At 71.3% G+C, this 227386-nt stretch carries 203 protein-coding genes, 1 tRNA gene, 7 pseudogenes and 1 riboswitch (1 of these 212 only partly in view); of the genes and pseudogenes, 92 read left to right on the top strand and 119 right to left on the bottom strand.

Going from position 1 to position 227386, the window contains the following annotated elements:
* The 3 genes from QFZ64_RS24135 to QFZ64_RS24125 form a co-directional block, all read right to left on the bottom strand.
* Nucleotides 1-132, bottom strand: the start of a protein-coding gene (locus QFZ64_RS24135; protein WP_307069029.1) for a co-chaperone YbbN. 228 nt of this gene lie to the left of the window's left edge; 132 of the gene's 360 nt are visible here — the first part of the coding sequence; its start codon is at nucleotides 130-132; the stop codon falls past the left edge of the window.
* Nucleotides 129-557, bottom strand: coding sequence for a MerR family transcriptional regulator (locus QFZ64_RS24130; protein WP_307069027.1), 429 nt, complete (start codon nucleotides 555-557; stop codon nucleotides 129-131). The genes QFZ64_RS24135 and QFZ64_RS24130 overlap by 4 nt, the downstream gene beginning before the upstream one ends.
* A gap of 169 nt (nucleotides 558-726) precedes the next feature.
* A complete protein-coding gene (locus QFZ64_RS24125) occupies nucleotides 727-2121 on the bottom strand; it encodes a cation:dicarboxylate symporter family transporter (protein WP_307069025.1) in 1395 nt (464 codons plus the stop codon).
* Nucleotides 2122-2265: 144 nt separating this feature from the next.
* Between QFZ64_RS24125 and QFZ64_RS24120 the strand changes: the two genes are divergently transcribed.
* The 8 genes and pseudogenes from QFZ64_RS24120 (at nucleotide 2266) to QFZ64_RS24085 (ending at nucleotide 13747) form a co-directional block, all read left to right on the top strand.
* Nucleotides 2266-4041 carry a sensor histidine kinase gene (locus QFZ64_RS24120; RefSeq protein WP_307069024.1) on the top strand — a complete coding sequence of 592 codons (1776 nt, stop codon included), beginning with the start codon at nucleotides 2266-2268 and terminating at the stop codon, nucleotides 4039-4041.
* Between the two features lie 89 nt (nucleotides 4042-4130).
* Nucleotides 4131-4745 carry a response regulator gene (locus QFZ64_RS24115; protein WP_373430770.1) on the top strand — a complete coding sequence of 205 codons (615 nt, stop codon included), beginning with the start codon at nucleotides 4131-4133 and terminating at the stop codon, nucleotides 4743-4745.
* Nucleotides 4746-5328: 583 nt separating this feature from the next.
* A pseudogene (locus tag QFZ64_RS24110) lies at nucleotides 5329-5796 on the top strand (hypothetical protein); the annotation flags it as partial.
* On the top strand, nucleotides 5770-7230 hold the full coding sequence (locus QFZ64_RS24105) for a hypothetical protein (protein ID WP_373430769.1): 1461 nt from the start codon (nucleotides 5770-5772) through the stop codon (nucleotides 7228-7230). The pseudogene QFZ64_RS24110 and the gene QFZ64_RS24105, both read left to right, overlap by 27 nt.
* Nucleotides 7227-8696 carry a VWA domain-containing protein gene (locus QFZ64_RS24100; RefSeq protein ID WP_307069021.1) on the top strand — a complete coding sequence of 490 codons (1470 nt, stop codon included), beginning with the start codon at nucleotides 7227-7229 and terminating at the stop codon, nucleotides 8694-8696. Before QFZ64_RS24105 ends, QFZ64_RS24100 begins: the two co-directional genes overlap by 4 nt.
* An 88-nt stretch (nucleotides 8697-8784) precedes the next feature.
* On the top strand, nucleotides 8785-9909 hold the full coding sequence (locus QFZ64_RS24095) for an AAA family ATPase (RefSeq protein ID WP_307069018.1): 1125 nt from the start codon (nucleotides 8785-8787) through the stop codon (nucleotides 9907-9909).
* A 53-nt stretch (nucleotides 9910-9962) separates the two neighbouring features.
* Entirely contained in the window at nucleotides 9963-12785 is a 2823-nt protein-coding gene (locus QFZ64_RS24090; protein ID WP_307071847.1) for a hypothetical protein, read from the top strand.
* Between the two features lie 236 nt (nucleotides 12786-13021).
* Nucleotides 13022-13747 carry a helix-turn-helix transcriptional regulator gene (locus QFZ64_RS24085; RefSeq protein ID WP_307069016.1) on the top strand — a complete coding sequence of 242 codons (726 nt, stop codon included), beginning with the start codon at nucleotides 13022-13024 and terminating at the stop codon, nucleotides 13745-13747.
* 197 nt (nucleotides 13748-13944) lie between these two features.
* On the opposite strand, the gene QFZ64_RS24080 is transcribed toward QFZ64_RS24085, so the two are convergent.
* Nucleotides 13945-14970 (bottom strand): ATP-dependent 6-phosphofructokinase, encoded by a 1026-nt coding sequence (locus QFZ64_RS24080; RefSeq protein ID WP_307069015.1) that lies wholly within the window; start codon nucleotides 14968-14970, stop codon nucleotides 13945-13947.
* A gap of 327 nt (nucleotides 14971-15297) precedes the next feature.
* Here QFZ64_RS24080 and pta point away from each other — a divergent pair, with 327 nt between their 5' ends.
* The 3 genes from pta to pyk all read left to right on the top strand — a co-directional run bounded on the left by pta (nucleotide 15298) and on the right by pyk (nucleotide 20201).
* A complete protein-coding gene (gene pta / locus QFZ64_RS24075; protein ID WP_307069013.1) occupies nucleotides 15298-17373 on the top strand; it encodes a phosphate acetyltransferase in 2076 nt (691 codons plus the stop codon).
* 85 nt (nucleotides 17374-17458) lie between these two features.
* Nucleotides 17459-18697, top strand: a complete 1239-nt coding sequence (locus QFZ64_RS24070; protein ID WP_307069010.1) for an acetate kinase — start codon at nucleotides 17459-17461, stop codon at nucleotides 18695-18697.
* Nucleotides 18698-18770: 73 nt separating this feature from the next.
* On the top strand, nucleotides 18771-20201 hold the full coding sequence (gene pyk / locus QFZ64_RS24065; protein WP_307069009.1) for a pyruvate kinase: 1431 nt from the start codon (nucleotides 18771-18773) through the stop codon (nucleotides 20199-20201).
* A 114-nt stretch (nucleotides 20202-20315) separates the two neighbouring features.
* Here pyk and QFZ64_RS24060 read toward each other — a convergent pair whose 3' ends face one another.
* The 4 genes from QFZ64_RS24060 to QFZ64_RS24045 form a co-directional block, all read right to left on the bottom strand.
* Nucleotides 20316-21725 carry a hypothetical protein gene (locus tag QFZ64_RS24060; RefSeq protein ID WP_307069007.1) on the bottom strand — a complete coding sequence of 470 codons (1410 nt, stop codon included), beginning with the start codon at nucleotides 21723-21725 and terminating at the stop codon, nucleotides 20316-20318.
* Entirely contained in the window at nucleotides 21715-22338 is a 624-nt protein-coding gene (locus QFZ64_RS24055; RefSeq protein WP_307069005.1) for a DUF6114 domain-containing protein, read from the bottom strand. The genes QFZ64_RS24060 and QFZ64_RS24055 overlap by 11 nt, the downstream gene beginning before the upstream one ends.
* A 185-nt stretch (nucleotides 22339-22523) precedes the next feature.
* Entirely contained in the window at nucleotides 22524-23168 is a 645-nt protein-coding gene (locus QFZ64_RS24050) for a DUF6230 family protein (RefSeq protein ID WP_307069003.1), read from the bottom strand.
* 649 nt (nucleotides 23169-23817) lie between these two features.
* Nucleotides 23818-24792, bottom strand: a complete 975-nt coding sequence (locus QFZ64_RS24045; protein ID WP_307069001.1) for a tetratricopeptide repeat protein — start codon at nucleotides 24790-24792, stop codon at nucleotides 23818-23820.
* Nucleotides 24793-25036: 244 nt separating this feature from the next.
* Here QFZ64_RS24045 and QFZ64_RS24040 point away from each other — a divergent pair, with 244 nt between their 5' ends.
* On the top strand, nucleotides 25037-25654 hold the full coding sequence (locus QFZ64_RS24040; RefSeq protein WP_307069000.1) for a TetR/AcrR family transcriptional regulator: 618 nt from the start codon (nucleotides 25037-25039) through the stop codon (nucleotides 25652-25654).
* Nucleotides 25655-25843: 189 nt separating this feature from the next.
* Here QFZ64_RS24040 and QFZ64_RS24035 read toward each other — a convergent pair whose 3' ends face one another.
* From QFZ64_RS24035 to QFZ64_RS24020, 4 genes are all read right to left on the bottom strand, one after another.
* Entirely contained in the window at nucleotides 25844-27544 is a 1701-nt protein-coding gene (locus QFZ64_RS24035; protein ID WP_307068997.1) for a methylmalonyl-CoA mutase, read from the bottom strand.
* A gap of 147 nt (nucleotides 27545-27691) precedes the next feature.
* Nucleotides 27692-28033, bottom strand: coding sequence for a DUF3817 domain-containing protein (locus tag QFZ64_RS24030; protein WP_307068996.1), 342 nt, complete (start codon nucleotides 28031-28033; stop codon nucleotides 27692-27694).
* Nucleotides 28034-28109: 76 nt separating this feature from the next.
* On the bottom strand, nucleotides 28110-28619 hold the full coding sequence (locus tag QFZ64_RS24025) for a MarR family winged helix-turn-helix transcriptional regulator (RefSeq protein ID WP_030379991.1): 510 nt from the start codon (nucleotides 28617-28619) through the stop codon (nucleotides 28110-28112).
* Between the two features lie 22 nt (nucleotides 28620-28641).
* Nucleotides 28642-30015 (bottom strand): MFS transporter, encoded by a 1374-nt coding sequence (locus QFZ64_RS24020; RefSeq protein ID WP_307068994.1) that lies wholly within the window; start codon nucleotides 30013-30015, stop codon nucleotides 28642-28644.
* A gap of 70 nt (nucleotides 30016-30085) precedes the next feature.
* Between QFZ64_RS24020 and QFZ64_RS24015 the strand changes: the two genes are divergently transcribed.
* On the top strand, nucleotides 30086-31144 hold the full coding sequence (locus QFZ64_RS24015) for a DUF5937 family protein (protein ID WP_307068992.1): 1059 nt from the start codon (nucleotides 30086-30088) through the stop codon (nucleotides 31142-31144).
* Here QFZ64_RS24015 and QFZ64_RS24010 read toward each other — a convergent pair.
* Together QFZ64_RS24010 and QFZ64_RS24005 are read right to left on the bottom strand one after the other, a co-directional pair.
* Complete coding sequence (locus tag QFZ64_RS24010; protein ID WP_307068990.1) at nucleotides 31072-31422, bottom strand: MTH1187 family thiamine-binding protein; 351 nt, start codon at nucleotides 31420-31422, stop codon at nucleotides 31072-31074. The two genes, QFZ64_RS24015 and QFZ64_RS24010, sit on opposite strands and share 73 nt — an antisense overlap.
* Nucleotides 31419-31763: a DUF3817 domain-containing protein gene (locus QFZ64_RS24005; protein ID WP_307068988.1), complete on the bottom strand. Its 345-nt coding sequence runs from the start codon at nucleotides 31761-31763 to the stop codon at nucleotides 31419-31421. Before QFZ64_RS24005 ends, QFZ64_RS24010 begins: the two co-directional genes overlap by 4 nt.
* 264 nt (nucleotides 31764-32027) lie before the next feature.
* Between QFZ64_RS24005 and QFZ64_RS24000 the strand changes: the two genes are divergently transcribed.
* From QFZ64_RS24000 to QFZ64_RS23985, 4 genes are all read left to right on the top strand, one after another.
* Nucleotides 32028-32621, top strand: a complete 594-nt coding sequence (locus tag QFZ64_RS24000; protein ID WP_307071846.1) for an AIM24 family protein — start codon at nucleotides 32028-32030, stop codon at nucleotides 32619-32621.
* Nucleotide 32622: 1 nt separating this feature from the next.
* The gene (locus tag QFZ64_RS23995; RefSeq protein WP_307068987.1) at nucleotides 32623-33273 is read left to right on the top strand and encodes an AIM24 family protein; all 651 of its coding nucleotides are present in this window, start codon (nucleotides 32623-32625) and stop codon (nucleotides 33271-33273) included.
* A gap of 29 nt (nucleotides 33274-33302) precedes the next feature.
* Nucleotides 33303-34115 carry an AIM24 family protein gene (locus QFZ64_RS23990; protein WP_373430768.1) on the top strand — a complete coding sequence of 271 codons (813 nt, stop codon included), beginning with the start codon at nucleotides 33303-33305 and terminating at the stop codon, nucleotides 34113-34115.
* Between the two features lie 112 nt (nucleotides 34116-34227).
* Nucleotides 34228-34704, top strand: coding sequence for a MarR family winged helix-turn-helix transcriptional regulator (locus tag QFZ64_RS23985; protein ID WP_307068985.1), 477 nt, complete (start codon nucleotides 34228-34230; stop codon nucleotides 34702-34704).
* A gap of 24 nt (nucleotides 34705-34728) precedes the next feature.
* Here QFZ64_RS23985 and QFZ64_RS23980 read toward each other — a convergent pair whose 3' ends face one another.
* Both QFZ64_RS23980 and QFZ64_RS23975 read right to left on the bottom strand, forming a co-directional pair.
* Nucleotides 34729-36441 (bottom strand): HAMP domain-containing sensor histidine kinase, encoded by a 1713-nt coding sequence (locus QFZ64_RS23980; RefSeq protein ID WP_307068983.1) that lies wholly within the window; start codon nucleotides 36439-36441, stop codon nucleotides 34729-34731.
* Entirely contained in the window at nucleotides 36438-37100 is a 663-nt protein-coding gene (locus tag QFZ64_RS23975) for a response regulator transcription factor (protein WP_307068981.1), read from the bottom strand. The genes QFZ64_RS23980 and QFZ64_RS23975 overlap by 4 nt, the downstream gene beginning before the upstream one ends.
* Nucleotides 37101-37236: 136 nt before the next feature.
* Here QFZ64_RS23975 and QFZ64_RS23970 point away from each other — a divergent pair, with 136 nt between their 5' ends.
* Nucleotides 37237-37911, top strand: a complete 675-nt coding sequence (locus tag QFZ64_RS23970; RefSeq protein ID WP_307068979.1) for a PepSY domain-containing protein — start codon at nucleotides 37237-37239, stop codon at nucleotides 37909-37911.
* Between the two features lie 80 nt (nucleotides 37912-37991).
* Here QFZ64_RS23970 and meaB read toward each other — a convergent pair whose 3' ends face one another.
* Together meaB and QFZ64_RS23960 are read right to left on the bottom strand one after the other, a co-directional pair.
* Nucleotides 37992-38948, bottom strand: coding sequence for a methylmalonyl Co-A mutase-associated GTPase MeaB (meaB, locus tag QFZ64_RS23965; RefSeq protein ID WP_307068977.1), 957 nt, complete (start codon nucleotides 38946-38948; stop codon nucleotides 37992-37994).
* Between the two features lie 91 nt (nucleotides 38949-39039).
* Nucleotides 39040-40242: an acetyl-CoA C-acetyltransferase gene (locus tag QFZ64_RS23960; RefSeq protein WP_307068976.1), complete on the bottom strand. Its 1203-nt coding sequence runs from the start codon at nucleotides 40240-40242 to the stop codon at nucleotides 39040-39042.
* A gap of 158 nt (nucleotides 40243-40400) precedes the next feature.
* Here QFZ64_RS23960 and mce point away from each other — a divergent pair, with 158 nt between their 5' ends.
* From mce to QFZ64_RS23925, 7 genes are all read left to right on the top strand, one after another.
* The gene (gene mce / locus QFZ64_RS23955) at nucleotides 40401-40841 is read left to right on the top strand and encodes a methylmalonyl-CoA epimerase (protein WP_307068975.1); all 441 of its coding nucleotides are present in this window, start codon (nucleotides 40401-40403) and stop codon (nucleotides 40839-40841) included.
* A 223-nt stretch (nucleotides 40842-41064) separates the two neighbouring features.
* On the top strand, nucleotides 41065-44910 hold the full coding sequence (scy, locus tag QFZ64_RS23950; protein ID WP_307068973.1) for a polarized growth protein Scy: 3846 nt from the start codon (nucleotides 41065-41067) through the stop codon (nucleotides 44908-44910).
* A gap of 182 nt (nucleotides 44911-45092) precedes the next feature.
* Nucleotides 45093-46028 carry a cellulose-binding protein gene (locus tag QFZ64_RS23945; protein WP_307068971.1) on the top strand — a complete coding sequence of 312 codons (936 nt, stop codon included), beginning with the start codon at nucleotides 45093-45095 and terminating at the stop codon, nucleotides 46026-46028.
* A 142-nt stretch (nucleotides 46029-46170) separates the two neighbouring features.
* Nucleotides 46171-47133, top strand: coding sequence for an ABC transporter ATP-binding protein (locus QFZ64_RS23940; protein WP_307068969.1), 963 nt, complete (start codon nucleotides 46171-46173; stop codon nucleotides 47131-47133).
* Nucleotides 47134-47135: 2 nt separating this feature from the next.
* On the top strand, nucleotides 47136-47906 hold the full coding sequence (locus QFZ64_RS23935; RefSeq protein ID WP_307068967.1) for an ABC transporter permease: 771 nt from the start codon (nucleotides 47136-47138) through the stop codon (nucleotides 47904-47906).
* A gap of 150 nt (nucleotides 47907-48056) precedes the next feature.
* Nucleotides 48057-49379 (top strand): ABC transporter ATP-binding protein, encoded by a 1323-nt coding sequence (locus tag QFZ64_RS23930; protein WP_307068965.1) that lies wholly within the window; start codon nucleotides 48057-48059, stop codon nucleotides 49377-49379.
* Nucleotides 49376-50245 (top strand): ABC transporter permease subunit, encoded by an 870-nt coding sequence (locus QFZ64_RS23925; protein WP_307068962.1) that lies wholly within the window; start codon nucleotides 49376-49378, stop codon nucleotides 50243-50245. The genes QFZ64_RS23930 and QFZ64_RS23925 overlap by 4 nt, the downstream gene beginning before the upstream one ends.
* A 45-nt stretch (nucleotides 50246-50290) precedes the next feature.
* Here the strand turns inward: QFZ64_RS23925 and QFZ64_RS23920 are convergent, their stop codons facing one another.
* Nucleotides 50291-50623 (bottom strand): ATP/GTP-binding protein, encoded by a 333-nt coding sequence (locus tag QFZ64_RS23920; protein ID WP_307068960.1) that lies wholly within the window; start codon nucleotides 50621-50623, stop codon nucleotides 50291-50293.
* A gap of 202 nt (nucleotides 50624-50825) precedes the next feature.
* On the opposite strand from QFZ64_RS23920, the gene QFZ64_RS23915 reads away from it, so the two are divergent.
* On the top strand, nucleotides 50826-51887 hold the full coding sequence (locus QFZ64_RS23915; RefSeq protein ID WP_307068958.1) for an LLM class flavin-dependent oxidoreductase: 1062 nt from the start codon (nucleotides 50826-50828) through the stop codon (nucleotides 51885-51887).
* A 140-nt stretch (nucleotides 51888-52027) separates the two neighbouring features.
* On the opposite strand, the gene QFZ64_RS23910 is transcribed toward QFZ64_RS23915, so the two are convergent.
* The gene (locus QFZ64_RS23910; RefSeq protein WP_307068956.1) at nucleotides 52028-52420 is read right to left on the bottom strand and encodes an SCO5389 family protein; all 393 of its coding nucleotides are present in this window, start codon (nucleotides 52418-52420) and stop codon (nucleotides 52028-52030) included.
* Nucleotides 52421-52719: 299 nt separating this feature from the next.
* Between QFZ64_RS23910 and nucS the strand changes: the two genes are divergently transcribed.
* Nucleotides 52720-53391 carry an endonuclease NucS gene (gene nucS, locus QFZ64_RS23905; RefSeq protein WP_307068954.1) on the top strand — a complete coding sequence of 224 codons (672 nt, stop codon included), beginning with the start codon at nucleotides 52720-52722 and terminating at the stop codon, nucleotides 53389-53391.
* A 197-nt stretch (nucleotides 53392-53588) separates the two neighbouring features.
* Here the strand turns inward: nucS and QFZ64_RS23900 are convergent, their stop codons facing one another.
* The 4 genes from QFZ64_RS23900 to QFZ64_RS23885 form a co-directional block, all read right to left on the bottom strand.
* Nucleotides 53589-56186: an ATP-binding protein gene (locus tag QFZ64_RS23900; protein ID WP_373430655.1), complete on the bottom strand. Its 2598-nt coding sequence runs from the start codon at nucleotides 56184-56186 to the stop codon at nucleotides 53589-53591.
* A 273-nt stretch (nucleotides 56187-56459) separates the two neighbouring features.
* On the bottom strand, nucleotides 56460-56783 hold the full coding sequence (locus tag QFZ64_RS23895; protein WP_307068953.1) for an STAS domain-containing protein: 324 nt from the start codon (nucleotides 56781-56783) through the stop codon (nucleotides 56460-56462).
* A 380-nt stretch (nucleotides 56784-57163) separates the two neighbouring features.
* Nucleotides 57164-58012 carry a 3-hydroxyacyl-CoA dehydrogenase family protein gene (locus QFZ64_RS23890; RefSeq protein ID WP_307068951.1) on the bottom strand — a complete coding sequence of 283 codons (849 nt, stop codon included), beginning with the start codon at nucleotides 58010-58012 and terminating at the stop codon, nucleotides 57164-57166.
* 129 nt (nucleotides 58013-58141) lie between these two features.
* A complete protein-coding gene (locus QFZ64_RS23885; protein WP_307068949.1) occupies nucleotides 58142-58315 on the bottom strand; it encodes a hypothetical protein in 174 nt (57 codons plus the stop codon).
* A gap of 388 nt (nucleotides 58316-58703) precedes the next feature.
* Here QFZ64_RS23885 and QFZ64_RS23880 point away from each other — a divergent pair, with 388 nt between their 5' ends.
* Both QFZ64_RS23880 and QFZ64_RS23875 read left to right on the top strand, forming a co-directional pair.
* Nucleotides 58704-59276, top strand: coding sequence for a cob(I)yrinic acid a,c-diamide adenosyltransferase (locus tag QFZ64_RS23880; protein ID WP_307068947.1), 573 nt, complete (start codon nucleotides 58704-58706; stop codon nucleotides 59274-59276).
* A 205-nt stretch (nucleotides 59277-59481) separates the two neighbouring features.
* Entirely contained in the window at nucleotides 59482-60750 is a 1269-nt protein-coding gene (locus QFZ64_RS23875; protein ID WP_373430654.1) for an IS701 family transposase, read from the top strand.
* 129 nt (nucleotides 60751-60879) lie between these two features.
* On the opposite strand, the gene QFZ64_RS23870 is transcribed toward QFZ64_RS23875, so the two are convergent.
* The gene (locus QFZ64_RS23870; RefSeq protein ID WP_307068944.1) at nucleotides 60880-61563 is read right to left on the bottom strand and encodes a snapalysin family zinc-dependent metalloprotease; all 684 of its coding nucleotides are present in this window, start codon (nucleotides 61561-61563) and stop codon (nucleotides 60880-60882) included.
* 306 nt (nucleotides 61564-61869) lie between these two features.
* Between QFZ64_RS23870 and QFZ64_RS23865 the strand changes: the two genes are divergently transcribed.
* Nucleotides 61870-63717, top strand: a complete 1848-nt coding sequence (locus QFZ64_RS23865) for a glycoside hydrolase family 18 chitinase (RefSeq protein ID WP_307068943.1) — start codon at nucleotides 61870-61872, stop codon at nucleotides 63715-63717.
* 82 nt (nucleotides 63718-63799) lie between these two features.
* Here the strand turns inward: QFZ64_RS23865 and QFZ64_RS23860 are convergent, their stop codons facing one another.
* The 25 genes from QFZ64_RS23860 to QFZ64_RS23740 form a co-directional block, all read right to left on the bottom strand.
* Complete coding sequence (locus QFZ64_RS23860; protein ID WP_307068941.1) at nucleotides 63800-64246, bottom strand: DUF2550 domain-containing protein; 447 nt, start codon at nucleotides 64244-64246, stop codon at nucleotides 63800-63802.
* A gap of 153 nt (nucleotides 64247-64399) precedes the next feature.
* Nucleotides 64400-64774 (bottom strand): F0F1 ATP synthase subunit epsilon, encoded by a 375-nt coding sequence (locus tag QFZ64_RS23855; protein ID WP_307068939.1) that lies wholly within the window; start codon nucleotides 64772-64774, stop codon nucleotides 64400-64402.
* A gap of 114 nt (nucleotides 64775-64888) precedes the next feature.
* Nucleotides 64889-66325, bottom strand: coding sequence for a F0F1 ATP synthase subunit beta (gene atpD, locus QFZ64_RS23850; RefSeq protein ID WP_307068937.1), 1437 nt, complete (start codon nucleotides 66323-66325; stop codon nucleotides 64889-64891).
* A 6-nt stretch (nucleotides 66326-66331) separates the two neighbouring features.
* Nucleotides 66332-67243 (bottom strand): F0F1 ATP synthase subunit gamma, encoded by a 912-nt coding sequence (locus QFZ64_RS23845; protein WP_307068935.1) that lies wholly within the window; start codon nucleotides 67241-67243, stop codon nucleotides 66332-66334.
* Nucleotides 67244-67264: 21 nt separating this feature from the next.
* Nucleotides 67265-68854: a F0F1 ATP synthase subunit alpha gene (atpA, locus tag QFZ64_RS23840; protein WP_307068934.1), complete on the bottom strand. Its 1590-nt coding sequence runs from the start codon at nucleotides 68852-68854 to the stop codon at nucleotides 67265-67267.
* Between the two features lie 150 nt (nucleotides 68855-69004).
* Nucleotides 69005-69826, bottom strand: coding sequence for a F0F1 ATP synthase subunit delta (locus tag QFZ64_RS23835; RefSeq protein ID WP_307068931.1), 822 nt, complete (start codon nucleotides 69824-69826; stop codon nucleotides 69005-69007).
* Nucleotides 69823-70383 (bottom strand): F0F1 ATP synthase subunit B, encoded by a 561-nt coding sequence (locus QFZ64_RS23830; protein ID WP_307068930.1) that lies wholly within the window; start codon nucleotides 70381-70383, stop codon nucleotides 69823-69825. The genes QFZ64_RS23835 and QFZ64_RS23830 overlap by 4 nt, the downstream gene beginning before the upstream one ends.
* Before the next feature lie 41 nt (nucleotides 70384-70424).
* Nucleotides 70425-70655, bottom strand: coding sequence for an ATP synthase F0 subunit C (gene atpE, locus QFZ64_RS23825; RefSeq protein ID WP_006142454.1), 231 nt, complete (start codon nucleotides 70653-70655; stop codon nucleotides 70425-70427).
* Between the two features lie 72 nt (nucleotides 70656-70727).
* Nucleotides 70728-71549, bottom strand: coding sequence for a F0F1 ATP synthase subunit A (gene atpB, locus QFZ64_RS23820; protein ID WP_307068925.1), 822 nt, complete (start codon nucleotides 71547-71549; stop codon nucleotides 70728-70730).
* 225 nt (nucleotides 71550-71774) lie between these two features.
* Complete coding sequence (locus QFZ64_RS23815; protein WP_307068923.1) at nucleotides 71775-72212, bottom strand: hypothetical protein; 438 nt, start codon at nucleotides 72210-72212, stop codon at nucleotides 71775-71777.
* 344 nt (nucleotides 72213-72556) lie between these two features.
* A complete protein-coding gene (locus QFZ64_RS23810; RefSeq protein WP_307068921.1) occupies nucleotides 72557-73882 on the bottom strand; it encodes an MraY family glycosyltransferase in 1326 nt (441 codons plus the stop codon).
* A gap of 139 nt (nucleotides 73883-74021) precedes the next feature.
* The gene (gene glyA / locus QFZ64_RS23805) at nucleotides 74022-75293 is read right to left on the bottom strand and encodes a serine hydroxymethyltransferase (RefSeq protein ID WP_307068919.1); all 1272 of its coding nucleotides are present in this window, start codon (nucleotides 75291-75293) and stop codon (nucleotides 74022-74024) included.
* A 122-nt stretch (nucleotides 75294-75415) separates the two neighbouring features.
* Nucleotides 75416-76072: a protein-tyrosine-phosphatase gene (locus QFZ64_RS23800; RefSeq protein WP_307068917.1), complete on the bottom strand. Its 657-nt coding sequence runs from the start codon at nucleotides 76070-76072 to the stop codon at nucleotides 75416-75418.
* 52 nt (nucleotides 76073-76124) lie between these two features.
* Complete coding sequence (locus tag QFZ64_RS23795) at nucleotides 76125-76772, bottom strand: L-threonylcarbamoyladenylate synthase (protein WP_307071844.1); 648 nt, start codon at nucleotides 76770-76772, stop codon at nucleotides 76125-76127.
* Between the two features lie 53 nt (nucleotides 76773-76825).
* Complete coding sequence (prmC, locus tag QFZ64_RS23790; protein ID WP_307071843.1) at nucleotides 76826-77665, bottom strand: peptide chain release factor N(5)-glutamine methyltransferase; 840 nt, start codon at nucleotides 77663-77665, stop codon at nucleotides 76826-76828.
* 91 nt (nucleotides 77666-77756) lie between these two features.
* The gene (prfA, locus tag QFZ64_RS23785; protein ID WP_307068916.1) at nucleotides 77757-78833 is read right to left on the bottom strand and encodes a peptide chain release factor 1; all 1077 of its coding nucleotides are present in this window, start codon (nucleotides 78831-78833) and stop codon (nucleotides 77757-77759) included.
* A 104-nt stretch (nucleotides 78834-78937) separates the two neighbouring features.
* Nucleotides 78938-79159, bottom strand: coding sequence for a 50S ribosomal protein L31 (gene rpmE, locus QFZ64_RS23780; RefSeq protein ID WP_006142443.1), 222 nt, complete (start codon nucleotides 79157-79159; stop codon nucleotides 78938-78940).
* A gap of 263 nt (nucleotides 79160-79422) precedes the next feature.
* Nucleotides 79423-80583 (bottom strand): LCP family protein, encoded by a 1161-nt coding sequence (locus tag QFZ64_RS23775; RefSeq protein WP_307068911.1) that lies wholly within the window; start codon nucleotides 80581-80583, stop codon nucleotides 79423-79425.
* A gap of 219 nt (nucleotides 80584-80802) precedes the next feature.
* Entirely contained in the window at nucleotides 80803-82860 is a 2058-nt protein-coding gene (gene rho / locus QFZ64_RS23770; RefSeq protein WP_307068909.1) for a transcription termination factor Rho, read from the bottom strand.
* 418 nt (nucleotides 82861-83278) lie between these two features.
* Complete coding sequence (thrB, locus tag QFZ64_RS23765) at nucleotides 83279-84319, bottom strand: homoserine kinase (RefSeq protein WP_307068908.1); 1041 nt, start codon at nucleotides 84317-84319, stop codon at nucleotides 83279-83281.
* Between the two features lie 525 nt (nucleotides 84320-84844).
* Entirely contained in the window at nucleotides 84845-85903 is a 1059-nt protein-coding gene (gene thrC / locus QFZ64_RS23760; RefSeq protein ID WP_307068906.1) for a threonine synthase, read from the bottom strand.
* Between the two features lie 6 nt (nucleotides 85904-85909).
* On the bottom strand, nucleotides 85910-87211 hold the full coding sequence (locus QFZ64_RS23755) for a homoserine dehydrogenase (protein ID WP_307068904.1): 1302 nt from the start codon (nucleotides 87209-87211) through the stop codon (nucleotides 85910-85912).
* Between the two features lie 183 nt (nucleotides 87212-87394).
* A complete protein-coding gene (lysA, locus tag QFZ64_RS23750; RefSeq protein ID WP_307068902.1) occupies nucleotides 87395-88786 on the bottom strand; it encodes a diaminopimelate decarboxylase in 1392 nt (463 codons plus the stop codon).
* Between the two features lie 59 nt (nucleotides 88787-88845).
* Nucleotides 88846-89826 carry an ArgS-related anticodon-binding protein NrtL gene (nrtL, locus tag QFZ64_RS23745; protein ID WP_307068900.1) on the bottom strand — a complete coding sequence of 327 codons (981 nt, stop codon included), beginning with the start codon at nucleotides 89824-89826 and terminating at the stop codon, nucleotides 88846-88848.
* Nucleotides 89827-89921: 95 nt separating this feature from the next.
* Nucleotides 89922-90389 (bottom strand): response regulator, encoded by a 468-nt coding sequence (locus QFZ64_RS23740; RefSeq protein ID WP_307068898.1) that lies wholly within the window; start codon nucleotides 90387-90389, stop codon nucleotides 89922-89924.
* Nucleotides 90390-90779: 390 nt separating this feature from the next.
* Between QFZ64_RS23740 and QFZ64_RS23735 the strand changes: the two genes are divergently transcribed.
* A tRNA-Arg gene (locus tag QFZ64_RS23735) sits at nucleotides 90780-90851 on the top strand.
* 251 nt (nucleotides 90852-91102) lie between these two features.
* On the opposite strand, the gene QFZ64_RS23730 is transcribed toward QFZ64_RS23735, so the two are convergent.
* The 8 genes and pseudogenes from QFZ64_RS23730 to QFZ64_RS23695 all read right to left on the bottom strand — a co-directional run bounded on the left by QFZ64_RS23730 (nucleotide 91103) and on the right by QFZ64_RS23695 (nucleotide 96649).
* Nucleotides 91103-92488 (bottom strand): site-specific integrase, encoded by a 1386-nt coding sequence (locus QFZ64_RS23730; protein WP_307068897.1) that lies wholly within the window; start codon nucleotides 92486-92488, stop codon nucleotides 91103-91105.
* On the bottom strand, nucleotides 92485-92694 hold the full coding sequence (locus QFZ64_RS23725) for an AlpA family transcriptional regulator (protein ID WP_307068895.1): 210 nt from the start codon (nucleotides 92692-92694) through the stop codon (nucleotides 92485-92487). The genes QFZ64_RS23730 and QFZ64_RS23725 overlap by 4 nt, the downstream gene beginning before the upstream one ends.
* Nucleotides 92684-94061 (bottom strand): annotated as a pseudogene (locus QFZ64_RS23720) (replication initiator). Before QFZ64_RS23720 ends, QFZ64_RS23725 begins: the two are co-directional and overlap by 11 nt.
* The gene (locus QFZ64_RS23715) at nucleotides 94058-94318 is read right to left on the bottom strand and encodes a hypothetical protein (RefSeq protein ID WP_191853409.1); all 261 of its coding nucleotides are present in this window, start codon (nucleotides 94316-94318) and stop codon (nucleotides 94058-94060) included. Before QFZ64_RS23715 ends, QFZ64_RS23720 begins: the two are co-directional and overlap by 4 nt.
* 104 nt (nucleotides 94319-94422) lie before the next feature.
* The gene (locus QFZ64_RS23710) at nucleotides 94423-94713 is read right to left on the bottom strand and encodes a hypothetical protein (RefSeq protein ID WP_006138054.1); all 291 of its coding nucleotides are present in this window, start codon (nucleotides 94711-94713) and stop codon (nucleotides 94423-94425) included.
* Between the two features lie 59 nt (nucleotides 94714-94772).
* Entirely contained in the window at nucleotides 94773-94967 is a 195-nt protein-coding gene (locus QFZ64_RS23705) for a hypothetical protein (protein ID WP_055514380.1), read from the bottom strand.
* Between the two features lie 12 nt (nucleotides 94968-94979).
* A complete protein-coding gene (locus QFZ64_RS23700) occupies nucleotides 94980-96089 on the bottom strand; it encodes an FtsK/SpoIIIE domain-containing protein (RefSeq protein ID WP_307071842.1) in 1110 nt (369 codons plus the stop codon).
* Between the two features lie 212 nt (nucleotides 96090-96301).
* A complete protein-coding gene (locus QFZ64_RS23695) occupies nucleotides 96302-96649 on the bottom strand; it encodes a hypothetical protein (RefSeq protein WP_167795361.1) in 348 nt (115 codons plus the stop codon).
* A 203-nt stretch (nucleotides 96650-96852) separates the two neighbouring features.
* Here QFZ64_RS23695 and QFZ64_RS23690 point away from each other — a divergent pair, with 203 nt between their 5' ends.
* The 5 genes and pseudogenes from QFZ64_RS23690 to QFZ64_RS23670 all read left to right on the top strand — a co-directional run bounded on the left by QFZ64_RS23690 (nucleotide 96853) and on the right by QFZ64_RS23670 (nucleotide 102380).
* Nucleotides 96853-97593: a GntR family transcriptional regulator gene (locus tag QFZ64_RS23690; protein WP_307068886.1), complete on the top strand. Its 741-nt coding sequence runs from the start codon at nucleotides 96853-96855 to the stop codon at nucleotides 97591-97593.
* A gap of 500 nt (nucleotides 97594-98093) precedes the next feature.
* Nucleotides 98094-99318, top strand: a pseudogene (locus QFZ64_RS23685) (IS110 family transposase).
* A 274-nt stretch (nucleotides 99319-99592) separates the two neighbouring features.
* A complete protein-coding gene (locus QFZ64_RS23680) occupies nucleotides 99593-100735 on the top strand; it encodes a DUF262 domain-containing protein (RefSeq protein WP_307068885.1) in 1143 nt (380 codons plus the stop codon).
* A gap of 196 nt (nucleotides 100736-100931) precedes the next feature.
* On the top strand, nucleotides 100932-101681 hold the full coding sequence (locus tag QFZ64_RS23675; protein WP_307061152.1) for a transposase family protein: 750 nt from the start codon (nucleotides 100932-100934) through the stop codon (nucleotides 101679-101681).
* A 54-nt stretch (nucleotides 101682-101735) separates the two neighbouring features.
* Nucleotides 101736-102380, top strand: coding sequence for a HEPN domain-containing protein (locus tag QFZ64_RS23670; protein ID WP_307068883.1), 645 nt, complete (start codon nucleotides 101736-101738; stop codon nucleotides 102378-102380).
* Between the two features lie 354 nt (nucleotides 102381-102734).
* Here the strand turns inward: QFZ64_RS23670 and QFZ64_RS23665 are convergent, their stop codons facing one another.
* The 4 genes from QFZ64_RS23665 to QFZ64_RS23650 form a co-directional block, all read right to left on the bottom strand.
* The gene (locus QFZ64_RS23665; protein WP_307068881.1) at nucleotides 102735-103436 is read right to left on the bottom strand and encodes an MAE_28990/MAE_18760 family HEPN-like nuclease; all 702 of its coding nucleotides are present in this window, start codon (nucleotides 103434-103436) and stop codon (nucleotides 102735-102737) included.
* 201 nt (nucleotides 103437-103637) lie between these two features.
* Nucleotides 103638-104531 (bottom strand): DUF262 domain-containing protein, encoded by an 894-nt coding sequence (locus QFZ64_RS23660; RefSeq protein WP_307068879.1) that lies wholly within the window; start codon nucleotides 104529-104531, stop codon nucleotides 103638-103640.
* Between the two features lie 43 nt (nucleotides 104532-104574).
* Entirely contained in the window at nucleotides 104575-105825 is a 1251-nt protein-coding gene (locus tag QFZ64_RS23655) for a DNA methyltransferase (protein ID WP_307068877.1), read from the bottom strand.
* A 244-nt stretch (nucleotides 105826-106069) separates the two neighbouring features.
* Nucleotides 106070-108121, bottom strand: a complete 2052-nt coding sequence (locus QFZ64_RS23650; RefSeq protein ID WP_307068875.1) for a hypothetical protein — start codon at nucleotides 108119-108121, stop codon at nucleotides 106070-106072.
* Nucleotides 108122-108310: 189 nt separating this feature from the next.
* Between QFZ64_RS23650 and QFZ64_RS23645 the strand changes: the two genes are divergently transcribed.
* Complete coding sequence (locus QFZ64_RS23645) at nucleotides 108311-108436, top strand: hypothetical protein (protein ID WP_307068873.1); 126 nt, start codon at nucleotides 108311-108313, stop codon at nucleotides 108434-108436.
* A gap of 440 nt (nucleotides 108437-108876) precedes the next feature.
* On the opposite strand, the gene QFZ64_RS23640 is transcribed toward QFZ64_RS23645, so the two are convergent.
* On the bottom strand, nucleotides 108877-109524 hold the full coding sequence (locus QFZ64_RS23640; RefSeq protein WP_307068871.1) for a hypothetical protein: 648 nt from the start codon (nucleotides 109522-109524) through the stop codon (nucleotides 108877-108879).
* Between the two features lie 30 nt (nucleotides 109525-109554).
* Nucleotides 109555-109923: a hypothetical protein gene (locus QFZ64_RS23635; RefSeq protein WP_307068869.1), complete on the bottom strand. Its 369-nt coding sequence runs from the start codon at nucleotides 109921-109923 to the stop codon at nucleotides 109555-109557.
* A gap of 229 nt (nucleotides 109924-110152) precedes the next feature.
* Here QFZ64_RS23635 and QFZ64_RS23630 point away from each other — a divergent pair, with 229 nt between their 5' ends.
* On the top strand, nucleotides 110153-110956 hold the full coding sequence (locus QFZ64_RS23630) for an ISAs1 family transposase (protein WP_307071841.1): 804 nt from the start codon (nucleotides 110153-110155) through the stop codon (nucleotides 110954-110956).
* Nucleotides 110957-111030: 74 nt separating this feature from the next.
* On the opposite strand, the gene QFZ64_RS23625 is transcribed toward QFZ64_RS23630, so the two are convergent.
* Nucleotides 111031-111879 (bottom strand): nuclease-related domain-containing protein, encoded by an 849-nt coding sequence (locus tag QFZ64_RS23625; protein WP_307068867.1) that lies wholly within the window; start codon nucleotides 111877-111879, stop codon nucleotides 111031-111033.
* Nucleotides 111880-112003: 124 nt separating this feature from the next.
* On the opposite strand from QFZ64_RS23625, the gene QFZ64_RS23620 reads away from it, so the two are divergent.
* Nucleotides 112004-112258, top strand: coding sequence for a DUF6332 family protein (locus QFZ64_RS23620; protein ID WP_307068865.1), 255 nt, complete (start codon nucleotides 112004-112006; stop codon nucleotides 112256-112258).
* Between the two features lie 67 nt (nucleotides 112259-112325).
* On the opposite strand, the gene QFZ64_RS23615 is transcribed toward QFZ64_RS23620, so the two are convergent.
* The 6 genes and pseudogenes from QFZ64_RS23615 to QFZ64_RS23590 all read right to left on the bottom strand — a co-directional run bounded on the left by QFZ64_RS23615 (nucleotide 112326) and on the right by QFZ64_RS23590 (nucleotide 116923).
* Nucleotides 112326-112679, bottom strand: coding sequence for a helix-turn-helix transcriptional regulator (locus QFZ64_RS23615; protein ID WP_307068863.1), 354 nt, complete (start codon nucleotides 112677-112679; stop codon nucleotides 112326-112328).
* A gap of 259 nt (nucleotides 112680-112938) precedes the next feature.
* The gene (locus QFZ64_RS23610) at nucleotides 112939-113364 is read right to left on the bottom strand and encodes an ATP-binding protein (protein WP_307068861.1); all 426 of its coding nucleotides are present in this window, start codon (nucleotides 113362-113364) and stop codon (nucleotides 112939-112941) included.
* 364 nt (nucleotides 113365-113728) lie between these two features.
* Nucleotides 113729-115450: a SulP family inorganic anion transporter gene (locus QFZ64_RS23605; RefSeq protein ID WP_307068859.1), complete on the bottom strand. Its 1722-nt coding sequence runs from the start codon at nucleotides 115448-115450 to the stop codon at nucleotides 113729-113731.
* Entirely contained in the window at nucleotides 115447-115791 is a 345-nt protein-coding gene (locus tag QFZ64_RS23600; protein WP_307068858.1) for a helix-turn-helix transcriptional regulator, read from the bottom strand. The genes QFZ64_RS23605 and QFZ64_RS23600 overlap by 4 nt, the downstream gene beginning before the upstream one ends.
* A gap of 287 nt (nucleotides 115792-116078) precedes the next feature.
* Nucleotides 116079-116378: pseudogene (locus QFZ64_RS23595) on the bottom strand (TerD family protein); the annotation flags it as partial.
* A gap of 131 nt (nucleotides 116379-116509) precedes the next feature.
* The gene (locus QFZ64_RS23590; RefSeq protein WP_307068855.1) at nucleotides 116510-116923 is read right to left on the bottom strand and encodes an ATP-binding protein; all 414 of its coding nucleotides are present in this window, start codon (nucleotides 116921-116923) and stop codon (nucleotides 116510-116512) included.
* A 244-nt stretch (nucleotides 116924-117167) separates the two neighbouring features.
* Between QFZ64_RS23590 and QFZ64_RS23585 the strand changes: the two genes are divergently transcribed.
* Nucleotides 117168-118019: a helix-turn-helix transcriptional regulator gene (locus QFZ64_RS23585; protein ID WP_307068853.1), complete on the top strand. Its 852-nt coding sequence runs from the start codon at nucleotides 117168-117170 to the stop codon at nucleotides 118017-118019.
* Nucleotides 118020-118030: 11 nt separating this feature from the next.
* A complete protein-coding gene (locus QFZ64_RS23580; RefSeq protein ID WP_307068851.1) occupies nucleotides 118031-118234 on the top strand; it encodes a hypothetical protein in 204 nt (67 codons plus the stop codon).
* 90 nt (nucleotides 118235-118324) lie between these two features.
* On the opposite strand, the gene QFZ64_RS23575 is transcribed toward QFZ64_RS23580, so the two are convergent.
* Together QFZ64_RS23575 and QFZ64_RS23570 are read right to left on the bottom strand one after the other, a co-directional pair.
* Complete coding sequence (locus QFZ64_RS23575) at nucleotides 118325-118519, bottom strand: DUF6126 family protein (RefSeq protein ID WP_307068847.1); 195 nt, start codon at nucleotides 118517-118519, stop codon at nucleotides 118325-118327.
* A gap of 29 nt (nucleotides 118520-118548) precedes the next feature.
* The gene (locus tag QFZ64_RS23570; RefSeq protein ID WP_307068845.1) at nucleotides 118549-118887 is read right to left on the bottom strand and encodes a helix-turn-helix transcriptional regulator; all 339 of its coding nucleotides are present in this window, start codon (nucleotides 118885-118887) and stop codon (nucleotides 118549-118551) included.
* Nucleotides 118888-119640: 753 nt separating this feature from the next.
* Here QFZ64_RS23570 and QFZ64_RS23565 point away from each other — a divergent pair.
* From QFZ64_RS23565 to QFZ64_RS23555, 3 genes and pseudogenes are all read left to right on the top strand, one after another.
* Nucleotides 119641-119888 (top strand): annotated as a pseudogene (locus QFZ64_RS23565) (ATP-binding cassette domain-containing protein); the annotation flags it as partial.
* 176 nt (nucleotides 119889-120064) lie between these two features.
* On the top strand, nucleotides 120065-120286 hold the full coding sequence (locus QFZ64_RS23560) for a hypothetical protein (protein WP_307068843.1): 222 nt from the start codon (nucleotides 120065-120067) through the stop codon (nucleotides 120284-120286).
* A gap of 800 nt (nucleotides 120287-121086) precedes the next feature.
* Complete coding sequence (locus QFZ64_RS23555) at nucleotides 121087-121884, top strand: GNAT family N-acetyltransferase (RefSeq protein WP_307068841.1); 798 nt, start codon at nucleotides 121087-121089, stop codon at nucleotides 121882-121884.
* 39 nt (nucleotides 121885-121923) lie between these two features.
* Here the strand turns inward: QFZ64_RS23555 and QFZ64_RS23550 are convergent, their stop codons facing one another.
* Entirely contained in the window at nucleotides 121924-122376 is a 453-nt protein-coding gene (locus QFZ64_RS23550; RefSeq protein WP_307068839.1) for a hypothetical protein, read from the bottom strand.
* Between the two features lie 615 nt (nucleotides 122377-122991).
* Nucleotides 122992-123342: an antibiotic biosynthesis monooxygenase gene (locus QFZ64_RS23545; protein WP_307071840.1), complete on the bottom strand. Its 351-nt coding sequence runs from the start codon at nucleotides 123340-123342 to the stop codon at nucleotides 122992-122994.
* A gap of 406 nt (nucleotides 123343-123748) precedes the next feature.
* Here QFZ64_RS23545 and QFZ64_RS23540 point away from each other — a divergent pair, with 406 nt between their 5' ends.
* Nucleotides 123749-124237 (top strand): ATP-binding protein, encoded by a 489-nt coding sequence (locus QFZ64_RS23540; protein WP_373430653.1) that lies wholly within the window; start codon nucleotides 123749-123751, stop codon nucleotides 124235-124237.
* A 317-nt stretch (nucleotides 124238-124554) separates the two neighbouring features.
* On the opposite strand, the gene QFZ64_RS23535 is transcribed toward QFZ64_RS23540, so the two are convergent.
* The 5 genes and pseudogenes from QFZ64_RS23535 to QFZ64_RS23515 all read right to left on the bottom strand — a co-directional run bounded on the left by QFZ64_RS23535 (nucleotide 124555) and on the right by QFZ64_RS23515 (nucleotide 132682).
* The gene (locus QFZ64_RS23535; protein WP_307068838.1) at nucleotides 124555-127305 is read right to left on the bottom strand and encodes an alkaline phosphatase family protein; all 2751 of its coding nucleotides are present in this window, start codon (nucleotides 127303-127305) and stop codon (nucleotides 124555-124557) included.
* Between the two features lie 112 nt (nucleotides 127306-127417).
* Nucleotides 127418-128854 (bottom strand): ABC transporter permease, encoded by a 1437-nt coding sequence (locus QFZ64_RS23530; protein WP_307068835.1) that lies wholly within the window; start codon nucleotides 128852-128854, stop codon nucleotides 127418-127420.
* Nucleotides 128855-129171: 317 nt separating this feature from the next.
* Nucleotides 129172-130107 (bottom strand): annotated as a pseudogene (locus QFZ64_RS23525) (ABC transporter ATP-binding protein); the annotation flags it as partial.
* Nucleotides 130108-130331: 224 nt separating this feature from the next.
* Nucleotides 130332-130955: a hypothetical protein gene (locus tag QFZ64_RS23520; protein WP_307068833.1), complete on the bottom strand. Its 624-nt coding sequence runs from the start codon at nucleotides 130953-130955 to the stop codon at nucleotides 130332-130334.
* Entirely contained in the window at nucleotides 130952-132682 is a 1731-nt protein-coding gene (locus tag QFZ64_RS23515; RefSeq protein WP_307068831.1) for a PHP domain-containing protein, read from the bottom strand. Before QFZ64_RS23515 ends, QFZ64_RS23520 begins: the two co-directional genes overlap by 4 nt.
* Nucleotides 132683-132850: 168 nt before the next feature.
* Between QFZ64_RS23515 and QFZ64_RS23510 the strand changes: the two genes are divergently transcribed.
* The 3 genes from QFZ64_RS23510 to QFZ64_RS23500 all read left to right on the top strand — a co-directional run bounded on the left by QFZ64_RS23510 (nucleotide 132851) and on the right by QFZ64_RS23500 (nucleotide 134911).
* Nucleotides 132851-133744, top strand: a complete 894-nt coding sequence (locus QFZ64_RS23510) for an LLM class flavin-dependent oxidoreductase (RefSeq protein ID WP_307068829.1) — start codon at nucleotides 132851-132853, stop codon at nucleotides 133742-133744.
* Nucleotides 133745-133929: 185 nt separating this feature from the next.
* Nucleotides 133930-134262, top strand: coding sequence for a cupin domain-containing protein (locus QFZ64_RS23505; RefSeq protein WP_307068827.1), 333 nt, complete (start codon nucleotides 133930-133932; stop codon nucleotides 134260-134262).
* Nucleotide 134263: 1 nt separating this feature from the next.
* Nucleotides 134264-134911, top strand: coding sequence for a DUF488 family protein (locus QFZ64_RS23500; RefSeq protein ID WP_307068825.1), 648 nt, complete (start codon nucleotides 134264-134266; stop codon nucleotides 134909-134911).
* Nucleotides 134912-134951: 40 nt separating this feature from the next.
* Here QFZ64_RS23500 and QFZ64_RS23495 read toward each other — a convergent pair whose 3' ends face one another.
* Both QFZ64_RS23495 and QFZ64_RS23490 read right to left on the bottom strand, forming a co-directional pair.
* The gene (locus QFZ64_RS23495) at nucleotides 134952-135392 is read right to left on the bottom strand and encodes a hypothetical protein (RefSeq protein WP_307068823.1); all 441 of its coding nucleotides are present in this window, start codon (nucleotides 135390-135392) and stop codon (nucleotides 134952-134954) included.
* 84 nt (nucleotides 135393-135476) lie between these two features.
* Nucleotides 135477-136163 carry a metalloregulator ArsR/SmtB family transcription factor gene (locus QFZ64_RS23490; RefSeq protein ID WP_307068822.1) on the bottom strand — a complete coding sequence of 229 codons (687 nt, stop codon included), beginning with the start codon at nucleotides 136161-136163 and terminating at the stop codon, nucleotides 135477-135479.
* A 128-nt stretch (nucleotides 136164-136291) separates the two neighbouring features.
* Between QFZ64_RS23490 and QFZ64_RS23485 the strand changes: the two genes are divergently transcribed.
* Both QFZ64_RS23485 and QFZ64_RS23480 read left to right on the top strand, forming a co-directional pair.
* Nucleotides 136292-136726: a hypothetical protein gene (locus QFZ64_RS23485; RefSeq protein ID WP_307068821.1), complete on the top strand. Its 435-nt coding sequence runs from the start codon at nucleotides 136292-136294 to the stop codon at nucleotides 136724-136726.
* Nucleotides 136727-136964: 238 nt separating this feature from the next.
* Nucleotides 136965-138821 (top strand): beta-ketoacyl synthase, encoded by a 1857-nt coding sequence (locus QFZ64_RS23480; protein ID WP_307068818.1) that lies wholly within the window; start codon nucleotides 136965-136967, stop codon nucleotides 138819-138821.
* 157 nt (nucleotides 138822-138978) lie between these two features.
* Here QFZ64_RS23480 and QFZ64_RS23475 read toward each other — a convergent pair whose 3' ends face one another.
* Nucleotides 138979-140085 (bottom strand): Ku protein, encoded by a 1107-nt coding sequence (locus QFZ64_RS23475; protein WP_307068815.1) that lies wholly within the window; start codon nucleotides 140083-140085, stop codon nucleotides 138979-138981.
* Between the two features lie 66 nt (nucleotides 140086-140151).
* Between QFZ64_RS23475 and ligD the strand changes: the two genes are divergently transcribed.
* Complete coding sequence (gene ligD / locus QFZ64_RS23470; protein WP_307068814.1) at nucleotides 140152-141033, top strand: non-homologous end-joining DNA ligase; 882 nt, start codon at nucleotides 140152-140154, stop codon at nucleotides 141031-141033.
* Nucleotides 141034-141045: 12 nt separating this feature from the next.
* On the opposite strand, the gene QFZ64_RS23465 is transcribed toward ligD, so the two are convergent.
* Entirely contained in the window at nucleotides 141046-141870 is an 825-nt protein-coding gene (locus tag QFZ64_RS23465) for a nuclease-related domain-containing protein (protein ID WP_307068812.1), read from the bottom strand.
* A gap of 312 nt (nucleotides 141871-142182) precedes the next feature.
* Here QFZ64_RS23465 and QFZ64_RS23460 point away from each other — a divergent pair, with 312 nt between their 5' ends.
* From QFZ64_RS23460 to QFZ64_RS23435, 6 genes are all read left to right on the top strand, one after another.
* A complete protein-coding gene (locus QFZ64_RS23460; RefSeq protein ID WP_307068810.1) occupies nucleotides 142183-143571 on the top strand; it encodes an FtsW/RodA/SpoVE family cell cycle protein in 1389 nt (462 codons plus the stop codon).
* Nucleotides 143568-145040: a penicillin-binding transpeptidase domain-containing protein gene (locus QFZ64_RS23455; RefSeq protein ID WP_307068808.1), complete on the top strand. Its 1473-nt coding sequence runs from the start codon at nucleotides 143568-143570 to the stop codon at nucleotides 145038-145040. Before QFZ64_RS23460 ends, QFZ64_RS23455 begins: the two co-directional genes overlap by 4 nt.
* A 223-nt stretch (nucleotides 145041-145263) precedes the next feature.
* Nucleotides 145264-146202 carry a diiron oxygenase gene (locus QFZ64_RS23450; protein WP_307068806.1) on the top strand — a complete coding sequence of 313 codons (939 nt, stop codon included), beginning with the start codon at nucleotides 145264-145266 and terminating at the stop codon, nucleotides 146200-146202.
* 50 nt (nucleotides 146203-146252) lie between these two features.
* Nucleotides 146253-146993 carry a TetR/AcrR family transcriptional regulator gene (locus QFZ64_RS23445; RefSeq protein WP_307068803.1) on the top strand — a complete coding sequence of 247 codons (741 nt, stop codon included), beginning with the start codon at nucleotides 146253-146255 and terminating at the stop codon, nucleotides 146991-146993.
* A 52-nt stretch (nucleotides 146994-147045) separates the two neighbouring features.
* On the top strand, nucleotides 147046-147393 hold the full coding sequence (locus QFZ64_RS23440) for a hypothetical protein (protein ID WP_307068801.1): 348 nt from the start codon (nucleotides 147046-147048) through the stop codon (nucleotides 147391-147393).
* A gap of 102 nt (nucleotides 147394-147495) precedes the next feature.
* Nucleotides 147496-148536, top strand: coding sequence for a C40 family peptidase (locus tag QFZ64_RS23435; protein WP_307068799.1), 1041 nt, complete (start codon nucleotides 147496-147498; stop codon nucleotides 148534-148536).
* Nucleotides 148537-148631: 95 nt separating this feature from the next.
* Here QFZ64_RS23435 and QFZ64_RS23430 read toward each other — a convergent pair whose 3' ends face one another.
* The 6 genes from QFZ64_RS23430 to QFZ64_RS23405 form a co-directional block, all read right to left on the bottom strand.
* Nucleotides 148632-150902: a M4 family metallopeptidase gene (locus QFZ64_RS23430; RefSeq protein WP_307068796.1), complete on the bottom strand. Its 2271-nt coding sequence runs from the start codon at nucleotides 150900-150902 to the stop codon at nucleotides 148632-148634.
* Nucleotides 150903-151364: 462 nt separating this feature from the next.
* Nucleotides 151365-152618, bottom strand: a complete 1254-nt coding sequence (locus QFZ64_RS23425; RefSeq protein ID WP_307068794.1) for a styrene monooxygenase/indole monooxygenase family protein — start codon at nucleotides 152616-152618, stop codon at nucleotides 151365-151367.
* A 79-nt stretch (nucleotides 152619-152697) separates the two neighbouring features.
* On the bottom strand, nucleotides 152698-153339 hold the full coding sequence (locus QFZ64_RS23420; protein ID WP_307068792.1) for an ATP/GTP-binding protein: 642 nt from the start codon (nucleotides 153337-153339) through the stop codon (nucleotides 152698-152700).
* Complete coding sequence (locus QFZ64_RS23415; protein WP_307071838.1) at nucleotides 153320-153667, bottom strand: DUF742 domain-containing protein; 348 nt, start codon at nucleotides 153665-153667, stop codon at nucleotides 153320-153322. Before QFZ64_RS23415 ends, QFZ64_RS23420 begins: the two co-directional genes overlap by 20 nt.
* A gap of 188 nt (nucleotides 153668-153855) precedes the next feature.
* Nucleotides 153856-154413: a roadblock/LC7 domain-containing protein gene (locus QFZ64_RS23410; RefSeq protein ID WP_307068791.1), complete on the bottom strand. Its 558-nt coding sequence runs from the start codon at nucleotides 154411-154413 to the stop codon at nucleotides 153856-153858.
* Nucleotides 154410-157436: a nitrate- and nitrite sensing domain-containing protein gene (locus tag QFZ64_RS23405; RefSeq protein ID WP_307068789.1), complete on the bottom strand. Its 3027-nt coding sequence runs from the start codon at nucleotides 157434-157436 to the stop codon at nucleotides 154410-154412. The genes QFZ64_RS23410 and QFZ64_RS23405 overlap by 4 nt, the downstream gene beginning before the upstream one ends.
* A gap of 357 nt (nucleotides 157437-157793) precedes the next feature.
* On the opposite strand from QFZ64_RS23405, the gene QFZ64_RS23400 reads away from it, so the two are divergent.
* Nucleotides 157794-158582 carry a protein phosphatase 2C domain-containing protein gene (locus tag QFZ64_RS23400; RefSeq protein WP_307068787.1) on the top strand — a complete coding sequence of 263 codons (789 nt, stop codon included), beginning with the start codon at nucleotides 157794-157796 and terminating at the stop codon, nucleotides 158580-158582.
* Between the two features lie 169 nt (nucleotides 158583-158751).
* Here QFZ64_RS23400 and QFZ64_RS23395 read toward each other — a convergent pair whose 3' ends face one another.
* Complete coding sequence (locus tag QFZ64_RS23395; protein ID WP_373430652.1) at nucleotides 158752-159279, bottom strand: MarR family winged helix-turn-helix transcriptional regulator; 528 nt, start codon at nucleotides 159277-159279, stop codon at nucleotides 158752-158754.
* 229 nt (nucleotides 159280-159508) lie between these two features.
* On the opposite strand from QFZ64_RS23395, the pseudogene QFZ64_RS23390 reads away from it, so the two are divergent.
* Nucleotides 159509-160331, top strand: a pseudogene (locus QFZ64_RS23390) (lysozyme).
* A 151-nt stretch (nucleotides 160332-160482) separates the two neighbouring features.
* Here the strand turns inward: QFZ64_RS23390 and lon are convergent.
* Nucleotides 160483-162927 (bottom strand): endopeptidase La, encoded by a 2445-nt coding sequence (lon, locus tag QFZ64_RS23385; RefSeq protein ID WP_307068786.1) that lies wholly within the window; start codon nucleotides 162925-162927, stop codon nucleotides 160483-160485.
* 270 nt (nucleotides 162928-163197) lie between these two features.
* Between lon and QFZ64_RS23380 the strand changes: the two genes are divergently transcribed.
* The 5 genes from QFZ64_RS23380 (at nucleotide 163198) to QFZ64_RS23360 (ending at nucleotide 170761) form a co-directional block, all read left to right on the top strand.
* On the top strand, nucleotides 163198-163980 hold the full coding sequence (locus QFZ64_RS23380) for a spermidine synthase (protein WP_307068784.1): 783 nt from the start codon (nucleotides 163198-163200) through the stop codon (nucleotides 163978-163980).
* 122 nt (nucleotides 163981-164102) lie between these two features.
* The gene (locus tag QFZ64_RS23375; RefSeq protein WP_307068783.1) at nucleotides 164103-164840 is read left to right on the top strand and encodes a response regulator transcription factor; all 738 of its coding nucleotides are present in this window, start codon (nucleotides 164103-164105) and stop codon (nucleotides 164838-164840) included.
* A 347-nt stretch (nucleotides 164841-165187) separates the two neighbouring features.
* Nucleotides 165188-166243, top strand: a complete 1056-nt coding sequence (locus tag QFZ64_RS23370; RefSeq protein WP_307071836.1) for an ATP-binding protein — start codon at nucleotides 165188-165190, stop codon at nucleotides 166241-166243.
* 384 nt (nucleotides 166244-166627) lie between these two features.
* On the top strand, nucleotides 166628-170476 hold the full coding sequence (locus QFZ64_RS23365; protein ID WP_307068781.1) for a multifunctional oxoglutarate decarboxylase/oxoglutarate dehydrogenase thiamine pyrophosphate-binding subunit/dihydrolipoyllysine-residue succinyltransferase subunit: 3849 nt from the start codon (nucleotides 166628-166630) through the stop codon (nucleotides 170474-170476).
* Between the two features lie 102 nt (nucleotides 170477-170578).
* A complete protein-coding gene (locus QFZ64_RS23360; protein WP_307068778.1) occupies nucleotides 170579-170761 on the top strand; it encodes a DUF6104 family protein in 183 nt (60 codons plus the stop codon).
* Nucleotides 170762-171270: 509 nt separating this feature from the next.
* Here the strand turns inward: QFZ64_RS23360 and QFZ64_RS23355 are convergent.
* Nucleotides 171271-172089 (bottom strand): hypothetical protein, encoded by an 819-nt coding sequence (locus tag QFZ64_RS23355; RefSeq protein ID WP_307068776.1) that lies wholly within the window; start codon nucleotides 172087-172089, stop codon nucleotides 171271-171273.
* 209 nt (nucleotides 172090-172298) lie between these two features.
* Between QFZ64_RS23355 and QFZ64_RS23350 the strand changes: the two genes are divergently transcribed.
* Both QFZ64_RS23350 and QFZ64_RS23345 read left to right on the top strand, forming a co-directional pair.
* Nucleotides 172299-173222: a DUF4097 family beta strand repeat-containing protein gene (locus QFZ64_RS23350; protein WP_307068774.1), complete on the top strand. Its 924-nt coding sequence runs from the start codon at nucleotides 172299-172301 to the stop codon at nucleotides 173220-173222.
* Nucleotide 173223: 1 nt separating this feature from the next.
* Nucleotides 173224-174279 (top strand): PadR family transcriptional regulator, encoded by a 1056-nt coding sequence (locus QFZ64_RS23345; protein ID WP_307068773.1) that lies wholly within the window; start codon nucleotides 173224-173226, stop codon nucleotides 174277-174279.
* Nucleotides 174280-174606: 327 nt separating this feature from the next.
* Here the strand turns inward: QFZ64_RS23345 and QFZ64_RS23340 are convergent, their stop codons facing one another.
* The 4 genes from QFZ64_RS23340 to QFZ64_RS23325 form a co-directional block, all read right to left on the bottom strand.
* Nucleotides 174607-175179 carry a Clp protease N-terminal domain-containing protein gene (locus tag QFZ64_RS23340; RefSeq protein ID WP_307071835.1) on the bottom strand — a complete coding sequence of 191 codons (573 nt, stop codon included), beginning with the start codon at nucleotides 175177-175179 and terminating at the stop codon, nucleotides 174607-174609.
* Nucleotides 175179-175388 carry a helix-turn-helix domain-containing protein gene (locus tag QFZ64_RS23335; RefSeq protein ID WP_307068771.1) on the bottom strand — a complete coding sequence of 70 codons (210 nt, stop codon included), beginning with the start codon at nucleotides 175386-175388 and terminating at the stop codon, nucleotides 175179-175181. Before QFZ64_RS23335 ends, QFZ64_RS23340 begins: the two co-directional genes overlap by 1 nt.
* 72 nt (nucleotides 175389-175460) lie before the next feature.
* On the bottom strand, nucleotides 175461-176426 hold the full coding sequence (locus QFZ64_RS23330; protein WP_307068769.1) for a zinc-binding dehydrogenase: 966 nt from the start codon (nucleotides 176424-176426) through the stop codon (nucleotides 175461-175463).
* Nucleotides 176427-176642: 216 nt separating this feature from the next.
* Nucleotides 176643-177875 carry an NADP-dependent malic enzyme gene (locus QFZ64_RS23325; RefSeq protein ID WP_307068767.1) on the bottom strand — a complete coding sequence of 411 codons (1233 nt, stop codon included), beginning with the start codon at nucleotides 177873-177875 and terminating at the stop codon, nucleotides 176643-176645.
* Nucleotides 177876-178451: 576 nt separating this feature from the next.
* Between QFZ64_RS23325 and QFZ64_RS23320 the strand changes: the two genes are divergently transcribed.
* From QFZ64_RS23320 to QFZ64_RS23310, 3 genes are read left to right on the top strand one after another with little or no spacing between them, the layout of a single operon-like run.
* Nucleotides 178452-179411, top strand: coding sequence for an ABC transporter substrate-binding protein (locus QFZ64_RS23320; protein WP_307068765.1), 960 nt, complete (start codon nucleotides 178452-178454; stop codon nucleotides 179409-179411).
* Between the two features lie 39 nt (nucleotides 179412-179450).
* Nucleotides 179451-180377, top strand: coding sequence for an amino acid ABC transporter permease (locus QFZ64_RS23315; RefSeq protein WP_307068763.1), 927 nt, complete (start codon nucleotides 179451-179453; stop codon nucleotides 180375-180377).
* Nucleotides 180374-181174 (top strand): amino acid ABC transporter ATP-binding protein, encoded by an 801-nt coding sequence (locus QFZ64_RS23310; RefSeq protein WP_307068761.1) that lies wholly within the window; start codon nucleotides 180374-180376, stop codon nucleotides 181172-181174. The genes QFZ64_RS23315 and QFZ64_RS23310 overlap by 4 nt, the downstream gene beginning before the upstream one ends.
* 79 nt (nucleotides 181175-181253) lie before the next feature.
* Here the strand turns inward: QFZ64_RS23310 and QFZ64_RS23305 are convergent, their stop codons facing one another.
* Nucleotides 181254-182021 (bottom strand): trans-aconitate 2-methyltransferase, encoded by a 768-nt coding sequence (locus QFZ64_RS23305; protein ID WP_307068758.1) that lies wholly within the window; start codon nucleotides 182019-182021, stop codon nucleotides 181254-181256.
* Nucleotides 182022-182153: 132 nt separating this feature from the next.
* Between QFZ64_RS23305 and QFZ64_RS23300 the strand changes: the two genes are divergently transcribed.
* Complete coding sequence (locus QFZ64_RS23300; RefSeq protein WP_307068756.1) at nucleotides 182154-182801, top strand: CGNR zinc finger domain-containing protein; 648 nt, start codon at nucleotides 182154-182156, stop codon at nucleotides 182799-182801.
* On the opposite strand, the gene sodX is transcribed toward QFZ64_RS23300, so the two are convergent.
* The gene (gene sodX / locus QFZ64_RS23295; protein WP_307068755.1) at nucleotides 182687-183118 is read right to left on the bottom strand and encodes a nickel-type superoxide dismutase maturation protease; all 432 of its coding nucleotides are present in this window, start codon (nucleotides 183116-183118) and stop codon (nucleotides 182687-182689) included. The genes QFZ64_RS23300 and sodX overlap by 115 nt on opposite strands.
* Before the next feature lie 144 nt (nucleotides 183119-183262).
* On the opposite strand from sodX, the gene sodN reads away from it, so the two are divergent.
* The 3 genes from sodN to QFZ64_RS23280 all read left to right on the top strand — a co-directional run bounded on the left by sodN (nucleotide 183263) and on the right by QFZ64_RS23280 (nucleotide 184736).
* Nucleotides 183263-183658 carry a superoxide dismutase, Ni gene (gene sodN / locus QFZ64_RS23290; protein WP_030379399.1) on the top strand — a complete coding sequence of 132 codons (396 nt, stop codon included), beginning with the start codon at nucleotides 183263-183265 and terminating at the stop codon, nucleotides 183656-183658.
* A 190-nt stretch (nucleotides 183659-183848) separates the two neighbouring features.
* Complete coding sequence (locus QFZ64_RS23285; RefSeq protein ID WP_373430767.1) at nucleotides 183849-184307, top strand: helix-turn-helix transcriptional regulator; 459 nt, start codon at nucleotides 183849-183851, stop codon at nucleotides 184305-184307.
* A 9-nt stretch (nucleotides 184308-184316) separates the two neighbouring features.
* Nucleotides 184317-184736, top strand: a complete 420-nt coding sequence (locus QFZ64_RS23280) for a VOC family protein (RefSeq protein ID WP_307068749.1) — start codon at nucleotides 184317-184319, stop codon at nucleotides 184734-184736.
* A 96-nt stretch (nucleotides 184737-184832) separates the two neighbouring features.
* Here the strand turns inward: QFZ64_RS23280 and QFZ64_RS23275 are convergent, their stop codons facing one another.
* From QFZ64_RS23275 to QFZ64_RS23265, 3 genes are all read right to left on the bottom strand, one after another.
* A complete protein-coding gene (locus tag QFZ64_RS23275; RefSeq protein WP_307068747.1) occupies nucleotides 184833-185438 on the bottom strand; it encodes an N-acetyltransferase in 606 nt (201 codons plus the stop codon).
* Between the two features lie 316 nt (nucleotides 185439-185754).
* On the bottom strand, nucleotides 185755-186909 hold the full coding sequence (locus QFZ64_RS23270) for a family 2 encapsulin nanocompartment cargo protein polyprenyl transferase (RefSeq protein ID WP_307068745.1): 1155 nt from the start codon (nucleotides 186907-186909) through the stop codon (nucleotides 185755-185757).
* Between the two features lie 148 nt (nucleotides 186910-187057).
* Nucleotides 187058-188464 (bottom strand): family 2B encapsulin nanocompartment shell protein, encoded by a 1407-nt coding sequence (locus QFZ64_RS23265; RefSeq protein ID WP_307068743.1) that lies wholly within the window; start codon nucleotides 188462-188464, stop codon nucleotides 187058-187060.
* Nucleotides 188465-188742: 278 nt separating this feature from the next.
* On the opposite strand from QFZ64_RS23265, the gene QFZ64_RS23260 reads away from it, so the two are divergent.
* Both QFZ64_RS23260 and QFZ64_RS23255 read left to right on the top strand, forming a co-directional pair.
* Nucleotides 188743-189333, top strand: coding sequence for an N-acetylmuramoyl-L-alanine amidase (locus tag QFZ64_RS23260; RefSeq protein WP_307068742.1), 591 nt, complete (start codon nucleotides 188743-188745; stop codon nucleotides 189331-189333).
* Nucleotides 189334-189551: 218 nt separating this feature from the next.
* Nucleotides 189552-190499, top strand: coding sequence for a 1-aminocyclopropane-1-carboxylate deaminase/D-cysteine desulfhydrase (locus QFZ64_RS23255; RefSeq protein ID WP_307068740.1), 948 nt, complete (start codon nucleotides 189552-189554; stop codon nucleotides 190497-190499).
* Nucleotides 190500-190539: 40 nt separating this feature from the next.
* On the opposite strand, the gene QFZ64_RS23250 is transcribed toward QFZ64_RS23255, so the two are convergent.
* Nucleotides 190540-192135, bottom strand: coding sequence for a Na+/H+ antiporter (locus QFZ64_RS23250; RefSeq protein WP_307068738.1), 1596 nt, complete (start codon nucleotides 192133-192135; stop codon nucleotides 190540-190542).
* A gap of 62 nt (nucleotides 192136-192197) precedes the next feature.
* Here QFZ64_RS23250 and QFZ64_RS23245 point away from each other — a divergent pair, with 62 nt between their 5' ends.
* The 3 genes from QFZ64_RS23245 (at nucleotide 192198) to QFZ64_RS23235 (ending at nucleotide 194287) form a co-directional block, all read left to right on the top strand.
* Nucleotides 192198-192458 (top strand): UBP-type zinc finger domain-containing protein, encoded by a 261-nt coding sequence (locus QFZ64_RS23245; RefSeq protein WP_006142327.1) that lies wholly within the window; start codon nucleotides 192198-192200, stop codon nucleotides 192456-192458.
* 291 nt (nucleotides 192459-192749) lie between these two features.
* The gene (locus tag QFZ64_RS23240) at nucleotides 192750-193163 is read left to right on the top strand and encodes a hypothetical protein (protein ID WP_006142326.1); all 414 of its coding nucleotides are present in this window, start codon (nucleotides 192750-192752) and stop codon (nucleotides 193161-193163) included.
* On the top strand, nucleotides 193160-194287 hold the full coding sequence (locus QFZ64_RS23235; protein ID WP_307068734.1) for an RNA polymerase sigma factor SigF: 1128 nt from the start codon (nucleotides 193160-193162) through the stop codon (nucleotides 194285-194287). Before QFZ64_RS23240 ends, QFZ64_RS23235 begins: the two co-directional genes overlap by 4 nt.
* 66 nt (nucleotides 194288-194353) lie before the next feature.
* On the opposite strand, the gene QFZ64_RS23230 is transcribed toward QFZ64_RS23235, so the two are convergent.
* Nucleotides 194354-194824, bottom strand: coding sequence for a hypothetical protein (locus tag QFZ64_RS23230; protein WP_307068732.1), 471 nt, complete (start codon nucleotides 194822-194824; stop codon nucleotides 194354-194356).
* 225 nt (nucleotides 194825-195049) lie between these two features.
* On the opposite strand from QFZ64_RS23230, the gene QFZ64_RS23225 reads away from it, so the two are divergent.
* Together QFZ64_RS23225 and QFZ64_RS23220 are read left to right on the top strand one after the other, a co-directional pair.
* Nucleotides 195050-196018, top strand: a complete 969-nt coding sequence (locus tag QFZ64_RS23225; RefSeq protein WP_307068730.1) for a diacylglycerol kinase family protein — start codon at nucleotides 195050-195052, stop codon at nucleotides 196016-196018.
* Nucleotides 196019-196334: 316 nt separating this feature from the next.
* A complete protein-coding gene (locus QFZ64_RS23220) occupies nucleotides 196335-196592 on the top strand; it encodes a WhiB family transcriptional regulator (RefSeq protein ID WP_006142322.1) in 258 nt (85 codons plus the stop codon).
* 249 nt (nucleotides 196593-196841) lie between these two features.
* Here the strand turns inward: QFZ64_RS23220 and QFZ64_RS23215 are convergent, their stop codons facing one another.
* Complete coding sequence (locus QFZ64_RS23215) at nucleotides 196842-198317, bottom strand: sensor histidine kinase (protein ID WP_307068728.1); 1476 nt, start codon at nucleotides 198315-198317, stop codon at nucleotides 196842-196844.
* Nucleotides 198318-198785: 468 nt separating this feature from the next.
* Between QFZ64_RS23215 and nagB the strand changes: the two genes are divergently transcribed.
* Nucleotides 198786-199571, top strand: coding sequence for a glucosamine-6-phosphate deaminase (gene nagB, locus QFZ64_RS23210; protein ID WP_307068726.1), 786 nt, complete (start codon nucleotides 198786-198788; stop codon nucleotides 199569-199571).
* Nucleotides 199572-199853: 282 nt separating this feature from the next.
* Here the strand turns inward: nagB and QFZ64_RS23205 are convergent, their stop codons facing one another.
* The 4 genes from QFZ64_RS23205 to QFZ64_RS23190 form a co-directional block, all read right to left on the bottom strand.
* On the bottom strand, nucleotides 199854-201359 hold the full coding sequence (locus QFZ64_RS23205; protein ID WP_307068724.1) for a glycoside hydrolase family 3 protein: 1506 nt from the start codon (nucleotides 201357-201359) through the stop codon (nucleotides 199854-199856).
* A 9-nt stretch (nucleotides 201360-201368) separates the two neighbouring features.
* Nucleotides 201369-202268 carry a carbohydrate ABC transporter permease gene (locus QFZ64_RS23200; protein ID WP_307068722.1) on the bottom strand — a complete coding sequence of 300 codons (900 nt, stop codon included), beginning with the start codon at nucleotides 202266-202268 and terminating at the stop codon, nucleotides 201369-201371.
* Nucleotides 202265-203257 carry a carbohydrate ABC transporter permease gene (locus tag QFZ64_RS23195; protein ID WP_307068719.1) on the bottom strand — a complete coding sequence of 331 codons (993 nt, stop codon included), beginning with the start codon at nucleotides 203255-203257 and terminating at the stop codon, nucleotides 202265-202267. Before QFZ64_RS23195 ends, QFZ64_RS23200 begins: the two co-directional genes overlap by 4 nt.
* Nucleotides 203258-203596: 339 nt before the next feature.
* Nucleotides 203597-204877: an extracellular solute-binding protein gene (locus tag QFZ64_RS23190; protein ID WP_307068717.1), complete on the bottom strand. Its 1281-nt coding sequence runs from the start codon at nucleotides 204875-204877 to the stop codon at nucleotides 203597-203599.
* A 488-nt stretch (nucleotides 204878-205365) separates the two neighbouring features.
* Between QFZ64_RS23190 and QFZ64_RS23185 the strand changes: the two genes are divergently transcribed.
* The 5 genes from QFZ64_RS23185 to QFZ64_RS23165 all read left to right on the top strand — a co-directional run bounded on the left by QFZ64_RS23185 (nucleotide 205366) and on the right by QFZ64_RS23165 (nucleotide 212176).
* Nucleotides 205366-206130, top strand: a complete 765-nt coding sequence (locus QFZ64_RS23185; protein ID WP_307068716.1) for a GntR family transcriptional regulator — start codon at nucleotides 205366-205368, stop codon at nucleotides 206128-206130.
* Nucleotides 206131-206418: 288 nt separating this feature from the next.
* Entirely contained in the window at nucleotides 206419-206730 is a 312-nt protein-coding gene (locus QFZ64_RS23180) for a DUF3311 domain-containing protein (RefSeq protein ID WP_307068714.1), read from the top strand.
* On the top strand, nucleotides 206727-208337 hold the full coding sequence (gene mctP / locus QFZ64_RS23175; RefSeq protein WP_307068712.1) for a monocarboxylate uptake permease MctP: 1611 nt from the start codon (nucleotides 206727-206729) through the stop codon (nucleotides 208335-208337). The genes QFZ64_RS23180 and mctP overlap by 4 nt, the downstream gene beginning before the upstream one ends.
* Before the next feature lie 135 nt (nucleotides 208338-208472).
* A riboswitch (cobalamin riboswitch) is annotated at nucleotides 208473-208609 on the top strand.
* A 124-nt stretch (nucleotides 208610-208733) separates the two neighbouring features.
* Nucleotides 208734-211163 carry a ribonucleoside-diphosphate reductase subunit alpha gene (locus tag QFZ64_RS23170; RefSeq protein WP_307068710.1) on the top strand — a complete coding sequence of 810 codons (2430 nt, stop codon included), beginning with the start codon at nucleotides 208734-208736 and terminating at the stop codon, nucleotides 211161-211163.
* Nucleotides 211164-211219: 56 nt separating this feature from the next.
* Nucleotides 211220-212176, top strand: coding sequence for a ribonucleotide-diphosphate reductase subunit beta (locus QFZ64_RS23165; RefSeq protein WP_307071834.1), 957 nt, complete (start codon nucleotides 211220-211222; stop codon nucleotides 212174-212176).
* Here the strand turns inward: QFZ64_RS23165 and QFZ64_RS23160 are convergent.
* On the bottom strand, nucleotides 212089-212334 hold the full coding sequence (locus QFZ64_RS23160; RefSeq protein WP_307068708.1) for a hypothetical protein: 246 nt from the start codon (nucleotides 212332-212334) through the stop codon (nucleotides 212089-212091). The two genes, QFZ64_RS23165 and QFZ64_RS23160, sit on opposite strands and share 88 nt — an antisense overlap.
* 93 nt (nucleotides 212335-212427) lie before the next feature.
* Between QFZ64_RS23160 and QFZ64_RS23155 the strand changes: the two genes are divergently transcribed.
* The gene (locus QFZ64_RS23155) at nucleotides 212428-213429 is read left to right on the top strand and encodes a GlxA family transcriptional regulator (protein WP_307068706.1); all 1002 of its coding nucleotides are present in this window, start codon (nucleotides 212428-212430) and stop codon (nucleotides 213427-213429) included.
* Between the two features lie 168 nt (nucleotides 213430-213597).
* Here the strand turns inward: QFZ64_RS23155 and QFZ64_RS23150 are convergent, their stop codons facing one another.
* The 8 genes from QFZ64_RS23150 to QFZ64_RS23115 form a co-directional block, all read right to left on the bottom strand.
* Complete coding sequence (locus tag QFZ64_RS23150) at nucleotides 213598-214980, bottom strand: cytochrome P450 (protein WP_307068704.1); 1383 nt, start codon at nucleotides 214978-214980, stop codon at nucleotides 213598-213600.
* Nucleotides 214977-216062: an epi-isozizaene synthase gene (cyc1, locus tag QFZ64_RS23145; protein WP_307068702.1), complete on the bottom strand. Its 1086-nt coding sequence runs from the start codon at nucleotides 216060-216062 to the stop codon at nucleotides 214977-214979. Before cyc1 ends, QFZ64_RS23150 begins: the two co-directional genes overlap by 4 nt.
* Before the next feature lie 357 nt (nucleotides 216063-216419).
* Nucleotides 216420-217070 (bottom strand): peptide deformylase, encoded by a 651-nt coding sequence (gene def / locus QFZ64_RS23140; protein ID WP_307068700.1) that lies wholly within the window; start codon nucleotides 217068-217070, stop codon nucleotides 216420-216422.
* Between the two features lie 183 nt (nucleotides 217071-217253).
* Nucleotides 217254-218234, bottom strand: coding sequence for a hypothetical protein (locus tag QFZ64_RS23135; protein ID WP_307068698.1), 981 nt, complete (start codon nucleotides 218232-218234; stop codon nucleotides 217254-217256).
* A gap of 447 nt (nucleotides 218235-218681) precedes the next feature.
* Nucleotides 218682-219002 (bottom strand): mycothiol system anti-sigma-R factor, encoded by a 321-nt coding sequence (gene rsrA, locus QFZ64_RS23130; RefSeq protein ID WP_307068697.1) that lies wholly within the window; start codon nucleotides 219000-219002, stop codon nucleotides 218682-218684.
* Nucleotides 218999-219706: an RNA polymerase sigma factor SigR gene (sigR, locus tag QFZ64_RS23125; RefSeq protein ID WP_307068695.1), complete on the bottom strand. Its 708-nt coding sequence runs from the start codon at nucleotides 219704-219706 to the stop codon at nucleotides 218999-219001. The genes rsrA and sigR overlap by 4 nt, the downstream gene beginning before the upstream one ends.
* Nucleotides 219707-220033: 327 nt before the next feature.
* Complete coding sequence (locus QFZ64_RS23120; protein WP_307068694.1) at nucleotides 220034-220681, bottom strand: alpha/beta family hydrolase; 648 nt, start codon at nucleotides 220679-220681, stop codon at nucleotides 220034-220036.
* Nucleotides 220682-220799: 118 nt separating this feature from the next.
* Nucleotides 220800-221714 (bottom strand): SOS response-associated peptidase, encoded by a 915-nt coding sequence (locus QFZ64_RS23115; protein ID WP_307068692.1) that lies wholly within the window; start codon nucleotides 221712-221714, stop codon nucleotides 220800-220802.
* A 93-nt stretch (nucleotides 221715-221807) separates the two neighbouring features.
* Here QFZ64_RS23115 and QFZ64_RS23110 point away from each other — a divergent pair, with 93 nt between their 5' ends.
* From QFZ64_RS23110 to QFZ64_RS23095, 4 genes are all read left to right on the top strand, one after another.
* Entirely contained in the window at nucleotides 221808-222530 is a 723-nt protein-coding gene (locus QFZ64_RS23110) for a M50 family metallopeptidase (RefSeq protein ID WP_307068690.1), read from the top strand.
* A gap of 111 nt (nucleotides 222531-222641) precedes the next feature.
* Nucleotides 222642-223988, top strand: coding sequence for a 3-phosphoshikimate 1-carboxyvinyltransferase (aroA, locus tag QFZ64_RS23105; protein ID WP_307068689.1), 1347 nt, complete (start codon nucleotides 222642-222644; stop codon nucleotides 223986-223988).
* Nucleotides 223989-224004: 16 nt separating this feature from the next.
* Nucleotides 224005-225015, top strand: a complete 1011-nt coding sequence (gene rsgA, locus QFZ64_RS23100; protein ID WP_307068687.1) for a ribosome small subunit-dependent GTPase A — start codon at nucleotides 224005-224007, stop codon at nucleotides 225013-225015.
* A 210-nt stretch (nucleotides 225016-225225) separates the two neighbouring features.
* Nucleotides 225226-225549 carry a multidrug efflux SMR transporter gene (locus QFZ64_RS23095; protein WP_307068685.1) on the top strand — a complete coding sequence of 108 codons (324 nt, stop codon included), beginning with the start codon at nucleotides 225226-225228 and terminating at the stop codon, nucleotides 225547-225549.
* Nucleotides 225550-225588: 39 nt separating this feature from the next.
* Here the strand turns inward: QFZ64_RS23095 and QFZ64_RS23090 are convergent, their stop codons facing one another.
* Nucleotides 225589-226194, bottom strand: coding sequence for a TetR/AcrR family transcriptional regulator (locus tag QFZ64_RS23090; RefSeq protein ID WP_307068683.1), 606 nt, complete (start codon nucleotides 226192-226194; stop codon nucleotides 225589-225591).
* Nucleotides 226195-226431: 237 nt separating this feature from the next.
* Between QFZ64_RS23090 and hisN the strand changes: the two genes are divergently transcribed.
* On the top strand, nucleotides 226432-227232 hold the full coding sequence (gene hisN / locus QFZ64_RS23085; RefSeq protein ID WP_307068681.1) for a histidinol-phosphatase: 801 nt from the start codon (nucleotides 226432-226434) through the stop codon (nucleotides 227230-227232).
* The last annotated feature ends 154 nt before the right edge of the window (nucleotides 227233-227386 follow it).

The raw sequence follows: 227386 nt of genomic DNA, 5'->3' as shown, positions 1-227386 counted from the left end.
GCACGGCGGGCACCAGTCGGCGGTGAACTCCACCAGTACCGGCAGTTCCGCCTCGAGAACCTGTTCCGTGAAATCCGCGTCCGTCACTTCGGCGACGCCCGCTGCTTCGGTGACGCCCGCTGCCTTGATCACGATGCCTGTCCTTTCAGTTCGCACACCGGTTCCGGACCGCCCGGAACCTCCGCCCCGGCCGACAGGTCGTCCCGGGCGCGTTCGGCCCGCTCCAGTTGGCGGGCGACCTTCCGTCGTACGGTGCCGAGCTCGCCGATGAGTGCGTCGAGCTCGGCGAGCTTGCGGCGGTAGACGGCGAGCGAGGCGGGGCAGGCGTCGCCGGACGAGTGGCCGGCGCGCAGGCACTCCACGAAGGGGCGGGTCTCCTCCAGGCCGAACCCGAAGTCCTGGAGGGTTCGGATCTGGCGGAGGAGGGTGAGGTCCGCCTCGTCGTAGGTGCGGTAGCCGTTGTCGCCGCGGCGTGCGGGGAGCAGTCCGCGGGACTCGTAGTAGCGCAGGGTCCGTGTGGTCGTCCCGGCCCGCGCCGCGAGTTCGCCGATTCGCATGGGGACGACGCTAATCCTTGACGTCGGCGTCAGGGCAAGACAGTTCCCCGCGCCCCTGACAGGGGCGCGGGGAACTGTGCGAACTTTTCGGGGTGCGGGGGCGGAGCCCCCGGGGACGGGAAGGGCAGGGGCGGCGGGGGCGAAACCCTTCGGGGCCCGCCCCGCTCCCTCACGCCTTGGCCAGCTCCTTCTCGTCGCCGTCCCGCGCCTCCGGCGCCTCCGCCTCCGTGGACGCGGGGTCCTCCCCGCTGTCCACCAGCATCCGCTCGTCGAACGGCAGGTCCCCGGCCAGCACCCGGTCCACCCGCTCCTTGTCGACCTCCCCCGTCCACGTCCCGATCAGCAGCGTCGCCACCGCGTTGCCCGCGAAGTTCGTCAGCGCCCGCGCCTCGCTCATGAAGCGGTCGATGCCGACGATGAGGCCGACGCCGTCGACCAGGGCCGGCTTGTGGGACTGCAGGGCACCCGCCAGCGTGGCGAGACCCGCCCCGGTCACGCCCGCCGCGCCCTTGGACGCGACCATCATGAACAGCAGCAGGGTGATCTGCTGCCCGATGGCGAGCGGCTGGTCCATCGCGTCGGCGATGAACAGCGACGCCATCGTCAGGTAGATCATCGTGCCGTCGAGGTTGAAGGAGTAGCCGGTCGGCACGGTGATGCCGACGACCGGCCGGCTCACGCCCAGGTGCTCCATCTTCGCGATGAGCCGCGGCAGCGCGGACTCCGACGACGAGGTGGACAGGATCAGCAGGAACTCCCGGCCCAGGTACTTGAAGAGCTGGAGGATGTTCACCCCGGCGACCACCCGCACCATCGCGCCGAGCACGACGAACACGAACAGCAGACAGGTGAGGTAGAAGCCGAGCATGATCGTCGCGAGCGCCTTCAGCGCGTCCACGCCGGTCTCGCCGACGACCGCCGCCATCGCGCCGAACGCGCCGATCGGCGCCGCCCACATGATCATGGACAGGACGCGGAAGACCAGCCGCTGGATGTGCTCGATGCCCCGCAGCACCGGCTGCCCGGCGTTGCCGAGGGCCTGCAGCGCGAAGCCGACCAGCAGTGCGACCAGCAGCGTCTGGAGCACCTGGCCCTCGGTGAACGCGGAGACCAGGCTGGTCGGGATGATGCCGAGGACGAAGTCCACGGGGCCCTCGGCGGCGGCCGCCGCCTGGTCGTGGCCGACGCCCTTGACCGCCTCGGTCAGGTGCATGCCGCTGCCGGGGTGGACGATGTTGCCGACCACGAGGCCGATCGCGAGCGCGACGAACGACATCACGATGAAGTAGCCGAGCGCGAGCCCGCCGACCTTGCCGACCTTGGCCGCCTTGCGGACCGAACCGACGCCGAGCACGATCGTGCAGAAGATGATCGGGGAGATCATCATCTTGATCAGGTTGACGAAGCCGGTCCCGATCGGCTTCAGCTCCTTGGCGAAGTCCGGTGCGATGAACCCGACGGCGACGCCGAGCACCACCGCGGCGATCACCGCGAGGTAGAGGTAATGGGTGCGGTCCCGCTTGCGGGCGGGTACGGCAGGTGCGGTGTCGGGGGTGCTGGACACGGCTGCCCTCCTTTGACGACGTCGTCGGCATCACCGGCGTGCGGCTCACGTCCGGGGGATGCGGCGACTATCCCGCGGCGCTGTGAGGGCGGTCACGCTTCCGTTCATTTAGTTCACGCTTACACCGGGAGGCACACTGGCGGCATGCCCTTTCCGGCCACACTCACCGGCGCGCTCGCCCGGCTGCCCAGACCCCGCAGCCTCGCCGGGCAGCTCTTCGCCATGCAGGCGGTGCTGGTCGCGGTGCTGGTCGTCGGCTACGCGCTGTTCACCTACGTCAGCGACCACGATCAGGCCAAGGAGGCGGCCACCCGGCAGGCGCTGGCCGTGACCCGCTCGGTGGCCGATTCCCCCTCCGTACGGGAGGCGATCCGCACCCCGGACCCGTCGAGGACGCTCCAGCCGTACGCGACGCGCGTCCAGCGGGACACCGACGTGGACTTCGTGACGATCATGAATCCGCGGGCCATCCGCTGGACCCATCCGAAGCCGAACCTGATCGGGCAGAAGTTCGTCGGCAACACCGCTCCGGCGCTGGCGGGACACACCTTCACCGAGACGTACAAGGGCACGCTCGGACTGTCGGTGCGGGCCGTGACGCCGATCCGGGACGACCACGACGAGATCATCGGCCTGGTCAGCGCCGGGATACGGGTGGAGGCGATCTCCCGGCGCATCCACGACCAGGTCACCACGCTCGCCGAGGTCGCCGGCGGGGCCCTGGCGCTGGGCGCCGTCGGCACGTACGTGATCAACGCACGACTGCGGCGCTCGACCCACGGGATGAACGCCGCCGAGCTGAGCCGGATGCACGACTACTACGAGGCGGCGCTGCACGCGGTGCGCGAGGGGCTGCTGATGCTGGACGGGCAGTACCGCGTGGCGCTGATCAACGACGGCGGGCGGGAGCTGCTCGGGGTGAGCGACGAGGTGGTCGAGGGATCGGCAGCGGCCGGGGGGCCGGCCGACGGGGGGTCGGTGGTCGGGCGGTCGGTGGCCGAGCTGGGGCTGCCCGCGCCGCTGACGGGGGCACTGCTGTCGTCGCGGCCGCGGGTGGACGAGATCCATCTGACGGCCGACCGGGTGCTGACGGTGAACACCTCCCCCGTCTCCGGCGGGGAGCGCCGGGGCACGGTGGTGACCTTGCGGGACGTCACCGAGCTGCAGTCGCTGATGGGCGAGCTGGATTCGGAGCGCGGCTTCACGCTGGCGCTGCGCTCGCAGGCGCACGAGGCGGCCAACCGGCTGCACACGGTGGTCTCGCTGATCGAGCTGGGGCGCGCGGAGGAGGCGGTCGACTTCGCCACCGCCGAGCTGGAACTGGCGCAGGCGCTGACCGACCAGGTCGTCGCCGCCGTCAGCGAGCCGGTGCTCGCCGCGCTGCTGCTCGGCAAGGCGGCGCTGGCCAACGAGCGGGGCGTGGAGCTGGTGGTCAGCGAGGACAGCGGCATCGACGACGGGCTGCTCCCGCCGTCCCTCCCGGCCCGCGACCTGGTGACGATCCTGGGCAATCTCATCGACAACGCGGTCGACGCGGCACAGGGCTCGGTGGGCGCCCGGGTGACGGTCGCCGCGTACACGGCCCGATCGGCGGACACGGCCGGCACGGCCGACGAGGGCGGTCCCGCGCTGGTGCTGCGGGTCGCGGACACCGGGGCCGGGGTGGACCCGGAGCACGCGGAGGCGGTGTTCCGGCGCGGCTGGTCGACGAAGCCGGCCGGTCCCGGCGGGCGCGGCCTGGGGCTCGCCCTGGTGCGCCAGACCGTGCAGCGGCACGGGGGCCGGCTGTCGGTGGCGCGGGCGGACGGGGGCGGGGCGGAGTTCGAGGTACGGCTGCCGTTGCCCACGGTGGGGACGGCCGTGGGGGCGCCGGACAGTGCGCCCGGCGCGGCGGCCGCGGCCGGAGGGGAGGGCGCGTGACGGGGGCGGAGGCGTCCGGGGCCGGCGGGGGCGAGCTGATCCGCGTACTGGTGGTGGAGGACGATCCCGTCGCCGCCGACGCGCACGTGATGTACGTCGGCCGGGTGCCGGGTTTCGTCGCGGTCGGCAAGGCGCACAGCGGTGCGGAGGCGCGGCGCGCGCTGGAACGGATGCCGGTGGATCTGCTCCTGCTCGACCTCCACCTGCCGGACGTGCACGGGCTGCAGCTCGCCCGCTCGCTGCGGGGGGCGGGACATCACGCGGACGTGATCGCGGTGACCTCCGCGCGGGACCTGGCGGTGGTGCGGGAGGGAGTGTCGCTGGGGGTGGTCCAGTATGTGCTGAAACCGTTCACCTTCGCGACGCTGCGGGACCGGCTGGTGCGGTACGCGGAGTTCCACGCGACGGTGGGGGAGGCGAGCGGACAGGACGAGGTGGACCGCGCGCTGGCGGCGCTGCGCGCGCCGGGGCCGGCGGCGCTGCCGAAGGGGCTGAGCGGTCCGACGCTGGAGCGCGTCACCAGGACGTTGCGGGAGGCCGCGCCGGAGGGCCTCACGGCGGCGGGGCTCGCGGAGACGGTGGGGATCTCGCGGATCACCGCGCGGCGGTACCTGGAACACCTGGTCGACGCGGGCACGGCCACACGCCGCCCGCTGTACGGCCAGGTGGGCCGCCCGGAACTCATCTACCGCTGGACACGGTAGGGCTCCCCCCTTCGGGGGGCGCCCTGCCTGTTTTTCCTGGTCCCCCGGCTGTCGGCACGCCGTGGCCGCTCGCGCGGTTCCCCGCGCCCTCGGGGGGCGCCCCCGGTACTTCACGTGCGGGCCGGATGTGGTTGCCCGCGCGGTTCCCCGCGCTCCGGGGGCGGGTGTGGTTGCCGTGGGCGCGTTCCGTCAGGGGCGCGGGGAACTGCGCGGGAGACCACGACGGGCCCGTATCCGCCCGACGTACCGCACCACCCGGGCTCTCCCGCGCCGCCCCCCTACCGCAGCGTTCCGCCTCCCGCGGGCCGAAGGGGCGGAGCCCCTGGGGGACGGGAAGGGCAGGGGCGGCGGGGCGAACTCCCCGCACGCGCGCCCCCACCACCCGCATCCCCACCCCACACCACCCCACCCCACGCGAATCCCGTTGTCAGTGCCCCCCGCTAGCTTCATTTCCGTACCGCGGTTCCGCCGCGAGGGGGGTTCTCCAGGCATGCCCGGACACGCCCTCCTCCGGCGGCGACCCCGCCACCACATCGAGGGAGATGACGCGTTGTCGGAGTGGGAAACGGCAAGCACGGCCCGGGTGACGCCACCCGCCCGGCCGCGCAAGCTCGCCAAGGTCCCGTTCGTCGAACTGGCCGACGGCCGCCTGCAGGGCGTCGTCTCCAGCGGCTCGGACATCGAACGGGTCTACGTCTCGTCGGTCGCCACCGGCACCTTCGCGTACGCCTGCAGCACCAACAACAACCGCCCCTGCGGCGGCGCCCGCGGCGGCTACTGCAACCACATCAGGGCCCTGATCACCGAGGCCGTACTGCAGTACGGCCCCGACCGCGTCGCCCGCTACCTCCGCCTCGACCCCGCCGACGACGGCGAGGAGCCGACCGCACCCGGCATCACCGCCGCCCTGACCGCCACCCACCCCCAGCCGGACGGCAGCAAGGCCGCCGCCTCCGTCTTCAGCCGCTTCCTGCGCCACCTCGCCTACCTCGAACTGGCCCCCGCCACCACCCCGTCCCCGGAGATGCACTGGTTCCCGCCCACCAGGGCGACGACCCCCGCTCCCCCGGCCGGCGCCGGCCCCGAGGACCCCGAGTCCGCCCTGCTCGGCGCCCCCGTCCCCGGCCTGGACGACGCGCTGGACGCCGTCGGCGCCCTCGACCGCGCCCTCGTCGGCGGGCTGCTGCGCCCGGCCCCGGCCCAGGCCGCCGACCTTCAGGTCTTCGCCGCGGCCCTGGCGGCCTCGCCGCTGGCCGCGCGGACCACCGAGGCGGCCGAGAAGGCCGCGGCCGGCGCCGCCGGAGAGGACCACTTCACCGCCCTCGCCGCCGCCCGCACGGCACTCCTCGGCTCCGTCCACGACGCGCTGACGGTCCGCGGCGAGGAGCTGACCGGCCGCACGCACGACGCGGACCCGGAGCCGGTGCCCGCCGCGCCGCAGCCGGCGAACCTGCTGGTCGCCGCCCGCTCCTGGCTCTGCGACCTGGCCCGCACGGGCTGGCGCAACCTCGACCACGAGGTGGTCGCCGGTGCCGCCCCCGTCGTCTCCGCGATGCTCCCGGAGCCGTCGCTGCGCCGTCTGGCGACGCTGCTGGACGGTCTGGCCACCGAGCTCGCCGCCTCCTGCCCGGGCTCCGCCCTGGAGCGGGTGCCCGAGCGGCGCTGGGGCGACCTGTGGTCGCGGGCGATGCTGCTGACCGTGCCCGGAGCCGCCGGCGCGGCCCCGGCCGGTACGGTCACCGGCCGGCTGCTGCCGCTCGGCATCGACCTGCACGAGCACGCGACGGCCGCGCAGGCCCAGGTGCACGCCGTGCTGGAGCCCGCCGACGGCTCGTCGCCCCGCCTGGTGCGGGCGGGGGTCTCGGTGCCGAAGCCCGACACGGTCGTCGGGGCCGGCGTCTGGCAGTTGCTGCGCCCGCACCTGTCGCTGCTCGGGGCGGCCGGCGAGGGCCGCGCGATGGACGTCACCGACATGCCGGTCACCGCCGAGGGCGATCTGGTGTGGGACGAGGAGCACGCCCGCAACGGCGAGCCCGCCGACGCCTTCGCCACCGCCCGCGTCGCCCTGCCCACCGCCACCACCGCGGCGACCGCGCCGCTGGACCGGCACCCCGCGCGGATCGCGGAACCGGTCTTCCTGGAGGGCTACGAGAGCCACCGGGACGACGACACCGGGACCCTGACGTTCACCGTCGCCGGTCACCGTCTCGTCGTCGACACCGACCGCGTGCCGGCCGCCGGGCCGCTCACCCCGGAGGCCGTGGCGGCGTCGCACGCGTGCATCGGGCTGCTGCGCTGGGACGCCGGGCGCTTCCGGCTGCAGCCGCTGGCCGTCGAGACGACCGTACGGAAGAAGCCCGTCGCCGTGCACGCGGGGGCGTGGGCGGGCGGCACCACCGACAAGGCCGGACTCAAGGCGGAGAAGGCGGCGACGGACGCGGTCACGGTGCTGCGCGAGCGCGCGGGAAGGCTGCTGCGGAAATGACCGACCCGACCGGGCCCCTCACCGGGCCGACCGAGCCCCGCACCGGGCCGACCACGTCGAAGGCTCCCGAGGCCAACCCCTACGACAACCGCCGACAGGTGCTCTACTGGCGGCTGCTCGCCCGGCTGTTCGACCCCGAGGAGCAGGCCACCCTCGAGTCGTCGAGCCTCGCCGTCGTCAAGGACATCGGCCTGCCGCCCGCGCTGCTCGACCCCAGGGCGTCCGTCGACTCGATCGTGCAGCGCCATCCCCGACTGGCCGACGAGTTCGACCAGTTGATGGTGCCCGACGTCGACGTCGAGGGTGACGACGGGCGCGACCGGGCCGCCGAGGTGCGCCGCGCGACGCTGGTGTCGAAGGTGCTGCTCAACGTCTTCGCCACCGGCTCCGGGGCGGTCACCGCCGAGCAGCTCGCGCGCTGGCAGTCCGACGCGGGCTGGCTGGAGCGCGCGCTGGGCTGCGAGCCCGGCGGACTGCGGGGCGGCGGCGCGGGCCCCGGCGCCTCGGGCCCCGGCGGGGTGAGCCCGACCGGCACCGGGTTCGGCGCCCCGACGCCGGACCTGAGCACGCTGATCCCGGCCATCGGCCCCGAGCTGGGCGCCGTCGAGGCCGATCTCGTCAAGCGGATGCGGCTGCGCGAGGTGCTCGCCGACCCGGCGCTGGCCTCTCGGCTCACCCCGAGCATGTCGCTGATCGAACAGCTCCTGCGGGACAAGAACAACCTGTCCGGCGTCGCCCTGGCCAACGCCAAGTCGCTGATCCGCCGCTTCGTCGACGAGGTCGCCGAGGTGCTGCGGACCCAGGTGGAGAAGACCACCGTCGGCGCCCTGGACCGGTCGGTCCCGCCGAAGCGGGTCTACCGCAACCTCGACCTGGACCGCACCATCTGGAAGAACCTCACCAACTGGGACCCCGAGGAGGAGCGGCTCTACGTCGACCGCCTCTACTACCGGCACACCGCCCGCAAGACCACGCCGCAGCGGCTGATCGTGGTGGTGGACCAGTCGGGCTCGATGGTCGACTCCATGGTGAACTGCACCATCCTGGCATCGATCTTCGCCGGACTGCCCAAGGTCGACGTCCACCTGATCGCGTACGACACCCAGGCGCTCGACCTGACGCCCTGGGTGCACGACCCCTTCGAGACCCTGCTGCGCACCAACCTCGGCGGCGGGACGGACGGCACGGTCGCGATGGCGCTGGCCCAACCGAAGATCGCGGAGCCGCGCAACACCGTCGTCGTCTGGATATCCGACTTCTACGAGTGGCGAGCCGAGCCGCTGTTCGAGTCGATGGCCGCGATCCACCGGTCCGGGGCCAAGTTCATCCCGGTCGGCTCGGTGACCAGCTCGGGGCGCGGCAGCGTCAACCCCTGGTTCCGGGAACGGTTCAAGGACCTCGGCGCACCGGTGCTCTCCGGTCACATCCGCAAGCTCGTGCACGAGCTGAAGACGTTCCTGACCTGAGCGTCGCGGATCCCCGCTTGCGCACCGCGCCTTCTCGCTCCACCCACTTGCTCGTCCTTGCCCACCACCTTCCTCCGAGAGGTTCATCATGTCCGACCTGCTGCGCGCCCCCGCCGAGATCAAGTACGCCGAGGAGCTGGACTGGCTGGAGTCGATCGACGACGGCCCCAAGCCGTTCTCCTGGCGGCTGTCGCCCAAGATGGTGCGCCTGTTCATCCTGGGGTCCGAGCGCTCCGACGGCCTGGACCGGGAGGTGGCGCAGAAGTGGTTCGGCGACCGCAGCTTCGTCGAGCGGTCCATCGTGACGCTGGCCTCCGACCGCGGTCTGCTGCTGATCGGCGACCCCGGTACCGGAAAGAGCTGGCTGGCCGAACTGCTGTCGGCTGCGATCTCCCGCAACTCCACGCTGGTGGTGCAGGGCACGGCCGGCACCACGGAGGACCACATCAAGTACTCGTGGAACGTCTCCATGGTGATCGCCAAGGGGCAGTCCCGGGAGTCGATGATCCCTTCCCCGATCATGACCGCCATGGAGACCGGCGCGATCGGCCGCTTCGAGGAGCTCACCCGCTCCACCAGCGACGTCCAGGACGCGCTCATCTCGATCCTGTCCGAGAAGTACATCTCGGTCCCGGAGCTGGGCAGTGACGACGACAGCGACAACATCGTCTTCGCCAAGCCCGGCTTCTCCGTCATCGCCACCGCCAACAGCCGCGACCGGGGCGTCAACGACCTGTCGTCCGCGCTCAAGCGCCGCTTCAACTTCGTCCGCATCCCGGTGGTGACCAACAAGAAGAGCGAGGCGGAGATCGTCCGCTTCCGCACCGAGGAGCTGCTGCGCCGGCACCGCATAGAGCTGGACGTGCCGCCCACGCTGCTCGATGTGCTGCTGCGCAGCTTCGCCGACCTGCGTGCCTCGGCCGCCGCGGCGGGCAGCGACGACGAGAAGCTGGAGTCGGCGCTGTCCACCGCCGAGCAGATCGGCGTGCTGGAGGACGCGATCCTGCACAGCAACTTCTTCGGTGAGAGCGCGCTGAACGCCCGTACGCTCGCCTCCTCGCTGGTGGGGTCGCTGGCCCGGCGGGCGCCGGAGGACCTGGCCATCCTCAACAAGTACCTGCACGGCGTCGTCGAGCCGCGCAGCACGCAGGAGGGTGGCTCCTGGCCCGAGTTCCTCGAGGGCGGCCGCGACGCGATCGCGACCCTGTCGTGAGCGGGGCGGAGACCGTGCGCGCCACGGGGGCAGGGGCGACGTCGGGGGCGGGGATCGGCCCGTTCGAGGCGCTGCGTTCGCAACTTCACGAGGCGGCCACGGAGTTCGCCGACGGGCCGGGCGCGCTGGAGGGCATCCTGCTCGGCATCGTCGACGACGTGGACCGGGCGGTGCGCGAGCCGCTGGAGATCTTCCCGGTCTGTCACCACTCGCCGGCCTCGGCGCTGGCGATGGCCCGGCGGCTGCGGGAGAAGCAGCCGAAGGTGGTGTATCTGGAGCTGTGCGAGGACATGGCGCCGCTCCTGACCGAGCTGCGCAACTGCCGCCTCCCGGTGGCGGTGCAGGCGTTCGCCAGCGACGTGAAGGGGCTGCCCGCCGAGTGGGCGCCGCTGTCGGTGGTCGCGCCGATCACCGAGGCGTCGGCGGAGTACCAGGCGATCGCGTACGCGCTGGACACGCCGGGCGTCGAACTGGTCCTCGTCGACCGTTCCTCGGACCACGTCTTCCAGTGGCAGTCGCACGAGACCCGGGTCGAAGACCCCGCCGGGTCCACGGGGTCCGCACACCCGGACACGCCCTCGGCCGAGGAGGAGGCCGCGCTGCACGGTGACGCGGTCGGCGTGGAGATCGGTGATCTGCGGCCCCGGTTCGCCGAGTTGGAGGAGCACCTGCTGCGGCACGGCCGGGTGCGGCACTGGTCGGAGTGGTGGCACCAGTACGTGGAGGTCCCGCTCGGCGACGCGGCTGCCGACCACGACACCTACCGCCAGGTGATGCTGCTGATCGGCAGCCTGTTCCGGCGCCTGGCGCCCGGGGACGCCGGGCGGGTACGGGTGGACGAGGACCGCGAGCGGTACATGTGGACCCGGATGCGGGAGCATCTGTCCACGACCGGTACGGACCCGGCGGACTGCCTGTACGTGTGCGGGGCGTTCCACGCGGCCAGCAGGGTGGCGGAGTTCGGAGTCGGGGGCGCCGACACCTTCGAGATCACGCCGCCCAGCGGGAGCACCTGGCAGCACGGCCTGATCCCGTCCAGCCACGCGGCGATCGAGGCGCAGTTCGGGCTGGCCGCCGGTTCGGTGTCGATCGCGGCGACGGAGTGGGCGAAGAACGTCAGGCGCACGAAGGTGAAGCCGTACCGGCTGGACGGGCAGGCCGGTACGAAGAGGAAGGCGGTCGCGAAGCGGGCGCCGGCCGCCCCGGCGCCCGCGACCGGGGCACCGGAGCCGGAGCCGGCGCCGGACCGGCTGTCCGGCTTCCTGCGCCGGCCGCCCGTGCTGGACGGCGTGGACGAGGCGGAGCTGCTCGGCTGGTCGGTGGACATCGTGCGGGCCGCGCGCCGCAACGGCTACCTCGCCTCCACGGCGGACGCCATCGCCGTGTTCGAGACGTCGATCCTGCTGGCCGGGATGCGCGACCGGGCCAAGCCGACGCCGTACGACTTCCAGGACGCGGCCGTCACGTGTATCGAGAAGGACAGGGTGCCGGGGCGGCGCGACGTGCGGCGGCTCGTCGAGATCATGATGGGCGGCGACCGGGTCGGGCAGGTCGGCTACGACGCCCTGCCGCCGCTCGCCCGTGATGTGCACGACCGGCTCGCACCGCTCGGCATGAAGCTGCAGCAGCGGGGCGTGCAGCGGGCGCTGCTGGACATCGCCGGCCGGCCCGAGCTGGAGCGCTGCTCCGACGTGCTGTGGATGCTGCGGTATCTGCTGCCGCAGGGTGCCGCCCGGCCGATCATGGGCGAACGGGCGCTGGGCGAGCGGTCGTTGCAGGAGTCGTGGGACCTGGCGCTCGGCACCCACCAGCGGTCACTGATCGAGCTCGGCTACGAGGGCGTGAGCATCGAACAGGTCCTGGAGCAGCGGCTTCGGCGGACGGCGTACGCGCCGCGGGCGACGACGGCGGCGGTACTGGGGGCGGTCGAGGACGCGGTGCTGTATCTGGGCAGCCGGCGTCTCGCCGACGAGCTGGGCACGCGGGCGCTGGAGGTCCTGGCGACCGAGCGCAGCGTCGACGGCGCGCCCGAGGTGCTGCGCCGGGTACGACGGCTGCTGGCGTACTACCGGACCAGCGCGCCGGAGCTGCCGCAGTGGGTGGAGTCCTTCGTCCGCACCGGTTACGCGCACTACTGCACGCTGCTGCCGATGGCGTTCACCGACGACGAGGCGACGGTGGAGCAGGTGGCGGCGACGCTGGGCTTCCTCTTCGGCATGGAGGGGCTCGCGCTGTCGCTGGGCTGCGACCGGACCCAGCTCGAACTGGCGGTCGCCCAGTCGCATCCGGAGGAACCGGCGAAGGTGGCGCTGCTGTGGGCGGCGCAGGTGCACCTGGGCCGGCTGTCGCGGGCGGAACTGCGGCGGCGGTGCGACGAGTTGCTGGGCAACCCGCTGGTGGTGCCGTCCTACCCGCGCTATCTGAGCGGGTTCCTGCACGCGCTGGAGCCGGTGCCGCAGCTCGCGGACTTCGTGGTGGAGTCGGTGTCCAACGCGTTCGGGCGGCTGCCGGACGCGGTGCTGCTGCCCTGGCTGCCGACGCTGATCACGTCGCTGCGGGCGGGCGGGGCCGGGCCGGTGCCGTTGCTGATCCGCGAGGCGGGCCGGATCTTCCCGGGGCGGCTGGCGGAGCTGGACACGTGGATACCGCCGTGGCGGGCGGCACCGGTCACGCAACCGACGGCGCGGGCCGCGCGCGCGTCGGGCGGCGCCGCGCTGCTCCGGGCCCACCGGGCGACCACCGAGGCGGTGGCGCGTCTGCTGGGCTGCGAGCAGAACTGGCCATCGGCGGACACACCGGCGCCGTCGGGCGCGGCGACCCTGACGACCCGCCACCCGGCGACGGGGGCGGCGCTGGAGGCCCTGCTGAACGTCTGACGGTTCCCCGCGCCCCGGTGAAGGGGCGCGGGGAACCGCGCGACAGGCCCCCACCGGCCCGCGGCCGACGACGCACCCCATGGCGGGTGGGGGCGGCCCGCCCAAGGGACGGGAAAGGTAAGGGCGGCGGGGGCGGAGAAACGTCACGGCGCTCCGGATCCGTATCTTCCTACAATCCGTATCTGTGGCCGAACAGAACGTAGTCACCGCAGCCCCGAAGCCCTACGGTGTGCACCGTGACGCACCCATCACACGTTCCGCCGCCCCCTACTCCCCCCGCTCCCCCGTTCGACCCCCTCGCCGCCCGCCGCCTCCGCGCGGCCCTCGGCATGGCACCCGAACACGTCGCCTACGGCATGCGCGCCTCGTTCGGGCTGCCGTACGTCACCCCCGACCTCGTGGTCGCCTGGGAACACGGGGACGTCGCCCCCACCTCCCCCGAGCTGGTCGCCCTCGCCGGCGTCCTGTGGTGCGCGCCGGGCGAACTCGTGGGCGCGCCCCGCACGTTGCGCGAGCACCGGGTGGCGCGGGGCCTCGCGCCGGAGGACGTCGCGCATGCGGTCGGGGTCCAGCTCCTCGCCTACGTGCGGATGGAGGAGGCGGACGAGTGGCGCGGCACCGACCGGCAGTCGGCGGCGCTGGCCGACGTGCTGGAGCTGTCGTTGCCGGATTTCGTCACCGTGACGGGGCGGGAGGAGCGGCTCGCGGAGCTGCTGCGGGGGGCCGTCACCACGCGGTGGCAGGGGTATGTGCGGCAGGTGGGGAAGGTGGTCCCGTTGCATCGGCGGGTGATCGAGGAGGTGCTGGCGGAGATGCACGCGTCGTATCAGGGGGAGCTGGTGCCGACGCCGGTGGCCGGGGGGTTCCGGGGCGTGGCGGCGACGGCGTCCGGGGACGCGGGGCGGGAGTTCCTCGAGAGGGTGGTGGGTGTTTTCTGGGAGACGGTGGGGCGGGGGTACTGACCTCCCGGGGGGCGCGGGGTTTTTTCGCCCCCGCCGCCCTCGCCCTCCCCGTCCTCAAGGGGCTGCGCCCTTTCCACCCCGGGAGAGCTCGGGTGGATGGGGCGCGTCGGGGAGTACGGGTGGGTGGGGCTTCTCGCGCCCACGCGGCGGAGCCGCAGGTCGGCACAGCCCCGCGCCTCCTACCGGGCCCCAACCTCCTAGAACACCGACTCCGCTTCCTCCATCCGGTCCTTCGGGACCGTTTTCAGTTCGGTGACCGCCTGGGCCAGGGGGACCATGACGATGTCCGTGCCGCGCAGGGACGTCATGCGGCCGAACTCGCCCCGGTGGGCCGCCTCGACCGCGTGCCAGCCGAAGCGCGTCGCGAGGACGCGGTCGTACGCGGTCGGGACGCCGCCGCGCTGGACGTGACCGAGGATGACCGGCTTGGCCTCCTTGCCGAGCCGGCGCTCCAGCTCGTACGCCAGTGCCGTACCGATGCCCTGGAACCGCTCGTGGCCGAACTTGTCGATCTCGCCGTGGCCGTAGTCCATCGAGCCGTCCACCGGGTGCGCGCCCTCGGCGACGCAGATGACCGCGAACTTCTTGCCGCGCGCGAACCGCTCCTCGACCATCTTGACCAGGTCGGCGGGGTCGAAGGGGCGCTCGGGCAGGCAGATTCCGTGGGCGCCGGCGGCCATGCCGGACTCCAGGGCGATCCAGCCCGCGTGCCGGCCCATGACCTCGACGACCATGACCCGCTGATGCGACTCCGCGGTGGTCTTGAGGCGGTCCATCGCCTCGGTGGCCACGCCGACGGCCGTGTCGAAGCCGAACGTGCGGTCGGTGGAGGAGATGTCGTTGTCGATCGTCTTCGGAACGCCCACGACCGGCAGGCCCGCGTCCGACAGCATCCGGGCGGCGGTCAGCGTGCCCTCGCCGCCGATCGGGATGAGCGCGTCGATGCCGAACTCGTGGATCATGTCGGAGGCGTTCTCGCACGCCTCGCGCAGCCGGTCGCGCTCCAGGCGGGAGGAACCGAGGATCGTGCCGCCGCGGGCCAGGATGCCGCTGACGGCGTTGAGGTCGAGGGTGCGGTAGTGACTGTCGAGCAGACCGGCGTACCCGTCCTCGAAGCCGATCACCTCGTCGTCGTACTGTGCGACCGCCCGGTGCACGACCGACCGGATCACTGCGTTCAGCCCCGGGCAGTCGCCGCCGGCGGTGAGAACTCCGATACGCATCGTGCTGTGTCTCCTGCTCGCTTCGGTACCTGTGAGCCACTCCGATTGTTTCACGCCTCGCGACACGCTGCGGCGCGCGCCCGGTTCACCCGATCCGCGCAGCCCCGTCACCCGTACTGACGGGCGCCTCGACCAGGGCCGGGGGTACCGTCAGGAGACTTCTCCGCACACCGCACACCGCACACCGCACACCGCACACCGCACACCGCCCGAGGCCCGAGGCCCGAACGACCGACTCACACCGACCGCCCCTCACAGACCACCCCGAACCGACCACCCCGAACCGACCACCCACACCGACCGACGCAACCGAGAAGGAGCGCAGGCGTGACGCGCAGCGTGTACGTGACCGGCATCGACCGCGGCGACGGCCGCCAGGTCGTCGAGCTGGGGGTCATGGAGCTGCTGACCCGCCGGGTCGACCGGGTGGGCGTGTTCCGGCCACTCGTCCACGACGGCCCCGACCGCATGTTCGAGCTGCTGCGCTCCCGCTACCGGCTCTCCCAGGACGGGGCGACCGTCTACGGCATGGACTACCACGAGGCCTCCGCCCTCCAGGCCGAGCGCGGCACCGACGAACTCGTCTCCACGCTCGTCGACCGGTTCCACCTGGTCGCCCGTGACTACGACGTCGTCCTCGTCCTCGGCACCGACTTCTCCGCCACCCAGCTCCCGGACGAGCTCGCGCTCAACGCCCGGCTGGCCAACGAGTTCGGCGCGGCCGTGATACCCGTGGTGGGCGGGCGGGGGCAGTCCGCCGAGTCCGTGCTCGCCGAGACCCGCAACGCCCACCGCGCCTACCAGGGCCTGGGCTGCGACGTGCTCGCCATGGTGGCCAACCGGGTGGACCGGGCCGACCGGGACCTCATCGCGGAGCGGCTCGGCCCGCTGCTCCCGGTGCCCGGGTACGTGCTGCCCGACGAGCCCGCGCTCTCCGCGCCGACCGTCGCGCAGATCGCTCAGGCGCTCGGCGCCAAGATCGTGCTCGGTGACGACTCGGGGCTCGCCCGGGACGCGCTCGACTTCGTCTTCGGCGGCGCCATGCTGCCGAACCTGTTGCCCGCGCTGACCCCGGGCTGCCTGGTCGTCACCCCCGGGGACCGTGCCGATCTGGTCGTCGGCGCGCTCGCCGCGCACAGCGCCGGCACCCCGCCGATCGCGGGCGTGCTGCTCACCCTGGCCGAGGTGCCGAGCCCGGAGATCCTCACCCTGGCCGCCCGCCTCGCGCCCGGCACCCCGGTGCTCTCCGTGCCCGACGGCAGCTTCCCGACCGCCGCCGAGCTGTTCTCCCTGGAGGGCAGGCTGAACGCGGCCACCCCGCGCAAGGCGGAGACCGCGCTCGGCCTGTTCGAACGCCATGTCGACACGACCGACCTGCTCACCCGCGTCTCGGCGCCGAGCAGCGGCCGGGTCACACCGATGATGTTCGAACACGAGCTGCTGGAACAGGCCCGCTCCGACAAGCGCAGGGTCGTGCTCCCGGAGGGCACCGAGGAGCGCGTGCTGCACGCCGCCGAGGTGCTCCTGCGCCGGGGCGTGTGCGATCTGACGCTGCTCGGCCCGGTGGACGCGATCCGCAAGAGGGCCGCCGACCTCGGCGTCGACCTCGCCGACGCGCAGCTGGTCGACCCGGCCACCAGCGAGCTGCGGGAGTCCTTCGCCCAGCGGTACGCCGCCGTGCGCGCCCACAAGGGGGTCACGGTCGAGCTGGCGTACGACGTCGTCTCGGACGTCAACTACTTCGGCACCCTGATGGTGCAGGAGGGGCTGGCCGACGGGATGGTGTCGGGCTCCGTGCACTCGACGGCCGCGACGATCCGGCCCGCGTTCGAGATCATCAAGACGCGCGCGGACGCCTCGATCGTCTCGTCGGTGTTCTTCATGTGCCTCGCCGACAAGGTGCTGGTCTACGGCGACTGCGCGGTCAACCCCGACCCGGACGCCGAGCAGCTCGCGGACATCGCCACGCAGTCGGCGGCCACGGCCGCGCGGTTCGGGGTGGAGCCGCGGATCGCGATGCTGTCGTACTCCACCGGCAGTTCCGGATCCGGCGCGGACGTCGACAAGGTGCGCGCGGCCACCGAGCTGGTCCGCGCGCGCCGGCCCGATCTGCGGGTCGAGGGGCCGATCCAGTACGACGCCGCGGTGGAGCCCTCGGTCGCGGCGACCAAGCTGCCCGGCTCCGAGGTGGCCGGGCAGGCGACGGTGCTGATCTTCCCGGACCTGAACACCGGCAACAACACCTACAAGGCCGTGCAGCGCTCGGCCGGCGCGATCGCCGTCGGGCCGGTGCTGCAGGGCCTGCGCAAGCCGGTCAACGACCTGTCCCGCGGGGCACTCGTCGGCGACATCGTGAACACCGTCGCCATCACCGCGATCCAGGCGCAGACCCCGGCGGAGTGAGCGCGGCGAACGGGCGGCCCGTACCCGTCCGTTCGCCACCTCGCCGCCATTTTCCCGCCACCTTCGACAGAGAGCATCAGCCCCCGTGACCGCGACCCGCGTCCTCGTCCTCAACTCCGGCTCCTCGTCGGTGAAGTACCAGCTCCTGGACATGCGCGACCGCAGCCGGCTCGCCGTCGGCCTGGTGGAGCGCATCGGCGAGCAGACGTCCCACCTCAAGCACACCCGCCTCGGCACCGACGGCACCGCGGAGGCCACCCGCGAGCGCGGCGGGCCGATCGCCGACCACGGGGCCGCGCTCGACGCCGTCGCCGAGGAGCTCGCCGCCGACGGCCTCGGCCTGGACTCCCCCGACCTGGCCGCGATCGGCCACCGCGTGGTGCACGGCGGGAAGTTCTTCACCGAGCCCACGATCGTCGACGACGCCGTGCTCACCGAGATCGAACGGCTGATCCCGGTGGCGCCGCTGCACAACCCGGCCAACCTCACCGGCATCCGCACCGCCCTGGGGCTGCGCCCGGACCTGCCGCAGGTCGCCGTGTTCGACACCGCGTTCCACACGACGATGCCGGAGCACGCCGCCCGCTACGCGATCGACCCCAAGATCGCCGACCGGTACCGGATCCGCCGCTACGGCTTCCACGGCACCTCGCACGCCTACGTCTCCCGGGCCACCGCCGCGCTGCTCGGCAAGGCTCCCGAGGACGTCAACGTGATCGTGCTGCACCTGGGCAACGGGGCGTCCGCCTCGGCGGTACGGGGAGGGGTGTGCGTGGACACCTCCATGGGGCTGACGCCTTTGGAGGGGCTGGTGATGGGTACCCGCTCGGGCGACATGGACCCCGCGGTCATCTTCCACCTGCGGCGGGTGGGCGGGATGTCCATGGACGAGATCGACACACTCCTGAACAAGCGGAGCGGCCTGTTCGGTCTCTGCGGCGACAACGACATGCGGGAGATCCAGCGGCGGATCGACGCGGGTGACGCGCACGCGAAACTCGCCTTCGACCTCTACGTCCACCGGCTGCGGAAGTACATCGGCGCGTACTGCGCGGTGCTCGGGCGGGTGGACGCGGTGGCCTTCACCGCGGGGGTCGGCGAGAACGCGGCGGCGGTGCGGCGGGCCGCGATCGAGGGCCTGGACATGTTCGGGCTCGCGGTCGACGAGGAGCGCAACGCGGTGCGCGGTGACGAGGCGCGGCTGATCTCTGCGGACTCCGCGCGGGTCGCCGTCGCCGTCGTGCCCACCGACGAGGAGATGGAGATCGCCACCCAGACCTACGCATTGGTCGCGGACGGGACCGCCCTGGAGGATCACAGCTGAGCGGCTTCCCGCGCATTTGTATCTTCCGCCAGACGGAATATTCCGCAGTGAAACAAACCGATAGGATCGCCCCATGCGCCGTTCGAAAATCGTCTGTACTCTCGGCCCCGCGGTCGACTCCCACGAGCAGCTCGTCGCGCTGATCGAGGCCGGCATGAACGTGGCCCGCTTCAATTTCAGCCACGGCTCGCACGCCGAACACCAGGGGCGCTACGACCGCGTCCGTGCCGCCGCCGAGGAGACGGGCAGGGCCATCGGTGTCCTCGCCGACCTCCAGGGCCCGAAGATCCGCCTGGAGACCTTCGCCGAGGGCCCGGTCGAGCTGGTGCGCGGTGACGAGTTCACCATCACCACCGAGGACGTGCCGGGCGACAAGTCGATCTGCGGCACGACGTACAAGGGCCTGCCCGGCGACGTCTCCAAGGGCGACCAGATCCTGATCAACGACGGCAACGTCGAGCTGAAGGTCCTGGACGTCGAGGGCCCCCGGGTACGGAGCATCGTCATCGAGGGCGGTGTCATCTCCGACCACAAGGGCATCAACCTGCCCGGCGCGGCCGTGAACGTCCCGGCGCTGTCCGAGAAGGACATCGAGGACCTGCGGTTCGCACTGCGCATGGGCTGCGACCTGGTGGCGCTCTCCTTCGTGCGTGACGCCGGCGACGTCAAGGACGTGCACCGCGTCATGGACGAGGAGGGCCGCCGGGTCCCCGTCATCGCCAAGGTGGAGAAGCCGCAGGCGGTGGCGAACATGGAGGCCGTCGTGATGGCCTTCGACGGCGTGATGGTGGCCCGCGGCGACCTCGCCGTGGAGTACCCGCTGGAGAAGGTCCCGATGGTGCAGAAGCGGCTCATCGAGCTGTGCCGCCGCAACGCCAAGCCGGTGATCGTGGCGACCCAGATGATGGAGTCGATGATCACCAACTCCCGGCCCACCCGCGCCGAGGCGTCCGACGTGGCCAACGCGATCCTGGACGGCGCGGACGCGGTGATGCTGTCGGCCGAGTCGAGCGTGGGCGCGTACCCGATCGAGACGGTCAAGACGATGTCGAAGATCGTCGCCGCGGCCGAGGAGGAGCTGCTCTCCAAGGGGCTGCAGCCGCTGGTGCCGGGCAAGAAGCCGCGCACGCAGGGCGGTTCGGTGGCCCGTGCGGCCGCCGAGATCGCCGACTTCCTGGGCGGCAAGGGGCTGGTGGCCTTCACCCAGTCCGGCGACACCGCCCGCCGGCTCTCCCGCTACCGCGCGGCCCAGCCGATCATCGCCTTCACCACGGACGAGTCGACGCGCAACCAGCTCGCGCTGAGCTGGGGCGTGGAGTCGCACGTCGTACCGTTCGTGAACACCACGGACGAGATGGTCGACCTGGTCGACCAGGAGATGATCCGCCTGAAGCGGTTCAACGCCGGTGACATCGTGATCGTCACCGCCGGTTCCCCGCCCGGCGTGTCCGGCACCACCAACATGGTCCGCGTGCTGCACCTGGGCGAGGGGGCGCGCGGCTAGACAGCGGCGCTCACCACGAGCAGGACAGCAGGGCTGTGGCCCGGTACCCGCCTCACCGGCGGGTACCGGGCCACAGTCCGTGTGCGGCTCCCGGGAAGGTCCGAGGGTCCGAGGTCAGTTGTCGGTCGTGTACTGGCGCAGACCGGGGATGTGCAGGGTGCCGCCGAACTGGCCGGCCTGGACGACCTCGACCTTGGTGAAGTAGATCAGCGGGATGTTCAGCGGCGGCGGGTGCTCCGGGTCGAACGTGATCGGGATGAGGCCGAGCAGGTTGCCGGAGATGCTCTCCGTGTACATGACGGTGTCACCGTCGCGGATGGTCGACGTCGAGCCGTCGGCGGCCTGGACGTGGTACGTCTTGCCGCTCTTGGGGTCGTTGACCGTCTGGTGCAGGTCGCCGATGTCGGTGCCGGCGGAGATGACGTACTTGAGCACCTTCTTGACGGTGCCGTCGGCGGTCCTGACCTTCACGATGCCCTGGTAGTCGGCGCCCTTCAGCGTGAGCGAACTGGCCTGCAGGTGCCAGGGGTCGTCGGGAAGGAGCACCTGGTTGTCGACGCCGCCCTCGGCGTCGGTGGCCACCGGGCAGTCGTCCGGGTCGGTGCCCTCGCTCGCGGTGGCCGACGGACCGGCGTCGGCCGAGCTGGTGGGGGACGGCGAGGACGTCGCCTTGTCCGCCGCCTCCTTCGCCTTCTCGGTGGCCTTGTCCGCCGCGTCGCCGGCCGCCTCGGTCACCGGGTCGGTGACGTCCTTGACGGTGCCCTTGACCGTGTCGGTGACCTTCTTGGTGGTCTCCTCGGCCTTGGACGTGGCGGACGTGGCGTCGTCCGCCGCCTTGGACGCCGAGGGGGCCGGGGAGGCCGTCGACGAGGAGTCGGTGCCGGAGTCCTGGCCCGGGGTGAGGATGTCCTTCAGGGTGTCCCCGAGGCCGCCCAGCAGCCCGCCGTGGCCGCTCGCGGTGGCGGAGGAGGACGGCTCGGTCCCCTGGTCGCCCGCGCCCTTGTCGTCGGAACCTGAATCCGACGAAGAGGACGACGAGGACGACGAAGAAGACGAGGACGAAGAGGACGAAGAGGACGACGAACCCGAGCCGGATTTCGACGGGGACCCGGACCCGGACTTCGAGTCCGACGATCCGCCCGAACCCGAACCCGACTTGCCGGACGAGTCGTCGGAGGACGACGAGCCCGTCTTCCCGTCCGCCTTCCCCGACTCCGTGTCCTTCGCGGACTCCGTGGGGGTCGCGGACTTCGAGGCGGACGGCGAGGCCGACGCGGAGGCCAGCGCGTCCATGCAGTCCTTGTACTCGTCGGCCGTCAGGCTCTTGGACGACGTGTGGTCGTCGGCGCTGGCGAGGGTCGGCGTGAGCCCCATCCCCATGAGGACCGCCGTCGGCATCGCCGCGAGCGCTATCGCCTTGCCGGCCGGTACGTGGAAGCGGGTGAACAGCGGCTTCCTCGGGGCCGCGTGGCGCGGCCCGGTTCTCGGGGGCGCCTCGATGTCGCGCACCTCGTCAGCGGACACGGTACCCCCCGTCCTGGCCCTCGAAGCCGCGGGCGTCCGCGACGTCCCCGCCCGCCGGCGGACGCGGGGCGGACGGCGCCGCCGGGTCGTTCACGGCCCCGTACGGCGTGCCCGGCTCGCCCTGGGCGGGCAGGACGGGGGCGGCGGGGGTGGCGCTCTCGCCGTCCGGGTCCTGCTTCCCGGTGTCCGGCTCGCCCTTGGCCCGCTCGGGCTTGGCCTTGGTGGGCACCCAGGAGACGGCCATGGCGCCGCCCAGCATCGCCAGCAGGAAGCCGATCACGAATCCGCCGATGTTGGACACCACCAGGGACACCAGGCCCAGGATGATCGCCGCGATTCCGGCGAAGACCCTCGTGGCCTTCTGGAACCACATCGTCAGCCCCAGCGTGAACAGCAGCACGCCGATGATCAGTGACGCGGAACCCGCCGTGGTCGCCATGGTGACCGACATGGTGCCCAGCTTGAGCGTGGCATACGGGAAGTAGGCGATCGGCACTCCGCCGAGCGCGGTGAGAAGGCCCGCCCAGAACGGCCGGCTGCCCCGCCAGTCGCGGAAGCCCAGACGCGCCCGGGTGAAGGTCCCGACGTCGTGGACCGGGGTCTCGGCACTCATGGAAAACAGCTCCCTGGGTCCGGTGGAAGTACGTACCGGCTCGGCCATGGGGCGGTAAGCCGGAAGTCGAAGTCTGCAAGGGTGCCCGGCGCGTGGCGCCGACCGGGAACCGGGGTGGGGAAGCCTCGGCCTCCCCACCCCCTCGATGCCTCAGTTGACCGGAGACACCCGTGCCGCGGGAGCCGTCAGAAGCACTCCATCTTGGGGTCGGTGCCGAGCCGCATCTTCAGGCCGCTGAGCTTGAAGGTGCCGGCCGTGGTCGCCCAGGCCGTCTGCTTGACGTCCGTCAGGTCGGCCTTGTCCGCCTGCTGGGCGAAGCCGCCCGGCAGCGCGTTCTCACCGCTCTTGACGGCCGGACCCTTGGTCTGGTCCTTGACGGCCACACCGATGTCGATGTTCTTGAACGTCGCATCGGCGTCGAGCTGGGCCACATCGATGTAGAGGTTCTTCGCCTCGACCTTGTGGTCCGCGTCCGGACCGGCCTCGAGACGGAGGTAGAACGTCTTCCCGATGAGCGGGATCTCCGTCTTGACCGACTGGCACATGTTCGTGATCTCGGCGTTCTTGAACGACGAGATCGCGACGGGGTGAACCGTCTTTTCCTTGCCCTCGGTCGTCGTGTAACCGCTGTCGATACCACCGTACTGAGCGAATCCCGTGCCCTCGAGGTGGCCGGCCCGCACCTTGAACTCCTGGCCGGACACACTGAACGACGCGGCCAGCGCGCCCTGGGCCAGACTCACTCCGATCGCTGCGGCAGCGGCCACGCTGGGCACCATGACCACAGCGAACCGCTTCCATCTGGTCCCGCCACGCACCTGGGACTCCATATTTCCTCCTTCTCGGACGTACATCTCCTGGCCCCGGCGGTCCCCCGAGTGGGCGGCCGGGCCGGGCAGGGATGGGAGAAGTGCTACGTCCTCGGTAAGGAGAGCGCCTGGTGCGCCGGGCACGGACCGCGCCCGGATCACCGGCGATCACCCCCGAGCGACAACCACTGGTCGCGCCTGACACGCATCACGCACAACCTGCCGGACAGGCTCCGCCGGACGGCGGAGACCCCCCTGTCCAGGAGCCGGCGTCACTGTCGCCGGCCCCTGCCCGGTGGGGACCCAGAGAAGCTCCGCGACCCGACTGGCTGCGGGGTACGGCAATGGACCGAGCGTCGCCGATCGTGGTGCATTCCGGCCGCCCCCGCAAGGGGGTTCGTTACTCGCTAGTAACGGCCGGGTAACCGCGCCACGACCCGTCGCGGCCGTACGGCGACGCTGGGTGTCGCCGAACCGGGCGACGAAACGGTTGAAGTACGGACAGAGACCGACAGGGCGACGACGCTGGTTTACTCGGAGTAACAGCGGCCGCCATTGCCAAGTTTTGGCAAAACGCGGCCGCCTGCGCCACTCGGTCGGCGAATTTTCACCGCGGCATCACAGCACCCGGTGTTTAGCGACAGGTCATCAGCAAGTCGCGTAAAACCGGTCAGAACAGGGCTCGGGCCAGCGCCCTGCGCGCCGCCGTCACCCGGGGGTCGTCGGCCCCGACGACCTCGAACAGCTCCAGCAGCCGCACCCGCGCCGTGTTCCGGTCGTCGCCCGCCGTGCGTCGCACCGTGTCGGTCAACCGGCCGAAGGCGTCCTCGACGTGACCGCCCACCAGGTCCAGGTCGGCGGCGGTGATCTGCGCGGCCACGTCGCCGGGCTTCTCGGCGGCCTCCTGACGCACCTTCCGCGGATCCAGACCCTGCACCCGCTGCAACAGCTCGGCCTGGGCGAGCCCCAGCTTGGCCTCCGGGTTGCCGGGGTCCTCGCCGAGCACGTTCTCGTAGGCCGCGACCGCGCCGGCCAGGTCACCCGAGTCCAGGGCGCGGACGGCGGCCTCCAGCGTCTCGTCGTACGGGCCGGCCGGGGCCTCGGCCTCCGCCGGGCGCGCGCCGGGCACGGCGTCCGGGTCGACGGTCAGCCCCGTCAGTCCGAACCGCTGCTCGGCGACCTGGACGAGCTGGTCCAGCGTCTCCCGGATCTGCTGCTCGCCCGCCGCTCCCTGGAAGAGGGGCAGCGCCTGGCCGGCGACGACGGCGAAGACCGCCGGGATGCCCTGGATGCCGAACTGCTGCATCAGCATCTGGTTGGCGTCGACGTCGATCCTCGCGAGCAGGAACCGGCCGTTGTACTCGACGGCCAGCCGCTCCAGGACCGGGCTCAACTGCTTGCAGGGCTCGCACCACTCGGCCCAGAAGTCGATGACGACGGGCACCTCGGTGGAGCGCTGCAGTACGTCACGTTCGAATCCGGCCTCGTCGACGTCGAGCACCAGCTCCGCGGGGGACACCGCCCCCGTGTCGCCCCGCCGGGCGGCTTCGGCCCGCGCCTGCTCCGCCTTCGCCTTGGCCTCCTGGGCCGCCTTCACCGCGGCGAGGTCGACGACTCCGCTCATGGACATGTTCCGTGGCTGCATGAGTACATCCTCCCCCTTCCGCGCACACGCGTGGTCCCCGCGCCCGCTCCATGGGAAACAAGTCCACGGGAATCGAGCACGAGTGCGCCGGGTCCCCACCTGGCGCCGTGGTCGTCGCGTTTCGCTACGAGTCGTAGCGTAACCGGGGTCCGGGGAGCCCGCAGGCTCTCTCCCGGTGATCTCCCTCACGACTTCACAAGTCTGACGCACAGACGTCGCAGAGCGGCCGGATATGGTCGCTGACATGCCCTCTCGTCCTTCCGCGCCCCGTCCCGCCGGGCGCCCCCGCAGCGCCGCCGCGGACGCCGCGATCCTCCAGGCGACACGGGCGGCACTGGTGGAGCTGGGCTGGTCCCGGCTGACGCTCGGCGACGTGGCGACCCGGGCCGGGGTGGCGAAGACGACGCTGTACCGGCGGTGGGCCGGGAAGAACGAACTCGTCGTGGACGCGGTCGCGGTCCTCTTCGACGAGCTGGAACTGCCGGACCGGGGCAGCCTGGCGGCCGATGTCGAGGGCGTGGTGCGGCAGTTCGCGGCGATCCTCGACCGGCCGGAGACGAAGACGGCCCTGATGGCGGTGGTGGCGGAGGCCACGCGGGACGCGCCGCTGCGGGAGCGGATCCGGACGTCGATCGTGGAGCGGCAGAAGCGGCTGGTGGTGGAGGGCCGCGCACGGGCGACCGCCCGCGGCGAGCTGCCGGCCGAGCCGGACGCGGGCGCGGCGCACCGGGCCGCGGACCTGATCTTCGACGTGGTCGCGGGAGCGGTGGTCCACCGCACGCTGGTGAGCGGGGAACCGGCGGACGCGGAGTGGACCCGGGCGTTCACCCGCCTTCTGCTGGACGGCCTGTCGGCGGTGTGACGCGACGGATCCGCCCGAGGACGACCACGACGGGCGGATCCGCGCCTTCGCCGGCGACGAGGCCGTGCCCACGGTCCGCGAGGTTCCCGCATCACGGACGGGTGTGAGAGGGCGAGGGACGACGTGAGGCGGCGCGGGGCCGCGCGCGCCCGGCGGCCCCGCGCCCCTCGACGAGTCCTCGGCGGAGGGTCAGAAGCCCGGGGGCTCCGTGTAGACGCCCCACTCCTCGCGGAGCGCGCCGCAGATCTCGCCCAGCGTCGCCTCCGCCCGCACCGCGTCCAGCATCGGCTCGACCATGTTCGAGCCGCCCCGCGCCGCCGCCAGCATCGCGTCCAGCGCGCCTCGTACCGCCGCGTCGTCCCGCGCGGCCCGCCGCTCGCCGAGCACCCGTACCTGCTCGCGCTCCACCTCGTGGCTGACCCGCAGGATCTCCAGGTCGCCGGTGACCGACCCGGTGTGGGCGTTGACGCCCACGACCCGCTTGTCGCCCTTCTCCAGCGCCCGCTGGTAACGGAACGCGGACTCCGCGATCTCGCCGGTGAACCAGCCGTCCTCGATCCCGCGCAGGATGCCGGAGGTGATCGGGCCGATGGGGTGCTGCCCGTCCGGGTGCGCGCGCTGCCCCCGCTCCCTGATCTGCTCGAAGATCTTCTCCGCGTCCGCCTCGATCCGGTCGGTGAGCTGCTCGACGTACCAGGAGCCGCCCAGCGGGTCGGCCACGTTGCCGACGCCCGTCTCCTCCATCAGCACCTGCTGCGTGCGCAGCGCGATCTCCGCCGCCTGCTCGCTCGGCAGCGCGAGGGTCTCGTCGAGCGCGTTGGTGTGCAGCGAGTTGGTGCCGCCCAGCACCGCCGCCAGCGCCTCCACCGCCGTACGCACCACGTTGTTGTACGGCTGCTGCGCGGTCAGCGAGACCCCGGCGGTCTGGGTGTGGAAGCGCAGCCACTGCGCCTTCTGCGACGTCGCCCCGTACACGTCCCGCATCCAGCGCGCCCAGATGCGCCGGGCGGCCCGGAACTTGGCGATCTCCTCGAAGAAGTCGAGGTGCGCGTCGAAGAAGAAGGACAGCCCGGGGGCGAACACGTTCACGTCGAGGCCGCGGGAGAGCCCCAGCTCGACGTACCCGAAGCCGTCCGCGAGGGTGTAGGCGAGCTCCTGCGCGGCCGTGGAGCCGGCCTCGCGGATGTGGTAGCCGGAGACGGACAGCGGCTTGTACGCGGGGATGCGGGCGGCGCAGTGCTCCATCAGGTCGCCGATGAGGCGCAGGTGCGGCTCGGGCTGGAAGAGCCACTCCTTCTGCGCGATGTACTCCTTGAAGATGTCCGTCTGGAGCGTGCCGTTGAGGACGCCGGGGTCGACGCCCTGGCGCTCGGCGGCGACCAGGTACATGCAGAAGACGGGCACGGCGGGGCCGCTGATCGTCATGGAGGTCGTCACGTCGCCGAGCGGGATGTCCTTGAACAGGACCTCCATGTCGGCTGCCGAGTCGATCGCCACCCCGCAGTGCCCGACCTCGCCGAGCGAGCGCGGGTCGTCGGAGTCGCGGCCCATGAGGGTGGGCATGTCGAACGCGACCGACAGTCCTCCGCCGCCGTTGGCGAGGATCATCTTGTAGCGCTCGTTGGTCTGCTCGGCGTTGCCGAACCCGGCGAACTGCCGGATGGTCCATGTCCGGCCGCGGTAGCCGGTCGGGTACAGGCCGCGGGTGAAGGGGTACTCCCCCGGCCAGCCGATCCGTTCGAAGCCCTCGTAGGTGTCGCCGGGCCGGGGCCCGTAGACCGGCTCCACGGGGTCGCCGGAGAGCGTGGTGAAGTCCGCGTCCCGGGTGCGGGAGGCGTCGTAGCGGGCCTGCCAGCGACGGCGGCCCTCCTCGATGGCGTCAGCGTCCATACCCTCGAATTTACTAGGACGTCCAAGTAAATGTCGATGGGGGACCGCCGTACGTGTGTCCGTACGGCGGCGCGGAGCCGCTGCGCCGGGCCCCGGGAAGGCGCTCGGGCCTCGGCTGCCGGGCCTCGGGCCCCGACTGCCGAGGACTCAGGCCTTGGCGGTCGCCGGTGCCGCGTCCTGCGCGAGCTTCGGCTCCAGCTCGTGGCTGATCCTGCGCTCCACGAAGAAGGCCGCGGTCGGCACGGTGCCCGCGAGCAGCACCCACAGTTGCTTGGCGACCGGCCACTTCGCCTTCGCGCCCAGGTCGAAGGCGAAGACGAGGTACACGACGTAGAGCCAGCCGTGCGCGATGGCGACGACCCGGGTGAAGTCCGCGGCGCCGTCGACGTCGAACCCGTACTTGGCGATCATGCTGAGGCACAGCAGGACCAGGAGCACACCGGTGACGTAGGCCATGACGCGGTAGCGGGTCAGCACGCTTTTCTTCATGCGTACGAGCGTAACGACCGCCGGGGGCCGATCTTCGGGCGCCCCCGGTGGCGTACGACACCCCTCGGGGGTCCGGTCACTCGTCCTCGAAGTCGTGCGCCGCCACCCGCAGCGGCCGCAGCATCGCGAAGATCTCCTGGCACTCCTCCGCGTCGTACGCGCCCAGCCCGAAGTCCATCGCCATCAGCTCGCGGGTGGCGGCGTCGCACACCTCGCGGCCCTTGTCGGTGATGGAGGCGAGGGTGCCGCGGCCGTCGTTGGGGTTGGGGCGCTTGGCGACCAGGCCCGACGTCACCAGCCGGTCGACGGTGTTGGTGACGGAGGTCGGATGCACCATGAGCCGCTCGCCGATCTTGGACATCGGCAGTTCTCCCGACTTGGAGAACGTGAGCAGCACCAGCGCCTCGTACCGCGCGAACGTCAGTCCGTACGGTTTGACGACCGCGTCGACCTCGGCGAGCAGGATCTGCTGGGCCCGCATGATCGAGGTGATCGCCGCCATGGAGGGCACGCTGCCCCACCGCTGCTTCCAGTGTTCGTCGGCGCGCGCGATGGGGTCGAAGGAGAGACCGAGGGGCTTTGGCACGGCATGAGACCTTACCGGCCGGTCACATGCTGGTCAGCCCCGTCTCGCGGTTCGGTCGCTCATTCTTTCGGTAGGCATCGGCCGGGCCGGCTCCGCGTCGGGCCGCGGCCGCCAGCAGTACGCAGGTCAGCGTGCCGATCGCCCCCGCGCCTGCCACCGTGGCGGGCACTCCCGCGAACTGCGCGACGACGCCCGCCAGCGCCATCCCGATGCCCTGCACGGTCATGAGCCCGGCCGTGTTGAGCGTCATCGCGCGGCCCCGCAGCTCCTTCGGCACCGCGGCCACGAACCACTGGTCCAGGCCCAGCGTGTACGCGGACCCCGCGCCGGTGAGCACCAGCAGGAGCATCGTCCAGCCGAGGCCGGGGGCGAGGGCGAAGCCGAGGTAGGGCAGCAGCATGCAGCAGATCAGCGGCAGCGCGACGCGCTCGCGGGTGGCGGGGCGCAACCGCGCCCCCGCGAACAGCTCACCGGCGATGGTGCCGATGGGCAGCGCGCACATCAGCAGCCCGAGCCCGGTCGACCCGGCGCCGATCCGGTCGGCGTACGGGGCGGCCAGCGCCTCCGGGACGACACAGAACATCGGCGGCACCCAGAACAGCAGGAGCAGCACACGCGTCCGGCGGTCGGCGAGCACCCGCCGGGCACCGGTGAGCGGTCCGTCGGCCGGGGCGCCGCCGCGGCCGGCGCGGGCCGGGCGGCGCCGGGTGCCGAGCCGCAGCAGCAGCGCCGAGGAGAGGAAGGTGGCGACGGTGATCAGCAGTGCGTGGCGCGGGGTGAGCACCGTGAGCAGCAGCCCGCCGCAGCCGTAGCCGGACAGGAGGGCGGTCTGGGAGACGATCCGCAGCAGCGAGCGGCCGAGCACGAAGAGGTCGCCGTCACCGAGGACGTCGGTGAGGGTCGCCATGCGGGTGCCCTGGAACACGGGCGAGACGACCGCGAGCGCGCAGCGCAGGGCGAGCAGGACGCCGATACGGGTGCCGGGGACGGCCATGACGGCCACGCAGGCCGCGCAGACCAGGTCGCAGACGACCAGGACGCGGCGGGCCGGGAACCGGTCGGCGACCCCGGCGAACAGGGTGCCGCCGACGAGGTACGGCAGGAAGCCGAGTGCGAAGGTCAGCGCGCTGAGCAGGGGCGAGCCGGTGAGGTCGTAGACGAGGACGGAGAGGGCGATCTCGCTGACGACGACGCCCAGGAGGGAGAGTGTGTGGGCGACGAAGACCGCGCGGTACTCGGGGATGCGCAGGACGCGGGTGTAGCCGCCGGGGCCCGCGCCCGGGGCCGTATCCGCAGGGGGGTGCGCGTTCTCGGGCGTGGCCGTCCCCGGCCGGTCGTTCTCGGGTGTGGCCGTCGTCGGAAACGGTCGTTGTCGGGAATGTTCGTCCTCGGGCATGGGAACAGCGTGGGGCCCCGCCCGTCGCGGCACCTAGAGTTTCGGCTGTCGCCGAATCCTGGAGGTGTCCGTGCCGTCGCGGCTGCACTTCGCCGAGGAGGACTTCCTGTCCTGCCGGTTCGCCCTGTCGCCCCTGTGGGAGACGCAGGACGTCGTACGGACGCTGAAGCGGCCGGAGCGGCACGGGTACCACGCGCGCTGGCTGCGGCGGGTCGCACCGGCCGCGGCGCGGCTGGACCTCACGCCGCTGTGGCTGCTGATGCCGCGCTTCGGGAACACCCCGGACTGGCTGGCGCCGCCGCCGATCGGGCCCGCGGCCCGGTTCGAGGAGGAGATCGCCGCGGTGCGCGCGGCCGATCCCGAGGCGGCGCGCGAGGAGACCGCGCGGTCGCTGGCGGACACGCCGGGGGCGCTCGCCTCGGAGCGCGGCCGGGCCTGGCTGGCGGACCCGGCCCGGATGATCCGGGAGCTGGCCGATGCCGTGGAGGAGGTCTGGTACACGCTCGTCGCCCCGGACTGGCCCCGGCTGCGGGCGCTGCTGGAGGCCGACGTGGCGTTCCATTCGCGGCGGCTGGCCGAGGTGGGGCTCGGGGGGCTGCTGCCGGAGATCAACCGGCGGTTCGGCTGGCATGCGGGGACGCTGACCGTCGAGTACCGGGGTGAGCACGAGCGGCGGCTGGACGGGCGGGGCCTGGTGCTGATGCCGAGCGTCTTCGTGTGGCCGGACGTCGTCAGCACGTTCGAGCCGCCGTGGCAGCCGACGCTCGTCTATCCGGCGCGCGGCATCGGCGGGTTGTGGGCGGAGCCGGCCGCGGGGACGCCCGAGGCGCTGGTACGGCTGCTGGGGCGCGGCCGGGCGGCCGTGCTCGCCGCGCTGGACGAGCCGGCCAGCACCACCGCGCTCGCCCACCGGCTGCGGCTCGCGCCCTCGTCGGTCTCGGCGCATCTGACGACGCTGCGCGAGGCCGGGCTGCTGCTGTCGCGGCGCTACGGCCACCAGGTGCTGTACGAGCGCACACCGCTCGGGATCGCGCTGGCGGCGGGGGGCGGCTTCGCTCAGTCCCCGGAGGGCACCGGGTTCTCCGAAGGTTCCGGGTCTCCGGAGGGCGCCGGGTTCTCGGAGAGGTGACGTTCGACCGTGGCGACCTTGCTGGTGAGGCCGTCGGTGACGCCGGGGCGGATGTCCGCCTTCAGGACGAGGGAGACGCGCGGCGCGCGTGCCTCGACCGCGGCCACGGCGCGCCGGACGACGTCCATGACCTCGTCCCACTCGCCCTCGATCGAGGTGAACATGGCGTCCGTGCGGTGCGGCAGCCCCGAGGCACGGACGACGCGGACGGCGTCGGCGACGTACTCGCCCACGTCCTCGCCGACACCCAGGGGCGTCACGGAGAAGGCGACGATCATGCGCCGACCACCCCTTCGCGGCGGGCACGGGCGGCGATCACGGCGTCCTCGGCCTCGCGGCGCAGCTTGCGCTCGGCGAAGAAACCGCCGGTGGGCAGGACGGAGAGGACGAAGTAGAGCGCGGCGGTGCCGGGGCCCCACTTGGCTCGGTTCCAGGCGTCGGCCCAGAAGATCACGTAGAGGATGAAGAGGACTCCGTGGACCGCGCCCATCACGGGCACCGCGTTGAAGTCCGTGGTCCGCTTCAGTACGGAGCAGACGAGAAGGAGCAGGAAGGAGACGGCCTCGGGGGCGGAGACCAGGCGGAGTCGGCGCAGGGCGGTGGCGGTCTTGATGTCCACGGATCACCTCGTGGGAGACGTCGGATGACGGGGCGGGCGTGCACGGCGCGGACGCGCCACGGCTTGTGAACGGACGCACAAGCGTGGGCCCCATTCTGGCACTGCCCGGGTCGCGCCCTTCCTCAGGGGGTACCGGGGCGTCCCCTAGGGGCGGGTTCCGGGTCGGGATCCACCCACGGGTGGTGTTGTCTCCACCCTCGGCACGGCTACCTTCGCAACGTGGCAACCTTCCGACTCCAAGGCAGCAAGGTGCTGGCCGTCGACATGACCGGCGACGCCGTGAAGGCGAAGAACGGCTCCATGGTCGCGTACGACGGGCAGATCGCCTTCAAGAAGCTCAGCGGCGGCGGTGAGGGCCTGCGGGGGATGGTGACCCGGCGGCTCACCGGCGAACAGATGACCGTGATGGAGGCGCGCGGGCACGGCACCTGCTGGTTCGCCGACCGCGCCTCCGAGATAAACCTCGTCTCCCTCCAGGGGGACAAGCTGTACGTCGAGTCGAGCAATCTGCTCGTGACGGACGCCGGCCTGCGCACGGGTACGACGTTCACGGGACTGCGCGGCGCCTCGCAGGGCAACGGCCTGTTCACCACCACGGTGGAGGGGCACGGACAGGCGGCGCTGCTGTCGGACGGTCCGGCGGTGGTGCTGCGGGTGAGCGCGCAGTACCCGCTGACGGTGGACCCGGGGGCGTACATCGCGCACCAGGGGAACGTCCGGCAGTCCTTCCAGTCGGGGGTGACGTTCCGCACTTTCATGGGCGAGGGCGGTGGCGAGGCGTTCCAGATCCGGTTCGAGGGGGACGGCCTGGTGTACGTGCAGCCGAGCGAGCGGAACACGATCGCGGGGGATGTGTGAGATGGCGTTCCGTGAGATCAACTCCAAGATGGTCGAGGCGACCGTGGCTCCCGGGGAGCGGCTGTTCAGCCAGCGCGGCGCGATGCTCGCGTACAAGGGGGAGGTGTCCTTCACACCCAACATGCAGGGCGGTCAGGGCGGGCTGATGTCGATGATCGGCCGCCGGGTGGCGAACGAGGCGACGCCGCTGATGACGGTGGAGGGCAGCGGCACGGTGCTGTTCGGGCACGGCGGCCACCACGTGCAGGTGATACGGCTCGCCGGGGACACGCTGTACGTGGAGGCGGACCGGTTGCTCGCCTTCGACGGCTCGCTCCAGCAGGGCACGGTGTTCCTCGGCTCGCAGGGCGGGGTGATGGGCATGGTGCGCGGGCAGGTCACCGGGCAGGGCCTGTTCACCACCAGCCTGAAGGGGCACGGCGCGGTGGCGGTGATGGCGCACGGCGGAGTGTTCGAGGTGCCGATCACCCCGCAGCGCCCGGTCCATGTGGACCCGCAGGCCTACGTCGCCCACCACGGGGACGTACGCAACAGACTGTCGACGGCGCTGGGCTGGCGGGACATGGTGGGCCGCGGTTCGGGCGAGGCCTTCCAGCTGGAGCTGAGCGGCAACGGCTCGGTGTACGTGCAGGCCTCGGAGGAGAAGCTGTGAGCGGCTACGGAATGGCCGGCGGGGGCGGGATGCCCGGCGGAGTCGGCGGTCCCGGGATGCCGGGCGGGCCGACGGTTCACGACCCCCTGACGCTGCCGGTCGACGACAACGTGAACGCGTACACCTTCTGCGTGGAGCTCAAGGGCGGCCAGTGGTTCCTGCAGAAGGGGAAGATGATCGCCTACTACGGGTCGATCGACTTCAACGGCATCGGGCACGGCCGGCTGGACCGTCTGGTGCGTACGTCGTTCCATTCGCCTTTGCACGCGAGCGACTGGGTGGTGGCGGAGGGCTCGGGCAAGATGCTCCTCGCCGACCGGGCCTTCGACGTGAATTCGTATGACTTGGAGGAGGGCAACCTGACCATTCGCTCAGGCAACCTTCTCGCTTTTCAGCCAACTCTCGCGCTGAAGCAGTCGATCGTTCCGGGGTTCCTGACGCTCATCGGTACGGGGAAGTTCGTGGCGGCGTCCAACGGGCCGGTGGTGTTCATGGAACCGCCGATCCGGGTGGACCCGCAGGCCCTGGTCGGCTGGGCCGACTGCCCCTCCCCCTGCCACCACTACGACCACGGCTATCTGACGGGCGTGATGGGCGGTCTACGTGCGATGACGGGCCTGGGCGGGGCCTCCGGCGAGGAGCACCAGTTCGAGTTCGTCGGGGCGGGCACGGTGCTGCTGCAGTCCTCCGAGGCACTGATGGCGGAGCAGGCCACGGGGGCGGTGCCGCCGGAACCGGGCGTGCCCGGCGGGGGCGGGGCACCCGGGGGCCAGGGGCAGGGGGCCGGGGGATCGCGTCTTCCCGGACAGCTCGGTGACCTCCAGCGTCGCTTCGGGCTGTGAGCGGTAGTCTGCGGAGGGTGACGTCGAACGGGTGCACGTACCCATCGGCGCACGTCATCGACGTCACCGCCCTCACTAGTTCGCCATTCAACCTTTTAGGTAGACTTCATCCATGGAGACCGAGACGGCCACCCGCTGGCTGACCGATGCGGAGCAGTGCGCCTGGCGCACCCACCTGGAGGTCAACAGGCTGTTGACGTACCAGCTAGAGAAGGACCTGCAGCCGTTCGGCCTGACAATGAACGACTACGAGATCCTGGTGAATCTCTCCGAGTCGGAGGGCGTCCGGATGCGGATGAGCGACCTGGCGGCCGCGACCATGCAGTCCAAGAGCCGGCTCTCGCACCAGATCACCCGCATGGAGAACGCCGACCTGGTGCGGCGCGAGAACTGCGAGTCCGACCGGCGCGGGCTCTTCGCCGTGCTCACCGAGCACGGCACGGACATGATGCGGAAGGTGGCGCCGCACCATGTCGCCTCCGTGCGGCGGCACTTCATCGATCTGCTGTCGGAGGAGGATCTGGAGCATCTGCGTACGTCGTTGCGGCCGGTGGCGGAGCGGCTGCGGACGCAGCGCGGCAAACCGTGATGTTCCCCTGCGGTCCCGGGAGCGTCAGGGGCCGTGGGCCCGCGTCCGTGCTGAGAGGCCCTGGTCCGCCGTCGGCAGACGCAGGGTGAGGAGGGCTCCGCCGCCGGGGGCCTCCGTGGCCGTCAGGGTGCCGCCGTGGCGGCGGGCGATGTCCCTGGCGATGGCCAGCCCCAGCCCCGTACCGCCGTCGTCACGCGCGCGGGCGTCGTCCAGTCGGACGAACCGCTCGAAGACGCGCTCGCGCTGGTCGGCGGGGATGCCGGGCCCGTCGTCCGCGACCGAGAGGACGGCGTGCCCGCCCTCCCGGCGGACCGTCACCGTGACCCGCTGCCGGGCGTGCCGCGCGGCGTTGTCCAGCAGGTTGGCCAGGACCCGGGCCAGCTGCCCCCGGGACCCGACGACCGCGACCCCCTCGGCCCCCTCGGCCGCGCTCGCTCCCTCAGCCTCCTCAGTCTCCTCGACGACGACGCCCTTCCGGCCCCGTGCCGCCTCCCGCGCCAGCGTGTCCAGCGGGACGCGCGCGTCCCCCGGCCGCTCCCCCGCGTCCAGCCGGGCGAGCAGCAGCAGATCGGCGGCGAGGTGCTGCAGCCGTACGGTGTCCTCGACGGCCCCGTCCACGTCGAGGAGCGCGGGGTGGGCGGCACCCACTTCCAGTTGGGTGCGCAGGGAGGCCAGCGGGCTGCGCAGCTCGTGCGAGGCGTCCGCGACGAACCGCCGCTGCCGTTCCACCGACGCCTCCAGCGCGGTGAGGGTCCGGTTGGTCGTACGGGCCAGCCGGGCGACCTCGTCGCCGGTGCCGGGCACCGGGACCCGGCGGGCCAGGTCCTCGGAGGCGGTGATCGCGGCCATCTCCACGCGGATGTCCTCCACCGGGCGCAGCGCGCGCCGGGTCACCAGCCAGGTCACGCCCGCCACGGTGAGCAGCAGCAGGGGCAGCCCGACCGAGAGCGTCGTCAGGGCGGTGTTCACGGCGCCGCGCTCGGCGTCGAGCGGGGCACCGGCCCGGACGGTCAGGGTGACGTCGCCGGGGGTGGTGACCTCCAGCGCGGCGAACCGGTAGTCGCGGGTGCCGTCGTCGACGGTGGCGGTGCCGACGGTGTGCGTGACGTCGTCGGAGATCTCGCCGACGGCGGGGTCGTCGTCGGTCTCGTCCTTCCCGTCGGCCTGGTCGGCCTGGTCGCGGCCGGTGGAACCGTCGTCGTCGCGGCCGCCGCCGTGGTCGTCGGAGCGGCCTCCGCCGTGGTCGTCGGTACGGCCGCCGCCGTGGTCGTCCGAGTCGTCGCCGGAGCCGTCGTCGTCCGAGCTCCCGGAAGAGCCGGACCTGCCGGAGGACCCTGCGGACCCTGCGGAGCCGGACCCCGTGCCGGCGGCGCTCGGGGTGGGCGCCTGAGCGGACGTGGGGGCGGTGGGAGCCGTACGTGCGACGTGCACGGGGGTGCCGTCGACGGCGCGCAGGTCCTCACCGGCCGCCACCGTCCGGCCCCGCTCGTCCTCGACCGCCACCGGATGGTCCTCCTCGTCCGGCCAGTCGAGCCTGGCGTAGGCGATGCCCGCGGCGAGCTGGGAGGCGACCCGACGGGCGGCGGACTCGGCCTGGGTGTCCGCCTGACCGACGAGGTTGGCGCGCAGCGAGAGCACCAGCGCGGCCCCGGCGGCCAGCAGCGCGACGGCCACCACGCAGCTCGCGGCGAGCGTGGCCCGGGCCCGGACGGAGCCGAACGGCCGCCGCCGGGTCACCGTGCCTCCAGCCGGTACCCGGCACCCCGCACGGTGCGGATGCGCTCGGCGCCCAGCTTGCGGCGCAGGGCGCTGATGTACACCTCGACGATGTTGGGGTCGCCGTCGTAGGCGAAGTCCCAGACGTGATCGAGGATGTCGGCCTTGGAGACGACCTCTCCCGGGTGCAGCACCAGGTGCTCCAGGACGGCGAACTCCTTGGCGGTCAGGGCGACGTCGGCGCCGTCACACAGCACGCGGCGGGCCGCGGTGTCGACGGTGAGGCCGCCGCGGACGTGCACGGGTGAGGGGCCCGGGCGGGCGCGGCGGCGCAGCAGGGCCTTCACCCGGGCGACGAGGACGACGTAGGAGAACGGCTTGGTGAGGTAGTCGTCGGCACCGGTGTCCAGGCCCTCGGCCTCGTCGTACTCGCCGTCCTTCGCGGTGAGCATGAGGATCGGCACGTCATGGCCGGCGGCGCGCAGGGCGGCGCAGACCCGGTAGCCGTTCAGGCCGGGCAGCATGATGTCGAGGATCACCAGGTCGTACGGCCCCTCGCCGGCCCGGTGCAGGCCCTCGCGTCCGTCGTGGACGACGTCCACGGCGTAGCCCTCGGCGGTCAGGCCCTTCGCGAGCGACAGGGCGAGCCGCTTCTCGTCCTCCACGATCAACAGGCGCACGCGCCCAGCGTGACAGAGAGAACCTGAAGGGTTCTTCAGGTGGCTTCAGGCTGCGTTCAGCACGGGTGGGCGACGGTGGTCCGTGTCATCGGCCCCGGACGGTTCCGGGGTCCACCCGACCTCATGGAGGAGCGGCATGAAGCGGAACATCGTACTTGCGGTCGTCGCGGCGGCGGTGCTGGTGGGAGGCGGTACGGCGACGGCACTGGCCGTCGCGGACGACGGTGGAGCGGGGTCGGACGTGGCCGCATCGGGCGCGCCCGGATCCGGTGCGGACGACCGGGTGAACGCCCGGCACCACGACGGACTCGACGACCACGGGCGACACCACGACGGACTCGACGACGGACGCGACGACCACGGACGTCACCACGGCCGGGACGGGCGCGACGACGACTCCGTCGCCGTGTCCTCCGCCGGGGTGACCGCCGCCGAGGCGATCGCCGCCGCCCTGCGGCACACGCCGGGCGCGGTGGTGCGGGCGGAGCTGGACGACTCGGTCTGGTCGGTGGAGGTGCTGTCCGCGGACGACTCCTGGCGTGACGTACGGGTGGACCCGGACACCGGGAAGGTGCGGGCGGTACGTGTCGAGCACGAGGACGCGGAGGACGTGACGGAGGCGCGCGCCGCGCTGAAGGGAGCCTCGACGTCGGCGGAGGAGGCGGCGCGGGCGGCCGCGTCGAAGGGGGCGGTGACGTCCGTGGAACTGGACGAGCGCGGATGGGAGGCGGAGACGGTCGCCTCCGGCGGTGGGGAGCGGGACTGGACGGTCGGGTTGCGGGGTGCGGGAGTGACCCCCGGTCACCCGTGACGGACAGGGGTGGCCGGGGGGCTTTCTCTCGCCCCCGCCGCCCCTTCCCGTCCCCCGCGCCCCCTCGCGGGACGCGGTTCTCAGCCCCCCACCAAGCCCTCCACCAGCTCGTCCGCCGCCCGGTAGGGGTCCAGTTCGCCCTGCACGATGCGGTCCGCCAGCGCGCTCAGGCGCCTGTCGCCGTGGAGGTCGCCGATGCGTTCGCGCAGCGTCGTGACGGCGATCGTCTCGACCTCGCGGGCCGCCCGCGCCCTGCGGCGCTCGGCCAGGACCCCCCGCTCCTCCATCCACGCACGGTGCTTCTCCAGCGCCTCGACGACCTCCTCGACGCCCTCGCCCCGCGCCGCGACCGTCTTGACGATCGGGGGACGCCAGTCGCCCGGGCCCCGCGCCTCGCCGAGGCTCAGCATGTGGTTCAGCTCGCGGGCGGTCGCGTCGGCGCCGTCGCGGTCCGCCTTGTTGACGACGTAGACGTCGCCGATCTCCAGGATGCCCGCCTTGGCGGCCTGGATGCCGTCGCCCATCCCGGGCGCGAGAAGCACCACCGAGGTGTCGGCCTGGGAGGCGATCTCGACCTCCGACTGCCCGACGCCGACCGTCTCGACGAGGATCACGTCGCAGCCCGCCGCGTCCAGCACCCGGATCGCCTGGGGCGCGGCCCAGGCGAGGCCGCCCAGGTGCCCGCGCGTCGCCATCGAACGGATGTAGACGCCCGCGTCGGAGGCGTGCTCCGACATCCGCACCCGGTCACCGAGCAGCGCGCCCCCGGAGAACGGGGAGGACGGGTCGACGGCGAGCACACCGACCCGTTTCCCGGCCTTCCGGTAGGCGGTGACCAGCGCGGACGTGGACGTCGACTTGCCGACGCCCGGCGACCCCGTCAGCCCCACCACGTACGCCCCGCCGGTGAGCGGGGCGAGCGCGGCCATGACCTCCCTGAGCTGCGGGGACGCCCCCTCCACGAGGGAGATCAGCCGGGCCACGGCACGCGGCCGGCCCTCCCTCGCCCGGGCGACCAGCGTGGCGACGTCCTGCATCACAGCTCCGTTCGGACAAGCGGACCGACAAACCAGCAGGCCTACAGACCTACAGACCTACAGAAGAACAGACCTACGCGAAGGGCGGCCGTCAGGCGCCCGGGACCCGCAGGATCAGCGCGTCGCCCTGACCCCCGCCGCCGCACAGCGCCGCCGCGCCGACCCCGCCACCGCGCCGCCTGAGCTCCAGCGCCAGGTGCAGGACGAGCCGTGCGCCGGACATGCCGATGGGGTGGCCGAGCGCGATCGCGCCACCGTTCACATTCACCTTTTCGGAGGAAATTCCCAGGTCCTTCATTGACTGCACGGCCACGGCGGCGAAGGCCTCGTTGATCTCGATGAGGTCGAGGTCGGTGACGTCCAGGCCCTCCTTGCCGAGCGCGTGCCGGATCGCGTTCGACGGCTGGGACTGCAGCGAGTTGTCCGGCCCGGCCACGTTGCCGTGGGCGCCGATCTCGGCGATCCACTCCAGGCCCAGCTCCTCGGCCTTCGCCCTGCTCATGACGACGACGGCGGCGGCACCGTCGGAGATCTGCGAGGAGGAGCCCGCGGTGATCGTGCCGTCCTTGCTGAACGCGGGCCGCAGCTTGCCGAGCGACTCGGCGGTCGTCTCGGGGCGGATGCCCTCGTCCTTGCTGAAGATGACCGGCTCGCCCTTGCGCTGCGGGATCTCCACGGGGGTGATCTCGGCCTCGAACAGGCCGTTCTTCTGCGCGGCGGCGGCCCGCTGGTGGGACAGGGCGGCGATCTTGTCCTGCGCCTCGCGGGGGATGCCGAGGCGGGTGTTGTGCTTCTCGGTGGACTCCCCCATGGCGATGTTCTCGAAGGAGTCGGTGAGGCCGTCGTACGCCATCGCGTCGAGCATCTGCACGGCGCCGTACTTGAAGCCCTCGCGGGACCCCGGCAGCAGGTGGGGGGCGTTGGTCATGGACTCCTGGCCGCCGGCCACGATCACGTCGAACTCTCCGGCGCGGATGAGCTGGTCGGCGAGCGCGACGGCGTCGAGGCCGGACAGGCACACCTTGTTGATCGTGAGCGCCGGCACGCTCATGGGGATGCCGGCCTTGACCGCGGCCTGCCGCGCCGGGATCTGCCCCGCTCCCGCCTGCAGCACCTGGCCCATGATCACGTACTGCACCTGGTCGCCGCCGATGCCCGCACGGTCGAGGGCGGCCTTGATCGCGAAGCCGCCGAGATCGGCTCCGGAGAAGGACTTCAGGGAGCCCAGCAACCGTCCCATGGGCGTCCGCGCGCCCGCGACGATCACCGAGGTATTGCTGTTCGTTCGGGTCATGAGCTGCGATCCCCTTACCGGCTGCACTGCCGAGGAGTGAGTGGGAGTGAACGAGGGTTCACTTCCAAGGTACTGAGTGGCACTCCGTGCCGTCATCGTCCTTACGGTGTGATCGCGCGCACGTTGCGTAACCGTCGCCGTAGCGCTGCACTGACACCATGCTGACGCGAATCGACCACATCGGGATCGCCTGTCACGACCTCGACGCGACCGTCGAGTTCTACCGGGCCACGTACGGCTTCGAGGTGTTCCACACCGAGGTCAACGAGGAACAGGGGGTCCGCGAGGCCATGCTGCGGATCAACGGCACCGACGACGGCGGCGCCTCCTACCTGCAACTGCTCGAACCCGTCCGCGAGGATTCCACCGTCGCCAAGTGGCTGGCCAAAAATGGCGAGGGGGTGCACCACATCGCTTTCGGCACGGCGGACGTCGACGCCGAGGCGGCGGACATCCGGGACAAGGGCGTCCGCGTCCTGTACGAGGAGCCACGGCGCGGCTCCATGGGGTCGCGGATCACCTTCCTGCACCCGAAGGACTGTCATGGCGTACTGACAGAACTGGTCACTTCGGCGGCTGTTGAGTCGGCGGAGCACTGACCGACGTACATAAGGGCCGGTAGGGTTGGGGGCGGTCGTGCCTCCCGTGTGTCTGCGGGAGCGCGTGGCCACTTGCCGGGGTCCGGGTTTCGGGGGACGAGCGTCGGGGCAGCAGCCCGTGCTCCGCCGTTGAATCTGACACCATTCCCCGGGGGCCCCGTTCGGCGGATGGACGGTGCTCGGTTGATCAAGCTTGCGACCAGGGGACGGATGGGACCGCGCAGTGCGGGGCTACGAACGCCAGGAGCGAGAGCCGGCGGCTGACGTCGACCACCTCTCTCGGTTCGAGGCCGAGATGGAACGGCTGAAGACCGAGCGGGAAAAGGCGATCCAGCACGCCGAGGACCTCGGCTACCAGGTCGAGGTGCTGCGCGCCAAGCTGCACGAGGCGCGCCGCACGCTCATGTCCCGGCCCGCCTACGACGGGACGGACCTCGGCTATCAGGCCGAGCAGATGCTCCGCAACGCCCAGGCGCAGGCCGACCAGCTGCGCAGCGAGGCGGAGCGGGAGCTGAGTCAGGCCCGCGCGCAGACCCAGCGCATCCTGCAGGAACACGCCGAGCAGGCCGCGCGGCTCCAGGCGGAGCTGCACCAGGAGGCGGTCAACCGCCGCCAGCAGCTCGACCAGGAGCTGGCCGAGCGCCGGCAGACCGTCGAGTCGCACGTCAACGAGAACGTGGCGTGGGCCGAGCAGCTGCGGGCCCGCACCGAGTCGCAGGCCCGGCGGCTGCTGGACGAGTCGCGGGCCGAGGCCGAGCAGTCGCTGGCCACCGCCCGCGCCGAGGCCGAGCGGATCGCCGCCGAGGCCCGCCAGCGGCTCCAGGGTGATGCCGAGGCGGCCCGTGCGGAGGCCGACCAGATCCTGCGGCGGGCCCGCGCCGAGGCCGAGCGGCTGCTGAACGCCGCCTCCACCCAGGCGCAGGAGGCCACCGACCACGCCGAGCAGCTCCGCTCCAGCACCGCGTCGGAGTCGGACGCCGCGCGCCGCCAGGCCGCCGAGCTGAGCCGGGGCGCCGAGCAGCGGATGAGCGAGGCCGAGGCGGCGCTGCGCGAGGCGCGCGCCGAGGCCGACAAGGTCGTCGCGGAGGCCAAGGAGGCCGCCGCGAAGGCGCTGTCGAGCGCGGAGTCGGCCAACGAGCAGCGCACCCGCACGGCGAAGGAGCAGGTCGCCCGGCTGGTCAGCGAGGCCACCAAGGAGGCGGAGTCCACCAGGACGGAGGCCGAGCAGGTCGTCGCGGACGCTCGCGCCGAGGCGGAGAAGATCGTCGCGGAGGCCGCGGAGAAGGCCCGCAGCATCACCGCCGAGGAGACCGCCTCCCAGCTCGCCAAGACCGCCCGTACGGCGGAGGACGTGCTGAACAAGGCGTCGGAGGACGCCAAAGCGACCACCAGGGCCGCCGCCGAGGAGGCCGAACGGATCCGCCGCGAGGCGGAGGCCGAGGCGGACCGACTGCGTGCCGAGGCGCACGACATCGCCGAGGAGCTCAAGGGCGCGGCGAAGGACGACACCAAGGAGTACCGGGCCAAGACGGTCGAGCTGCAGGAGGAGGCCCGCCGGCTGCGCGGCGAGGCCGAGCAGCTGCGGGCCGACGCGGTCGCCGAGGGCGAGAAGATCCGCGCCGAGGCACGGCGGGAGGCCGTCCAGCAGATCGAGGAGGCGGCCAAGACCGCCGAGGAGCTGCTGGCCAAGGCCAAGGCGGACGCGGACGAGCTGCGGGCCACGGCGGCCACGGACAGCGAGAAGGTGCGCACCGAGGCCATCGAGCGGGCCTCCACCCTGCGCCGGCAGGCCGAGGAGACCCTGGAGCGCACCCGCAAGGAGGCCGAGCGGCAGCGCGCCGAGGCCACCGAGCAGGCGGAGGCGCTCAAGGAGGACGCCGAGCGGGCCGCGCGCGAGCTGCGCGAGGAGACCGAGCGGGGCGTCGAGGCCCGTCGCGAGGAGGCCGCCGAGGAGCTGACACGGCTCAAGGAGGAGGCCGAGCAGCGGGTCACCGCCGCCGAGCAGGCGCTGAGCGACGCCCACCAGGAGGCCGAACGGCTGCGCCGCGAGGCCGTCGAGGAGACCGAGCGGCTGCGCACGGAGGCCGCCGAGCGGATCCGTACGCTCCAGGCGCAGGCCGAGGCGGAGGCCGAGCGGCTGCGCGACGAGGCCGTGGCCGACGCGTCCGCCTCCCGCGCCGAGGGCGAGGCCATCGCCGTACGGCTGCGTTCGGAGGCGGCGGCGGAGGCCGAGCGGCTCAAGACGGAGGCGCAGGACACCGCCGACCGGGTGCGGGCCGAGGCGCAGGCCGCGGCCGAGCGGCTCAACAAGGAGGCCACCGAGACGCTGGCGGCCGCGCAGGAGGAGGCCGCCCGTCGTCGCCGCGAGGCCGAGGAACTGCTCGGCGCCGCGCGCCGGGACGCCGACCAGGAGCGGGAGCGGGCCGGCGAGCAGAGCGAGGAGCTCCTCGCGGTGGCCAGGGCCCGCGTCGAGGAGGCGCAGGCCGAGGCCGAGCGGCTGGTGGAGGAGGCGGACCGGCGGGCCACCGAGATGGTCACCGCCGCCGAGCAGACCGCCCAGCAGGTACGCGACGCGGTGGCGGGTCTGCACGAGCAGGCGCAGGAGGAGATCGCCGGACTGCGCAGCGCCGCCGAGCACGCGGCGGAGCGTACGCGCCGGGAGGCCGAGGAGGAGTCCGACCGGGTCCGCGCCGACGCCTACGCCGAGCGGGAGCGGGCCGCGGAGGACGCGAGCCGGCTGCGCCGGGAGGCGGCCGAGGAGCGGGAGACGGCGGCCTCGCTGGCGGAGCGCACGCTCGCCGAGGCGGCCGCCGAGTCGGAGCGGGTGCGCGCGGACGCCGCGGACCACGCCCAGCGGGTGCGCACCGAGGCCTCGGACGCCATCGCCCACGCGGAGCAGGACGCCGCGCGGACCCGCGCGGAGGCGCGCGAGGACGCCAACCGCATGCGGTCGGACGCGGCGACGCAGGCGGACACCCTCATCACCGAGGCGCGGTCGGAGGCCGAGCGGCTCACCACGGAGACCAACGCCGAGGCCGAGCGGGTCCTGACCGAGACGAACGCCGAGGCGGAGCGGGTGCGGGCGGAGTCCGTGGCCCGGGCCGAGCGGCTGGTCGGGGACGCCTCCGAGGAGGCGGAGCGGCTGCGCGCCGAGGCCGCCGAGACGGTCGGCTCGGCCCAGCAGCACGCGGAGCGGATGCGGGCGGAGGCCGAGCGGGTCACCGCCCAGGCCCGCGAGGAGGCCGAGCGGACGCTGGACGAGGCCCGCAAGGAGGCCAACAAGCGGCGTTCGGAGGCGGCCGAGCAGGTCGACACCCTCATCACGGAGACGGCGGCGGAGGCCGACAAGCTCCTCGCGGACGCCCAGCAGAACGCGCAGCGGACGACGGCGGACGCCGAGACCCAGGCCGACAGCATGGTGGGCGCCGCCCGCACGGAGGCCGACCGGCTGGTCTCGGAGGCGACCATCGAGGGCAACGGCCTGGTGGAGCGGGCCCGCGCGGACGCCGACGAGCTGCTGGTGGGCGCGCGCCGGGACGCGACGGCCATAAGGGAGCGGGCGGAGGAGCTGCGCGACCGCATCACCACCGAGATCGAGGAGCTGCACGAGCGGGCGCGGCGCGAGTCGGCCGAGGCGATGAAGTCGGCGGGCGAGCGGTGCGACGCGCTGGTGAAGGCGGCCGAGGAGCAGCTCGCCGAGGCCCGGGACAAGGCCGAGGAGCTGATGTCGGAGGCCAACTCGGAGGCGAGCAAGGTGCGCATCGCCGCCGTGCGGAAGGCCGAGGGGCTGCTCAAGGAGGCCGAGCAGAAGAAGACCTCGCTGGTCGCCGAGGCGGAGGAGATCAAGGCCGAGGCGATCCGCGAGGCCCGGCAGGCGGTCGAGGAGGGCAAGCGGGAGCTGGAGATCCTGGTGCGCCGGCGACAGGACATCAACGCCGAGATCTCCCGGGTGCAGGACGTGCTGGAGGCCCTGGAGTCCTTCGAGGCACCGGGCGGCGGCAAGGACGGCGGAGCCAAGGCGGCGGCCGTCGTCGGTCCTCGTTCGGGTGGCAAGGCGTCAGAGGGGTAGCCAGGGCTGTACATTCCGTACTCGACGGGGCGTAACACACGGGTGTCGGCAAGGGTTCCGGCGGTCAGCCACCCGAAAGAGGTGTCATTCTCCAGATCAAACACGTATCCGCTCGATGACACACCGCTTCGGCCCCTAGGATTCCCTCTATCACCTCACCGGTCTCTTTCGACAGGAACCCCATGAGCGACACTTCCCCCTACGGCTTCGAGCTTGTGCGGCGTGGGTACGACCGCGCTCAGGTGGACGAACGCATCTCCAAGCTCGTCTCCGACCGTGACAGCGCACTGGCCCGCATCACCGCACTGGAAAAGCGCATCGAGGAGCTCCACCTCGAGACGCAGAACGCCCAGGCCCAGGTCACCGACGCCGAGCCGTCGTACGCCGGTCTCGGTGCGCGCGTCGAGAAGATCCTGCGTCTCGCCGAGGAAGAGGCGAAGGACCTGCGCGAGGAGGCCCGGCGCGCCGCCGAGCAGCACCGCGAGCTCGCCGAGTCGGCGGCCCAGCAGGTGCGCAACGACGCGGAGTCGTTCGCCGCCGAGCGCAAGTCCAAGGCCGAGGACGAGGGCGTCCGGATCGTCGAGAAGGCCAAGAGCGACGCCTCCCAGCTGCGCTCCGAGGCCCAGAAGGACGCGCAGTCCAAGCGCGAGGAGGCGGACGCCCTCTTCGAGGAGACGCGCGCCAAGGCCGCGCAGGCCGCCGCCGACTTCGAGACCAACCTCGCCAAGCGCCGCGAGCAGTCCGAGCGCGACCTGGCCTCGCGTCAGGCCAAGGCCGAGAAGCGTCTCGCGGAGATCGAGCACCGCGCGGAGCAGCTGCGCCTGGAGGCGGAGAAGCTGCGCACGGACGCCGAGCGCCGCGCCCGCCAGACGGTGGAGACGGCCCAGCGACAGGCCGAGGACATCGTGGCCGACGCCAACGCCAAGGCCGACCGCATCCGTTCGGAATCGGAGCGCGAGCTGGCCGCCCTCACCAACCGCCGCGACTCGATCAACGCGCAGCTCACCAACGTGCGCGAGATGCTGGCGACGCTCACGGGTGCCGCGGTGGCCGCCACCGGTTCCCCGTCCGAGGACGACTCCGTCTCCCGCGGGGTACCGGCCCAGCAGACCCGGTAGGGCTCCGCGGGGCTCCGGCGTCCGGGCTCGTACGCCCCGGCAGTCACAGGAGAGCGCGGGAGGCTGCCCCTTCCGCACGGTGTGGAAAGCCCTTCGCCATTTCGGGTGGCGGAGGGCTTCCCGCCGTTCTAGCGTGACACGCATGATCGAGCTCGAGGGCCTGACCAAGCGCTACGGCGGGAAGCTGGCGGTGGACCACCTTTCCTTCACGGTCCGCCCCGGTGTGGTCACCGGCTTCCTCGGCCCCAACGGCGCCGGCAAGTCCACCACCATGCGGATGATGCTCGGTCTGGACCGCCCCACCGCGGGCCGCGTCCGCATCGACGGCCGGCGCTACGAGGAGCTCGCGGACCCGCTGAAGTACATCGGTGCCCTCCTCGACGCCAAGGCGACGCACGGCGGCCGCAGCGCCTACAACCATCTGCTGTGCCTGGCGCAGAGCAACGGCATCCCCGCCTCCCGGGTCCACGAGGTCCTGGACACGGTCGGGCTGACGTCCGTCGCCCGCAAGAAGGCCAAGGGGTTCTCGCTGGGCATGGGTCAGCGCCTGGGCATCGCCGCCGCACTCCTCGGCGATCCGCGGATCCTGATGTTCGACGAGCCGGTCAACGGTCTCGACCCCGAGGGCATCCACTGGATCCGTACGCTCATGAAGTCCCTGGCCGCCCAGGGCCGTACGGTCTTCGTCTCCTCCCACCTGATGAGCGAGATGGCGCTCACCGCCGACCACCTCGTGGTCATCGGCCAGGGCCGGCTGCTCGCCGACACCACGATGGCGGACTTCATCGCCCGCAACTCCCGCGCCTTCGTACGGGTCCGCTCCCCCCAGCGCGAGCGGCTCCTCGACGCGCTGCACGACGCGGGGATCACCGTGATCGAGGCGGGCGGCGGGGCGCTGGAGATCGACGGCGACATGGCCGAGCGGATCGGCGAGCTGGCCGCGCGGCACGGACTCGTCCTGCACGAACTCAGCCCGCAGCAGGCGTCGTTGGAGGAGGCGTTCATGCAATTGACCGCCGAGTCCGTGGAGTACCACGCGCACTCCGGGCCCGCGCCGGACCGCGACCGGGGCGAGAACCGCGAGACCTGGAAGAAGGTGGGCTGACGATGGCGGCGAGCCAGGTCGTCCGCTCCGAGTGGACCAAGATCCGGTCGGTGGCGTCCACCGTGTGGACGCTCTCGCTGGCGGTGGTCGTCACCGTCGCGCTCGGCATGCTCATCTCGGCGCTGTCCCGGCACGAGTTCGGCGACATGAGCCGGAGCGACCGGGCCACCTTCGACCCGACGTTCGTCAGCTTCGCGGGGATGACGCTCGGGCAGCTCGCGATGATCGTGTTCGGGGTGCTGGTGGTGTCGAACGAGTACAGCACCGGCATGATCCGCACGTCGCTGGCGGCGGTGCCGCGGCGGGCGACGTTCCTGTTCAGCAAGATCGGGGTGGCGACCGTGCTCGCCCTGGTGGTCGGGATGGTGACGAGCTTCGTCGCGTTCTTCCTCGGCCAGGCGATGCTCGGACCGCACCGGACCTCGCTCGGCGAGCCGGGGGTGCTGCGGGCGGTGATCGGCGGCGGGCTCTACATGACGCTGATCGCGATGTTCTCGATGGGGGTGGCCGCGATGCTGCGCTCCCCGATGCTGTCGCTCGGCATCCTGATGCCCTTCTTCTTCCTGATCTCGAACATCCTGGGGAACGTCTCGGTGACGAAGAAGGTCGGCCAGTTCCTGCCCGACCAGGCGGGCAGCCGCATCATGCAGGTGGTGCCCCGCGTGGGCGACGACACCCCCTACGGTCCCTGGGGCGGCCTCGGCATCATGCTCCTGTGGGTGGTGGCGGCCCTCGTGGGCGGCTACGCGGTGCTCCGCCGCCGGGACGCGTGACGGAGACCTCGCGTCGCCCCCGGGGCGGGAGCGTTCCCGAACCGTAGTCACCGGGCGGGAACTGTCAGTGGCCCGTTATTCTCCTAACCCTTACGGGGGGCGTCCGGCCCCGACATACGTACGTCCTGATCCTGTCGATGGGTGCGGAGAATGATCGAGGCAGTCGGCCTGACCAAGCGCTACGGCGACAAGACGGCCGTGCACAACCTTTCCTTCCAGGTGCGGCCCGGCATGGTGACCGGCTTCCTCGGTCCGAACGGGTCCGGCAAGTCCACCACCATGCGCATGATCCTCGGCCTGGACAACCCCACCGCCGGTCATGTCACCATCGGCGGCCACCCCTACCGCAGGCTCCCGAACGCCGCCCGCCACGTCGGCGCCCTGCTGGACGCCAAGGCCGTGCACGGCGGGCGGAGCGCCCGCAACCACCTCCTCAGTCTCGCGCAGCTCTCCGGCATCCCGCCGCGCCGCGTCGACGAGGTGCTCGGCGTCGTCGGCCTGCAGGACGTCGCCAAACGCCGCTCCAAGGGCTTCTCGCTCGGCATGGGCCAGCGCCTCGGCATCGCGGCCGCCCTCCTCGGCGACCCCCAGGTGCTGCTCTTCGACGAGCCGGTCAACGGCCTCGACCCGGAGGGCATCCTCTGGGTGCGCAACCTGATGAGGTCCCTCGCGGCGGAGGGCCGCACGGTCTTCGTCTCCTCCCACCTGATGAGCGAGATGGCGCTCACCGCCGACCACCTCGTCGTCATCGGCCGCGGCCAACTCCTCTCCGACATGAGTGTGCGGGACTTCATCTCCGCCAACTCCGCCGACTTCGCCCGGGTCCGCACCCCCGAAGGTGATCAGCAGCAGCGCGAGAAGCTGAGCTCCGCGCTGACCGAGGCCGGCGGCCGCGTCCTGCCGGAGCAGGACGGCGCGCTGCGGGTGACCGGGCTGCCGCTGCCCCGGATCAGCGACCTCGCGCACTCCGCCGACGTGCGGCTGTGGGAGCTCTCCCCGCACCAGGCGTCGCTGGAGGAGGCGTACATGCGGATGACGCAGGGCGCCGTCGACTACCGCTCGACCACCGACCAGAAGGCCGGGTTCCAGCAGCCGCTGCCGCCCGGGGCGCTGCCGCCGGTACCGGTGCCGGTGCCGGGACAGGGGCAGCCGGGGTGGTACGCCCCGCCGCCGCCCCAGCAGTTCGGGCCGGGCGGGTCCGGAGCGGCCCCTTACGGCGCCCCGCCCAACCCGTACGCGCCGCAGGGCGCCCCGGGGCCGGCCGGCCCCGACCCGTACGCCGCGGCACCGGCTCCCCGGTCGATCGCCGCGCAGCCGCCGGCCGCCAGTGCCCCGGCCCCGGTGCCCGCCGCCGAGCCGGCCGGGCCCGCCGTGCACGCCGAGGCTTCCGGGTCCGCCCCGTCCGCCGACGCGGTCGCCGCCGCGTCGGGCCCCGCCGACCTCACCGAGCGCGACAGCGAGGACAACCGATGAGTACGCCCCAGCCCCCGATGCCGCAGCAGGCCGCGCCCGCTCCCTCCTGGCACCCGGCGCCCGGCGCCGCGTACACCTCGCCGATCCCCGTCGTGCGCACTCATCTCGGGCACGCCGTCGCCGCCGAGTGGACCAAGCTCCGCACGGTGCGGTCCACGGTGTGGACGATGGGGGTCTACCTGTTGCTGATGTTCGGCCTGGGCGTGCTGATCACGGTCGTCGTCGCCGCCTCGGACCAGGACCTGGACGGGGGGCCCGCGCTGGCTCTGGGCTTCCCCGGTGTGCTGACCGGTTCGATCTGTGTGATCACCCTCGGGGTGCTGACCACGGCCTCGGAGTACGGCACCGGTCTGATCCGCACCACCATGACCGCGTGCCCGGGCCGCGGCCGGGTGCTCGTGGCGAAGTCGATCGTGTTCTTCACCCTGGCGTTCGTGGTGACGCTGGTGGCCACCTCGGTCGTCGCCCTGTTCCAGGTGTCGGTCCTGGAGAACCACGGCGGCCGGGAGCCCACCGGCGCGGAGTGGCTGAAGGCGACCGTCGGCATGTCGTTCTACGTCGCGCTGCTCGGGCTGCTCTCGCTGCTGGTCGGCTCGGTGATCCGGCACTCGGCGGGTGCGATCACGCTGATGATCGGGGTGGTGCTGGCCCCGCTGGTGATCGCGCTGTTCCTGATCGCCAGCCCCCTGCGCAGCATCCAGAAGGCGATGGTCGAGTACTCGATCCCGAACCAGCTCAGCATCTTCTACGAGAACTCGCTGAGCCAGAGCGGCCCCGACGGCTGGGACCCGCTCTGGATCGTCCTCGGCATCACCGCCGTCGCCTTCGCCGGCGCGTACGCGCTGCTGGAGAAGCGGGACGTCTGACCGGCCCGCGAGAGCGGGACGTACGGCCGGCCCGCGCCGCCGGTCTCAGAATCTGGGCGCGTTACGGGACCGCTGCACCCGCGTGGTGCGGCGGTCCCGCGCGTTCCAGCACGCCTTGTGCCAGTGCCGGCGCTCGTCCACGCCCGAGTGGTCGGGCCAGGCCACCACGTGCGGCACGCCGGAGGGGATGAGCTGGTCGCAGCCGGGGCAGCGGTAGGTCTTGCCCTGGGCCGAGGCGCCCGCGACATGGCGCACGATCCACTCCTCGCCCTGCCAGCTCTCGGTCGAGTGCCAGCCGCCGTAACGGCCGGGCGCGTCCTCCTCGGCGCTCCGGCCGGACGAGCCGCCGCCCTTGGGTCGGTTGCGACGCGGGGACACAGCACACCTCACGGGTCCGGGTACGGGGTGCGCTCCAGGTTACGCGGCGCCGAGGGACCCCTTCGAGGAGCCGAGTGGGGCCGAGCGGCCCATTGAGAAGACAATCCGCAAAGTGCGCCGTCAAGCCGTGACTTCGGCACATGTCAGGCAGTTATGCCCTGCGGGGGAGCTCCACGTCGGAGCCAAGGAAGCAGGAAGCACCATGCATGTCGGAAGTTTTGTACTGGCGGCCCAGTTCCCGGGCCAGGGCCCCGGGGAGGCGTTGCACCGGGCCGTACGGTCGGCGGAGGTCGCCGAGGAGGCGGGACTGGACGAGGTCTGGCTGGCCGAGCACCACTTCGTGCCGTACGGCACCTGCCCGTCGGCCGTCACGCTGGCCGCGCTGCTGCTCGGCCGCACCCGGCGGCTCCGCGTCGGCACGGCGGTGAGCGTGCTGCCCACCGCGCACCCCGTGGCGCTCGGCGAACAGGCCGCGCTGCTCCACCTCACCTCGGGCGGCCGGTTCACCCTGGGGGTGGGCCGCGGCGGCCCCTGGGTGGACCTGGAGGTCTTCGGCGCCGGCCTGGAGGCGTACGAGAAGGGGTTCCCGGAATCACTCGATCTGCTGGTGCGCTGGCTGACGGAACCCGCCGTCGCCGCCTCGGGGGAACGATTCACCTTCCGTGAGGTGCCCGTCGTGCCCCGCCCCTCGGAGTCGCTCACGGAGGACCCGGGGCCGGAGGTCGTCGTCGCCTGCACCTCTCCCTCCAGTGTCCGGCTCGCCGCCGAGCGCGGGCTGCCGATGCTGCTCGGGATGCACTGCGGGGACGAGGAGAAGGCCTCGATGGTGTCCCTGTGGGAACACCACGCACAGGCCGCGGGCGTCGCCGGGGACGTGATCGCGGGCGCCGGCCATGTCTCGGCCGGGGTCTGCCAGGTCGCCGACCGCGACGGCGACGCGGTGGAGACGCTGACCAAGGCGATGCCCGGCTGGCTGCGGCAGGGCCTCGGCGCCCATGTCACGGTGGACGGCCGGGTGCGTGCCATGCGCGATCCGCTGGCGTACACGGAACTGCTGTGCGGGCTGCACCCGGTGGGCACGCCGCGGCGCTGCGCCGACCGCCTCGCCGCGACGTCGGAACGGACCGGCATCACCCGCTTCGCGCTGCTCGTGGAGGGTTCGGGCGACCTCGCGGCCACCGAGGAGAACGTGCGGCGGCTGGGCGCGGAGGTGCTTCCACGGCTGGGACGGCCGCCGCGGGCGCCGTCACCGGCCGCGCCGTAGGGGCCGGGTGCCCGCCGCTCCGTCGCGGAAGGAAGGGGGATCACTCCCCGCACGACGTTCGCTTATGTCCACGTACGTCGGTATACATCCGTGCACGTTCCTTCCGCACCGGAGCGGCGGGCCGTACCGCGTCACACGGCTCAGCAGTCCCGGAGTTCCGGGGACTGGTTGAGCAACTGGCTGCGGACCGAGGTGAAACGGGCCAGGCGTTCGTCCACCGAGGAGTCCAGCGGGAAGACCGCCACCCGGTGGCAGTTCTGGAAGGCCAGTCGCACTCCGAAGTGCCGCTGCAGCGCGCCACGTATCGCGTCACTGGCGAGCGCGCGCAGCAGTTGGCCGCGCGCGTGCTCGTCCGGCGGCGGCGTCTGGTTGTCGGCGAACTGGCCGCCGTCCACCTTCAGCTGGGCCACCAGGGAGCTGATCATCTCCCATGCGAAGGGCAGGGAGGTCCGGACGCAGTCGACGAATTCCGCTTCGTCGACCTCGCCTCGCTCGGCCTTCTCGAGTAGGGCCGGTGAGACGTCGAGCGACATGGGTTCTCCTCTCACACCCCCGGTGCGCGGGGGCCGACGGACAGGGCGGAGAGGCCGCGTCACCAACACGCTGCGTACATGGCCCGCGACCTCCAGTTTCTACGGTAGGCAACCAAACGGGGTCGCACCAGGAAAACGCGGATACGGCCGCCCCCCTGTGGGCACACAATCGGCCATCTGCGAACAGGCCCGGTCGAAAAGGGGATTGAAGACGGCAGCAACGCCGCCGACGTGCGCGAATAGTCCGCGGGCATGGGCGGATCGCGCGGGGGCGGGCGCGTCGAGTAGCGTTGCGCACCATGCGTCTCGTCATCGCCCGGTGCTCCGTCGACTACGCGGGCCGGCTCACCGCCCACCTTCCTCCGGCGCCCCGTCTGATCCTCGTGAAGGCCGACGGCAGTGTGTCGATCCATGCGGACGACCGGGCCTACAAGCCTCTGAACTGGATGTCTCCACCCTGCACCCTGAAGGAGGGCAGCGGCGACGAGGCCGGGGTGTGGACCGTCGTCAACAAGGCGGGCGAGAAGCTCATCATCACGATGGAGGAGATCCTCCACGACTCCTCGCACGAACTCGGGGTGGACCCCGGGCTGATCAAGGACGGCGTGGAAGCACACCTTCAGGAACTGCTCGCGGACCGCATCGAGACGCTCGGAGACGGTTACACGCTCATCCGGCGCGAGTACATGACGGCGATCGGTCCGGTCGACATCCTGTGCCGGGACTCCGACGGCGGGACCGTCGCCGTCGAGATCAAGCGGCGGGGCGAGATCGACGGCGTCGAGCAGTTGACGCGGTACCTGGATCTGCTGAACCGGGATCCGCATCTGGCGCCGGTGCAGGGGGTGTTCGCGGCGCAGGAGATCAAGCCGCAGGCACGGGTGCTGGCGACGGACCGTGGCATCCGCTGCCAGATCCTCGACTACAACGCGCTCCGCGGCATCGAGGACGACAAACTCCGCCTGTTCTGACCTCCGTTTTTTTCTCGCGCGGTTCCCCGTGCCCCTGATCAGGGGCACGGGGAACCGCGCGATCCTTTCGGGCTCCGGGGGCGGAGCCCCCGGGAACGGGAAGGGCAAGGGCAGGCGGGGGCGGAAAGAACCCGGGTCAGGCCACCGGCGTCCCGGTCCCCGCGCCGCTCTGCGACGCACTGTTCGTCACCGTCGTACTAGACGACGCCGACGCCGAGTTCGTCATGCCCGGATCCTCGGAGGCCGTCTCCGACGGCGACTCCGGCGAGCTCGGAGCCGTGCTCGACGGTGTCGGCGACCCCGCAGGCGTCGAGGACTTCGGAGGCTTCGAGGACGGCGTCGACCCCGACGACGTCTTCCCGCCCCCACCGTCCCCCTTGTCTCCCCCGCCGTGCCCCTTCCCCGTCGTCGACACCGACCGCGTCGCCGAAGGCGAGGACGACGCCGTCGGCGACGGATCGTCCGCCGTCCCGTACGTCCCGTCCGGCCCGGGATCCGACGGCGCCGCCGACTTGTGCCCGGCCGGCACCCCACCCCCGGCGTCGTCCTTCTTCGTCTTGTCCGCGCCCAGGCTGTCGTCCCCGCTGTCCTGGCCGATCGAGGGGTCGACCCCGACCCGCTCGGAGGGCGCGTTCTCGTTGTGGTTGTTGTCGGAGGTTGCGCCGAGCGTCACCACCGTGCCGAGCGCGGCCACGAGCAGCGCCCCCGCCCCCGCGGCCACGAGATTGCGCCGGGTGCCGCGCGCCGCTGAGCGCAACCCGCCCCGCCGGCGCCCGCCGGTACCGGCCGCGGCGCCGGCGGCGGCCCCCGCTCCCGACCCCGGCGGCAGTGCCGCGGCCGCCCGGTACGACACCAGGGTCGCGGTGTCGCCCACCGGGGGCCACGCCGCCGAACCCCCCGTGCCCGGTTCCCCGGCCGCCGGCCCGGCCGGCGACGCGGCGGAGACGACGTCGGACGCCAGGACCAGCGCCGTGCCCGATGCGGTGCCCGCCCGGTCGTCGACCAGCGCCAGGGCGCGCCGCCCCGCGACGGTCCCCCGCCGGTCGGCGACCGCGCCGCGCAGTCCTACGGACGTCTCCAGCTCGGCCCGGGCCCGGTCCAACTGGCCCTCGCAGAGCGCGAGGACGCCCAGCTCGTGGTGGAAGTACGCCTGGTCGGCCACCTCCCCCGCCAGCCGCGAGGCCTCCGCACCGGCCCGCAGCGCCCGCTCCCAGGCGCCCCAGCGCAGCCCTGCGGCGAACGCGGGCGCGGCCTGCCGGGCGAGCCGCACGGCGACGGGCCGCTCCGGCTCCTCCCCGGCCCTCCGGCTCCGCTGTGTCCTCGGCGGCCTCGGAGTTCTCGTCCACCGGCGTGGTGAGCGGCACCAGCGCGGTGAGCGCGGCCAGCACGGCGTCGGCCTCGGCCGCGACCCGCTCGGGGGTGACCGAGGGGTGTCCGGCCCACCAGGCGTAGTGCCGGGCGGCGGTCAGCAGGTGTTCCTCGGCGTCGGTGTCGTACCCGGCGGCCACGAGCTGCGCCAGGACCCCGGCGGCGAGCCGGTAGCGGGCGCCGACCGGGGTGACCAGCGCGCAGCCGGCCAGCTCGGCGAGGGCGGCGTCCGCGTGGGTGTCGTCGACGAGCGCGGGGAGGTGGGTGAGGTGCGGCACCTCGCCGTCGAGCGCGACGGCGAACCGCAGGGTCTCGCGGGCCGACCGGCTCAGCCGGGAGGCGAGCAGCGGCGCGGCCGCCGCGGCCTCGGCGAGCGGTGGCAGCGGCTCCTCGTCACCGGTCACGGACTCGGGCACGGTGTCGCGGACGGTGGCGGCCTCCGCCTTGGCGTCCTCGAAGACGCCGTACTCGTCGAAGGCCTCGGCCTCCAGGCGCAGCCGGTCCCGCTGCCGCAGCAGCGCCCCGGCCTGCTTGAACCGCAGCGGCAGGCCCTCGGACTCGAACAGGAGGTCGCCGGCCCAGTTGGACTCCTCCTCGGTGAGAACGCGTCCGACGGCCCGCTCCAGGAGTTCGACGCAGCCCGCGCGGTCGAGCCCGCCGAGCGCGACGTCCTCGAAGGCGGCCTCGGCCGAGGGGGCCGGCACGTCGGGGGTGACGGCGCACAGATAGGCGCACTCGGGGGTGGCGTCGAGGAGTTCGTCGAGGGCGGCACCGCCGAACTCGAGGTCGTCGAGGAGGACGACGGCGCCGATCTCGGCGAGGGCCTCGCGCAGCTCGTCGCGGCCCGGGCGGTACTCGGGGGCGTCGAACACGGCGTGATAGAGATCGCCCATCAGGTCGTCGACGGTGCGCCGGTGGCCGGAGAGGCGGACGACGCCGTCGGGGGCGAGATCGGCGCAGTCCACGGCGACCGCGTCCAGCAGGACGGTGCGGCCGGAGCCGGGGGCGCCGACGAGGCGGACGGAGCGGCCACGGGCCAGCAGCCCGACCAGCCGATCGCGTTCCTCGTCGCGCTGGAGCAGGCCGGAGTCGGGGAGTGCGGAGCCCGGCGGCACGGGCGGCCGGGCGGCGCGCTCGCTCTCCGAGCGACGGGCGGCGGTGTACTTGGCCGGCCGCCCGGGGTGCTCCTGGGGCGGCCGGTTCTCGATCTCGCTGCCGTCCACCGGGTTGACGGTGAGCAGGAACTCACCCGCCACGATCCGGGCGGTGCGCGCCGGCGCGGGCGCGTGCTGGCCGAAGTCGGCGGTGAGGGAATCCCGGGGCGAGCGCCGGCCGGCGGCGCGGGCCTGGGCGTCACGGCTGTCACGGCCCTGGTGGCCGTCACCGTCGTGGCCGTACTCCTCGGGTCCCGCGGTGTTCGGGTCCATCGGTTCTAGCCCCCAAAAGCGTCGTGTGCCGAAAACCCTCCCGGCCTTGCCGCACACCGCGACGCTGTCGCTTCTGGTCCGGTACCCGCCCGGGCTGACGGGCGGCGGGCAGCCGAACCCTAAACCTTCGCACAGTATCGCGGAACAGCCGGGGTACCGCGCGGTCCGCAACATCACGGCTTCATGGAGATTGAGCGCGTCGTACGGTTCGCGCCGAGTCGTGCGCTCCTGCCCGGTGCCGGGCGCCGGGCGCCGGGCGCCGGGGGGGGACGGTCAGACGCGGGGCAGGGACTCCACGCCGATGCCGCCCTCGATGGCGAGGATGCGGTGCAGCCGGGTGGCCACCAGCAGGCGCTGCATCTGGGGCGGGACGCCGCGCAGGACGAGCCGCCTGCCGCACCGTCCGGCCCGCCGGTGGGCTCCCATGATCACGCCGAGTCCGGTGGCGTCCCACGAGTCCAGTCCGGACAGGTCGAGAACCAGGTCGCCGGCTCCGTCGTCGACGGCCGAGTGCAGGACCGTACGGGCGTCCGCCGCGCTGCGGACGTCGAGGCGGCCCCCGACGACCAGCCCGGCGTGGTCGCCCCTGATGTACATATGCGCTCCCCGAGAGTGCGGTGTCGTGCTCCGTCATCGGCGGACGTTCGATCGGTGTTCGATATGCGGTGCCACGGTGGCGGAACTCCGGCACCGGTACGGCACCGGCCCGGCACCGGTACGACTCACCGTCCGCCGCACCTTCCGATGCACCGTTCGATGCGCTTGTGCGGCAAGTCGTTGATGTAAGACCTGATGCACGTTCCGATGCAACTTCTGACTGCCTGAGCGGCGGTCCGGTTGCTGGTTGTTGGCGAACCGATACCGAATTCACTCCTGCGGGTGATCCCCCCGGGGTGCGTACGGTGCCGGTGTACGCCGTTCGTGCGAGCCGTGCGCGGCCGGCGCCCGCCGAGGTCCCGGCGGGTGCGGACGGGGCGTCAGTACGTGTAGAAGCCCTGCCCGCTCTTGCGGCCGATGTCACCGGCGTCCACCATCCGGCGCATCAGCTCCGGCGGGGCGAACTTCTCGTCCTGGGACTCGGTGTAGATGTTGCCGGTGGCGTGCAACAGGATGTCGACGCCGGTGAGGTCGGCCGTCGCCAGCGGCCCCATCGCATGACCGAAGCCCAGTTTGCAGGCCAGGTCGATGTCCTCGGCGGTGGCGACGCCCGACTCGTACAGCTTGGTGGCCTCCACGACAAGCGCGGAGATGAGCCGGGTGGTCACGAAGCCCGCCACGTCCCGGTTGACGACGATGCAGATCTTGCCGACGGACTCGGCGAACCGCCGCGCGGTGGCGAGCGTTTCGTCGCTCGTCTTGTATCCGCGCACCAGCTCGACGAGCCGCATCATCGGCACCGGTGAGAAGAAGTGCACGCCGACGACCCGTTCGGGCCGGGCGGTGGCCGCCGCGATCTTGGTGATCGGGATGGCCGAGGTGTTGGACGCGAGCACGGCGTCCTCCCGCACGAGCGTGTCGAGCGTGCGGAAGAGGTCGTGCTTGACGTCGAGCTGCTCGAACACCGCCTCGACGACGAGGTCCGCGTCGGCGGCGGCGTCGAGGTCGGTGGTGGTGCCGATCCGCCCGAGGGCGGCCTCGGCGTCGGCCGCCTCCAGCGTCCCCTTGGCCACGAACTTCTCGTACGAGGCCTTGATCGCGTCCGTGCCGCGGGTGAGCGCCTCGTCGGTGACGTCCCGCAGGACGACGTCCCAGCCCGCGGTCGCGGCGACCTGGGCGATGCCGGACCCCATGAGCCCGGCTCCGATGACGGCGACCTTCCCTGCCACTGTGCGACCCCTTACGCGTCCTTGCGTTGTCCCGTGCTCCTTCGGCGGACCCTAGCGCCCGTCCGCCCGCCTGTGACCGCTAAGTAACGCGGGTCACGTCCCACTTGACGGACATCACACCGGGGCGGGTCATTCCGTGCCCCGGACGGCGTAGTTGCGCACCCGATCGCTCAACAGCTCCTCGATGCCGTCGAGGAGGACCGGCGCCTCCCGCGACACTTCCCACGGGTCGCGTCCGCCGGGCGTCTCCCGGCCGGTGGCGCCGAACACGCCCCGGTGGATCCAGCGGATCTGTCCGGCCATCAGGTCGGGCACCGGGTCGCCGGCGGGGAGCGGCGGCCTCCTCGCGCCGGGGCGCCTCGAGGTGGGCGTGGATCTCCTGCCGCATGCCCCACAGCCGGGAACGCGGCGGCGCCTCCTGGAGGCAACGCACGAAACGGTCGTAGTCCTCCATGAGTCAACCCCGGGGCGAGACGGCCTCCACCTCGGCGCGCGGTTCGCGCGGCACGGCCCGCGTGGCCGACTCCCCCGTGTCCCGGCCGCGCGCCCAGCTCGCCTTCGGCGTTCTCGCGCCGGCGGTCGGCACGCGGGCCTTCCGCGCCGCCGGGGGACGACCGGGAGGGCACGGACCGCGCCGTGACGGTGCGCACAGGTGCACCGCGCCGGGCGACGGCGTACATACCCTGGCCGCATGGTCAATCTGACACGCATCTACACGCGGACCGGCGACAAGGGCACCACCAACCTCGGTGACATGAGCCGCGTCCCCAAGACCGATCTTCGGATCTCGGCGTACGCGGACGCCAACGAGGCGAACGCGGTGATCGGGACGGCGATCGCGCTGGGCGGCCTGGACGAGGAGGTCGGCAAGGTGCTCGTCCGGGTCCAGAACGACCTGTTCGACGTCGGGGCCGACCTGTCGACTCCGGTGGTGGAGAACCCCGAGTTCCCGCCGCTGAGGGTGGAGCAGTTCTACGTCGACCGGCTCGAGGCGGACTGCGACCGGTTCAACGAGCGGCTGGAGAAGCTGCGTTCCTTCATCCTGCCCGGCGGCACCCCGGGCGCGGCCCTGCTGCACCAGGCGTGCACGGTGGTGCGGCGGGCCGAGCGGTCGACGTGGGCGGCGCTGGAGGCGCACGGCGAGGTCATGAACCCGCTGACCGCGACCTACCTCAACCGCCTCTCCGACCTCCTGTTCATCCTGGCCCGCGTGGCGAACCTGGGGACCGGCGACGTGCTGTGGGTGCCGGGGGGCGAGCGCTAGGGTCTTTCGTCTGGATCAGGCCGACTGGGAGGCGCGGTGCGTCCTCGACCGACCCGAGCGGGGTCCGGTGCGTGCGGCTGCCAAGGCGCGAGGGCGCCAGGGCGGAGCCCCGGCAACCGACGACAACGCCGCACAGGCGCGTACCGGACCCCGCGACGCCGGAATGATCCGAACGAGAGGCCCTAGTAGTGCTTCGTTACGTGGAGTGATCTCTGCTGATCGTGGGCAGCTTCCTGGAGTGAGGTTGGGGGAGGTGGAACGGCTCCGGGGCGAGTTGGCGGAGTTCGTTGCCGATGTGTTCGGGTCGTTTCCGCGGCGGGATCAGCGGCGGTGGGGCGAGTGCTATCTGCGAGGCTTGATGCTCGACGGCCGGCGCAAGTCCATCCAGCCGATGGCCGAGCGTCTGCCGGACGGGAACATGCAGGCCCTGCAGCAGTTCGTGAACCAGTCGCCGTGGGATCCGTTACCGGTCAGGCGGCGGATCGCCGAGTGGTTGTGCGAGGCCATCCGCCCTGAGGTGTGGGTGATCGACGACGTGTCGTTCCCCAAGTGCGGCAAGGCGTCGGTCGGGGTGGCCCGCCAGTACTGCGGAGCGGTCGGCAAGCGGGCGAACTGCCAGGTCGCGGTCAGTGTCCATGCCGCCACCGACACCGCCTCGTGCCCGTTGGAGTGGCAGTTGTATCTGCCGCGTGAGTGGACGGACGAGCCGGACCGGTGCCGCAGGGCAGGAGTCCCCGACGAGGTGGTGCACCGGGAGAAGTGGCGTCTGGCGCTCGGCCTGCTGGACACGCTCGCCCAGTGGCGGCTGAAGGCTCCGGTCGTGGTCGCCGACGCCGGCTACGGCGTCAGCACCCTGTTCCGGCTCGGCCTCCAGACGCGAGGGCTGTCCTATGTCCTGGCCCTGAACGGGAAGGAAGTCGCCCACCCCGAGGATGCCGAGCCGCACCAGCCTGCTTATGGCGGGCTCGGACCACCCACCCTTCCCCGTTACCGCACCCCACCACAAGCCGTCTGCGTCCTCGCCGCACAGGCGGGTGCGGAGCGGTTCACCGAGGTGACCTGGAGGCAGGGCAGCAAAGACGCGATGACCTCACGGTTCGCGGTCCTGACAGTACGGCCCGCGGGCAAGCAGTCCCTGGCCGCGGCTCAGGAGGCCGGCGGCGGCCGCAACCGGTGGGACGGCGTCCTGCCCGTCCAGACGCTCCTCATCGAGTGGCCGGACGGCCAGGACACCCCGACGGACTACTGGATATCGAACCTGCCCGCCACCACACCCGTCACCGACCTGGTGCGGTGGGCCAAGATGCGCCGGCGGATCGAGCACGACTACCGCGAGCTCAAGCACGGCCTGGGCCTGGACCACTTCGAGGGCCGCACCTGGCGCGGCTGGCACCACCACGTCACCCTCGTCACCGCCGCCCAGGCCTTCCTCACCCTCCGGCGGCTCGACCCAAAAGCCCACACACCGGCCTGACCCTCTACCAGGTCCTCGACGTTCTTCAGGACCTGCTGAGGTGCTGGACCGGTGTCTGCACCACCTGCGGCCGACCCCTGCCCAGCCCACGAACCCGCCGCAGACAGCCCAGAACCTAACGAAGCACTACTAGGGTCCGTCGTTCGGATCAGGTCGCAGCGGGCCGACGGCGCCGACGCGGTGGGGGCCCTGCCCAGGGGCCCCCGGGGTCCTGTCGGACGGGCGGCGGGAATCGCCGGACAGGCCCTGTTCGTCCGACGGAGGCGGCCATCCCGGTACTTGATCGCCGACATCGTGACCGGCGAAGTAGGCCGCCACTTCGGCGACCTCCTCCGCGTCGGGCTGGGTGTTGACGCACTCGGGCCCCGCCCATCCCCCCGACATCACTTTGGAACACGGGCTGCCCGGCCCGAGATCGGCGAGTGACAGGGTGTGCCCCAGTTCGTGAACGGCGACACGGGTGGGCGGGTAGACCTTCGCGTCTCCGGTCTCGAGATATACCCAGCCTCTCCCCGCTCCGTCGAGGAAGACGTGCGAACCGGTACCGGTCGCGGTCGTGTACTCCTTGACCCGCAGTGAGGCGGGGGTGCTCTGCTCCACGAACTTGATTCCCGGGACGGCCGTGTTCCAGATCCTCATCGCGTCACGGACGGGATCCGCGTAGGAACCGGCGAGTATCAGATCGATGGGAATGGTCTCGGGATCCGGTTCCGCGGCACCTGCCGGGGACCCCGCGCCTGTCACGGCGGCGCCCGCACAGACCAGGGCCGACATCAGGCTCAGTACTCGACGACGCACCTTCACGACCTCCATGGTCACGTCCGCTCTGCCGGTGACGTCAGGAACCCGGCCCTGGAGAGCCTTCCGGCCCGCGGGCCCGAAGCGCGCCCGCGGGAACCCGCGTTGCCGGCGCGGCGCGGCGGGCGCGGGTACTGGGCGCACGATACCCGTCAGGTATCGCGATTACTCGTGAACCACAGGGGAGTTGGGGATCCGAGCGGCACTCCTCGCGCACACCGCTCACTGGTCCAGACCTATTGACGGATGGTCCAGACCTTTCTACTCTCGCGGCAGCGTGCACAGTCATGGCCCCGACAAACCCCACACAAGGAGGCGCGGATGCGCTTCAGACACCGGGCTGCCGCAGGGTTCGCGACCCTGCTTCTCCCCCTCGCCGGGCTCGTCGGCCTCGCGGGCCCCGCCCACGCCGCCGACTCGGCCACCGCCACCTACGCCAAGTCCCAGGACTGGGGCACCGGCTTCGAAGGCAAGTGGACCGTCAAGAACACCGGGAGCAGCGGCATCAGCTCCTGGACGATCGAGTGGGACTTCCCCTCGGGGACGGCCGTGACCTCCGCCTGGGACGCGGACGTCACCCACTCCGGCAACCACTGGACCGCCAAGAACAAGTCCTACAACGGCACCCTCGCCCCCGGCGCCTCCGTCTCCTTCGGCTTCAACGGCTCCGGTTCCGGCTCCCCGACCGGCTGCACCCTGAACGGCGCGAGCTGCGACGGCGGCACCACGGTCCCCGGCGACAACCCGCCCTCCGCGCCGGGCACCCCCACCGCCTCCTTGGTCACCGACACCTCGGTCAAGCTCTCCTGGAGCGCGGCCAGTGACGACAAGGGCGTCAAGAACTACGACGTCCTGCGCGACGGTTCCAAGGTCGCCACCGTCACCTCCACCTCGTACACCGACTCGGGGCTGACCGCCGGCACCGACTACTCGTACACCGTCCAGGCCCGTGACACCGCCGACCAGACGGGCTCCCCCAGCAGCGCGGTCAAGGTGCACACCACCGGCGGCGGCACCACCGACCCCGGTGACGGGGACGACGGCGGCAACGCGGGCGGCAAGGTCAAGCTCGGCTACTTCACCGAGTGGGGCACCTACGGCCGCAACTACAACGTCAAGAACATCGTGACCTCCGGCTCCGCCGCGAAGATCACCCACATCAACTACGCCTTCGGCAACGTCACCGGCGGCAAGTGCGCCATCGGCGACTCCTACGCCGACTACGACAAGGCGTTCACCGCCGACCAGTCCGTCAGCGGCGTCGCCGACACCTGGGACCAGCCGCTGCGCGGCAACTTCAACCAGCTGCGCGAGCTGAAGGCCAAGTACCCGAACATCAAGGTCATCTGGTCCTTCGGCGGCTGGACATGGTCCGGCGGGTTCGGCGAGGCCGCGAAGAACCCGGCCGCGTTCGCCGACTCCTGCTACAACCTGGTCGAGGACCCGCGCTGGGCCGACGTCTTCGACGGCATCGACATCGACTGGGAGTACCCCAACGCCTGCGGCCTGTCCTGTGACACCAGCGGGGCCGCGGCCTACAAGAACCTGATGCAGGCGCTGCGCGCCAAGTTCGGTTCGCAGAACCTGGTCACCGCGGCCACCACGGCCGACGGCACCAACGGCGGCAAGATCGACGCCGCCGACTACGCGGGCGCCGCCCAGTACGTCGACTGGTACAACGTGATGACGTACGACTTCTTCGGCGCCTTCGACGCGGACGGCCCGACCGCTCCGCACTCCCCGCTCACCTCGTACAGCGGTATCCCGACCCCGGGCTTCACCACGGCCGACGCGATCGCCAAGTTCAAGGCGAAGGGCGTTCCCGCGAGCAAGCTGCTCATCGGCATCGGCTTCTACGGCCGCGGCTGGACGGGCGTCACCCAGGACGCCCCGGGCGGCTCGGCCACCGGCCCGGCGACGGGCACGTACGAGCCCGGCATCGAGGACTACAAGGTCCTGAAGACCTCCTGCCCCGTCACCGGCACCGTCGCGGGCACGGCGTACGCGCACTGCGGCAGCAACTGGTGGTCGTACGACACCCCGGCCACCATCGGCACCAAGATGTCGTGGGCCAAGGGCCAGAGCCTGGGAGGCGCGTTCTTCTGGGACTTCAGCGGCGACACCGGCAACGGTGAGCTGGTGAGCGCGATCAACAGCGGCCTGTCGTAACGACGACCGCGCACACACGTCGGCCCCCTTCCCGCTCGCTCACACGGGAAGGGGGCCGATGCGTGTCCGGGAACCCCCCGGCCTACGCCACGTTCACTCGTTGTCCTGGCGGCGCCGCCTCCAGCCAGGCCAGGAAGCCGGTCAGCGCGTCGTCGCTCATCGCCAGCTCCAGCCGCACCCCGCGGTGCACACAGGTCAGGATGACGGCGTCGGACAGCAGCGCCAGCTCCTCCTCGCCCTCGGGGGCCCGGCGGCCGGCCACCTCGATGGCCGAGCGCTCCAGGACACGGCGCGGGCGGGGCGCGTAGGAGAAGACGCGGAACCACTCGACGCGGTCGCCGTTGTAACGCGCGATGCCGTAACCCCAGCCCTTGCCACTGGTGTCGGTCTGCTCGCTGACGTCCCAGCGCAGGCTGCAGTCGAAGGTGCCGCCCGAGCGCTGGATCAGCCGCCGCCTGAGGCCGAAGACGAACAGCGCCACGGCCAGGAGCAGGATCACCGCCCCGCACACAGTCAGAGCGAGGACCATCGGCACCGACCTCCTCGTCTCCCGGCCATGTCCCAGGCCGTCGGATCAGGTAACGGAACGGAAAAAACATCCACATTCGCCTCAGCCGCGGTCGGCGCCGGATTGCTCCGGTGCCGACCGCGGCTGAGACGCGTCATGGCATGGGCGAGGCGGTCAGCGCGCCGCCACCGCACGCAGTCGGACGTCCGCGCGACGCTCCGCGGACGCGTCGCCCTCCGCCTTCGCGCGCTCGAGCTCCCGCTCCACGCGCTGGACGTCGATCTCGTCCGACAGCTCGGCGATCTCGGCCAGCAGCGACAGCTTGTCGTCCGCGAAGGAGAGGAAACCGCCGTGCACCGCGGCGACGACCGTCCCACCTTCACTCGTACGGATGGTCACCGGGCCCGATTCCAGCACACCGAGCAGCGGCTGGTGACCGGGCATGACGCCGATGTCGCCGGACGTGGTGCGCGCGACGACCAGGGTGGCCTCGCCGGACCAGACCTGGCGGTCGGCGGCGACCAGCTCGACGTGCAGCTCAGCAGCCAAGGGTGGCTCCTCGGGTCACCACCCGGCGGTGATGCCGGGTGTTGGTTACAAGTCTAATGGGCGAGGAGGAGGGGACGGAGACGACCCCCGTCCCCTCCTCCGCGAGCGCACGGCTCAGGAGACGCCCAGCTCCTTCGCGTTGTTCTTCAGGTCCTCGATACCGCCGCAGAGGAAGAACGCCTGCTCCGGGAAGTGGTCGTACTCGCCGTCGATGATCGCGTTGAACGCGGTGATCGACTCGTCCAGCGGCACGTCCGACCCGTCGACGCCGGTGAACTGCTTGGCGACGTGGGTGTTCTGGGACAGGAAGCGCTCCACCCGGCGGGCACGGTGGACGGTGAGCTTGTCCTCCTCGCCGAGCTCGTCGATACCGAGGATCGCGATGATGTCCTGGAGGTCCTTGTACTTCTGCAGGACCGTCTTGACGCGCATCGCGGTGTTGTAGTGGTCCGCCGCGATGTACCGCGGGTCCAGGATCCGGGACGTGGAGTCCAGCGGGTCCACGGCCGGGTAGATGCCCTTCTCCGAGATCGGACGGGAGAGCACCGTCGTCGCGTCGAGGTGGGCGAAGGTGGTGGCCGGGGCCGGGTCGGTCAGGTCGTCCGCGGGGACGTAGATCGCCTGCATCGAGGTGATCGAGTGACCGCGGGTCGAGGTGATGCGCTCCTGGAGGAGGCCCATCTCGTCGGCCAGGTTCGGCTGGTAGCCCACCGCGGAGGGCATGCGGCCGAGCAGGGTCGAGACCTCGGAACCGGCCTGCGTGAAGCGGAAGATGTTGTCGATGAAGAACAGCACGTCCTGCTTCTGCACATCGCGGAAGTACTCCGCCATGGTCAGACCCGCCAGCGCCACCCGCAGACGGGTGCCCGGGGGCTCGTCCATCTGACCGAAGACCAGGGCGGTCTTGTCGATGACGCCGGAGTCCGCCATCTCCTCGATGAGGTCGTTGCCCTCACGGGTGCGCTCGCCGACACCGGCGAACACGGAGACACCGTCGTGGTTGTTGGCGACGCGGTAGATCATCTCCTGGATGAGCACCGTCTTGCCGACGCCGGCACCGCCGAACAGACCGATCTTGCCGCCCTTGACGTACGGGGTCAGCAGGTCGATGACCTTGACGCCGGTCTCGAACATCTCGGTCTTCGACTCGAGCGCGTCGAAGTTCGGCGCCTTGCGGTGGATGGACCAGCGCTCGCCGTCGTACTTCTCGTCGACGTTCAGCACCTCGCCGAGGGTGTTGAACACCTTGCCCTTGGTGAAGTCGCCGACCGGGACGGTGATGCCCGTGCCCGTGTCGGTGACCGGGGCCTGGCGGACCAGACCGTCGGTGGGCTGCATCGAGATCGTGCGGACCAGGCCGTCACCCAGGTGCTGGGCGACCTCCAGGGTCAGCGTCTTCTTCGCGCCGGCCTCGGCCGGGTCGGAGATCTCGACGTGGAGCGCGTTGTAGATCTCCGGCATGGCGTCGACGGGGAACTCCACGTCGACGACCGGGCCGATGACCCGGGCGACGCGGCCCGTGGCAACGGCCGTCTCAACTGTCGTCGTCATTACCTGTCACTTCCCCGCGGTCGCGTCGGCCAGGGCTGCGGAGCCACCGACGATCTCGCTGATTTCCTGGGTGATTTCGGCCTGGCGGGCCGCGTTGGCAAGCCGGGACAGCGTCTCGATGAGCTCCCCGGCGTTGTCGGTGGCCGACTTCATCGCGCGCCGCGTCGCGGCGTGCTTGGAGGCGGCCGACTGGAGCAGCGCGTTGTAGATCCGGCTCTCGACGTAGCGCGGCAGCAGGGCGTCGAGGACGTCCTCCGCCGACGGCTCGAAGTCGTACAGCGGAAGGATCTCGTCCTTCGCCGGCGACTCCTTGGCCACCTCGTCGAGGCTGAGCGGCAGCAGCCGGTCCCCGAGCGCCGTCTGCGTCATCATCGACACGAACTCGGTGAACACGATGTGGAGCTCGTCCACACCGCCCTCCGCCGTGTCCTTCTCGATGGCCTCGATCAGCGGAGCCGCGACCTGCTTGGCGTCCGCGTACGTCGGCTCGTCGGTGAACCCGGTCCACGACTGGACGACCTGGCGCTCACGGAAGTTGTAGTGCGCGAGACCACGACGGCCGACGATGTACGTGTCGACCTCCTGGCCCTCGCGCTCCAGGCGCTCGGTGAGCTGCTCCGCGGCCTTGATGGCGTTGGAGTTGAAGGCGCCGGCCAGACCGCGGTCACTGGTCAGGAGCAGCACCGCGGACCGCGTGACCGTCTCGGCCTGCGTGGTCAGCGGGTGCTTCGTGTTCGAGCCGGTACCCACCGCCGTGACCGCGCGGGTGAGCTCGGTCGCGTACGGCGTGGAGGCCGCCACCTTGCGCTGCGCCTTGACGACACGCGAGGCGGCGATCATCTCCATCGCCTTGGTGATCTTCTTGGTCGCGGTGACGGATCGGATGCGACGCTTGTAGACCCGGAGCTGGGCTCCCATGAGTCAGGTCCCTTCCTTACGTCACTTGGCGGCGGACGGGGCGTCCTCGCCGAGCAGCTTGCCGTCCGACGTCTCGAACTGCTTCTTGAACTCCGCGATGGCGTCGCCGACGGCCTGGAGGGTGTCGTCGGACATCTTCGCGCCCTCCTTGATGGAGGTCATGAGGCCCTGCTCCTTGCGGTGCAGGTGCTCCAGGAGCTCCTTCTCGAAGCGGCGGATGTCGGCGACCGGCACGTCGTCCATCCTGCCGGTGGTGCCGGCCCACACGGAGACGACCTGGTCCTCGGTCGGCATCGGCTGGTACTGGGGCTGCTTGAGCAGCTCCACCAGCCGCTGACCGCGCTCGAGCTGCGACTTCGACGCGGCGTCCAGGTCGGAACCGAAGGCGGCGAACGCCTCCAGCTCGCGGTACTGGGCGAGGTCGAGACGGAGCCGGCCGGAGACCTGCCTCATCGCCTTGTGCTGTGCGGAACCGCCGACTCGGGAGACGGAGATACCGACGTTCAGCGCGGGGCGCTGACCGGCGTTGAACAGGTCCGACTCCAGGAAGCACTGGCCGTCGGTGATGGAGATGACGTTGGTCGGGATGAACGCCGAGACGTCGTTCGCCTTGGTCTCGACGATCGGCAGACCCGTCATCGAACCGGCGCCCAGGTCGTCGGAGAGCTTCGCGCAGCGCTCCAGCAGACGGGAGTGCAGGTAGAAGACGTCGCCCGGGTAGGCCTCGCGGCCCGGCGGGCGGCGCAGCAGCAGGGAGACGGCGCGGTAGGCGTCGGCCTGCTTCGACAGGTCGTCGAAGATGATGAGGACGTGCTTGCCCTCGTACATCCACTGCTGACCGATGGCGGAACCGGTGTACGGCGCCAGGTACTTGAAGCCGGCCGGGTCGGACGCCGGGGCGGCGACGATGGTCGTGTACTCCAGCGCGCCGGACTCCTCCAGGGCACTCCGCACGGAGGCGATGGTGGAGCCCTTCTGGCCGATGGCGACGTAGACGCAGCGGACCTGCTTCTTCGGGTCGCCCGAGCGCCAGTTGTCGCGCTGGTTGATGATCGTGTCGACGGCCAGGGCGGTCTTGCCGGTCTGACGGTCGCCGATGATCAGCTGACGCTGGCCGCGGCCGATCGGGGTCATGGCGTCGACGGCCTTGTAACCGGTCTCCATCGGCTCGTGCACCGACTTGCGGGCCATGACGCCCGGAGCCTGCAGCTCCAGCGCGCGGCGGCCGGACGTCTCGATCTCGCCGAGGCCGTCGATCGGGTTGCCGAGCGGGTCGACCACGCGGCCGAGGTAGCCCTCGCCCACGGCCACCGACAGGACCTCGCCGGTGCGGGTGACCGGCTGGCCCTCCTCGATGCCGCTGAACTCGCCGAGGACGACGCAGCCGATCTCGCGCTCCTCGAGGTTGAGGGCGAGACCGAGGGTGCCGTCCTCGAACTTCAGCAGTTCGTTGGCCATGGCCGAGGGCAGGCCCTCGACCTTCGCGATGCCGTCGCCGGCAAGGCTGACCGTACCGACCTCCTCGCGCGAGGCCGCGTCCGGCTGGTACGACTGGACGAAGTTCTCCAGCGCGTCCCGGATCTCCTCCGGCCGGATCGTGAGCTCCGCCATCTGGGTTCCCTGCTCTCCTTGTTGGGCCCGAAGTTTCACTTTGGGGGGATTCTCAAGACTCCGGACTCCCCCCATGAACGAGGTGAATCCTCTGCACGGCCCAACGCGGGCCGTATTACTACGTCGTGTGCGGTGCCGCCGGCTCGCCGGTCAGCTCGCCATACGCCGGGTGGCGTCCTCGAGCCGGTCCGCGATCGATCCGTTGATGACCTCGTCACCGACCTGCACCCGGATCCCGCCGACGACCTCGGGGTCGACGTCGAGGTTGAGGTGCATCGGGCGGCCGTAGAGCTTCGCGAGGGCGGCGCCCAGGCGCTGCTTCTGCGGGTCGCTCAGCGGTACCGCCGAGGTGACGATCGCGACCATCCGGTCCCGCCGCTCGGCGGCGAGCCTGGACAGGGACTCGAGTCCCGACTCCAGGCTACGTCCCCGGGGCGCGGTGACGAGTCGCGTCACCAGACGCTCGGTGACGGGCTTGGCCCGGCCGCCGAGCAGACGGTGCAGCAGCTCGCTCTTGGACGACGCCGGGGCGGCGCTGTCGGTGAGCGCGGACCGCAGCCCGGTACTGGAGACGACGATCCGGGCGAACCGGAACAGCTCGTCCTCCACCTCGTCCAGTGTGCCGTTGCGCTGGGCGGCGGTGAGGTCGGCGATGTTCGCCAGCTCCTCCAGCACGTCCACCAGGTCGCGCGAACGCGACCAGCGGGAGCGCACCGTGCCGGACACGAGGTCGAGCGCGGTGCCGCCGATCTGGCCGGCCAGCAGCCGGTGGGCGAGCTGGGCCTTGGCCTCGGCGGGCTGCGCCGGGTCGGTGAGGACCCGGCGCAGACCGGCCTCGCGGTCCAGCAGCACCGTGACGGCGGCCAGCTCGTCGGCGAGCGCGCCGGCGTCGGCGGACGTCGAGTCGGTCAGCGCGTCGAGGCGCTCGCGTGCGGCGGCCAGCGCCCCACGGCTCGCTCCGTGCGTGGTCATCGAGCCGCCTCGGCCTTCGACGGGGCGTCGGCCTTGTCCTCGAGGTCGTCGAGGAAGCGGTCGATCACTCGGCTCTGGCGGGCGTGGTCCTGAAGGGACTCACCCACGAGCTTGCCGGCGAGGTCGGTGGCGAGCCGTCCGACATCCTGCCGCAGCGTGTGCGCGGCGGCCTTGCGGTCCGCCTCGATCTGCGCGTGACCGGCGGCGATGATCTCCTCACGCTGCCGCTGGCCTTCCGCGCGCATCTCGGCGATGAGCGCGGCACCCTGCTCCTGCGCCTCCTGGCGCAGCCGCGCGGCTTCGTGCCGTGCCTCGGCGAGCTGGGCCTTGTACTGCTCGAGGACGCTCTGGGCCTCGGTCTGCGCGGCCTCGGCCTTCTCGATACCGCCCTCGATGGCTTCCCGTCGCTCTTCCAGAACCTTGTTGATGTTCGGGATGAGCTTCTTGAACAGGAAGCCGAAGACGATGACGAAGGCGATCAGGCCGATGACGAGCTCGGGGATCGGCGGGACGAGGGGGTTCTCCGTCTCCGCCGCGAGCTGAACCAGGGGGCTCACATCAGTGCCTTTCGTCTAGTCGGCTGGGCTGAATCAGCTGGTCACTTGCCGAAGACGAACGGCATGACCAGACCGATCAGCGCCAGGGCCTCACAGAAGGCGAAGCCGAGGATCTGGTTGGCGCGGATCAGACCGGCGGCCTCGGGCTGACGGGCCAGGGCCTGGGTGCCGTTGCCGAAGATGATGCCGATACCGACGCCGGGACCGATGGCAGCGAGGCCGTAACCGATGGAGCCGAGCGAGCCGGAAACAGCGGCAAGGGTCTGGGACATGCCAGTTCTTCCTTTTCTTTGCGGACCGGTGGGGGTTGGCCACCGGACGATGAGGGGCGGGAGCCGGGGTGCTCAGTGGTGCTCGGCGAGCGCACCCTGGACGTAGCTGCAGGCCAGGAGGACGAAGACGTACGCCTGGACGGCCTGGATGAAGAGCTCGAACACCGTCATCACCAGGACCATGACGAACGAGACGCCGGCGTAGGCGATCCCGATGCCGTTCAGCAGGTACCAGCTGGCGATCGTGAAGAGCAACAGGAGGGTGTGGCCCGCGAACATGTTCGCGAAGAGTCGCACGGCGTGCGTGAACGGCCGGATGAACAGGTTCGAGAAGAACTCGATGGTCATCGACAGCGGCAGCACGGGCCCGATGGAGGGGTCGTAGCCCGTGACGTTCTTGAAGAAGCCGACGAATCCCTGCCGCTTGAACGTCAGGGCGATCCACGTCACCCAGACGATCAGTGCGAGCACCAGCGGGTAGGAGATGATCGCCGTCACGGGGAAGGCCGCGAGCGGGACGATGGACCAGAGGTTCATCATCCAGACGAAGAAGAACAGCGAGACCATGAAGGGCACGTACTTCTCGCCCTCGCGCTTGCCGATGGTCTCGTAGACGATGCCGCGACGGACGAAGTCGTAGCCGGCCTCGGCGACCATCTGCAGCTTGCCCGGGACGACCTTCGGCCTGGCGAAGGCGGCCCAGAAGAAGCCGACGATGACGAGCGAGCCGATCAGCGCGAGCAGCATCGTCTTGTTGAAGTACAAGTTGCTGTCCCCGTCGCCCCACAGGGGCTCGAACAGGAACGAGTGCAGGCCCGGAGCGGGGAAGCCACAGCCGTCGAAGATGTGGCAGTCGGTCTCGAAGGCGAGCACCTGCGTCGGGTCAGCACTCACCGCGGGCTCCTTCAGCGTGGCGCATGGGTACGGCAACCTCGTTGTGTCGGCGCGGCAAGCGGCCGCGGGTCGGCACTGGACTGGTGTTTCGGATGTGGGGGCGGCCGGGGGGCATCGAGCCTCGCGATTGAGCAGGCGTCAGCTCTTGTGCCCGCGCCCGCGATGCCGCAGTTGGCACCGGACCATAGCAGGATCTCCTGGTCGGCTTTATCTCGGCCCTATCCCTCACGGCCTCGACCCTGTGGTCGTGGACCGGTCGCCGTGCCCCGAGTCGGGCTCGACGTAGAAGATCTTGGCCTTCATGTGGGCCCGGGCCTGCGCCGCCATCCACACGAGCGTGGAGACGACCAGACCCACGGCGAACGCCCGGGGGTTGAACAGGGTCGTGTCCTTGAAGAGCCCCATGAAGATGATCAGCAGCAGGAGTTGGGCGACATACAGCATCAACCCCATGGCCTGGAACAGGTGCGGAAGCGATTTTGCCGTCCACTGCAGGACGTACAGGCCGATTCCCATGAAGAGGATGGCGAGCACCGCACCGACCGCGGCGCCGAGCGCGCCCTTGCCGCCGGCGACCCCGGCACTGACCGCGACGGCGATCGCGCCGGCAGCCGCTGTGGGCACAGCGGTCTGCAACAGGTTCCGTGCGTCATTGGACGGCATGGCGGCTACTCCGCATTGCTGGTGGGGGCAGGTGTCGTCATGGACGAGCGTAGTCCCGGGAAGAGGTGGAACCTCTCGGCCGAGGGGCCGTCGATTGACGCCTCTTGGCTCTGTCCTGGGTTCTCGTGAACCGTATCACAAACTATTTGATGAGGTCTTTACCTGGTTGGTGTGCTAGCTGTCACACATGAGGGTGAACCTGCGCGTCTGCGCGAAAACGGGGCCCAGTTGTCTGGTATTGCCCCGCTACGCACCCCCACGTTTTGGCAACGCGTTAGTCAGATTCTTACCTTGGGAAGTTCACGGGGAGGTCTGGCGACGGCCCGGGAAAGGCCAGCGGAAGGTCACCTCCGCGCGCGAACTCCCAGCGCGCTGGCCCCATTTGCCCCGGCCACCGCAGGCGTCCGCCGCTCGGCGTCGGCGCCGGCTCCGGCGTCGGCGCCGTCCTCCGCCGCCGGCCCGCTCGCCTCCGCGCACTCGGCCGAGGCGGACAGGGCCACCCTCCGCCGCCGGTACCGGGGCGGCACGATCCGCTGTGCCCACCTCGGGGCCCGCGGCCGGAACCGGGGCAGCAACAGCAGGACGAGCCCCACCGCGCTCAACGCCGCGATGCCCAGCACGATCCACATGGACGCCGAGTTGACCGAGTACGCCAGCGTCCCGAACGCGATCAACGCCGACCAGAAGTACATGATCAGCACGGCCCTGCTGTGCGAGTGCCCGATCTCCAGCAGTCGGTGGTGCAGGTGCCCCCGGTCCGCCGCAAACGGCGACTGTCCGCGCCAGGTGCGCCGCACGATGGCAAGCACCAGGTCGGCCGCGGGCACCGCGATGATGGTGAGCGGCAGCAGCAGCGGGATGTAGACGGGCACCGTCTGGTGCACGGTCTCCCGCTCGGAACCGGAGAAGAGGTTCATCGCGTCGGGGTCGATCTGCCCGGTGATGGAGATGGCCCCCGCCGCCAGGACGAGGCCGATGAGCATCGACCCGGAGTCGCCCATGAAGATCCGCGCGGGATGGATGTTGTGCGGCAGGAAGCCGAGGCACATGCCCATCAGGATCGCCGCGAACAGGGTCGCCGGGGCCGCCGCCTCCAGCCCGTAGCCGTACCAGATGCGGTAGGCGTACATGAAGAACGCGGCGGAGGCGATGCACACCATGCCGGCCGCGAGGCCGTCGAGGCCGTCGACGAAGTTGACCGCGTTGATGGTGATGACGACGAGCGCGACCGTGAGCAGGGTGCCCTGCCACTGGGTGAGCGCGAAGGTGCCGACGCCCGGGACGGGCAGCCACAGGATGGTCAGACCCTGGACCACCATCACGCCCGCGGCGATCATCTGGCCGCCGAGCTTGATCAGCGCGTCGATCTCGAACTTGTCGTCGAGCACGCCGATCAGCCAGATCAGCGCGGCGCCGGAGAGCAGCGCGCGCGGCTCGTTGGAGTTGGAGAAGACCGCGTTCAGATTGGTCAGGTGGTCCGCGACCAGCAGCCCCGCGCACAGTCCGAAGAACATCGCGATGCCGCCGAGGCGCGGGGTGGGCTCTCTGTGCACGTCCCGGGCGCGGATCTCCGGCATGGCTCCGGCCACGATCGCGAACTTCCGTACCGGTCCTGTCAGCAGATACGTCACCGCGGCCGTGATGCAGAGCGTCAGGAGGTATTCACGCACGGGCTTCCCCACAGGTCTCGCTGGCCATCCTCAGCCCCACACCCTAGCCGTGTCGTGCATATGGGTGAGGACTTACGGGTAGCGACGATGGTTGCACGTGCGGCCGTGCACGGGGCGCGCCCACCCGGTACCCGCCGGATCACAGGGCAAATTGATCCGGATACGGCGGAAATCTCCCGGTGAGATCCGCGACCGCGTCGCGCACTTCGCGCGCCTCACCGCCCCGGCCGTCCTCGCCGGACCTCTTGAGCACGGTCCCGAGCAGCCGCCCGATCCGAACCATCTCGGCCTCCCCCATGCCCTGCGTGGTCACCGCGGCGGTGCCCAGCCGCAGGCCGCGGGCGTCGCCGTGCGGCAGGGCGCAGGTGTCCAGGACGAGCCCGGCGGCGGCCAGCCGGCCGCGGGCGGTGCGGGCGTCGACGCCGAGCGGGGCGGGGTCGACGGTGAGCAGGTGGGTGTCGGTGCCGCCGGTGGTGACCGACATCCCCTCGGCGGCCAGGGCGCCGGCGAGCGCGCGGGCGTTGACGACGACCTGGTGGGCGTAGGCCGCGAAGGCCGGCGTCGCCGCCTCGCCGAACGCGACGGCCTTCGCGGCGATCGCGTTCATCTGGGCCCCGGCCTGCGTGAACGGGAAGACGGCGCGGTCGATGCGGTCGGCCAGGTCCGCGCCGCACAGCAGCATGCCGCCGCGCGGGCCGCGCAGCACCTTGTGGGTGGTGGCGCAGACGACGTCGGCGTACGGGACGGGGCTGGGCGCCGCACCCCCGGCGACCAGGCCGATGGGGTGCGCGGCGTCGACGACGAGGTGTGCGCCCACCTCGTCGGCGATCGCGCGGAAGGCGGCGTAGTCGGGGTGGCGGGGGTAGGAGATCGAGCCGCAGACGATCGCCCTGGGCCGGTGGGCGCGAGCGAGGGCGCGGACCTGGGCGTAGTCGATCAGGCCGCTGTCGGCGTCGACGCCGTAGCCGACGAAGTCGAACCAGCGGCCGGAGAAGTTGGCGGGCGAGCCGTGGGTGAGGTGGCCGCCGAAGTGCAGGCCCATGGCGAGGACGGTGTCGCCGGGGCGCAGCAGGGCCGCGTAGGCGGCGAGGACGGCGGAGGAACCCGAGTGGGGCTGCACGTTGGCGTGGTCCGCGCCGAAGAGGGCCTTGGCGCGGTCGACGGCGAGGCGTTCGGCGGCGTCGACGATCTCGCAGCCGCCGTGGTACCGGGCGGCGGGGTAGCCCTCGGCGTACTTGTTGGCCAGGGCCGAGCCGAGGGCCGCCAGCACGGCGGGCGAGGTGAAGTTCTCCGCGGCGATGAGCTGGAGGGTGGTGGACTGCCTGGTCAGCTCGCCGAGGAGGAGGTCGGCGAGCTGCGGGTCCTGGTGGCGCAGGAGGTCGGCGGGTGGCGCGGGCGGGACGACCGTCATGGGGCGCTCCGGGGGGGTGACGGCGGCTTATCCCCCACGGTAGGCCCGAGGGCGCGCTCACGCCTGCGGGCGCCCCCGCGGCGGGGCCGGGTGCGGGGGCGCGGCCGCGCGTGCCCGGTGGGTCACGTGCGGGCCGGCACTCCGGTCAGGGCGGTGACGACCGGGTCGAGGGCCTCGTTTATCTCCTCGCCGATGGAGCGGAAGAAGGTCAGCGGCGCACCGTAGGGGTCGTAGACCTCGTCCGCCTCGGCCGTGGGCGCGAGGAGCCAGCCCCGCAGTGCGGCGGCCGCCCGCACGAGCGCGCGCGCACGCGCGATCACGCCGTCCTCGAGCGGCGGCAGTGTCGCCATGTCGATCGCGTTCACCAGCCGCGTGAACTCCTTGAGCGTGAAGGTCCGCAGCCCCGCCGAGTGCCCCATGGAGATCACCTGCGCCCGGTGGTCCCGCGTGGCGGTGAGCACCAGGTCGGCCTCGATGACGTGCTCGTCGAGCAGTTCCCGCCCCACGAACCCGGAGGCGTCCGCGCCGAAGTCGGCCAGCACGGTCTCCGCGTTGGCCTCCATGGGCGCGCCCTCGTGCCCCCAGGTCCCCGCGCTCTCGACGACGAGACCGCCCCACAGGGGGTCGCCGAGCCGGTCGGCCAGGGCGTGCCGGGTGAGCCGCTCGGTGATGGGCGAGCGGCACACGTTGCCGGTGCTGACGTGGAGGATGCGGAAGGTGTCGCCGGGAGCGCCGTACGCCGGGCTGCCCCACCCGCCCCCGTTGCCTATGCCACGCATGGGGGTCCCCCCTGCTCGAGCGCAGCCGAGAGCTCGGGGGATTCGGGGGCCGTCAATTCGCCACCTCGAGGTCGGGTACCACCTTGCGCAGCTCCTCCGCCGAGAGCGCGCCCTGGCGCAGCAGCACCGGGACCTTGCCGGTGACGTCGACGATGGAGGACGGCACGTTGCCGGGGGTGGGGCCGCCGTCGAGGTAGACGGAGACGGAGTCGCCGAGCATCTCCTGCGCGGCGTCGCAGTCCTCGGGCGCCGGGTGGCCGGTGAGGTTGGCGGAGGAGACGGCCATGGGGCCGACCTCGGTGAGCAGTTCGATGGCGACGGGGTGCAGCGGCATGCGCACGGCGACCGTGCCGCGGGTCTCGCCGAGGTCCCACTGCAGGGACGGCTGGTGCTTGGCGACGAGCGTGAGGGCGCCCGGCCAGAACGCGTCGACGAGTTCCCAGGCCATCTCGGAGAAGTCGGTGACGAGGCCGTGCAGGGTGTTCGGGGAGCCGATGAGGACGGGCGAGGGCATGGTGCGGCCGCGCCCCTTGGCCTGCAGCAGGTCGCCGACGGCCTCCGCGGAGAAGGCGTCGGCGCCGATGCCGTAGACGGTGTCGGTCGGAAGCACCACGAGTTCACCGCGGCGCACGGCGGAGGCCGCCTCGCGCAGCCCGGTCGCGCGGTCGGTGGCGTCGTTGGTGTCGTATCGCCGTGCCATCTGGGGGGCCTCCTCGTACGCGTGCTGCATCGTGGTCAGGGGCGCGGGCCGGTTCACGGCAGCGCCTTGCGGGCGGTCGCGAACCGCGGCCGGTTGTTGAGGTCGGGGTGGTCGGCCGCGTCGGCCCAGCCCTTCTCCTCGGCGAAGATCCACGGCACCTGGCCGCCCTGGGTGTCGGCGTGCTCGACGACGACGACCCCGCCGGGCCGCAGCAGCCGGTGCGCGGTGCGTTCCAGGCCGCGGATGAGTTCGAGGCCGTCCTCGCCGGAGAACAGGGCGAGTTCGGGGTCGTGGTCGCGGGCCTCGGGGGCGACGTACTCCCACTCGGTGAGCGGGATGTACGGCGGGTTGGAGACGACGAGGTCGACCTGGCCGTCGAGGTCGGGGAAGGCGGTCAGGGCGTTGCCCTGGCGCAGTTCGACCCTTGACCCCTCCATGTTCTTGCGGGCCCACTCGTGGGCGTCCTCGGACAGCTCCACGGCGTGGACACGCGAGCGCGGGACCTCCTGGGCGAGGGCGAGCGCGATGGCGCCGGAGCCGGTGCACAGATCGACGATGCACGGCTCGACGACGTCCATGGCCCGCACGGCGTCTATGGCCCAGCCGACGACGGACTCGGTCTCGGGGCGGGGCACGAAGACGCCGGGGCCGACCTGGAGCTCCAGGTAGCGGAAGAAGGCGCGCCCGGTGATGTGCTGGAGCGGTTCGCGGGCCTCTCGGCGGGCGACGACCTCCCAGTACCGGGCGTCGAAGTCGGAGTCCTTGACGGTGTGCAGCTGACCCCGCTTGACGCCGTGCACGAACGCGGCCAGCTCCTCGGCGTCGGTGCGCGGCGAGGGCACGCCGGCGTCGGCGAGCCGCTGGGTGGCCTGGGCCACCTCCGCGAGCAGCACGCTGCGGGGGCTGGGGGTCCGCCCCCCGGGATTAGGCTGCACCGCTCGTCCTCCGGTAACTGTGTTCGTCCGTCCCTGCCCCGCGGCCGCCCTACGCGGCGGCGAGCTTGGCCGCCGAGTCCGCGTCGACGCAGGCCTGGATGACCGCGCCGAGGTCGCCGTCCAGGACCTGGTCCAGGTTGTACGCCTTGAAGCCGACCCGGTGGTCGGAGATGCGGTTCTCCGGGAAGTTGTACGTACGGATCTTCTCGGAGCGGTCGACGGTGCGGACCTGGCTGCGGCGGGCGTCCGCGGCCTCCTTCTCCGCCTCCTCCTGGGCCGCCGCGAGGAGCCTGGAGCGCAGGATACGCAGCGCCTGCTCCTTGTTCTGCAGCTGGCTCTTCTCGTTCTGGCAGGAGGCGACGACACCGGTGGGCAGGTGCGTGATGCGGACGGCGGAGTCGGTGGTGTTGACCGACTGCCCTCCGGGCCCGGAGGAGCGGTAGACGTCGATGCGGAGGTCGTTCGGATTGATCTCGACGTCGACCTCCTCCGCCTCGGGCGTGACGAGGACACCGGCGGCGGAAGTGTGGATGCGGCCCTGGGACTCGGTCGCGGGCACGCGCTGCACGCGGTGCACGCCGCCCTCGTACTTCAGCCGCGCCCAGACGCCCTGGCCGGGCTCGGTGGCGCCCTGGCCGCCCTTGGTCTTCACGGCGACCTGGACGTCCTTGTAGCCGCCGAGCTCGGACTCGGTGGCGTCGATGATCTCGGTCTTCCAGCCGACGCGCTCGGCGTAGCGCAGATACATCCGCAGCAGGTCACCGGCGAACAGGGCGGACTCGTCGCCGCCGGCGCCGGCCTTGATCTCGAGGATGACGTCCTTGTCGTCGTTGGGGTCGCGCGGGACGAGCAGCAGCCGCAGCTTCTCGGTGAGCTCCTCGCGCTGCTGCTCCAGCTCCTTGACCTCCGCGACGAAGTCGGGGTCGTCGGCCGCGAACTCGCGGGCGGTGCCGATGTCGTCGCCGACCCGCTTCCAGGTCCGGTACGCCGCGACGATCGGGGTCAGCTCGGCGTACCGCTTGTTGAGCCTGCGCGCGTTGGCCTGGTCGGCGTGCACGGCAGGGTCGGCGAGCTTCTTCTCCAGGTCGGCGTGCTCACCGACGAGTTCCTCGACCGCCTCGAACATCTCCGGCTCCCATGTGAAATGACGAACAGTGGCTGCACCGCAAAGCGCCGGCCCCGGCGCCCCCGCCATGACGGCGGGGACCCGGGGACCGGCGCTGAGGGTCGCTACTTCTTGGCAGCGGCAGCCTTGCCGAAGCGGGCCTCGAAGCGGGCCACGCGGCCACCGGTGTCGAGGATCTTCTGCTTGCCCGTGTAGAACGGGTGGCACTCGGAGCAGACCTCGGCACGGATGGTGCCGGACTGAATGGTGCTGCGAGTGGTGAACGACGCGCCGCAGGTGCAGCTGACCTGGGTCTCGACGTACTCGGGGTGGATGTCGCGCTTCAAGGTGTCTCCTAGGTTCGGGAGGGCGCCGGGTCGCAACCACGGGATGCGGGAACGTGAACCGGAGCCGACGTGCCAGTCTGCCAGCAACTGACCGCATCCCCCAAAACGGGGGGTTGGGGCCGGTTATTCCGGGGGGTGCGTGAAGGGCACGCGGCTGTGTCGATATGCGGCTCCGCCGCGTGGGCGCGATCTTTCGGGGGTCCGGGGGCGTAGCCACCCCCGGGGTCGGGACGGAAAGCGGCGGCGGGGGCGGGAGAAACCGCTCAGGACCCCGACACGACCCCGCTCGCCTCACCCGCCGCGGTCCCCTCCGTCGCGCTCGCGGGAACCGCCCGGTCCCCCTTCAGCGCCGCCCACACCTGCGCCGCCTTGGCCTCGTCCACCAGCACCCGGTTCCCGTTCGCCGGGTCGTACCGCACCGGCATGGTGACCATGTGCATCTTCTGAGCGCTGACACCCTTGAGTCCCCCCGCGAAGGACACCAGGTCCTTCACCGACCCGAGCCCGGAGTCGGTGGTCACCGCCCTCGTCGCCGTGTCCGCGAGGTCGTACAGCTTCTTCGGACTGGTCAGCACCCCGATCTGCTTCACCCGGGTGACCAGCGCCTTGATGAACGCCTGCTGGAGCTGGATCCGGCCGAGGTCGGAGCCGTCGCCCACGCCGTGCCGCGTGCGGACGAGACCGAGCGCCTGCCCGCCGTCGAGGGTGTGGGTGCCGGCCGGCAGGTCGAGATGGCTGTCGGGGTCGTCGATGGCCTTCGCCGTCGTCACCTTCACACCGCCGAGCTCGTCGACGAGCTTCTCGAAGCCCGCGAAGTCCACCTCCAGGAAGTGGTCCATCCGGATGCCGGTCATGGTCTCCACGGTCTTGACGGCGCACGGGACGCCCCCGGTGGAGTACGCGGAGTTGAACATGACGCCGGGTGCGGCGGGATGCTCCGCGCCGTCGGCTCCGGTGCACGCGGGGCGGTCGACGAGGGTGTCGCGCGGCACGGAGACGACGCTCGCCCGCTTATGGCCGTCGTACACGTGCACGATCATCGCCGTGTCGGAGCGTGCCGTGCCGTCGTCCGTGCCGCCGCCCAGTTTCCGGTTGCCGCCGGAGCGGGTGTCGGAGCCCAGTACCAGGATGTCCTCGGAGCCGTTGTCGACGTCGGTCGGGCGGTGGCCGCCCAGCGCCTGGTCGAGGTCGATGCTGCGGATGTTGCCGTTGAGCTTGAGGTACAGGTAGCCGACGCCGGCTCCGCCGAGCAGGAGGATGCCGAAGGCGATCCAGGACGTGAGGCGCAGGGCCCTGCGCCGCGCGCCGAGCGGCGTGCGGCGGCGGCCTCCGCCGCCCGCATCCCGTCCGGAGCCCTCAGGGCTCCTGGGGCCCGCGGGACCGGGGTCCGGGGTCACGGCGTCCGGTGTGCTGTCGGCGGGCATGTGCTCCTCGGTTCGCGTCGGGTCGTCCCCCCATGGTCACTCCGTTCGGGGAGACGGGCCAAAGCCGACATGTGGTTGTACTCCCTTTTGTGCCCCCTGTGTGCGCTTTGTCACCGATCGCCCGCCGACGCCGCGCGGGTGCGCCCGGACCCGGGTACGCGAAAGGGGTGCACGGCCGCCGAGCGGCAGTGCACCCCTTCCCCACTGCCGATGACGCGCTCAGTCGCTGTTGCCCGGCGCCGGCGTCGTCTTCTGGATCTGCATCAGGAACTCGGCGTTCGACTTGGTCTGCTTCATCTTGTCGAGGAGCAGTTCGATCGCCTGCTGCGAGTCGAGCGCGTGCAGCACCCGGCGCAGCTTCCACGTGATGGCCAGCTCGTCGCTGCCGAGGAGGATCTCCTCCTTGCGGGTGCCGGACGCGTCGACGTCCACCGCGGGGAAGATGCGCTTGTCGGCGAGCTTCCGGTCGAGCTTGAGCTCCATGTTGCCGGTGCCCTTGAACTCCTCGAAGATCACCTCGTCCATGCGGGACCCGGTGTCCACCAGGGCGGTGGCGAGGATGGTCAGCGAGCCACCGTCCTCGATGTTGCGGGCCGCACCGAAGAAGCGCTTCGGCGGGTACAGGGCGGTCGAGTCGACACCACCGGAGAGGATGCGGCCGGAGGCCGGGGCGGCGAGGTTGTACGCGCGGCCCAGACGGGTGATCGAGTCGAGCAGCACGACGACGTCGTGACCCAGCTCCACCAGGCGCTTGGCGCGCTCGATGGCGAGCTCGGCGACCGTGGTGTGGTCCTCGGCCGGGCGGTCGAAGGTCGAGGAGATGACCTCGCCCTTGACCGACCGCTGCATGTCGGTGACCTCTTCCGGACGCTCGTCGACCAGGACGACCATCAGGTGGCACTCGGGGTTGTTGTGGGTGATCGCGTTGGCGACCGCCTGCATGATCATGGTCTTGCCGGTCTTCGGCGGGGCCACGATCAGACCGCGCTGGCCCTTGCCGATGGGCGAGACCAGGTCGATGATCCGGGTCGTCAGCACGCCCGGGTCGGTCTCCAGACGGAGCCGGTCCTGCGGGTAGAGGGGGGTGAGCTTGTTGAACTCCGGGCGGCCGCGGCCGTGTTCGGGGGCCATGCCGTTGACGGAGTCCAGGCGCACCAGCGCGTTGAACTTCTCGCGGCGCTCGCCCTCCTTGGGCTGGCGGACCGCGCCGGTGACGTGGTCGCCCTTGCGCAGGCCGTTCTTGCGGACCTGGGCGAGGGAGACGTACACGTCGTTCGGGCCGGGCAGGTAGCCGGAGGTCCGGATGAACGCGTAGTTGTCGAGGATGTCCAGGATGCCCGCGACGGGGATCAGGACGTCGTCCTCGTTGATCTGCGGCTCCTGCACGTCGTCGCGCCCGCGCCGGCCCCTGCGGTCGCGGTACCGGCCGCGCCGGCCGCGGCGGCCGGTACCGTCGTCGTCGTAGCCGTCGTCCTGCGGGCCGCCGCCACCGCGCTGCTGGTTGTTCTGCTGGCCGCGCTGCTGGTTGTTCTGGTCGTCGCCCTTGCCGCGGCGGTCCCGGTCGGCACGGTCGCCACGGTCACCGCGGTCCCGGTCGGCACGATCACGGTCACCGCGGTCGCGGTCCCGGTCGCCGCGGTCACGGCCGCGCTCGCGGCGGCTCTGCCGGCCCTGCCGGCCGTCGCCGCCCTGGTCGCCGTCCCGGCCCTCGCCGCCCTGGCCCTGCTGTGCGGCGGAGGTCTCGGTCCTGGCCTCGGCGGTGACCGTCTCGGGGCTGCCGGCCTCGGCGGTCGCGCGGCGCCGACGCCGCTCGACGGGGGCCTCGCCACCGGAGGTGCCTCCCTGCTCGGCCGGGGCCGAGACCTTCGGGGAGGGCTGGCCGGGGATGTCGATCTGCTGCTGGGAGGCGGCCTGCTCGGCCGGCTGCTCGGCCGGCTCGGCGGCGGCCGCGGCCTCGTCGCCGGTGCGCGTGCGGGAGGTGGCCCGGCGCTTCGGCTTGCTCTCGCCCGCGGTGTCCGCGGTGGCCTTGGCGGGGGCTCCCCCGCCGGCCTGTGCCTCCTTGATGACCTCGATCAGCTGGCTCTTGCGCATCCGCGCGGTGCCCCTGATCCCGAGGCCCGAGGCGACCTGCTGCAGCTCGGCCAGCACCATGCCTTCGAGGCCGGTGCCACGGCGACGCCGGGAGCCGGCACCGGTGGCAGGCGCGGAGGCGTCCGTGGCGGGCGCGGCAGCGGTGTCCTCGACACGTGCGCCCATCAGATCGGTGGTGTCGCTCACGAAGGGTCCTTCCCTGGAGCGGACGTCGGCCTGTCTGGCTCGGCGACCGGTTGTGCTGTCCGGCTTCGGTCCGAGGGTGTCGGATCGCGCCGGGGCGGTGGTCCGCCAACGCGGCGGAGGAGATTTCTGGTGATGACGCTTGCCTGAGCGGTGGCACTTGGTGTCGGTGTCACGCGGCTGGCTCACGCCGGTCCCGGAGCGTGCCCGGCAAACAGCTCAGCGCTGCCGTGCGACGTACTGCCCGCATACGTCGTACGGAACACGGTGCGGCTTGGGAGGCTCCCGGAAGAATGTCTGTCCCGAACGGGGACACGAAGCACCTCGCCATGGCGGGGTCGGGTGCAGACTTGAGGTTAACACTACCGGATCCAACAAACATTCCCCCTCTCGAAATCCGGCAACCGGACGCTGTGGGTGGTTATCGCCCGGCACCGGCCCCGTCGCCGGAATCCGCGCCGGCCCCCTTCGCCGCCCCTGTCCCGACCCCGGACGACGCTCCCGTCCCGGCCCCGGTGCCGGCCCCCGCTCCGGTTCCCGCCCCGGGGGCGGCGAGCGGCAGCACGCTCGCCCCGGTGCCGTCGAGTTCCAGCCGGTTGGCGGCCCAGCCGGGGCCCGCCAGATGGGCCACCTTGTCGGCGCTCGCCTCGTCCGCGAGGGCCAGGACGGTGGGTCCGGCACCGGAGATGACCGCCGGGACGCCGTCCCCGCGCAGCCGCTCCACCAGCGCGGCGCTCTCCGGCATGGCGGGCGCGCGGTACTCCTGGTGGAGACGGTCCTCGGTGGCGGGCAGCAGCAGTTCCGGGCGCCGGGTGAGCGCCTCGACGAGCAGGGCGGCGCGGCCCGCGTTGGCTGCGGCGTCGACGTGCGGGACGGTGCGTGGGAGCAGTCCGCGCGCGGTCTCGGTGAGGACCGGCTTCCCGGGCACGAAAACCACCGGAACGATGGAATCGGCGGGCTCGGTCCTGATGGCCCGGGCGGCGCCGGCGTCCATCCAGGAGAGCGTGAAACCGCCGAGCAGACAGGCGGCGACGTTGTCGGGGTGGCCCTCGATCTCGGTGGCCAGTTCGAGGAGCGCGGTGTCGTCGAGCCTGGCCTCGCCGCCTATGGTCACCGCCCGCGCGGCGACGATGCCGGCGCAGATGGCGGCGGAGGAGGAGCCGAGGCCGCGGCCGTGCGGGATGCGGTTGGCGCAGACGATCTCCAGGCCGCGGGGCTGTCCGCCCAGGACGTCGAAGGCGGTGCGCAGGGCGCGGACGAGGAGGTGGCTCTCGTCGCGGGGCAGGGTCTCGCTGCCCTCGCCCGCGATGTCGATGTGCAGCCCGGAGTCGGCCACCCGGACGACGACGTCGTCGTAGAGACCCAGCGCGAGGCCGAGGGCGTCGAAGCCCGGACCGAGATTGGCGCTGGTGGCGGGGACACGCACCCGGACGGCGGCGGCGCGGAACGCTGGACCGGCCATCGCTCGATGACTCTCCTTGAGCTGCGGGACTGCCGGACGGCGTTCGACGCGGGGGAGGCGCGCGCCCGCTTCCGGTTTCGGGACACTACTGAACTGATGGGACTCGGGACTCGGGAATTCGGTGACTTCTGTGAGAAGCAGCGACTTCTGTACGGCTGCGTGACTTCTGTCCGGCTCGACGACTTCTGTGTGACTCGGTGATTTCTGTACGGCTCGGCGGCTTCTGCGGGTTTCCCGGTACGTACGGGCAATACGCACGGGACCCTCCGGCCGCGTACGGCCGCGGAACGACCCGGCAGGCGCCTGGCGGGCACCGGAACCGGCCGCGTGGGGTCGCGCGAAGGGCGCGGCACCGCGGGCATATGCGGCGGGCGGGTTCAGTACAGCCTATCGAAGGTGGGTTCAGTGGCGACATAGGGCGCACGGGAGGCGCACGATGCGTGTCGCCTCCCCCGCCGTGCACCCCCCACACCGCCGCGACCACGGCGGGAGGGGGTACGGGCGGCAGGGGTACGGGCACCCCCGTTACGCGAGCCCGAGCCGCTCCGCCGCCGTCGCCGCGTCGACCGGCACGGTGACCGGCTGCGGCGCCCCGGCGACCGCCCAGTCCGGGTCCTTGAGGCCGTTGCCGGTGACCGTGCAGACGATGGTCTGCCCCGGGTCGACCTTGCCCTGCTCGGCCGCCTTCAGCAGACCGGCGACCGACGCGGCCGACGCCGGCTCCACGAACACGCCCTCCTGTGCCGCCAACAGCCGGTAGGCGCGCAGGATCTCACGGTCCGTCACCTCGTCGATGGCACCGCCGGACTCGTCCCGCGCGGCCAGCGCGAACTGCCAGGAGGCCGGGTTGCCGATGCGGATGGCGGTGGCGATGGTCGACGGGTCCTTGACGACCTCGCCGCGCACGATCGGCGCCGAACCGGAGGCCTGGAAGCCCCACATGCGGGGCTTGCGGGAGGACACGCCGTCGGCGGCGTACTCGGTGTAGCCCTTCCAGTAGGCCGTGATGTTGCCCGCGTTGCCCACCGGCAGGACGTGGATGTCGGGGGCGTCGCCCAGCATGTCCACGATCTCGAAGGCACCGGTCTTCTGGCCCTCGATACGCACCGGGTTGACCGAATTGACCAGCGACACCGGGTAGTTGTCGGCCAGGGAGCGGGCGAGCGTGAGGCAGTCGTCGAAGTTGCCGTCGACCTGGAGGATCTTGGCGCCGTGGACGAGGGCCTGGCCCATCTTGCCGAGCGCGATCTTGCCCTGCGGCACGAGCACCGCGCAGACCATCCCGGCGCGCACGGCGTAGGCGGCGGCGGAGGCCGAGGTGTTGCCCGTGGAGGCACAGATGACCGCCTTGGCGCCCTCCTCCTTGGCCCGTGTGATGGCCATCGTCATGCCGCGGTCCTTGAAGGAACCGGTGGGGTTGGCGCCCTCCACCTTCAGGTGGACCTCGCAGCCCGTGCGCTCGGAGAGCACCTGCGCGGGCACGAGCGGCGTGCCGCCCTCGCGGAGTGTCACGACCTCGGTGGTGTCGGAGACCGGCAGCCGGTCCCGGTACTCCTCGATGATTCCGCGCCACTGGTGGGTCATTGCTGGTTACTCTCCTTCAACCCGCATGATGCTGGCGACGCCCCGTACGGTGTCGAGGCTGCGCAACGCCTCGACGACGCCGGTCAGGGCGGCGTCGGACGCACGATGGGTGACGACGACGAGGGAGGCCTCGCCGTCTCCGTCCGGTCGGCTCTGCTGGCGGACCGTGTCGATCGAGACGCCGTGCTCGGCGAAGACGGTGGCGACCTGGGCGAGGACGCCCGGTTTGTCGGCGACGTCCAGGCTGATGTGGTACCGCGTGACCACCTCGCCCATCGACGAGACCGGCAGCCGGGTGTACGCGGACTCACCGGGCCCGGTGGTGCCGTGCAGCCGGTTGCGGCAGACGGCGACGAGGTCGCCGAGGACCGCGGAGGCGGTGGGCGCGCCGCCCGCGCCGGGGCCGTAGAACATCAACTGCCCGGCGGCCTCGGACTCGACGAACACGGCGTTGTAGGCGCCGCGCACGGAGGCCAGCGGGTGGCTGAGCGGGATCATCGCGGGGTGCACGCGCGCGGTGACCGAGCCGCCGTCCGCCGCCCGCTCGCAGATGGCGAGCAGTTTGATGGTGCAGCCCATCTGCCGGGCGGAGGCGAAGTCGGCGGCGGTGACCTCGGTCATGCCCTCGCGGTAGACGTCGTCGAGGCGCACGCGGGTGTGGAAGGCGATCCCGGCGAGGATGGCGGCCTTGGCGGCGGCGTCGAACCCCTCGACGTCGGCGGTCGGGTCGGCCTCGGCGTACCCGAGCGCGGTGGCCTCGTCGAGGGCCTCCTGGTAGCCGGCGCCGGTGGAGTCCATCTTGTCGAGGATGAAGTTGGTGGTGCCGTTGACGATGCCGAGCACGCGGTCGACCTTGTCGCCGGCGAGGGACTCGCGCAGCGGCCGGATCAGCGGGATGGCCCCGGCGACAGCGGCCTCGTAGTAGAGGTCCCGGCCGTGCTCGCCGGCGGCGGCGTGCAGCGCGGCGCCGTCCTGGGCGAGGAGCGCCTTGTTGGCGGAGACGACGGAGGCGCCGTGTTCGAAGGCGGTGGTGATGAGGGTGCGGGCGGGCTCGATGCCGCCGATGACCTCGACGACGACGTCGATGTCCCCGCGTTTGACGAGGGCGGTGGCGTCGGTGGTGACCAGGGCGGGGTCGATGCCCTCGCGGACCCGGGCGGGCCGGCGGACGGCCACCCCGGCGAGTTCGAGGGGGGCGCCGATCCGGGCGGCAAGGTCCTCCGCGTGCGTCGTCATGATGCGCGCCACCTCTGAGCCGACTACCCCACAGCCCAGCAGCGCCACTTTCAGCGGACGCGTACGCATCATCCGACCTCGTTTCCTCATACCGTCCAGGTCCCACCAGTCTCACGCACCGGACCGGAATTCCTGCCCTTGGTCCGGATTGTGAGACATCTATTTCATTGTCATGGCGGCGGAAGAAAGAAGATCTTCCGCGATCTTTCCCGATCTTCCGCCGCGTTCCTCATTGCCGCTTCACGCCCCGTGAAGTCATCCGACGTCGAGCCGCAGCAGATCCTCCTCGCTCTCGCGGCGCACGATGACCCGCGCCTCGCCGTCGCGCACGGCGACGACCGGCGGCCGCAGCGCGTGGTTGTAGTTGCTGGCCATGGAGCGGCAGTAGGCGCCGGTGGCCGGCACCGCGATGAGGTCACCGGGTGCCAGGTCGGCCGGCAGGAACGCGTCCTTGACCACGATGTCGCCGCTCTCGCAGTGCTTGCCGACGACGCGGACGAGCATCGGCTCGGCGTCGCTCGTACGGGAGGCGAGGGCCACGCTGTACTCGGCGTCGTACAGCGCCGTACGGATGTTGTCGGACATGCCGCCGTCGACGGAGACGTACGTCCGCAGCCCCTCCAGCGCCTTGACGGTGCCGACCTCGTACAGCGTGAAGGTGGTGGGGCCGACGATGGCGCGCCCCGGCTCGACGGAGATGCGCGGCGTGCGCAGCTTCGCGGACTCGCACTCGCGGGTGACGATCTCGGTGAGCGCCTTGGCGATCTCGTGCGGCTCGCGGGGGTCGTCGCCACTGGTGTACGCGATGCCGAGCCCGCCCCCGAGATCGATCTCGGGCAGTTCGACCCCGTGCTCGTCCCGGACGTCCTTGAGCAGCCCGACGACGCGGTGGGCGGCGACCTCGAACCCGGACATGTCGAAGATCTGCGACCCGATGTGGGAGTGGATGCCGATCAGTTCCAGCGAGTCGAGCTGCAACGCCCGCCGCACGGCCTCGGCGGCCTGCCCGTCGGCCAGCGGGATGCCGAACTTCTGGTCCTCGTGGGCAGTGGCGATGAACTCGTGGGTGTGCGCCTCGACCCCCACGGTCACCCGGATCTGCACCCGCTGCCGCCTGCCCAGCTCACGGGCGAGGTGCGCGACCCGCACGATCTCCTGGAAGGAGTCGAGCACGATCCGCCCGACGCCCGCCTCGACGGCCCGCCGGATCTCCGCCGGGGTCTTGTTGTTCCCGTGGAAGGCGATGCGGTCCGCGGCCAGCCCGGCGGAGAGCGCGGTGGCGAGCTCGCCGCCGGAGCAGACGTCGAGGTTCAGCCCCTCCTCGTCCAGCCAGCGCACGACGGCCCGCGAGAGGAAGGCCTTGCCGGCGTAGAAGACGTCGGCGTCGTGCCCGAACGCGGTGCGCCAGGCGCGCGCGCGGGCGCGGAAGTCCTCCTCGTCGAGGACGTACGCCGGCGTACCGACCTGCGCGGCGAGCGCGTTGACGTCGACACCGCCGACGGTGACGACGCCGTCCGCGTCACGGTCGACGGTCTGCGCCCACACCTTGGGGTCGAGGGCGTTGAGATCGACGGGCGGAGCGGCGTAATGACCCTCGGGCAGGACGTCGGCGTGCCGGGGACCGGCGGGATGTGCGGAACGACTCATGACGGCGAGCTTTCTCCTCTGTTACTGAGCCTGTGGCTTCTTCTGCTGAGCCGGTGGCCTCAGAGATAGGCGGGTGCGCTGATGCCGAGCAGGGACAGGCCGCCGGCCAGCACCGTCCCGGCGGCTTCGGCGAGGGCGAGCCGGGCGCGGTGGGCGGCCGAGGGTTTCTCGTCGCCCAGCGGCAGCACGGTGTGCTGGACGGCGAGGAAGGCGTCGGCGGTGACGACGAGGTGCCGGGCGAGCCGGTCGGGCGCGCGGTGGTGCGCGGCGCGGCCGAGGGCGTGCGGATACTCGGCGAGCGCGCGCAGCAGGGGCTGCGACCCCGTTTCGGCCGTGTCCCCCGGCTCGGGCGTGAGGTGCAGCCGCGCGGCCCCGCGCACGAGGGCGCACGTGCGGGCGTACGCGTAACGCACCCGGAACAACGGATTGCTCTCGCGCTGCACGAGGTGGTCCGCGGTGATACGGGGCCGGTCGTGCCCGGCGGGATACAGCAGCGCCCACCGCGAGGCGTCACCGCCGAGCGGCGTCGGGTCCTCCCCGGCGGGCACGGGCCGCAACGTGACCGGCTCCCCGTGCTCGACCTCGACCCGCCCACCCTGACTGCCGACGATCCGCACGAGCGCGTCGGCGACGACTTCGGCGCGGATGTCGTAGGGGATGCGGAGCGCTACGGGCTCTTCCCCGGCGAGTTCGTCGGAGTACCCGTACCGCTCCCCGTCCGCGCGGATCCGCCGCACGAGGGCGGAGGTGGCGAGATCCTCGGCGAGGCGGACGTTGAGAAACCCCGGTCCGCTGACGACGACGTCGGCGACACCGTCGGCCCGGCAGAGCCGGGACCGCAGTGTCTCGGCGACGTCCAGGGGCGGCCGCCCCGCCTCCCGAGCAAGCTGGAGGGCGATGTTGGTGGCGTAGTGCCCCGACCCCCCGGGCCCCGGAGGCGTGACGACGGCACGTGCGGGCACGGCCACGTCGAGCTCCCCGTCCTCGACAGCGGACCGCACCGCGCACAGCACGGTACGGGAGAGCTCGACGGGGGTCACGGGACAAGCGTAGGCGAGGAGGGGGGTGCGAAGGCGAGCCGAGGGGGCGGGGATATCGGGATGTGGACGGGGGCCACGCCCATGTGTGGGAGAGCTCAGGAACTGGGCCACACTTCGGCCCGCCCGGCCTGCCCGGTCGGCCCTGACTGCCCGACCTCGGAGCCGGCCCCCTCGGCGACACTCCCCCGCCGCCGCTCCAACAACTCCCGCACGACCCTCACGAGGTCGGCCGGATCGAACGGCTTGGCAAGAAAGGCATCGACCCCGACGTCGAGCCCACTCTCCACCTCGTACTGCGAACAGGCACTGATGACGGCGAGCGGAAGATCACGCGTACGTGGGTCGGCACGCAGCCGGGCCGCGGTCCGCAGCCCGTCCAGTCTGGGCATGACGACATCGAGGGTCACGACGTCGGGCCGCACCCGATGCACGACATCCAGACACTCGACACCATCGGCCGCGGTCACGACCTCGATGCCCTCCAGCTCGAGGTTGACCCTGATCAGCTGCCGGATGACCTTGTTGTCGTCCACAACAAGAACCCGGCCGGACGCGCCTGGCACAACTCGAGAGTAGGTCGAGACGCGCCGCGCCGTCCGGGTTTTCCCGACTTCTGCCCCGGGAGGGGGGCGGGAGGCCCCGGGAGGGGGTAGGAGGCAGAGTCGACAGACGTCCTCCCGCACGGCGGACGCCTTCTCGCACGGCGGACGCCTTCTCACGCAGCGGACGCCTTCTCGCACGGCGGATGTCCTCTCGCACGGCGGACGCCGTCTCGCACTGGGGCCGACCGGTCGCATCGGGAGGGCGAACCCTCCCCTCCGACGGCCACCGCTGCCCCGACGCGAGGGGACCTCGGCCTCGACACATCAACATCAAAACCCGTTCATGACCACCGCGGAGGAGCTGGTAGTGTTCTACCCGTCGCCGCGAGCAACACCGAACGCGACCGACACGCCCCCGTAGCTCAGGGGATAGAGCAACGGCCTCCGGAGCCGTGTGCGCAGGTTCGAATCCTGCCGGGGGCACCTTTGATTAGGTGCCTAAAGACCCCGCCATCAGCGAGTTCGCTGAGTGCGGGGTCTTGTCGTATGTGCAGGGGAGTGCCGCCAGAAGCAGCCGTTTGCCAGTGATCACGTTGTAATAGCGTGTTGATCTTGGGAGGCTTCGCGGCAGGTCAGCGGGCGTTTCGCCGACCCCTGAGTGTAGTCCTGCGGACAGGCCGAAGCCCCGGACGTTTCGCAGTCCGGGGCTTCCGTCGGTTCGTCATGGTCGGGTGTCAGTTGGTGGGGCCCACCTCCCCCAGCCCTCGCATGATCCGGTCGTTCATCTCGTTCTCCTGGCCGTCGATGCACTTGGCGTAGATCTTCAACAGGACGTCCACCGAGTGCCCCGCGCGAGCGGCGACCTCCGGGGCGGGTACGCCGGAGTTGAGCCACTGGGAGACGCCCGCGTGACGGAGGTCGTACGGCCGGAAGGCCAGGACCGAGGTCACTTGGTGCGGGAGGAGGGCCAGTTCCCGAGCCTGCTTCCAGGCCCGGGAGTACGACGAGGCCGCGATCACGTTGCCCCGCTCGCTGGAGAACAGTCGGCCGTCCTCCGCTGTACCGAACTCCACCAGGTGCTCGCGGAGCAGCCGGACCAGCGGAGGCGGGATCGGCACGACGCGCACTTCCCCGTGGGCCCGCTGCTTCAGGCCCCGCCGGTCGTGTGCTTCCCCGGAGTCCGTCCATGCCTTCCCAGCAGTGGGACGGGTCTCCGCCAGTTCGATACGGCCCCAGCCGGAATCCGGAAGCACGCAGTCGAATCGGCGAAGCCCCAGTGCTTCCCCCGGCCTCATGGCCGCGTAGTACAGGCACCCGAAGAACGCCCGCAGCCGTCGGCCACTGGCCCGGTCGTAGCCGCCCACGTACGTGAGCGCGGTCAGCAACTCCCGTGCCTGCCGAGGATTCACGACCACCCGGCGGTCGACTTCCTGCACCGCCCTCTTGCCGCGCTTGCGCCGGACCCGGCTCAGCGGGTTGGAGGGCAGATGTTCCAGCTCCACGGCGTATTCGAGTGCGTTGAAGACCACCGCGCGGCGCCGCCGGTACGTCTGCGTCGCTGCCGGTTTGCCGTCGAGGCGCCGGCTCAGCGCGTCGATCACCTCATGTGCACGGGCGATCTCTTGCAGCTCCGCCACGGGCAGGGACGCCTTTTCAATCCAGCGCACCGCCGCCGCGATTTCCTCCGGCCGTTCCCGCTCCCGACGGGGAACCGGCAGGACGTATGACCGCAGCGCCCGCCGCAGCATCTCCGGGGCAGGCCGCCCCCGCCCTGGTTTGACCAGAACGGGGACCACCGTCGCCAGCGCATCGGTCATGCTGTCCCGCTGCTTGGCCGACGCCTCAGCCCACCGGGCATCCACGTACTTCACCGCCAGGTCCAGGAACGACAGAGCAGCTTTGCCGCCGCGCAGCGAGTCGGGCAGACCCGTGACCGTGTCGAACGGCTCACCCTTGTCGAGCGCCCGCACCAGCTTGGCGCGGAACCGGTCGGCCAGTGTCTTGGTCTTGTACGACTCGCTGAACGTCTGCCCGTCGACCACCCAGCGCACGAGGTAGGTCGGTTTCTTGGTGCTCTTGTTGAGGGACAGCTTCCAGACGGAAGCCTTGTAGGACTTCACGACGCCCCCTCCGCCCGTTCTTCCAACCAGTCGTTGAGCACGTCCCGCCGGACCCTCAGCTCCCCGTTCGGCAGCCGGATGCAGGCCGGGGCACGGCGCAGTTCCCGCCAGCGGTAGAAGGTGCGCCGGGAGATGCCACCCAGTTCGTCGAGGACCTGCCGCACGGTGAGCAGTTCGGCCGACCGCGTACGAGCGTCACGCGCCATGGAGAGCACCTCCCGCCCGCACGGAGGCAGCCAGGAGCGCCGCTTCCGGCGAGTAGCCGCGCCCCGCGTAGCGCCACTGCCCGATCGTGACCGTCGAGCGGTCGGCCAGGCCGAAGGAGGCCCGCTGTTGCTCCGCACGGTGGTCGGCACGGGCCTGCCGCAGTGCGGTCAACGTGGTCGAGTACCGGCGTGACTTGCTGGAGAAGTGGCCGCCGTACCCGAGCATGTGCGCCCACCGACGCAGCCCGAGCGGCGCGAACTCCGGCAGCCCGCCGAGCCACCAACACGTGCCGATCATGCGCAGCACGTGCGCCCGCACGGGCAACATGACCATCTCCCGCGCATCGTGAATGCGCCCGTCCACCGCACCGGCGCTCTCAGCCCCCTTGGTGGCGTACTTGGCGATGTATCCCGCCACTGCCGCCGCGGAGCCAGGACGCCGCTCCCCCGCTTCCCTCTCATTCGAGGTGACCGGACGCACGTCAACCTGCGAGCCGAAGCGCAGCACCCGCGGGCCGACCACGTCCACCCCCGGGGCGGTCAGCCGCACCCGACCGACCACCGACCGCACCGCATCCACCAGCAGCGGCACAGTCGCCCAGCCGGGCGGAGTCGAGTCGGGCCCGTCCGGTCCGTCGAGGCGGATCACGGCGTGGAAGTGGACCAGGCCCCGCCGCTGGTACTCGGCGACCTTCGCGTACGAGAGTCGGGCGACCTCCCCGAACTCCGTACGCGGCACCCCGGCTCGCCGGGCGACCTCCCGGCGCAGTTCCAACCCGAACCGGTGCCAGAGCCGACCGGCGAACGCATGCCACAGCACAGCCCCCGCGTAGTCGTAGCAGCGCGGGCAGAGCGGTTCGCCGAGGCGGAGATCATCCGCCGGGTGACGCTCGCGGCATCCGGCCGGCCGCCCGTGAGGGCAGCACTCCCCCGCCCGCCGGGGGCGACAGGCCCGTACGCGCCCGTCCTCCCGTTCCCGGCGGGTATGGACCGGGCCCGAACCCGGGAGCGGTCAGCGTGGCGAACACCCGCGGGTGACCTCCCACCGCTTCCGGTACTTCTTTGCCGCCGACCAGCCCGGCCCGTACGAGTTGATAGGTATCCGCCCGGTACAGGCCCGAGCAGGCCGGGCACACCGTCGCCCGCCGGTTACCGCAAGCGGTGAGCAGGCGACCGCCGTAGACGTCCGACCCGTACGAGAGCAGGGCCGCGCCGGTCGTCGTGTCGTAGACGGTGGCCGCGCCGACCAGGTGAATCGGATTGGTGCAGCCGCCGAGGCGGACGATGTTCCGCCGCCAGGCCGTGAACTCCGGCGCCGACGCCCTGGCGACGAGAGCAGCAGCGCTTTTCGGAAGGGCGGTGGTCATCGGCGACCACCCCCGCCCCCGAACGCCTGCCCCATCACGGCCGAGATGCCCTCCGGCCGGGTCTTGGCGCTGAAGCGGAGCGTCGGGTCCGTGAGCCAGAGGGCGGCGGCGTGCGCGGGGCACAGCCGCTGCTCGGCTCCGTCGAGGCCGACGAGGACGATCTGTTCCCGTCCGTCGCAGGTAGAGACCTGCGCGTCGCGCTGCCGGAGATCGCAGTCCGGCAGCGGGGATTTGCGCGAATGAGGCGCGGTGGACAAAGTGTGAGTGCTCCTTTCACTGCTCATGTGGCGGATGGAGTGGGTTCCTGACGGGGTCGGGTTTGGCGACTTCGCGCCCCGTCGGGAACCCGTCGTACGGGCGATCACTGCCGCTCCTCGGGCGGCACTCCGACCGCGCCGTACGAGATCGGTCCGAAGTCGCGGCGCGCGTCGAAGTAGCCCAAGCCGATGTCCTCCGCCGGCACACCGAGCGGAGCGGCGACGGACTCCACCCCGGCCCGGCGAGCGGCGGAGTCGGAGGCGTTCACCAGGACGATGACGGAGGCATGACGCGGTACGACGACGGCCGGGTTGGCGGTCAGGAAGTCGACCAGCTCCCGCAGGCCGGCCAGGAAAGCGGCGCGGTCACCGGAGCGGATGACGTAGTCGGACACAGGAAGTCCCCTTCTCGGGTCAGTGAGCGCGTTCGGTGTGTTCAGTGCGCTCGGTTCGTTCAGAAGCGGAGTTGGCCGAGGAAGCCGTTCACGCCGTCGAGGAGCGTTTGGACGAACGGCGCAGCCACGGTTCGGGAGAGCAGGAAGCCGAAGGTTCCGCAGATCAGCGCGTCGGCCCACCGCAGGTAGCGGATGCGCAGGAGGAACCAGATCAGCAGTCCGAGCAGCAGCACGGCGGACATGGACACCAGCACGGCAGGCCCCTCTCACGGCGCTTCGACGTGCAGTTCGGACAGGACGGGAGTCAGGTGCGCGTACTCGGCGGCGACGGTTTCCGCTTCCGCCTCCGTGATCAGGTGGGACCGGGCGCGTTCCCAGCCGTCGCCGAAGGCGAGGACGGCCGTACCGGCCTGTTCCGGGGTGATGGCCTGCGCCGCTTTCAGTGCGTCGGGGTTGAGGTCGCCGAGCGCCATTTCGGCCGTACCGGGGTCGGCCACCCGGTGGCACACCCGGCCGCCGAGCTGTGCGCGCAGCGCGGTGACACCGGGCCCAAGGTCGGAGCCGACGCGTTGGCCGGCGACGACGAGGAACACCCCGAGTGCCGCACCGAGCTGGGCGAGCCGGATCAGCGCCGTACCGGCCGCATGCGCTTCGTCCTTCTCGCTCCGGCTCGCGACGAGGAACAGTTCCGCGATCTCGTCGACGATCACGACGACGGGGACCGGGCGTTCCTTCTTCGGCAGGCCCCAGATGTTGCGGACCCGAGCCGCGCGGCAGACGGTCATGCGGTCGAGGGTCAGGTCGACGAGTGCGGCCAGCAGCCGGACCGCTTGCTCCCGGTTGGTCGCCAGGGCGGACAACCGCGGTTCGTAGAGGGACAGTTCCATGCCGCCCTTGCAGTCGATGCCGACCAGCGCGACGGGTTGCGGGGCGAGACCGGCAACGAGTGCGTTGATGAGCGTCGACTTGCCGGACCGGGTGGCCCCGACGATGAGCCAGTGCGGTACGCGCCGCAGGTCGAGCACCCACGCGGCCCCGGTTTCCAGCACACCCACGCTCACCCGGAGCAGATGGCCGGGCCCCCGCTGCTTCGGCACCCGAGGAGCAGCCAACGGATCGGACGCCGAGGCGACGACGCGCACCACCCCCGGCTTCCACGAGGTCACCCGCACCGCGTGCACCTGCCAGCTCTCCGCCATGGCAGGCGCGGACATGACGAATTCCTCCGGCACTTGGCCCGGAAGCAGCCGTACCAGCAGGATGAAGCCGCCGGGAGTCGGACGTATGAAACCGCGACGCGGTACGCGCGGCTGCGGCGGAGGCGCCCCGTTACCGACGAGCCCGGACACGACCGTCAGCGCCGGCCGACGGCTCACGGCAAGCCCGCACCCGGCCATCAGGGGCCGCCAGGTCTGCACGACCCGTAAGGCCACGACCGGAAAGCCGAGTAGCAGCCACCAGGCCACGGGGGAGCGGCGGCGCAGGGCCGGGCCCGCCAGAAGCAGACCCGACACCAGCACTGCGGCCACCACCAGAACCCAACTCGTCCCGCTCGCAGCGGCCGAGGTGGCGAAGGCAGCCAGATTCCTCACTGCCCGGCCCCCTTACCCGCCGAGGCGGGAGCGCTCAGGGGTCGGATCTCCGCCGCACGGAACGCGATCCCGTGCCGCCCCTCGTTCTCCCACGGGGTGGCGACCAGGTCCCGCACGGCCACCGGCATACCGAGCTGCACACCGGCCGGCTCCCCGGCCACGCTCACGTTCACGACGTCTGCGGACGATCCCGCCATCAGGCAAAGGCCGACTTGATACACGGTCTTGCCGGTGTCCCGGTCAACGCGAAGCTGACCGGTCTCACGGTTGGCGACCCGCGGAGCCGGGGGAACGGCACAGATGATCCCCGTGAACTTCGCGGTGTCGATCGGAAGGCTTGCCACTGTTCGATCTCCTCGTCTCTGGCACCCGAAGGCCGACCCTTCGGGTTGCTTTACCACCCGTAGTACGGGTGACGGAGACAAGAGTGACCACCCGTAGTACGGGTTGTCAACCGCCTAGTGATGAGCGAAGCTGTCCACGAACGTGGGCAGGGTGCCCGAGTTCTTGGACAGCCGCACAAGCCACGGCCACCGGAGGGCCCCGCATGCCGCCGAAGAACACGCAGCCGAAGTACCGGCAGATCGCCGACTACCTGCGCGAAGGCATCCTGAACGGCACCTTCCCGGCCGGCCAACCGCTCCCCTCCGAGGAGGCGTTGGCGAAGCAGTTCGGAGTGACGCGCCCCACAGTGCGTCAGGGACTCACGGAGCTACGGGCATCCGGTCTCGTCGAGGCCATCATGGGCCGGGGCACCTTCGCCCGCTCCCCCCACAGCCGCCCCAGCCACACGCGCCCGCGCGGCGTACGCCGCACCACGGACGGCCGTTACGTCGAGGCCGACGGCATCCGCTGGACAGACGCCGAGCTGCCGGTAGCCACCCGCACCGATGCCCCCCTAGCCCTGGCGGACCTACTCCGCATCCCACCGGGCGAGCCGATGTTCACGTACGACGCGCTACAAACGGCCGACCAAGGCCACCTGCGCCAACTCCACCGCACCTACGTCCCGTTCTCGGTCCTCCTCGACACCAAGTACGAGGAAGAGGCACCACCCCCGGCACCGGAGCTCTACACCGCGCTCGCCGAACTGGGCCACGAACTCCACTTCACGGAGTACATCCGCACCCGCATGCCCCTACCGGACCAGGCCCAGGCCCTCCGACTCACCGACGGAGTCCCCCTCCTGCACGTCCTCCGCGTGACACTCACGGAGGCAGACAAACCCCTGGCACTGGAGGAGTTCCATCTACCTGGCGACGCGCTGGAACTCTCGTTTCAGCTGTAGCCGAATCCCTGCTTGGCTCAGACTTTCTCTACGTCATCAAGGCGGCTCGCTCCGCTCCCCGCGCGCGGCCCGGCCCCCGGCCGGGCCTGCGCTCCTAATGGTGCCGTAAGCGGGTGGGCATGTGGTGATCCGTAGTCGCTCCTGAGGCCTGACCTCTCAAGACAGAGTCGGCCCCACATGCCTTCCCGCTCTGTGAAGCGGCGCCGGGGGTGGCGGGGCCGGTCCGCGCTCCTGCCTTCGTCCCGCGCGGACCGGCCCCGCCACCCCCGCTCGCACACAAACAGCGGCATCGTTGGCTCTCGTGGTCCAAGCCGCCGCCAGGGAACACCTCTCACCGCTCGGCGAACACCCCAGTTCCGCAGCTGACCGAGACCCCTGGCGACCGCTGGGATTGCGAACGGCTAATCGGATGACGGGCCCATGAGCCCTGCCATTAGGGAGACGCGCAACCCCGCCACGGCGACCACTCCACCACAGGCACCCACCCAAGGACACCCGCCATGACCAGCGTGTTCTGCGGCATCGACTGGGCCACCGACCACCACGACATCGCACTGCTCGACGAGGCCGGCACTCTCCTGGACAAGCTCCGCATCGACGACACCCCTACCGGCCTCAGCCAGCTCCTGGACCTGCTCGCCCAGCACGGCGACAGCCCGGACAACCCGATCCCGGTCGCCATCGAGACCTCTCACGGACTCCTGGTCGCCTGCTTACGCGCCACCAGCCGACCCATCTACGTGATCAACCCGCTCACCGCCGCCCGCTACCGCGACCGCTACGCACTCAGCCGCAAGAAGTCCGACCACCTCGACGCCAAGGTCCTGGCCAACATCCTGCGCACCGACCCCGCCGAACACCGGCCTCTGCCCGCGGACAGCCACCTCGCCCAGGCCATCACTGTCCTGGCCCGAGCCCACCAGGACGCCGTCTGGGACCGCGTCCAAACCGGCAACCGCCTGCGCTCCCACCTGCGCGAGTACTTCCCCGGCTTCCTCACCGTCTTCCGCCACTTCCGCGAAGGCCTCGCCTCACCCGTCACCCGCACCCTGCTCGCCGCGGCGCCCACACCCACCCAGGCCGCCCAGCTCACCCGCCCCGCAACTGCGAGCGATCCTCAAGAAGGCCGGACGCCAACGGGAGATCACCGGTGAAGTCGAACGACTCCACACCCTGCTCCGCGAACCGCAAATGCACCAACCACCGATGATCGAGCAGGCCATGGGCACCAAAACCCTCGCTCTGCTGCGGCAATTCGACGCGGCCTGCGCCAGCGCCGACGACCTCGAAGCAGCCGCCACCACCGCCTTCGCCACCCACCAGGACGCCGAAATCATCACCAGCTTCCCCGGCCTCGGCGCTCTCACCGGAGCCCGCGTCCTGGCCGAACTCGGCGACGACCACACCCGCTTCACCAGCCCCCGCGCCCTGAAGGCCTACGCCGGATCCGCCCCCATCACCAGATCCTCCGGACGCAAGACCACCGTCCTGGCCAGACACATCAAGAACCAGCGCCTCGCCTCAGCCGGCTACATCTGGGCCTTCGCCGCCCTCACCGCATCCCCCGGAGCACGAGCCCACTACGACCGCCGCCGCACAGCCGAAGACCGACACGTCGCAGCCCAACGCAACCTCTTCAACCGCCTACTGGGCTGTCTGCACCACTGCCTCACCCACCACATCCCCTACGACGAGCAGACCGCCTTCCCCACACCGCTTGACTGATCAACCGCATCGGATGTCTGTCTCCGCCCCGCTCCAGCCCGGCCGGGGGCCGGGCCGCGCTCTCAGCAAACAGTCGCCAAGCGCAAAGAGGATGTCCGACGTGGATGAAGCGGCTCACTCAATGGCTCTGATCCAGCGCTCCTCGAACGGGATGAGTACCAGCTCTCCGCCTCGCTCAATCTTCGACGCGAGCAGCGTTCACCCGCAACGGTTCCTCTCAGTACGGCAGACTAGTGAAGCCCTGTGTAAGTTCAGACGAGGTGGTGCCCTGCCCATGAGTGCGCTTGGAAGCGACGGCTTCGAGGAAACAGCAGAAGAGTTGGAAGGCGGAGGCCTCAACGATGACGCCAAAAGCGCACTGCGTCGTCGATGGGAATCGCACCAATTGGATCTCCTCTCACATACGATGGATTTTAGTGTTTCTTACTTTGCATCACTTGTAGAAAGAGAGGAGCTCGACCTAAATCCCGAATTTGAACGCCGAGACCGATGGGACAGAGGACGTCAATCACGCCTCATCGAGTCCCTCCTGCTGAACATCCCCGTACCGCCAGTGTTTCTCGGCGAGGGAGATTATGGGCGCTACTTCGTCATTGACGGCAGACACAGAATCAGCGCACTGGTCGACTTCATAAATGACACTTACAAGCTGACCGATCTCGAAATCCTATACGAAGCGAACGGTAAGCAGTTTCGAGATCTAGATACAGCAATGCAACGCTCACTCCTTTCCAGGAGCACTCTGCGCGCAATCATCCTCGACCGCCTTTCCGACCCGGAAATGACGTACGAAGTTTTCGCTCGCCTCAACACCGGAGGCGTGCCTCTAAATGCCCAGGAATTGCGCAATGCCGTATACCCCGGCCCCTTCAATCGACTGACTGTCGAACTCGCCGAAAGTCCAATCTTTAGAGAAGCACTGGGACAGGGAAGGAGTAGCGCGTACAGCAAGATCTGGCGCGAAATGCGGGACGTTGAGCTTGTACTTCGATACTTTACCCTCACTGAAGATTTGCACGCCTATCACGGCTCCATGTCCCACGCTCTGTCCCAAACGCTACTGCGCAAGAATCAGTCACCTGAAGATGAGTTGCAACGAGATCGGGAAGATTTCATCGCAACTGTCGAAAAATGCCATTCCGCTTTCGGAGAACTAACTTTTCGTCGCTGGCGCCCGGAAGCCAACAGCCCATCCCAGCAAATCACAGTTGCTCTATATGACGCCGAAATGGTCGCGGTTCGTGATTTCGACCTTGCTGCGATTTCTCAGAAATCCGACGAAATTCAGGACGCCCTCAAGCAACTGTTCCTGGACGACGTATTCCTTGAGTCTCTACGATTCGGCTCATCAGTACCCCACAGCTCTTATATCCGAATCGACTTCTTGCGGCACCTGCTTGAGAGCATTTTGGGGTAGGCGTGCCGAAGAACAAGTTCGTCGCACAGTTGGATGACGTCACGAACCTCATCGACCTTGCAGAGTCAATGAGCATTTTCAGTACGGCCACCGATCGGGTGACGGAGTGGTGTGAGGTTGGGGTGCGCAACGGACAGGGCTCCCGTGCCGTTGAGGGAGGTGTTCGACGTCTCAACTCAGCAGCACAGGAGCCCTGTTGGTTCCGTATCCTGCCGTACTCGACCTGCCTCACGCCGTGGTCGAGTCGGTCACGATGCTCATCGTCACCCGTGAGGGTGACCGGCGGTGCAAACTCCCGCCGCACCGCCGTGCGCTGGTCGCACTCGTGTACCTGCGTCGCCACGACACCCTCGCCCGTATCGCCGGAGCCTTCGGTATATCCGTCGGTACCGCCCACGCCTACGTCACCGCGGTCACGGGTCTGCTCGCCGAGCAGGCACCGGGCCTGCTGAAGACGCTGCGCGCGCACGACCCGGACTTCGTCCTCCTGGACGGCACGCTCGCCGAGTGCGACCGCGTCGGCGACGGCAGGGCCGATTACTCCTCGAAACACAAGCGGCACGGGGTGAACGTGCAGGTCGTCACGGACCCGGCCGGCGAGATTCTGTGGCTCTCGCCGGCGCTGCCGGGCCGGACCCACGACCTGACGGCCGCCCGCACCCACCAGATCCTCCGGATCTGTGCGCGCCAGGGCGTCCCGATCCTTGCTGACATGGCCTACATCGGTGCGGGCGACTGGGTCACCACCGCCAAGCGCCGCCCGCCGGGCGGTGAACTCACCCTCACCGAGCGGACCAGCAACCGGGCCCTGTCTGCGGCCAGGGCACCTGTTGAACGTGGCATGGCACGGCTGAAGTCCTGGCAGATCTTCCGCAGATCCCGCATCAGTCCCAACCGCATGAGCGTCATCACCAAGGCCGTCCTCACCCTGGAGAAGCAACGCTGAAAATGCTCAATAACCTATCGCCACCCTGCACTGAGCTACCTGTCTAATCGCCCAGTGCCGAGCCCGTTGCTGGCGGGAGCGGTCGTTCTACTGTGCGCCAGGTTTGAGGAGTTCCTCAAAGACGTGGTGTCCTATGCGCTAGAGCGTCACGGATATTCGCAGCCTCCACTGACTCTATGGGACCTTCCGGAGAAGCTGCAGATTCAGCTCATATCAAAAAATATGGCCGCCGCCTTGCAAGGAAATCGCCATGGGTCCATTAGGCCTCCGGTGGAGAGGATTACCGAGGGCGTCGCTGCAGCTAAGCGTTTCGTGAATGGCGTCATCAGCGCTGAGCATGCCATCGACACGGGAGGCAACCCAGGGCCGGAGACCGTAGCCGGATTGCTGAAATTGGTTGGAGTGGACGCACCGTGGAAAAAGGTCGCCGACCACCTTCAGACCAATTACGTAGCCCCGACAGGGCACGGATTGGGGCTTATCTCGATGGGGCACCCCGAAGAGCGTCTCCGTCAAATCATCAATCTCCGCAACATCGTAGCCCACAGCGGAGCAAGCATTCCGGCTTCTCCCGACGAAATTCGATTCAACGTCGACTTCCTGAGTCAACTATCCAATTCGATCTATGCAGTGCTGAAGGAGCAAGTAGGAGACTTCGCAAGATCCCTGGGAAGAGTTCCAGCAAATTGGAACCCGTAGGTTGGCTTAGTGTGGACCACCAAATGCTCTGCCTGGTGACGTGGGGCGGACCGCTGCCAGTCGGCGCCAGACGCCGAGCCCGATGAACCAGTCTGCACAGCTTGCTGGTCGGGGCGGCAATACCGGCGGCGTGGCTAAGGCCGGTGGGGGTTAAGCGAGGCACACGCGCGCCTGATCAGTCGACGTACCCGCCGTCGTGGCTGACTGTCGTCGGCTGAGGTTCAGAAGGGGCCGCTTCGCCTATGCCCACCGTCGAACGCAAACCTGGAGTGATCACTGGTCAGGCGTCCATGGACCGGCCAGCTTCCCTTGCAGCCACTCAGCGATGACGGAAACTGGCAGCTGTCACGGACGTTACACGGTGCCATTCTCCGCACTCTGGGGTTGCACGAGGAACCATTTCTCGCTAACCGCCCTCGTCAGCACACGAGCTAGCTCGTTCATGAATTCCTCGCACTTTTTGAGATGCGCAGAAAAGAGCCCTCCTGGAATCTTCTCCTTGCGTCCGCCGTGAGCGATGTCATTCCGAACGTTTTTCACAAAATCAATGGCTGTGTACTGGTCACGCCTCACCTTGTCTACAGATATGCCCAAGGCAACGAGGCACTTCTTCAAAACGTCTGATCCGAGGTTCATTTCCATCGAAACAGCTACCTCTGCGGCGATGGAAATTGGCCCTTCATTCAGCTCTTGGAGACGCTGAACGAAGGCAACCTGGTGGCGGGCGCGGGTGGTCATCTTTCCCTCATCCGCGCCCGTAGGTGTCCCACGCCGCAAGGTGTCAAACTCCCCGGCAAGCGCAGCCGCAAGGAGCTCCGGCCTTAACGATTTAGCTGGCAATCCCTGGCTGTTGATCGCATCAATATACAGAGAAAGCGCAGTCCGCGTGAAACCCTCCAGGTGCGCATACTGCATCACCAGAATGGCACGAAGAGAATAGACGGATGCTTTATCTGGCTCTTCCCCCTGTAGAAGTAAGTTGCGAAGATGCCGTATTTCGTCGAGGCGCCAGAGGATGTCGGTCTCTAGCTGTGCCCGCATGTCCGATACGTTCATGAGAGCGCTCGTGTAAAGCTGTCCCGGAAGAAGCCGATGCGATTTCGTAGGGAGATGCGGTCATTTTTACCTCCCCCGATTGACTTTGTGAATTCGGGGTTAGTTTTTCCATCCTTAACCACTTCGGCAAGCTTACGCATCTCCTCCCCATCTTCGAGGTTAATCCTATTTAGCACATCCTGCATCCCGAGTACGATTCCCTCAAAATGATGCACCGAGAATTGCCAGCGCGGCTCGCCATTTCGCCCTACCGTACCCGAGGACCCTCGGGCCCCATTCGAGAAGCCTGCCAATCTCTGTGACTACACGGAACGTTTTCTCGAAGACGTGCTTCTCATGGTCATAGTCGAACTGCGTGACGCCTGAGGGATCAGATACGTCCTCCATGTACTCGGTCATGAAATCGGCAATATCATGCTTGTACTGAGCGCCAGCATTCTTGAAGGCGAAGAATCTCAGAATGAGCTCTTGATCGAACCTTTCATTGCTCGCCTTCTCGGTAAGCGTCTCGACGCATACGCGGAAGTCTTCATTTTCCGAAAGATCGATAATGAACTGATTGAAGTCATTGGACAGGAGCCTAATTGTTGCGTTCCTGACCTCCTGATTAGAGAGTGCCAAGCCTCCAGTGTTCAACCGCTTGAACATGTAGTAGCGAAGGCGAGGATCGCTTTCCTTGCGCAGGATCTCTGCTCGGATGTAACTACGTTTGAGCTTGATCTCCAAGGCTTTCGGAAGAGAGGCATAGGTACAGCCATTGAGCTCTGGGACGATGTCGCAGTCAGAGAGAACCAGAGGTGGCACCAGGGTGCCACCAACCGTGAGCTCGCCGCGAAAGTGGAGGTAAGAGGAGATGCGTTGCAGACCATCAATCAACTCATACACCCGGTCCTCTCTTTCGATCAGGAAGATCGGAGGAACGGGGAGTTCGAGAAGCAACGACTCAACAAAACGTGACTGTGCGCCCTCTGACCACCGGAACATGCGCTGAAAGTCGGGGTCGATGACCAATTCCTCCGAGGCATACATGTCCGCCAGCTCATTGAAGGAGAAGTCGTTGGTCTTCGTTCGCACAGCGGTGATCTTCTGATCCACCGCTTCGATCAATTCTTCCGCGGTAAGGTGACTAGGCACCCTGTTACCCCCTAATGAAGGTAAGTACTGACTCGGCTACATCGCCCTTTTTGTAAAACTGAGCGGACTTGTTCAGCGACGTGAGGGTGCGACGCACTGGAAAGCGCTCCGGCTCGTTCTTCAACGCCCATCCACGCATCGCCGCTTCATCAATGCAGATGTCGGCCAACGGTACATGAATGTCCTTGTAAAAAGAATCCTGAACTACGAGGTGCACTGTCGCTGAATTTCGACATACGCGCGTAATTTCGTCAAGACCAGAGGCGAGATCAGATAGGTACTGTCGAGCTTGCCTCAGGTAGTATCCGGATGACGCTTTGCTGTCATGCTTCTGAATAAGGGACAGTAGGCGGGATGCCGCCTCCCCAAAAGAGACAGAAGCTTCCGATTGTCGTCGAATTAGCGTGGTTCCCATGAGGCCTGAACGAAGCGATCGATCGCTTGAAATGTTGATACCAAGCAGCGCCAATTCTCGTGAGTAGGCCACAGCATAGTCAATGCGGGTTAGATACGGGGGAGAGGTCACAATGATGTCGACCGAGCTCGATGCGACTGGCATATTTCTGGAGTCGGCCGTCGCTACGCATACTTGCCGAGGTGATGACTGCGAACCGACGCGTGAGGAGACGAAGGCAATATGGCGTTCGACGATCTCGTCTAGCTCATCGCTAGCAAGGGAGACGGTTTCCGAGCCCTCTTTGGCGCGCTTTACCCATGTGGGATTACTCCCCTCGAATCGCTTCGTTACCTCGCGAATTGCCCGGAAGAGTGAAACAGTCAACAAATCCTGAGCAGCACTGCCGACATCCTCGCCTGCATTGAACCACTGTCGAATTCTGCGCACAGTAGGTCCGGCAAGCCAAGCTGCTAGCGGATCGTCGTCTACGGAGACGTCCCTGCCCGCAGAAGGACGTTTGATCTTCGCGACTTGCGAATAGTTCTGTGCTCGCAACTTAGCGATTACGTTCGCGACTGGGTTAAGGTCCAAGCCGATGGCATTCAAACCCAAGCTCTGGGCTGCAAGGGTCGTGGTTCCGCTGCCGTTCCAAGGGTCCAGAACAGTTCCACCGCTAAGCAACTCTGTCTCGTGCAGGGCTAGTTGATGGCACGCCCAATCGAAAGAAAAGCCAGCGTAGTACGGGAAAACATCCGCAAGTCCTGCGGTTTCCACTGCCGGACGTTTCGGTGACAACGCTCCTGCTTTGCGCACACCCGGCAACACAGCGCCCAAGGGCAGCGCCAAGGCCTCCTGCACGGGCACGGCTCCTGGGGTGTCCTGCGGGGTATGCACTGTCCCTCTTTCACGCTTCTCGGCAGCGGGTGTCGGGACAGTCTAAGGGACCATGCTTGCCTGAACCGATGCATCCTACCAGCGAGCGACGGCAAGCCCTACCCGCAAGCAGACCGTGACGGTCAGCGACATCCGGCCAGCCCAGACGGAGTCGGTGTGCTTGCCATCGGCCGAATCGGCTGAGGCGCGGGGTGCCAGGCCGCCTGGCTCACCAAGGCGCGGCAGGGGCTCCCTCCGCAGTCAGCCCGAATCGCCGGATCGCCTCCGCCTCGGTCCGCCGGCCACTTCGCTTCATGAGGCCGATGAGTTCACCGAGGGCGTGAGGGTGACCGGCGTCTACAGCGCGCCGGACCAGGCGCTCAAGACTCGTCGGATCGTCCGCTGCCCGCGCACTCAGGAGGTTGTCCAAGAGGTACGGCAGGTTGAAGCTGTGGATGGCAAGATCGTCGGCCTTCTCATGGGCACCAGAGTTTTCCAGGAGTCGAAGCAATTCCTCGAATCCCTCAGGTTCGCCCTGGCGGATGCCTTGGCGGGCTAGTTCAAGGGCATGGTTATGGGCCCCGTCCGCTTCAAAGTGACGGATCTCCTCTTGCAGGCGGGTGAGTTGAGGAGGCTCTGCCTCGGCGGACATGTTCTCAGCCCAGGTGAATCCCGTGGTCAATAGTTCACGGAAAGCGTGAAGTTCGCGAGCAACTTCGGGGTCACCGCTTCGCTGAGCCATAGCTGTCGCCTTCTCCGTGTGACCCAGCATCTCTAGGAGGTCGACGAGGCGCTGCCAGGCCTCCCCGTGGCCGGCTTTAGCAGCTTCTTCATACAGCGTGGCCGCGTGGCTGTAACGCCCGCGGAGCTCGGCCTCCCGGGCGATGGCAACCTGGTCTGCGGGAGTGTGGGGATGCGTGGCTACTGCGTCCCAGAAGCCGGTGGAGGGAAGGTCACGGTCTGGCACGTATAGCGCTAGGTGTTGAAGCACGTGGGCCAGACGGTAGGTCGGTGTGACTGCGCCGTTGGGCTGCTTCCGATAGGGAGTAACTGGACCTGGTACTCCGCGGCAGGGTTCCTCGGTGTACGTGAGAGCGGCCGCAAACCAGTCCTCGGGAATCATCGCCCTCTGGTCTTCTCCCAGGTAGCTGCCGGCTGCCGCCTCCAACAAGGAGCGGGGAAGGTCCTGTCCATGCCCATAGCGGTAGAGGTCGAATGCAGCTTCGATGACCGCTCGGGCTGCCTCAGGAGCTTGATCACATCGCTGGATCAGGAACGGGATGCCGCTGAGCACCTGAATGATCCGCCCACCTTCGGCATGTTTGTGGGCGAACCGGAGGTGTCGGTCTGCCTTGGCTGCCGTCCGCACTGCCCAAAGCTGCTGCGCGGTGAATGCTGGCGGCACAGTGATGAGGCTGGCTGCGCTGTCTGCGAGTAGTTCGGCCACCTGCGGATGCGGAATGAGGTCGCCGGTGGGCCCTGCACTGGTGAGCCTGTGGGCGTAGGCGCTCCACAGCGTCCCCAGCAGTAGAAGGGGACCTGGCTGGCGCAGCAGGCGGCGTAGCCGCGCGGCAACGTGTTCACTCTGTTTCTCGTCTCGTGGGTCGAGATAGAGATGGGCATCGTTCAACCACACCACGGTGTGGGGCTGAATCGTGTCGAGGCCCTCAATGAGCTCGATTGAGTCGATGGGGTGCCAGAGCCGCCACCTCGAAGGCAGTGCCTGGACGGACTCCCACAGGGCTCGCGTTTTGCCCGTGGAAACTTCGCCGACCAGTACGGCTAGGCGATTTTTGCCTCCCTCGGCTGCAGCGATGACGGCTCGCAGAGCTTCATCGTGCTCTCGGGGCACGTAAGTCGTCAGGCGTCGTTGGCCGTCGTTGACCGGAGCGGGCGAGAGCGAGACGGGTCTGCGTACACCCACTTTGAAGGGATCGATCTGGTTTATCGGTAGCCCGAGGGCTGCCGAACCTGATCGATCCTTCGGAGGCTGAGCGTCTTCCAAAAGCTTGAGCCAATACCGCGTATCGCAGTCCTCACCTGCCCATTTGCTCAGTACCTTGACCACTTCTACGACCTGATCGCTGCTGGTAGAGCGAGGCGGGGTGCCCTTCAACCATCTGCCGACGGCCTGGTCATGGATTGCGGTGCCAAGGGCTCTGCTGGCCTTCTCAGCGAGGTACCGGTCGGAGTGCCTCCTTCCTCGGAATCTCTGCTCGCTCACGGCGCGATCGTGGAGGGCCCGGAACTGGAGGTGGAACTGGTCGCTGATCGCTGTCACGCGGTTCCTCGCGAGGGTGCCCGGCGTGCCCTGTTGCCCGCCTCGGGCGCAGCGGGCAGGCCTGTGAGCAGGAGCGTAGAGAGATTCCGCCCTCCGTGCCCTGTACTTCTCACATCGAAGCCCCGGCGGCGGAAAGTCGTCCTCGGCGCCGGCCAGGGTGGTCGGAGCCGCTGACCGAGGGGACTCGTGATGGGCGACAAGATCAAGAAGATTTGGCTCCACAAGCTGGTGCGTCTCGTCGGGGGTGGCATTCTGCGGGGCCTGGCCGCAGCGATCGGGGCAGCACTTGTGCGCTGGCTTCTCGGCATCCTCTGATTTGATGCCTGCCGACCCCCCTAGCTATGGGGCCGGCAGGCGAGGGCCTTGCTGAAGAAGAATCCGGCCGCTCCGTTTTCATTGCAGTGCCTCACGGGGCTGCGGTCCTTGCCTGGCGAGTGAGGCAGAGGTCTGAGCCTGTCCTGGAGCTGCTCGCTCTGAGGACTCAACGGGCTGACTCAGTTGCTCATGGACTATGCGTGGACGAGCATTGGTTTGCGAGACCTGTCCGAGCCTGTGAGCTGCTAGAACACCCGAGACCCACGGGGCCTCCGGAGCCGTGTGCGCAGGTTCGAATCCTGCCGGGGGCACTTCGCCTCAACCAGCATGATGATGCGGTTGACCAGCGCAGATGCCTAACATAAAGAGCGGGACCCAGTCCCACTGGGTCCCGCTCTTTCTTGTTGTTGCGCACTGTTCGTGTGTGAGTGGCGTGTGGGTCAAGCTGCGGCGTTCTTGATCACTGTCCGAGCATGCCGGTAGAACCGCTCGCGACTGTCATCCAACCCGTCGGCGTCAGGCTGCGCGGTGCCATTCACGATGGCTGCTGTCATCTCGGCAGCCCAGAGCCCATGGATCTCGAACACCTTGTTGGCCCTCTGCCGAAGATCGAAGTCCGGCATGACTTCGATGACGGGTAGCGCTTCGTCATGGTGCTTACGCACGATTTTGTCGCACTCGTCGTACAAGTCCGCGGCTTGGACGTTCAGGGCATCAGCCGCCTCGCCGGCCTTCGCACGGAAGTCATGCAGCATCTTTGAGATGGCCGTCGCCGTGGCGATCACCTGCTCCCTTACTCGCTGTTCCTCAGCGAGTCGTGCTTCATGACGCCGCTTGGAGTCTTCCTGCTTCTCAGCGTGGGCTTGTCTCGTCTTCTCGGTACGGGCCGTGAAGTAGTGAGCCGTCCAAGCGGCCAAAGCGGAACTGATCAGGACGGCTCCGGCAGATATCAGTGCCGTTACCCACTGACTATCTTGCACAACGGTCGTCGTGACACCGCCAGCTTTCGTCGTCGTGCTCTTTGTGCCGCAACCGGCCACCAGTGCCAGGAGAATGAAGGGCGCTACATGCCTTCCGACCTTTCGCATGATCGGTGACTGTAGCGCCCGGCCAATGGATCACCGAACGTCGGCGTCCCACCCCATGGTTCTCTCGATCCTCTTGTTGTTCTCCTCTTCGCTGTCGTCGGTACAGCCCGCGTAGCGGCGGTGGATGACCTCCGGGGAGTTGCCAGCGCGCCGGGCCACCTCTGCTACCGGGAGGCCCGCACGGAGCCAGTTCGTGATGCATGTGGCTCGCAGGTGGTACGGCTTCCGGGCCAAGGGCGAGTCCAACTTGTCCGGCGGAAGCGCCAGCAGTCTGGCTTCCTGCCACACCCGCCAGTAGCTGGAGGTACCGAGCAGGTCCCCCCGCTCGTTGGGGAAAAGCCGCCCGTCCTTGGCAGTGCCGAGCTCCTTCAGGTGCGCTCGGAGCATCACCACCAGCACGGGCGGAATCGGTACCGGCCTGTCCGTGCCAGGCTCCCGTGACTTCAGCCCACGCTTATCGTGACGCTCACCGGAGCAGGGCGGTTGCAAGTTCCGGGGTCGTGCGGCTGGTCGGGTTGTGACCGGTTGGGACGCATAACAAGGCAGGCACGGGCTTCATGATCATTGTGGTGTCCAAGCCAGATGCTCATGAGGTGGCCCGTGGGGCCAGCGTGCCCCGAACACACTCCTGGCGGCGATCGGGATTCGCCGCCACCTGCTCAGATGGCGGCGCACTCCAGCGCCGGCCACGATCGGCCGGGAGCTGGGGACTGTTGACGGTGACGCCCTGGACCGGGCGGTCGGCGCGAAGACGAACGAAACCACACACTTCCGTCGACTGCTGGCACCGCTGGACCTGACCGGCACTGTCGTCACCTTCGACGCCCTGCACTCGGTCAAGGCGAACATCTCCTGGCTGGTCGAGACCAAGAAGGCCCAATACATCGCCGTGATCAAGACCAACCAGCCCACCACCCACGCCCAACTCGCCGCCCTGCCCTGGCAGTCCATCGCAGTCCAGCACACCGCCTCCGGGACCGGACACGGACGCCGCGAGTCCCGCTCAGTCAAGACCTGCGGGATCGCCGACGAACTCGGCGGAATCGCCTTTTCCCACGCCCGCCTGGCCATCCGCGTCCACCGCCGCCGCAAGCAGACCAGCACACGCGAGACCCGTGACAGTGTCTATGCCGTTACCAGCCTCGACGCCCACCAAGCCAGACCCGACGACCTGGCCGCCGCGATTCGCGGGCACTGGGGAGTGGAGAACTCCTCGCACCACATCAGGGATGTCACCTTCGCCGAAGACGCCTCCACCGTCCACGCCGGGACCGCACCACGGGCCATGGCGACCCTCCCAACCTCGCCATCGGCGCTGAAAACCCTCGGAGCCGACAACATCGCCAAGACCACCCGGGCGATCCGCGACGAGCCTCAACGAGCACTCCCCATCCTGGGCATCACCAACAATCCGGACGCCCACGGGACTTGATCAAGCCCTGGGCCGCTGGGCGGCACGCCACAGACCTCAGACACGAGCAAATGTCATGTCGCCATCGGCAGGACCTAACTCCAAGCCTGGCGATGACGAGCAACGCTGTACACCTGCTCGACCCGCTCAGCTGTCAGCACCCCTGAAAGCGGCGCCAACGCCGCCACCTCTCGCTCCCGATACACACGCACGCTGAGCTGCGTAGCCACCACCTTCAGATCGGTCACGCCGACGAAGACGAGCACTGGCTCTACCGGCACAGGAAAGCCGCAAAAGCGCTCAAGAACTCGGGCTACTCGCTTGGCCTCCGCCCGGCTCTTGCGCGCGTAGGGTGCCGGCTTTCCGTGATCGACCTTCACAGAGTCATCGCCAACCCATACAGCCCTCTTGCGGTGGTGCTTCGTATTGATGCTGAAGACACCACCGGGCCCGATCAGTAAGTGATCCACGTCCACCTTGTCGGCCAAGGGGATGGAATGCAGGACGCGCCAACCGTGCCGCTCCAAGCGGCGCAGCTCAGCTCCCACCCTCTGCTCCCCCGCCAGGCCTTTCCGCCAGGAGTCCCACTCGGCGGGGTGTCGCAGAAGCTGCAAGACGACTCGCTTGATCAGGCCCGGTCCGGATTTATCGAGCAGAGACTCACCGGGACGGTTGGCAGACAGGTCGTCGGCCGCCGTCAGAGGCGGCAGCAGCGGTGGCGACTCAGCCGTCGACGTCCTGGGCGTCCGCTTCGGCGGGACCGGTCCAGAGTTGTTGTGTAAGTGATCTGTCAGCACGGCCATCACGTCGTCGCGATACTCGGCCACCAGGACCGTGATGTCCCCCGTCTCCAGATCCGCCCAACCGACCGCCGTGCCATCAGGCAGGTTGGCGTACAGGCGATCATGTCCGTACCGCTTCCAGCGCGTGACCTTCAGCTCCATAAAGCCCCCTCCCCCGGTCCCGACTTGAAGCATCGCAGCAGGTGGGGTTCGGGACGAGGGAGGACCCGGACATGCTTTTCGAGGGCTCGATGGCTGGCGCCGGGCGGCGTGTGAGACTTGCGGGATGGACAGGGGGCGTGAGTCGCGGTGGGAGAAGGACGCGATGACGGTGGAGATCGTGTTCGCGCTGGTGACCGCCGCAGTGCCGGCCGCACTTGTCTATGCCGTCGCCTGGACCCTGGTTCGGGTCCTTGATCTCTCCGGTTCGGTGAGGGACGGCGTGTTGGTGGCGGGCGTGATTCTCGGGGCGGTGGCCGGGGTGTGGCGTCTGGTGCGGGTGTTGGTTCGGTTCGACGAGCAGCGTCGGACGGGGCGTTGACCGCGTCGCGTACCGCGCTGGTGAACGGGCTCGCGTGCGAGGTGGGGGCTGTCGATCGGGGGTGTGGCTACGACGGCGGTCTTGCCGCCGTCTGTTGGGCGGCTTGGAGGTCGGCGAGCAGTTCGGCCTGGCCGATCAGTACCCCGGACAGGATGGTGCGCGCGACTCGCAGCAGTTCGGCGATGTGCGGGCTGGTCAGCGAGTAGTACACGCTGGAGCCCTCCTTGCGGGTCACCACGAGGTTCGCCCGGCGCAGTACGGCCAGTTGCTGGGACAGGTGCGCGGCCTCGATGCCCACCTCGGGCAGCATCTCCGCCACCGCGTGCTCGCGCTCGCTCAGCAGTTCCAGGACCCGGATGCGGGCCGGGTGGCCGAGTGTCTTGAAGAACTCGGCCTTCAGCTGGTACAGCGGCGTGCTCATCCTGCCGTTCCCTTCCCGGCGGGGCAGCACGGCCGTCCCGACCGGTCGTCGGCGCACCGTGTTCCACCATTCGTCCCGCGCATGCTGCCCGTCCTCGCCCGCATCGGCAGTCGGCAGTCGTGCCGGGTCCGTGCGGCTGCCGGGCGCACCAATGCGGGCTGCCCCGCATCACGGTGGTGGCCTCGGCAGTTGCCGAGATTAGCAACTCCGTACGAGTGAGGGGGACCGTGCGAGCGCGGCGGCCAGTTCGTCGGCGGATTCATAGGGGGAGGGTGATCCAGATGCTCTTGCCGCCGCCGTCGGCATCCGGGCGGACGACGGCGCTGCCGCCCAGGCCGAGGACCAGTTCCATCACCGTGCCGATGCCTCCGGCGCCGGTTCCCGCGACGGCGCCGTACAGCGGGGGCCGGTAGGGGTGGCGGTCGTGGACGGCGAAGGCCAGACAGTCGTGGCCCGCCGCGTAGATCACCGTGACCTGCGGGGAGCGGGAGGCAGCGTGCCTCACGGTGTTGGTGACCAGCTCGCCGAGGATCAGCAGGGCGGGGCCCACCGTGGGGTGGTGAAGGTTTATGCCCCATTCCAGCAGCGCCTCCTCGGCTGTCTCGCGGGCCAGACGGACGGCGGACGGTGCGTTGGGCAGCGTGAGCACGTGCCGGTGAGGCAGCCCTTCGAGCTGCGTGGTCATCACGCCTCCTCACGGCCCGTACGGCACCGTGCCGTGTTCGTATCCAGAGACGGCCACCGGCTCCGCTCGCTCCGCGTGCACCGGAGGGGGATGCCTCCTCCCATGCGCTCGACGCGGTGGGGGTGAGGGATCACCTCTGCCGCTCCGGCCGGAACGGCCGGTTCGGAGAGCGTGAGCCTCCGTCCGGTGCCGGCCGGCGTGTGCATCACCGGGCGGCCGAGGTCCCTTGTCCGCCGGGCGGGCCGGTTGGGGGTCGGCTTCCGTCCCACGCGCATCGGCCGCCTCGGGCTGCCAGACCCCGGCAACCGTCGGGCCTGCGCACCGGAGGCCTCGGCCGTACGGACTGCGGCAAGGGCCGTACTCGTCACAGGGCTTCCTCGCGGGGAGCCCGAGGCGTCCGGGCGGCGACGGCGGGCAGTACCCCGGCGCTCTCCAGGTGGGCGCGGGCGGCCCGGATCGCCTCGGGGGTGTCGGCGTACTCCCGTCCCGCGTGCCGCAACGCTTCCAGCGCGCCGACGGAGTCCAGGACCTGGCGCTGGCCTGGGCGTATGCCGGAGGCGAGGACGAGGATGCCGCGCCGCTTCAGCTTCTCCACCGCGTCCTTCAGGACCAGGGCACCGGTGGCGTCCATGGTCGACACCCGCGACATGCGCAGGATCACCACGCGGACGTCGGCGACCTCGGTCAGCTCCAGCAGGAAGCGGTGCGCGGCGGCGAAGAACAGTGGTCCGTCGATGCGGTAGGCCACGATGTGTTCGGCGAGCAGGGCGTGTTCCTCGGCGCTGTGGTCGCCCGTCTCGAGCGGCACCCGGTCGATGCGGACCTGCTGGGCGACGGCGCGCAGGGCCAGGGCGCCCGCCACGACGAGGCCGATGATCACGGCGTAGACGAGGTCCAGGACCAGGGTCGCCGCCGCGGTCAGGACGAGGGTGAGCGCGTCCGAGCGGGTGGCCTTGGCCATCGCCCGCAGCGAGCCGACCTCGACCATGCGCACCGCGGTGGCCAGCAGCACGCCCGCCAACGCGGCCAGCGGGATCCTCGAGACGAGCGGTGCGGCCGCGAAGACGATCACGGCGAGGACGACGGCGTGGGTGAGGGCGGCGAGGCGGGAGCCGGCTCCGGTGCGGACGTTGACCGCGGTGCGGGCGATCGCGCCGGTCGCCGGTACTCCGCCGAACAGCGGGGCGGCGATGTTGGCCAGTCCCTGTCCGAACAGCTCCCGGTCCGGGTCGTGCCGCTTGCCCACGGTCATGCCGTCCGCGACCGACGCCGACAGCAACGACTCCAGGGCCGCCAGCGCGGCGACCGCCACGGCGGGAGCGAGCAGGGAGCCGAGGGAGCCGAGGTCGAGGAAGGACAGGGAGGGCGCGGGCAGGCCCGAGGGGAGGTCACCGATGGGCTTCGCCGCGTCCAGGTGGACCAGCCGTGCCACGATCGTCGCCGCGATCACGGCGACGATCGAGAACGGCACGGTCGGCCGCCACCGGGCGCCGATCAGCATGACCGCGGCCACCGCGACCGCCAAGCCGACCGCCGTCCAGTTCGGATGCTTCGCGAACTCTTCGAACGCGCGCCAGGTCACCATCAGCACGCGGTCGCCCTCGGGCTTGGGCACGCCGAGCGCGTTCGGGACCTGTTGCAGGCCGATCACGCAGGCGATGCCGAGGGTGAAGCCCTCGACGACCGGGGCGGGGACGTACCGCATGTACTTGCCGGCCCGCAGCACTGCCAGTCCGACGAGCATGACGCCCGCCATCAGGCCGACGGTGAGCACCCCGCCAGGGCCGTACCGGGCGACGATCGGCACCAGGACGACCGTCATGGCGCCGGTCGGGCCGGACACCTGGAGGCTGGAACCGCCGAACACCGCGGCGAGCGCGCCCGCGACCACCGCGGTCGCCAGGCCCGCCGCCGCGCCGAGCCCGGAGGAGACGCCGAAGCCCAGCGCGAGCGGGAGCGCCACGACCGCCACGGTGACGCCGGCCAGTAGGTCCCGGCGCGGGTCACGCGTCGCCTCGGCGACATCGCTGCGACCGGGCAGCAGCGACACGATCCGGGCCGGGACCCGGTGGAAACCCGTGGTCATCGCGCGACAGTCCCGTCTCTTTCCCGCGGTGCGGCCGACAGCCCGTCGCGCCCGGCCGGCATGTCGGTGAGGATTCGCCGCGCCGCCTCCGCCAGGTCCGCCACGTCCCCGCCGGCCGGCTCGTGGACCACCGTCGGGCCCACCCGGGTCGCGCCGGCGATGCCCGCGCGGCGCAGGGCCGCCCGTTGCCGGGACAGGCCCGGAGGCTCGCCCCCGATGGCGGCCGGCAGGCCCCGGACCGGCATCGGCCCGTCCTGGAGCAGCTCCGGCACCCGCATTCGTACGAGGTGACCGAGCATCCGGAAGGACGCGGTCTTGGCCTGGTGGAGCGGAACGGACACGGCCCCTCGACTTCCCCTTCGAGGCCCCGGCTACGGAGCCGACGCGAGAGCCTGCGCCCGCGGCTGCTTACGAGCACAGTGAACACAGCATCTAACCAATTGCGAAATTTTGCAATTCGACATCTGACTGACTCCGGGTGGAGGTGGCCTGCGGAGGACCGAGGGACTGCGGCGAAGGTACGACGAAGCCCCCTCCCGCTGTTCCATTGCTCAGCGGGAGGGAGCTTCGTCTCGGGACCACCACTGGCAGCCGCGTGCGATACGTCGGCCTGCGTGGTCGCCGCGGATCAGCCCGTCGGGGCCTCTGTCCTGGAGGACGCGCCACGGGATGTCGCACGGTTCAGATGGACCACCACGGTGGAGTGGAAGCGGTGCACCGCGTCGTCCACGCTTCGGATGAAGCCGGATTCGGCATTGCCGCGGCTGCTTCCCATGCTCTTGGTCAGGGACAGGCGGAAGCCGGTGATCTGCGAGCCGTTGTCCTTCGGGAGCATGTCGGCCGGCTCGGGGCGGAGCCGTTCCAGGGTGGCTCGCGGGCCACCCTGCTCCCCGTCGACAAGGGTTTCGATGTGGAGGGTGGCCAGGGCGCAACGCAGCGTGACGCGTCGCACACAAATAACTGTAGTTCCCATGGAGTAGGGGTGGGGGCAGACGGCGCATTCTGCACGTTCCACTGCAGATGCGGCGGAGCCGACTTCTGGGCGAAGGCTCCGACGGGTCAACCGCGCCGATGGAGGGACAGGCCCGCGATCACCGACGTGCCGCGGGTGGGGCGGGGGCGGACTGTCCAGGCCGTGGCGAGGTGGTCGACGAGGAGGAGGCCTCGGCCGCCTTCGGAGGTGGGGTCCGGGTGGGTGACGACGGGCTTGCCGGTGCCGGGGTCGGAGACGGCGAGCCAGTAGTGGCCGTCGGCCGGCCAGAGGACGAGCTCGATGAGGTTCTCGTTCTCCGGGCAGGTGCCGTGACGGACGGCGTTGGTGACCAGTTCGGAGGTCAGCAGGCGCAGGTCGTCCTCGAGGTGGGGGCGGAGGGCGTGCGGCAGGGACTCGGCGACGGCGCGGCGGGCGCGGTGCACGGAAGCCGGGTGTGCGGGGAAGTGCCAGTGGGCGGGGACGACGGGGATCTCGGGCATGGCGAACTCCGTTGCGGTACTTGAGGGTTCGGGCTCGCCGGTGGCTTGCCGCCCTGGTCGCGGACACACCCGCCCCAGGGCGGACGGGCATGCTCGCGCGGTGCGCTTCCGGCGTTGCGGTGTGTAGCGTGCGCGACACTCAGCGTAGGGGATCTGGGGGTACATGTGCTACCTAGTCTGGGAAGCCCGTTGGAATGGTGTGCGCTTCGCGAAAGACTGGGGCACACGCGACGAGAGGGAACACATGCCGCCGAGGAGTCATCCGACCGCGCGCCAGCAGCGGCTGGGCGCGGAGCTGCGCAAGCTGCGGGAGGAGGCGGGGCTGTCGACCGAGCAGGCCGCCGCGCTGCTGGAGACGAAGCGGACCGTCATCACCAGTACCGAGGCGGGGCGCCACGGTGTCAGCCCGGAGCGCGTCCGGCGCATCGCCTTCCGGTACGAGTGCACGGACCATGAACTGGTGGACGCACTCGTCTCCATGTGCGGTGACCGCACGACCGGTTGGTGGGAGGAGTACCGCGACCTCCTGCCCTCGACGTTCCTGGACATCGCCGAGTTGGAGTGGCACGCCAAGGTCCTGCGCGTGAGCACGATGACGCACATGCCGGGGCAGTTCCAGACGGACGCCTACGCCCGTGCACTCTTCGGGGCCGCCATTCCGCCGTTGCCCGCCGAGGAGTTCGAGGCCAGGGTCGCCCACCGCGTGCGCAGACACCAGGTCATCGACCGGAGCGATGCCCCGGACTACGCGTTGACCATCCATGAGGCCGCCCTGCGGATCGAGGTCGGCGGGCGAACGGTGCTGCGGGACCAGCTCCGCCATCTCATGGCAGCCGCGGAGCGCGACAACGTCACGATCCAGGCCATCCCCTTCTCCGCGGGGGCATTCCCCGGTTCGGGTCAGTCGATCCTGTACGCCCACGGGCAGGTACCCGCACTCGACACCGTGCAACTGGACCGCAGCACGGCGGGGGAATTCCTGCACTCAGGCGCCCACCTGTGCAAGTACCGCCTGCAACTGGACGAGATGCAGAGGATCGCCCTCAGCCCTGAGGCGACCCTCGACCTCATGCACACCATTTCCCGCGATCTTTAGGAGACTTCGCCATGTCCGACGTCAACTCCGGCATCAACTGGGAAGACCCCTTCTGCCAGGACGCGAGCAACTGCTTCCGCCTCGGTACGGACGCCGACGGCAACGCCTACATAGCCGTTGCCGGGCAGGAGGACCGTTACCTCACCGACTCCCTCGAAGCCCTTCGCACGCTCATCACCGACATCAAGGCGGGCAAGGCCGACCACCTGTTGTAAGACCTGTAGGACCTGTAGGACCTGTAGGACCTGTAGGACCTGTAGGACCCGTAGGACCCGTAGGACCCGTAGGACCGACCGCGCGCCCCGTTACTTGTGGGCGTGTTCGCCCACGTAGAAGAGCAGCCAGACGAAGCCGGCGAAGAGGTGGGTGCCGAAGATGTAGAAGCCGGCGCGGATCGCGATGCCTCGTTCCATGCGGCGTTCCGAGTTGTCGCCCGTTGCCTCGGGCTCGGCACGGGACTCCTCGTCGGGCCGGCCGGCCGCTTCGGTGTTCTGGCTCATGCGGGCGTCGTTCCTTCCCAGAGGGCTCGTCATGGCGTCGGCTCCGTCGTCCTCAGTTCCCGCAGGAGTCGCTGTTGTCCCGCGAGGAGGACCGAGAGGACCTGCCGGGCGACGGCCAGAAGGTCGGCCACCTCTTCTGCGGCCAGTTCGTAGACGACGGTGGAGCCGGTGCGGGTGGCGGTGACGATGCCGGAGCGGCGCAGCACCGCCAGCTGCTGTGACAGGTTGGAGGGCTCGACCTCGATGTCGGCGAGCAGCTCACGCACCGGCTTCGGGCCGTCCTGAAGGAGTTCCAGGACCCGGATGCGCACCGGGTGGCCGAGCATACGGAAGAACTCGGCCTTCGCCTCGTACAGCGGGACCGGCATCTCATCTACCTCTTGTCATCAATTGAAGAACTCTTCAAGTCTAGCCGCTCACCCTGGACGTCGCGCTGAAGGGTTGTTCAGGCTGCTGTACATACGTTCGGTCGTCGAGGGGGACCGGACCGCTCGGGCCGTCATCCGGGACGAGGCACTGCGGTTGTTCGCCGTGCGGGGGCCCGAAAGGGGTCACCGTGCGGCAGATCGCCGAGGCCGCGGGGGTCCGCGGGGCTCGTCGTGCATCACTTCGGGTCCAAGGACGGGTTGCGGCAGGAGGTCGACCAGTACGTCCTCGATGTGTTCGAGGGGATGCCGGGAGAGCCGGCCGGGGAGGACGGTGGCCCGGCTCGTCGATCCCGCGGCCTCTGGGCTCCTGAGTGAGGTGTTCGGGCGGCATCTGCCCAGCGGGTCGCCCTGCCCGGGTATCTGCGCCGGTTGCTGCTGGGCGGCTCCGAGGCCGGGCGGAAGCTTCTCCAGCGGTTGTTCGAGCTGAGCCGGGCGGCGCCGGCCGGGCTCGTGGCGGCCGGGGTCGCCACGCCCGGGGCGGGACGCGGACGTGTGTGCGGCCTTTCTGCTCGCCAATGACCTCGCCGTCTTCCCGCTCCGCGACCGGCTCGCGGACGCCCTCGGCAGCGATCCGTCGTCCGCCGACGGCATGGCCCGCCGGGGGGTCGAGATGCTCGGCGTGTACGCGGGTGGGCTCACCGCGTCGCCCCCCGGACCCGGAGGATGCGGTCGGACAGTCCCAGGAAACTTCGTATGCCCGCCGAAACAGCGTCCGCGCCCGTACTTCGGGCCCATGACGTGCACAAGTCCTACGGAAGGCGGTCCGTCCTGCGCGGTGCCGATCTCGCCGTCGCACCGGGGAGCTCGCGGCCGTCGTCGGGGAGAACGGGGCCGGGAAGTCCACCCTGCTGAAGATTCCGGCCGGCACCCTTTCCCTGGACCGCGGGGCGGTCGCCCTGTCGGGTGCGCTCGGACACCGCCCCCAGGATCCCGTGCCCAATCAACGGATTTCTCCACTGCACGCCAGGCTGCCCCCGCCCCACCCGGTCGCCTCCACCATCCGTTGGGCGCGACCCACCGCGGACCCGTACACGGAGGGGGTGTGGAGGGGGAGCGGTCGGATACGGCGACGGCCGGGATCGCCCGGGCGGGCCCGGATGGGCGCATACTGGTAGCGATGACAAAGCCAGCGGTTCCCAGACGCCATCTGCCCACGAGCCCCTTCAAGGCTCCGGTCCCCCCGCCGCCCAAGCACTTCGCCGTGGGCGACCGAGTCACGCACGACATGTACGGCCTCGGCCGGGTCGTCGGCATGGAGGAGGGGATCGCGGCCCTCGTCGACTTCGGTGCGACGCAGGCACGGATTCCCAGCCCGTACTCCAAGCTCAACAAGCTCTAGGCCCGCCGCGCGTTCAACGCGCGGCGGCACCAGTCGCCGCGGGCCGATTCCGCGCGTCGTCGCGGGTTCGTTCCGCGCGCTCTCCCGCTCCCTCCTCCGGTCACGAACGGAAGCCCTCTCATCGACTCGATCTCGCTGTTCTCCGCCCCCGAAGGGGCGCCCCGCGGTACTGCCGCGGCGTCGCCGCCGCCGGTCACGGACCCGTTTCGCGCCCCGGACTTCGGTGACGCCGCCGACATCGGGTTCGAGGAGACGGAGCCGGAGCCCTTCCCGCCGGACGCCGCACCGGAGCGGGGCGGTCACCACCGCAGGTACCGCCACTCGCGGTAGCACCGTCCGGTGAGCCCTCGATACGGTCACCGCCCCGGGCAGCGGTCCCACCAGTGCGGGTCCCGGCCCCGTACGTACTCGCCGCCGCCCGGCCTGTCGGCGAGTTGGGCGACGAGGTCGTCGGCGAGCGTGTCCAGCACCCGGTCCAGTTCGTGGCGGGGCGACGTGGCGCGGCGGGGAGGAATTGAGACCGGCGCGTACGCCGTCGAAGGTGCCGTGCAGTACAGCGGTACGGGGGCCGGAGCACCACAGCACGCAGGCGTCGGCGCAGTCGGGGTGGGTGAGCGCGCCTACCGCCGTGGCCGCCTCGGCCATCGCCGCCGCGTCGTCGAGGCGGGCGGGGGGCGACCGTGCCGGTGCCGTCTTCGCCGTCCGTCGCCGAAACGGTGATCGATTGCGTTCGTCGCCGTTCGGCCGGTGCTCGGCCGTGGCGGCGGCGTCCGGCGCGAGCGGGCCGGTAGGTTTCCGGCATGACCGTCGACAGCACTGACGAACTCGCCCCACAGCTCGCCAATTGCCGGGCTTACTGGCTCGGTTGGGGTGCGGCGGGCCGCAGCGACGACACGCTCACGCACTACCGCAGCGGTATCGCGCACCCTCAGCTCAACGCGGTGATCCGACTGCGCGACGGGGAGGGGGACAGGGACGGGAACGACGTGCGGCAGGCTGTCGCCCGCGCCAGAACAGAGCTGGCCGGCGTGCCCTGGATGTGGTGGGTGGCGCCGGACAGCGCGACCGGCACCGGCGACCGGCTGGCCGAGCAGGGGTTCGAACGGGTCGGTGCCATGCCCGTCATGACCGTCGCACTCGACCGGGTGGCCGGCGTGCCGACGCCGCCGGGGGTGGAGATCGAGGTGCTCTCGGGCGCGGACCCCGGGACCTGCGCCGAGTGGGTCCGGGCCTACGGCCCCTCCTTCGGTGTCGGACCGGAGCTGACGGACCCCGTGGTGGGCATCGAGCAGGACTGGGCGCGGGACCCTCGCGCCGTGCGGTTCGTCGCGCGTGAGGGCGGGCAGGCCGTGGGCACCGCCCTCCTGTTCGACGCCCACGGCGTGGCCGGCGTCTACCTCGTGGCGACGGCCGAGGAACACCGCCGCCGGGGCATCGGGGCGGCGCTCACCGCCGCCGCGCTGGAGGAGGGCCGACGGCGCGGACTGCGCGTCGGCACACTGCAGGCCAGCGGCCTGGGAGCCCCCGTGTACGCGCGGATGGGCTTCGAGACCGTGGCGGAGTACGAGCTGTACCGGCCGCCGGCGTCCTGGAGCTGAGCCACGCGCCCGGAACCGGGAGCCGGGCCGCCCCGCGGGTCAGGACAGTGCCTCGGCGTCCCACCCCTCGAAGTCGGAGAAGTCCATGTTGGAGATCGCCAGGTTGCAGTGCATCTCGTGCGGTGTGACCCGGGCGAGTATGCGGAACGGGGGCGTCTCCTCCTCGGGGTCGGTGCTCACCGCGAGCAGCGACGGCTTCCCGCGCTCCATGCCGGTGCGGTCGGCGAGGAAGACCACCGCCCAGCCGCACTCGGCCGGCTCCCCGCCCTCCTCCGACGCGGTGAGGGCGTCGAGGATCTCGGCGGGCTCCGCGTCCGCCCACGCGGGATCCTCGACGAAGAGGATCTCCTCCTTGACGCTGTCGTGCTCGTCGAGGACCCACGGCTGGTCCAGGGCGGCCCGCACATCCTGCCAGCCCTCGTCGTCCCGGTAGTCGGTGCGGATCACCAGCATGGGCGGGTAGTCCTCATCGGTCCTCGGCAGTGTGCGCACGGAGCGGCTCCTTGTCGACCTCAACCGGCGGCCCCAGCGGCCGCGTTGGCGTTGCCGCGACCATAGAGGGCGGGTCTGACAACGGGGGGCGAGGGCGGGGCGGCGACGAAGTCCGTACGGGCTCGGGCGGTGTGCGTCGACTCAGGTCGACACGGGCGCCGTTCATCGATACGGGCGCGGGTACGCCGGGCTTCGTCGACGCGGGCCGACCAAGGGGCCGGTACGCCGGGGCGGACGGGCCCGCACGTCCGCCGCGTCCCCGGGGTGGCCGGTGCGTCAGGGGCGGCCAGCACACGGGCGCACCGGCGCCGGGGACGGGGCGGACGACCGTCCGGGGTGGCAGGCGGGTGGCCCGGACGGTGACCGGCGAGAGAGCCCGCCCGTCCCGGCTCCCGCAGACGAGAAGACCGAGCCGGAACGGCCGGTGACCCCGGGAAGCGGACCTCGGACACGAGCCCCGTGACTCCTCCCCGGCCTGCGGTCTCCCTGCCGGTCACCGGCAATGCTCCTGGTTCTCCCCACCCCGGCACATGGGCCGAACGGCCCACCCGCTCCGGGCCGGACGCCCCTCACCCACCGTAGGGTTCCGGACTTCTCAGGGTGTACGTACCGGCCTCACCCCTCCGCCTCCGCCTCGGCCTCCGGCCGCACGAACCCGTGGCTCCGCTCCACCTTCGCCACGTGCAGCGTGTACCGCTCGTACCACTCGGCCCGCCCCCGCCGCCGCGCCGCCCGGTGCTCGGCATCGCTCCGCCACGCGGCGAGCGCGTCGGCGTCCCGGAAGTACCCGACGGTGATGCCCAGCCCGCCGGGGGTCTGCGCGTGATCCATCCCCAGGTACCCGGGGACGTCCTTCACCAACTCCTCCATCCGCGCGTTGGTCTCGCGGTACCCGTCCTGCTCGGCGCTGCGCACCGTACTGAACACAGCCACGTAGTAGGGCGGTTCGAACGCCCCCACGGGCATGGCGGGCTCAACGTCCTCGACGGCATCACCGGATGCAACGGACTCAACAGGCGCGACGGGGACAGCGGGGGCGACGGGTACTTCCGAGTGCTCGCTCATGGCGCCACGGTAGGGCGGCCCCGCCGGGCGGACCAGGGCATTGCTGCGAACGTACCGCACGTTTTCGCCCGTCCCCCCGTCGGGTTCTTTCTCCAGGGATTCGAAGGGCGACGGGCGGCACCGGGGCGCGGTTTTCCGCGATCCGGTGGTGGGGGGGTGCGGGCAACTCGTGTCGTGAACAGGTCGGTTGCCGTGCGGAGCACGCACTGCCGTCCGTCGCCCACGGCAGGCGTGGCGCTGCCTACGGGGGCGGCTGTGGGCGCGTCGGGGATCGTCGCGGGGGATGCGCGGGGTCGACGGTGGGGGCATGAACGAACGCCCCTCCCCCATCACGGCAGAGGCCGGAGCCCCAGCCACCGGCGCCGCCTGCCGTCCCGCCGAACCGGTCCCCGCAGGGCTCAAGTTCGCCATGCGGTTCACCTCCACTCCGCGTGGTGCGCGGCTCGCGCGGCGGCTCGTTTCGCATCGGCTCGACGCGTGGGGTTTCCCGTACGGCTCGGACGTCAACGAGACCGTCACGCTCGTCACCGCCGAGCTCGTTGCCAACGCCGTGCGGCACGGTCGTGTGCCGGGGCGGGACTTCGCCGTGCGGCTCGTGGCCGTCGGGCGGCTCGTGCGGGTCGAGGTGTCCGACGCGCGGGGCGAGCGGGTGCCGCTGCTGTCGCTGCGGCAGCCACCCGGCGACCAGGAGTCCGGACGCGGCCTCCTCCTCGTCGCGGCCCTGGCCGACCGCTGGGGCGCGGAACCGCGCGTCAACGGGCCGGGCAAGACGGTGTGGGCGGAGTGGGGCGCGTGAGCGCTCGGACCGGGCTTGGCCGAGCGCGGCCGGTCCGGACGACCGCGCTCCCTGCGTCAGCCGCGCGGGGAGACGGTGGAGCCGAAGGGGCCATCGGGGCCGTCGGGCCGTCCGCCGAGCGGGGAGACGGTGGAGCCGAAGGGGCCATCGGGGCCGTCGGGCCGTCCGCCGAGCGGGAGGACGGTGGAGCGGAAGGGGCCGTCGGGGCGCCGGCGCCGCTGTGGCGGGCGAGGGCCGCCCTATACCGGCGTCCGAGGGCATGGGACGACCCCTGGCGGGTGCCATGCCTGCCAGGGGTCGCGGGTGGGGGGCGTGCGTCAGCCGTCGGACTCCGCCGACGGGATGAACGCGCCGGGCACGCCGTTCGGGGCGAAGATCTTCTTCTCGCCGGGGTACGGACGGGCCCAGTTGTGCGTCTGGTACCAGGTGAGGTGGTTCATCTGGGCCGGGTTGGCGTAGTCGGGGACGGCGTGCGGGCCGGTCAGGCGCTGCTTTGACTTCCAGGTGTCCCACGCGGCGGCGAGGGACGCCTTGTCCGCCGGGACCTTCGCGGACGGTACGGCCGCCGCCTTCGGGTCCTGCGCGGCGGGGGTGTCCACTCCGCAGGACGGCGGGGTCTTCAGCCCGTCGGTCAGCGAGGTGCGGTTCGGCAGGGCGGTGAACGGCGTGTAGTCGGGCCGCTTGGAGAACGCGCCCTGCATGGGGGTGGCCGCGCTGTCCTTCTGGTTCATCGGGTGGATCCCGAGGATCTGCTCAATGGTGCGGATCATCGTGATCTGCGAGTAGTAGTGGCTGTCGACGGTGCCGTGCTGCGCCCAGGGGCTGATGATCTGGATCGGGGCGCGGTGGCCGTCGACGTGGTCGAGGCCGGCCTGGGAGTCGTCCTCGACGACGAAGATCGCCGAGTCCTTCCAGTACTTGCTGTGCGAGATCTTGTCGATGATCCTGCCGGTGGCGAGGTCGTTGTCGGCGACCTGGGCGGCCGGGCCGGCCGGGCCGCCGGTGTGGTCGCTGGAGAGCCAGAACATGTTCAGGTTCGCCGGACCGTTCCTCTCGAAGTCCTGCTTCCAGATTCCGTACCGGTACAGGTCCGGGACGCTGGTGTCGAACTTCGGGAAGCCGGGCACCGAGACGCTGTTGAGCGACGGGATCGGCGAGGAGGACTTCAACGGGTACGCGGTGGCCTGGCCGGTCGCGTCCATGTTCTTGGCGTCGCAGTACAGGTTCTGCCAGCTCGCGCCCGACGGCTTGGTCAGGAACTGCTGGAACTCGCCGAAGTCCCGCACGCTTCTGCCGGCCGCCTGCGCGCCCGTCCACAGGAAGCCGGTCTTCTGGTGGCCGAGGGCGTCGTCCTCGGTGTCGTAGCTGCGCTTGTACTCGCCGGCCGAGGACTCGGTGTACTCGGGGTTGTCGGCCTGCATGAGCCAGTTATGGCCCTCGGCGGAGTTGGTACCGATGTCGTAGGTGTTGTCGTACAGGCCGAACTGCTTCGCCAGCGCGTGCTGGTTCGGCGTCACGTTCTCGCCGAACTGGGTCAGCGAGGGGTCGCCGTTGCCCTCGGGGACGTCGCCGAGCACCTGGTCGTAGGTGCGGTTCTCCTTGACGATCAGGAAGACGTGCTTGATCGTCGACGGGTCGCCGAGCCGCTTCGGGACCGGCTGCGGCTTGGCCTTGCCGTGTCCCTTGGCCGACTGGACGGCGTGGCCGGTCCAGCCGTTCTGCTGGAAGACCTTGGCGGTCTGTGCCCGGACGGCGCGGTCGCTGGGCAGGGTGAACTGGGTCAGGCTGGAGGTCGTGTCGTGGGTGCCGCGGCCGGCGGCGGCGGGGCGGCGCGCGTCGATGCCGCGGGTGTGGGAGACGACGACCTTCTTGCCCACGGTGGTGATCTCGGCCGGGAAGTAGTCCGTCGGGAGGAGGCCGACGTAACCGACCGGCTCCTGCGGGGAGGTGTAGCGGTAGACGGCGACGGCGTTGGCACGGCCGAGCGTCACCAGCAGGCGGCCGTCGTCGGTGAGGGTCACCGCGTCGGGCTCGTAGCCGACGGAGGCCTCCGGCCACGGCTGGGTGGAGATGGTCTGGACGACCTTGTCCTTGGCGGTGTCGATGACCGACACGTTGTTGTCGGCGGTGTTGGTGACGAACACCGCGCCGTGCCGGGCGTACACGGCGGTCGGGTGCAGGCCGACGTCGATGGTGCGGACGGCGGCGGAGGGGGCGGCCAGGTCGATGACGCTGACCGTGCCGGTGGTGGTCGCGCCGGTCTTCGGGTCGGCCGGCACCTGCGTGCCGTAGGAGTTGAGCGTGGGATCCCCGGCCTTCGCGGGCCGGCCGCCCTCGTTGCTGACGTAGAGCTTGTCGCCGACGCGGGCCATGCCGCGCGGGGCGTTGCCCACCGTCCAGTTCTGCTTGACGGCGCCGGTCGCCGCGTCGATCGCGACCACCCGGTTCTGGCCGTTGACCGCGGCGTACATGGTGGAGCCGTCGGCGGAGAACACGGCAGCGGCGGCCAGGGCCTGCTTGCTGCCGTCGGCCGGGATCTTGACGGTCACCGGGTCGGCGAGGGTGCCGTCCTCGTTCACGGTGAACTTGGTGTAGCCGTCGAGCTGGCCCAGCCAGAGCTGCTTGCCGTCGGGCGAATAGGCGGGGCCTTCCTGACCGACGGCGTTGCTGCCGATGCGCAGGTCGTCGGCGGCGTTGGTGCCGACGCGCTGCTTGATCCGGCCGGTCGTGAGGTCCACGACGACCAGCGAGGCGTCGCCGTCGGTGACCGAGGCGGCGAGGTGGCTGCCGTCGGGGCTGACCGTCGACGACATGATCTTGCCGTCGTCGAGGACGAGGCGGTCGCCGTACGGGGCGACGTACTGGTCGGCGGAGACGACCTGGCCCCTGTCGGTGACCTGGCCGACCTGGTCGGTGCCGAACTGGCGGGTCTCGGCGACGGCTGCGCCGGTGGCCAGGGCGGCCGTGGTGATGCAGGCCGTGACCAGCGTGGCCCGGCGGCTGACGCGTCTGCCCAGCAGGTCGTAGGAGATCTTCCCGGCCTGCGTACGGCGGCGTGCTATCTGCATTTCAATCCTTCGGGGATCCGGAGAGTCGGGGGGTGGCCGGAAAGGGAGTTCAGGGGAGCGGGGAAGGAGCTCAGGGGAGCGGGGGAAAGAGTGCAGGGGGCGGGGAGGGAGATCAGGGGGTCGGTGCGTCGGTCGGCGCGTCCGGGGACTCGGAGAGCAGGTCGACGTCGCCGTCGAACTGCCACAGCGGGTTCGGTGCGTCTCCCGTCGACGTGCGCACCAGGAAGTACCCGTTGACCTCCTTCGGTCCGTCGCCGTCCGCGACGAACCGCCCGTCTGCCGTGATGTCGAGCTGGTAGACGGCCGACCCGGTGGCCGTGACACCCGGCAGGTGCCAGGAGACGACGCACCGCCAGTCGTTGCCCGGACCCCGGGCACCGTCCTGGACGCCCGCCTTGGCGCACGCCGCCGAGGTCCTCAACCGCGCCTCGGTGACGGCGGGTCGGTGGAGCTGCCCGGTCTGCATGCGGTACAGGTGGGCGAACTCGGTGGCGAGCGCGCGTTCCACCTTGGCCTGCTCGATCCCGGAGCCCGCGGCGGTGGTCGTCCCCGCCACGACCGCGACCGTCACGCCGAGCAGCGCGGCGAGCGGCAGTGCGGCCCTGGTGACCGCGCGGCGCGCCGAGCCGTCGTCGGCGGGGTTGGTGAAGTCGCGCCGCAGGAAGAGGACGTACGCCAGCGCCGTCGCCGTCACGGCCCACAGGAGACCGACAGCCATGCCGATGAGGAGCGGAGTGAGCTGCGCCGGTTCGGTGAACAGGCCCTTCCAGGTGAGGAACGCGTCGCCGGGCAGGGCCAGGCGCACGGCGACCGGCAACGGCAGCATCTGGGCGAGCTGCATCGTCAGCGCGACGAGCGCGGGCAGCAGCAGACCCATCGGGGAGCGCCCGAGGACCACCGACCCGAGGAACCCGATTCCGGCGAGGGCCAGGGTGGGGGCGAGCACGCAGGCCCAGGCGAGCAGGACCGTGCCGGCGGCGTCCCCCGGTGCGAGCAGGTGCCCGTCGAGGCCGGCCAGCGGTTGGCCGCCGACGGCGAGCAGGCCGCCGGCCGTGCTGGAGGCGGCCAGCCCGGCCACGAGCAGGAGGACGACGGTGAGGCCGGCCGACACCTTGGCCACGAAGATCCGCCGGGGCGAGCGGACGGCGACGAGCAGGTGGCGCCAGGTGCCGAGCCGGTCCTCCGAGGCGAACACGTCACCGGCGACGACGGAGGTGAGCAACGGCAGCGCCCAGGTGCCGGCGAAACCGAGCGTCACCAGCGGCCCGGCCCACCCGGTGGCGTGCATCCAGCGGCCGAACAGGGTGTCCGTGGGCAGCGTGCTCTGCGCGCTCACGCCGGCCACGAAACCCGCGGGCGCGATCCAGCAGGCGAGGAGCAGCAGGCGGATACGCCACTGGGAGAGGAGCTTGACGACTTCGAAGCGGTAGCTGCGGATGACCGTCACACGGCCTGATGCGGGGCTGTGCGCGGAAGGTCCGGCACCGGGGGCGGGGCTCACGGCCGAGGGACCGGCCGGGTACTCGGCCGGGCTCGCGGTGGCGGTCATCGGCCGGCCTCCTGCCGCTGGATGTCGGTCGTCCGGGGTGCGACCGCGTCAAGCCGCGGCGCGGGGCCGGACGTTGGCCGGACCTCGGTCCCGTCCAGCCTCGGGGTGTCGTCCTCACCGGGGTGCCGGGCGCCGGTCGACCTCGGGGTGCCGGTGGCGTCCCGGTGCCGCCCCTCGGCGTCGTCCCCGTGCCGCCCCTCGGCGTCGTCCCGGTGCCGCCCCTCGGCATCATCCCCGTGCCGCACATCGGCGTCGTCGTCGCGCTGCCCCTCGGCGTCGTCCCGCTGCGAGGCCGCCGTGTCGTCCCGGTGTTGCGGCCCGGTGAGCCGTTGTTCGGTCAGGGCCAGGAAGGCCGCCTCCAACGGAGAGATCACGGGGGCCAGTTCGCGCAGGGCGATGCCCTCGTGGATGAGCCGTACCACCAGGTCGTCGACGGCGGCCACCTGCGCGCGCAGCACCAGCGCCTCCCGTCCCCCGCGGCCCCCGGCGTCGTCGACCGGTCGGATCCCCGGCGTGCCGGCGGCCAGTGCGCGGGCGCGCTCCGGGTCGGACGTGAGGAGCCGGTAGTCGAGTTCGCGGTTCCCGGCGGCCAGGTCGCCGAGCGGTCCGGAGAAGACTGTCCGCCCGGTCGCGAGGATGGTGACCTCGGAGCACAGGGCCTCCAGGTCGTCCATGCGATGGCTGGAGAGCACCACGCTCGTCCCCTCCCGCGCGAGCCGGGTGAGGACGCCGTGGACGTGCTTCTTCCCGGCCGGGTCCAGCCCGTTGGCGGGTTCGTCCAGGACGAGCAGCCGCGGCTTCGCGAGCAACGCGGCGGCGAGGCCGAGCCGCTGGCGCATCCCCAGGGAGAAGCCACGAGTGCGGTCGTCGGCGACGTCCGTGAGACCGACCTGTTCGAGTGCGTCCTCGATCCCCGCCGACCGCGTGTCGTCGCCCCGCAGAGCGGCGAGCGCGGCCAGGTTCTGCCGGGCGGTCAGCGAGGGGTACAGCCCGGGCCCGTCCACGAACCCGGCGACGCCGCCCGGGGCTTCGAACGCCCGGCCCACCGGCGTGCCGAGGATCTCCAGGCGTCCGCCGTCGGCCACGGCCAGGCCGAGGAGAAGGCCGAGCAGCGTCGTCTTGCCGGCGCCGTTCGGACCGACCAGGCCGTGGATGCGGCCCCGCGCCACGTCGAGGTCGACGCCGTCGAGCGCCACGACGTCGCCGAAGCACTTGGTGATGCCGCGCGCCCGGACGGCGAGCTGTGAGTCCATGAGCCCCTTCTTTCGGAGAGCCTCATCGACCCTAGGAAGCACACAGGGCCCGGACAGGGGGCACCGGTTGAACGATCGGAGAACGGAGGAATCCCACATAAGTGAGGACGAGCCGGACGGAAGGCCGGTCGGTCACCCTCCGGCCGGTCACCGTCCTGTCGGCGGGATCCGCGCGGCCGTGGACGACGGCTCCCGGCCGGAACCGGGAAGCCGCGTCATCCCCCTCACCCGTGGTCCGCGCAGCACGGCGTGGGGTTCGGGACCTCGAAAGGGGTCAGGCGGCCTCCGGGGGCCGGGGTCAGGGCGAGGGTGAGGCGGCCCGCGTGCCAGGTGGGGCGTACGTGGGCGCGGGTCTCGATCTCCGTCGCGGGGGCGGGGAGTTCGCGGGTGCCCAGAACCGTCACCTTCTCGATCGCCGTGCGGGCCAGGAGCCGTTCCAGGGTGACCGTGCCGGCGAGGCGGTCCACGCCGGGAAAGACCACGGCCCGGCCGGATTCACGGTGGGCGTGTTCCGACGCCGCCCGGGCCGCGGCTGCCGCCGGCCCGGGAGGACCGTGCCGCAGATCGCCGTAGGCCGCCGCGGCCGACGGGGCGGTGTCCGCGAGACGGGGCACCAGGCGCCGCCACACCTCCCGCGCCGCGTCCTCGTCGGGCAGGGCGAAGGTCGCCGCGAGGTGGGGGCGCGGGCCGGTGCGGACGGGGTGGGTGCAGGCGACCGTCGTCGGCGGGAGGGCGAGACCGTCCACCAGGTCGTGGATCAGGTGGTCGGCCTCGCGCAGAGGGCCCGAACCGGCGTCCACACCGATCACGGGGCGGACGCCGGAGGGCGACGTGAGCGAGGTGGTCATGCGGGCAGGACCCACATCGGGTTGGAGTAGAACCACAGGTCCTTCCACGGGTCGGCGTCGCCGACGACGTCCATCGCCGGTCCCGCCGGGTCGACGGCCGCGCCCCGCAGGCCGACGGCCGACCGGTTGCCGTCCGTGCCGCGCAGCCTGACGTACACCGGACGGTCGACGCGGCCGAGGGTGTACGTCAGGCGGACGCCGCCGGTGGACTTGTTCACCTCGAAGGACTTGACCACCTTGGTGTCCGGCGTCGTGAAGACGTCCCGGTCGGACACGGCACCGGTGACCTCGCCCAGGATGACGTCCACGCGGGCCAGCTTCGGCACGAACTGCGCCCAGTTGGGGCCGCCCGCCAGGCTGATGTCGACGACCAGGTCGACCTTGCCGCCCTTGCGCACATGCAGCGAGCCGCCGAGCGTGGTCTCCCGGCCGCCGCCGCGCAGCCGGGCGTCGAGGCCGCTGAGGAGGGCGCCGTGGTCGACCCAGACGCGGCCGGCGCGGAGGCCGTCCATCACCGACTGGTAGGAGAAGGAGGCGGCACCGACGTGCGTACGGGAGTACTGGCCCGGCCAGAAGTCGGTGTCGGTGAGGTTGACGTCCCCGCCGTAGACCGGGTCGTCGTAGCGGCCGTTGGCGGCGAAGTCGCTGTTCGGGCCGCGTACGGAGAGGTCGGCCCAGACGTTGTGCGAGTCGGAGTTCGCGGTGATCCACCAGGCCTTGCCCTCGGCGAGGAGGCTGTCCCACAGGCCGCCGACCGTGGCGGTCATCCAGTCGAAGCCGCCCCAGGTGCGGTAGCTCTCCAGCGGGTAGTCCGCGAAGGAGTCGGCGCCGGGGCTGTTGTCGTAGAGGCCGCGCGCGGAGCCGGGGCCGTGCGGGGCGGGCAGGCCGCCGGCCTGGTGGCCGGGGGCGCCCTCCATGCCGACCGCGATGTGCGGCTGCGCGTCGCGCCAGCCGCGGATCTCGTGCGGGGAGTCGATGCCCTTGCGGGCGGGGTGGTTGGCGAGGAACAGCGCGTCCTTCACCTTGCGCCGGCGCACCTGCGCGGCGAGGAAGTCGATGCCCGCGATGGCGAGGGCCTCGTTGGCGGGCGTGTTCGCGCCCGCGTGGTTCAGGGAGCCGTCGTACGTCGCCTCGAACTGCTTGAGGACGGCCACCTCGTTGCGGCCGGGGTGCACGAAGACGGTGCCGTGCTCGGCGGCCGGGATGTTCCACTCCAGGCCCTGGAAGACGAGCGTGTCCTCGATCTCGTCCCGGGCGGCGACGATGTCGGGGTTGACCTTCTCGACCCCGATCTTGGCGTGCTGCTCGCTGGCGTGGTCGGTGACGACCATCCAGTCCAGGCCGTGCGCGTTGGCCTGGCGCACCTGGTCGACGACGCGGTACTTGGCGTCGGAGCTGTACCGGGTGTGGATGTGGTGGTCGCCGGCCAGCCACAGATAGCGGCCGGTGCGGGATTCCCGGCGGGACTGGTCCGAGGCGGGCACGGCCTGCGCGGCGGCCTGTCCGGCGCCGACGCCGCCGAGCACCCCGCCGGCGGCCAGACCGGCGCCGAGCAGACCGGCGCGTCGCACCATGGAGCGCCGGGAGAGCTGCCGGGGCGACAGCTCCTCGTCGGGGACGGTCAGGTCGAAGGCCGCCGGGAGGGCGTCGGACTCGCCGCCCTGGTGACCGTGGCCGGCGCTGTGGCTGTGGTGGTGCCCGTGTGCGTGGTGGTGTCCGTTGCCCATGTCAGCTCCCGCTGATCGATGGTGTACCCGTGACCTGCCGGGCTGTCCCGCCGAGAGTGATCGGCCGTGGTGAATACCGGGCGTGGGAACGGTGGCGCGGGCGAAAACGGTGACGGACGGTGTTCCGACCGTTGATCGACGGCACGAACGGCGCTTAGGTTGCGGACCATGCGAACCAGGACGACGGCGCGGAACGACATTCGGATCGGCGTGATGTACGACCGGGACTGGGCGCCCGAGGGGCTGCCCGCCTTCGCGCGGGAGGTCGAGGCTCTCGGCGCGGACGACGTGTGGGTCGTCGAGGACCTCGGCTGGAACGGGGGCGTGTCCGCGGCGGCCGTGGCACTGGGGGCGACCGAGCGGCTGCGGGTCGGCATCGGGATCACACCGGCGCCGCTGCGCAGCCCGGCGCTGCTCGCGATGGAACTGGCCACGCTGGCGCGGGTGTTCCCGGGCCGGCTGGTGGCCGGGGTCGGGCACGGGGTGCGGGAGTGGATGACGGCGGTCGGCGTCGCCCCGCGCTCCCCGCTCGCGCTGCTGGAGGAGACGATCACCTCCGTACGGGCGTTGCTGGGCGGGGAGCGGGTGGAGCTGGAGGGCCGGGAGGTGCGGCTGGACGGCATCCGGCTGGTGCATCCGCCGGCCGAGGTGCCGCCGGTGGTGGCGGGTGTGGTGCGGCCGCGCTCGCTGGAGCTGTCGGGGCGGGTCGCCGACGGCACGGTGATCGCGGAGGGGCACGGTCCCGCCGAGGTGACGGCGGCCCGGGAGCTGGTGGCCAAGGGCGGCGCCGACGCGGAGCACACCCTGACGGTGTTCGCCTTCGCGTGCGTGGACGACGACCCCGCCCGCGCCGCCGAGACGCTGCGCCCGCTCACGGAGGGGCAGGCCGCCTGGCTCGGCCGCCCGGCGGAGGAGGTCTTCACCGTCTCCGGCCGCGCGGAGGACGCCGCCGGCCGCGTACGGGAACTGGCGGCGGCCGGCGCGGACACGGTCGTCCTGCGAGTGGCGGGACCGGAACCGGTACGGCAGCTCGGGAGCGTGCTGGAGGCACTGGGGCGGTAGTCGGGGGCACAGGACCCGAACCCTCGTCCTGACCGGGGCGGCACGGGCGCGGCCCGCGGACGGACCGCCGACACGGTGCGCGACCCGCCGGCGGACCGCGACACCGTGCGCGACCCGCCGGCGGACCGCGACACCGTGCGCGATCCGCCGGCGGATCGCCGTCGGGTGCGCGGAGACTGGTGGGCATGCAGAAGATCTCACTCGACGCCCTTGTCCGCGAGCACCTCGGGCACGCCGTGGCCGCCTCGACCGGACGCAGTGCCACCACCGTGCACGGCGGGCACGAGACCGTGCTGCGGCAGACACCGCTCGCGCTGACCGCCGGTACCTCGCTGTCCGAGCACGAGAGCCCGGGCGAGGCCACGCTGCTCGTGCTGCGCGGGCGGGTGCGGCTGACCGGCGGGGACACCTCGTGGGAGGGCCGGAACGGGGATCTGTTCACCGTTCCGCGGGCGAGGCACGGGCTGGAGGCGGTCGAGGACTCGGCCGTACTGCTCACCATGACCGAGCGCGGCTGACGTGGCGGGCGGGCCCCGGGAGCCGCTGCTCACCTTCGGGCACGGCACCGCCGGCGAGGAGGAGCTTGCCGGACTGCTGGACGGTGCCCGGGTGGCCGCCGTGGTGGACGTCCGCACCGCCCCCGGCAGCCGCCGCAACCCGGACGCCGGACGCGACGCCCTCGCGCGGTGGCTGCCCCGCCGGGGGCTCGGCTACCGGTGGGAGCAGCGGCTCGGCGGCTTCCGGCGGGCGGCGCCGGACTCCCCCGACACCTTCTGGGAGAACACGTCCTTCCGCGGTTACGCCGGCTACACGCGGGATCCCGCGTTCGTCGCGGCGATGGACGACCTGCTGCGGGAGGCGGCGGCGACCCGCACCGCCGTGATGTGCGCGGAGGTGGTGTGGTGGCGCTGCCATCGGCGGATCGTCGCGGACTTCGCGGTCCTCGCCCGGGGCGTCGAGGTGTTCCACCTCATGCACGACGGCCGGCTCACCCCCCACCGCCCCACGGCCGGCGCCCGGCTGCGCGAGGACGGGCTGCTGGTCTACGACGTCCGGGACGACGAGGGCGACCGGGCCGACGAGGGCGCCGAGGGCGCCGAGGGCGCCGAGGGCGACGAGGGCGACCGGGCCGACGTGGACGGCGAGGGCGACGTGGACGGCGGCTGAACGCCGCGTCGAGGCCCGCGCACCCGACCGGCGCGGCGGATCAGGTGGTCGTCGCGAGGACCGTGCAGCCCAGCGCGAGCAGCGCCGCGACCTTCACCGTCTCCAGGCCCACGTAGTACAGGTGGGCACGGGAGCGGCCCTGCGCCGGGTCCTCCCCGGCGAGCACCGCGTCGGAGCGCCGGTTCAGCCGGGGCCGTACGACGAGGAGTTGCCCGGCCAGCACCACCGCGGCGACGGCGACGAGCGTGACGACCGCCGCCGGGGGGCCGCCCACGGCGACGGCGGCGAGCGCGACGACCGCCAGGACGGCCTCGGTGAGGTTGAGCGCGCGGAAGACCATGCGGCCGATGCCGAGTCCGATCGGGATCGTCACCCCGGGCGCCCGGAACTTCAGGGGCGCCTCGAGGAAGGAGATCGCCAGCACCATCCCGAGCCAGAGGAAGGTGACGGCGCCTGCTACGGCCGCGGAGGTCGGGTTCATCGTTCGCTGTCTTTCGTCGCTGGTGAAAGGGATCGAGTGGGGGGAGCAGGCGAGGGGATCAGGCACGGGGCCCGGCGGGGCCGGTCATGCCGCCCGGGCGGGGGCCAGGTGCGCCACGCACGTGTCCGGTTCCGCGAACGGTTCCAGGCGGTGGGCGGCCACCGGGGCGCCCAGTTCCGCGAACGCGCCCTGCATCAGGCCGAGGTGGAGCGGGCAGACGACCCTGCCGTACTCCTCGGCGAGTTCGAGGAAGGGGCAGTGCCGCAGCCGGATCGCGGCGGGGCCGTCGGCATCGCCGTCGCCGTCGAGCCGCGGGGCGAAGCCCAGGTCGTCGAGCATGGCGGCGACCCGCTCCACCGACTCCCGCGCCGTGGGGCGATGGGACGGGGGGAACCCTTCGACCAGGTCCCGGCCCCAGGCCCGGCCCGCGTCGGTGGCCTCGGCGGCCGCCTCGGCAGCCGGCCGGGTGGACGCCAGCCGGCTGACCAGCATCCGGGCGAGGAACCGGTAGTGGCGTGCGCCGCCGCGGTCCATGCCCTGCCGGACGGTGTGAACGGTGCGCGGGCGGCCCGGGCCCGACGGCTGTTCCACCGTCCGTTCCACGCGGCCCTGCGCCACCAGCGCGTCGAGGTGGAAGCGCACCGTGTTGGGATGCACACCGAGCCGCTCGGCCACCTCGGTGATGCCGGCCGGGGCGCCCGCGTCCCGTACGGCGTCGAGCACCGACAGGCGGCGCGGGGAGAGCGGTGCGCCCTCCTGAGGTGCGGACACGGCGACCACCCTTCCTTCCGTTTCTCCAAATCGTACATGTAATAATCCAGCGCAGCCGAAGCAGGCCGGAGGCCGCAAGCCGGAGATCGCAAGCCGGAAACGCACGTCGCAGGACGAGAGGAACGCCGATGTCCGAGGCACACCCCGACCCGGCCCCCGCCGCGGATCAGACACCGGCGGCACCGGCTCCCCCTCCCGCGCCGAGCCTGCTGTGCGACGTCCGGGCCCTCGCCGCGCAGCCGTCCGCGCCGGCCGGCGCGCTCTGGCGGCTCGCCGAGTCCGGGCGTCAGCTCGACGCCAACCTCGTGCACTTGCCGCCGGACCACGGCGTCGGCACCCACACCGAGCCGGACCTCGACGTACTCCTGCTCGTCGTCGCCGGCGACGGCAGGCTGGAGTCGCCGGAGGACACCGTCGTGCCGCTCGCCGAGGGCGCCCTGTGCTGGCTGCCGCACGGCTCGACCCGCCGCCTGACGGCGGGCCCCGAGGGCCTGTCCTACGTCACCGTCCACCGCCGTCGCCCGGGCATGCGGATCAAGTCCCGGCCCGCCGACACACGTTGACGGAGGTCGACAGGAGTGGGCGTTTCGTCAAGATCCCTTTTGTCCTAATTGTGAGATCTAGCACACCATTCTCGCCACCCGTGCGCGAACTTGGCCGGAAAGCACCGAAGTTGGACGTGTGGCGGCCACGTACCGAAGGCGGAGCGGTCCTGGCGGGCAGGCAGACTGCGAAGGAGGGTACCCGGCAGGGCGGTTCCCCCTGCCGGCCACCACCCACGCCACAGGAAGCAGCCTCCCCATGCACGACGCACCACGCCGTCCGTATCGCACCGCCGCCTCCGACACCTCCCCCACCGCAGAGACCTCTGGCACCTCCCCCGCCTCCGACAGCGCGTACGTCCCCCACGTCCCCTACTTCCGGCCGCACACCGTGACCGGTGCCGAGGTCGTCCCAGGGGATCTGCTCGCCCTGTCGGAGCGGGACGTGGGCGACGACCGCTGGTTCGTGGTGACGCACACCGTGCCGGAGTCGCCGGAGACGATCCGGGTCACCCTGCGCCCGCCGCTCGGCGGCACGGACCGCGAGGAACCGCTCGCCCGCTCCGGCGAGGTGACGGTCGCCTGCCGCCGCATGGACGTCAGCCGCATTCCCGTCGTCACCTCCAGCGACCTGAGCGCCGTCGAGTTCCGGGACGGCGACCGCGTCACCACCCTGCGGGTGGTGGACCCCCGCGCCGAGGAGGAGACCTACGTACGGCGCTGGGACCGCTGGTACCGGGACCTGGAGAACCGTTCCGGTCAGCCGTTGTCCGACGAGGAGTTGCGGGACCTGGCCGAGGCCGCCGCGCGCTCCGACCGCCTCGTACGGCACCACCCGCGCCCCCGGCGGTCGGCGGGCACGGTGGTGCCGCGCCGGGTCGTGGTCACCGGGCTCGGGGCGATCACACCGCTCGGCGTCGGAGTGGGCGAACTGTGGCGGGGCCTGCTCGACGGACGCTGCGGCATACGGGAGTTGGCGGGCGAGGAGTTCGCGGGGCTGCCGGTGCGGATCGCCGGGACCGTCCCCGTCGACCCGGCGGCCCTGCTGCCCCGCATCCGCGCCCGGCGGATGAACCGGGCCGCGCAGTTCGCGGTGCTCGCCGCCCGGGAGGCCTGGCGGGACGCCGGGTTCGACGACGCCGGCACCGTGGAGAGCGGGCTCGACCCGGAACGGGTCGGGGTGTCGGTCGGGGCGATCCTCGGCGACGCCTCCGTCCTCGTCGACAGCGACCGCGCGCTGCGGGAGAAGGGGCCGCGCGGGGTGTCGCCGCTGACCACACCGATGTGCGTGCCCTCGCAGGCCGCCTCCCAGGTGTCGCTCGATCTGCGGATCACCGGCGAGGCACGCACGGTGAGCAGCGCGTGCGCCTCCGGCACCGAGGCGATCGGGCAGGCCGTCGACCGCATCCGGTACGGGCATGTCGACGCGGTTCTCGCCGGGGGCGCGGAGGCGGTGGTGACGCCGGCGATCATGGCGTCGTTCGCGTCGATGCGGGCGCTGTCCACGCACGGCCTGGAGGAGGGGACCTCGCCGTCGCGGCCGTTCGCCAAGGACCGGAACGGGTTCGTGAACGGGGAGGGTGCCGGGTTCCTGCTCCTGGAGGCGGAGGAGCACGCGCGGGCCCGGGGCGCGCGGATCTACTGCGAGGCGGCCGGGTGGGGACTGTCGGCGGACGCCCACCACATCGCCGCGCCGGATCCCTCCGGCAGCGGGGTGGCGCTGGCGCTGCGGCGGGCCCTGCGGGACGCGGGGGCGCACGCGGTGGACGTCGTGCATGTCAACGCGCACGCGACGGGGACCGTGGAGGGCGACCTCGCCGAGGCCGGGGCGGTGCGGGCGGTACTGGGCGGGCCGGTGCCGGTGACCGCGGTCAAGGGGAACGTGGGGCACCTGCAGGGGGCCGCGGGGGGAGTGGAGGCGGTGGTGACGGCGCTGACCCTCTGGGAGGGGCTCGTTCCGCCGACCGTGGGGTGCGAGGTGGTGGACGCGGCGGTGGGGTTGGATGTGGTGCGGGGCGCTCCGCGGGAGGTCGGGGGGCCGGGAGACGTGGCGTTGAGCAACTCGTTCGGATTCGGTGGTCACAACGCGGTGCTGGCGTTGCGGAGGTGGGGCTGAGCGGGGGGGCGCCCGGGTTTTCCTCGCCCCCGCCGCCCCTTCCCTTCCCGACCCCGGGGCGGCTCCCCCGGACCCCCGAAAAGATTGCGCCCACGCGGCGGAGCCGCGTATCGACACGGCCCCGCACCCCTTGACGCCCTTGCCGTCGTCCGTCCGTTCACGCCGAGCGTTTGCGAGGGGTGGATTTCTTCGCTGCCGTCTTCTTGGCCGTCGTCTTGGCCGTCGTCTTGTCGGTCGTCGTCTTGTCGGTCGTCGTCTTGTCGGTCGTCGTCTTGTCGGTCGTCGTCTTGTCGGTCGTCGTCTTGTCGGTCGTCGTCTTGTCGGTCGTCGTCTTTTTGGCTGTGGTCCTCCGGTCGGCGGTCGCGGACGGTTTCTTCGGGCTTGTCGTCTTCTTCGCGGGGGTCTTCTTCTTCCGGAGGTCCCTGACCTCCGCGTGCGCGGCGTCCTCGGTGCCGTCGTCCGCCTCCTCCGCCGTGCCCGCGCGGGACTCCTGTGCCGCGCGCACGCTGCTCTCCAGCGCCGCCATCAGGTCCAGGACCTTGCCACTGCGGGCCGGGCCCGGTGTCTCCCGGGGTTCCTCACCGGAGGTCTTCGCGGCGATGAGTTCCTCGACCGCCTCGCGGTAGTCGTCGTGGAGGTCGTCCAGGTCGACCTCGCCCAGCGTGTCCATGAGGGCGTCCGCCAGGTCCAGTTCCTTGTCGCGGACGGTGACGTTCGCGTCCGGCGCCACACCCTCGGGGGCGCGGATCTCGTCCGGCCACAGCAGGCCGTGCATGGCGATCACGTCGTCCACCACGCGGAGCATCCCGAGCCGCTCGCGGCCCCGCAGGGCGTACTTCGCGATGGCCACCCTGTTGCTCCGCTTCAGCGCCTCGCGCAGCAAGGTGTACGGCTTCGCGGCCGGGACGCCGTTCGCGCCCAGGTAGTACGCGGCACCCAGCTGGAGCGGGTCGATCCGGTCGGTCGGCACGAAGGCGACGATCTCGATGGTGCGGGTGGTGGGGATCGGCAGCTGGGCCAGGTCCTCGTCGGTGATCGGGACGATCGTGCCGTCCGCGTCCTCGTACCCCTTGCCGATCTCGGACGACGTGACCTCGCGGTCCTCCAGTTCACAGACCTTGCGGTAGCGGATGCGGCCGCCGTCCTCCGTGTGGATCTGCCGGAAGGCGACCGAGTGGCTCTCGGTGGCGTTCACCAGCTTGATCGGGATACTGACCAGGCCGAACGAGATGGCGCCGTTCCATATGGATCTCACGTACAGCACCCTTCCGAGTCGAGTACGGCGACGACAGGTACCCGGTATGTACCGGTTTCGTGGGATTCTCATCGTATGACGCCGATGACAGAGGTGGAGGGGCGGCGGCTCGCGCTCAGCAATCTGGAGAAGGTGCTGCACCCGGCCACCGGCTTCACCAAGGGTGAGCTGCTGCACTACTACGCCACCGCCGCCGAGGCCCTGCTCCCCCATCTGCGCGACCGCCCGCTGTCCTTCCTCAGGTATCCGGACGGGCCGGACGGGCAGCTCTTCTTCGTCAAGAGCGTGCCGCCGGGCACGCCCGAGTGGGTCAGCACGGTCGAGGTGCCGCGCTCGGAGGGTCCGGCGCGGCAGGTCGTCGTACAGGATCTGCCGTCGCTGATGTGGGCGGCGAACCAGGTGACCGAGTTCCACACGCCGCAGTGGCGGGCCCGGACGCCCGGTGAGGCGGACCGGCTGGTCCTCGATCTGGACCCGGGGGCGCCGGCGACCGTCGTGGAGTGCTGCGAGGTGGCGCTCTGGCTGCGCGAGCGGCTGGCGGCGGACGGCATCGCGGCGTACGCGAAGACCTCCGGTTCCAAGGGGCTGCATCTGCTGGCGGCGATCACGACGGCGCCGTCCGAACGGGCGACGGAGTACGCCAAGCGGCTCGCGGTGGAGGCGGAGCAGGCGATGCCGGAACTGGTCGTGCACCGGATGACGCGCAGTCTGCGGCCGGGCAAGGTGTTCGTGGACTGGAGCCAGAACGCCGCGAAGAAGACCACGGCCGCCCCCTACACGCTGCGGGCGCGCGCGGAGCCGATGGTCTCCACGCCGGTGACGTGGGAGGAGGTCGCCGGCTGCCGGGCGCCGGAGGGGCTCGCCTTCCGTGCCGCGGACCTGGCGCCGCGGCTGCGGGACTTCGGCGATCTGATGGCGCCGCTGTGCGCTGCGGAGGGGGCCGGCGCGCTGCCGTGAACCGCGCCGCGGTCAGAGCCGGGTCCAGGTGTGGCGGTCGCGGGCCATGGCGTACAGGGACTCCGCGTCCGCCGGTTTGAGGACGCCGCCCAGGCGGGTGAGGGCGCCGGACAGGTCCGCGTCGCGCAGGACGCGGAGGCCGTCGCGGGGTGCGGCGGTGATCTCCAGTCGGGACGGGGCGACGACGGCGAGCAGCGGGGTGACCTCGGCCGTCAGGGCGTAGGAGGCGCGGTGCGCGTCGGCGCGCAGCCGGCGCAGCAGCGGTGCGGCCTCGCGGCGGCCGGTGGTGACCATGGGGTCGGCGACCAGGACGCGCTGCCCGTGGGCGTACAGCGCGTGGACGCAGAGGAGGCCGCCGGGGCCGATGGCCAGGTGGTGGATGCGGTCGCCGCCGGGCAGCGGGAGGGAGTGCAGGACGTGCCAGCCGGCGCCGGCCAGGGCGTCCAGGGTGTCGCCGACCGTCTGTTCGGCGGTGAGGGCGTGGCGGCGGGGGTCGGGGCGGAACCCGGTGGGGCGGAGGCGGGAGGGGCGGGCGGGGGCGCGGTCCAGGGCTACGAGGAGGGCCTCGCCGGGGCGGTTGGGGGCGAGGTCGTCGTCGGGGTGGAGGGCGAGGCGGGCGAGGTCCGCGGGGGTGGGCGCGGGGGGCGGTCCGACGGTGACGGGGCCGGTGAGGAAGGGGGTGAGCGAGTGCAGTACGGCCTCCCGCTGAGTGCTGTTCAGCAGGCTCACGTGCGCGGTGTCGCGGTCGTACCAGGCGAGGGTGGTGCCGTCGGGGCGGTGGACGTAGAGGCGGTCGTGGGTGTGGTGGCGGGTCGGTGTGACGCGGAGTCGGTCCATGTGGATGGTCACCCCCTTGTTCCATGGGAACAGGGGGTGAGCGGTGGGGGCAAGACGGAGGCGGTCGGTGGGGAGGGTTTACGCCCGGGGGCTCGCCCGGGATGGATTTCGCCCCACGCCGCCCCTGCCCTGCCCTGCCCTTCCCGTCCCTTCAGGGGCTTCGCCCCTGTGACCCCGGGGTGCGTGGTCGGCTGACCGCCGGTGGGGGCCGGTCGCGCCCGCGCGGCGGCAGCCGCACAGTGGCACAGCCCCGCGCCCCTCGCAGGGGCGCGGTTGCGCACCGTGCGTGATTCGTCCCGGTATGTTGCGGATATGAGGCGGACCGGGAGGCGTGGGGTCGAGGTCCTGCTCATGGGGCTCGCCGTGCTGTTGTCCGTGTGCGGGTACTGCGCGGTCGGACTCGCCCGGCACGGGGCCCTGCCGCAGGGGGCCGCCGGGTACGGGGCGGGGCTCGCCGTGCTGGCGCTGCTCGCGCACCTGGCCGTGCGGTTCCGGGCGCCGGGCGCCGATCCCGTGCTGCTGCCCATCGCCGTGCTGCTGAACGGGCTCGGGCTCGTGCTGATCTACCGGCTCGACCTGGAGACCCCCGGGGACGCCGCCGCGCCCACCCAGCTGAACTGGTCCACCCTCGGCGTCGCGCTGTTCGTCGCGGTGGTCGTGGTCCTCGACGACCACCGGGTGCTGCGGCGGTACGCGTACGTGTGCGTCGCCGGGGCGCTCGCCCTGCTCACCGTGCCGATCTTCTTCCCGGCGGTGAACGGTGCCCGGATCTGGGTGCGCGTCGCCGGGTTCTCGCTCCAGCCCGGCGAGTTCGCGAAGGTGCTGCTGGCCGTGTTCTTCGCCGGGTACCTCGCCGCCAACGGGCACGCGCTGGCCCACTCCGGGCGGCGGCTGTGGTGGCTGCGGTTGCCGACCGGACGGGTGCTCGGGCCGGTGGTGGCGATCTGGCTGCTCAGCGTGGGTGTCCTCGTGCTGGAGCGGGACCTCGGCACGTCGTTGCTGTTCTTCGGGCTGTTCGTGGTGCTGCTGTACGTCGCCACCGGGCGCACCGGCTGGGTCGCGGTCGGGCTGCTGCTCGCGGTGGCCGGCGCGCTGGCCGTGGGCCGGCTGGAGCCGCACGTGCACGGGCGGGTCGAGGACTGGCTGCACCCCTTCGCTTCCATCGACGCGGGCCGGGGCCCCAACCAGCTCGCCCAGTCGCTGTTCGCGTTCGCCGCCGGCGGGGTGCTCGGCACCGGGCTCGGCGAGGGCCACTCCGTCCTCATCGGCTTCGCCGCCAAGTCGGACTTCATCCTGGCCACGGCCGGGGAGGAGCTGGGGCTGGCCGGGCTGGTCGCGGTGTTCGGGCTGTACGCGCTGCTGGTGGAGCGCGGCTACCGGGCGGGCCTCGCGCTGCGGGATGCGTTCGGCCGGCTGCTGGCGGTGGGGCTCGCCTCGATCCTCGCGCTGCAGGTCTTCGTGATCGCGGGCGGGGTGACGGGGCTGATCCCGCTCACCGGGATGGCGATGCCGTTCCTGGCGCAGGGCGGCTCGTCGCTGGTCACCAACTGGGTCATCGTCGCGCTGCTCATCCGGCTCAGCGACCGTGCGCGCAAGGACGCGGCCGAGCGCGAGGACGACCTCGCCCGCCGCCCCGGCGGCGAGAAGGCGGCCGGGTCCGGCCCGGCGGCGTCCCCCTACGACGGAACGGCGGCCCCATGACCCGGTACATCCGCCGCGCCGCGCTGCTGTGCGCGCTGCTGCTGGTGGCGCTGCTCGTCAACGTGGTGCGCGTGCAGCTCGTGCGGTCCGACACCTACACCGGCAACCCCGCCAACCGCCGTACGGAGATCGCCCGTTGGGGGCAGCCACGCGGTGACATCCTGGCCGGCGGCAGCCCGGTGACCGGCTCGCGCGACACCGGCGGGATGTTCCGGTACACGCGGACGTACACCGACGGCCCGCTGTACGCGCCGGTGACGGGCTTCGCCTCGCAGGTGTACGGCACCACGCTGCTGGAGCACGCCCGGGACCGGCTGCTGGCCGGCACCGACCCGGGTCTCGCCGGGTTCCCTCTCCTGCACGACCTCACCCGTGCCCGCTCCACCGGCGGCACGGTGGTCACGACGATCGACCCGGAGGCCCAGCGGGCGGCCTACGAGGGGCTGGCCGGGCGGCACGGGGCGGTGGCGGCGCTCGACCCGGTGACGGGGCGGATCCTGGCGCTGGTGTCGCTGCCGTCGTTCGACCCGGGCGAGCTGTCGGGCACGGGCGAGGACGTGGCGCGGGCCTGGCGGCGGCTGGACGGCGACCCGGACCGGCCGATGCTGAACCGCGCCGTGGACCGGACCTATCCCCCGGGCTCCACGTTCAAGGTGGTCACGGCCGCCGCGGCGCTGGACGCGGGCGTGGTCGACGACCTGGACGCCCCGACGCGCTCCCCGGACCCGTACACGCTGCCCGGCACCCGGACCCGGCTGACCAACGAGGTGGACGGCTGTACGGACGCCTCCGTGCGGTACGCCTTGGAGTGGTCCTGCAACACGGTGTTCGCCGAGCTGGGCGTGGAGACGGGGGTGGCGGCGATGTCCCGCACGGCGGCCTCCTTCGGGTTCGACGACGCGGGGCTGCGGGTGCCGTTCGCGGTGGCGCGGTCCACGTTCGCGGCGAAGCAGGACCGGGCGCAGCTCGCCCTGTCGTCGATCGGGCAGTTCGACACCAGGGCCACCCCCCTGCAGATGGCGATGGTCGCCTCGGCGGTGGCGGGCGACGGCACGGTGCCGGTGCCGTATCTGGTGGAGCGGACCACCACCGCGGCCGGCACCACCTTGTCCGCGACCCGGCCGCGCACCCTGCACCGGGCGATGCGGCGGGAGACGGCCGAGCGGCTGCGGGAGCTGATGACGGGCGTGGTGGAGGAGGGCACCGGCACCAACGCGGCGATCCCCGGGGCGGTGGTGGGCGGCAAGACGGGCACCGCGCAGCACGGCGTGGGCAACGCGGGGACGCCGTACGCCTGGTTCATCTCCTGGGCGCGGGGCAAGGACGCGCCGGCCCCGGCGGTGGCCGTCGCGGTGGTGGTGGAGGACGCGCGGGCGCGGGGCGAGATCAGCGGGGGCGGGGACGCGGCACCGATCGCCCGGTCGGTCATGGAGGCCGTCCTCGGCGACGGGGCGGCGGACGCGCGCTGACGGTGCGCGGGCCGTGCGTGGGCCGTGCGTGGGCCGTGCGTGGGCCGGTGATCCTCGGGGGCGTACGAGTGCGCGGTAAGTCGGGCGCAGGGGATTGACGTTCTTGCTGACAAGCAGTCTCATAAGAGGCGGCCGCGGGTAACCACCGGTAACCCTTCTTTGGGTGCCCGCCGGCCGGCGACGCACGTACGCAGGCACGCAGGCACGCAGAGGTGGGACAGGAATGACGACCGTGGCGACCGTGACGGAGGCCGAGGTGCTGCGCGACGCGCTCGGCCTGCTCAAGGACCGCGAGCAGGTGGCGAAGCGGCTGCTCGACTCCTCCGCCAAGCACTCCTTCGACCCCGACAAGGAGCTGGACTGGGAGGCCCCCTTCGAGGAGGGCAAGTGGTTCTGGCCGCCGGAGCTGGTGTCCCTTTACGACACGCCGATGTGGAAGCGGATGAGCGAGGAGCAGCGCATCCTGCTCTCCCAGCACGAGGCGGCGGCGCTCGCCTCGCTCGGCATCTGGTTCGAGATCATCCTGATGCAGCTCCTGTGCCGGCACATCTACGACAAGGCGGCGACGAGCGCGCACGTGCGCTACGCCCTCACCGAGATCGAGGACGAGTGCCGGCACTCCAAGATGTTCGCCCGGCTGATCTCGCGCGGCGGCACCCCCTGGTACCCGGTGAGCCGGATCCACCAGAACCTGGGCCGGCTGTTCAAGACGGTCTCCACCACACCCGGTTCCTTCACCGCGACCCTGCTCGGCGAGGAGGTCCTCGACTGGATGCAGCGGCTGACCTTCCCCGACGAGCGGGTCCAGCCGCTGATCCGCGGGGTCACGCGGATCCACGTGGTGGAGGAGGCGCGGCACGTGCGGTACGCCCGCGAGGAGCTGCGCCGGCAGATGATGACCGCGCCCCGCTGGTCGCAGGAGTTCACCCGGGTCACCTCGGGCGAGTTCGCCCGGGTCTTCTCCGTGGCCTTCGTCAACCCCGAGGTGTACACCAACGTCGGCCTCGACCGGCGGGAGGCGCTGGCCCAGGTGAAGGCGAGCGGCCACCGCAGGGAGGTCATGCAGACGGGCTCCAAGCGGCTGACGGACTTCCTGGACGACATCGGCGTCCTGCGGGGCGTCGGCCGCCGGCTGTGGAAGTCGTCGGGGCTGCTGGCGTAGGCGCACGGAGCACGGGAGGTCCCCGGCCGCCCGGGGTTAGGCTCGGGGCCATGACCTCCGAGGCCGCCCCGACGACCCGTGCGCCGCGCGCGTACCGCCGGCTCAGTGTCGAGGAACGGCGCCGCCAGTTGCTGACCGCCGCGCTCTCGCTGTTCGCGCACCGGGTGCCCGAGGACGTCTCGCTGGACGACGTGGCCGAGGCGGCCGGTGTCTCGCGGCCGCTGGTCTACCGCTACTTCCCCGGCGGCAAGCAGCAGCTCTACGAGGCCGCGCTGCGCTCCGCCGCCGAGGAGCTGGAGCACTGCTTCGCCGAGCCGGCCGTGGGCGCGCTCACCGAACGCCTCGGCCGTGCCCTGGACCGCTACCTCGCCTTCGTGGACGGCCACGACGCCGGGTTCAGCGCGCTGCTCCAGGGCGGCAGCGTGGTCGAGACCTCGCGGACGACGGCGATCGTCGACGGGGTGCGCAGGGCCGCCGCCGAGCACATCCTGGACCACCTCGACGCCCCCGAGCCCAGTCCCCGGCTGCGGATGACGGTGCGGATGTGGATCACCTCGGTGGAGGCTGCCTCCCTCATCTGGCTCGACGAGGGCAAGCGGCCGGCGGCCGGGGAGCTGCGCGACTGGCTGGTCGAACAGTTCATGGCCTGCCTCGTCGCCGCGGCCGGGAGCGACGGGGCGGCCGCCGCGGTGGTGCGGCGGGCGCTGGCGATGGAGAGCGCCGAGGGACCGGTCGGGGTCATGGCCCGCCGGCTGCCGGCGGTCCTCGCCGACGCCGCCCACCTGCTGTGAGGCCCCGGAACCCGGTATCACCGTACGCCTCGGCACGGGTGAGACTGGTGGGGTGAAGAGCGCAGACACCCCCTTCGTGGGCGGCCCGCTGGACGGGCGCGTCCTGCCCGTCCTGCTCGGCCCGACCGGGCACCCGCCGAAGACCTACCGGGTGCCGGTGCCCGACGCCGCGGGCGGCGAGCCGACCGTGCTCGTCTACCGGCGGGTCCAGTACGGGCGCGGGGGTCCGCCATGGCTGAGCCAGGGGTGGCGGTACGAGTTCGACGCCGCCGGCGACACCGGAGGACGGGGGCCCCGGTGGCCGTGGTCCCGGCCGGCGCCCGCGGCGTCCCGTACACCGCCGGGCGCCGCCGCGCCGGACGCCACGCCCGAGGACGGCGGGGACCGCTCCGAAGGGTGACCCGGCTGCTCCGATGCGACCACCCGGGAGGCGCCCGGGTTGCGATCATCTGATCCTGCCGGTGCGCGGGCGGAGGGACCGTCCGCCTCCGGAGGTGATGACGTGTCAGGACGCCTGCTCCGTCTGGTCTGCACGGTGGCGGTGACCGCCTCGGTGGTGCTGGCGCCGACCCGCGCGGCGGCCGACCCCGCGCCCGACGAGCGGCCGCTGTCCGAGCTGCTGACCGACCTCTCGCAGCAGTACCGCGGCGCCGAGCGGGCCACCGAGGCCTACAACGCCACCGCCGGGAAACTCGCCCGGCAGCGCGCCGAGTGGGCGAGACTCGACGCCCGGCTCGCCACCGCCCGCCGCTCGCTCGACGACGGCCGCGGGACGGCGGGACGGCTCGCCCGGCAGCAGTACCAGGGCGTCTCCGGCATCTCCCCCTACGTACGGCTGCTGCTCGCCCGCGATCCGCAGACGATGCTCGACGAGGGCCACGTCATCGGCCGGCTGGCGCGCGAGCGGGCCGAGGCGGTGACCCGGTTGTCCGGCGGGGCGCGCCGCGCCGACGCCCTCGCCCACGCCGCGCGGCGCGCGCTCGACCGGCAGCGGTCCCTCACCGAGCAGCGGCGGAAGGACCGCGACACGGTACGCGCGAAACTCGCCGGTGTGGAGCGGCTGCTCGCCTCGCTGAGCCCCGAACGGCTCGCGGAGCTGACGCGGCTGGAGCAGGAGCGGACGGCCGCCGCCCAGAACGAGCTGCTGGCCTCCGGCACGATGGGCGACGACGACCGCCCGCCGTCGCCGGCGGCCGGCAGCGCGCTGCGGTACGCCGTCGACCAGATCGGCAAGCCGTACCGGTGGGGAGCGGCGGGCCCGGCGTCGTACGACTGCTCGGGGCTGACGTCGCGGGCCTGGCGGGCGGCGGGCCGGTCGATTCCCCGCACGAGCCAGGACCAGTGGGCCCGGCTCCCGCACGTCCCGCTGAACGCGCTGCGCCCGGGCGACCTGGTGCTGTACCACCCCGACGCGACGCACGTGGCGATGTACGCGGGCCACGGCATGGTGGTGCAGGCGCCGCGCCCCGGCGCGACGGTGACCCTGACGCCGCTGGCCACCGCCCCGGTCCTCGGCGCCGTCCGCCCCGACACCGCGGTGTGACCACGGGCGCCGGCGCACCGCTGCCCGGCCCCGGGGAGGGGGCCGGGCAGCGGCGTGGCGTTCGACCTGTGTCCGGCGATCAGGAACTCAGGAGCTCACGGGGTGAGCTGCCAGCGGGCGACGTATCCGACGTCCGCGGACGCCCGGTCCTGCACGCGGAGTTTCCACGTGCCCTCCAGCGGCTGCGCGGAGGCGTCGACCGTGAAGGTCTGGTCGACGTTGTCGGCGGAGCCGCCACTGCGGTTCAGCAGGGAGTAGGAGGTGCCGTTCGGTCCGACGAGGTCGACGGTGAGGTCACCGCGGTAGGTGTGGACGATGTTGACGTAGACGGAGGTGGTGGCGGAGGCGTTGCCGTCGCGGCCTGCGATGGTCACCGCCGACTCCACGGCGGCCCCGTTGTCCGGGATGTCCACCCGGGTGGTGCTGCCGTAGACGTAGGCGATGCGCCAGTCGAAGGTCTCCGAGGCGGACGCCCCGGTGCTGTCGGTCGCCGTGACGGTGACCTCGCTGGTGCCGAGGGTGGTCGGCGTGCCGGTGATCCGGCCCTCCGGGCTGATCGTGAGCCCGTCGGGCAGGCCGGTGGCCGTGTAGGTGAGGGTGGCGCCGGTGTTGGTGGTGAAGGCGTCGAGCCCGAGGTCGACCGCCTGGCCGATGCCGCTGATCTGGTCGCCGGTCGGGGCGAGGTTGACCCCCAGGGCGACCCGGTTGCCGACGTTGATCGCGGCCCAGGCGTCGGTGACGGCCAGGTAGGTCGGGCTGTAGGCGCCGAACAGGTCGGCGGCGGCCGACAGGGTGGCGGTGCGGGCGCCGGCGTAGTCGGTCGTCGAGGTCATGTACGTGGTCAGCGCGCGGTACCAGATGGCCGCGGCGTTCTCGATGCCGACGCCGGTGACGGGCCGGCCGTCGTAGGTCGGGCTGTCGTAGTCGACGCCGTTGACGGTCCGGGCGCCGCTGCCCTCGGAGAGCAGGTAGAAGAAGTGGTTCGCGGGGCCGGAGGAGTAGTGGACGTCGACGCCGCCGAGGGTGGGGCTCCAGTTGTCGCGCGAGGCGCCGTCCCGGGAGGGCTTGTCCATGTAGCGCAGCGGGGTGCCGTCGCCGTTGATGTCGATCTTCTCGCCGACGAAGTAGTCGCCGGGGTCGGCCGGGAGGTTCTCGTGGAACTCCACGGCGGCGGCGAAGATGTCGGAGGTCGCCTCGTTCAGGCCGCCTGACTCGCCCGAGTAGACGAGGCCCGCGGTGGAGGCGGTGACGCCGTGGCTCATCTCGTGCGCCGCCACGTCGAGCGCGGTCAGCGGGTGGTCGTCGCCCTCGCCGTCGCCGTACGTCATGCAGAAGCAGGAGTCCTGCCAGAACGCGTTGACGTAGTTGTGGCCGTAGTGGGCGCGGCTGTAGGCGGCGACGCCGTCGTTGCGGATGCCGTCGCGGCCGAAGACCTCCTTGTAGTAGTCCCAGGTGGCCGCGGCGCCGTAGGCCACGTCGACTCCGGCGGTCTGACGGTCGGACGGGGTGCCGTCGCCCCAGACATCGTTGTCATCGGTGAACAGTGTGCCCGTTCCCGAGGTGCCCTGATTGAGGTCGTACGTCTTGTGCCCGGCGCGGTCGGGGTCGACGAGCTGGTAGCCCGAGCCCGACGCGGTGGTGCCGACCGGGACCGTGCCGACGAACTGGCCGGTGCCGGTGCCGGTGTGCACCTGCTCCGCCGCGAGCAGCCGCTTGCCGGTGGTGGCGTCGACGACGACCCGCAGTTCGCTCGGCGTGCCGTCCTTCTGCACGCCCCGGACCTCGCTCTCCCAGGCCAGTACGGGCCTGGCGGTACCGGCGGCCCACACCACCAGGCGTGGCGTGTTCTCCGCTTCGGCGCCCTTGACGTCGCGGCCGCGCGAGACGGCCTCGGCCTTGTCGGCGGCGCCGGACGCGGTGAGCTTCGGGCTGAGCGAGGGCAGCGTCAGGCGTGCCGCGTGCGCCTTCGTGACGGTCGTACGGCCGCCCTTGTCGTGCACGACGAGGTCGCCGCCGAGCACGGGCAGGCCGGCGTAGGTGCGGTCGTAGCGGGTGTGGACGGTGCCGTCGGCGTCCTTGACGACGTCCTTGACGACGAGCTTCTCCTCGGCGCCGAGGCCGATGCGCCGCGCGGTGCCGGCCGCCGCGGACCGGGCGTCCTTCAGCAGGGCGGTGCGCCGGGCGGGTGAGAGGAAGGTCTGGGCGGCGCCGGCCCGTGGCACCGCGTGGTGCCCCGCGGGAGCCGGGCCCGCCGGGGCGGCGGTGGCGAGCTGGGGGGTGGTCACGGCGAGCAGGGATCCGAGGGCCACGAGGGCGAGTGCGGTGGCGCGTCTGCGCCGCGCGGGGGTGTGGTGTCGCTGGGGCAACGGACTCTCCTTCGGTACATCGGCCCGTGGTGGGGCCGCGATCGAAACGGACCGGCGGGGATGGGCCGGCCCGGCAGCACGGCGTGCGGGAAGGAGGTGAGGGGTAGTCGCTGCGGCGGCGCTACGGCGGCGTCGCATGGCGGGTCCGTGAAGGAACGGTGAATCCGCGCAGCAGAGTGACACCTCGCCGACCGTGATGTCATGGGCTCGTCAAGTTAACGGCTGAATCTGCCCGCCCAGGCCCGGCAAAGCGGACCGGACGACACCGGTTTTCGGCCGCGGGGGTGACGGCGAAACCGCCGCGAGGTGGCGGCGAACGTACCGCGGGGTGACGGCGAACATACCGCGGGGTGACGGACGAACCCGTCACCCTGCGTCCGGGCGGGCCGCGCTCCTGTGCGACATGACGTCAACTACGGGCGTGAACTGCGGAGTTGACGAGACCGGCGTGACCGCCGGCTCTCACGACCCCGCGACCGACGCCAGGTACGCGGCCGCGCGGTCGGGCTCGTAGAAGAAGTCCTCGAAGTCAGCGGGGTCGTCGAACCCGTTGGCGAACCGGTGCGCGACCGGCGGCATCTCCCCCGCCGCCCCGATCAGGTTCAGCACGTGCTCCGGCGGCGGGGTGAGCATCGCGTTGGTCCACTTGGTGACGTGCGACGCCGTCTCCCAGTACCGGTCGAAGGTGCGCCGCATCCACGCCTCGTCGAACTCCCCCTCGCCGTGCTCCAGGATCGAGGCGAGGTAGGCCGCCGCGCACTTGGACGCCGAGTTCGCGCCCTGCCCCGTGATCGGATCGTTGGCGACGACGACGTCGGCGACCCCCAGCACGAGCCCGCCGGACGGCAGCACCCCCACCGGGTTCCGCACGGTCGGCGCGTACCGCCCCGCCAACGTGCCGCCCGCGTCCGTCAGTTCGACCTTCGTCGCCCGGGCGTACTCCCACGGGACGTACCGCTCCATCAGCCCCAGCGTCAGCGACAGGTGCTCGGAGGGGTCCTTGACGCCCCGGAAGACATCCAGCGGGCCGCCGGGTACGCCCTCCCAGAAGAGGATGTCGGCGCGGCCGGACACCGTGTACGTCGGCATCACGAACAGCTCGCCCACCCCGGGGACGAGGTTGCAGCGGACGGCGTCGTGATCCGGGTGCTCCGGGCGCGGCCCGAGCCCGTGGACGTAGGCCACCGCGAGGGCGCGCTGCGGCTCGCGGTAAGGGGAGCGGGCGGCGTCGCGGCCGAACATCGACACCAGTTCGCCCTTGCCCGCCGCGACGAGGACGAGGTCGTAGGTGCGGGAGAAGTAGTCCAGGTCGCCGACGCTCGCCCCGTGGATGACGAGCTGGCCGCCGCGCTGCGCGAACGTCTCCATCCAGCCGGCCATCTTCACCCGCTGGTCGACGGACTGGGCGTACCCGTCGAGCCGGCCGACCCAGTCGATGGCGCGCTGCGCGGGCCCGCTCTCGAAGGAGCCCGGGGCCGCGACCGAGACGCCGAGTCCCTCGATGCGCGGGGCCCTGGACTCCCAGAAGTTGAGCTCCAGGTCACGCTCGTGCTGGAGCGCGGTGTGGAACATGCACTGCGTCGACATGACCCGTCCGGCGCGTATCTCGTCCGCGGTCCGGTTGGACATGAGGGTGACCTCGTATCCGTTCGACTGGAGGCCGAGGGCGAGCTGGAGCCCGGACTGGCCGGCTCCGACGACGAGTATCTTCCGCATGCGGCTGTTGTCTCCTACGGCTACGGCTCGGTGGGGATGTGGGAGGGCGGAGGTGACGGGACGCCGGACCCGCGCCCGGCTACTCGGGCGACATCTCCAGGGCGTGCCGCACGAGGCCCAGCAGCGTCTCGATCGCCGAGATCCGCTGCCGCGCGTCCATGATCATTACAGGGATGTGCGGCGGGATCGTCAACGCTTCGCGCACGTCCTCCGGTTCGTAGCGCTCGCTTCCGTCGAAGTGGTTGACCGCCACGATGTACGGCAGCCCGCAGCTCTCGAAGTAGTCGAGCGCGGGGAAGCAGTCCGCGAGCCGCCGGGTGTCGGCCAGCACGACCGCGCCGATCGCGCCCCGCACCAGGTCGTCCCACATGAACCAGAACCGCTGCTGGCCGGGGGTGCCGAAGACGTAGAGGACCAGGTCGTCGTCGAGCGTGAGACGGCCGTAGTCCATGGCCACGGTGGTGGTGAGCTTCTCCGGGGTGTCGGAGAGGTCGTCGGTCTCCGCGCTCGCCTCCGTCATCAGCGCCTCGGTCTGCAGCGGCGTGATCTCCGAGACGGCGGTGACGAGGGTGGTCTTGCCGACGCCGAAGCCGCCGGCGACGACGATCTTCGTGGCGACGGGGGCACGGGTGCGGTCCGACTGCCACGGTTGGAGCCGCTCCTCGTCCTCGAGGAGCGGGGCGACGCCCGGGGAGGCGGCGTCAGAGACGGCGGAGTCCACTCAGCACCCTTTCCAGCAGCGCGCGGTCCGGCTGTCCGGGGCCGTGACCGGTTCCGTACACACGGATCTTTCCCTGGTCCGCGAGGTCGCTCAGCAGCACCCGGACCACGCCGAGCGGCATTTTGAGCAGAGCCGCGATCTCGGCCACCGTCCGCATGCGGCGGCACAGTTCGACGATGGCCCGCATCTCGGGCATCACGCGGGAGGCAAGTGAACCATTGGTCAGTTCGCGGCGTTCCTCGGGGGGTTCCAGGGCGGCCACGAAGGTCTCGACGAGCAGGACGTGGCCGAAGCGGGTCCGTCCGCCGGTGAGCGAGTACGGGCGCACGCGGGCGGGTGCGCGGTCGGCACCGCGTACGGGGAGGTCGCGGGGCGCGTCGCCGGTCCGCCTGCGCCGGCCGGTGCCGGGCTGCGGGGACTGTTCCGCCTGCTCGGACTGCCCGGCGGCGGGGTGCTCGGGGGCGGGGGTGCCGGTGGCCGGGGCCGGTGCCTCGGGGGCGGGTTTCTCGGCGGCGTTCATCGCGCGGCCCCCCGCTGTCCGGGTCGCCCGGCGGGATCAGCCGGTTCGGCCTGATCGGCCTGATCGGCCTGATCGGTCTCCAGGGACTGGCGCAGTTCGCTGCGGAGTTCGGGGGTGAGGACGTGGCCGGCCCGGCCGACGAAGAGCGCCATGTGATACGCGACCACGCTCATGTCGCAGTCCGCGGAGCCGTGCACACCGAGCAGGGAACCGTCGCTGATCGACATGACGAAGAGGCTGCCCTCCTCCATCGCGATCATGGTGTGCTTGACCTCGCCGTACCCGACCAGCTTCGCGGCGCCGACGGTGAGGCTGCCGATGCCGGAGACGACGGTGGCGAGGTCGGCGGAGGAACCGCGGGGGCCGGCGGGGGCGTCACCGCCGACGGCACGGGCAGAGGCGACGGCTCCGGGATCGGACGAGAGCAGGAGCAGACCGTCGGAGGAGACCACCGCCACCGAGAGGATGCCGGGCACCTCCTCGACGAGGTTGGTCAGCAGCCACTGCAGGTTGCGGGCTTCGCTGCTCAGTCCGAAGGTGGTGGACGCGGTCAACTGGTTGCCTCCTCGACGGTGCCCCCCGATGTGTCCACGGCCGCCGTGTCCTGAGGCGTGCCGTGGTCTTCCGTGGCAGGTGCGGTGCCCTGATCGGTCCGCGCGGCCGGACCGGCCTTCCCGGGCCGGTGGGTTCCCCCGGGCCGGTGGGTTCCCTCGGACCGGTCGGTTTCCTCGGGACGGTCGGTTCCCTCGGGACGGTCTTCTTCGCCGGACCGCTCTGCGAGTTCCGCCTCCGCGGCCCGGGCGCCCTTCCGCGCCCCCTGGTGGAACCCGCCGAGCCGTCGCCGCAGTGCTTCGGCGTCCACCCCGCCGGACCGGGACGGAGGGGCCTCGACGGGTGCGGAGATGCGGGGGGTGCGCTTGGGCAGCCCCTTGGCCGTGAGCCGGGGCGCACGGCCCGGCGCGGGCGCGGGCGCCGCGCCCTCGTCGACGCTGCGCTCGTGACTGTCGGGGCCTATGGAGTACGGGTCGCCGGTGGGGGCGTCGGCCGGGGAAGCACCCGCGGCCGGCCCGGAGGGCCCCGGAACGGCAGAGGCCGGGGCCGGGGACTCGTGGCCGGCCGGCTCCGCGGGAACCGACGGGGCGAGCAGTTCCATGGTCGTCTCGGAGGTGACGGCCTCGCCCTGACGGCCGTGCTGCACGGGCACGTCGTCCCGGGCAGGCGCGTCCCCCTGGGCGGCTTCGGGTGCGGATTCGGCCTCGGCGGACGGGGCGGCCGCGGGCGCCGCGGCCTCGGTTGCCGCCTCGTGCGCGCGGATCGTCGCCTCCGCCGCGGCGATCAGCGGGTCCTCGTCGCCGTCGCCGGGCGGCGCGGGGCGGGAGCGGGCCGGGAGGACGTTGGAGTTGGCCTCCGCGCCGGCGCCCGGCATGCCCAGCGCCGCCGTGCCGGGCGCGGCCGGGGCGCCGGGCGCGGCCACCGCCGTCGCCTCCGCGCCGGCCAGCAGCGCCGTCGGCAGCACGGTGACGGCCGTGCTGCCGCCCTGCTTCTGCTCGCGCAACCGCACCCGCACGCCGTGCCGGTGGGCGAGGCGGGCGACGACGTACAGGCCGAGCCCGAGCCCTTCGCCGTCCTCGGTCCCGTGCGGCCGCTCGGGGTCGAACTCGGTGAGCCGGGCGTTGAGGCGGGTCAGCCGGTCGGCGGTGATGCCGATGCCCTCGTCCTGGACGGAGAGCATGACCTCGCCGTTCTCCAGCAGCCAGCCGGAGATCTCCACGGGCGCGTCCGGCGGCGAGAACGACGTGGCGTTCTCCAGCAGTTCGGCGAGGAGGTGCGAGAGGTCGTCGGCGGCGAACCCGGTGACATGGGCGTGCGGCGGCAGCGCGGCGATGCGGACGCGGTCGTACCGCTCGATCTCGCTGACGGCGGCCCGCACCACGTCGACCAGCGGCACGGGTCCGGCGTGCTGCTGCCCGTGCTCGGCGCCGGCGAGGACGAGGAGGTTCTCGCTGTGCCGGCGCATGACGGTGGCGAGGTGGTCCAGCTTGAACAGCGTGCCGAGCCGCTCGGGGTCCTGCTCGCGCTCCTCCAGCCCCTCGATGACGCCGAGTTGGCGCTCCACGAGGGCGAGGGTGCGCAGTGCGAGGTTGACGAACGTGCCGTGGATGCTGCCGCGGGCCTGCTCCAGTCGGCCGGTGGCCGCGTCGAGTTCCTCGCGCAGCCGCTGCCGCTCGTCGGCCATGCTCTGGCGCTTGTCGATGAGGTGCTTGCGGTCGGTCTCCAGGGTGTTGACGCGTTCCTGGAGGGCGGCGGCGTGCGCCTGCAGGGCGTTGACGGAGCGGACGACCTGCGCGAACTCGTCGTTGCGGCCGGTGAACTTCACCGGCTCCTCCCCGGCCGGGTCGCCGGCCACCCGCGCGGAGCCCTTGCGCAGCACACCGAGCGGGTGGGTGAGGCTGCGGGCGAGCGCGGTGGCGATCGCGACGGCGAGGAGGACGAGCGCCCCGAGGACGGCGATCCGGATCTCCAGCGCGGTGACGTCGTCGTCGCGGAGCTGTTCGAGGTCCTTGCCGCGGCGCTCGTAGAGGGAGGACTCGGCGCCGCGCATCGCGTCGATGCGGGCGGACAGGGCCGTCTCCAGCTTGGTGCTGCTGGTGTTGAGGTCGCTGTCGGAGAAGGTGGGCTGGTCGGTGAGGCGCGTCAGGTACTTCTCGGCGGTGGCGACCTCGGGCCCGGTCACCGTGGTGTCGTACGTGTTCTTCGCGGCGGTGTCGGCGGTGTCGCGGAAGCCGGCGACGGCCGCGTCGGAGCGGACGTCGGCCAGCTGGGCGGCGGCGGTGAGGGCGTCGCGCTGCTTGGCGTCGGCGGCCGTTCCGCTGCTGCTGGTGGTCGGCAGACCGGTGACGGGGTCGATGACGGTCCGGGTGCCGTGCGGGACGGCGAGCGCGGCCAGCAGCAGGCCGCGGGCGGCGCCGGCCTGCTGGACGGCGGTGTCCAGCGTGGCCAGGGCGTGGTCGCCGGAGCCGGCCCGGGGCGGCAGCTTGTCGGCGAGGTCCTCGGCCAGGGCGTGCAGTTCGCCGAGGACCTCGGTGTAGGCGCGGTGGGTGTCGAGGGCGCCGCTCCTGCCGGTGAGCGCGGACCGGCGGACGGCGGCGACGTCGTCCAGGGCGGTGCGCAGCGCCTCGGGCAGGTCGGGGTCGGCGCGCAGTTCCTCGATCTGCCGGTCGACGCGGGCGCTGCGCCGCTCGCCCGGCGCCTTGGACTTCGGGCGTCCGGCGGCGACGTAGACGGTGGCCTGGTCGCGCTCGTCGGCCAGGGAGTGGGCCAGGGAGAGCGCGTCACGGGTCTGCGCATTGAGCGTGACGAGGCCCTGGGAGTCGTTGAGGTCGCCCGAGGCGGCGACGATGCTCGGCGCGCCGGCACCGGCGACGGCGGCGGCCACCACGGCCACCGCGACGATCAGCCGGTTACGGACGTGCGTGGGCCGTCCCCTTCCCACGGACTCGGAGGAGGCGCCGTCCTGTGCGGGAGGCGTCTGCTTGCCTGGGCGCCGAGGCCGCGTTTTCTGCACCGGTGCTCGCATTCCTGACTCGTCTACCAAGGGCCCGGGGGACGTCCCGTCACTGGAGGGGGGCGTCCCGGGTACGGCTCCCGACCCTCCCAGTGGCGCTGGGCAGTGGCCCCACTTCGCCCGGCCCGCCACCCGAAGGAGTGAACCCTGGCGGGGAGTTGGCGGGCAAGTTCCTCCGGCGTGTGCCACGGTGCTCCGCGGCGGGCCGGTTGGACGTCGGCGCCGCGCTTTGGCAATATTCGCCGCCACGTTTCACCGGATGCCGTCATTGCGTGCCAAAACCGGCGGTGGGAGCGGGTGTCCGTGCCCGTCCGGCGACGAATGGCGGGCTTTTGCGGGCCCTGTGAAGGGCTCGTGCAGACTGGCCGGATGCGTACGGAACTCGTTTCGGAACCCGTCGGCCCGGACCGCCCCAACGAGGACTTCACCGCCCTCGCGCTGCCCGCCTCGGGACAGGGCGGCGCGTTGACGGTGCTCGACGGGGTGACGCCACCGGCGGCCGAACCCGGGTGTACTCACTCGGTGCCGTGGTACTGCGCACGGCTGGGCGGCGCCCTAACCGAACTGTCCGTTTCCCGCCGGGATCTGCCGCTGCCGGGGGTCCTCTCCGCGGCGATCTGCCGCACCGCGCGGGCACACGTCGCGACCTGTGACCTTTCTCACCCGCGTACGCCCCAGGCGACCGTGGCCGCGGCACGCTGGGACGACACGGTGGTGGAGTACCTGGTCCTGTGCGACGCGGTACTGCTGCTGGAGGCGCCGGACGGCACGGTCACGCCGGTCCTGGACGACCGTCTGTCCCGGCTCCCGCGCTCGGCGCTCACGTCGGCGGCGGTGGTGGACGCGACGCTGCGGAACAAGGAGGGCGGCTTCTTCACCGCGGCGGCGGATCCGGCGGTGGCGGAGCGGACGGTGAGCGGGGTGGTGCCGCGGGGGTCCGTGCGCGCGGTGGCCGCCCTGTCGGACGGGGCGGCCAGGTGGACGGAGACGTTCCGGGAGGGCGGCTGGCGGGAGTTGTTCGCCGTGCTGCGGGGAGAGGGCGCGGCGGCCCTGGTGGAGCGGGTGCGTGAGCTGGAGCGGGCCGACGCGCGGGCCCGCGCGCACCTCGGTCCGGCGAAGACGCACGACGACGCGACGGTGGTGTTCGTGGAACTGTGAGCGGCTGGCCCTCGCCGCCCCCGCCGGCACCTGACGCCGCCCGCCCTCCGGGGGGCACGGGACAGCCCTCGGGGCCTCTCGTTTGGATCATTCCGGCGTCGCGGGGTCCGGCACGGGTCGGTCGAAGACGCACCGCGCCTCCCAGCCGGCCTGATCCAAACGAAAGACCCTAGTCGGCGCTGTCGTCCTCCGGTCCCGTGATCCCCCGGTTCAGCTCCCGCAGCAGCCTCGCCAGCTCGGCCACCTCGCGCGCGTCCCAGTGGGCGAGCTTGCGCACGTAGCGCGCCCGCCGCGCCTCCCGCACGCTGGCGACCCGGCCCGCGCCCTCCTCCGTGAGGTGGACGAGCCATGCGCGGCCGTCCGCCGGGTCCGGCTCGCGGGCGACCAGTCCGAGATCCTCCAGCGCCCGGAGCTGGCGCGACATGGTCGCCTTGCCCACCCCGATGAACGCCGCGAGGTCCGTCGCCCGCTGCCGGCCGCACTCCTCCAGCCGTACGAGCAGCCCGTACGCGGCGGGCTCCAGGTCGGGGTGCACCTCGCGGGCCATCTCGCCCTGCTGGGACCGGGCGCGTCGCATGAGTACGGTCAACTCCCGCTCCAGGGCGAGGAATTCGGGCGGGGCCTGATCACCGCCGTCGGGGACCGGTGCCGCCCGGACTGCGCCGGGCGCGTCCTGTCTCGTTCCGTCCTCGTGCACGTCCGCACTCCCGAGCTGGTTCCGCTGGTTCCGCCGTACTGAAAGTTTCCGCCGCGCGTGGCCGTTGCCGCAGTTCCGCCAGTATTTCGCAGGCGTAGACCAACGGCGGCCTCCGGCCCCCCTTCCCGGCCCGGGTCTACGTGCGTAGCGTCACCACCGCCAGGACCCCCCCATGCACTTAATGACATGAGCACGCCAGGCCGATCACCGACCCCACTCGGAGGCAGTCATGCCCGTGCACAAGCAGCGATCCGGTCCGGGCGCTTCGCGCCCGCTCGCCGCGGCGATCGCCCTGACGGCACTTCTCCTGTTCGCCGTCCACCCCGCCGACGCCGCCGGCACCCCCGCCCGCGGCACCGCCCACATGGGCATGGGCGTCCTCGCCCACGACGGCGGGGGCGGCACCCCGGCGCCCACCCGCGGCCGCACGGACCGAGGGCGTGGACGTCTCCGGCCACCAGGGCAGCGTGGCCTGGCCGACCCTGTGGAACAGCGGCGTGCGGTGGGCCTACACCAAGGCGACGGAGGGGACGTACTACACCAACCCCTCCTTCGCCCAGCAGTACGACGGTTCGTACGACGTCGGCATGATCCGCGGCGCGTACCACTTCGCGACGCCCGACACGACGACCGGCGCCGCCCAGGCCGACTACTTCGTCGACCACGGCGGCGGCTGGTCGCGCGACGGCAGGACGCTGCCGGGCACGCTGGACATCGAATGGAACCCGTACGGCGCGGCCTGCTACGGCAAGTCGGCGAGCGGGATGGTGAGCTGGATCCGTGACTTCCTGAGCCGCTATCGGGCGCGCACCGGCCGCGACGCCGTCATCTACACGGCCACGAGCTGGTGGACCGACTGCACCGGCGACCACGCCGGCTTCGCCGCCACCAACCCCCTGTGGATAGCCCGCTACGCCTCCACGGTCGGCACCCTCCCGGCCGGCTGGTCCTTCCAGACCATGTGGCAGTACACGTCCTCGGGCCCCACGGTCGGCGACCACGACGTATTCAACGGCGCCCTCGACCGCGTCCAGGCCCTGGCCGACGGCTGAGCCCTGGCCAACGGCTGAGCCCTGGCCAACGGCTGAGCCCTGGCCAACGGCTGAGCCCTGGCCAACGGCTGAAGGCGCCCTCGTGGGGCGCCCCTTGAAGGGAGGGGAAGGGTGAGGACGGCGGGGGCGAACCCCGCCGTCACCCACACCCTCACGCAGCGACCGGCACCGCGTCCTCCGACGCGACATCCACCGCCGCCAGCGCCAGCTCCAGCACCTGCCGAACGTCCGTCACGGGACGCACGTCCAGCTTCTCCAGCACCTCCGCCGGCACATCGTCCAGATCCGCCTCGTTCCGCTTGGGAATGATCACCGTCGTGACCCCCGCCCGATGCGCCGCGAGCAACTTCTGCTTCACACCCCCGATCGGCAGCACCCGCCCCGTCAACGACACCTCCCCCGTCATCGCCACATCGGTCCGCACCAGCCGACCGCTCAGCAGCGACGCCAACGCCGTCGTCATCGTGACACCGGCACTCGGCCCGTCCTTCGGCACCGCCCCCGCCGGGAAGTGGATGTGCACACCCCGGTCCTTGAGGTCCCCCACCGGCAGCTCCAGCTCCGCCCCGTGCGACCGCAGGAAGCTCAGCGCGATCTGCGCCGACTCCTTCATCACGTCACCGAGCTGACCGGTCAGGGTCAGCCCCGCCGCCCCCGTCTCCGGGTCGGCCAGCGACGCCTCCACGTACAGCACGTCACCCCCCGCCCCGGTGACCGCGAGCCCGGTCGCGACACCCGGCACGGCGGTACGGCGCTCGGCCGGGTCCTGCGCGGACTCGGGCACGTGGTGCGGCCGCCCGATCAGGTCGCGCAGATCGTCCGCACCGACCGTGGACGGCAGTTCACGCTCGCCCAGTTCATGCTGGGCCGCGACCTTGCGCAGCAGCCGGGCGATCGACCGCTCCAGGGTGCGCACGCCCGCCTCGCGGGTGTACTCCCCGGCCAGCCGGCGCAGCGCGCCCTCGTCGATCGTGACCTCCTCGGCCGCCAGACCCGCCCGCTCCAGCTGGCGCGGGAGCAGGTGGTCGCGGGCGATGACGACCTTCTCGTCCTCGGTGTAGCCGTCGAGCCGGACCAGTTCCATCCGGTCGAGCAGCGCCTCCGGGATGGCCTCGAGCACGTTGGCGGTGGCCAGGAAGACGACGTCGCTCAGGTCGAGTTCGACCTCCAGGTAGTGGTCCCGGAAGGTGTGGTTCTGCGCCGGGTCGAGCACTTCGAGAAGGGCTGCGGCCGGGTCGCCCCGGAAGTCGGAGCCGACCTTGTCGATCTCGTCGAGGAGGACGACCGGGTTCATGGAACCCGCCTCCTTGATCGCGCGCACGATGCGGCCGGGCAGCGCGCCGACGTACGTACGCCGGTGGCCGCGGATCTCCGCCTCGTCGCGGACGCCGCCGAGCGCGACCCGGACGAACTCGCGCCCCATCGCGTGGGCGACGCTCTCGCCGAGCGAGGTCTTGCCGACGCCGGGCGGCCCGACCAGCGCGAGCACGGCACCGCCGCGCCGCCCGCCGATCACGCCGAGCCCCCGGTCGCTGCGGCGCTTGCGCACCGCGAGGTACTCGGTGATCCGCTCCTTGACGTCCCCGAGGCCGGAGTGCTCGGCGTCGAGCACCGCCTTGGCACCCTGGATGTCGTACGCGTCCTCGGTCCGCTTGTTCCACGGCAGTTCGAGGACGGTGTCCAGCCAGGTGCGGATCCAGGAGCCCTCGGGGGACTGGTCGCTGGACCGCTCCAGCTTGTCGACCTCCTTGAGCGCGGCCTCGCGGACCTTCTCGGGCAGGTCGGCGGCCTCGACACGGGCGCGGTAGTCGTCGGACTCCTCGCCGTCCTTCTCGCCGTTGATCTCGCGCAGTTCCTTGCGGACGGCTTCGAGCTGCCGGCGGAGCAGGAACTCGCGCTGCTGCTTGTCGACGCCCTCCTGGACGTCCTTGGCGATCGTCTCGGCGACGTCCTGCTCGGCGAGGTGGTCGCGCAGGTGCTGGGTGGCGAGCTTGAGGCGGGCGACCGGGTCGGCGGTCTCCAGCAGCTCGACCTTCTGCTCGGTGGTCAGGAAGGGCGAGTAACCGGAATTGTCGGCGAGCGCGGCGACGTCGTCGATGGCCTGCACCCGGTCGACGACCTGCCAGGCTCCGCGCTTCTTCAGCCAGGTGGTGGCGAGGGCCTTGTACTCCTTCATCAGCTCGGTGATCTGCCCGGGCAGGGGCTCGGGCACGTTCTCCTCGACGCGGGTGCCCTCCACCCACAGCGCGGCGCCCGGCCCGGTGGTGCCGGCGCCGATCCGCACCCGGCTCCGGGCGCGGACGAGGGCGCCGGGGTCGCCGTCCGCGAGCCGGCCCACCTGCTCGACGGTGCCGAGGACGCCGGTGGCGGCGTAGGTGCCGTCGATGCGCGGCACGAGCAGTACGCGGGGCTTGCCGGGGGTGCTGCCCGCGGCGGCCTGGGCGGCCTCCACGGCGGCGCGCACCTCGGCGTCGCTCAGGTCCAGCGGGACGACCATGCCCGGCAGCACGACCTCGTCGTCGAGCGGCAGGACGGGCAGAGCGAACGGCGCGGACGACGACGGAGACGACGGGGACGACGGGAACTCAGCAGCCATGATCTACCTCTCCACAACGAAGTTGAGCTACACGGACTCAATCCCCCTGAGCCTCCAAATGTTCCCCACCCCCCGTTCGCCCACAGCGATCACCCGAATCCGCCCCCATGAGGGGTGCGGGGAACCGCGCGACCAGCCCCCCGCCGGCCCGCAGTCGACAACGCGCCCCGGGGTCCAAAGGAGCAGCGCCCCTCGGAGGGACGGGAAGGGTAAGAGCGGCGGGGGCGGAAAAAATCCCCCGCGACACCCCCGTCGCCCCACAATGACCCCATGCCCCACCCCAACCTCACCCCCGACCCCAGCACCGCGCCCGCCCACATCGGCGAACCCCCCGTCACCCTCGACCACCGCACCGGCCCCCACGGCGAGGTCACCCTCCGCCGCCACGGCCCCCACCTCCAGATCATCGCCAACGGCTGCTTCCTCATGGACACCTCCGACGGCCGCTCCGAACGCCGCCTGGTCGACGCCGCCCTGGAAGCCCTGACCGAAAGCCGAAAGACCGCCCCGGCCGGAGGCCGAGAGGCCCCCGCCACCTACGAACCCCGGGCCGGAGGCCAGGAGGCCCCCGCCGTCCTCATCGGCGGCCTCGGCGTCGGCTTCTCCCTCACCCACGCCACCGCCGACCCCCGCTGGGGCCCCATCACGGTGGTCGAACGCGAACCCGCCGTCATCGACTGGCACCGCGCCGGCCCCCTCGCCCCCCTCACCGCCGACGCCCTCGCCGACCCCCGCACCCGTGTTCTCGAGGCCGACCTCGTCACTTACGTCAATGAGACATCGGACACATACGACGCCCTCTGCCTGGACATCGACAACGGCCCCGCCTGGACCGTGACCGAGGGCAACGAAACCCTCTACTCACCCTCCGGACTCGCCGCGTGCGCACGGGTGTTGAGGCCCGGCGGGGTGCTCGCCGTATGGTCCGCGCAGCCCTCTCCGGAATTTGAAGGAACCCTACGGAATGCCGGGTTCCAACGGGTGCGTACCGAAGAGATCCCGGTTGCCCGGGGCGTTCCCGACGTGGTCCACCTGGCGGTCCGCCCTGGATAGCCGATCGAGTGTTACTGCCCGTACGCTGCTCCCCTGACGCGGATCATTCAAGGAGCAACGACGCGTCACCGCAGACATGGGATCACCCCACGGATTCCGGAAAGCAACCCCAGGGGCGGGCGATGGAGCAGACACACACCTCCCACAACGGCACGGCGACGACGAACGGCGCTCAGCGCCGGGTCCTGGTGGTCGAGGACGACCAGACGATCGTCGACGCCATCGCGACCCGTCTGCGCGCCGAGGGATTTCTCGTGCAAACGGCGGGCGACGGCCCGTCCGCGGTGGACACCGCCGAGGCCTGGCAGCCCGACCTGCTCATCCTCGACATCATGCTGCCCGGCTTCGACGGGCTGGAGGTCTGCCGGCGCGTGCAGGCCCAGCGCCCGGTGCCGGTGCTGATGCTCACCGCACGGGACGACGAGACCGACATGCTGGTCGGGCTCGGCGTCGGCGCCGACGACTACATGACCAAACCGTTCTCCATGCGGGAACTGGCCGCCCGGGTGCACGTCCTGCTGCGCCGGGTGGAGCGGGCCGCGCTCGCCGCGACCACTCCGCGCTCGGGCATCCTCCGCCTGGGCGAACTGGAGATCGACCACGCACAGCGACGGGTCCGGGTGCGCAGCGACGACGTGCACCTGACGCCCACCGAGTTCGACCTGCTGGTGTGCCTGGCCAACACCCCCCGTGCCGTACTGTCGCGCGAGCAGCTGCTCGCCGAGGTGTGGGACTGGGCGGACGCGTCCGGGACGCGGACCGTGGACAGCCACATCAAGGCGCTGCGGCGGAAGATCGGTGCGGAGCGCATCCGTACGGTGCACGGGGTGGGCTACGCGCTGGAGACGCCCACGCCCTGAGGACCGAACCCACCCGGTTCCCGTGGGACCCGGCGGCGGCACCGTCGGGTCCCACGGGAGCCGGGCGACCGGGCGGACGGGCGACCGGACAGCCGCGCGGAAGGTCGGTAGGGCGACCGGACAGCCGAAGGGGGCTGGAAGCGATGAGCGGTGCCGGTGGCACGCGCCGGAGCGCGGTCTTCGCCCGTGTGACGGCGCGCAGGGCGGGCGGCGCGCGGAACCCGACGGCCGCGGGGCGCAGAACGCGCCCCGTGCGCGGCCCGAGGGCGGGCGGCACGGCCGGGTACGGCCCGCCCGGATACGGCGCGGACACCCGCCCCGACCGGGGCTACGGCTCCGGGCGCGGCCTGTGGCCCTTCTCCGTCAAGACCAAGCTCGGCACGCTGGTCGTCGTCTCCGTCTTCATCACCACCGGTCTGCTGATGATCGCCGTGCGGACCGAGACGGAGCTGCGCTTCATCACCGTCTTCTCGGTGATCGCCACCCTGCTGATCACCCAGTTCGTGGCGCACTCGCTGACCGCCCCGCTGGACGAGATGAACGCCGTGGCCCGCTCGATCTCGCACGGCGACTACACCCGCCGGGTGCGCGAGAACCGCCGTGACGAGCTGGGCGACCTGGCGCAGACGATCAACCGCATGGCCGACGAGCTGGAGGCGCAGGACAGCCGGCGCAAGGAGCTGGTGGCGAACGTCTCGCACGAGCTGCGCACGCCCATCGCGGGGCTGCGCGCGGTGCTGGAGAACATCGTGGACGGCGTCACCGAGGCCGACCCCGAGACGATGCGCACGGCGCTGCGGCAGACCGAGCGGCTCGGCCGGCTGGTGGAGACGCTGCTGGACCTCTCCCGCCTGGACAACGGCGTCGTCCCGCTGAAGAAGCGCCGCTTCGAGGTGTGGCCGTACCTGGCGGAGATGCTGAAGGAGGCCAACATGGTGGCCTCCGCGCGGGCCGGCATCGCGTCGGGGTCCGGCGGCCACACCCGCAAGGACGTCCATCTGCACCTCGACGTCCACCCGCCGGAACTGACCGCGCACGCGGACCCCGAGCGCATCCACCAGGTCATGGCAAACCTCATCGACAACGCGGTCAAGCACAGTCCGCCGCACGGCCGGGTGACGGTCAGGGCGCGGCACGGACAGCTCCCGGACTCGCTGGAGCTGGAGGTCCTGGACGAGGGTCCCGGCATCCCGCGCTCGGAGTGGCGCCACGTCTTCGAGCGGTTCAACCGGGGCGCCGTCCGCTCCCCGCACGGTCCCGGCAGCGACGGCGGCACGGGGCTGGGGCTGGCGATCGCCCGATGGGCGGTGGATCTGCACGGTGGCCGGATCGGCGTGGCCGAATCCGAGCGCGGCTGCCGCATCCAGGTCACCCTTCCAGGGCTTCCCTCTTCACCAAGTTGACGTAAAGTGCGCAGCGGAGTCGCATGATCCACGGACAGCGGGGCATCGGGTCTCCGGTACGCAGAGATGCGACCGGAGCCACGGGACCGCCGCCCACGACGGCGGACGAAGAGGCCCCGCGCGTCCGTCGCACGACCATCGGGAGGCCCCGGCGGCGTCACCGCGACCTCGGCGGGCCGACGCCCCCGCGCCGCTCCCTCGGGCTCCCGTACCCTTTTCGACCGTAACCGCGCTTGTTTCCCGCCAATTCCGGCGACGAAACACGCTTCTCGATGTGATGTACGTGACGATGAACCGGCCCGACCTCTCCTTACCGGTCATGGAGGCGTAGCCTTTATTCCCGCTGTCCATCACCTTGTGAAGCGGAAGAGGGCGGTTGCCGCCGTGTCGCCACAGTCCCCCAGTAACTCGAGCATCTCCACCGAGACCGATCAAGCCGGAAAGAACCCCGCGGCTTCGTTCGGGGCCAATGAGTGGCTCGTCGACGAGATCTATCAGCAGTACCTCCAGGACCCGAATTCGGTAGACCGCGCCTGGTGGGACTTCTTCGCGGACTACAAGCCCGGGGCGGCTGCCACCCCGGTCCCGGCGGGTGACGCGGCCGCGGGGGCCGCGCGGACCGACGCCGCTCCCACCACCCAGGCCGCTCCGGCCGCCCCTGTGCAGCCCGCGGCCCCGGCCCAGCGCGCCGCACAGCCGGCCGCCGCCGCGCCCGCGCAGCCCGCCGCGGCGCCCGCCGCCGCGGCGGCCAAGCAGGCCGCGAAGCCCGCTGCCGCCGCCCCGACGGCCGCGCCGGCCGCCAAGGCCGCCCCGGCCGCCAAGGCCGCCCCGGCCGCCAAGGCCGCCCCGGCGACCGAGGCCGCCCCGGGCCCGGAGTACGTGACGCTGCGCGGCCCGTCCGCGGCCGTCGCGAAGAACATGAACGCCTCCCTGGAGATGCCCACGGCCACGTCCGTGCGCGCCGTCCCGGTGAAGCTGCTGTTCGACAACCGCATTGTCATCAACAACCACCTCAAGCGGGCCCGGGGCGGGAAGATCTCCTTCACGCACCTGATCGGCTACGCGATGGTGCAGGCCATCAAGGCCATGCCGTCGATGAACTGGCACTACGCGGAGAAGGACGGCAAGCCGACCCTCGTCAAGCCGGAGCACATCACCTTCGGCCTGGCCATCGACCTGGTGAAGCCCAACGGCGACCGCCAGCTCGTCGTCGCCGGCATCAAGAAGGCCGAGACGCTGAACTTCTTCGAGTTCTGGCAGGCCTACGAGGACATCGTCCGCCGCGCCCGCGAGGGCAAGCTGACGATGGAGGACTTCACCGGCGTCACGGTCTCCCTGACCAACCCCGGTGGCCTCGGCACCGTCCACTCCGTGCCGCGCCTGATGCCCGGCCAGTCGGTCATCATGGGCGTCGGCTCCATGGACTACCCGGCCGAGTTCCAGGGCACCTCCCAGGACACCCTGAACAAGCTGGGCATCTCCAAGGTGATGACCCTCACCTCGACGTACGACCACCGGGTCATCCAGGGCGCCGCCTCCGGCGAGTTCCTGCGGATCGTCGCCAACCTGCTGCTCGGCGAGAACGAGTTCTACGACGAGATCTTCAAGGCGCTGCGCATCCCCTACGAGCCGGTCCGCTGGCTCAAGGACATCGACGCCAGCCATGACGACGACGTCACCAAGGCCGCCCGCGTCTTCGAGTTGATCCACTCCTACCGGGTCCGCGGCCACGTCATGGCCGACACCGACCCGCTGGAGTACCAGCAGCGCAAGCACCCCGACCTGGACATCACCGAGCACGGCCTCACCCTGTGGGACCTGGAGCGCGAGTTCGCCGTCGGCGGCTTCGCGGGCAAGTCCCTGATGAAGCTGCGCGACATCCTCGGCGTGCTGCGCGACTCGTACTGCCGTACGACCGGCATCGAGTTCATGCACATCCAGGACCCCAAGCAGCGCAAGTGGATCCAGGACCGCATCGAGCGCCCGCACAGCAAGCCCGAGCGCGAGGAGCAGCTGCGCATCCTGCGTCGGCTGAACGCGGCGGAGGCGTTCGAGACCTTCCTGCAGACCAAGTACGTCGGCCAGAAGCGGTTCTCCCTGGAGGGCGGCGAGTCCGTCATCCCGCTGCTCGACGCGGTGCTGGACTCGGCCGCCGAGTCGCGCCTGGACGAGGTCGTCATCGGCATGGCCCACCGCGGCCGGCTGAACGTGCTGGCGAACATCGTGGGCAAGTCGTACGCGCAGATCTTCCGCGAGTTCGAGGGCAACCTCGACCCGAAGTCGATGCACGGCTCCGGCGACGTGAAGTACCACCTGGGCGCCGAGGGCACCTTCACCGGCCTGGACGGTGAGCAGATCCGCGTCTCGCTGGCCGCCAACCCCTCCCACCTGGAGACGGTCGACCCGGTCATCGAGGGCATCGCCCGCGCCAAGCAGGACATCATCAACAAGGGCGGCACGGACTTCACGGTCATGCCGGTGGCGATCCACGGCGACGCGGCCTTCGCGGGCCAGGGCGTGGTGGCCGAGACCCTGAACATGTCGCAGCTGCGCGGCTACCGCACCGGCGGCACGGTCCACATCGTCATCAACAACCAGGTCGGCTTCACCGCCGCCCCGGAGTCCTCTCGCTCGTCCATGTACGCCACCGACGTGGCCCGCATGATCGAGGCCCCGATCTTCCACGTGAACGGCGACGACCCGGAGGCCGTCGTGCGCGTGGCGCGGCTCGCCTTCGAGTTCCGCCAGGCGTTCAACAAGGACGTGGTGATCGACCTCATCTGCTACCGCCGCCGCGGGCACAACGAGTCGGACAACCCGGCCTTCACCCAGCCGCTGATGTACGACCTGATCGACAAGAAGCGCTCGGTGCGCAAGCTCTACACCGAGTCCCTCATCGGTCGCGGCGACATCACCCTGGAAGAGGCCGAGCAGGCGCTGCAGGACTACCAGGGCCAGCTGGAGAAGGTCTTCACGGAGGTCCGCGAGGCCACCGCGCAGCCGGCCGCCCCGCACTCTCCGGACCCGCAGGCCGAGTTCCCGGTCGCCGTCAACACCGCGATCTCCACGGAGGTCGTCAAGCGGATCGCCGAGTCCCAGGTCAACATCCCCGACCACTTCACCGTCCACCCGCGGCTGCTCCCGCAGCTCCAGCGCCGGGCGTCGATGGTCGAGGACGGCACGATCGACTGGGGCATGGGCGAGACCCTCGCCATCGGCTCACTGCTCCTGGAGGGCACCCCGGTCCGGCTGTCCGGACAGGACTCCCGCCGCGGCACGTTCGGCCAGCGCCACGCGGTGCTGATCGACCGTGAGACCGGCGAGGACTACACCCCGCTGCTGTACCTGTCGCAGGAGCAGGCCCGCTACAACGTCTACGACTCGCTGCTCTCCGAGTACGCGGTCATGGGCTTCGAGTACGGCTACTCGCTGGCCCGCCCCGAGTCGCTGGTGATGTGGGAGGCGCAGTTCGGCGACTTCGTCAACGGCGCCCAGTCGGTGGTGGACGAGTACATCTCGGCCGCCGAGCAGAAGTGGGGCCAGACCTCCGGCGTCACGCTGCTGCTGCCGCACGGCTACGAGGGCCAGGGCCCGGACCACTCCTCGGCCCGCATCGAGCGGTTCCTGCAGCTGTGCGCGCAGAACAACATGACGGTCGCCCAGCCGACGCTGCCGTCGAACTACTTCCACCTCCTGCGGTGGCAGGTGCACAACCCGCACCACAAGCCGCTGGTCGTCTTCACCCCGAAGTCGATGCTGCGCCTGAAGGCCGCGGCCTCGAAGGCGGAGGAGTTCACCACCGGCCAGTTCCGTCCGGTCATCGGCGACGACTCGGTCGACCCGGCCGCCGTCAAGAAGGTCGTCTTCTGCGCGGGCAAGGTCTACTACGACCTCGCCGCCGAGCGGAAGAAGCGCGGCGCGACGGACACGGCCATCATCCGCATCGAGCGCCTGTACCCCCTGCCGGGTGCCGAGCTCCAGGCGGAGATCGCCAAGTACCCGAACGCCGAGAAGTACCTGTGGACGCAGGAGGAGCCGGCGAACCAGGGTGCCTGGCCGTTCATCGCGCTCAACCTGATCGACCACCTGGACCTGGCGGTCGGCGCGGACGTCCCGCACAGTGAGCGCCTGCGCCGCATCTCCCGGCCGCACTCCTCCTCCCCCGCCGTGGGCTCCGCGAAGCGGCACCAGGCGGAGCAGGAGCAGCTGGTCCGTGAGGTGTTCGAGGCGTGACCTCGTAGTCGGCGGACGTCGGTCCAGCGGCCGGGCCGCATCCCTTCACCGGGTTCTCCGGGGGGTGCGGCCCGGCCGCTTTTCCGCCATATCCTTGGCCCCATGTACTTCACCGACCGTGGGATCGAGGAACTGGAGAAGCGGCGCGGCGAGGAGGAGGTCACCTTCGGGTGGCTCGCCGAACAACTCCGCACGTTCGTCGACCTCAACCCCGACTTCGAGGTCCCCGTGGAACGCCTGGCCACCTGGCTGGCCCGCCTGGACGACGAGGACGACGAGGAGTAACCCCCTTTCTCCCTCCGGCTCCCCTGAGGGACGGGACACGGCACCATCCCCACCGACGGCTCCCACTGGGCCTCGGAGCGACGCGAGCCTGTATCAACGGGGGTTGCCCTGCAGGCGGCTCCGCCGCGCGAGCGCGAGCGACCACCACGTCTCGAAGGGGCGCGGAGCTGTACCGACACGCGGCCCCCACCGCGCCCCTCGAAAGACGCGACGCCGTTCCGACATGCGGCTCCCACCGCGCCCTGAAGCGGCGCGAGGCCGTATCAACATGCGGCTCGCTCACCGCGCCCTGAAGGGGCGCGGGGAACTGCGCGAGCCACCAAGAACCCACCCGAGCCCGCCAACGCACCCCACCCACCCGAGCTCTCCCGCGCCCCACCCCCTCCCTCCGACCCACCTCCGGCTCTCCCCTACCCTTCCCCCCTTCCCGTCCCTTCAGGGGCTTCGCCCCTGAAGGGACGGGAAGGGGGGAAGGGTAAGGGCGGCAGGGGCGAAAAAAATTCGGCCCCCTACCCCCACCACCCCCACCCTCCTGCCCGCACACCCCCCACCACCCCATCCACCACCAACAGCAACCCCGCCACCACCCACCCCCCACGCCGCCGCCGAACCCCCCACACCACCACCGGCACCCCCACCCCCACCTGCGCCAAGGCGACCACCCGCGCCCCCACCCCGGGCACGGCCATGCCACCCCCGCCCCCCTCCGCGCGCCCTCGCGCCGCCACCCCCGGCACCACCTCACGCACAACCTCCCGCACCCTCACCCCCTCCACCCCCTCCGCCCTCTCCCCCGGCACCACCCCCTCCGGCAACCGCACCCCCACTCCCTCCTCCAGCACCGTCAGCAGCCCCCGCAACCGCCCGCCCCCGTCCACGGAGGAGTCGGGCCGCGTGAGCGCGAGAAGCGCCCCGACGCCCCCCGTCGTGGCGCCGGACGCCACCCCCAGCCCTTCCCCCAACGTCCGCATCGCCTCGTCCTCCCCCACCGCCGTCCCATTGGCCAGCCACACGTACCCCACGGGCCGCCGGAACCCGGACGCCAGCACACACCCGCACCGGTCCGCGTCCCACCACACCGCGAGCACCGGCCAGGACACCCCCACCGCCAGCGCGTACGCCCACCCCGTGGCCACCCGCTCGACGGTCTCCCCGCTCCGCCACGGCGTCCCCTCCGGCACCAGCAGCGTCCACCCGTCCCCCGCCTCCGCGAGCCCCACCCGCTCACGCAGCACCGGCACCACGGGTGCGACAGCATCGGGCCGCGCCCAGCAGAGCAGCAACACACCACCGGCCGCACCGCACGAAGGAACCGCATCCGTCGACATGCCCACACGGTAGACAGATTCGCCCCGGTTCCTCCCCGCCTGATCACCCGCACGGGTGTCTTGACTTCACAGGCGCACGATATATCGTGTGTATTCAAGGACGCGATATGACGCGAGCCCCACAAGTCGCCACCCACGCACCCACAAATCGTGAACCCTGCCGCGCCTCGTACGATCCGGAGCCGGCCCACGCCGAGGAGGTCACCACCATGTCCGAGTGGTCCGTCGCAGAGCCGGGGAAGCTCACCTTCGACGAGCCCGTGACGTCCCTGCACGTCCGCATCGTCAACGGCACGGTGAACGTCATGGGTACGGAGGACAGCACCGCCCGGCTGGAGGTTTCCGGCATAGAGGGCCCCCCGCTCACGGTGACCCAGGAGCACGGCACCCTCACGGTGGCGTACGACGACCTGCCCTGGCGCGGTTTCCTGAAGTGGCTCGACCGCAGGGGCTGGCGCCGCTCCGCGGAGATCACCCTCGCGGTACCGGCCGGCACCTGCGTGGAGGTCGGCGTGGTCGGCGCCCACGCGATGGTGTCGGGCATCGAGAAGCGCACGGAGGTGAAGGGCGTCACGGGTGACGCGACACTGGTGGGCATCTCCGGCCCCCTGCGGGCGACGACCGTGTCGGGGAACGTGGAGACACAGGCAGTCACCGGGGAGCAGCGGCTCAACTCGGTCTCGGGCGACCTCACCGTCATCGAGGGCGCCTCGCCCGTCGTCAAGGCGGAGTCGGTGAGCGGCGCGATCATCCTGGACCTGGACCCCGCCGGCGGCCCCACGGACGCCCGGCTGACCAACGTCTCGGGCGAGATCGCCGTCCGCCTCGCCCAGCCGGCCGACGCGGAGGTGGAAGCGAACACGGCCGGCGGTGCCGTCTCCAACGCCTTCGACGACCTGCGGGTGACCGGCCAGTGGGGCGCGAAGAGGATCACGGGCCGGCTCGGCGGCGGCACCGGGCGGCTCAAGGCGACCACCGTCTCCGGCTCCATCGCCCTGCTGCGCCGCCCGAGCGACGACGAGCCGTGGGACACCCCGCCACCGCCCGCCGACGGCCACACTCCCCATACCCCCCATGACTCCCTCTCCGACGACCCGGCCGCGGACGGCCCGACCGACAAGAAGGTGCTCTGACATGGCCCCCGTCTTCGCCCACGGCCGGCTGCGGCTGTACCTCCTCAAGCTGCTGGACGAGGCCCCGCGCCACGGCTACGAAGTGATCCGGCTGCTGGAGGAGCGCTTCCAGGGGCTCTACGCGCCCTCGGCCGGCACCGTCTACCCCCGCCTCGCCAAGCTGGAGGCCGAGGGGCTCGTCACCCACACCACCGAGGGCGGCCGCAAGGTCTACTCGATCACCGACGCGGGCCGTGCGGAACTGGCCGGGCGCAGTGGCGAACTGGCCGACCTCGAGCTGGAGATCCGGGAGTCGGTGGCGGAACTGGCCGCCGAGATCCGCGCGGACGTCCGGGGCGCCGCGGGCGATCTGCGCCGGGAGATGCGGACCGCGGTCAGCCAGGCCCGGAGCGGCCGCACGAAGCCGGAGACGCCCTGGGACGCGCGCGAGTGGGTCGAGGACGGGGAGTCCTGGCGGGCCGCGAAGGAGGAGATGCGACGCGTCAAGCAGGAGTGGAAGGAGCAGGCCAGGCGGGCGAAGGACGAGAGCCGCCGGGCCCGCGAGGAGGCCCAGCGGGCCCGGCGCCAGGCCAAGGAGGCCCAGGAGCACGCGCGCACCCAGGCCCAGGAGGAGATGCAGCGGATCGCCAAGCGGGTCCAGGAACACGCCCAGGAGCATTTCGAGCGCGGTGACTGGCCCACCGGCGTCCGCGAGGGCCTGAGCGAACTGACCAAGGAGTTCGGCGAGTTCGGGCAGGTCTTCGGCAAGGAGTTCGGGAAGGACCTCGGCTTCGGGCGCCCGAAGCAGGGAAGCGAGGCTCCCTCCGGCCGGCCCGAGCCGGAGTACACGGTCACCCCCGAGGACTTTCCCGCCGCCTACGAGCCCTCCTGGGCGCACGAGTCCCCCACGGGGGAACCGGCGCGCGACCTCGACCGGCTCCTGGACCGCTTCCGTGACGACATCCGCGACGCGGCCCGGGACCACGGAATCACCGAGGACCAACTCCGCGACGCCCGCCGACACCTGTCCACGGCGGCGGCCCACATCGGCGCGATACTCCGGACGACGAAGGCCTAGGGCCTGTTGCGAAAGTCCCGTCGTCCGCACGGAGGGCGGGCCCTGCGGCGTCAGGTGCGTGCTCTGGGGGTCCCCCCTGCTCGAAGAGCTCGGGGGAATGCCGGGCCCAGGCCCTCGTACCGGATGTACTCGGGTCTGGGCCCGGTACGGCGAGAGGGGGTCCCCCTGCCCGAGCGAAGCCGGGAGCTTGGGGGAGCGTTCATTGCGTCGCGCGGCAGGCGGGACTCGCAACAGGCCCTGGACGGCGGTCCGGCACTGCCGCCGGAATCAGCCCGGGTCAGCCCACATCATCCCGAGTCAGCCGGCGTCGTCCCGGTTCGACCCGGGTCAGCTCGCGCGGGCCTCGCCGCCGGCGGGGCCATAGAGGACCCGGGACAGGGACTCGTGGGTCACCCCGTGGTCGGCCAGCACCTCGGCGGGTACCCCGGGGCGGGCGGTCAGGGCGAGCAGGAGGTGCTCGTCCCCGATGTGCCGGTCGCGCCGGGCGGTGGCGGCACGCAGGGCGCCCGCCAGCGTCTCCTTGGCCCCGCGGGCGAAGGGCCGACGTCCGGACCGGCGGCTGCCGGAGTTCTTCCCGGCCGCCGCGAGGACGCCCCGCCCGTGGATCTCCTCGACCCTGGTGACGATCTCGGTGAGGTCGATGCCGAGGCCGTCGAGAGCGTCCGCGTCGGCCCGGGTGAGGCCACCCCTGCGGCGGGCCTCGGCCAGGTCGCACACCACCGCCTCGCGCCGGCCGGGCAGTCCGAGGGCCGCCAGCGCGAACGCGCCGCGGCTGCCCTCCCGGTCGAGGAGGGCGAGCAGCAGGTGTGTCTCGTCGACGTGCCGTTCCCCGGACCGGGCGCAGTGCGCGACCGCGCCCACGACCACTTCCCGGGCGTCCTCGGTGAACCGTTCGAACATCATCGCCTCCCGTGTTTCTTGTGCACGGCCTGCCTGCTGACGCCGAGTTCCGCGGCGATCTCCTGCCACGACCAGCCCTGTTCGCGTGCGCTGCGCACCTGGACCGCCTCGAGCTGCTCGAGGAGGGTGCGCAGCGCGGTGACCGCCCGCAGTCCGACCCGCGGATCACGGTCACCGGCACGCTCGGCGAGATCCGTTGCGTCCGTCATGCTGTCAATGTAGGTTGACACCAGGACGATTGTCAACCGCAGTTGACGAGAGGAGGGAGGGCGAGGGAGAGGTCAGCCGTTGGTCAGCACGAGCTTGCCGAACTGATCACCGGCCTCCATGCGCGCGAAGGCGTCGCGCGCCCGGTCCAGCGGGAGCACCTCGTCGATGACCGGCCGCACGCCGGTGGCCGCGCAGAACGAGAGAAGGTCCTCCAGCTCGTCCTTGCTGCCCATGGTGGAGCCCACGACCTTGAGCTCCAGGAAGAAGATACGGGTGAGCTCGGCGTGCGAGGGCCGGTCGCCGCTGGTGGCACCGGAGATGACGACGGTCCCGCCGGGGCGCAGGGACTTCACGGAGTGGGACCAGGTCGCGGCGCCGACGGTCTCAAGGACGGCGTCGACACGCTGCGGCAGCCGGGCTCCGGTCTCCAGCGCCTCCACGGCGCCGAGTTCGAGGGCCCGCTTGCGCTTGGCCTCGTCCCGACTGGTGGCGAAGACCCGCAGTCCGGCCGCCTTGCCGAGCACGATCGCGGCGGTCGCCACCCCGCCGCCGGCGCCCTGCACGAGGACGGAGTCGCCGGGGCGTACGCCCGCGTTGGTGAAGAGCATGCGGTAGGCGGTCAGCCAGGCGGTGGGGAGGCAGGCGGCCTGCTCGAAGGAGAGCTCCTTCGGCTTGGGGAGGAGGTTCCAGGTGGGGACGGAGACCTGCTCCGCGAAGGTGCCCTGGTACCGCTCGGTGAGGATGGAACGGCGTTCGTCGTGACCGACGCCGTGACCGCTCTCCCCGATGACGGAGTGGACGACGACCTCGTTGCCGTCCTCGTCGACACCGGCGGCGTCGCAGCCGAGGATCATCGGCAGGGCGCCCTCGGGAAGGCCGACACCCCTGAGGGACCAGAGGTCGTGGTGGTTCAGGGAGGCGGCCCTGACGTTCACGGTGGTCCACCCGGGTTTGCGCTCGGGGGCCGGACGCTCCCCCGACTCAAGTCCCGACAACGGCTGGTCACGGTCGATTCGAGCAGCATAGGCAGCGAACATGCCCCCGACGATAGGCTTCGCCAACGCCCCGAGGAACCGGCCCGCGCTGTGACACGCGTCCCGCCGCCCCGGGGCCGGGCACCCCCGCACGGAGGGCACCCGGCAACGCCGATACGAACACCGCCGCACCCGGCGGGTGACCACGCGCCGGACGCGCGGCGGTGTCCACGCGGGGACACATCAACGCCGGACACGGCACCGGACATGCCGGACAGGTCAGCGTCGGGCGACGCCTTCCGCCCGGGCCGCCGCGGCCACGGCCGCCGTCACCGCGGGGGCGACCCGCTCGTCGAACGGCGAAGGGATCACGTAGTCCGCCGCGAGGTCGTCCCCGACGACCGCCACCAGCGCCTCCGCCGCCGCGATCTTCATTCCCTCCGTGATCCGCGAGGCCCGCACCTGCAGCGCCCCCGCGAAGATCCCGGGGAAGGCCAGCACGTTGTTGATCTGGTTGGGGAAGTCCGACCGCCCCGTGGCCACGACGGCCGCGTACTTGTGCGCGACCTCGGGGTGCACCTCGGGGTTCGGGTTGGCCATGGCGAACACGAACGCGCCGTCCGCCATCGAGGCCACCGCGGTCTCCGGCACCGTACCGCCGGAGACGCCGATGAAGACGTCGGCGCCGGCGAGGGCGGACTCCAGCGAGCCGGACAGCCCGGCCTTGTTGCTGAGCGCGGCCAGCTCCCGCTTGACCGGCGTCAGGTCCTCGCGCTCGCGCGAGACGACGCCCTTGCGGTCGGCGACGGCGACGTCCCCGATGCCTGCCTCGATCAGCATCTTGGCGATGGCGATCCCGGCCGCCCCTGCGCCGGAGATCACCGCACGCAGCTGCCCCAGCGTGCGCCCGGTCAGCCGGGCGGCGTTGCGTAGCGCGGCCAGCGTCACGACCGCCGTGCCGTGCTGGTCGTCGTGGAAGACGGGGATGTCGAGGCGCTCCTGGAGCCGGCGCTCGATCTCGAAGCAGCGGGGCGCGGAGATGTCCTCCAGGTTGACCCCGCCGAAGGAGGGCGCGAGCCGGACGACGGTCTCGACGATCTCGTCGACCCCGGTGCAGTCGAGCGCGATCGGGACCGCGTCGACGCCACCGAACTGCTTGAACAGGATCGCCTTGCCCTCCATCACCGGGAGGGAGGCTTCGGGACCGATGTCCCCGAGGCCGAGGACGGCCGTGCCGTCGGTGACGACGGCGACGACGGAGGACTTCCACGTGTAGTCGTGGACGAGTTCCGGCTGCTCCGCGATGGCGCTGCACACCTTCGCGACGCCGGGGGTGTAGGCGAGGGACAGGTCGTCCTTGTCGCGGACCGGGACGGTGGCCTGGACGGCCATCTTGCCGCCGCGGTGCAGCGCGAACGCCGGGTCGAAGGCGTCGAAGGAATCGAGGGGCTCCGCCCCGCCGTCCTGCGCCGCACCGCTGTCGCTGCGAGGGTTGACGATCTCGGCTGCCACTTCTTGATACCCCTTAGGTCTTCTTGGATTGAGGGTGACCACTCCTGGTGAGGGGTGGGCGGGCACCGCGTGAGGCCCCGATGAGTGATACGCACGGGCACAGACGCGACGGGCGCGCCGCACACGCGCCCTGAGCCCCGGATGAGGGGTGTGGAGAACCTTCTTACCGGACGGAGACCGTCGGCGACGAGTCCGGACGAGCCCGTACAGCCAAGATCACATGCAAGCAAACATCACATGCCGGTGACGGAATCAATCCCCCATGACAGGACAAGTTCCACCAAAGCGCTGGTAAAGAGCCGAAGCGGCGTATAAGCGAGATAACGCGCAGCCACATCGTGAGATGGCCAGAAAATCCTGCGGCCGGAGGGGAGGAATACCGCAGATGGTCCGGCCGTGGCGTCCGGGCCCGCACGGTTCCAGGGTCACCCGTTATCCGATTTTGACATGGCGAGGCATCTGTCTGGTGAAGTCCGAATGGCAAGATGCCGTCAACATACGAGGTCGCGACACCCGATGGTGTGTGTTCTCGTCGACCCATCGGCAGCTCCACCCACCCCGCCGGAGGAACCCACCATGACCGCAGGCATCACCCGTCGTACGACCGCCGCGCGCTCCCGGACAGCCGCGGTCTGCGCCGTCGCGGTCGCGGGCACCCTGTTGCTTGCCGGCTGCGGCGACCAGACCGACAAGGACAGCGACAGCTCGTCGTCCTCCTCGTCCTCCGCCCCGCTCGCCGACAAGCTGCCCTCCGACATACGCAAGGCGGGTGTCATCAAGGTCGGCTCGGACATCGCCTACCCGCCGGTCGAGTTCATGAAGGACGGCAAGGCCACCGGCATCGACCCGGACATCGCCGAGGCCCTCGGCAAGCAGCTGGGCGTGAAGTTCCAGTTCCAGAACGGCAAGTTCGACCAGCTCGTCGTGGGTCTGCAGGCCGGCCGCACCCAGGTGATCATGTCGGCGATGAACGACACCAAGGACCGGCAGAACGGCATCGACTCGGACAGCGGCAAGAAGGCCGGCGACGGCGTCGACTTCGTCGACTACTTCACCGCCGGCACCTCGATCCTCGTCCAGAAGGGCAACCCCAAGGGCATCAAGTCCCTGGACGACCTGTGCGGCAAGGTCGTCGCCCTGCAGCGCGGCACCACCTCGGAGGGCGTGGCCAAGGCGCAGAACAAGAAGTGCGCCAAGGACGGCGGCAAGGCGATCAAGCTGCAGACCTTCGACACCGACCCCGAGGCGCTGCTCCGTCTGAAGCAGGGCGCGTCCGTCGCGGACCTCAACGACTTCCCGGTGGCGGCCTACAACGCGAAGACCTCCGGCGGCGGCAAGGACTTCGAGGTCATCGGCGAGCAGATCGAGGCCGGCCCCTACGGCATCGGCGTCGGCAAGAAGGACACCCAGCTGCGGGACGCGCTCCAGGCGGCCCTGAACGCCATCATCAAGAACGGCGAGTACAAGCAGATCCTCGAGAAGTGGAACGTCACGGACGGCGGCGTCACCGAGGCCAGGATCAACGGTGGCTCCTGAGCCTCGGCGGGGATACGACGAGAGCGAAGGGCAGTCACCGTGACCGACACAGTCGACAAGGTTCCGGCACCGGTGCCACCGGAACAGATCAAAGCCATCCCCGTACGTCACTACGGCCGCTGGGTGGCCGGCGCCGCGGTCGTCGCGGTCCTGGTGCTGATCGGGATCGCCTTCTCCAACGCGAAGATCCACTACAACGTCATCCCGGACTACCTGACCGACGGCACCATCCTGTCCGGCGTCTGGCACACGCTCTACATCTCGGTCCTGGCCATGCTCCTCGGCCTGGTCCTCGGCGTGATCCTCGCCGTGATGCGGATGTCGTCGAACCCGGTCACCAGCACGGTGTCGTGGTTCTACATCTGGTTCTTCCGCGGCACTCCGGTGCTGGTCCAGCTGCTCCTCTGGTACAACATCTCGCTCATCTTCCCCATCCTGAACCTGGGGTTCTACAAGGACGAGATGAACCAGGTGATGACGCCGTTCCTGGCGGCGCTGCTGGGTCTGGGCCTCAACGAGGCCGCGTACATGTCGGAGATCGTCCGGGCCGGCATCCAGTCGGTCGACCTGGGCCAGACGGAGGCCTCGCACGCGCTGGGCATGACGCAGGCCAAGACGCTGCGGCGCGTGGTGCTGCCGCAGGCGATGCGGGTGATCGTGCCGCCGACCGGCAACGAGTTCATCAACATGCTGAAGACCTCGTCGCTGGCGTACGCGGTGCAGTTCAACGAACTGATCAAGCGCTCCACGGACATCTCCAGCACCTCGCTGGCGGTGGTGGAGCTCTACTTCGTCGCCTCGATCTGGTACCTGATCCTCACCAGCGTCTTCAGCGTCGGCCAGTACTACCTGGAGCGGCGTTACGCCCGCGGCTCGTCCCGCAACCTGCCGCCGACCCCGCTGCAGCGGCTGCGGAAGAACCTGGCCCTGTTCGGTTCGTTCCGCCGCCCGGAGGTGTCCCGATGACCGGTCTGAGCAAGGACGTCGCCACGAGCGGCAGCGGCGGTCCGATGGTCCGGGCCGAGGGGGTGCACAAGTCCTTCGGGCTCGCGCACATCCTCAAGGGCATCGACCTGGAGGTGAACCCGCGCGAGGTGTTCTGCCTGATCGGCCCGTCCGGTTCCGGCAAGTCCACCTTCCTGCGGTGCATCAACCACCTGGAGAAGATCAGCGCCGGCCGGCTCTACGTCGACGGCAGCCTGGTCGGCTACCGGCAGAAGGGCGACAAGCTCTACGAGCTGAAGGAGTCGGAGGTCGCGGCGCAGCGGCGGGACATCGGCATGGTGTTCCAGCGCTTCAACCTCTTCCCGCACATGACGGCGCTGGAGAACGTCATGGAGGCGCCGGTCCAGGTCAAGCGCGAGACCCGGGCGGTGGCCCGCGAGCGCGCCCAGCGACTGCTGGACCGCGTCGGCCTCGGGGACCGTACCGGCCACTACCCGGCCCAGCTCTCCGGCGGTCAGCAGCAGCGTGTCGCCATCGCCCGCGCGCTGGCGATGGAGCCGAAGCTGATGCTGTTCGACGAGCCGACCTCGGCGCTCGACCCGGAGCTGGTCGGCGAGGTGCTCGACGTGATGCGGGACCTCGCGGAGGACGGCATGACGATGATCGTCGTCACCCACGAGATGGGCTTCGCCCGCGAGGTCGGCGACTCGCTGGTGTTCATGGACGACGGTGTGGTCGTCGAGGCCGGCCATCCGCGCGAGGTCCTGACCGACCCGCAGCACGAGCGCACGAAGTCGTTCCTGTCCAAGGTGCTCTGACCCGCGGACAGTGGGACACACACGGCGGGGGGCGGTACGGGGCATCCGTACCGCCCCCCGCCGTGTGTGCCGCGGGCCCCTATTTGAGGGCGAGCAGCAGCGTGTCCGAAGGGGAGCACCACACCGGGCGTGCCTCGGCGAACCCCTTCTCGCGCAGGACGCGGGCGTGCCACCGGGCGGAGGGCACGTCGCCGTCGGCGTGCTCGCCGTAGATCTCGAAGCGGCGGGCGGTGGGTCCGGCGAGCGCCGGGTCCTCGGCGGCCCGCCGCCACCAGTCGGCCCAGTCGACGGCGCCGGCCCGCCTGGCCTCGTCCATGAGGGCGTGGCGCCGGTCGCGCTCGGCCGCGTTGATACGGGGCGTGGTCTCGTCGATCATGTGGTCGGCGTTCATGAAGACGCCGCCGTCACGGACCAGCCCCGCGAGGCGTCCGTAGAGTTTCGCGAGGGGGTCCTTGTGCAGCCAGTGCAGGGCGGTGGCGGTCAGGACGGCGTCGTAGGAGTCGTGCGGCAGCAGGCCGGTCCAGTCGGGGTCCTTGAGGTCGGCCTCGACGAACGTCACCCGCCCGTCGCCCTCGAAGGTGCCGCGGGCGATGGTGAGCAGCGCGGGGTCGAGGTCGACACCGGTGCTGGTGGCGTCGGGGAAGCGGGTGAGCAGCCGGGCGGTGATGGTGCCGGTGCCGCAGGCCAGGTCGAGGACCCGGGGCGCGGTACCGACCAACGCCTCCACCATGTCCAGCATGATCCGGAAGCGGTCCTCCCGGTCCGGCATGTACCACTCCTGCTGCCGGTCCCAGCTCTCCTGCCATGCGTTCCAGCCGGTCGCCGCGGCCGTGTCGAGCGTCGTCATGATCCTTCGTGCCCTCCGTCCGATCCTGCCGCATCGCGCACCGCCCGGGGCCTGCGAGTAATACCCTGGGAGCACGATCGGCTATTACCCAACCGTACGCACGACCATAGAGTGCGCCCGTAAGGACTACAAGTGGAACTGGCCTATTACTCGGACTATGCCGTCCGGCTCGTCAACAGCGAGGAGCCGACCCGGGGCAAGGACTCGCTCACCTCGGTGGAGGCCGTGCGCGCCCTGTTCGGGGCCAACCAGTCGGCGGCCCGACGCACCACCGACGCCGACGTCACGCGGTTCCGCTCGGTCCGCGGCAGGCTGCGCGGGGTGTTCGAAGCGGCGAACGACGGGGACGAGACACTCGCCGTCGACCTGCTCAACTCCCTGCTGCTGGAGTTCCCGGTCAGCCCGCAGATCTCCGGGCACGACCACCGCGACGACGACGGCCGCCCGCTGTGGCACATGCACCTGGCCGACCATCCGTCGAACGCGACCGCCGGCTACGCGGCGATCGCCGCGATGGGGCTGGCGTTCCACCTCACCGAGTACGGCGTGGAACGCCTCGGCCTGTGCCAGGCCGCCCCGTGCCGCAACGCCTACCTGGACACCTCGACCAACCGATCCCGGCGCTACTGCTCCGACCGCTGCGCCACCCGGGCGAACGTGGCCGCCTACCGGGCCCGCAAGCGCGAGGAGGCCGACCGGTCGGCCGACACCGGCCGCACCGCCGTGAACGCCCAGCGCACCAGCGCCAGCGGCGAGCGCCCCGCGGGCAGCGGGCGGTAGCGCAGCCACACCCTGGCCAGCACGAGCTCCTGCGGCACGACCCCGTAGTCGGTGCTGTCCCCACCGGCGTAGGGGTTGTCACCGAGCACCCACCAGCCGCCCTCGCGCCGCTCGACGGCACGCTTGACGACCAGCAGGTCCTGCTGGAACGGATGCCGCAGGACCACGACGTCCCCGGGGCGGACCCGCGCCCCGTACTGGACGACGAGCCGGTCACCGTGGTGCAGCGTGGGCACCATCGACGGCCCCGACACCTCGGCCGCCCCGAACGGCAGTACGGCTCTGGTGCGCTCGGTCTCCTGCGACAGTTCCGGCATCACGGCCACCTCCCCGGTCTATGGTCCACCAGTCCCAGTCTGGCCCCGGACTTTTGTCGTAAGCCCATGGGGGCACTCGCGAAAACCGGTCCCCCACGGAGTAATCTCCCACGAGAGAAGACGATCACGAGGAAGGACAGCTCAATGCTCTCCCGCCTGTTTGCCCCCAAGGTCACGGTCAGCGCCCACTGCGACCTTCCGTGCGGTGTGTACGACCCTGCCCAGGCCCGGATCGAGGCGGAGTCGGTCAAGGCCGTGCAGGAGAAGATGGCCGGCAACGACGACCCGCACTACCAGACGCGCGCCACCATCATCAAGGAGCAGCGCGCCGAGCTGGCCAAGCACCACGTCTCGGTGCTGTGGAGCGACTACTTCAAGGCTCCGCACTTCGAGAAGTACCCGGAGCTGCACCAGCTGGTCAACGACACCCTGAAGGCTCTTTCGGCCGCCAAGGCGTCCACGGACCCGGCGACGGGCCAGAAGGCGCTGGACTACATCGCCCAGATCGACAAGATCTTCTGGGAGACCAAGAAGGCCTGACCTCTCACGGCCGGACCTGACCGCACCCGCCCCCACACCCGCCGCATCCGGCGCCCGAGGGGGCGGGTGCGGTTTTTCGCGCGGAGGGCACCGGTGCGGCGGTCGCCGCCTCCCCGGCGGGCCGGAGGCGTGCGATGCTGGCCGCGTGGACCTCGACGAGCTGAGGCGGTTGCGGCGTGCCCGGGACCGGATGGACCGGGAGTACGCCGAGCCGCTGGACATGGCGGAGCTCGCCCGGACGGCGCTGATGTCCGCCGGTCACTTCCAGCGCCGGTTCCGCGCCGCCTACGGGGAGACCCCCTACGGCCACCTCATGACCCGCCGCATCGAACGCGCCAAGGCCCTGCTGCGCCGCGGGGATCTGACGGTGACAGAGGTGTGCCTCGCGGTCGGCTGCACCTCGCTCGGGTCGTTCAGCTCCCGGTTCACCGAACTCGTCGGGGAGACGCCGAGCGCGTATCGGGCCCGCCGGCACACCGAGAGCGCGCCCATCCCGCCGTGCGTCGCCAAGAACCTGACCCGCCCCGCGCGCACCGGCGCACCGCCCCGTTTCACGGAGCCGTCCGGGGCCGCCGGCTGCGACGGCCCGCGCGATCCGCAGGCCGGGCACGGCGACGGTCACCCGCCGCGGACGGATCGCAGCGCTTAGCGTGAGCGCATGGATGTCAGACTCTCGCAGTGCTTCATCGCCGTCGACGACCACGACAAGGCACTCGCCTTCTACCGCGACGTCCTCGGCCTGGAGGTCCGCAACGACGTCGGGTTCGAGGGCATGCGCTGGGTGACCGTCGGCTCGCCCGCACAGCCCGGGGTGGAGATCGTGCTCGAACCGCCGGCCGCCAACCCGGACGCCTCCCCCGCCGACCGGCAGGCCATGGCCGAACTGCTCGCCAAGGGGCTGCTGCGCGGCGTCATCTTCTCCACCGACGACTGCGACGCCCTCTTCGCCCGCGTGCGGGCCTCCGGCGCCGAGGTGCTGCAGGAGCCCATGGACCAGCCGTACGGCGTCCGGGACTGCGCCTTCCGCGATCCGGCCGGCAACATGCTGCGCTTCAACCAGCCCCGCAACGGGGGCTGATACCGGCCCGCCCTCGTCGCCCCCCGGCCTCATCGGCCCCCCGTCCCGGGACCGGCCGTGGACGGGTACGGGTACGGGTACGGGTACGGGTACGGATCAGCCGCGCGGCTCGCGCCACATCGGCCACATGCGCGGGCCGTCCGGGAGGTCGAGGGTGCGGTCGGTGGCGGCGAACCCCAGCCGCTCGTACAGCGCGATGCTGCGCGGGCTGCTCGCCTCCAGATAGGCGGGCAGCCCCTCGCGGTCGCAGCGGTCCAGGGCGGGCCGGATCAGCGCGGTGCCCAGGCCCCGGCCCTGGTGCCCGGGTGCCACGCCGATCATCCACAGGTACTCGTGCGCACGGTCGGCTGGATGCGCCTCGGCCATCAGCCGGGCGATCAGCTCGACGCGCCCGTTGTCCGGGTCGACCTCCTCACGCAGCCGCACCGCTTCCTCCCCCGCCGCGTCGACGGCGTCGGCGGGCTCGACCGCCGGCATCGGCAGCCACAGCGCGCACGCCGTGCCGTCCTCGACAAGGTCGATGCGGCCCTCGGTGAGCACGGTGTCGACGAAGGCGGCCATCAGCCGGTGGTGGGTGGCACGGCGGTGTTCCTTTCCGGGGAAGACCCAGCCACTGACCGGATCGTCCTGGAACGCCTCGTCCAGCACCCGGACGACCAGCTCGCGGTCGTCCTGGTCCGCCCTGCGGATCGCCACGCCCATGTACTCCGCCCCTCCGCCGTCAACAACCGTTGTGCGTACGGGCGTTGACCTTAGCGGCACCGAGTGCCGACCCAAAGCGGTCGGTCCCGGACCGGCGGGGCAGTCCGCGGGCACACGGGGTCAGGACCGTGCGCCCGCGGGGCCTCTTCACTCCCCCCTTGTATCCCCCACTTCCCCGTTCCTCCCCCGGCACGTTCTCCCTTCTCGGCCGTCCCTTCCCCTCGGCCGTCCCTTCCCCTCGGCCGTCCCTTCCCCTCGGCCGCCCCTTCCCCTCGGGCCCCTCGGGCCGTCCGTTCCTTGTGCGGCACCGGCCCCGTCAGGCGCTGCGGCGGGTCACGAACTCGGCCAGGGCCAGGAGGCCGCCCGCCGACTCCGGGTCCGGGACCGCGCGGGACAGTTCGTCCACGGCCCGGGCCATGCGGTCGGCGGCCTGGGCCTGTGCCCAGTCACGGCCGCCCGCGCGCTCGACGGCCAGCACCGTTCGCTCCAGGTCCCCCTCCCGGAACGGGGCCGCGTACAGCTCGGCGAGTTCGGCCGCCGCCGGGGTGCCGGAGCCGAGGGCCGCGACGACCGGCAGCGACTTCTTGCGGGCGATCAGGTCCGCCCCGGCCGGCTTGCCGGTGCGGCCCGGGTCTCCCCAGATGCCGATGACGTCGTCGATGAGCTGGAAGGCCAGCCCGGCCTGCCGCCCGAAGGCGTCGAGTGCCTCCACCTCGTCGTGCGGCGCCCCCGCGTACAGCGCGCCCATGGCGCAGGCGCAGCCCAGCAGTGCCCCCGTCTTGGCCTCGGCCATGGCGAGCACCTCGTCGAGGGTGACGTCCTCGGGGCGGCGTTCCTCCAGTGCCGTGTCGGCGTGCTGGCCGGCGCACAGTTCGACGACACAGGAGGCGAGCCGGGCGGCGGACGCGGCGGACGCCGGGTGCGGGTCCTCCGCGAGCAGCCGATGGGCGAGCGCCTGCAGCGTGTCCCCGGCGAGGATCGCGTCACAGTCACCGAACACCGTCCAGGCGGTGGGGCGGTGACGGCGGGTGGTGTCCCGGTCCATCACGTCGTCGTGGAGCAGGGTGAAGTTGTGCACCAGCTCCACGGCGGCGGCGGCACGGACCGCCGCCTGGCGGTGGCCACCGAGCGCGGCGGCCGCGGTCAGCACCAGCGCGGGCCGTATGGCCTTGCCCGCGTTGCCAGCGGCCGGGCTGCCGTCCGCGTGCTGCCAGCCGAAGTGGTAGAGCCCGATCCGGCGCATGGACTCCGGCAGCGAGTCCACCGCCCGTCGCAGTTCCGGGTCGACCACGGCCCGGGTCCGGTCCAGGACGGCCGCGGCCTCCTGGCCGTCGGCCGGGCCCGGGCCGGCGGCCGGTCTCGCCCGGGGTGCCGTCGTGCTGCGGCCGGTGGCCTCCACCGAAGTCGCCGGGGCCGGCCGGTCCGCCGGCTCCGACGGGTCCCGTGCGGTGTCCGTCATGAACTCGCCCATGAGGCTCCCCCTCGCCGGAGCCGGCCCGCCCATGGGGTCTCCCCCCGGACGGCCCGACGGACGGTGACGCCCGGGGTGGTGCCGGGCGCGTACCTCCGGGGTGTACCCGCCCTGCCGGGCGGGGACACGGCGTACCGGTGTGCGGAGATCACCCCCACCGGCCGATCTCGACGTTCTCCAGGATGCCGAGCGCGTCCGGCACCATGACGGCCGCCGAGTAGTAGGCCGTCACCAGGTACTTGATGATGGCCTGTTCGTTGATGCCCATGAAGCGCACCGACAGGCTGGGCTCGATCTCGTCCGGGATGCCGGACTGCCGCAGCCCGATGACGCCCTGTTCCTCCTCCCCCGTACGCATGCAGATGATCGACGTGGTCCGGGTGTCGCTGACCGGGATCTTGTTGCACGGGAAGATGGGCACCCCCCGCCAGGTGGGGATGCGATTGCCCGCGACGTCGATGCTCTCCGGGACGAGTCCGCGCTTGTTGCACTCGCGGCCGAAGGCGGCGATGGCCTTGGGGTGGGCGAGGAACAGCTTGGATCCGCGGCGGCGGCTGAGGAGTTCGTCCATGTCGTCCGGGCCCGGCACGCCGTCGTGCGGCTGGAGCCGCTGGTCGTACTCGCAGTTGTGCAGCAGCCCGAAGTCCCGGTTGTTGACCAGCTCGTGTTCCTGGCGCTCCTTCAGCGCCTCGACCGTGAGCCGGAGCTGCTGCTCGGTCTGGTTCATGGGCTGGTTGTACAGGTCGGCCACACGCGTGTGGATGCGCAGCACCGTCTGCGCGATGCTGAGTTCGTACTCGCGCGGGGCGGCCTCGTAGTCGACGAACGTGTGCGGGATGTCCGCCTCGCCGGTGTGGCCCGCGGCGAGGGCCACCTCCTTCTCGCCGTACTTGTTGGTGCGCTGCGCCGGGATCGACCGGCGGCTGTCCAGGTGCCGGCGCAGCGAGTCGGCGCGCTCCGCGAGCTGCTCCACGTCCCGGCGCGGAAGGGTGAGCACGGTGCACGCGGTGGCCGCGCGGGCCGTGTACTCCCAGATGGCCTCGGGGTCCAAAAGCGTCTGGTCGCCGAAGTAGGCGCCGTCGGCGAGGACTCCGAGGACCACGTCGCCCCCGTAGGGACCGCTGCCGATCTTCTCGACCTTGCCGTGGGCGATGAGGAACACCTCGTCGACCTGGCTGCCGAAGGAGGCGATGATCTGGCCCGCCTCGATCTCGCGCTGCCTGCAGCGCCGGGCGAGTTCGCCGAGTACCTCCTCGTCGTCGTACGACCGCAGGGCCGGCAGTTCGCCGAGCTCCGCGGGGATGACACTGACCTGGTCCCCGGTCTTCACGAAGGTGACACGGCCGTCACCGACCGCGTAGCTGAGGCGGCGGTTCACCCGGTACGTGCCGCCCTGGAGATCCACCCACGGCAGCATCCGCAGCAGCCAGCGCGAGCTGATCTCCTGCATCTGGGGCACGGACTTGGTGGTCGTGGCCAGGTTTCGCGCGGCGGATGTGCCGAGGCTCTGCTGCGGACGGGTCTGCTCCGCGCGGACCTCTTCGCCTACCGACATGTACTTTCGCCCTCCCGATCATGCACTGAACTGCGGGGACAAGCCTTCCATCACGGACGGTCGCGGTGCTATTACACGAAAGAGGGGGAATGGATCATTGCGGGTGTGGGCAGGGCGGGGTGCCACTGCCGCGCCGGGGCATTCGGGTCACTGGCCGAAGTCGCTGGCCGAAATCCGTCGGACGCCGCCCGAACGGCGATTGAGGACCGTCCTCCTCGGTAAAAGGTCCGTGCCGGGCGGCACGAAAGGCGGCCGCCCCCAGCACACGAGGAGGCGGCATGGCGTCACCCATGTCCGCGACCGCGTTCCTGCACGCGCTCAGGGACGAGGGCGTCACCGTCGTCGAGGTCGGCGACTGGAAGCACCACAACCGCAACCACAAGGGCCCGTGGGGGCCGGTGAACGGCGTGATGATCCACCACACGGTCACCTCGGGCGCCGCCGCCACGGTGGAACTGTGCCGCAAGGGCTACGCGGACCTGCCGGGACCGCTGTGCCACGGGGTGATCACCAAGGACGGCGTGGTCCACCTCGTCGGCTACGGCCGCGCCAACCACGCGGGGCTCGGGGACGACGACGTGCTCCGCGCGGTCGTCGCGGAGAAGGCGCTGCCGCACGACAACGAGGCGAACACGGACGGCAACCGGCACTTCTACGGGTTCGAGTGCGAGAACCTGGGCGACGGTGAGGACCCGTGGCCCAAGGCGCAGTTGGAGGCCATAGAGCGGGTGTCGGCGGCGGTGTGCCGGCAGCACGGGTGGACGGAGAGGTCCGTGATCGGGCACCTGGAGTGGCAGCCGGGGAAGGTGGACCCGCGGGGGTTCACCATGGCATCGATGCGCGCGCGCATCCGGGACCGGCTGAAGTGACCCCGCCCGGCCGCTCCGCCGCGCTCACCCGGCCCGTCCGTGCGCCGGCCGGCCCCTCGGTCCCGCACCGGGGGCGAACGCGCGTGGGCGGCGCGTGGACGGTTCTCAGGATGCGCACGGACAATGTTCGAATGACCGGCTCCGACGTTCCCGAGACGCCCAGGACGCGCGAAACACCCGGGACCCGTGAGATGGCCAAGACTCCCGGGACCTGTGAGATGCCCGAGACGCTCGCGACCCGTGAGACGCCCGGCGCGGCCGGCGTGCCCGGCTCCCTCGGCGGCATCGCCCCGCGCCCCCGGCTGCCCTCGCCCCTCCAGGACGTGGTGGACGAGCGGTTCGGCCAGTACGGCGTGCGGCTCGTGCTGAAGCGGGACGACCTGATCCATCCGCGGCTGGTCGGCAACAAGTGGCGCAAGCTCGTGCCCAATCTCGCCGCGGCGGCCGGACGGCCCGTGGTCACCTTCGGGGGCGCCTACTCCAACCATCTGCGCGCCACCGCCGCCGCGGGCCGGCTGCTGGGGCTGGAGACCGTCGGGGTGGTGCGCGGGCAGGAGCTGGCCGAGCGGCCCCTCAACGCCTCCCTGGCGCGCTGCGCGGCCGACGGGATGCGGCTGCACTTCACCGACCGGGCGGCGTACCGCCGCAAGTCCGAGCCGGGGACGCTGGCCGCGCTGCTGCGGACGGCGGGCGCCGAGGACGCCTACGTGGTGCCCGAGGGCGGCAGCAACGCCCGTGCCGTGCGCGGCTGCCGGGCCCTCGGCGAGGAACTGCGCGGCCGTGCGGACGTCGTCGCGGTGCCCTGCGGCACCGGAGGCACGCTCGCCGGGCTGGCGGCCGGGCTGGGCCCGGGACAGCGCGCTCTCGGGATACCGGTGCTCAAGGGCGGTTTCCTGACCGGCGAGACGGCCGCCCTCCAGGAGCGGGCGTTCGGCGGTCGGCGCGGCGACTGGTGGCTGGAGGACGGCTTCCACTGCGGTGGCTACGGCCGTACGACGCCCATGCTGGAGGCGTTCGCACAGGACTTCGAGGAACGGCACGGGCTGCCCGTCGAACGGCTGTATGTGGCCAAAATGCTGTCCGCGCTCCTCACGCTGACGGAACGGGGCGCCTTCCCGCTCGGCACGACCCTCGCGGCGGTGATCACCGGCCGCCCGTTCCCCTGAACCGGCCGGCGGTCGGCGGCCGGTCGGGGAGGAACACGGCTCACGTGGTCTCCCGGAAGGCGGCCGCCTCCTCCAGATCGAGGCGGCGCAGCAGGGTACGGAGCATCTCGTCGTCGATGTAGCGGCCGTCGCGCAGACGTACGAACATCTCGCGTTCGGCGCCGATCATCTCCCGGGACAGTCGGCGGTAGGTGTCGTCGACGCTCTCCCCAGTGACCGGGTTGACCGAGCCGAGGCGCTCCCAGACGGCGTTGCGGCGCCGCTCCAGGACCTCGCGGAGCCGATCGGCGAGGGGCGGCGGCAGGGTGTTGCGCTCGTCGGCGAGGAGGTCCCGCAGACGCTGTTCGGCGACGCGGGAGGCCTGCGCCTGGGCGTTGGCCTCGGCCAGCGTCACGCTCTGCGGGTCGGGCCTGGGCAGCCTGAGCCGGCGGATCAGCGGGGGCAGGGTCAGGCCCTGCACCACGAGGGTGCAGATCACCGTGGTGAACGTCAGGAACAGGATCAGGTTCCGTTCGGGGAAAGGGGCGCCGCCGTGCACGGTGAGCGGCACGGAGAAGGCGACGGCGAGCGACACCACGCCCCGCATGCCGGCCCAGCCGATGATGAGCGGACTCTTCCAGGTGGGGTTCTCCTCGTTGCGCCGCACGCGGGCGGAGAGGATCCGGGGCAGGAAGGTGCTGGGGAACACCCAGAGGAAGCGGACCGCGACGACCACGAGGAAGAGGACGACCGCGTAGACCGCCGCGCGGGTGCCCTCGTTCTCGCCGAGGCCCCTGAGGACGACCGGAAGCTGCAGTCCGATGAGCGCGAACACCGCCGACTCCAGCAGGAACGCCACCATCTTCCACACCGCCTCCTCCTGGAGCCGGGTGGCGAAGTCGACCTCCCAGTTGTGGTGGCCCAGATAGAGGGCGACGACGACCACGGCGAGCACCCCGGAGGCGTGGAGCTGTTCGGCGACGCCGTAGGCGACGAACGGGATGAGCAGGGAGAGCGTGTTCTGCAGCAGCGCCTCCGTGAGGCGGGTGCGCAGCCAGTGCAGGGGCACCATCAGCAGCAGTCCGACGACGACCCCGCCGACCGAGGCCAGCAGGAACTCCTCCAGGCCGTCGGCCCAGGTGGCGCCCGCGCCGACGGCGGCGGCCAGCGCGACCTTGTAGGCGGTGATCGCGGTGGCGTCGTTCACCAGGGACTCGCCCTGAAGGATCGTCGTCAGCCGGGAGGGCAGTCCAAGCCTGCGGGCCACCGCGGTGGCCGCGACCGCGTCCGGGGGCGCCACCACCGCGCCCAGCACCAGGGCGGCCGGCAGCGGCAGCCCCGGGACGAGCAGGTAGGCCACCCAGCCGACGGCCAGGGTCGCGAAGAGCACGTAGCCGACCGACAGGAGCATGATCGGCCGGCGTTGGGCCCGCAGGTCGAGGTAGGAGCTGTCGGAGGCCGCCGTGTAGAGCAGGGGCGGCAGCAGCAGCGGCAGGACGATCTCCGGGTCGAGTTCGTACCCGGGCACCCCGGGGACGTAGGAGACCGCCAGACCCGCCGCGACCAGCAGCAGCGGCGCGGGGACGGGGGTGCGCCTGGCGACCCCGGCGACCGCGGCACTGCCCGCGACCAGCATCAGCAGTGGAAGTACATGCATCGTCCTGCGCCCGCCCTCTTTTTGCGCGCGGTCCCCCGCGGGCCCGTCGTAACCTGGCAATCATGAAACAGTGCACGCATACCGACGCGCTGCCGCACCCCGAACCCGCACCGTCGCACGAGACGTGCCAGGAGTGTCTGGCGGAGGGCACCCACCCGGTGCAGTTGCGGATGTGCCTGGGGTGCGGCCACGTGGCCTGTTGCGACTCCTCCCCCAACCGGCACGCCACCGCGCACTACAAGGAGAGCGGCCACCCCGTGATGCGGACGTTCGAACCCGGGGAGGACTGGCGCTGGTGCTTCGTCGATCACGTGCTCGTCTGAGCGGTGCTCGTCCGAACGGTCCGCTCCGGACGCCGGGTGTGCGACCCTGAGCCGGACGGTTCGGTGGTCTGACGTCTGGGTACGTCAATCCGGCGCGCGCTCTTCCCAATTGAGCCCGCCCACCCCCTAGCCACTGTGCGTGTTCGCGTGTTTACTATGAGTGACAGCAAGGGGCTGGGGTCCCGGGGACAACGAACGCCGAGCGCGGTAGCGTCACCGCTGCACCAGTGGTGCGCCACCCGAGGGGCGACCCTCGGCCCCCAGAATGCTTGTACCACCTTGGAGGTGAGGGTGTCCCAGATCGCAGGCGATCCCGCGACCCAGGACTTCGTGGAAGTCCGGCTGCCGGCTGCCGGGGCCTACCTGTCGGTGCTGCGCACGGCCACCGCCGGTCTCGCGGCCCGGTTGGACTTCACCCTCGACGAGATCGAGGACCTGCGCATCGCAGTCGACGAGGCCTGCGCGATCCTGCTCCAGCAGGCCGTGCCCGGCTCGGTGCTCAGCTGCGTCTTCCGCCTGGTCGACGACTCTCTCGAGGTCACGGTGTCGGCCCCGACCACCGACGGCCACGCCCCGTCGCGCGACACGTTCGCCTGGACCGTGCTGTCGGCGCTCGCGGGCAAGGTCTCCTCGGCCGTCTCGGACGACAAGGTCGTGTCGATCAGCCTCTACAAACAGCGCGGCGCGGGACCCGGGCCGGCGTGACGAACGAGGACGGACCGGTGCGGGACGAAGAGCGCGGCACACGGAAACCGCCCGCTGTCGGTGACGGCGGGCCGTCGCGGACGGCGGAGGGCATCGACGGCATCCCCGAGCAGGCCCGGCCGCACCCGGAGGACGAGTCGCCCTCGGCCGGTCTTCCGGCCGGCGGCCAGCGGGGGCAGGAGGATGTCATGCGCGGCGCGCCCGCCCAAGCCTCGGTCGGGGTCTTCCCTGTTCCATCGGGACCGGGAGCTCGGGGAAGGGTGACGGGCCAGACGATGAGCGAGCACGAGCGGAACGCCGAGCAGGGTGTGCGCGAGACACCGCAGCACACGGAGCACGCCCCCCACGGGCAGCCGGCGCGGCACGACCCCACGGACCGCAGCGGCGCGCGGGCGATGTTCGTCGAGCTGCGTGGTCTGGCGGCGGGCAGCCCGGAGTACGCGGAGCTGCGCAACCGGCTGGTCCGCATGCATCTGCCGCTCGTGGAGCACCTCGCCCGCCGATTCCGCAACCGCGGCGAGCCGCTGGACGACCTCACGCAGGTCGCCACCATCGGGCTGATCAAGTCGGTCGACCGGTTCGATCCCGACCGGGGCGTGGAGTTCTCCACATACGCCACGCCCACGGTGGTCGGCGAGATCAAGCGGCACTTCCGCGACAAGGGCTGGGCGGTGCGCGTGCCGCGCCGGCTGCAGGAACTGCGCCTGGCGCTCACCACGGCCACGGCGGAACTCTCCCAGCTGCACGGCCGCTCCCCCACGGTGCACGAGCTGGCCGAGAAGCTGGCCATCTCCGAGGAGGAGGTGCTGGAGGGCCTGGAGTCCGCCAACGCGTACTCCACGCTGTCGCTGGATGTCCCCGACACCGACGACGAGTCCCCGGCGGTCGCCGACACGCTCGGCGCGGAGGACGAGGCGCTGGAGGGCGTCGAGTACCGGGAGTCGCTCAAACCGCTCCTCGAGGACCTCCCGCCGCGCGAGAAGCGGATCCTGTTGCTGCGGTTCTTCGCCAACATGACGCAGTCGCAGATCGCCCAGGAGGTGGGCATCTCCCAGATGCACGTCTCCCGGCTGCTGGCCCGCACCCTGGCCCAGCTCCGGGAGAAGCTGCTGGTGGAGGAGTAAAGAGGACAGGGGGATGAAGGGGAAGGGATCGGTGCGCCCCGTCGAGGGGCGCACGGAAACGTCCGCCTACTTCGGTTCGGCGCGGCCCGGGCCCTTGATGCCCAGCGCCTTCGTCGTCGCGGGGTTGACCAGCAGGACCAGTGCCGCGATCGCCACCACCGCGAGGACGATGCCCGCGGGGATCGCCAGGCTGTCGGCCTGGAGCAGGCTGTAGGCCACCGGCAGCGCCATGATCTGCGTGATCACGGCCGGGCCCCGGCTCCAGCCGCGCCGCATCAGCAGTCCGCGTGCCGCCAGCAGCGGCAGCAGTGCGAGGACGATCAGCGTGATGCCGCCGGTGACCCCCGTCTGCCGGTCGCCGGAGTCGCCGGTCGCCCCCACCACGAGCATCCACACCCCGCCGGCGGCCAGGGCGCACCCCTCCAGCGCGCACAGCGCCGCGGCGGCGGCCAGCCGGGCGGGGCGCGGTCCGACGGGCCCGTCTGTTCCCCCGGCGGCGGGGTCGGTGTCCGGGGCGGATTTCTGCTCAGCGCTCACCCTTGAAGGGTAGCCCTGACCGGACGGCCTGTTCGGGCCGCGTTCGAGCCGTGCGCGGGTGGCGTGCGGGCCGCGTTCGGGCCGTGCGCGGGTGGTGCGGGCCGCGCACGGGCCGTGCGCGGCCCGGAAGCGATCCGGCGCGAGCCCGTCCCCGGCCGGTTCTCCGACCCCGCCCCCGACCCTCGGGCTGGGCCCGAGTACCACTCGGTAGGTAACCTGCATCGCATGCGTGCACTTCTCGTGGTCAATCCGGCGGCAACCACCACAAGCGCACGTACGCGTGACGTCCTGATCCACGCACTGGCGAGCGAGATGAAGCTCGAGGCGGTCATGACCGAGTACCGCGGCCACGCACGGGACCTCGGCCGGCAGGCCGCGGACAGCGAGGACATAGACCTGATCGTCGCCCTCGGCGGCGACGGCACGGTCAACGAGGTCGTCAACGGCCTGCTCCACCGCGGTCCCGACCCCGACCGGCTGCCCGGTCTCGCCGTGGTCCCGGGCGGCTCCACCAATGTCTTCGCCCGCGCCCTCGGCCTGCCCAACGACGCCGTGGAGGCCACCGGCGCCCTGCTGGACGCGCTGCGCGAGGGCAGCGAACGCACGGTCGGTCTGGGACTCGCCGCGGGAGTTCCCGGTACCCAGGACGAGGCGGTGCCCTCCCGCTGGTTCACGTTCTGCGCCGGGCTCGGCTTCGACGCGGGGGTGGTCGGCCGGGTCGAACAACAGCGCGAGCGGGGCAGGCGCTCGACCCATGCGCTGTATCTGCGCCAGGTCATACGTCAGTTTTTGGACGAACCCCACCGCAGGCACGGAGCGATCACCCTGGAGCGGCCCGGCGAGGAGCCGGTCACGGATCTGGTGCTGTCGATCATCTGCAACACGTCGCCATGGACGTTTCTCGGCAATCGCCCGGTGTACGCGTCACCTAAGGCCTCGTTCGATACCGGGCTCGACATCCTCGGCCTCAACCGCATGTCCACGGCCTCGGTTGCCCGGTATGCGACCCAGTTGCTCACTTCGTCCCCCGAGCGCGGACCCCGCGGCAAGCACGCGGTCGCACTGCACGACCTGACGGACTTCACCTTGCATTCGAAGGTGCCGCTCCCCCTTCAGATGGACGGTGACCACCTCGGACTGCGTACCGACGTGGCGTTCACAGGCGTACGCCGTGCACTGCGTGTGATTGTGTGAGCAGAAGGGGCCAAAGTCCTTTCACTCGAACGTTTAGGCCAGGGTCCACCCCTTGGAAGTACGGCTGTGACCTAGTCGACACCAAGGAATCAAAAAAAACTTTCCGGAAGGGGTTGTATCCGCCGCTTAGGTTTGCGAGTCTCTACGTGGCGCTCGGGACGGCACGCAACACCGGCCCCCCTAAGAGCCCGAATCCCTCCTCAAAACCTGGACCGCCGCAGTGTGGCTGACGGTCGGCCCTTCACTTGTCGGGGGATTCGTGAAAGCGTTCACATTCACAAGCAACAGCACGTAATACCAAGGAGAGGTAGCAGCCATGGACTGGCGTCACAACGCCGTTTGCCGCGAGGAAGACCCCGAGCTGTTCTTCCCCATCGGCAACACCGGTCCTGCGCTGCTGCAGATCGAGGAAGCCAAGGCCGTTTGCCGGCGCTGCCCCGTGATGGATCAGTGTCTGCAGTGGGCGCTCGAGTCCGGCCAGGACTCCGGCGTCTGGGGTGGTCTCAGCGAGGACGAGCGCCGTGCCATGAAGCGCCGCGCCGCCCGCAACCGGGCCCGTCAGGCTTCCGCCTGACACACCCACCCCGTACGAGCCCGAGCCCGGCGGCGCGTGCAGCGAGCACGCATCTCCCGCCCCCGAGCCGCAGCGCGCAGTACCCCCGATGCGCTTGAAGCAAGCAGCAGTTCGAGCCCCGGACCTTCTGGTCCGGGGCTCGATGCGTTCGGTGCGGAAATGCGGTGCGGGGGTCCGGTTCGCTGAAGTGCGCGGCGGTGCGGAAGGCGGGCGGACGCCCCGGCCTCGCCGCCCGCCCGCCCCGTCGGGCTACTTCTGTGCCCGCACCGGAACGTCCAGGATGACGCGGGTGCCGCGGGCGGACGCCGGGACCATGTCGAAGGTGCCGCCCAACTCCCCCTCCACCAGGGTCCGTACGATCTGCAGGCCGAGGTTGCCCGAGCGGTGCGGGTCGAATCCCTCGGGCAGGCCCACCCCGTCGTCCTGCACGGTGACCAGGAGGCGGGCCTCCTTCGACGTGCCGGCCCGGATGGCCGAGACCTCGACCGTGCCGGTATCGCCCTGGACGAAGCCGTGCTCCAGCGCGTTCTGCAGGATTTCGGTGAGGACCATGGAGAGCGGGGTGGCGACCTCCGCGTCCAGGATGCCGAAGTGCCCGGTGCGCCGGCCGGTGACCTTGCCCGGGGAGATCTCGGCGACCATGGCGAGCACCCGGTCGGCGATCTCGTCGAACTCCACCCGCTCGTCCAGGTTCTGAGACAGCGTCTCATGGACGATGGCGATCGAGCCGACCCGGCGGACGGCCTCCTCCAACGCCTCCCGGCCCCGCTCGGACTCGATGCGGCGGGCCTGGAGGCGCAGCAGCGCGGCGACCGTCTGGAGGTTGTTCTTCACCCGGTGGTGGATCTCCCGGATGGTGGCGTCCTTGGTGATCAACTCGCGCTCGCGGCGGCGCAGTTCCGTGACGTCCCGGAGCAGGACCAGTGAACCGATGCGCGTGCCCTTGGGCTTGAGCGGGATGGCGCGGAACTGGATCACCCCGTCCCGCGCCTCGATCTCGAACTCGCGCGGCGCCCAGCCGCTGGCCACCTTGGCGAGCGCCTCGTCCACCGGGCCGCGACTGGGGGCGAGTTCGGCGGTGGTGCGGCCCAGGTGGTGGCCGACGAGGTCGGAGGCGAGGCCCATGCGGTGGAAGGCCGACAGGGCGTTGGGCGAGGCGTACTGGACGATGCCGTCCGCGTCCAGCCGGACCAGGCCGTCGCCGACGCGCGGGGCGGCGTCCATGTCGACCTGCTGGTCGGGAAAGGGGAAGGAGCCGGCCGCGATCATCTGCGCGAGGTCGGAAGCACTCTGCAGGTAGGTCAGCTCCAGGCGGCTGGGGGTCCGCACGGTGAGCAGGTTGGTGTTGCGGGCGATGACGCCGAGGACGCGTCCCTCGCGCCGTACGGGGATGGACTCGACGCGGACCGGGACCTCCTCGCGCCACTCGGGGTCGCCCTCGCGGACGATGCGGCCCTCGTCCAGGGCGGCGTCGAGCAGCGGGCGGCGGCCGCGCGGGACGAGGTGGCCGACCATGTCGTCCTGGTACGAGGTGGGGCCGGTGTTGGGGCGCATCTGGGCGACCGAGACGTACCGGGTGCCGTCGCTGGTGGGGACCCACAGGACGAGGTCGGCGAAGGACAGGTCGGAGAGCAGCTGCCACTCCGAGACCAGCAGATGGAGCCACTCGAGGTCGGAGTCGCCGAGGGCCGTGTGCTGGCGTACGAGTTCGTTCATGGAGGGCACGGTGCGAGCGTACCCGCGGGGCCGGAGAACACCCGCGGGCCGCGGCGCCTGGGAGGGACCCTCGACCCTCCCGGCACCGCAGCCCGGAGCAGCATCGGCCGTGGGTGTGCGGTCCCGTTCGGCCGAAGGTGAGGAGCCGGAGCAGTCAGGGCAGAGAGCGCCGGTCCCTCGGTCCGCCCTCCTGTGCGGGGAGGACGGAAGCACGCCGGCCGGTTCACGGTCCCTCCGCGCGTCCGCCCGAAAAGGGCGGGAGCGTGGACTAGACCACGTCTGGCCACGTTCATTGTGGTGGCCGCACGCGCGCGTGTCCATGCGTGGAGGGATGTTTCTTCTGTCCTTTCCCCGCGCGCCGCGTCGGGTGCACGCGAGGTCCGCCCGGGGTCCGCGCGAGCCCTGCCCCGGCGGGGGCCGCTCTGCTAGATTGGTCTAAACCACACAGCGATCCTCTCGGCAGATCGGCAGGCCAGCGTGGAAGTTGTCATCGTCCCCGACGCCGCGGCGGGCGGCGAGCTCGTCGCGAACGCCCTCGCCCGGCTGGTCGGGCACAAGCCCGACGCCCTGCTCGGCGTGGCGACCGGCTCGACCCCCCTGCCCGTCTACCAGGCCCTCGGCGCGAAGGTGCGCGCCGGCACGGTGGACACCTCCCGCGTGCGCATCGCCCAGCTCGACGAGTACGTCGGACTGCCGGCCGAGCACCCCGAGTCGTACCGGTCCGTGCTCGCGCGCGAGGTGCTCCAGCCGCTCGGCATCGGCATGGACGCCTTCATGGGGCCCGACGGGACCGCCGAGGACGTGCAGGCGGCGTGCGAGGCGTACGACGCGGCGCTGGCGGGGGCCGGCGGGGTGGATCTGCAACTGCTGGGGATCGGGACGGACGGGCACATCGGGTTCAACGAGCCCTGCTCGTCGCTGGCGTCGCGGACGCGGATCAAGACGTTGACGGAGCAGACGCGGGTGGACAACGCGCGGTTCTTCGACGGGGACATCGCGCAGGTGCCGCACCACGTGATCACGCAGGGGATCGGGACGATCCTGGAGGCGCGGCATCTGGTGCTGCTCGCCACGGGCGAGGGGAAGGCGGACGCGGTGGCGGCGACGGTGGAGGGGCCGGTGGCGGCGGTGTGTCCGGCGTCGGCGTTGCAGCTCCACGCGCATGCGACGGTGGTGGTGGACGAGGCGGCGGCCTCGAAGCTGAAGTTGGCGGACTACTTCCGCCATACGTTCGCCAACAAGCCCGCCTGGCAGGGCATTTAGACCGCCGGGCGCCCGGAAGGCCTTTCGCCCCCGCCGCCCCTACCCGTCCCGTCCCCTTCGAGGGGCTCCGCCCCGTGGACCCCGGGGGGAGTTGGGGTGCGTGGGCGGGTGCGGGTGCGTCGTGGCTTGTCGCGCGGTTCCCCGCGCCCCTGAAAAGCATGGGGCGGCGCCCCCCTTCTTCCAGGGTGCGGGGAACTGCGCGGCGTACCCCCACCGAGTCGCGGTCGGCGACACCCCCCAGGGGTTCGGGGGCGGAGGAAGCCCCGGGTGCCGCCCCCCTCCTCAGGCCGGCGGGGCCGTGACCGCTTCCGCCGCCGCGATGCCGCAGACCCTCGCCGCGCCATGCGTCGCCACGTGCAGCGTGGCCCGCGCGGCGGCCTGGGGAACTCCCATCTCCACGACCACCGTGTCCGGACGCGCCGCCAGCAGCACCCGCACCGCCTCCCCCATCCACGGGTACCGGTGCTCGTCGCGGACCACCGCGACCACGCGCCGCCCGCCGGCCGCCGAAAGCGCCTCCGCTCCCGCCGTCTCCCCCGTGAACGCCCCGGTCCCGGTGCCCGGCAGCAGCCGGGCCAGCTCCGCCGCGACACCCCACGGCGTCTCGTCGCCCACCGCGATGTTGGCGACCGGCGTGAACGCGGCGACGTACGGGGCCTCGGTCAGCGGGACGAAGTCGGGCGACCGGGTGACGGTGACCGCGCGCCGGGCGGCGACCAGGCCGATGTCCGGGCCGGCCCCGGAACCGGAGCCCTCCCCGACGGCGCCGGCCGCGGCACCCGCCGTCCACCCCGCCAGCTCCCGCACCCTGCGCGCCGCGTCCGCCAGCCGGGACTCGGCCAGCGTGCCGGTGCGCACCGCGTCCACCAGGGCGTCCCGCAGCCGCCGTACCGTCTCGTCGTCGGCGAGCCCTCCGCCCACGCAGATGGCGTCCGCGCCGGCCGCGATGGCGAGGGCGCTGCCCCGTTCGATGCCGTACGTGGCGGCGATCGCCCGCATCTCCATGCCGTCGGTGACGATCAGGCCCTGGTAGCCGAGCTCCTCGCGCAGCAGGCCGGTCAGGATGCCGTCGGAGAGGGTCGCCGGGCGCTGCGCGTCCAGGGCCGGGACCAGGATGTGGGCGCTCATCACGGCCTTCGTGCCGGCGCCGATCGCGGCCCGGAACGGGGCGAGTTCACGGGCGCGCAGGACTGCCGCGTCCGCGTCGATGCGCGGCAGCGCGAGGTGGGAGTCGACCGCGGTGTCGCCGTGCCCGGGGAAGTGCTTGGTGCAGGCGGCGACCCCGGCGGACTGCAGCCCGGTGACGTACGCGGCGGTGTGCCGGGCCACCAGGTCCGGGTCGGCGCCGAAGGAGCGGACGCCGATGACGGGGTTGGCGGGGTTGGAGTTGACGTCCGCGGAGGGCGCCCAGTTGAGGTTGACGCCGCAGGCGGTCAGGCGGCGGCCGAGTTCGCGCGCCACCTCGGTCGTCAGTTCGACGTCGTCGACGGCGCCGAGGGCGTGGTTGCCGGGGAAGGAGGAGCCGGTGCGGACCTCCAGGCGGGTGACGTCGCCGCCCTCCTCGTCGATCGCGACGAGGACGTCGTCGCGTTCGGCGCGCAGTTGCGCGGTGAGGGCTGCCAGTTGTTCCGGGGAGGCGATGTTGCGGCCGAAGAGACCGACCGAGGCGAGCCCCTCGCCGAGCCGGCGCAGCAGCCAGTCGGGGGCGGTCGTCCCGGTGAAGCCGGGCTGCAGGACCGTGAGGGCGTCGCGCGTGAGAGTGTCGGTGCCGCTGGCGAAAGTCGTCATCGGGTGGCGTTATCCCTTCACGGCGCCCGCGGTGAGACCCGCGGCCATCTTTCGCTGGACGAGGAGGAAGAGCACGACGATCGGAATGGCCATCATCGTGGCTCCGGCCATCATGGGGGCGTATTCGGTGCCGTGCTTGGTGGTGAAGTTGGCGAGCCAGACGGTCGCGGTCTGCTTCTGCTGGCTCATCAGCATCAGGGCGTAGAGGTACTCGTTCCACGCCTGGATGAACCCGTACACGGAGGTGGCGACCAGTCCGGGCGCGAGCAGCGGGAAGACCACACGGACGAAGGCGCCGGTGCGGGAGCAGCCGTCGACCATGGCCGCCTCCTCCAGTTCGCGCGGGATGTTGACGATGAAGCCGCGCAGGGTCCAGACCGTGAACGGGAGGATGAAGGTCAGATACGTGAGGATCAGACCGGACAGCTTGTCGTACTGGCCCAGGTCGTTGAGGAGCAGGAAGACCGGGATGATCATGGCGACCAGCGGGATCATCTGGACCGCCAGGATCGCGACGATGACCACCTTGCGGCCGCGGAAGGCGAACCGGGAGATGGCGAGCGCGGCGAGCATGCCGACGGCGATGCCGATGAGCACCACGGACAGGGACACGACGAGACTGCGGCCGACCGGTCCCCAGAAGTCGGCGATGTCCAGCGCCCGGCGGAAGTTGGACAGGGTCAGCCCGGTCGGCAGCAGGCTGGGGTCGGGGTCGATGGCGTCCTTGGCGGGTTTCACCGCCGTGTTGAGCATCCAGTAGACGGGGAAGCCCACGACGACGAAGACCAGCAGTCCCAGGACGTTCCAGCCGGCCCTGGTGCGCCGCTTGCGACGGGACCCGGCGGGGCGGGCGGCGGGACGGGTGGCGGGCCGTTCGGCGGCCTTCGACGGCACGGCGGTCGCGCTCATTCGACCTCTCCGATCTTCAGCATCTGGCGCATGTAGACGGCGACGACGCCGAGCAGCAGCACCACGGTGACCAGGGCGATGGCGGAGCCCTGGCCGTAGTCGTTGACCACGAACGCCTTGTCGTAGGAGTAGGTGGTGAGGACCTGGAACTCGGCCTCGGGGTGCCCGTTGCGCATGACGAACACCTGCGGGAAGACGCCCATGTCCCAGATGACGGAGAGGGTCGTCAGCATCACGATGATCGGCTTGAGGATCGGCAGCGTGACGTAGCGGAAGACGCCCCACGCGCCGGCGCCGTCCAGCCGTGCCGCCTCCTCCATCTCCTTGGGCACCTGGGTGAGTCCGGCGCCGAGGGTGATGACGACGAACGGCACCGCGCCCCACACCACGAGCAGCATGATGACGGCGAGGCCCTGCGGTCCGCTGGCGAACCAGTTGTGGCCGATCAGATCGACGCCGGGGAGCTTGCTGAGCAGGGCGTTGAAGACGCCGTAGTCGGAGTCGAACAGCCACTTGAAGACGGTGGTGGCCACGATGACGGGCATGCCCCAGCTCGCCACCAGGGCGATGTTGACCAGCGTCTTCACCCAGCCGGACACCCGCTGGAGCAGCAGGGCGATCAGCATGCCGACGACCATCGTGAAGATCACGCTGCCGGCCGCGAAGACGATGGTGCGGACGACGACCGCCCAGAACTCGTCGTCCCCCAGCACGGTGGCGAAGTTGTCGAAGCCGACGTTCTCGGCCGGCTGGAAGCCCCAGAGCTGCGACTGGCCGAACTTCTGGAAGGAGAGCGTGACCAGGCGGACCAGGGGATAGCCGAGGACGACGACGAGGACCAGCAGGCAGGGTGCCAGCAGGCCCCAGGGCACCGCGGCCCCGCCCGCGGCGCGCGGCTTGCGGGATCGGCCCGGTACGTCCGGTGGTGGGGGCGGCGCCTGCCTCGGGGGCGGCACCTTGGCGGGGGTGGTGGTGTTGGCGGCACTCATCGCGCGCTCCTCAGCGGTCCCTCAGGTCGTACGGGTCGTACGCGTCCTACGCGGTTGTGCGAGGTGTACGGGGGCGTACGCGGTCGTGCAGGACGTACGCCCCCGTACGGGTCGTACGCGCGTTCTTGCACCGGCGGACGGGCCCGGGGTCCGGAGGTGCGGGCGGGAGCCGGTGTGCGGCGCGCGGGCGAGAGCTCCCGCCCGCGCCGCGCGCCGCGGCCGTACGGACCCCCGTGCCGTACGGCCGTCCCCCGAAGTCTCCCGGCACCGCACCGACGGCCCCGCCGGAAGCACGACGGCGCCGGGGCCCCGTCGGCGGCGACAGGGCCCCGTACCGGGCTACTTGGTGTTGATGACCTTGTCGATCGCGGTGTCCGCGTCCTTGGCGGCGGCCTCGACGGACTTCTTGCCGGTGCCGATGTTCTGCAGCATCGTCTGCAGCACCTGCGCCTTCTCGACCTGGCCCCAGCCGGGCGCCATCGGTACGAACCAGTTGGACTCGGCCGCGGTGGCCGGGACCGCGGTGGCCGGGTCGCTCTTCAGGGTCGCGAGGTCGGTCTTGTTGTTGGGCAGGTTGCCCTTGGCGATCAGGCCCTTCTGGCCCTCCTTGCCGGTGAACGCGTTGATCCACTCGGCGGCGACGCCCTGCGCCTTGGACTTGACCGGGATCGCGAGGTCCGAACCGCCCAGGAAGACGGGCATGTTCTTGCCGGACGGACCCGGCATCACGAAGTTCTCCAGGTTGTCCTTGAGCTTGCCGGTCTTGTCGTTCTTCGGGTCGGCCGAGGTCGCGCCCTCCCACGCCGCGCCGAAGATCATCGCCGACTTGCCCTGGCCGTACACGATGTAACGGTCGGACTCGTCCTTGGTCTTGTCGCCGTGCATGTACTTGTCGACGACGTTCTTGAACTCGCCCAGGCCCTTGAGGGACTCGGGCGAGGAGAGGTTGGCCTTCCAGGTGCCGCCGTCGTCCGTGGCGATGGAGCCGCCGGCGTCGTAGACGAAGGACATGGCCGCGTACCAGTCACGGGTGGGCTGGTACCAGGCGCTGAACTTCGAGCCCTCCTTCTTCTGGACCTTGTCGAGGGCGGCGGTCAGCTCCTTGTACGTCTTGGGGGGCGTCTTCACGCCGACCGACGCGGCGACGTCCTTGCGCCAGTTGGCGACGCGGCCGCCGGCGTAGTACGGCACGCCGTAGGTCTTGCCGTCATAGGTGACGGAGGCCTTCAGGCCGTCCAGCCAGGCGTCGGCGTTGTCGAACTTCGCCGTGTCGACGGGGGCGAAGGCGCCCTTGACCATGTAGCCGAGCATCTCGGTGTTGCCCATCTCGACCACGTCCGGCGCCTTGTCGGTGGCGAGGACGGCGTCGAGCTTGGTGTTCTTGTCGGGCCAGCCGTAGTACTCGTGCTTGATCTTGATGCCGGGGTGCTTCTTCTGCACCGCCTTGTCGGCGGCCTTGACCAGTGCCGGCCAGTTGTTCTGCGCGTCCACCGTGAGCCAGACGGTCAGCTCCTTGGCGTCCGTGCCCCCGGCCGAGTCCCCGTCGTCATTGCCCCCGCACGCCGCGATGGAGATCATCATGCCCGCGATACCGATCGCGGCTGTCAGCTTGCGCTTCACGCCATCCTCCTCAGGGATGCCACGAACCCCCCTGTTCCCCTCGGCGTGCCGCGACGAGTGCGCTCAGGCGAAGTGCCGCGTACGTGCGTTGCCCGTGGGGCCGGGACTGGAACTGATCCAGTGGTGTAGACCAGTAGGGGGAGCTTGGCCCGGACCAATAGGAGTGTCAAGGGCGTGGGAGCCCGCGCGAGGCGTCCGTTACGGGACCTACATATGCAAGAACCTTTACGTAGGAAGGATGCGAAAAGACCAGGTCGGCAGCGGTGCCGGCGGGTGTACCACTGGGCGGGCCCCAGGGCGGACCACAGTGCGGACGGTGGACTAGACCACCCTGTGCCGGTGGCGGTATACAGAGGAGGTCCCCGGCACGCGTGCGCGGGATCCCCATACGGAACGTGCGGAGTCACCCGCGCGAAGCCGTGCCACGATGTGAGCCGTGACCGGCGGAAGCCGTCGGCCCAGTCGGCACCGAGCCGGGAAGGCGGAGCATGAGCACCGACGTCAGCAGTGCGGAGAGCGAGGGCGGCGCACCCGTCCGTACCGCGCGCGTGCCGAAGTACTACCGCCTGAAGAAGCACCTGCTCGACATGACCCGCACGCTGCCGCCCGGCACCCCGGTCCCGCCCGAGCGCACCCTCGCCTCGGAGTTCGACACCTCGCGCACGACCGTGCGGCAGGCACTGCAGGAACTGGTCGTCGAGGGACGCCTCGAACGCATCCAGGGCAAGGGAACGTTCGTCGCCAAGCCCAAGGTGTCACAGGCGCTGCAACTCACCTCCTACACCGAGGACATGCGCGCGCAGGGCCTGGAGCCCACCTCCCAACTGCTGGACATCGGCTACATCACCGCCGACGAGCGGCTCGCGGAACTCCTCGACATCACCTCCGGCGGGCGGGTACTGCGCATCGAGCGGCTGCGCATGGCCAACGCCGAGCCGATGGCCATAGAGACGACCCATCTGTCGGCGAAGCGCTTCCCGGCGCTGCGCCGTTCGCTGGTGAAGTACACCTCGCTCTACACCGCGCTGGCCGAGGTCTACGGGGTCCATCTCGCCGAGGCCGAGGAGACGATCGAGACGTCGCTGGCCACGCCGCGCGAGGCCGGACTGCTCGGCACGGACGTGGGTCTGCCGATGCTGATGCTCTCCCGCCACTCCCTGGACAAGGAGGGCCTGCCGGTGGAGTGGGTGCGGTCGGTGTACCGGGGGGACCGCTACAAGTTCGTGGCCAGGCTGAAGCGGCCGGTGGACTGAGCGCCGGACCGGCCGGCGGGCCGCATGCCGGACCGGCCCCTTGGACCGCACGTCGGTGGACGGGCATCGCGGCGGCCGGTGGACCGGACGCCCCGCAGCGGCCCGCGGAGTGAACGCCCGAGCGGCCGGTGGGTCGACGTACGAACAACCGTCACCCACCGTCACCATCCGTCCCCTTTTCGTTGCCATCCCCAACCGTTATGCGGACAAGGGTTCCGTTGCCTGGACACGGTGACCTAGATTTCCTCGCGCATTGCCCGGTTGACCAGCGAGGGGACGGAGCCGCACATGTCAGATGCCCCAGAAGTCGGCAGAGGGGTGGTGACACCCTTGCGGGTGGTCATCGGCCTCTGCCTCGTCGCGCCCTTCGTGGCGATGCTGTGGGTCGGTTCGTACGACAGGACCGACCCGGCGTTCATCGGCCTCCCGTTCTTCTACTGGTACCAGATGCTGTGGGTGCTGATCTCCACCGTGCTGACGGTGACCGCCTACAAGCTGTGGCAGTTCGACCAGCGCGGCCGGGCCTCCCGTGACGCGTCCGCGGCGTCCGCGGCCTCCTCCGGTCCCTCCGGCTCCTCGAAGGGAGGTGCGGCGGAATGAACGACGGTGTGAACGGCGTCGCACTCGGCGTCTTCATCTTCTTCTTCCTCGCGGTCACCGTCATCGGGTTCCTCGCGGCCCGCTGGCGCAAGGCCGAGAACGAGCACAGCCTCGACGAATGGGGCCTGGGCGGGCGGTCGTTCGGCACCTGGGTCACCTGGTTCCTGCTGGGCGGCGACCTCTACACGGCGTACACCTTCGTGGCCGTGCCCGCCGCGATCTACGCGGCCGGCGCCTCCGGGTTCTTCGCCGTGCCGTACACGATCCTGGTGTACCCGCTGGTCTTCACGTTCCTGCCGCGGCTGTGGTCCGTCAGCCACCGGCACGGGTACGTCACCACGTCCGACTTCGTGCGCGGGCGGTTCGGCTCCAAGGGGCTCTCGCTCGCGGTGGCCGTGACCGGCATCCTGGCGACGATGCCGTACATCGCGCTCCAGCTCGTCGGCATCCAGGCGGTGCTCGACGTGATGGGCGTGGGCGGCGGCGAGAACACCAACTGGTTCGTGAAGGACCTGCCGCTGCTGATCGCCTTCGGCGTCCTGGCCGCGTACACGTACTCCTCCGGACTGCGTGCCCCCGCGCTGATCGCGTTCGTCAAGGACGCGCTCATCTACATCGTCATCGCGGTCGCGATCATCTACATCCCGATCAAGCTCGGCGGCTTCGACGACATCTTCGCCTCGGCGAGCGAGAAGTTCGCCAAGGCCGGCGCGGGCGGCGTGATCCCGGCCGCGGGCGGCCAGTGGACGTACGCCACGCTCGCGCTCGGCTCGGCGCTGGCGCTGTTCATGTACCCGCACTCGATCACGGCGACGCTGTCCTCGCGCAGCCGTGAGGTGATCCGGCGCAACACCACGATCCTGCCGCTGTACTCGCTGATGCTGGGTCTGCTGGCGCTGCTGGGCTTCATGGCGATCGCGGACGGGATCACCGTGAAGAACGGCCAGCTGGCCATTCCGCAGCTCTTCGAGAACATGTTCCCGGACTGGTTCGCGGGCGTGGCCTTCGCGGCCATCGGGATCGGCGCGCTCGTCCCCGCGGCGATCATGTCGATCGCGGCGGCGAACCTCTTCACCCGCAACATCTACAGGGACTTCATCAAGCCGGACGCGACGCCGAAGCAGGAGGCCCAGGTCTCCAAGCTCGTCTCGCTGCTGGTGAAGGTGGGCGCGCTCGTCTTCGTCCTGACGATGGACAAGACGGTGGCGATCAACTTCCAGCTCCTCGGCGGCATCTGGATCCTGCAGACGTTCCCGGCGCTGGTGGGCGGCCTGTTCACCCGCTGGTTCCACCGGTGGGCGCTGCTGGCGGGCTGGGCGGTCGGCATGGTGTACGGCACGTTGGCCGCGTACGGGGTGGCCTCGCCGACGCAGGCGCACTTCGGCGGGTCCTCGGACGACATCCCCGGCATCGGGCAGATCGGCTACATCGGTCTCACCGCGTTCGTGCTGAACGCGGTGGTGACGGTGGTGCTGACGTTCGTCCTGCGGGCGGTGAAGGCGCCGGAGGGCGTCGACGAGACGACGGCGGACGACTACACGGTGGACGTCGGCGCCCCCGGCGTCGAGCCGGAGCTGCCGCCGGCGACGGCGGGGACGTCGCACTAGTCCGCCGAACACGTCGCTGAAGGCCGTGGCCGCCCGTAAGGGGCGGCCACGGCCTTCGCACGCGGGCCGCCTGAGGGAGTCGGCTTCGGTCGGCAGCACGCCCGACACAACATCTGGGCCCTCCCCCACCCCTCCGGCACAACATGTATGCTCAGCAGCGCTGCCGACGCAGGGGAATCCGGTGTGAATCCGGAGCTGTCCCGCAACGGTGTGGCCACGCGTTCGCGCGTAGGGGTCGAGTCCGAGGACCTGCCGGCAGCGCGCCCGGCCGTCCGGCCGGGTGCCTGACGTCCGGGCCTCGTGGAGTGGGCCGGGGACGCGACCCGGCGCACCCCGCGCGCCGGCATGTTGCTCCCTGTCCTCGTCATGGCCCGTGCCGAACGAGGGAGAGCACCCATGACCACCGCCCCGGCCCGACCGGCCCCGGCATCCCCCGCGACCGAGGAACCCGGTGGCCTCGACGGCTCGAACAGCCCCGACGGTCCGGACGGTCCCGGCGCCGCCCTCCTGCGGACCCTCACCGCGCTGACCGCCGACCTCCCCGACGCCGACCCCGGCCGGGTCGCCGCCGCGGCCCTGCGCGGCCGCTCCCGGCACGCCGACGAGGACGAGCTGCGCGAACTGGCGACCGAGGCGGCCGCCGGCCTCATCTCCGAGGACCCCGCCCACTCCCGGCTGGCCGCCCGCCTGCTGACGCTCGGCATCCGTACCGAGGCCGCCTCCCAGGGCGTCACGTCGTTCACCTCCTCCGTGGCCGTCGGCCACCGGGAGGGCCTCGTCGCCGACCGGACCGCCGCGTTCGTCCGCCGCCACGCCGCACGGCTGGACGCGCTCGTCGACCCCGACGCCGACGACCGCTTCGGCTACTTCGGCCTGCGCACCCTGTACACCCGCTATCTGCTGCGCCACCCCGTCACCCGCAAGGTGATCGAGACGCCCCAGCACTTCCTGCTGCGGGTGGCCGCGGGGCTCGCCGAGACCGAGGAGGGGGCCCGTCCCCGCGCGGACGGCACGGACCGTGCCGTCGACGAAGTGGCCGCGCTCCACGGCCTGATGAGCCGCCTGGAGTACCTGCCCTCCTCCCCCACCCTGTTCAACTCCGGGACCCGTCACCCCCAGATGTCCTCCTGCTTCCTCCTCGACTCCCCCGAGGACGAGCTGGACTCGATCTACGCCCGCTACCACCAGGTCGCCCGCCTCTCCAAGCACGCGGGCGGCATCGGCATCGCGTACTCGCGCATCCGTTCCCGCGGCGCCCTGATCCGCGGCACCAACGGGCACTCGGGCGGGATCGTGCCGTTCCTGAAGACCCTGGACGCCTCGGTCGCCGCCGTGAACCAGGGCGGCCGGCGCAAGGGCGCGGCCGCGGTCTACCTGGAGACCTGGCACGCGGACATCGAGGAGTTCCTCGAACTGCGCGACAACACCGGCGAGGACGCCCGCCGCACCCACAACCTCAACCTCGCGCACTGGATCCCGGACGAGTTCATGCGCCGGGTCGAGGCCGACGCGGACTGGTCACTGTTCTCCCCCGCCGACGTACCGGAACTGGTCGACCTGTGGGGCGAGGAGTTCGACGCGGCCTACCGCGGGGCGGAGGAGGCCGGGCTCGCCCGCAGGACGCTGCCCGCCCGCGAGCTGTACGGCCGCATGATGCGCACCCTGGCGGCGACCGGCACCGGTTGGATGACCTTCAAGGACACCGCCAACCGGACGGCGAACCAGACCGCGACCCCGGGCCACGTCGTGCACTCCTCCAATCTGTGCACGGAGATCCTCGAGGTCACGGACGACGGGGAGACGGCGGTCTGCAACCTGGGCTCGGTCAATCTCGGCGCCTTCGTCAACCGGGCGGGCGGCGACATGGACTGGGAGCGGCTGGACGCCGCCGTCCGCACCGCCGTCACCTTCCTCGACCGGGTCGTCGACATCAACTTCTACCCGACCGAGCAGGCCGGGCGCTCCAACGCCCGCTGGCGTCCGGTCGGCCTGGGCGTGATGGGCCTGCAGGACGTCTTCTTCCAACTGCGCCTGCCCTTCGACTCGCCCGCGGCGAAGGCCCTGTCCACCCGCGTCGCCGAGCGGATCATGCTCGCCGCGTACGAGACCTCCGCCGACCTCGCCGAGCGCAACGGGCCCGCGCCGGCCTGGGAGGAGACCCGTACGGCCCGGGGCGTGCTGCATCCCGACCACTACGGCGTGGAGTTCACCTGGCCGAAGCGCTGGGCGGCGCTGCGCGCGCGCATGGCCACGACCGGGCTGCGCAACTCCCTGCTCCTCGCGGTCGCGCCGACCGCGACCATCGCCTCGATCGCCGGTGTCTACGAATGCATCGAGCCGCAGGTGTCCAACCTGTTCAAGCGCGAGACGCTGTCCGGCGAGTTCCTCCAGGTCAACTCGTACCTGGTGGACGATCTCAAGCGGCTCGGCGTGTGGGACGCCCGCACCCGTGAGGCGCTGCGCGAGTCCAACGGCTCCGTGCGGGACCTCGCCCGGATCCCCGAGGACGTGCGGCGCCTGTACCGCACCGCCTGGGAGATCCCGCAGCGCGGCCTGATCGACATGGCCGCCGCCCGCACCCCCTACCTCGACCAGGCCCAGTCGCTGAACCTGTTCCTGGAGACGCCGACCATCGGGAAGCTCTCCTCGATGTACGCGTACGCCTGGAAGCAGGGGTTGAAGACCACCTACTACCTGCGTTCGCGTCCGGCGACGCGGATCGCGCGTGCGGCCGCCCGTGCCACCGTCCCCGTGCAGGCCGCCCCCGATCCCGAGGCGATCGCCTGCTCCCTGGAGAACCCCGAGTCCTGCGAGGCCTGCCAGTGACGAACGACCGCACGAAGAACCTGCTCGACCCGGGCTTCGAACTGACCCTGCGTCCCATGCGCTACCCGGACTTCTACGAGCGCTACCGGGACGCGATCAAGAACACCTGGCACGTGGAGGAGGTCGACCTCCACTCGGACGTCGCCGACCTCGCCCGGCTCAGCCCCGAGGAACAGCACCTCATCGGCCGGCTGGTGGCCTTCTTCGCCACCGGTGACTCGATCGTCGCGAACAACCTGGTGCTGACCCTCTACAAGCACATCAACTCCCCCGAGGCCCGGCTCTACCTGTCCCGCCAGCTCTTCGAGGAGGCCGTCCACGTCCAGTTCTATCTGACGCTCCTCGACACCTACCTGCCGGACCCCGACGACCGGGCCGCGGCCTTCGCGGCCGTGGAGAACATCCCCTCCATCCGGGAGAAGGCCGAGTTCTGCTTCCGGTGGATGGACTCGGTGGAGAGACTGGACCGGCTGGAGACGAGGGCCGACCGCCGGCGCTTCCTGCTGAACCTGATCTGCTTCGCCGCGTGCATCGAGGGTCTGTTCTTCTACGGCGCGTTCGCCTACGTCTACTGGTTCCGGGCCCGGGGGCTGCTGCACGGCCTGGCCACCGGCACCAACTGGGTCTTCCGGGACGAGACGATGCACATGTCGTTCGCGTTCGACGTGGTCGACACCGTCCGCAAGGAGGAGCCCGGCCTCTTCGACGAGGAGCTCCGCCTGCAGGTGACCGACATGCTGCGGGAGGCCGTCGAGGCCGAGCTGCAGTTCGCGCGCGACCTGTGCGGTGACGGCCTCCCGGGGATGAACACCGAGTCCATGCGGCAGTACCTGGAGTGCGTCGCCGACCAGCGGCTGGTGCGGCTCGGTTTCGCTCCCGTGTACGGCTCGGAGAACCCGTTCTCCTTCATGGAACTCCAGGGTGTTCAGGAGTTGACCAACTTCTTCGAGCGCCGGGCGTCGGCGTACCAGGTCGCGGTGGAGGGCTCGGTCGGCTTCGACGAGGACTTCTGACCGCTCTCCTCCCCCTCCCGCTGTTCCCGGGCCGCCCTGATCTGCCGGTCCACGCGCCGATCGTGGACGACGCCGATCAGGGCGGGCAGGGTGATCAGGGCGAGGAGGCCGAGGACGGCCAGCATTCCGACGAGTGCCTGTGCGTGTGTCGTGTCCATGTGTCCCACCTTCGCGCCGCGGGCTCCCCGGCGTCAGTGGCAGGACTGCCGCACACCCTCGATTTCCTGCCACCGCCGAGGCACACTGTTCCCATGCTGCGCAATGTCGCCGCCGTCATGCTGGACGGCGTCCACCCCTTCGAACTGGCCGTCGTGTGCGAGGTCTTCGGGATCGACCGGAGCGACGAGGGGCTGCCCGTGTACGACTTCGCGGTGGTCTCCGCCGAGGGCCCGAGGCTCGGCACCCATGTGCCGGGCCTGACCTTCTCCACGCCGTACGGTCTGGAGCGGCTGGCGGAGGCCGACCTGGTCGCCGTACCCGCGGGCGACGGCTTCGAGACCCGCGACTTCCCGCCCGAACTGCTCCGGGCGCTGCGCGAGGCCGCCGGGCGGGGCGCCCGGGTGCTCAGCGTGTGCTCCGGCGTCTTCGTACTGGGTGCCGCCGGGCTGCTCGACGGCCGGCGCTGCGCGGCGCACTGGCGGCACGCGGAGCACCTCGCCCGGCTTCACCCGCGGGCACGGGTCGAGCCGGACGTGCTCTACGTGGACGAGGACCCCGTGATCACCTCCGCCGGCACGGCCGCCGGGATCGACGCCTGTCTGCACCTGGTGCGCAAGGAGCAGGGCCAGGAGGTGGCGAACCGGATCGCCCGGCGGATGGTCGTGCCGCCGCACCGGGACGGCGGCCAGGCGCAGTTCATCGAGCGCCCGCTGCCCCGAAACCGGTGCGACACCGTCGGGGAGGTGCTGATCTGGATGGAGCGGCACCTCGACGAGGAGGTGACGGTCGAGCAGCTCGCCACCCGCGCCCACATGTCGCCGCGCACCTTCGCCCGCCGCTTCCAGCAGGAGACGGGCACCACCCCGTACCGCTGGATCCTGCGCCAGCGGGTGCTGCTGGCCCAGCGGCTGCTGGAGGGCACCGACGAGACGACAGACGCGATCGCGGGCCGCACCGGGTTCGGCAACGCGGCGGCCCTGCGCCACCAGTTCGTGCGCGCGCTGGGCACGACCCCGCAGGCGTACCGGCGCACGTTCCGGGGCCCGGCGGCCCGGATCACGGAGCCGGAGACGGAACCGGGGGCGGCCGCCTGAGAGAGGGCGGGTGCCCGGACCACAGGACACCCGCCCCCTCTTGGCCGGTGCCGGGCACCCGCCCCTTCTTGGCCGGTGCCGGACACCCGCCCCTTCTTGGCCGGCGGTCCGGGCATTCTCCCGGCACCCGCCCGGCCTCGTCGCGTCAACTCCGCGCCCGACGCGGCCTCACCTGGGGACGGGCCTGAGCAGCAGCCGGTGCGGGCGCAGGGTGATGCCCACCCGGGTCGCGTCGTTCGAACCCGCGACCTGTTCGAGCCGCCAGGTGCGCGCCACGGCGGCCGTGATCAGCGTGAGCTGGGCCATCGAGAAGTGGTCGCTGGGGCACTTGCGGTTGCCCGTGCTGAACGGGCTCATGGCGTGCTTGGGTACGTCCCTGGCGCGCTCCGGAAGCCATCGGTCGGGGTCGAACTCCAGGTTCCGGTCGTACGACCTCGGGTCGCGCTGGATCGCGTACGGGCTGTACACGATGTCGGCGCCGGCCGGAATGCGGAACCCGCCGAGTTCCGTCTCGGTCACCGCCCGGCGGGTGAGAATCCATACCGCGGGACGCAGCCGCATCGCCTCGACGACGACATTGTTGGTGTGCGTCAGACTGCGTACGTCCGCGAATGCGACGGGCCGGCCGCCGGTGACGGACTCGACCTCCGCTGCCACCTTTTCGGCCTGTTCGGGGTGGGCCGCGAGAACCTGAAGCAGCCACATGACCGTGGAGGCCACGGTCTCGCTTCCGGGCGTGAGTATCGCGACGACCTGGTCGTGGATCTCCTGTTCCCCGATGGGCTCGTCATTCTCGTCCTTCGCCGCCAGCAAAGCCGTCAGCAAATCGTCCGGCTTTTGACCGGATGCCCGGCGTTCGGCGACGATCTCGTCGACCAGGAGGTGCAGATCGGCCAGCGCCCGGTCGAATGCGCGGTTGCCCGGGAGCGGCAGCCGGTAGAGCGGTCCCGCGGGTATCACCATGCGCCGGTACATACCGCGGAAGACGGTGGCGAGGGCGACGCAGAGCCGCTCGGCGCGCTCGTCCATGTAGTCGCCGCGCAGCAGACAGCGGGCCGCGATGCGCACGGCGACACGGAAGGACTCGGAGGTGCAGTCGACGGTCTCGCCGGGGCGCCAGCGCTCGGTGAGGGCGTGCGCCTCCTCCTCCATGACCGGCCCGTACTCGGGGATGACGTCGAGCCGGAAGGCCGGCTGGATGGTGCGCCGCTGCCGTCGGTGGGTGGGCCCGTTGGCGGTGGCCACGCCCTCCTTGCCGAGCAGGCCCTCCAGGGACTCCCAGAGCGGCCCGCCGATCCTGTAGTCGGGGCTGAGGGCGACGGCGCCGGTGAGCTCGGGGGTGGTGACGGCGTACACGGTCTTCGGTCCCAGCGCGAGCCGTACGACGTCGCCGTGGGCGCGCAGCCGGGACAGGAAGCCGAGGGGGTCGCGCACCAGTTTCCACCCGTGTCCGAGGAGCGGGACGGCGCCGCCCGCCAGGGGCGGGTCGGGCAGCGGGGCGGCGGGGCGGGGCTCGGGGGCCGTCGGCTGGATGCTCGATTCCAGGGTCATTTCTCACCTTCCGTTTCGTTCGTGACGTACGGGGGTGTGGCGCTGTCCTCCCAGCTGTCGACGCGGTACCGGCCGGATTCGTGGTGGAACCAGTAGACGGTGCTGAACCAGTTCCGCATATTGATGACGCATGACTTCACGGCGATGCTGAGTTCCTTGCCGGGTACGGTGCCGTCGTCGAGCGTGTCGGCGAAACGCAGGGCATCCCGCTCGGCGATCAGGAATTCGTCGATGCAGTCCGAGATACGCCGCCGCAGTTCCGTGACGGCTTCCGGAAGTGTCATTTTACGATGCCGTACCAGACTGATACCGAGATTGTGGACCTCATTCCCCGCAATTTCCTTGGGCAGCGAGCACAGGTCGTTGTACCAGGCGGCGAATTCCTGGCTGAGCAGTGCCGCCCGCCGGTAAACGGGATGTTTTCGCACGGGGTCCGGTAACTCCCGTCCCGCGCTCGGTTCGAGCAGATCGGTCCAGATCCAGTGGGCGAAGGTGAGCCGGCGCAGTTCGAGGTACTCCTCGACCGTGGGGACCCGGCCGGCGAGGCGGTTGCGGAACTCCCTGTCGTAGGCCTCGATCACCGCGTGAAAGTGCCGGGCGAAGCGTGCGTTCCAGGTCCGCCCGCAGAACGCGAACAGGCGCAGCACACTGTCCGCGAACCCCGCGACCAACGGGTCCTCGTGGTGCAGGTGGGACGTGGGTGAGTCCAGGGCCGTGTGCAGTCGTGTCCGCAGCCGGCGCCAGGCGGCCGTCCTGCCGTGGACCACGTCACGGTCGTGCCGGTCGTCCCAGACGAAGAACCAGGCACTGTAGTCCGCTATCGCCTGGAGCACGTCGTCGGGGGCGCCGAGGTAGTAGCCGGCCATCAAGTCCGTGTAGCACAGACCGTCGGCATATTCGCGCACCTTCTCCGCCGGCATCAGCCGCCTTTCCAGCAACCAGGAACGGGTGTTCTCCTGGAGCCGGGGCCAATACGGGTGCAGTCGCCGGGGAAACGCGGCCTCGATCATCGGCAGCGAGAGCGCCGGTGGAACCGTGACCGCGGTGGTGGTGGGTGAAGTGCTGTGTGGGAAAGCTGACACGAACAAGCCCCTCTCAGCAGCCGGTCGGCGGCGCACCGCCCCCCGTGCCCGGGCGCGCGCCGTTGCGTATCCCCGCACTTTCCATTCAGCTACACAACTGACCGCTTTGGGAACGGATTTGCCATGTTGATCGCCTACGTGGCAACTGAACATACGTACAACGGCGCCCGTCCGGGGAGGGTTTCCCCGGACGGGCGCCGTGAGTGCCACTGCGATCAACCCGTCACAGATTTATTCAGCCTTCAATCAGTCCAGTTCCGATCACATTCGATCGCGTCCGATCGCACCCGGTCATAGTCAGTCTGCTTCGGTCGCGCGGTCTGCTTCGTCGCGCGGTCTGCTCGCTCGCGCTTCGTGTCAGTCGTTCGGCACGATCGGGTAGCGCGGCTCGTTCTCGGCCATCTGCCGCAGCGCGTCCTTGCGGTCGCGCTTGGAGAGCCGGTCGATGTAGAGGTACCCGTACAGGTGGTCCGTCTCGTGCTGGAGGCAGCGCGCGAAGTAGCCGGTGCCGCGGACCCTGATCGGGTTGCCCTTCTCGTCCTGCCCGGTCACCTCGGCGTAGTCGGGGCGGGCCAGCGCCACGTACGCGGTCGGCACGGACAGGCAGCCCTCGTTGTTGTCGTCCAACCGGCGCCGCTCGGTGGGCAGTTCGACGAGCTTGGGGTTGCAGACCACGCCGACGTGCCGCACGCCCTCGTCGTCCGGGCAGTCGTAGACGAAGACCTTCAGGTCGACGCCGACCTGGTTGGCGGCCAGGCCCACGCCCTCGGCGGTGCGCTGGCTGGCGAACATGTCGTCGACCAGCTTCGCCAGCTCGTCGTCGAACTCCGTGACGTCCCTGCACTCCTTGTGCAGCACCGGGTTGCCGACGACGGTGATCGGCCGGGAGGTGCCGCGCTCGCGGTAGGCGGCTTCGCGCGCCTCGCAGTCCTCCGTGTCGATGACGTACCCCTCGTCGTCGACGGGGAGCACGCCCGCCTGCTGCTGATCGGTGTCCTGCTGGGCCATGGCCGACGTACGCCTTCCTGCGCTGTGTCTTCTCGGGACTGAGCCTTCTCGGGGCGCCGAGTTGTCCCGCACAGCCTACGGGGAACGGCCGACCGGCCCGCGCGGAGCGCCTCGGCGACCTTGTCACGCGGACCTCGTCGCGCGGGCCCCGTCACACCGACCTCGTCACGCGCAACCGCGCGCTCAGCAGACCTCTTCCAGGTCCCGCCAGCCGCGCGAGTCCGGGGAGTCCGCCACCCAGCCGTCGAGCAGTCCGCGCACCAGCGCGGCGGGCGCCGCGAGGCCGCACTCGCGCTCGGGCACCCAGAGCTGGCCGTCCGTGCGGTGACCGAGCGGCCCGGGGTGTCCGGGCTCGCTGTGGTCGTGCGGGTCGAGGTGTTCGCCGTCGCCCTCGTCGGAGGGCATCCGGGACTCCGAGCACAGCCGGCACAGCAGCCGCACCGAGGACGACCAGTCCTCGGCGGCGTAACCGGCGTCGGCCGCGAGCCGCTCCAGTGCGTCGCGGTCCTCCTCGGCGGCCGCCTCCAGGAGCACCACCCACGTCGGCACCGGGGAGGGCGCCCACAACTCGATCTCGTCGAAGACGGGGAAGGCGTGCCCGGCGGCCGTGGTCCGCTCCCCGTGCGGCACCCCGTCGTGCAGGACGACCTCGCCCCAGCGGCGTCCGGAGGACGGCAGCGGAATGGACAGCACCTCCATCCGCGCGGGATCCAGCCGGCGCCCCCACACCACCTCGGCCTCACCCTCGGGCGAAAGCCGTACGGCCGCGCTGCCGAGGTCCATCCCGGCCGGCTCACCGGCGACGCTCGCGCCCCCTGGTACGTGCAACCCGTAGGCCTGCCAGGCACGGCGGGCCAACGGCCAGTCCTGGAGGGCGGTGGCCGCGATGCCCACGTTCCACCAGTCGGGAGCGCCCGCCTCGCGGTCCAGCAGCGCCACGGCCCGCAGTCCGGCCGCCCTCGCCTGCTCCCAGTCGTGCCGGAACTTGTGCAGCAGGGCGAGGTTGAACCAGGACTCCGACAGCCAGGGTTCCAGGTCCGCCGCGCGGGTCAGCAGCGCGCCCGCGTCCTCGTAGCGGCCGTCACCGATCAGCGTGAACGCGCGGTCGGTGGCCTGCCGCCAGGAGGCGGAGGGCCGGTGCCGTGCCTTGCCGAAGATCCTCACGATTCCCGCCTGCCAGTCCTTGCGCTTCCCGCCTGTCGCTTCTTCCCTGACGTCCGTGTGGCCACGGGGCCCTCGTCCCGCACGGTCTCGTACGGCCCTTGCACATGGCCCTGTTCGCATCCAACCACGTACCGCCGGACGGGCGCTCATTACCCATGGGTTACCCACCGACGGGCATGCTAAGGCCCTGATGGACGGGAGTGCCGCGCCGGACGGGGTGTGAGCGGTGCGAGGGAGTGCGCGCCGGGCGCCCGGCGGACCTTACGCGCGGTGAACCGGCCGCGCGGCGGCCCGGGCGGGGTGCGGCGGGGAGGAACCCTGTGCTGCCACGAGCCACGGGGCGCCCCACCACGGGCCCGGCGGGCAGCGGCCGGATCCCGGGACCCTGCCCGGACAGGGGCCGGGGCCCGGAACCGCGCGCTCCGCGAGCAGGCCCGGGGCCCAGGCTCAGGCCTCCTGGGGCCCCGAGGCCGCCGGCGAGCCCGTCGCCACGTCGTGCTCCGGTACTGCCTGGCCGGAACGGATCAGGTCGATCCGCCCCATGACCTTGGACCTCAGATCGGTCGGCACGTCGTCATGCCCGCAGCACCGCTTCACCAGCTTCTTCACGGCCTGTTCCAGACCGTACTTCTCCAGGCACGGCGAGCACTCCTCGAAGTGGTGCTCGAACTTGGTGCAGTCGGAATCGGGCATCTCTCGGTCGAGGAACTCGTAGAGATGGTCCAGGATTTCGCTGCAATCCGTCTCGTGCGGCTCTCCGCAGCTCATGAGCCCGAGCCTTTCGCTTCGTTCGACTCTCCGGCACCGGCCGGGACCAGTCCGCGCTCACGGGCGTAGTCCTCGAGCATGCCGCGCAGTTGACGGCGGCCCCGGTGCAGCCGGGACATCACCGTACCGATGGGTGTCCCCATGATGTCCGCGATCTCCTTGTAGGCAAAGCCCTCTACATCGGCGAGATAGACGGCGATGCGGAACTCCTCGGGGATCGCCTGGAGCGCCGACTTCACGTCCGAGTCGGGCAGGTGGTCGAGCGCCTGCGACTCCGCGGAACGCAGACCCGTCGACATGTGCGACTCGGCCCGGGCGAGCTGCCAGTCCTCGATCTCCTCGGCCGCACTGCGCTGGGGTTCACGCTGCTTCTTGCGGTACGAGTTGATGAACGTGTTGGTGAGGATCCGGTACAGCCAGGCCTTGAGGTTGGTGCCCTCGCGGAACTGGTGGAAGGACGCGTACGCCTTCGCGTAGGTCTCCTGCACCAGGTCCTCGGCGTCGGCCGGGTTGCGCGTCATGCGCAGCGCGGCCGAGTACATCTGGTCGAGGAACTCGAGCGCGTCGCGTTCGAAGCGCGCGCTGCGCTCCGTGGTCGACTCGGCGACCGGCGTCCCGGCCGGTCCCCCGCTCGTTCCTCGGCCCTCGGGCTGCTCCGCCTGGCCGTTTTCGGTCCCTGCGTCGGTACCGGCGACCGGACCCACCTCCTCGAGTGATTGTGCGGAACCGAGACCGGTCCCACTCGAATCGGAGGATAGACGACGATCCGGCCCGCCCGCCGCCCGAACAGGGGCGGTCTTCGTCGCGTGCAGAACCGTCCAATCCAGGTCGGCGCTGCTGCGGCGGCTCGGGCAGATGGTCGAACCCATGCGGCGGACTTCCTCTCCTCGGACGGTGGCACGGGACGCGCCGTGCCGCGTGGTGGCCCCTGCCGGTACCGGCGGCGGGTGACGTTTCCCACCTGCCGGCCGGGCACCGCAGGCGCCGTCCGATTCGCACAACGCGGGCCCCGCGCCCCGCATTCCCGGGCGTCACCCGAGTGACGCGGCCCACCGCACGACGGTTCCCACGAGGCGCGCGAGGGCCTCCTCCTGGCCGGGTTCCGCGCGCTTGGGCACGGCGAAACCGTGGTCGGCGTGCGGCACCTCGACGATCTCGTACGGGCCCTCGGGGAACTCCTCGGGCCTGCCGAAGGCGTCCCTGCCGCCCTGGACGACGAGGGTGGGGACGCCGGTGCCGAGCAGTTCGGGGGCGCGGGTCCGCTCGGGGCGGCCCGGGGGGTGCAGCGGGAAGCTCAGGGCGAGGACGGCGTGGGCGCCCAGCTCCCCGGCGGTACGGCAGGCGACGCGGGCACCGGCGCTGCGGCCCGCCGCGATCACCGGCAGGCCGGGGCGGGTGAGCGCGGGCCACAGGGCGCGCCAGGCGGCGTCCAGGGTCTTCGGCGCCGGTGCCACCTTCTTGCCGGCGACGCGCCAGGGCTGTTCGACCAGGGCCACGCTCACGCCGTGCCGGGGCAGTTCCGCGGCGAGCGCCCGCAGCTCCCGCGCCTCGATGCCGCCGCCGGCACCGTGGCCGGCGGCGAGGACGAGGCGGGGGGCGGGGGCGGGGTGCCAGGTGATGCGGGCGTCGCCGACCGGGGTCTCGACGGTGTCCGTGGTCCGCGTCGTGGGGGTCGTCATCCGGCCATGGTGCCGCCTCGGGCACGGGGACGGAGGGATTGCCGGAGTGAGCGACGGCGGGACGGCCCAGGGATCGACGGAGGGGCGGCCCAGGATCGACGGAGGGACGGCTCAGGGGTCAGAAGAGCGTGCCCTCCTCCGGGCCGGACAATTCCTCCAGCAGTTCGGGGCCGTTGTTGCGGACGTTGCTCACGGCGGTGCCCACCGGGTACGCCCGCATGAGCCCCTCCGGCGGCGGCGCCAGCAGCTCCCGCAGCTCCGTGGTGTCGGTGCGCCGGGGGTCGAGCCAGGCGTCCCACCGGTCCGGCGTCAGCATCAGCGGCATCCGGGGGTGGATGTCCGCGAGCGACGTCGGCCCCTCCTGCGGCGGGACGGCGAGCGGGGCCGTCTCGGCCTCCGTGGTGATCACGGAACACGTCACCCACCAGGAGCGGGGGTGGCCGTCGGGCAGCGTCGGATCGCGCCAGAACTCGTACAGGCCGGCCATCGCGAACACCGATCCGTCGGCAGGCGTCACGAAGTACGGCTGCTTGCGCGCCCGCTTCCGCCTGCCCTCGACCTCCAGCTCCCGTTCCTCCCGGCCGGTGTCCCACTCGTAGTAGCCGTCGGCGGGGAGGATGCAGCGACGGGTGGCGAAGGCCTGGCGGTAGGCGGGCTTCTCGTGCACGGTCTCGGCCCGCGCGTTGATCATCCGGGCGGCGCCCTCGGGCGATCTCGACCAGGCCGGTACGAGCCCCCACCGCAGCCGGCGGAGCTGGCGAACCGGACGCGGCGAGGCGGCGTCCTTCAAGGGGCGGTCGAGGACGACGAGGACCTCTTTGGTGGGGGCCACGTTGTAGTCGGGCACGAGGGGCCCGGTGGGTTGCTGGGACTCCTGGGAGCCCTGGGAGCCCTCGGCATCCCGGAACTCCCGGGAGCCTCGGTGCTCCTGAGACTCGTGGGGCTCCTGGGCGGAGGGCACCCCCACCTCCTCTATCCCGAAGATCCCCGCGAGATCCTCGGGTCCACGACTCGCCGCATACCGTCCGCACATACGTGCCACACTGCCAGGCCGACCCGCCGCCCCTCAACGACGACGGTGGGCGCCGTCCCCGCACGGCCCGACCTCCCGGAGTCAGCACCGATCATGAACCCCCTCGCCATCCCCTCACTGCCGGAGCTCTGGGACCGGCTGTTCGGCTCCCAGCCCGACCCGGACCTCTGGGTGGTGCTGGTCACGCTGGCCGCCGCGCTCGCGGCCGTCGTCCCGCACGGGATCTGGCGCGTGTCCCGCAACGCCGTCACCATCGCCCACGAGGGCGGCCACGGCCTGGTGGCGCTGCTCACCGGACGCACGCTGACGGGCATACGCCTGCACTCGGACACCAGCGGTCTCACCGTGAGCCGGGGCAAGCCGCACGGGCTCGGCATGATCCTCACCGCCGCCGCGGGCTACACCGCTCCTCCGCTGCTGGGGCTCGGCGGTGCGGCACTGCTCGCGGCCGGGCACATCACGGCACTGCTGTGGCTGGCGACGGCGCTGCTGCTGGTGATGCTCGTGATGATCCGCAACGCGTACGGCGTACTGACGGTGGTCGTCACCGGCGGTCTGTTCCTGGCGGTGTCCTGGCTGACCGGCGCGCAGGTGCAGGCGGCTTTCGCGTACGCGGTGGTGTGGTTCCTGCTGCTGGGCGGCGTACGCCCGGCCTTCGAGCTCCAGGCCAAGCGCAGGCACGGCAACGCCGGCGACTCCGACGCCGACCAGCTCTCCCGGCTGACGAACGTGCCCCCGGGGCTGTGGCTGTTCCTCTTCCACTCGGTCTCCCTGTGCTCCCTGATCGGCGGCACGCGCTGGCTCCTCCACCTGTGAGCGCGGAGCTCCCGCGGCCTGTGAGCGCGGAGCTCCCGCGGTCGACCGGCGGGCGAATCGCCCCTCCGCGATCAAGATCCGCCCCCACCCCCAGCCACTAGAATGCGGGCCATGACCGCAACCCCCGCCCACACCGCCCTCTGGCCCGCTCCCCTCGCGCGCGGAGCCGTCGACGCGACGGTCCACGTACCGGGGTCCAAGTCGGTCACCAACCGCGCGCTCGTCCTCGCCGCCCTCGCCTCCGAGCCGGGCTGGCTGCGCCGCCCCCTCCGCTCCCGGGACACCCTTCTCATGGCCGGTGCCCTGCGCGCCATGGGCGTCGGGATCGAGGAGACGGTGTCGTCGAGCAGCTCCCCCGCGGGCGCGGGCACCCCCACCGGCCCCGGCGAGGCCTGGCGCGTCATTCCCTCCACCCTCCACGGCCCCGCCGCGGTGGACGTCGGCAACGCCGGTACGGTCATGCGTTTCCTGCCACCCGTCGCCACCCTGGCCGACGGCCCCGTCCGCTTCGACGGCGACCCCCGTTCGTACGAACGTCCGCTGCACGGCGTGATCGACGCCCTGCGCGCCCTGGGCGCCCGCATCGACGACGAGGGCCGGGGCGCGCTCCCGCTCACCGTGCACGGCGGCGGTGGTCTGGACGGCGGCCCGGTCGAGATCGACGCCTCCGCCTCGTCCCAGTTCGTCTCGGCGCTGCTGCTCTCCGCACCGCGCTTCAACCAGGGCGTCGAGGTCCGCCACACCGGCTCCTCGCTGCCGTCCCTGCCGCACATCCGGATGACGGTGGACATGCTGCGCGCGGTCGGCGCCCAGGTGGACACCCCGGAGTCGGGCGGCGAGCCGGGCGTCTGGCGGGTCACGCCCGGCGCACTGCTCGGCCGGGACCTGACCGTCGAGCCGGACCTGTCCAACGCGCAGCCCTTCCTCGCCGCCGCCCTGGTCACCGGCGGCACGGTCGTCGTCCCCGACTGGCCCGAGCACACCACCCAGCCCGGCGACCGGCTGCGGGAGATCTTCACCGAGATGGGCGGTTCCTGCGAACTGACCGAGAGGGGTCTGGAGTTCACCGGTTCGGGTGCCGTGCACGGCATCGAGGTGGACCTCGGCGAGGTCGGCGAGCTGACCCCCGGCATCGCGGCGGTCGCCGCCCTCGCCGACTCCCCGTCGACCCTGCGCAACGTCGCCCACCTGCGGCTGCACGAGACGGACCGGCTGGCGGCGCTCACCAAGGAGATCAACGAGCTGGGCGGGGACGTCACCGAGACCGCCGACGGGCTGCACATCCGCCCGCGCAAGCTGCACGGCGGCATCTTCCACACCTACGACGACCACCGCATGGCCACGGCCGGTGCGATCATCGGACTCACGGTGGACGGCGTGCAGATCGAGAATGTGGCGACCACGGCCAAGACACTGCCGGACTTCCCCGAACTGTGGACCGGAATGCTCGGGAACTGACGGGCGGACCGGGATCATGCGCCGTTACGGCAAGCACACCGACGAGGACGACATCCGCAGCCGGCCCAATCGCAAGGGCAACCGGCCGCGCACGCACATCCGGCCCAAGCACGAGGACGCGGCCGAGGGCCTGGTCCTCACCGTCGACCGCGGCCGGCTGACCTGCCTGGTCGAGGACCGGACCGTGATGGCGATGAAAGCCAGGGAACTGGGCCGCAAGGCCGCGGTCGTCGGCGACCGGGTGGCCCTGGTCGGGGACCTGTCCGGCGCCAAGGACACCCTCGCCCGCATCGTCCGCATCGCGGAGCGCACCTCCGTGCTGCGCCGCACGGCGGACGACGACGACCCCTACGAGCGCGTGGTCGTCGCCAACGCCGACCAGCTCGCCATCGTCACCGCCCTCGCCGACCCCGAGCCGCGCCCCCGCCTGATCGACCGCTGCCTGGTCGCCGCGTTCGACGGCGGCCTCACCCCGTTGCTCGTCCTCACCAAGTCCGACCTGGCATCGTCGGACGCACTGCTGGAGCTCTACGGCGACCTGGACATCCCCTACGTCGTCACCAGCCGCGAGGAACTGGAGAACGGTGACGCCGCAGAGCGCGTGCGGGCGGAGCTGGACGGCAAGGTGACGGCGTTCGTGGGGCACTCCGGGGTGGGCAAGACCACGCTGGTCAACGCGCTGGTGCCGGAGGCCCGGCGGCGCATCACGGGGCACGTCAACGCGGTGACGGGCCGGGGCCGGCACACCACCACCTCCGCGCTGGCACTCCCGCTGGAGGGCGGCCGGGGCTGGGTGGTCGACACCCCCGGCGTACGGTCGTTCGGGCTCGCGCACGTCGATCCCTCGCGCGTGATCCACGCCTTCCCCGACCTGGAGCGGGGCACGGAGGGCTGCCCGCGCGCGTGCAGCCACGACGAGCCGGACTGCGCGCTCGACGAGTGGGTGGCCGAGGGCCACGCCGATCCGGCACGGCTGTACTCCCTGCGCCGGCTGCTCGCGGCCCGGGAACGCACGGAGGGCGACTGATCCCCGCACAACCGTTTCTCCCCCGGCGTGCGCGGGCGCGTGACCACCTTCGCGTTTGCGCCGGTCCGAGGCAGGTAAATGCATAATCGCACCGGCCGGATGCGACCGGGTGGAGCGGACGAAGCAGTCACAGGGCGTGTGGCGCGAGGCGGGCGCAGTTGTCGGCGGCGTGGCGCGCGCGTCGTTCGCGACGTTACGGAGGGACAGTTCATGGCGTGGCTGCTGGTCATCGTGGCCGGGATCCTGGAGACCGGCTTCGCCGTGTGCCTCAAGCTGTCCCACGGTTTCACCCGGCTCTGGCCCACCATCGCCTTCTGCTGTTTCGCCCTCGGCAGCTTCGGCCTGCTGACCCTGTCCCTGCGACGGCTGGACGTGGGCCCGGCGTACGCGGTGTGGACGGGCATCGGCGCGGCGGGCACGGCGATCTACGGCATGGTGTTCCTGGACGACCTGGTGTCCACGCTCAAACTGGTGTCCATCGCCTTCGTCATCCTCGGCGTGATCGGCCTGCAGCTCTCCGGCTCGGCGCAGTGACGGCCCCGCCCCCGGGATGTGCCGAGCCCGGCCGTGTCCTCATCTCGACTGGCGCGGCAGCGCGGTGCGTACGAGGTCGGTGACCGAACCGTCCCCCGGAGGGGCGACGACGCAGGACAGAGACAGCCGCACCACGAGTTCGGCGGACCTGGCGAGGTCCACGAGCTCCGGTTTCGTGGTGCCGATCCCGGACAGCGCGGCCACGGCACGGTCCCGGACCAGTGTCACGAAGTCGGAGGGCGAGGGCAGCGGCCCGTCGGCCCGCCGCTGCGCGGGCACCGCGGAGGACGACGGCACCGCCGACAACGTCGGCGCGGGAAGCCGCTCGCTCCAGCAGCCGGTCAGCATGGCGCGCACGAGGGGGTTGCCGCGGGTGGCGGCCAGGGTCCACTCGGCGATCGCGGCGAGCCGTTCGCGGCCGTCGGCGGGCGAGGCGAGGACGCGTTCGACGCCGGTGAGGTAGCCGTCGGCCTCGCGCCGCACCAGGGCGCGGGAGAGCCCCTCCTTGCTGCCGAACTCGTTGTACAGCGTCTGCCGGGAGACCCCCGCGGCGGCGGCCACGTCGACCATGCGCACGGCGGTCCACGGCCGGCTCGTCAACGCCGCGAAGGCTGCGTCGAGCAGGGACTCCCGCGCTGCAGGCATCGTCGCCTCCCGGATACGGCCACTCCTGTCGCCCACAGTTGACGCCCCCACACGGACTGTCAAGGCCCCGGGACGCAAGCGAGCAACCGGGACGGGGTCGCAGCGGCCGAGCGCCGGATCCGGTCCGGGGCGCACCCCGGGCCCGGGCCCGCTTCGGCCCTCCGGCGCCCCCGCCGGCCTCGCCGGGGCCGACGGCTTCGCTGGCCCCGGCGCGATGCGGGAAGATACCGTGCAGCCATGGCCGACTATCTCGATGACCTGCGTCTCGCCCACGTCCTCGCGGATGCCGCCGACGCCGCGACGATGGCCCGGTTCAAGGCGCTCGACCTCAAGGTCGAGACCAAACCGGACATGACGCCGGTGAGCGAGGCCGACAAGTCGGCCGAGGAGCTGATCCGCGGTCAGCTCCAGCGGGCCCGGCCGCGGGACGCCGTCCTGGGCGAGGAGTACGGCGTCGAGGGCACCGGTCCCCGCCGCTGGGTCGTCGACCCGATCGACGGCACCAAGAACTACGTGCGCGGGGTACCGGTCTGGGCAACGCTCATCGCCCTGACGGAGGCGGACGAGGGCACCTTCCAGCCGGTCGTCGGCCTGGTCTCCGCCCCCGCGCTCGGCCGCCGTTGGTGGGCGGCGAAGGGGCACGGCGCGTTCACCGGCCGCAGCCTGTCGCAGGCGTCACGGCTGCGGGTCTCCGGGGTCTCCCGGCTGTCCGACGCCTCCTTCGCGTACTCCTCGCTCGGCGGCTGGGAGGAGCGCGGCCGGCTGAACGGATTCCTGGACCTGACCCGCAAAGTGTGGCGCACGCGCGCGTACGGCGACTTCTGGCCGTACATGATGGTCGCCGAGGGCTCGGTCGACCTGTGCGCGGAGCCCGAGTTGTCGCTGTGGGACATGGCGGCGACCGCGATCGTCGTGACGGAGGCGGGCGGCACCTTCACCGGGCTCGACGGCCGTCCGGGCCCGCACAGCGGCAACGCCGCCGCGTCGAACGGCCTGCTCCACGACGAGCTGCTTGATCACCTGAACGAGCGATACTGAAGCGCGGCGGTACGGCGAGCTCCCCCGAAAACGCCGCACGCGCCCCCTTGTTGACCCGCCTTGTGCCTGCGACTCTGAGAATCCCCCCATTTGTGAACTTGTGAATCACTTCACGGGCGCACGCCGCCGTCCCCCGGCGCAGGGGTGGACCGAC

This window comes from Streptomyces sp. B3I8 (assembly GCF_030816915.1).
Classification (GTDB): Bacteria; Actinomycetota; Actinomycetes; order Streptomycetales; family Streptomycetaceae; genus Streptomyces.
Note: the sequence above shows the minus strand (reverse complement) of the source record. Positions and strands in the feature narration are given on the sequence as shown.

Bases quoted from the DNA above. Each gene is read 5' to 3' on its own strand.
- QFZ64_RS23960 (WP_307068976.1), bottom strand. From the start codon at position 40,242: ATGACCCGAACGAACAGCAATACCTCGGTGATCGTCGCGGGCGCGCGG.
- rsrA (WP_307068697.1), bottom strand. From the start codon at position 219,002: ATGAGCTGCGGAGAGCCGCACGAGACGGATTGCAGCGAAATCCTGGAC.
- QFZ64_RS23380 (WP_307068784.1), top strand. From the start codon at position 163,198: ATGCCCCACCCCAACCTCACCCCCGACCCCAGCACCGCGCCCGCCCAC.
- QFZ64_RS23285 (WP_373430767.1), top strand. From the start codon at position 183,849: ATGGACCGGGAGTACGCCGAGCCGCTGGACATGGCGGAGCTCGCCCGG.
- QFZ64_RS23160 (WP_307068708.1), bottom strand. From the start codon at position 212,334: ATGGACACGACACACGCACAGGCACTCGTCGGAATGCTGGCCGTCCTC.
- QFZ64_RS23150 (WP_307068704.1), bottom strand. From the start codon at position 214,980: ATGACCCTGGAATCGAGCATCCAGCCGACGGCCCCCGAGCCCCGCCCC.
- QFZ64_RS23340 (WP_307071835.1), bottom strand. From the start codon at position 175,179: ATGTTCGAACGGTTCACCGAGGACGCCCGGGAAGTGGTCGTGGGCGCG.
- QFZ64_RS23620 (WP_307068865.1), top strand. From the start codon at position 112,004: ATGGACAGGGGGCGTGAGTCGCGGTGGGAGAAGGACGCGATGACGGTG.
- QFZ64_RS24115 (WP_373430770.1), top strand. From the start codon at position 4,131: ATGTACGTCGGCCGGGTGCCGGGTTTCGTCGCGGTCGGCAAGGCGCAC.
- QFZ64_RS24045 (WP_307069001.1), bottom strand. From the start codon at position 24,792: ATGCAGCCACGGAACATGTCCATGAGCGGAGTCGTCGACCTCGCCGCG.
- QFZ64_RS23515 (WP_307068831.1), bottom strand. From the start codon at position 132,682: ATGGGCAACGGACACCACCACGCACACGGGCACCACCACAGCCACAGC.
- QFZ64_RS23985 (WP_307068985.1), top strand. From the start codon at position 34,228: ATGGAGACCGAGACGGCCACCCGCTGGCTGACCGATGCGGAGCAGTGC.
- QFZ64_RS23940 (WP_307068969.1), top strand. From the start codon at position 46,171: ATGATCGAGCTCGAGGGCCTGACCAAGCGCTACGGCGGGAAGCTGGCG.
- QFZ64_RS23910 (WP_307068956.1), bottom strand. From the start codon at position 52,420: ATGTCGCTCGACGTCTCACCGGCCCTACTCGAGAAGGCCGAGCGAGGC.
- QFZ64_RS23860 (WP_307068941.1), bottom strand. From the start codon at position 64,246: ATGGTCCTCGCTCTGACTGTGTGCGGGGCGGTGATCCTGCTCCTGGCC.
- QFZ64_RS23260 (WP_307068742.1), top strand. From the start codon at position 188,743: ATGGCGTCACCCATGTCCGCGACCGCGTTCCTGCACGCGCTCAGGGAC.
- QFZ64_RS23755 (WP_307068904.1), bottom strand. From the start codon at position 87,211: ATGATGCGTACGCGTCCGCTGAAAGTGGCGCTGCTGGGCTGTGGGGTA.
- QFZ64_RS23885 (WP_307068949.1), bottom strand. From the start codon at position 58,315: ATGGCCGGACAGATCCGCTGGATCCACCGGGGCGTGTTCGGCGCCACC.
- QFZ64_RS23445 (WP_307068803.1), top strand. From the start codon at position 146,253: ATGACCTCCGAGGCCGCCCCGACGACCCGTGCGCCGCGCGCGTACCGC.
- QFZ64_RS23180 (WP_307068714.1), top strand. From the start codon at position 206,419: ATGTCAGATGCCCCAGAAGTCGGCAGAGGGGTGGTGACACCCTTGCGG.
- QFZ64_RS23330 (WP_307068769.1), bottom strand. From the start codon at position 176,426: ATGTTCGCTGCCTATGCTGCTCGAATCGACCGTGACCAGCCGTTGTCG.
- QFZ64_RS23450 (WP_307068806.1), top strand. From the start codon at position 145,264: ATGACGACCGTGGCGACCGTGACGGAGGCCGAGGTGCTGCGCGACGCG.
- lysA (WP_307068902.1), bottom strand. From the start codon at position 88,786: ATGAGTCGTTCCGCACATCCCGCCGGTCCCCGGCACGCCGACGTCCTG.
- prfA (WP_307068916.1), bottom strand. From the start codon at position 78,833: ATGTTCGAGGCGGTCGAGGAACTCGTCGGTGAGCACGCCGACCTGGAG.
- QFZ64_RS24000 (WP_307071846.1), top strand. From the start codon at position 32,028: ATGACCGGCGACGCCGTGAAGGCGAAGAACGGCTCCATGGTCGCGTAC.
- QFZ64_RS23870 (WP_307068944.1), bottom strand. From the start codon at position 61,563: ATGGAGGTCGTGAAGGTGCGTCGTCGAGTACTGAGCCTGATGTCGGCC.
- hisN (WP_307068681.1), top strand. From the start codon at position 226,432: ATGGCCGACTATCTCGATGACCTGCGTCTCGCCCACGTCCTCGCGGAT.
- lon (WP_307068786.1), bottom strand. From the start codon at position 162,927: ATGGCTGCTGAGTTCCCGTCGTCCCCGTCGTCTCCGTCGTCGTCCGCG.
- thrC (WP_307068906.1), bottom strand. From the start codon at position 85,903: ATGACCCACCAGTGGCGCGGAATCATCGAGGAGTACCGGGACCGGCTG.
- QFZ64_RS23185 (WP_307068716.1), top strand. From the start codon at position 205,366: ATGAGCACCGACGTCAGCAGTGCGGAGAGCGAGGGCGGCGCACCCGTC.
- QFZ64_RS23400 (WP_307068787.1), top strand. From the start codon at position 157,794: ATGCGTACGGAACTCGTTTCGGAACCCGTCGGCCCGGACCGCCCCAAC.
- QFZ64_RS23935 (WP_307068967.1), top strand. From the start codon at position 47,136: ATGGCGGCGAGCCAGGTCGTCCGCTCCGAGTGGACCAAGATCCGGTCG.
- QFZ64_RS23575 (WP_307068847.1), bottom strand. From the start codon at position 118,519: ATGAGCCAGAACACCGAAGCGGCCGGCCGGCCCGACGAGGAGTCCCGT.
- QFZ64_RS23725 (WP_307068895.1), bottom strand. From the start codon at position 92,694: ATGGCGCGTGACGCTCGTACGCGGTCGGCCGAACTGCTCACCGTGCGG.
- nucS (WP_307068954.1), top strand. From the start codon at position 52,720: ATGCGTCTCGTCATCGCCCGGTGCTCCGTCGACTACGCGGGCCGGCTC.
- sodN (WP_030379399.1), top strand. From the start codon at position 183,263: ATGCTCTCCCGCCTGTTTGCCCCCAAGGTCACGGTCAGCGCCCACTGC.
- QFZ64_RS23335 (WP_307068771.1), bottom strand. From the start codon at position 175,388: ATGACGGACGCAACGGATCTCGCCGAGCGTGCCGGTGACCGTGATCCG.
- QFZ64_RS23465 (WP_307068812.1), bottom strand. From the start codon at position 141,870: ATGGACCGACTCCGCGTCACACCGACCCGCCACCACACCCACGACCGC.
- QFZ64_RS23990 (WP_373430768.1), top strand. From the start codon at position 33,303: ATGCCCGGCGGAGTCGGCGGTCCCGGGATGCCGGGCGGGCCGACGGTT.
- QFZ64_RS24050 (WP_307069003.1), bottom strand. From the start codon at position 23,168: ATGGAGTCCCAGGTGCGTGGCGGGACCAGATGGAAGCGGTTCGCTGTG.
- thrB (WP_307068908.1), bottom strand. From the start codon at position 84,319: ATGGCCGGTCCAGCGTTCCGCGCCGCCGCCGTCCGGGTGCGTGTCCCC.
- QFZ64_RS23915 (WP_307068958.1), top strand. From the start codon at position 50,826: ATGCATGTCGGAAGTTTTGTACTGGCGGCCCAGTTCCCGGGCCAGGGC.
- QFZ64_RS23680 (WP_307068885.1), top strand. From the start codon at position 99,593: ATGAGTGCGCTTGGAAGCGACGGCTTCGAGGAAACAGCAGAAGAGTTG.
- QFZ64_RS23110 (WP_307068690.1), top strand. From the start codon at position 221,808: ATGAACCCCCTCGCCATCCCCTCACTGCCGGAGCTCTGGGACCGGCTG.
- QFZ64_RS23305 (WP_307068758.1), bottom strand. From the start codon at position 182,021: ATGACGACGCTCGACACGGCCGCGGCGACCGGCTGGAACGCATGGCAG.
- QFZ64_RS23095 (WP_307068685.1), top strand. From the start codon at position 225,226: ATGGCGTGGCTGCTGGTCATCGTGGCCGGGATCCTGGAGACCGGCTTC.
- QFZ64_RS23535 (WP_307068838.1), bottom strand. From the start codon at position 127,305: ATGCAGATAGCACGCCGCCGTACGCAGGCCGGGAAGATCTCCTACGAC.
- QFZ64_RS23255 (WP_307068740.1), top strand. From the start codon at position 189,552: ATGCCCGAGACGCTCGCGACCCGTGAGACGCCCGGCGCGGCCGGCGTG.
- QFZ64_RS23220 (WP_006142322.1), top strand. From the start codon at position 196,335: ATGGACTGGCGTCACAACGCCGTTTGCCGCGAGGAAGACCCCGAGCTG.
- QFZ64_RS23460 (WP_307068810.1), top strand. From the start codon at position 142,183: ATGAGGCGGACCGGGAGGCGTGGGGTCGAGGTCCTGCTCATGGGGCTC.
- QFZ64_RS23645 (WP_307068873.1), top strand. From the start codon at position 108,311: ATGGGCGACAAGATCAAGAAGATTTGGCTCCACAAGCTGGTGCGTCTC.
- pyk (WP_307069009.1), top strand. From the start codon at position 18,771: ATGCGCCGTTCGAAAATCGTCTGTACTCTCGGCCCCGCGGTCGACTCC.
- QFZ64_RS23690 (WP_307068886.1), top strand. From the start codon at position 96,853: ATGCCGCCGAAGAACACGCAGCCGAAGTACCGGCAGATCGCCGACTAC.
- QFZ64_RS23265 (WP_307068743.1), bottom strand. From the start codon at position 188,464: ATGTCGGTAGGCGAAGAGGTCCGCGCGGAGCAGACCCGTCCGCAGCAG.
- QFZ64_RS23090 (WP_307068683.1), bottom strand. From the start codon at position 226,194: ATGCCTGCAGCGCGGGAGTCCCTGCTCGACGCAGCCTTCGCGGCGTTG.
- sodX (WP_307068755.1), bottom strand. From the start codon at position 183,118: ATGCCGGAACTGTCGCAGGAGACCGAGCGCACCAGAGCCGTACTGCCG.
- QFZ64_RS23200 (WP_307068722.1), bottom strand. From the start codon at position 202,268: ATGAGCGCGACCGCCGTGCCGTCGAAGGCCGCCGAACGGCCCGCCACC.
- QFZ64_RS23165 (WP_307071834.1), top strand. From the start codon at position 211,220: ATGCGCTACCCGGACTTCTACGAGCGCTACCGGGACGCGATCAAGAAC.
- QFZ64_RS23270 (WP_307068745.1), bottom strand. From the start codon at position 186,909: ATGGGCGAGTTCATGACGGACACCGCACGGGACCCGTCGGAGCCGGCG.
- QFZ64_RS23540 (WP_373430653.1), top strand. From the start codon at position 123,749: ATGAACGAACGCCCCTCCCCCATCACGGCAGAGGCCGGAGCCCCAGCC.
- QFZ64_RS23245 (WP_006142327.1), top strand. From the start codon at position 192,198: ATGAAACAGTGCACGCATACCGACGCGCTGCCGCACCCCGAACCCGCA.
- ligD (WP_307068814.1), top strand. From the start codon at position 140,152: ATGACGCCGATGACAGAGGTGGAGGGGCGGCGGCTCGCGCTCAGCAAT.
- QFZ64_RS23560 (WP_307068843.1), top strand. From the start codon at position 120,065: ATGACAAAGCCAGCGGTTCCCAGACGCCATCTGCCCACGAGCCCCTTC.
- QFZ64_RS23610 (WP_307068861.1), bottom strand. From the start codon at position 113,364: ATGACCACGCAGCTCGAAGGGCTGCCTCACCGGCACGTGCTCACGCTG.
- QFZ64_RS24080 (WP_307069015.1), bottom strand. From the start codon at position 14,970: ATGCGTATCGGAGTTCTCACCGCCGGCGGCGACTGCCCGGGGCTGAAC.
- QFZ64_RS24120 (WP_307069024.1), top strand. From the start codon at position 2,266: ATGCCCTTTCCGGCCACACTCACCGGCGCGCTCGCCCGGCTGCCCAGA.
- QFZ64_RS23225 (WP_307068730.1), top strand. From the start codon at position 195,050: ATGCGTGCACTTCTCGTGGTCAATCCGGCGGCAACCACCACAAGCGCA.
- QFZ64_RS23880 (WP_307068947.1), top strand. From the start codon at position 58,704: ATGGTCAATCTGACACGCATCTACACGCGGACCGGCGACAAGGGCACC.
- mce (WP_307068975.1), top strand. From the start codon at position 40,401: ATGCTGACGCGAATCGACCACATCGGGATCGCCTGTCACGACCTCGAC.
- QFZ64_RS23350 (WP_307068774.1), top strand. From the start codon at position 172,299: ATGTCCGAGTGGTCCGTCGCAGAGCCGGGGAAGCTCACCTTCGACGAG.
- QFZ64_RS23485 (WP_307068821.1), top strand. From the start codon at position 136,292: ATGTCCGAGGCACACCCCGACCCGGCCCCCGCCGCGGATCAGACACCG.
- QFZ64_RS23205 (WP_307068724.1), bottom strand. From the start codon at position 201,359: ATGACGACTTTCGCCAGCGGCACCGACACTCTCACGCGCGACGCCCTC.
- QFZ64_RS24035 (WP_307068997.1), bottom strand. From the start codon at position 27,544: ATGGACGCTGACGCCATCGAGGAGGGCCGCCGTCGCTGGCAGGCCCGC.
- QFZ64_RS23510 (WP_307068829.1), top strand. From the start codon at position 132,851: ATGCGAACCAGGACGACGGCGCGGAACGACATTCGGATCGGCGTGATG.
- QFZ64_RS23815 (WP_307068923.1), bottom strand. From the start codon at position 72,212: ATGCCGTCCAATGACGCACGGAACCTGTTGCAGACCGCTGTGCCCACA.
- QFZ64_RS23405 (WP_307068789.1), bottom strand. From the start codon at position 157,436: ATGCGAGCACCGGTGCAGAAAACGCGGCCTCGGCGCCCAGGCAAGCAG.
- meaB (WP_307068977.1), bottom strand. From the start codon at position 38,948: ATGCAGGACGTCGCCACGCTGGTCGCCCGGGCGAGGGAGGGCCGGCCG.
- QFZ64_RS23455 (WP_307068808.1), top strand. From the start codon at position 143,568: ATGACCCGGTACATCCGCCGCGCCGCGCTGCTGTGCGCGCTGCTGCTG.
- QFZ64_RS23925 (WP_307068962.1), top strand. From the start codon at position 49,376: ATGAGTACGCCCCAGCCCCCGATGCCGCAGCAGGCCGCGCCCGCTCCC.
- glyA (WP_307068919.1), bottom strand. From the start codon at position 75,293: ATGACGGTCGTCCCGCCCGCGCCACCCGCCGACCTCCTGCGCCACCAG.
- QFZ64_RS23155 (WP_307068706.1), top strand. From the start codon at position 212,428: ATGCTGCGCAATGTCGCCGCCGTCATGCTGGACGGCGTCCACCCCTTC.
- QFZ64_RS23345 (WP_307068773.1), top strand. From the start codon at position 173,224: ATGGCCCCCGTCTTCGCCCACGGCCGGCTGCGGCTGTACCTCCTCAAG.
- QFZ64_RS23115 (WP_307068692.1), bottom strand. From the start codon at position 221,714: ATGTGCGGACGGTATGCGGCGAGTCGTGGACCCGAGGATCTCGCGGGG.
- QFZ64_RS24095 (WP_307069018.1), top strand. From the start codon at position 8,785: ATGTCCGACCTGCTGCGCGCCCCCGCCGAGATCAAGTACGCCGAGGAG.
- QFZ64_RS23945 (WP_307068971.1), top strand. From the start codon at position 45,093: ATGAGCGACACTTCCCCCTACGGCTTCGAGCTTGTGCGGCGTGGGTAC.
- QFZ64_RS23930 (WP_307068965.1), top strand. From the start codon at position 48,057: ATGATCGAGGCAGTCGGCCTGACCAAGCGCTACGGCGACAAGACGGCC.
- QFZ64_RS23375 (WP_307068783.1), top strand. From the start codon at position 164,103: ATGGAGCAGACACACACCTCCCACAACGGCACGGCGACGACGAACGGC.
- QFZ64_RS23995 (WP_307068987.1), top strand. From the start codon at position 32,623: ATGGCGTTCCGTGAGATCAACTCCAAGATGGTCGAGGCGACCGTGGCT.
- QFZ64_RS24010 (WP_307068990.1), bottom strand. From the start codon at position 31,422: ATGATCGTCGCCTTCTCCGTGACGCCCCTGGGTGTCGGCGAGGACGTG.
- QFZ64_RS23795 (WP_307071844.1), bottom strand. From the start codon at position 76,772: ATGGCACGGCGATACGACACCAACGACGCCACCGACCGCGCGACCGGG.
- QFZ64_RS24130 (WP_307069027.1), bottom strand. From the start codon at position 557: ATGCGAATCGGCGAACTCGCGGCGCGGGCCGGGACGACCACACGGACC.
- QFZ64_RS23835 (WP_307068931.1), bottom strand. From the start codon at position 69,826: ATGACCACGCACGGAGCGAGCCGTGGGGCGCTGGCCGCCGCACGCGAG.
- mctP (WP_307068712.1), top strand. From the start codon at position 206,727: ATGAACGACGGTGTGAACGGCGTCGCACTCGGCGTCTTCATCTTCTTC.
- QFZ64_RS23480 (WP_307068818.1), top strand. From the start codon at position 136,965: ATGCACGACGCACCACGCCGTCCGTATCGCACCGCCGCCTCCGACACC.
- atpE (WP_006142454.1), bottom strand. From the start codon at position 70,655: ATGTCCCAGACCCTTGCCGCTGTTTCCGGCTCGCTCGGCTCCATCGGT.
- QFZ64_RS24100 (WP_307069021.1), top strand. From the start codon at position 7,227: ATGACCGACCCGACCGGGCCCCTCACCGGGCCGACCGAGCCCCGCACC.
- QFZ64_RS23520 (WP_307068833.1), bottom strand. From the start codon at position 130,955: ATGACCACCTCGCTCACGTCGCCCTCCGGCGTCCGCCCCGTGATCGGT.
- QFZ64_RS23580 (WP_307068851.1), top strand. From the start codon at position 118,031: ATGTCCGACGTCAACTCCGGCATCAACTGGGAAGACCCCTTCTGCCAG.
- QFZ64_RS23505 (WP_307068827.1), top strand. From the start codon at position 133,930: ATGCAGAAGATCTCACTCGACGCCCTTGTCCGCGAGCACCTCGGGCAC.
- QFZ64_RS23250 (WP_307068738.1), bottom strand. From the start codon at position 192,135: ATGCATGTACTTCCACTGCTGATGCTGGTCGCGGGCAGTGCCGCGGTC.
- QFZ64_RS23605 (WP_307068859.1), bottom strand. From the start codon at position 115,450: ATGACCACGGGTTTCCACCGGGTCCCGGCCCGGATCGTGTCGCTGCTG.
- QFZ64_RS23570 (WP_307068845.1), bottom strand. From the start codon at position 118,887: ATGCCGGTCCCGCTGTACGAGGCGAAGGCCGAGTTCTTCCGTATGCTC.
- atpA (WP_307068934.1), bottom strand. From the start codon at position 68,854: ATGGCGGAGCTCACGATCCGGCCGGAGGAGATCCGGGACGCGCTGGAG.
- QFZ64_RS23640 (WP_307068871.1), bottom strand. From the start codon at position 109,524: ATGCGAAAGGTCGGAAGGCATGTAGCGCCCTTCATTCTCCTGGCACTG.
- QFZ64_RS23355 (WP_307068776.1), bottom strand. From the start codon at position 172,089: ATGTCGACGGATGCGGTTCCTTCGTGCGGTGCGGCCGGTGGTGTGTTG.
- QFZ64_RS23360 (WP_307068778.1), top strand. From the start codon at position 170,579: ATGTACTTCACCGACCGTGGGATCGAGGAACTGGAGAAGCGGCGCGGC.
- QFZ64_RS23555 (WP_307068841.1), top strand. From the start codon at position 121,087: ATGACCGTCGACAGCACTGACGAACTCGCCCCACAGCTCGCCAATTGC.
- QFZ64_RS23865 (WP_307068943.1), top strand. From the start codon at position 61,870: ATGCGCTTCAGACACCGGGCTGCCGCAGGGTTCGCGACCCTGCTTCTC.
- QFZ64_RS23280 (WP_307068749.1), top strand. From the start codon at position 184,317: ATGGATGTCAGACTCTCGCAGTGCTTCATCGCCGTCGACGACCACGAC.
- QFZ64_RS23320 (WP_307068765.1), top strand. From the start codon at position 178,452: ATGACCGCAGGCATCACCCGTCGTACGACCGCCGCGCGCTCCCGGACA.
- QFZ64_RS24020 (WP_307068994.1), bottom strand. From the start codon at position 30,015: ATGCCCGAGGACGAACATTCCCGACAACGACCGTTTCCGACGACGGCC.
- QFZ64_RS23120 (WP_307068694.1), bottom strand. From the start codon at position 220,681: ATGACGACCCCCACGACGCGGACCACGGACACCGTCGAGACCCCGGTC.
- QFZ64_RS23845 (WP_307068935.1), bottom strand. From the start codon at position 67,243: ATGGGAGCCCAGCTCCGGGTCTACAAGCGTCGCATCCGATCCGTCACC.
- QFZ64_RS23615 (WP_307068863.1), bottom strand. From the start codon at position 112,679: ATGAGCACGCCGCTGTACCAGCTGAAGGCCGAGTTCTTCAAGACACTC.
- QFZ64_RS24030 (WP_307068996.1), bottom strand. From the start codon at position 28,033: ATGAAGAAAAGCGTGCTGACCCGCTACCGCGTCATGGCCTACGTCACC.
- QFZ64_RS23590 (WP_307068855.1), bottom strand. From the start codon at position 116,923: ATGCCCGAGATCCCCGTCGTCCCCGCCCACTGGCACTTCCCCGCACAC.
- QFZ64_RS23585 (WP_307068853.1), top strand. From the start codon at position 117,168: ATGCCGCCGAGGAGTCATCCGACCGCGCGCCAGCAGCGGCTGGGCGCG.
- atpD (WP_307068937.1), bottom strand. From the start codon at position 66,325: ATGACGACGACAGTTGAGACGGCCGTTGCCACGGGCCGCGTCGCCCGG.
- rsgA (WP_307068687.1), top strand. From the start codon at position 224,005: ATGCGCCGTTACGGCAAGCACACCGACGAGGACGACATCCGCAGCCGG.
- QFZ64_RS23970 (WP_307068979.1), top strand. From the start codon at position 37,237: ATGAAGCGGAACATCGTACTTGCGGTCGTCGCGGCGGCGGTGCTGGTG.
- QFZ64_RS23900 (WP_373430655.1), bottom strand. From the start codon at position 56,186: ATGGACCCGAACACCGCGGGACCCGAGGAGTACGGCCACGACGGTGAC.
- aroA (WP_307068689.1), top strand. From the start codon at position 222,642: ATGACCGCAACCCCCGCCCACACCGCCCTCTGGCCCGCTCCCCTCGCG.
- QFZ64_RS23800 (WP_307068917.1), bottom strand. From the start codon at position 76,072: ATGCGTGGCATAGGCAACGGGGGCGGGTGGGGCAGCCCGGCGTACGGC.
- def (WP_307068700.1), bottom strand. From the start codon at position 217,070: ATGGCCCAGCAGGACACCGATCAGCAGCAGGCGGGCGTGCTCCCCGTC.
- QFZ64_RS23195 (WP_307068719.1), bottom strand. From the start codon at position 203,257: ATGAGTGCCGCCAACACCACCACCCCCGCCAAGGTGCCGCCCCCGAGG.
- QFZ64_RS23625 (WP_307068867.1), bottom strand. From the start codon at position 111,879: ATGGAGCTGAAGGTCACGCGCTGGAAGCGGTACGGACATGATCGCCTG.
- QFZ64_RS24105 (WP_373430769.1), top strand. From the start codon at position 5,770: ATGCACTGGTTCCCGCCCACCAGGGCGACGACCCCCGCTCCCCCGGCC.
- QFZ64_RS23530 (WP_307068835.1), bottom strand. From the start codon at position 128,854: ATGACCGCCACCGCGAGCCCGGCCGAGTACCCGGCCGGTCCCTCGGCC.
- QFZ64_RS23425 (WP_307068794.1), bottom strand. From the start codon at position 152,618: ATGCGGAAGATACTCGTCGTCGGAGCCGGCCAGTCCGGGCTCCAGCTC.
- QFZ64_RS23495 (WP_307068823.1), bottom strand. From the start codon at position 135,392: ATGAACCCGACCTCCGCGGCCGTAGCAGGCGCCGTCACCTTCCTCTGG.
- QFZ64_RS23275 (WP_307068747.1), bottom strand. From the start codon at position 185,438: ATGGGCGTGGCGATCCGCAGGGCGGACCAGGACGACCGCGAGCTGGTC.
- QFZ64_RS23665 (WP_307068881.1), bottom strand. From the start codon at position 103,436: ATGAACGTATCGGACATGCGGGCACAGCTAGAGACCGACATCCTCTGG.
- QFZ64_RS24040 (WP_307069000.1), top strand. From the start codon at position 25,037: ATGCCCTCTCGTCCTTCCGCGCCCCGTCCCGCCGGGCGCCCCCGCAGC.
- QFZ64_RS23545 (WP_307071840.1), bottom strand. From the start codon at position 123,342: ATGCCCGTGGGGGCGTTCGAACCGCCCTACTACGTGGCTGTGTTCAGT.
- QFZ64_RS23170 (WP_307068710.1), top strand. From the start codon at position 208,734: ATGACCACCGCCCCGGCCCGACCGGCCCCGGCATCCCCCGCGACCGAG.
- QFZ64_RS23895 (WP_307068953.1), bottom strand. From the start codon at position 56,783: ATGTACATCAGGGGCGACCACGCCGGGCTGGTCGTCGGGGGCCGCCTC.
- QFZ64_RS23310 (WP_307068761.1), top strand. From the start codon at position 180,374: ATGACCGGTCTGAGCAAGGACGTCGCCACGAGCGGCAGCGGCGGTCCG.
- QFZ64_RS23775 (WP_307068911.1), bottom strand. From the start codon at position 80,583: ATGCCCGCCGACAGCACACCGGACGCCGTGACCCCGGACCCCGGTCCC.
- QFZ64_RS24055 (WP_307069005.1), bottom strand. From the start codon at position 22,338: ATGAGTGCCGAGACCCCGGTCCACGACGTCGGGACCTTCACCCGGGCG.